This is a genomic window from Paenibacillus sp. NPDC058898, assembly GCF_049316025.1.
GTDB lineage: Bacteria > Bacillota > Bacilli > Paenibacillales > Paenibacillaceae > Paenibacillus_AQ.
Window position 1 is genome coordinate 749,730 of the sequence record NZ_JBMOSM010000001.1, and the last position, 189,878, is coordinate 939,607.

174 protein-coding genes and 7 pseudogenes (1 of these 181 only partly in view) are annotated in these 189,878 nt (G+C 46.5%); 25 read left to right on the forward strand and 156 right to left on the reverse strand.

What is annotated here, in order from left to right; all coding sequences use genetic code 11:
- From ACOZB4_RS03180 to ACOZB4_RS03220, 9 genes are all read right to left on the reverse strand, one after another.
- A protein-coding gene (locus ACOZB4_RS03180; protein WP_379406070.1) for a DUF4855 domain-containing protein crosses the window boundary here: on the reverse strand, positions 1–166 show its 5' portion. It extends 5 nt beyond the left edge of the window; 166 of the gene's 171 nt are visible here — the first part of the coding sequence; the start codon lies at positions 164–166; the stop codon falls past the left edge of the window.
- A 9-nt stretch (positions 167–175) separates the two neighbouring features.
- A complete protein-coding gene (locus ACOZB4_RS03185) occupies positions 176–3,157 on the reverse strand; it encodes an NPCBM/NEW2 domain-containing protein (protein ID WP_379406069.1) in 2,982 nt (993 codons plus the stop codon).
- Between the two features lie 464 nt (positions 3,158–3,621).
- Positions 3,622–6,660 (reverse strand): DUF4855 domain-containing protein, encoded by a 3,039-nt coding sequence (locus ACOZB4_RS03190; RefSeq protein ID WP_379406068.1) that lies wholly within the window; start codon positions 6,658–6,660, stop codon positions 3,622–3,624.
- A gap of 299 nt (positions 6,661–6,959) precedes the next feature.
- Entirely contained in the window at positions 6,960–8,234 is a 1,275-nt protein-coding gene (locus tag ACOZB4_RS03195; RefSeq protein ID WP_379406067.1) for a Gfo/Idh/MocA family protein, read from the reverse strand.
- Positions 8,235–8,330: 96 nt separating this feature from the next.
- Positions 8,331–10,013, reverse strand: coding sequence for a response regulator (locus ACOZB4_RS03200; RefSeq protein ID WP_379406066.1), 1,683 nt, complete (start codon positions 10,011–10,013; stop codon positions 8,331–8,333).
- Positions 10,014–10,025: 12 nt separating this feature from the next.
- The gene (locus ACOZB4_RS03205) at positions 10,026–11,756 is read right to left on the reverse strand and encodes a sensor histidine kinase (RefSeq protein WP_379406065.1); all 1,731 of its coding nucleotides are present in this window, start codon (positions 11,754–11,756) and stop codon (positions 10,026–10,028) included.
- A 39-nt stretch (positions 11,757–11,795) separates the two neighbouring features.
- On the reverse strand, positions 11,796–12,680 hold the full coding sequence (locus ACOZB4_RS03210) for a carbohydrate ABC transporter permease (protein WP_379406064.1): 885 nt from the start codon (positions 12,678–12,680) through the stop codon (positions 11,796–11,798).
- 37 nt (positions 12,681–12,717) lie between these two features.
- Positions 12,718–13,623 carry an ABC transporter permease gene (locus ACOZB4_RS03215; protein WP_339290141.1) on the reverse strand — a complete coding sequence of 302 codons (906 nt, stop codon included), beginning with the start codon at positions 13,621–13,623 and terminating at the stop codon, positions 12,718–12,720.
- Positions 13,624–13,739: 116 nt separating this feature from the next.
- Positions 13,740–15,398 (reverse strand): extracellular solute-binding protein, encoded by a 1,659-nt coding sequence (locus ACOZB4_RS03220; RefSeq protein ID WP_379406063.1) that lies wholly within the window; start codon positions 15,396–15,398, stop codon positions 13,740–13,742.
- A 309-nt stretch (positions 15,399–15,707) separates the two neighbouring features.
- Between ACOZB4_RS03220 and ACOZB4_RS03225 the strand changes: the two genes are divergently transcribed.
- Both ACOZB4_RS03225 and ACOZB4_RS03230 read left to right on the forward strand, forming a co-directional pair.
- Positions 15,708–16,556, forward strand: coding sequence for a helix-turn-helix transcriptional regulator (locus tag ACOZB4_RS03225; protein ID WP_379406062.1), 849 nt, complete (start codon positions 15,708–15,710; stop codon positions 16,554–16,556).
- Between the two features lie 106 nt (positions 16,557–16,662).
- The gene (locus ACOZB4_RS03230) at positions 16,663–18,045 is read left to right on the forward strand and encodes an ADP-ribosylglycohydrolase family protein (RefSeq protein WP_379406061.1); all 1,383 of its coding nucleotides are present in this window, start codon (positions 16,663–16,665) and stop codon (positions 18,043–18,045) included.
- 181 nt (positions 18,046–18,226) lie between these two features.
- Here the strand turns inward: ACOZB4_RS03230 and ACOZB4_RS03235 are convergent, their stop codons facing one another.
- The 11 genes from ACOZB4_RS03235 to ACOZB4_RS03285 form a co-directional block, all read right to left on the reverse strand.
- Entirely contained in the window at positions 18,227–18,895 is a 669-nt protein-coding gene (locus ACOZB4_RS03235) for a DUF998 domain-containing protein (RefSeq protein WP_379406060.1), read from the reverse strand.
- The gene (locus ACOZB4_RS03240) at positions 18,880–19,320 is read right to left on the reverse strand and encodes a hypothetical protein (RefSeq protein WP_379406059.1); all 441 of its coding nucleotides are present in this window, start codon (positions 19,318–19,320) and stop codon (positions 18,880–18,882) included. The genes ACOZB4_RS03235 and ACOZB4_RS03240 overlap by 16 nt, the downstream gene beginning before the upstream one ends.
- A 183-nt stretch (positions 19,321–19,503) precedes the next feature.
- Complete coding sequence (locus tag ACOZB4_RS03245; protein ID WP_379406058.1) at positions 19,504–19,635, reverse strand: ArsR family transcriptional regulator; 132 nt, start codon at positions 19,633–19,635, stop codon at positions 19,504–19,506.
- A gap of 251 nt (positions 19,636–19,886) precedes the next feature.
- Positions 19,887–21,155, reverse strand: a complete 1,269-nt coding sequence (locus ACOZB4_RS03250) for a cytosine deaminase (RefSeq protein ID WP_379406057.1) — start codon at positions 21,153–21,155, stop codon at positions 19,887–19,889.
- Positions 21,124–22,401: a cytosine permease gene (gene codB, locus ACOZB4_RS03255; protein ID WP_339265111.1), complete on the reverse strand. Its 1,278-nt coding sequence runs from the start codon at positions 22,399–22,401 to the stop codon at positions 21,124–21,126. Before codB ends, ACOZB4_RS03250 begins: the two co-directional genes overlap by 32 nt.
- A gap of 606 nt (positions 22,402–23,007) precedes the next feature.
- Positions 23,008–23,607 (reverse strand): 50S ribosomal protein L4, encoded by a 600-nt coding sequence (gene rplD / locus ACOZB4_RS03260; RefSeq protein WP_379406160.1) that lies wholly within the window; start codon positions 23,605–23,607, stop codon positions 23,008–23,010.
- A 447-nt stretch (positions 23,608–24,054) separates the two neighbouring features.
- Positions 24,055–24,318 (reverse strand): CD3324 family protein, encoded by a 264-nt coding sequence (locus ACOZB4_RS03265; protein WP_379406056.1) that lies wholly within the window; start codon positions 24,316–24,318, stop codon positions 24,055–24,057.
- Between the two features lie 164 nt (positions 24,319–24,482).
- Positions 24,483–25,523, reverse strand: a complete 1,041-nt coding sequence (locus ACOZB4_RS03270) for a Cfr family 23S rRNA (adenine(2503)-C(8))-methyltransferase (RefSeq protein WP_379406055.1) — start codon at positions 25,521–25,523, stop codon at positions 24,483–24,485.
- Between the two features lie 390 nt (positions 25,524–25,913).
- Complete coding sequence (locus ACOZB4_RS03275) at positions 25,914–26,258, reverse strand: hypothetical protein (RefSeq protein ID WP_083659587.1); 345 nt, start codon at positions 26,256–26,258, stop codon at positions 25,914–25,916.
- A 6-nt stretch (positions 26,259–26,264) separates the two neighbouring features.
- The gene (locus ACOZB4_RS03280; RefSeq protein WP_379406054.1) at positions 26,265–26,696 is read right to left on the reverse strand and encodes an SHOCT-like domain-containing protein; all 432 of its coding nucleotides are present in this window, start codon (positions 26,694–26,696) and stop codon (positions 26,265–26,267) included.
- Positions 26,697–26,774: 78 nt separating this feature from the next.
- Complete coding sequence (locus tag ACOZB4_RS03285) at positions 26,775–27,140, reverse strand: DUF2089 domain-containing protein (RefSeq protein WP_076321497.1); 366 nt, start codon at positions 27,138–27,140, stop codon at positions 26,775–26,777.
- A gap of 385 nt (positions 27,141–27,525) precedes the next feature.
- Between ACOZB4_RS03285 and ACOZB4_RS03290 the strand changes: the two genes are divergently transcribed.
- Complete coding sequence (locus tag ACOZB4_RS03290) at positions 27,526–27,813, forward strand: response regulator (RefSeq protein WP_379406053.1); 288 nt, start codon at positions 27,526–27,528, stop codon at positions 27,811–27,813.
- Between the two features lie 12 nt (positions 27,814–27,825).
- Here the strand turns inward: ACOZB4_RS03290 and ACOZB4_RS03295 are convergent, their stop codons facing one another.
- From ACOZB4_RS03295 to ACOZB4_RS03350, 12 genes and pseudogenes are all read right to left on the reverse strand, one after another.
- A complete protein-coding gene (locus ACOZB4_RS03295; RefSeq protein ID WP_379406052.1) occupies positions 27,826–28,320 on the reverse strand; it encodes a DUF4358 domain-containing protein in 495 nt (164 codons plus the stop codon).
- Between the two features lie 5 nt (positions 28,321–28,325).
- Entirely contained in the window at positions 28,326–29,465 is a 1,140-nt protein-coding gene (locus ACOZB4_RS03300; RefSeq protein ID WP_379406051.1) for a DHHW family protein, read from the reverse strand.
- 12 nt (positions 29,466–29,477) lie between these two features.
- Positions 29,478–30,884, reverse strand: coding sequence for an MBOAT family O-acyltransferase (locus ACOZB4_RS03305; protein WP_379406050.1), 1,407 nt, complete (start codon positions 30,882–30,884; stop codon positions 29,478–29,480).
- A 35-nt stretch (positions 30,885–30,919) separates the two neighbouring features.
- Positions 30,920–31,597 (reverse strand): GDSL-type esterase/lipase family protein, encoded by a 678-nt coding sequence (locus tag ACOZB4_RS03310; RefSeq protein ID WP_379406049.1) that lies wholly within the window; start codon positions 31,595–31,597, stop codon positions 30,920–30,922.
- 16 nt (positions 31,598–31,613) lie between these two features.
- The gene (locus tag ACOZB4_RS03315; protein ID WP_379406048.1) at positions 31,614–32,315 is read right to left on the reverse strand and encodes an N-acetylmuramoyl-L-alanine amidase family protein; all 702 of its coding nucleotides are present in this window, start codon (positions 32,313–32,315) and stop codon (positions 31,614–31,616) included.
- A 181-nt stretch (positions 32,316–32,496) separates the two neighbouring features.
- A pseudogene (locus tag ACOZB4_RS03320) lies at positions 32,497–33,036 on the reverse strand (polysaccharide deacetylase family protein); the annotation flags it as partial.
- Positions 33,037–33,073: 37 nt separating this feature from the next.
- Positions 33,074–34,891 (reverse strand): sensor histidine kinase, encoded by a 1,818-nt coding sequence (locus ACOZB4_RS03325; protein WP_379406047.1) that lies wholly within the window; start codon positions 34,889–34,891, stop codon positions 33,074–33,076.
- Positions 34,888–35,565: a response regulator transcription factor gene (locus ACOZB4_RS03330; RefSeq protein WP_379406046.1), complete on the reverse strand. Its 678-nt coding sequence runs from the start codon at positions 35,563–35,565 to the stop codon at positions 34,888–34,890. Before ACOZB4_RS03330 ends, ACOZB4_RS03325 begins: the two co-directional genes overlap by 4 nt.
- Positions 35,566–35,690: 125 nt before the next feature.
- A pseudogene (locus ACOZB4_RS03335) lies at positions 35,691–36,029 on the reverse strand (GDSL-type esterase/lipase family protein); the annotation flags it as partial.
- A gap of 166 nt (positions 36,030–36,195) precedes the next feature.
- Positions 36,196–36,537 carry a GDSL-type esterase/lipase family protein gene (locus ACOZB4_RS03340; protein ID WP_379406045.1) on the reverse strand — a complete coding sequence of 114 codons (342 nt, stop codon included), beginning with the start codon at positions 36,535–36,537 and terminating at the stop codon, positions 36,196–36,198.
- A gap of 446 nt (positions 36,538–36,983) precedes the next feature.
- On the reverse strand, positions 36,984–37,553 hold the full coding sequence (locus ACOZB4_RS03345; RefSeq protein ID WP_379406044.1) for a YdeI/OmpD-associated family protein: 570 nt from the start codon (positions 37,551–37,553) through the stop codon (positions 36,984–36,986).
- A 79-nt stretch (positions 37,554–37,632) separates the two neighbouring features.
- Entirely contained in the window at positions 37,633–38,097 is a 465-nt protein-coding gene (locus ACOZB4_RS03350; RefSeq protein WP_379406043.1) for a VOC family protein, read from the reverse strand.
- 98 nt (positions 38,098–38,195) lie between these two features.
- On the opposite strand from ACOZB4_RS03350, the gene ACOZB4_RS03355 reads away from it, so the two are divergent.
- Positions 38,196–39,104: a helix-turn-helix transcriptional regulator gene (locus tag ACOZB4_RS03355; RefSeq protein ID WP_379406042.1), complete on the forward strand. Its 909-nt coding sequence runs from the start codon at positions 38,196–38,198 to the stop codon at positions 39,102–39,104.
- A 963-nt stretch (positions 39,105–40,067) separates the two neighbouring features.
- Here the strand turns inward: ACOZB4_RS03355 and ACOZB4_RS03360 are convergent.
- Positions 40,068–40,976, reverse strand: a complete 909-nt coding sequence (locus ACOZB4_RS03360) for a LysR family transcriptional regulator (RefSeq protein WP_379406159.1) — start codon at positions 40,974–40,976, stop codon at positions 40,068–40,070.
- Between the two features lie 144 nt (positions 40,977–41,120).
- Here ACOZB4_RS03360 and ACOZB4_RS03365 point away from each other — a divergent pair, with 144 nt between their 5' ends.
- Complete coding sequence (locus tag ACOZB4_RS03365) at positions 41,121–42,140, forward strand: alpha/beta fold hydrolase (RefSeq protein ID WP_379406041.1); 1,020 nt, start codon at positions 41,121–41,123, stop codon at positions 42,138–42,140.
- 245 nt (positions 42,141–42,385) lie between these two features.
- Here ACOZB4_RS03365 and ACOZB4_RS03370 read toward each other — a convergent pair whose 3' ends face one another.
- Together ACOZB4_RS03370 and ACOZB4_RS03375 are read right to left on the reverse strand one after the other, a co-directional pair.
- On the reverse strand, positions 42,386–43,000 hold the full coding sequence (locus ACOZB4_RS03370; RefSeq protein WP_379406040.1) for a hypothetical protein: 615 nt from the start codon (positions 42,998–43,000) through the stop codon (positions 42,386–42,388).
- A gap of 309 nt (positions 43,001–43,309) precedes the next feature.
- Positions 43,310–43,993 (reverse strand): LysR substrate-binding domain-containing protein, encoded by a 684-nt coding sequence (locus ACOZB4_RS03375; RefSeq protein ID WP_379406039.1) that lies wholly within the window; start codon positions 43,991–43,993, stop codon positions 43,310–43,312.
- Positions 43,994–44,154: 161 nt separating this feature from the next.
- Between ACOZB4_RS03375 and ACOZB4_RS03380 the strand changes: the two genes are divergently transcribed.
- Entirely contained in the window at positions 44,155–44,325 is a 171-nt protein-coding gene (locus ACOZB4_RS03380; protein WP_379406038.1) for a hypothetical protein, read from the forward strand.
- 306 nt (positions 44,326–44,631) lie between these two features.
- On the opposite strand, the gene ACOZB4_RS03385 is transcribed toward ACOZB4_RS03380, so the two are convergent.
- The 4 genes from ACOZB4_RS03385 to ACOZB4_RS03400 all read right to left on the reverse strand — a co-directional run bounded on the left by ACOZB4_RS03385 (position 44,632) and on the right by ACOZB4_RS03400 (position 47,677).
- A complete protein-coding gene (locus ACOZB4_RS03385) occupies positions 44,632–45,264 on the reverse strand; it encodes a Vat family streptogramin A O-acetyltransferase (RefSeq protein ID WP_379406037.1) in 633 nt (210 codons plus the stop codon).
- A gap of 191 nt (positions 45,265–45,455) precedes the next feature.
- On the reverse strand, positions 45,456–46,253 hold the full coding sequence (locus ACOZB4_RS03390) for a sulfite exporter TauE/SafE family protein (protein ID WP_379406036.1): 798 nt from the start codon (positions 46,251–46,253) through the stop codon (positions 45,456–45,458).
- Between the two features lie 345 nt (positions 46,254–46,598).
- Positions 46,599–46,760, reverse strand: coding sequence for a YrvL family regulatory protein (locus ACOZB4_RS03395; RefSeq protein WP_379406158.1), 162 nt, complete (start codon positions 46,758–46,760; stop codon positions 46,599–46,601).
- Positions 46,761–46,780: 20 nt separating this feature from the next.
- Positions 46,781–47,677 carry an RCC1 domain-containing protein gene (locus ACOZB4_RS03400; RefSeq protein ID WP_379406035.1) on the reverse strand — a complete coding sequence of 299 codons (897 nt, stop codon included), beginning with the start codon at positions 47,675–47,677 and terminating at the stop codon, positions 46,781–46,783.
- Positions 47,678–48,401: 724 nt separating this feature from the next.
- On the opposite strand from ACOZB4_RS03400, the gene ACOZB4_RS03405 reads away from it, so the two are divergent.
- On the forward strand, positions 48,402–48,842 hold the full coding sequence (locus tag ACOZB4_RS03405; protein WP_422759468.1) for a TetR/AcrR family transcriptional regulator: 441 nt from the start codon (positions 48,402–48,404) through the stop codon (positions 48,840–48,842).
- A gap of 187 nt (positions 48,843–49,029) precedes the next feature.
- On the opposite strand, the gene ACOZB4_RS03410 is transcribed toward ACOZB4_RS03405, so the two are convergent.
- From ACOZB4_RS03410 to ACOZB4_RS03460, 11 genes and pseudogenes are all read right to left on the reverse strand, one after another.
- Positions 49,030–50,007 (reverse strand): hypothetical protein, encoded by a 978-nt coding sequence (locus ACOZB4_RS03410; protein ID WP_379406033.1) that lies wholly within the window; start codon positions 50,005–50,007, stop codon positions 49,030–49,032.
- Entirely contained in the window at positions 49,997–50,575 is a 579-nt protein-coding gene (locus ACOZB4_RS03415) for a sigma-70 family RNA polymerase sigma factor (RefSeq protein ID WP_379406032.1), read from the reverse strand. Before ACOZB4_RS03415 ends, ACOZB4_RS03410 begins: the two co-directional genes overlap by 11 nt.
- Positions 50,576–50,700: 125 nt before the next feature.
- On the reverse strand, positions 50,701–51,504 hold the full coding sequence (locus ACOZB4_RS03420) for an undecaprenyl-diphosphate phosphatase (RefSeq protein ID WP_379406031.1): 804 nt from the start codon (positions 51,502–51,504) through the stop codon (positions 50,701–50,703).
- A gap of 207 nt (positions 51,505–51,711) precedes the next feature.
- Positions 51,712–52,503, reverse strand: coding sequence for a squalene/phytoene synthase family protein (locus tag ACOZB4_RS03425; RefSeq protein ID WP_422759477.1), 792 nt, complete (start codon positions 52,501–52,503; stop codon positions 51,712–51,714).
- A 942-nt stretch (positions 52,504–53,445) separates the two neighbouring features.
- Positions 53,446–54,039, reverse strand: a pseudogene (locus ACOZB4_RS03430) (phosphoenolpyruvate synthase); the annotation flags it as partial.
- Between the two features lie 120 nt (positions 54,040–54,159).
- Complete coding sequence (locus ACOZB4_RS03435; protein WP_379406029.1) at positions 54,160–54,900, reverse strand: metal-binding protein ZinT; 741 nt, start codon at positions 54,898–54,900, stop codon at positions 54,160–54,162.
- Positions 54,901–55,056: 156 nt separating this feature from the next.
- Positions 55,057–55,254: pseudogene (locus ACOZB4_RS03440) on the reverse strand (FAD-binding protein); the annotation flags it as partial.
- 76 nt (positions 55,255–55,330) lie between these two features.
- Positions 55,331–55,714 (reverse strand): VOC family protein, encoded by a 384-nt coding sequence (locus ACOZB4_RS03445; protein ID WP_379406028.1) that lies wholly within the window; start codon positions 55,712–55,714, stop codon positions 55,331–55,333.
- Positions 55,715–55,993 carry an ArsR/SmtB family transcription factor gene (locus ACOZB4_RS03450; protein WP_076321527.1) on the reverse strand — a complete coding sequence of 93 codons (279 nt, stop codon included), beginning with the start codon at positions 55,991–55,993 and terminating at the stop codon, positions 55,715–55,717.
- A gap of 177 nt (positions 55,994–56,170) precedes the next feature.
- A complete protein-coding gene (locus tag ACOZB4_RS03455) occupies positions 56,171–56,635 on the reverse strand; it encodes a phage tail protein (RefSeq protein ID WP_076321528.1) in 465 nt (154 codons plus the stop codon).
- A 79-nt stretch (positions 56,636–56,714) separates the two neighbouring features.
- A complete protein-coding gene (locus ACOZB4_RS03460; RefSeq protein ID WP_379406027.1) occupies positions 56,715–57,194 on the reverse strand; it encodes a GyrI-like domain-containing protein in 480 nt (159 codons plus the stop codon).
- Positions 57,195–57,305: 111 nt separating this feature from the next.
- Here ACOZB4_RS03460 and ACOZB4_RS03465 point away from each other — a divergent pair, with 111 nt between their 5' ends.
- From ACOZB4_RS03465 to ACOZB4_RS03475, 3 genes are all read left to right on the forward strand, one after another.
- Positions 57,306–58,268, forward strand: coding sequence for a helix-turn-helix transcriptional regulator (locus ACOZB4_RS03465; RefSeq protein WP_379406026.1), 963 nt, complete (start codon positions 57,306–57,308; stop codon positions 58,266–58,268).
- A gap of 420 nt (positions 58,269–58,688) precedes the next feature.
- Entirely contained in the window at positions 58,689–59,435 is a 747-nt protein-coding gene (locus ACOZB4_RS03470; protein WP_379406025.1) for an EcsC family protein, read from the forward strand.
- 318 nt (positions 59,436–59,753) lie between these two features.
- Entirely contained in the window at positions 59,754–61,103 is a 1,350-nt protein-coding gene (locus ACOZB4_RS03475; RefSeq protein WP_379406024.1) for a glycoside hydrolase family 64 protein, read from the forward strand.
- Between the two features lie 323 nt (positions 61,104–61,426).
- Here ACOZB4_RS03475 and ACOZB4_RS03480 read toward each other — a convergent pair whose 3' ends face one another.
- Together ACOZB4_RS03480 and ACOZB4_RS03485 are read right to left on the reverse strand one after the other, a co-directional pair.
- Complete coding sequence (locus tag ACOZB4_RS03480; protein WP_379406023.1) at positions 61,427–62,767, reverse strand: MFS transporter; 1,341 nt, start codon at positions 62,765–62,767, stop codon at positions 61,427–61,429.
- Positions 62,768–62,784: 17 nt separating this feature from the next.
- Positions 62,785–63,372, reverse strand: a complete 588-nt coding sequence (locus ACOZB4_RS03485; protein ID WP_379406022.1) for a dihydrofolate reductase family protein — start codon at positions 63,370–63,372, stop codon at positions 62,785–62,787.
- A gap of 270 nt (positions 63,373–63,642) precedes the next feature.
- Between ACOZB4_RS03485 and ACOZB4_RS03490 the strand changes: the two genes are divergently transcribed.
- A complete protein-coding gene (locus tag ACOZB4_RS03490; protein ID WP_379406021.1) occupies positions 63,643–66,045 on the forward strand; it encodes an S-layer homology domain-containing protein in 2,403 nt (800 codons plus the stop codon).
- A 219-nt stretch (positions 66,046–66,264) separates the two neighbouring features.
- Here the strand turns inward: ACOZB4_RS03490 and ACOZB4_RS03495 are convergent, their stop codons facing one another.
- Both ACOZB4_RS03495 and ACOZB4_RS03500 read right to left on the reverse strand, forming a co-directional pair.
- On the reverse strand, positions 66,265–66,858 hold the full coding sequence (locus tag ACOZB4_RS03495) for a YdeI/OmpD-associated family protein (RefSeq protein WP_379406020.1): 594 nt from the start codon (positions 66,856–66,858) through the stop codon (positions 66,265–66,267).
- Between the two features lie 13 nt (positions 66,859–66,871).
- A complete protein-coding gene (locus tag ACOZB4_RS03500; protein ID WP_379406157.1) occupies positions 66,872–67,432 on the reverse strand; it encodes a pyridoxamine 5'-phosphate oxidase family protein in 561 nt (186 codons plus the stop codon).
- 463 nt (positions 67,433–67,895) lie between these two features.
- Here ACOZB4_RS03500 and ACOZB4_RS03505 point away from each other — a divergent pair, with 463 nt between their 5' ends.
- Positions 67,896–69,950 (forward strand): serine hydrolase domain-containing protein, encoded by a 2,055-nt coding sequence (locus ACOZB4_RS03505; protein ID WP_379406019.1) that lies wholly within the window; start codon positions 67,896–67,898, stop codon positions 69,948–69,950.
- Between the two features lie 74 nt (positions 69,951–70,024).
- Here ACOZB4_RS03505 and ACOZB4_RS03510 read toward each other — a convergent pair whose 3' ends face one another.
- Positions 70,025–70,429 carry a nuclear transport factor 2 family protein gene (locus tag ACOZB4_RS03510; RefSeq protein WP_379406018.1) on the reverse strand — a complete coding sequence of 135 codons (405 nt, stop codon included), beginning with the start codon at positions 70,427–70,429 and terminating at the stop codon, positions 70,025–70,027.
- 109 nt (positions 70,430–70,538) lie between these two features.
- A complete protein-coding gene (locus ACOZB4_RS03515) occupies positions 70,539–71,006 on the reverse strand; it encodes a DinB family protein (protein WP_215157054.1) in 468 nt (155 codons plus the stop codon).
- Between the two features lie 194 nt (positions 71,007–71,200).
- Here ACOZB4_RS03515 and ACOZB4_RS03520 point away from each other — a divergent pair, with 194 nt between their 5' ends.
- Together ACOZB4_RS03520 and ACOZB4_RS03525 are read left to right on the forward strand one after the other, a co-directional pair.
- On the forward strand, positions 71,201–72,103 hold the full coding sequence (locus ACOZB4_RS03520) for a LysR family transcriptional regulator (protein ID WP_379406016.1): 903 nt from the start codon (positions 71,201–71,203) through the stop codon (positions 72,101–72,103).
- 196 nt (positions 72,104–72,299) lie between these two features.
- On the forward strand, positions 72,300–73,223 hold the full coding sequence (locus tag ACOZB4_RS03525; RefSeq protein ID WP_379406014.1) for a S66 peptidase family protein: 924 nt from the start codon (positions 72,300–72,302) through the stop codon (positions 73,221–73,223).
- Positions 73,224–73,485: 262 nt separating this feature from the next.
- On the opposite strand, the pseudogene ACOZB4_RS03530 reads toward ACOZB4_RS03525, so the two are convergent.
- Positions 73,486–73,857, reverse strand: a pseudogene (locus ACOZB4_RS03530) (ATP-binding domain-containing protein); the annotation flags it as partial.
- 10 nt (positions 73,858–73,867) lie between these two features.
- Between ACOZB4_RS03530 and ACOZB4_RS03535 the strand changes: the two are divergent.
- The gene (locus ACOZB4_RS03535; protein ID WP_379406012.1) at positions 73,868–74,173 is read left to right on the forward strand and encodes a hypothetical protein; all 306 of its coding nucleotides are present in this window, start codon (positions 73,868–73,870) and stop codon (positions 74,171–74,173) included.
- A gap of 300 nt (positions 74,174–74,473) precedes the next feature.
- Here ACOZB4_RS03535 and ACOZB4_RS03540 read toward each other — a convergent pair whose 3' ends face one another.
- The 16 genes and pseudogenes from ACOZB4_RS03540 to ACOZB4_RS03615 form a co-directional block, all read right to left on the reverse strand.
- On the reverse strand, positions 74,474–74,836 hold the full coding sequence (locus ACOZB4_RS03540) for a DUF4181 domain-containing protein (RefSeq protein WP_339290235.1): 363 nt from the start codon (positions 74,834–74,836) through the stop codon (positions 74,474–74,476).
- Between the two features lie 230 nt (positions 74,837–75,066).
- Positions 75,067–75,711 (reverse strand): glycosyltransferase, encoded by a 645-nt coding sequence (locus tag ACOZB4_RS03545; protein WP_379406009.1) that lies wholly within the window; start codon positions 75,709–75,711, stop codon positions 75,067–75,069.
- 151 nt (positions 75,712–75,862) lie between these two features.
- A complete protein-coding gene (locus ACOZB4_RS03550) occupies positions 75,863–76,741 on the reverse strand; it encodes an AraC family transcriptional regulator (RefSeq protein WP_379406007.1) in 879 nt (292 codons plus the stop codon).
- A 90-nt stretch (positions 76,742–76,831) separates the two neighbouring features.
- Positions 76,832–77,710: an ADP-ribosylglycohydrolase family protein gene (locus tag ACOZB4_RS03555; RefSeq protein WP_379406005.1), complete on the reverse strand. Its 879-nt coding sequence runs from the start codon at positions 77,708–77,710 to the stop codon at positions 76,832–76,834.
- 53 nt (positions 77,711–77,763) lie between these two features.
- The gene (locus ACOZB4_RS03560) at positions 77,764–79,296 is read right to left on the reverse strand and encodes a DUF4179 domain-containing protein (protein WP_379406003.1); all 1,533 of its coding nucleotides are present in this window, start codon (positions 79,294–79,296) and stop codon (positions 77,764–77,766) included.
- Entirely contained in the window at positions 79,290–79,853 is a 564-nt protein-coding gene (locus ACOZB4_RS03565) for an RNA polymerase sigma factor (protein WP_379406001.1), read from the reverse strand. The genes ACOZB4_RS03560 and ACOZB4_RS03565 overlap by 7 nt, the downstream gene beginning before the upstream one ends.
- 123 nt (positions 79,854–79,976) lie before the next feature.
- Positions 79,977–80,798 carry a hypothetical protein gene (locus tag ACOZB4_RS03570; RefSeq protein WP_379405999.1) on the reverse strand — a complete coding sequence of 274 codons (822 nt, stop codon included), beginning with the start codon at positions 80,796–80,798 and terminating at the stop codon, positions 79,977–79,979.
- A 283-nt stretch (positions 80,799–81,081) separates the two neighbouring features.
- A complete protein-coding gene (locus ACOZB4_RS03575; RefSeq protein ID WP_076321558.1) occupies positions 81,082–82,332 on the reverse strand; it encodes an MFS transporter in 1,251 nt (416 codons plus the stop codon).
- 118 nt (positions 82,333–82,450) lie between these two features.
- On the reverse strand, positions 82,451–82,846 hold the full coding sequence (locus ACOZB4_RS03580; RefSeq protein ID WP_379405996.1) for a VOC family protein: 396 nt from the start codon (positions 82,844–82,846) through the stop codon (positions 82,451–82,453).
- A gap of 38 nt (positions 82,847–82,884) precedes the next feature.
- Positions 82,885–83,079, reverse strand: coding sequence for an SRPBCC domain-containing protein (locus ACOZB4_RS03585; RefSeq protein WP_379405994.1), 195 nt, complete (start codon positions 83,077–83,079; stop codon positions 82,885–82,887).
- A 431-nt stretch (positions 83,080–83,510) separates the two neighbouring features.
- On the reverse strand, positions 83,511–84,008 hold the full coding sequence (locus ACOZB4_RS03590) for a DinB family protein (protein ID WP_379405992.1): 498 nt from the start codon (positions 84,006–84,008) through the stop codon (positions 83,511–83,513).
- A gap of 233 nt (positions 84,009–84,241) precedes the next feature.
- Positions 84,242–84,472: a hypothetical protein gene (locus tag ACOZB4_RS03595; RefSeq protein ID WP_379405990.1), complete on the reverse strand. Its 231-nt coding sequence runs from the start codon at positions 84,470–84,472 to the stop codon at positions 84,242–84,244.
- A 117-nt stretch (positions 84,473–84,589) separates the two neighbouring features.
- Positions 84,590–85,366, reverse strand: coding sequence for a TerC family protein (locus tag ACOZB4_RS03600; protein WP_098745678.1), 777 nt, complete (start codon positions 85,364–85,366; stop codon positions 84,590–84,592).
- 249 nt (positions 85,367–85,615) lie between these two features.
- Positions 85,616–85,810 (reverse strand): annotated as a pseudogene (locus ACOZB4_RS03605) (iron chaperone); the annotation flags it as partial.
- 221 nt (positions 85,811–86,031) lie between these two features.
- The gene (locus ACOZB4_RS03610) at positions 86,032–87,348 is read right to left on the reverse strand and encodes a DUF4179 domain-containing protein (RefSeq protein ID WP_422759469.1); all 1,317 of its coding nucleotides are present in this window, start codon (positions 87,346–87,348) and stop codon (positions 86,032–86,034) included.
- Entirely contained in the window at positions 87,302–87,877 is a 576-nt protein-coding gene (locus tag ACOZB4_RS03615) for an RNA polymerase sigma factor (protein ID WP_076321563.1), read from the reverse strand. The genes ACOZB4_RS03610 and ACOZB4_RS03615 overlap by 47 nt, the downstream gene beginning before the upstream one ends.
- A gap of 268 nt (positions 87,878–88,145) precedes the next feature.
- On the opposite strand from ACOZB4_RS03615, the gene ACOZB4_RS03620 reads away from it, so the two are divergent.
- A complete protein-coding gene (locus ACOZB4_RS03620) occupies positions 88,146–88,553 on the forward strand; it encodes a FixH family protein (protein ID WP_076321564.1) in 408 nt (135 codons plus the stop codon).
- A gap of 6 nt (positions 88,554–88,559) precedes the next feature.
- Here ACOZB4_RS03620 and ACOZB4_RS03625 read toward each other — a convergent pair whose 3' ends face one another.
- Positions 88,560–89,246, reverse strand: a complete 687-nt coding sequence (locus tag ACOZB4_RS03625) for a sulfite exporter TauE/SafE family protein (protein WP_379405985.1) — start codon at positions 89,244–89,246, stop codon at positions 88,560–88,562.
- Positions 89,237–89,461, reverse strand: a complete 225-nt coding sequence (locus tag ACOZB4_RS03630; protein ID WP_379405983.1) for a hypothetical protein — start codon at positions 89,459–89,461, stop codon at positions 89,237–89,239. The genes ACOZB4_RS03625 and ACOZB4_RS03630 overlap by 10 nt, the downstream gene beginning before the upstream one ends.
- A 172-nt stretch (positions 89,462–89,633) precedes the next feature.
- On the opposite strand from ACOZB4_RS03630, the gene ACOZB4_RS03635 reads away from it, so the two are divergent.
- The gene (locus ACOZB4_RS03635) at positions 89,634–90,173 is read left to right on the forward strand and encodes a hypothetical protein (RefSeq protein ID WP_379405981.1); all 540 of its coding nucleotides are present in this window, start codon (positions 89,634–89,636) and stop codon (positions 90,171–90,173) included.
- Positions 90,174–90,260: 87 nt separating this feature from the next.
- Here the strand turns inward: ACOZB4_RS03635 and ACOZB4_RS03640 are convergent, their stop codons facing one another.
- From ACOZB4_RS03640 to ACOZB4_RS03680, 9 genes are all read right to left on the reverse strand, one after another.
- The gene (locus ACOZB4_RS03640) at positions 90,261–90,896 is read right to left on the reverse strand and encodes a flavin reductase family protein (protein ID WP_379406156.1); all 636 of its coding nucleotides are present in this window, start codon (positions 90,894–90,896) and stop codon (positions 90,261–90,263) included.
- 154 nt (positions 90,897–91,050) lie between these two features.
- Positions 91,051–91,476, reverse strand: a complete 426-nt coding sequence (locus ACOZB4_RS03645) for a disulfide oxidoreductase (RefSeq protein ID WP_076321569.1) — start codon at positions 91,474–91,476, stop codon at positions 91,051–91,053.
- 510 nt (positions 91,477–91,986) lie between these two features.
- Positions 91,987–93,531, reverse strand: coding sequence for a right-handed parallel beta-helix repeat-containing protein (locus ACOZB4_RS03650; RefSeq protein ID WP_379405979.1), 1,545 nt, complete (start codon positions 93,529–93,531; stop codon positions 91,987–91,989).
- A gap of 177 nt (positions 93,532–93,708) precedes the next feature.
- Positions 93,709–94,023, reverse strand: coding sequence for a thioredoxin (gene trxA / locus ACOZB4_RS03655; RefSeq protein ID WP_076322157.1), 315 nt, complete (start codon positions 94,021–94,023; stop codon positions 93,709–93,711).
- Positions 94,024–94,078: 55 nt separating this feature from the next.
- The gene (locus tag ACOZB4_RS03660) at positions 94,079–94,969 is read right to left on the reverse strand and encodes a class I SAM-dependent methyltransferase (RefSeq protein WP_379405976.1); all 891 of its coding nucleotides are present in this window, start codon (positions 94,967–94,969) and stop codon (positions 94,079–94,081) included.
- A gap of 429 nt (positions 94,970–95,398) precedes the next feature.
- Positions 95,399–96,103 (reverse strand): hypothetical protein, encoded by a 705-nt coding sequence (locus tag ACOZB4_RS03665; RefSeq protein ID WP_379405974.1) that lies wholly within the window; start codon positions 96,101–96,103, stop codon positions 95,399–95,401.
- Positions 96,104–96,123: 20 nt separating this feature from the next.
- Positions 96,124–96,834 (reverse strand): ABC transporter permease, encoded by a 711-nt coding sequence (locus ACOZB4_RS03670; protein ID WP_379405972.1) that lies wholly within the window; start codon positions 96,832–96,834, stop codon positions 96,124–96,126.
- Positions 96,831–97,685 carry an ABC transporter ATP-binding protein gene (locus ACOZB4_RS03675; RefSeq protein WP_379405970.1) on the reverse strand — a complete coding sequence of 285 codons (855 nt, stop codon included), beginning with the start codon at positions 97,683–97,685 and terminating at the stop codon, positions 96,831–96,833. The genes ACOZB4_RS03670 and ACOZB4_RS03675 overlap by 4 nt, the downstream gene beginning before the upstream one ends.
- Complete coding sequence (locus ACOZB4_RS03680; protein ID WP_379405968.1) at positions 97,682–98,314, reverse strand: TetR/AcrR family transcriptional regulator; 633 nt, start codon at positions 98,312–98,314, stop codon at positions 97,682–97,684. Before ACOZB4_RS03680 ends, ACOZB4_RS03675 begins: the two co-directional genes overlap by 4 nt.
- Before the next feature lie 163 nt (positions 98,315–98,477).
- On the opposite strand from ACOZB4_RS03680, the gene ACOZB4_RS03685 reads away from it, so the two are divergent.
- Both ACOZB4_RS03685 and ACOZB4_RS03690 read left to right on the forward strand, forming a co-directional pair.
- Positions 98,478–99,731, forward strand: a complete 1,254-nt coding sequence (locus ACOZB4_RS03685) for a cation:proton antiporter (protein WP_379405966.1) — start codon at positions 98,478–98,480, stop codon at positions 99,729–99,731.
- On the forward strand, positions 99,724–100,395 hold the full coding sequence (locus ACOZB4_RS03690; RefSeq protein ID WP_379405964.1) for a universal stress protein: 672 nt from the start codon (positions 99,724–99,726) through the stop codon (positions 100,393–100,395). Before ACOZB4_RS03685 ends, ACOZB4_RS03690 begins: the two co-directional genes overlap by 8 nt.
- A 146-nt stretch (positions 100,396–100,541) precedes the next feature.
- Here ACOZB4_RS03690 and ACOZB4_RS03695 read toward each other — a convergent pair whose 3' ends face one another.
- The 10 genes from ACOZB4_RS03695 to ACOZB4_RS03740 form a co-directional block, all read right to left on the reverse strand.
- A complete protein-coding gene (locus ACOZB4_RS03695) occupies positions 100,542–101,699 on the reverse strand; it encodes a glycosyltransferase (RefSeq protein ID WP_379405962.1) in 1,158 nt (385 codons plus the stop codon).
- Positions 101,696–102,313, reverse strand: a complete 618-nt coding sequence (locus ACOZB4_RS03700; RefSeq protein WP_379405960.1) for a TetR/AcrR family transcriptional regulator — start codon at positions 102,311–102,313, stop codon at positions 101,696–101,698. The genes ACOZB4_RS03695 and ACOZB4_RS03700 overlap by 4 nt, the downstream gene beginning before the upstream one ends.
- A gap of 198 nt (positions 102,314–102,511) precedes the next feature.
- A complete protein-coding gene (locus ACOZB4_RS03705) occupies positions 102,512–103,351 on the reverse strand; it encodes a formylglycine-generating enzyme family protein (protein WP_379405958.1) in 840 nt (279 codons plus the stop codon).
- A 289-nt stretch (positions 103,352–103,640) separates the two neighbouring features.
- Positions 103,641–104,276 carry a glycoside hydrolase family 11 protein gene (locus ACOZB4_RS03710; protein WP_379405956.1) on the reverse strand — a complete coding sequence of 212 codons (636 nt, stop codon included), beginning with the start codon at positions 104,274–104,276 and terminating at the stop codon, positions 103,641–103,643.
- A 340-nt stretch (positions 104,277–104,616) separates the two neighbouring features.
- Positions 104,617–105,063, reverse strand: a complete 447-nt coding sequence (locus ACOZB4_RS03715) for a hypothetical protein (protein WP_379405954.1) — start codon at positions 105,061–105,063, stop codon at positions 104,617–104,619.
- A complete protein-coding gene (locus ACOZB4_RS03720) occupies positions 105,047–105,520 on the reverse strand; it encodes a MerR family transcriptional regulator (RefSeq protein ID WP_379405952.1) in 474 nt (157 codons plus the stop codon). Before ACOZB4_RS03720 ends, ACOZB4_RS03715 begins: the two co-directional genes overlap by 17 nt.
- A gap of 143 nt (positions 105,521–105,663) precedes the next feature.
- Positions 105,664–106,077 (reverse strand): hypothetical protein, encoded by a 414-nt coding sequence (locus tag ACOZB4_RS03725; RefSeq protein ID WP_076321575.1) that lies wholly within the window; start codon positions 106,075–106,077, stop codon positions 105,664–105,666.
- A 183-nt stretch (positions 106,078–106,260) separates the two neighbouring features.
- The gene (locus tag ACOZB4_RS03730) at positions 106,261–106,365 is read right to left on the reverse strand and encodes a DUF6254 family protein (RefSeq protein WP_015735743.1); all 105 of its coding nucleotides are present in this window, start codon (positions 106,363–106,365) and stop codon (positions 106,261–106,263) included.
- An 80-nt stretch (positions 106,366–106,445) separates the two neighbouring features.
- Positions 106,446–107,192, reverse strand: a complete 747-nt coding sequence (gene map / locus ACOZB4_RS03735) for a type I methionyl aminopeptidase (RefSeq protein ID WP_379405949.1) — start codon at positions 107,190–107,192, stop codon at positions 106,446–106,448.
- 26 nt (positions 107,193–107,218) lie between these two features.
- Positions 107,219–107,977 carry a TetR/AcrR family transcriptional regulator gene (locus tag ACOZB4_RS03740; RefSeq protein ID WP_379405947.1) on the reverse strand — a complete coding sequence of 253 codons (759 nt, stop codon included), beginning with the start codon at positions 107,975–107,977 and terminating at the stop codon, positions 107,219–107,221.
- Between the two features lie 403 nt (positions 107,978–108,380).
- Here ACOZB4_RS03740 and ACOZB4_RS03745 point away from each other — a divergent pair, with 403 nt between their 5' ends.
- The gene (locus tag ACOZB4_RS03745) at positions 108,381–109,265 is read left to right on the forward strand and encodes a hypothetical protein (RefSeq protein ID WP_379405945.1); all 885 of its coding nucleotides are present in this window, start codon (positions 108,381–108,383) and stop codon (positions 109,263–109,265) included.
- Here ACOZB4_RS03745 and glyA read toward each other — a convergent pair.
- Complete coding sequence (gene glyA / locus ACOZB4_RS03750; protein ID WP_379405943.1) at positions 109,231–110,472, reverse strand: serine hydroxymethyltransferase; 1,242 nt, start codon at positions 110,470–110,472, stop codon at positions 109,231–109,233. The two genes, ACOZB4_RS03745 and glyA, sit on opposite strands and share 35 nt — an antisense overlap.
- 151 nt (positions 110,473–110,623) lie before the next feature.
- Here glyA and ACOZB4_RS03755 point away from each other — a divergent pair, with 151 nt between their 5' ends.
- The gene (locus ACOZB4_RS03755; protein ID WP_379405941.1) at positions 110,624–112,054 is read left to right on the forward strand and encodes a PLP-dependent aminotransferase family protein; all 1,431 of its coding nucleotides are present in this window, start codon (positions 110,624–110,626) and stop codon (positions 112,052–112,054) included.
- 81 nt (positions 112,055–112,135) lie between these two features.
- Here the strand turns inward: ACOZB4_RS03755 and ACOZB4_RS03760 are convergent, their stop codons facing one another.
- The 5 genes from ACOZB4_RS03760 to ACOZB4_RS03780 form a co-directional block, all read right to left on the reverse strand.
- Positions 112,136–113,347: a benzoate/H(+) symporter BenE family transporter gene (locus ACOZB4_RS03760; RefSeq protein ID WP_379405939.1), complete on the reverse strand. Its 1,212-nt coding sequence runs from the start codon at positions 113,345–113,347 to the stop codon at positions 112,136–112,138.
- Positions 113,348–113,368: 21 nt separating this feature from the next.
- A complete protein-coding gene (locus tag ACOZB4_RS03765) occupies positions 113,369–114,112 on the reverse strand; it encodes a YggS family pyridoxal phosphate-dependent enzyme (protein ID WP_379406155.1) in 744 nt (247 codons plus the stop codon).
- Between the two features lie 289 nt (positions 114,113–114,401).
- The gene (locus tag ACOZB4_RS03770; RefSeq protein ID WP_422759470.1) at positions 114,402–114,959 is read right to left on the reverse strand and encodes a hypothetical protein; all 558 of its coding nucleotides are present in this window, start codon (positions 114,957–114,959) and stop codon (positions 114,402–114,404) included.
- Positions 114,960–115,016: 57 nt separating this feature from the next.
- Complete coding sequence (locus tag ACOZB4_RS03775; RefSeq protein WP_379405935.1) at positions 115,017–115,220, reverse strand: hypothetical protein; 204 nt, start codon at positions 115,218–115,220, stop codon at positions 115,017–115,019.
- A gap of 352 nt (positions 115,221–115,572) precedes the next feature.
- The gene (locus tag ACOZB4_RS03780) at positions 115,573–116,487 is read right to left on the reverse strand and encodes an arginase family protein (RefSeq protein WP_379405933.1); all 915 of its coding nucleotides are present in this window, start codon (positions 116,485–116,487) and stop codon (positions 115,573–115,575) included.
- Positions 116,488–116,593: 106 nt separating this feature from the next.
- Here ACOZB4_RS03780 and ACOZB4_RS03785 point away from each other — a divergent pair, with 106 nt between their 5' ends.
- Entirely contained in the window at positions 116,594–116,935 is a 342-nt protein-coding gene (locus ACOZB4_RS03785; protein ID WP_098745735.1) for a winged helix-turn-helix transcriptional regulator, read from the forward strand.
- 136 nt (positions 116,936–117,071) lie between these two features.
- Here the strand turns inward: ACOZB4_RS03785 and ACOZB4_RS03790 are convergent.
- Positions 117,072–117,331 (reverse strand): annotated as a pseudogene (locus ACOZB4_RS03790) (hydroxylamine reductase); the annotation flags it as partial.
- A 160-nt stretch (positions 117,332–117,491) separates the two neighbouring features.
- Here ACOZB4_RS03790 and ACOZB4_RS03795 point away from each other — a divergent pair.
- Positions 117,492–119,816 carry a helix-turn-helix domain-containing protein gene (locus ACOZB4_RS03795; RefSeq protein ID WP_379405931.1) on the forward strand — a complete coding sequence of 775 codons (2,325 nt, stop codon included), beginning with the start codon at positions 117,492–117,494 and terminating at the stop codon, positions 119,814–119,816.
- A gap of 67 nt (positions 119,817–119,883) precedes the next feature.
- Here ACOZB4_RS03795 and ACOZB4_RS03800 read toward each other — a convergent pair whose 3' ends face one another.
- The 13 genes from ACOZB4_RS03800 to ACOZB4_RS03860 form a co-directional block, all read right to left on the reverse strand.
- Positions 119,884–120,900, reverse strand: a complete 1,017-nt coding sequence (locus tag ACOZB4_RS03800; protein WP_379405929.1) for a glycosidase — start codon at positions 120,898–120,900, stop codon at positions 119,884–119,886.
- Positions 120,901–120,976: 76 nt separating this feature from the next.
- The gene (locus ACOZB4_RS03805) at positions 120,977–122,590 is read right to left on the reverse strand and encodes an extracellular solute-binding protein (RefSeq protein ID WP_379405927.1); all 1,614 of its coding nucleotides are present in this window, start codon (positions 122,588–122,590) and stop codon (positions 120,977–120,979) included.
- A gap of 53 nt (positions 122,591–122,643) precedes the next feature.
- Positions 122,644–123,555 carry a carbohydrate ABC transporter permease gene (locus ACOZB4_RS03810; protein ID WP_379405925.1) on the reverse strand — a complete coding sequence of 304 codons (912 nt, stop codon included), beginning with the start codon at positions 123,553–123,555 and terminating at the stop codon, positions 122,644–122,646.
- Between the two features lie 16 nt (positions 123,556–123,571).
- Positions 123,572–124,561, reverse strand: coding sequence for an ABC transporter permease (locus ACOZB4_RS03815; RefSeq protein ID WP_379405923.1), 990 nt, complete (start codon positions 124,559–124,561; stop codon positions 123,572–123,574).
- 996 nt (positions 124,562–125,557) lie between these two features.
- On the reverse strand, positions 125,558–127,015 hold the full coding sequence (locus tag ACOZB4_RS03820) for a S8 family serine peptidase (RefSeq protein ID WP_379405921.1): 1,458 nt from the start codon (positions 127,013–127,015) through the stop codon (positions 125,558–125,560).
- A 161-nt stretch (positions 127,016–127,176) separates the two neighbouring features.
- A complete protein-coding gene (locus ACOZB4_RS03825; protein WP_379405919.1) occupies positions 127,177–130,095 on the reverse strand; it encodes a hypothetical protein in 2,919 nt (972 codons plus the stop codon).
- Between the two features lie 108 nt (positions 130,096–130,203).
- On the reverse strand, positions 130,204–131,544 hold the full coding sequence (locus ACOZB4_RS03830) for an ABC transporter substrate-binding protein (RefSeq protein WP_379405917.1): 1,341 nt from the start codon (positions 131,542–131,544) through the stop codon (positions 130,204–130,206).
- 44 nt (positions 131,545–131,588) lie between these two features.
- Complete coding sequence (locus ACOZB4_RS03835) at positions 131,589–132,743, reverse strand: efflux RND transporter periplasmic adaptor subunit (RefSeq protein WP_379405915.1); 1,155 nt, start codon at positions 132,741–132,743, stop codon at positions 131,589–131,591.
- Positions 132,744–132,779: 36 nt separating this feature from the next.
- Positions 132,780–133,613 (reverse strand): carbohydrate ABC transporter permease, encoded by an 834-nt coding sequence (locus ACOZB4_RS03840; RefSeq protein ID WP_379406154.1) that lies wholly within the window; start codon positions 133,611–133,613, stop codon positions 132,780–132,782.
- A 63-nt stretch (positions 133,614–133,676) separates the two neighbouring features.
- Positions 133,677–134,543: a carbohydrate ABC transporter permease gene (locus ACOZB4_RS03845; protein WP_379405913.1), complete on the reverse strand. Its 867-nt coding sequence runs from the start codon at positions 134,541–134,543 to the stop codon at positions 133,677–133,679.
- Between the two features lie 394 nt (positions 134,544–134,937).
- Positions 134,938–135,894 (reverse strand): hypothetical protein, encoded by a 957-nt coding sequence (locus tag ACOZB4_RS03850; RefSeq protein WP_379405911.1) that lies wholly within the window; start codon positions 135,892–135,894, stop codon positions 134,938–134,940.
- Between the two features lie 303 nt (positions 135,895–136,197).
- A complete protein-coding gene (locus ACOZB4_RS03855; protein ID WP_076321601.1) occupies positions 136,198–137,559 on the reverse strand; it encodes a HAMP domain-containing sensor histidine kinase in 1,362 nt (453 codons plus the stop codon).
- Positions 137,556–138,233 (reverse strand): response regulator transcription factor, encoded by a 678-nt coding sequence (locus ACOZB4_RS03860; RefSeq protein WP_379405908.1) that lies wholly within the window; start codon positions 138,231–138,233, stop codon positions 137,556–137,558. The genes ACOZB4_RS03855 and ACOZB4_RS03860 overlap by 4 nt, the downstream gene beginning before the upstream one ends.
- Positions 138,234–138,508: 275 nt before the next feature.
- Between ACOZB4_RS03860 and ACOZB4_RS03865 the strand changes: the two genes are divergently transcribed.
- The gene (locus tag ACOZB4_RS03865; RefSeq protein ID WP_379405906.1) at positions 138,509–138,883 is read left to right on the forward strand and encodes a hypothetical protein; all 375 of its coding nucleotides are present in this window, start codon (positions 138,509–138,511) and stop codon (positions 138,881–138,883) included.
- A gap of 251 nt (positions 138,884–139,134) precedes the next feature.
- Here the strand turns inward: ACOZB4_RS03865 and ptsP are convergent, their stop codons facing one another.
- From ptsP to ACOZB4_RS03965, 20 genes are all read right to left on the reverse strand, one after another.
- A complete protein-coding gene (ptsP, locus tag ACOZB4_RS03870) occupies positions 139,135–140,898 on the reverse strand; it encodes a phosphoenolpyruvate--protein phosphotransferase (protein ID WP_379405904.1) in 1,764 nt (587 codons plus the stop codon).
- The gene (locus ACOZB4_RS03875; RefSeq protein ID WP_339265331.1) at positions 140,898–141,167 is read right to left on the reverse strand and encodes an HPr family phosphocarrier protein; all 270 of its coding nucleotides are present in this window, start codon (positions 141,165–141,167) and stop codon (positions 140,898–140,900) included. Before ACOZB4_RS03875 ends, ptsP begins: the two co-directional genes overlap by 1 nt.
- 190 nt (positions 141,168–141,357) lie before the next feature.
- The gene (locus ACOZB4_RS03880) at positions 141,358–142,092 is read right to left on the reverse strand and encodes an SIS domain-containing protein (protein WP_379405901.1); all 735 of its coding nucleotides are present in this window, start codon (positions 142,090–142,092) and stop codon (positions 141,358–141,360) included.
- Between the two features lie 36 nt (positions 142,093–142,128).
- Positions 142,129–142,887, reverse strand: a complete 759-nt coding sequence (locus ACOZB4_RS03885) for a creatininase family protein (protein WP_076321607.1) — start codon at positions 142,885–142,887, stop codon at positions 142,129–142,131.
- A 13-nt stretch (positions 142,888–142,900) separates the two neighbouring features.
- On the reverse strand, positions 142,901–143,893 hold the full coding sequence (locus ACOZB4_RS03890) for a phosphotriesterase family protein (RefSeq protein ID WP_379405899.1): 993 nt from the start codon (positions 143,891–143,893) through the stop codon (positions 142,901–142,903).
- A gap of 74 nt (positions 143,894–143,967) precedes the next feature.
- Positions 143,968–145,263 (reverse strand): PTS ascorbate transporter subunit IIC, encoded by a 1,296-nt coding sequence (locus ACOZB4_RS03895; RefSeq protein WP_076321609.1) that lies wholly within the window; start codon positions 145,261–145,263, stop codon positions 143,968–143,970.
- 23 nt (positions 145,264–145,286) lie between these two features.
- Positions 145,287–145,550 (reverse strand): PTS sugar transporter subunit IIB, encoded by a 264-nt coding sequence (locus ACOZB4_RS03900; protein ID WP_076321610.1) that lies wholly within the window; start codon positions 145,548–145,550, stop codon positions 145,287–145,289.
- A complete protein-coding gene (locus ACOZB4_RS03905) occupies positions 145,547–145,990 on the reverse strand; it encodes a PTS sugar transporter subunit IIA (RefSeq protein WP_379405896.1) in 444 nt (147 codons plus the stop codon). Before ACOZB4_RS03905 ends, ACOZB4_RS03900 begins: the two co-directional genes overlap by 4 nt.
- 35 nt (positions 145,991–146,025) lie before the next feature.
- Entirely contained in the window at positions 146,026–148,140 is a 2,115-nt protein-coding gene (locus ACOZB4_RS03910) for a BglG family transcription antiterminator (protein ID WP_422759478.1), read from the reverse strand.
- 250 nt (positions 148,141–148,390) lie between these two features.
- Complete coding sequence (locus ACOZB4_RS03915) at positions 148,391–151,768, reverse strand: polysaccharide lyase family 8 super-sandwich domain-containing protein (RefSeq protein WP_379405893.1); 3,378 nt, start codon at positions 151,766–151,768, stop codon at positions 148,391–148,393.
- A gap of 322 nt (positions 151,769–152,090) precedes the next feature.
- Positions 152,091–153,062 (reverse strand): metallophosphoesterase family protein, encoded by a 972-nt coding sequence (locus tag ACOZB4_RS03920; protein ID WP_379405891.1) that lies wholly within the window; start codon positions 153,060–153,062, stop codon positions 152,091–152,093.
- Positions 153,037–154,284, reverse strand: coding sequence for an MFS transporter (locus ACOZB4_RS03925; protein ID WP_379405889.1), 1,248 nt, complete (start codon positions 154,282–154,284; stop codon positions 153,037–153,039). The genes ACOZB4_RS03920 and ACOZB4_RS03925 overlap by 26 nt, the downstream gene beginning before the upstream one ends.
- The gene (locus ACOZB4_RS03930) at positions 154,281–155,099 is read right to left on the reverse strand and encodes an MBL fold metallo-hydrolase (RefSeq protein ID WP_379405887.1); all 819 of its coding nucleotides are present in this window, start codon (positions 155,097–155,099) and stop codon (positions 154,281–154,283) included. The genes ACOZB4_RS03925 and ACOZB4_RS03930 overlap by 4 nt, the downstream gene beginning before the upstream one ends.
- 265 nt (positions 155,100–155,364) lie before the next feature.
- Positions 155,365–156,132 (reverse strand): DeoR/GlpR family DNA-binding transcription regulator, encoded by a 768-nt coding sequence (locus tag ACOZB4_RS03935; protein WP_422759471.1) that lies wholly within the window; start codon positions 156,130–156,132, stop codon positions 155,365–155,367.
- 472 nt (positions 156,133–156,604) lie between these two features.
- Positions 156,605–157,813, reverse strand: a complete 1,209-nt coding sequence (locus ACOZB4_RS03940) for an MFS transporter (RefSeq protein ID WP_379405883.1) — start codon at positions 157,811–157,813, stop codon at positions 156,605–156,607.
- 77 nt (positions 157,814–157,890) lie between these two features.
- Positions 157,891–158,475, reverse strand: coding sequence for a TetR/AcrR family transcriptional regulator (locus tag ACOZB4_RS03945; RefSeq protein WP_379405881.1), 585 nt, complete (start codon positions 158,473–158,475; stop codon positions 157,891–157,893).
- A 187-nt stretch (positions 158,476–158,662) separates the two neighbouring features.
- The gene (locus tag ACOZB4_RS03950; protein WP_379405879.1) at positions 158,663–158,971 is read right to left on the reverse strand and encodes a hypothetical protein; all 309 of its coding nucleotides are present in this window, start codon (positions 158,969–158,971) and stop codon (positions 158,663–158,665) included.
- Between the two features lie 623 nt (positions 158,972–159,594).
- Positions 159,595–159,969: a hypothetical protein gene (locus ACOZB4_RS03955; protein WP_379405875.1), complete on the reverse strand. Its 375-nt coding sequence runs from the start codon at positions 159,967–159,969 to the stop codon at positions 159,595–159,597.
- Positions 159,945–160,565 carry a phosphotransferase enzyme family protein gene (locus tag ACOZB4_RS03960; protein WP_379405873.1) on the reverse strand — a complete coding sequence of 207 codons (621 nt, stop codon included), beginning with the start codon at positions 160,563–160,565 and terminating at the stop codon, positions 159,945–159,947. Before ACOZB4_RS03960 ends, ACOZB4_RS03955 begins: the two co-directional genes overlap by 25 nt.
- A 352-nt stretch (positions 160,566–160,917) precedes the next feature.
- The gene (locus tag ACOZB4_RS03965; RefSeq protein ID WP_379405871.1) at positions 160,918–162,132 is read right to left on the reverse strand and encodes an MFS transporter; all 1,215 of its coding nucleotides are present in this window, start codon (positions 162,130–162,132) and stop codon (positions 160,918–160,920) included.
- A gap of 125 nt (positions 162,133–162,257) precedes the next feature.
- Here ACOZB4_RS03965 and ACOZB4_RS03970 point away from each other — a divergent pair, with 125 nt between their 5' ends.
- Positions 162,258–162,872, forward strand: coding sequence for a TetR/AcrR family transcriptional regulator (locus tag ACOZB4_RS03970; protein ID WP_379405869.1), 615 nt, complete (start codon positions 162,258–162,260; stop codon positions 162,870–162,872).
- A 110-nt stretch (positions 162,873–162,982) separates the two neighbouring features.
- Here ACOZB4_RS03970 and ACOZB4_RS03975 read toward each other — a convergent pair whose 3' ends face one another.
- From ACOZB4_RS03975 to ACOZB4_RS04080, 22 genes are all read right to left on the reverse strand, one after another.
- Positions 162,983–164,158, reverse strand: coding sequence for a hypothetical protein (locus ACOZB4_RS03975; RefSeq protein WP_379405867.1), 1,176 nt, complete (start codon positions 164,156–164,158; stop codon positions 162,983–162,985).
- A 54-nt stretch (positions 164,159–164,212) separates the two neighbouring features.
- Entirely contained in the window at positions 164,213–165,016 is an 804-nt protein-coding gene (locus tag ACOZB4_RS03980) for an ABC transporter permease (protein WP_379406152.1), read from the reverse strand.
- Positions 165,017–165,028: 12 nt separating this feature from the next.
- Positions 165,029–165,838, reverse strand: a complete 810-nt coding sequence (locus tag ACOZB4_RS03985) for an ABC transporter permease (RefSeq protein WP_379405865.1) — start codon at positions 165,836–165,838, stop codon at positions 165,029–165,031.
- Entirely contained in the window at positions 165,835–166,818 is a 984-nt protein-coding gene (locus tag ACOZB4_RS03990; protein ID WP_076321627.1) for an ABC transporter ATP-binding protein, read from the reverse strand. The genes ACOZB4_RS03985 and ACOZB4_RS03990 overlap by 4 nt, the downstream gene beginning before the upstream one ends.
- Positions 166,819–166,878: 60 nt before the next feature.
- On the reverse strand, positions 166,879–168,054 hold the full coding sequence (locus tag ACOZB4_RS03995; RefSeq protein ID WP_339290308.1) for a radical SAM protein: 1,176 nt from the start codon (positions 168,052–168,054) through the stop codon (positions 166,879–166,881).
- Entirely contained in the window at positions 168,026–169,132 is a 1,107-nt protein-coding gene (locus ACOZB4_RS04000) for a hypothetical protein (protein WP_379405862.1), read from the reverse strand. The genes ACOZB4_RS03995 and ACOZB4_RS04000 overlap by 29 nt, the downstream gene beginning before the upstream one ends.
- 22 nt (positions 169,133–169,154) lie before the next feature.
- A complete protein-coding gene (locus tag ACOZB4_RS04005) occupies positions 169,155–170,669 on the reverse strand; it encodes a hypothetical protein (RefSeq protein WP_379405860.1) in 1,515 nt (504 codons plus the stop codon).
- Positions 170,656–170,931 carry an acyl carrier protein gene (locus tag ACOZB4_RS04010; protein WP_379405858.1) on the reverse strand — a complete coding sequence of 92 codons (276 nt, stop codon included), beginning with the start codon at positions 170,929–170,931 and terminating at the stop codon, positions 170,656–170,658. Before ACOZB4_RS04010 ends, ACOZB4_RS04005 begins: the two co-directional genes overlap by 14 nt.
- A gap of 553 nt (positions 170,932–171,484) precedes the next feature.
- Positions 171,485–172,744 carry an MFS transporter gene (locus tag ACOZB4_RS04015; protein ID WP_379406151.1) on the reverse strand — a complete coding sequence of 420 codons (1,260 nt, stop codon included), beginning with the start codon at positions 172,742–172,744 and terminating at the stop codon, positions 171,485–171,487.
- A 166-nt stretch (positions 172,745–172,910) separates the two neighbouring features.
- A complete protein-coding gene (locus ACOZB4_RS04020) occupies positions 172,911–174,128 on the reverse strand; it encodes an MFS transporter (RefSeq protein ID WP_379405856.1) in 1,218 nt (405 codons plus the stop codon).
- A 140-nt stretch (positions 174,129–174,268) separates the two neighbouring features.
- Positions 174,269–174,853 carry a TetR/AcrR family transcriptional regulator gene (locus ACOZB4_RS04025; protein WP_076321634.1) on the reverse strand — a complete coding sequence of 195 codons (585 nt, stop codon included), beginning with the start codon at positions 174,851–174,853 and terminating at the stop codon, positions 174,269–174,271.
- A gap of 62 nt (positions 174,854–174,915) precedes the next feature.
- Positions 174,916–176,232, reverse strand: a complete 1,317-nt coding sequence (locus ACOZB4_RS04030) for a CehA/McbA family metallohydrolase (protein ID WP_379405853.1) — start codon at positions 176,230–176,232, stop codon at positions 174,916–174,918.
- A gap of 22 nt (positions 176,233–176,254) precedes the next feature.
- A complete protein-coding gene (locus tag ACOZB4_RS04035) occupies positions 176,255–177,112 on the reverse strand; it encodes a carbohydrate ABC transporter permease (protein ID WP_379405851.1) in 858 nt (285 codons plus the stop codon).
- A gap of 17 nt (positions 177,113–177,129) precedes the next feature.
- The gene (locus ACOZB4_RS04040; RefSeq protein ID WP_285857460.1) at positions 177,130–177,966 is read right to left on the reverse strand and encodes an ABC transporter permease subunit; all 837 of its coding nucleotides are present in this window, start codon (positions 177,964–177,966) and stop codon (positions 177,130–177,132) included.
- A gap of 105 nt (positions 177,967–178,071) precedes the next feature.
- A complete protein-coding gene (locus ACOZB4_RS04045) occupies positions 178,072–179,514 on the reverse strand; it encodes an extracellular solute-binding protein (protein WP_379405849.1) in 1,443 nt (480 codons plus the stop codon).
- Between the two features lie 13 nt (positions 179,515–179,527).
- Positions 179,528–180,541: a LacI family DNA-binding transcriptional regulator gene (locus tag ACOZB4_RS04050; protein ID WP_379405847.1), complete on the reverse strand. Its 1,014-nt coding sequence runs from the start codon at positions 180,539–180,541 to the stop codon at positions 179,528–179,530.
- 267 nt (positions 180,542–180,808) lie between these two features.
- A complete protein-coding gene (locus ACOZB4_RS04055) occupies positions 180,809–181,219 on the reverse strand; it encodes a DUF6157 family protein (RefSeq protein WP_379405845.1) in 411 nt (136 codons plus the stop codon).
- A 1,080-nt stretch (positions 181,220–182,299) separates the two neighbouring features.
- Positions 182,300–184,066: a glycoside hydrolase family 2 protein gene (locus tag ACOZB4_RS04060; protein WP_379405843.1), complete on the reverse strand. Its 1,767-nt coding sequence runs from the start codon at positions 184,064–184,066 to the stop codon at positions 182,300–182,302.
- 37 nt (positions 184,067–184,103) lie between these two features.
- Positions 184,104–186,578 (reverse strand): family 43 glycosylhydrolase, encoded by a 2,475-nt coding sequence (locus tag ACOZB4_RS04065; RefSeq protein WP_379405841.1) that lies wholly within the window; start codon positions 186,576–186,578, stop codon positions 184,104–184,106.
- Positions 186,579–186,583: 5 nt separating this feature from the next.
- The gene (locus tag ACOZB4_RS04070) at positions 186,584–187,420 is read right to left on the reverse strand and encodes a carbohydrate ABC transporter permease (RefSeq protein ID WP_215159481.1); all 837 of its coding nucleotides are present in this window, start codon (positions 187,418–187,420) and stop codon (positions 186,584–186,586) included.
- 11 nt (positions 187,421–187,431) lie between these two features.
- Entirely contained in the window at positions 187,432–188,325 is an 894-nt protein-coding gene (locus tag ACOZB4_RS04075; RefSeq protein ID WP_076321643.1) for a carbohydrate ABC transporter permease, read from the reverse strand.
- 96 nt (positions 188,326–188,421) lie between these two features.
- Complete coding sequence (locus ACOZB4_RS04080) at positions 188,422–189,804, reverse strand: ABC transporter substrate-binding protein (protein WP_379405838.1); 1,383 nt, start codon at positions 189,802–189,804, stop codon at positions 188,422–188,424.
- Positions 189,805–189,878 lie beyond the last annotated feature (74 nt).

Genomic DNA, 189,878 nt, shown 5'->3' on the forward strand with positions numbered 1-189,878 from the left:
GATAAACAAGCCGTTCGTTTTCGAATTCTCGCCAGTACATGCCGACAAGCTCCAGATAGGAATAGTTCGCCTCCTGCCATCCTTGGCGGACCTGATCCAGCCACCACTGCATCACTTTTATCCGGTTTTCGAACGCTTTCTCTTTGCCGTCGAATGTTGCGGACACTTTGGTTATTTATTTCGCTTTGTCAGCAATAAATTGGGCGTCCGCCCAATCGGCGTGATCATTGCCATTTCCATCGCCGGCATCGGTAACGATTAACTTCAATTGTTTCCTTCCACTAACATCAACATCAATAAACTTGGCCGGAGTGTCTCTTTTCATCGTCCCACTGTCAAACAATTTCTCACCGTCGGCCCATACTTGAAAAGCTACGGATCCGACATCGTTTCTGTTTGCCTCCTGGTCAAGGCCTACATAGCATCGAAAGCGATCATACCCTTTCCCAGCAATGTCGTAAATGATTTCTGAATTAGCATGCGTTCCAATTCCTCTATCATAAGTGACAACGCCCGGATCACTTAACAATTCAATCGGGTTCCCTTCGACACTAGCATCTCGATGAATCGTTCCCCAGCCAGTCGTCGCGTAAATCCACGGAATGTCGCTTAAATACAATTGTGGAGTGATATTAAAATGAATCTTATACGTTTGCGTCACGGATCCATCTGCCGAGGTGACGGTAATCACGGTGGTACCCGGAAGTTGTTCAGCCGGTAAAATATCTACCATGACATCGTTATTGGCCGGAATGACTTCCACCGTGGGTACATCCGATATCGTGCCTTCCAAAAATGTCATGTAGTAATCTTTGGTTACGTGATCAAAACTTGAGAAGGATTCCCCGTTGATCTTGATGTCATCTATTAACACCTCTTTCAACAGCTTAGCTCCCGCCCAATCAGCATGAGTCGCACCATTGCCTACCCCACCGTCCGTTACTTCCAACGTAAGAACATCAACATTGGAAACATCAACATTGACATGCTGGGTATCCGTCTCACTTTTCATTACGCCGCTATCATAGAGCTTTTGCCCATCTCCCCACACTCGAAAGACGACAGAGCCCCCCTGAGTCTCACTGTCTAGTCCAATATCCGTGATAAACCTTGAAAAGTTTTTACCGATATAAAATGAAGCTTTAGAGTATGCATGAACACCCAATCCTTTTTCATACCCTTTACCGTTCAGGGTGATCATATTGCCATCTCCTTGACCACTCCCGCCAACACTTGTATCCCTTTCAGCGGGACCCCAGCCGTTTGAAACGTTGCCGAAAAATGGTATGTCGCTTAGAAATGTATCTTCCGCCTTAGGGGCGGACGGGACTTGCGCGGAAAATTCTGAGCGTACATGCCCCTGAATTTCCCCACCAGAAACGAACGCGGCATCCGCTGTAAGATGACTCCAGCCAGCCTCAGCGTCTTGAGGCACCGTCACCTTCCAACTCACCTTAACGGAATTGTTTATGCCTTCAGGTGGCATGGTTTTAAATGTGGTGTCCGAAGCGGGGATTACTGTCCATCCTTCCGGTACATTTAGATTGAGATCCAGGTTATGAACAGCCACTCTTCCATAATTGGTCAGCGTTGTTATGATCGTTGTGGTTTCACCTGGGGCTATAACAGAAGGGCCGTCAAACGATATACCAACAGCCGCAGGCACCCCGTTCGGTGTTCCCGGTGTAACACGGTAGGTGACCGCTGAAAATGGTTCAACATCGGAGACGATTTTGCTGGCATAACTCATTGTTTGGCCAGTCCAATCGTCTTCAGCAAAATAAACTGAAGCAGGTTTAAAACCTAATTTTTTCGGTTCAGCACTGATTGTTGTCGCTGCAGTAGTTCGGTTGACCAATGTCATCATTTTGCTTCCGTCAGACAGCGATTTGACCCAAATTTCTTTGCCGTCATTATCGATAACTCGCTTAAATCCGTCAGTTGAAACCTCATTTCTCGTTTCCCGACTGACGCGATACATCATAATTCCGTGAGACGGAACAGAAGCGCTGATTTTGTCTGTGGTCGTAGTCGTTTCATGTGCCCAGAGATTCCGAACCGTATAGGTCATATTGTCGACAGAAGTTGGTATGCCCAATTGACTTAGACTTATCTCCATATTTGACGCACCATCGGTTGAGTTGAAGAACAACACGGCTTTGTCCCCATTGGCCATCGGTTTCAACAATACATAAGTACCGTCGTTTGGCATCTTGATGGGACGTCCCTGTATTCCGATTGGATCCTGATTCACCGCAGTCACTTCGCGATTGGCGTAAATATCTAAAATTTCTTGGGAGGCATTCAGTAAATCGGTACCCGAGAGTAATGGCGCAGCCATTATGGACCAAAGACTAAATTCGGTACGATATTCTTCTAAACTCATGCCCCCGTTACCGACTTCCAGCATATCGGGATCATTCCAATAACCCGGACCAGCATACGGATACAGTTCAACAGTCTTAAGGAAATGGACTAACATCCGTAGATACGTATCACTAATATCACCTGTTGTCCGCCACAGATTGCCCACCTGCTTGCCCCATATCCACGGATCATCGGTTCCCCCAACGCTCATACTGAAAACAATGTCCCGTCCTGTATCCGCAAGCGCATCGCGCATCTTCGAATAGCGTTCCTGTATCGGTTGCCCCAGAGGGTCGCCACAATTATCATACTTTAGATAGTCGATTCCCCACTCGGCAAAACTTTGGGCATCTTTCTTTTCATAATTGAGACTCCCCGGATAATTGGCACAAGTCGTGGTACCTGCGCTTGCGTAAATACCAATTTTCAGACCGAGAGAGTGAACATAATCGGCGACTTCCTTCATCCCGTTTGGAAACTTTTCCGGATCGGGAACTAAATTGCCGTTTGCATCGCGTTGATTAAGCATCCAACAATCATCGATGTTGACGTATTCATAGCCCGCTTCTTTCATCCCGGAATCAACGATCTTTTTAGCCGTTTTCTTCACGAGATCGGCATTAACGTCACAATGAAAGGCGTTCCAACCATTCCAGCCCATCGGAGGCGTTTTTGCAAGCCCATTGTCAAGCGCATAGGCTTGTGATTGATTGAATCCTAACAAACCAATGACCAGTGTAAACAAAAACAAAAGCGTTACCAACGACTTTTGAAACCGAGGTTTGTTCATTGACATATCATCCTTTCTTTTATTGTATTCTCGTATGGAACTCTAGATCTTTGATCCCTCCTTTCGCGGCATCCGGCACAAACCATTTGGAGAACACTTTCGTAACGGCCATGCTGAAAACGCTTCCGCATGGACTTATGATAAAGGGGGACTTACAGGAGAGCAAGCAGCATAATTTGATGTATTGTACTATTTTTTTCGTATGCTATATGAGACGTATTGTCCGTGAAAATCGCAAAAAAATAGAAAATGATACACGAAAAAAAGGCCATATCCGAACTGGACATGGCCTATAAGAACCTATATCATTCCCACGTTTCTTTTCTTCATACGTTGTATACCGCATGCTATTTGCATCACGCTGCAACAGAATTTGTCATGAAATGCCTTGGTCCAAGGCCGAAATCAACGAAAACAAGCCGTTTGTTATCGAATTCTGCGCTTGCCCGAGAAATAATCATCATTCACTGTGGCTTGTATTCAAATGTAAACTTCACGGGAGTCGACATACCGTCCATTGAGAGATAGGCAACGTTGGTTCCTTTTAGAAAACCGGTAAGCTTGATCGTGAATTGGAAACTTCCCGTTACTGTACTTGTCGTCTGGCCTTCATACCGAACATTCCCTTTCGAATCGAGCACTTTCAAATTCACTTCGGACTGACTGCTTCCATCCATGACCAGACCATCAATCGTCAATTTTCCTGCGCCGACATCTGCTACAGCTCTTACGCCGTCGATCGGGGTTACCCCGTCGCCTCCCGCCAGGTTGTACACGCCAAACTCATAGAAGGAGTAACCATAATCCGTATTTCTTTCGAGGCCTTGAAATTTGACGTATCTGGCTTTGACCGGCTCAAAATGAACCGTTTCTTTTCCGTCACGTGCCGTAATCATTCCGTCATTGTCCTTGACCACGTTGGTCCAGTTCTGCTTATCGTCAGATACAAGAAGTTTGTAGGTTTTAGCACGCGCAAATTCCCAGCTGATTCGTACGGTATCAAATTCCTTGGTTTCGCCAAGATCGACCTGGTACCAGCTATTATTGGTGTAATCACTGGCCCATCTTGTCGCTGGGAATCCGTCTACTGCTTTTTCCGGTTGATAATTCGGGCTGCCGCCTTCTACCGAAGAAGCTTCCGCCTTTTTATTTTGCGCCAAGTTTCCAATGAGGTAATAAACGTCCTCCTTCAGCGCGTTGTACGCCGTTTCGTTTATAACGCCATCTTTCAACAAAATATCAAGTTCCGCGTTAAATCCTTTCAGATATTTGTCAAACTGTGTCGCATCCGTTCCTTCGTAGCGTTTCATTAGCTCTAGATAATTGTTCAAAGAACGAGGCGCTTCGGCATTCGTAAATTGATTTTGTTCTACAAATCGGTTCACCAATGTTTTCATGCTGTCCGCGTTTGCACTGGCATCGATGATATAAGACGTTTTCTGCGACTTGCCCGCCGTTACGGTAATAACCAATTCATGTTTTCCGGGTGCACCCGACAAATTTATGGTTGTTCCAGCCGTATAAGGCTTGCCGTCAAACTGAGCCGTCACTTTCGTCACGCCATCGTCATCCTTTAACTGCCACGTAAACTGGAACGGCTCTGTTTCATTTACCACGGCACCACTTTGAAGAGGTTGTCCATTTATTTGTACGGCTGCCTCCGGCGGAGCCGCATTATTGATTTCATATGTTCCATTCACATATTGATACAACCAATCATACAAAATGCGATTGGAAGGATCTTGGTTGACCGCCGCATTGTAAACGGCATTATTCCCTTGATAATAAGCTCTGAATCCGTTTTGCATCAAGCCGGTTTCAACGCCGCTGTTCAAGTAGTCGATAAATCGCTCACGGAACACGCCATCAGTCAGCATCCGGTCATCAAACTCGACTTCATTGGTCATGCCGTATTGCTTCGCCAGGTTGGCGGCATCCTCCAGACGGTCGTAGCCCATGTCCTCGAAGAAATAGTTCGGCTGGAAGGCAGCGTTGTCAAAGCCAACGTCCTTCCACATAAACGCTTTGTATGCCAAAGAATGCGGAATCCAGAAAAATTTCAGGTCCATATCATGGACTTTTCCGCTTACTGCTTTAATCAAATCCGGGCCAGTATCACTTGTGCTGATTTGTTCTTCCAGCCAGTACATGCCGACAAGCTCCAGATTGGAATAGTTCGCCTCCTGCCATCTTTGGCGGACCTGATCCAGCCACCACTGCATCACTTTTATCCGGTTTTCTTGCGCTTTCTCTTTGCCGACAACCGAGTCTCTGAAGCTTTCGGATACCCCGTCACCGTCAACGTCACCAAAGTCGTTTACGTATTCCCCCGGGTTCGGAATCATGAGCACAACCTTCATTTTATGATCAGGCTGATTCAGCTTGGATCCGACTTCCACTGTAGCCTCATTTAACTGCTGCATATCCCCTGCGGCTGCGAAGGTTTTGTCCAAATACCAACTCCAGTCCTCCAGGATCGTTTGCCCGACACCGAAGTCACGGCCGGCAGGCGAAGCCAGTCCGAGATATAATATCCCGTCAAAAAGCCAGTCGACAGGCTCGCCATCTTTATTTACATAACTGATATTAGGGATGATCCGTTCCTTGTTCCAATCACCCAGACCATTTGGATATTGTCCGTTATAAAGCAGGCCGAGATTGCGGATGCCTCCAGTGGCTTCTCCCGGGGCCATAAACTGCGGATGCTCGGCAGGGACCTTTACGGCCCCGTCAGCCTGTCCATCGGTACCCCGAATTTCGATCTCATCAATATATGACCATTGTGTTGGATGCATCGTAAAGGTGACTTTGACATAACGGGCATAAGCCAGCTTGCCGTTCGTATTCCCGCCTTTGATTCCATCCCGGCTGCCGTCCCATTCAAAGGTCTCCTGTCTTGGCGGACCTTCCCCCCAGAGCAGCTGGGTGGCGTTATGGGACAACAGTCCCCAATTTTCTTTATCGTCGGAGACATACATGGATACCGTCAAAGGTACGAGGATCGAGTTGGTAGGATAATCTTGGAAAAAGTGTGCTGTAGTCTTTCCGATTGATTTTTCCTCACCGAGATCAAAGACGACTTCCCGCGTTTTTCCACGCTGATGCCCTGCCCATGCCGGGTCATTCATATCCAATGTGCCGTATTTTCCATCCGTAAGCTTGTACTCGCCGTCAGGACGCGACGCGTCTGGCTCCTCAGACCATTCATAAGGAAGGCCGGCCGCAAGATTGCGGAATTGCGTCTCCTCCACTGCCGAAGATGCCGCCACTTGGTTTGGACTCGGAGCTGATCCTGCCTGTTCCGCTGCTGGTTCCCCAGCATCCGTCGGTAGATCTGGTACGAACTGTGGATTTCCTGCCTCATTTCCTTCCGGCTGGCCTGCATCGCCTGCCTGTGCAATCATCACTTCCGGAACAGGCGTTTTCGCCTGGACCGCAGAAACCGGGGCCATCAGCAATACGGCTGCCATCAGGACGGTTCCCCATTTCTTATTCAAATTCATTTTGGTCAACTCCTTTTTTGTTCTCAACTGAAAGAAATGCCTGAAATCTTTACCGCATTGTGATGAATACCTGAATCGATCCCCCCTTTCAAGATATCTGGCAAAAGCCTTTGTTGGAATCGCTTTCAAAAATTAAAAATTCATATTCCCCATTTCCTTTTTCTTTGCTCGCGAACTTGTACGGCGTCCGGGGTACGCACTTCCCAACCCCCGACGCCGCGGATGTCCGCCATGGTTACTGCACGGCAAGTAATTCTGTTCTATTTGCCTTTGCCGAATAGTTCCACAGATTTCAACAATTAAACTCCCGCTTCTTCCTTCTCATACATCTCTGTCAGCTTTATGCTTCTGCCTTGCTCAAAGCGAGATCGTTCGGAAGCGAACGCTATCAAATGGCTTTGCAAGGAAGCTGTAGCCGATGTGAGGCCTTGAGACGGGTTGCGGTCGAACTTATGTACATTTTTGAGGAAGGAGCCCACCATGCGCTCATCGCCTCCGCCGTGGCCGTCTCCCTGCACACTGCATTTAATTTCAATTTCTTCGCCCGTCGCATAGCGGTACAGTGTAAATGAGCCCTTATCCATGTCACCAATGATCTCTCCCTGCGTGCCCATAATCTGCACACGGCGGGTAGCGCTCTTGGTTAATCCCGACATAATAAAGTTAGCGTTGGCGCCGGTGGCAAATTCCATATTGACGACCTGATGGTCAACAACATTGTTATCGCAGCGATAGACGCAGCGGCCGAACGGTCCTTCCTTAAGCGCCCGGATAATGCCTTCCTGTGATAAATCGTGCGTCATATAGCGCGCCCAATGATCGGCAGGTTGCTCCAAATACATTTTAATCGCCGAAAAGGCACATTCCCTCTCCGCTTCGCAACCATCGATGCAGCGGTCCGTTGCACCCTCGGGCGCGTTCTCGGCTATAAAATGCAGCAATGAGCCAAAGGAGCTGACCGCTGTGCACGGCTCATCCATCAGCCAGGAGATGATGTCCAGGTCATGGCAGGACTTGGCCAAAATCATCGGGCTTGTTTCCTCGGAATTGCGCCAATTGCCGCGTACGTAGCTATGAACCATATGGTGATAGCCTACGTTTTCGGTCAGTTGAATGGTCCCGATTGCGCCCAGTTCCCCATCCTCGATGCATTTCTTGATGCCTGACCAGAACGGGGAATAGCGAAGCACATGCGTGACCACCAGCAAACGCTTATGCTTAAGTGAAGCTTGCTCCAGTTCTATACATTCCTGCACATTCGGTGACATCGGCTTCTCTAGCATGACATGGTAGCCAAGCTCCAGCGCTTTCATTGCTGGGATATAATGCATCCGATCAAGCGTGGAGATGATCATCACGTCGGCTATTTTCCCCTGCTCGAATGCTTTTTCCCACGAATTGTAAACGTGTTCTTCAGTGATTTGATGAATCTCTGCAAAACGTTGTCTGCGTTCATCATCCGGCTCGGCTACGGCAACAAACTTCAGCTCATTCGGAAATTTTTCCGCATACGGTCCATAGATGTATCTTCCTCTACTGCCTGCGCCTAATAGTACAGCTGTTAATGTCTTCAATGTTCTTCCCCCTTGCCTATACAATTGCATCATAATTTCATTGTAAAGGGTGATTCCGCGCATCAAAATAGATCATTGCTTACATTTCATATACATTTATTGACCTTGCTGCATCGTTTCGGTGCGGGCCGTCCGAAAATCCTGCGGTGTCATATCATTTTGCTTTTTAAAGAAGCGGATAAAGGCAAGCGCTGAATTGTAGCCGAGCTTGGCGGCAATTTCATTGACCTTCATGGATGTATTGAGCAGCATGTCCTTTGCAATGACATTGCGGTAATCATTTACGTATTTAGAGAGTCCAATTCCTGTTATCTGCTTGTAAAGCCTTGATAGATAGGATGGATTCAAGCTGACATAATCCCCAAGAGCGGTTAGGGAAATATCACCCGCAATATGCTCCTCTATATACCGATGCACCTTATTGACGACCTCCGCCGGCAGCTCTGTTCCCCTAATAGCATTCCATTCAAAAAAGCAGTCCGCAACTTGCCAATAGTATGGAATGAGCTCCGTCCATGAAGCGGTCTCCTCCTGGCGGAACAGCATATCCAAATTAATCTGGGTATTCATATAGTCTCGCATATCTTTATTTTTGTGCAAATGCGCCAGAAATACCGCAGATAGGAAATGGTACAACTCAATCTTGCGCTCATAAGGAGTATCCGGATCGTTCCAGATGTCTGTCAATTCAACAAATAGATGATTAAACTGCTCGCGGTGATTATTTTCAAGACAGCTCATAAGCAGCTGTACGCGAGCGTGTAAAAAGCTGTCATGATAGCTGTTCGCCTTCTCTTTTTCTTCGGACTTCTGAATATCTTTATCTGTCATGATGACCTCATGGAACAAGCCATGGCCTTGCATAAGACCGTATTTCATCGCATGAAAACGATCCGACAGCCGATTCCATGGGACAGCCTCGCTGCCAATAAGAAAAGATACGGAGAGGCTCAGCAACTTTTTGCTGGTAGCTTGTATCGTCTCCAAATTGCCGCTCACATAGCGGTATGCCCTGGTCCATTCCATCGTACCGGTATCCGTCGTTAACTCCGGGCCGGCTTTAGGCTGAAAGATCCATGCCATTTTGTTCATATCAAATACGACGGAGAAGCAGCGCACATGGGCGGATAAATACTCATCGCCGATATTTTGAAGAGCGTAAGCGAGCAAAGCCTTGTCCGGCGCCGTGAACATTTCCTTCCAGGCATCGATCCGGCCAATCAGTAAATAGACAGGCAGCGATGCGTCAAGCGGAATGTCCATTTCCGCAAAAGCGTCCCGAAGCTGCTGCCCCGTCATCGTCTTGCCTTGAAATAAGCCCCAAATATATTCCTTCTGCAAGGAAGGCATCGCTATTCTCATTTTGGACTGGGCACGCAAGATCATTTGCGCCTGATCCTGTTCCTCTTCAATTTCCTCTATGGCCCGTTCAACGGTATGAATGATCTTCTCGTCGCTTTCCACTTTCAGTAAATAATCAAAAGCGCCAAACGTAAGGGCGTTCTTCGCATACTGAAAATCATTGTACCCTGTCAATAAAATAACTTTGCACTTCGGCCACTGCGATTTGATTTCCTGCAGAAGCTCAATCCCCTCTATGCCGGACATCTTAATGTCCGAAATCACAATATCCATCCGGTGATGAGACAGCACCGCAAGCGCCTCTTCACCGGAATAGGCCTTCATGACTTCAAGGTCCAAATGCTCCGTCTTCTCGAACAACTCCAGAAGACCATCTACAATAATCGGCAGATCATCCACGATTAAAAGCCTGTACATGGCGATTCCTCCTTAGCTCATGCTCAGTTTAATAATAGCTTGAAGCCCGCCAAGCTCAGAGCGTGATACGGTAATCCCATACTCTTCTCCATAACGGAGCTGAATTCTGCGATGAACATTAAGCAGGCCGGTTGTCTCCTCAATCTGGTTGGTTGAATAACGCAGCCTCTTGCCAAGCGCTTCGATCTCCTCGTCTGTAATGAACTCGCCGTTATCTTCTACATAAATGTATAAAGCATCATTTCGCAGCTTGCTGTGCACCCATAGCTCGCCCATGCCACGCATATTGCCGAGGGCGTACTTGTAAGCATTTTCAATAATAGGCTGCAAAATCAAACGGGGGACTTCAATCGGCTGGGCTTCGACTTCAAACAGCACTTGGATTCGATCCCCGTAACAGATCGACTGCATCTCCACATAAGTGCGGGAATGCTCAAGCTCCATCTCCAGCGGGATGTCGTCATCATGTTGGCGAGTAATGAACTGAAAATATTGCCCGATGTATAAACAGAACTGGTAGGCTTTTTCCTTCTGGCTATCGGATTTAATCAAACGGCAAAGCACGAAAAAGCAATTATATAAAAAATGAGGATTAATTTGCGATTGCAATCTTTTCAGCTCCGAACGCTGATTGCGAATTTGCTGCTCATAATTTTCCTCAATCAGTGTTTTCAAAGATTTCACGGTATCGTTAAAAGCCTGGTATAAATAGCCGAACTCATCCTTCCTGCGGTCAATCAAGATCGGCTCCAGCTCGTTTTGCTGCATGCGGCGGAAAGAACGCACCAGCTTGATCAACGGACGGTATATTAACCGGATTAAAAAATAGGTAAAGAATAAAAAAATAAAAACAGCAAGCACGCAAGCCCACCAAAACAAAGCTTTATATACCTCGAGCGAACCGAGAATCATCTCTTCCGGTATGCTCGTTATCATGTATGAATTCCAGAGGCTGGAATACTTGAATACGGTTAGAAATCGCTTGTTTTTATAATGGATCGTATCATAGCCTTCATCCATTTTTGCTGCCTGCTTTTCAAAAGCCAGCTGCTTCATCAGATCATGCAATTCAGGGTCGGAGCCGCTATTGATTTCCCAGCCGCGCTCCAGATTAAACAATACGCTCTGGCCTCCCCTGCTATTGCCGATTTGCGCTAATGTTTCTTTCATTTTACCGGTTGAGAGCTCTACGCCTACCACATAGAGCGGGTCCTTTTTGCCTGCAGGGTATTGCATCGTAATAAACAGCCGATCCTGCCAATAAATAAAGGGCTCCGTATAGAGCTTCTTGTCTGGCTGCATCGCTTCATATTCTTCCACATTCAGCTTGGTTTCAAAGCTGTTGCTCAGCACAGTACGCTCGATTTGAGGAATGTACGCCTTCGCCTCGCGAATAAAAGGACTGGAGTTTTTCATTAAATCCAAGCGGTGCTGAATATCCAATATTTTATACGACCGCTCATAGGAGTTCATCTGCTCGCCTGTCGCGGCCACTTCCATTAAATCCCTGTCCATGACGTAGTTTGGCAAATATCGGCTAATCCGGTCTGCTTCCTTATCAAGGGAGTCTATATAAAACCGCGTCGTATTCAATATCGAATCGGATATTTCACTGCGGATATGATTAGCCCCTTGCTCATTAATCAACCAGGTAACAGCCATAAGCGGAAGTAAGGCCGCCAAAAAGGCAGCCATTATTTTTTTGAATATAGAGGAATCCTGTAAAAAGAATATACTTTTCATCGTTTGTTCTCCTGTGCCCGAGATCTACGACCTTCCTATCTATTCTTTTACACTTCCCATTACAATGCCTTTGATGAAAAACCGCTGCAAGAATGGATAGACAATAAGAATCGGGAAAGCCGCAACAAAGATTTGTGCCGCTCTGCTTGTACGGTCAGACAGCTGGAGCATGAGTTCCACATTTTCTGATTTAAGAAATCGGAAATCCATCTTAATAATAACGGTTTGCAAGAAAGTTTGCAGCGGATAATTTTCCGGATGATTCATATAAAGCATGCCATCAAACCAGCTATTCCAATGCCCTACCATCGTAAAAAGCCCCGTTGTCGCCAGTGCGGGCAACGATAGCGGAACATATATTTTCCAAAGTGTTGAAAAATGCCCGGCTCCGTCTATCCGTGAAGCATCCTCAAGCTCCCTGGGCAAATTGCGGTAAAAGTTCAAAAGCAGGATGACGTTGAACACGTTAATCGCCATAGGAAACACCAGCGCTCCGAGTGAATCAATAAGTCCCAGGCTTTTAATTGTCAAATAGGTAGGAATGAGTCCGCCGTTGAACAAAATCGTAAAAACGAAAATCCAGGCATAAACGGTTCTTAGACGAAACGAATGGCGGTCCTTGGATAAAGGATAAGCCGTAACAATCGTTAACAGCATGCTTAATGCCGTCCCTACAACAACCCGTTGAATAGAAATGCCAAAGGCTCTTACATATTCAGGCTTGCCGAACACGTTATCATAAGCCGCCGTTGTAAACTCTACAGGCCACAGCGCAACCTTCCCGGCTGCCGCCGCCGAACCCGAGCTAAAGGAAATCGCCAAAATATGAATAATCGGCATTAAGCATAAAAAAGATATAAACGCAAGAATGATTAGATTGCTAACTAGAAAAGCCCTTCTTCCTAATGACGGTTTAATAATCACGGTGTGTCTCCTTTCTGAATCACCGACTTTTCCGCTACTAGAAAATACGGTAATTCGCTAGTCGGTAGGCGAGTACGTAGGATACGGAAATGAAAATAAAGGATACAACGGATTTCAATAAGCCGACAGCTGTGGCAAATCCGAACTGGGCTTGCTGTATCCCCATGCGGTAGACGAAAGTATCGATGATATCGGCACTTTCATAAACCGGGGCGCTGTACAGGTTAAATATTTGATCAAATCCGGCATTCAGCACATTGCCGATATTAAGCGTAAGCATAAGAACGATGATCGGCATCATGCCCGGCAGCGTCACGTGAAGCGTTTGTTTCCAGCGGCCCGCACCATCGATTTCAGCGGCTTCATAAAGCGTAGGATTAATTCCTGTCAGCGCCGCCAAATAAACAATGGTGCCAAATCCAAATTCCTTCCATACATCGGAGATGACCATAACATAAGGGAACCAGTTATTGTCGCCAAGAAAGAAAATCGGCTTCATGCCGAACCATCCAAGCATCTGGTTCAATATGCCGGAAGAAGGAGACAAAATATCGACCAAAATACCGCTGAGCAGCACCCAGGATAAGAAATGGGGCAGATAGACCAGGGTTTGGAACGTTCTTTTCATCCATTCTCTGCGCAATTCATTAAGCAAAATAGCAATGGTGATCGGCACGAACAAACCGGCAACGATTTTCATTACAGCAATATATACCGTGTTAAAAAAGATACGGCCGATATCCGGATAATCCATTAACAGCTGGAAGTTCCTCCATCCGATAAACGGGGAGCCGAACAACCCTTTATTCGGCACATATTTTTGAAAAGCCATCATGATTCCTGACATCGGAATGTAACTAAAAATAATAATAAAAGCCAAACCCGGCAGCAGCATCAAATGAAGCGGCCATTCCTTCTTCCACACGCGCGTCAGACTCTTCATATCTCTCACCTCGCTGATTCACTTATCGTGCTGTGCATTCCCTTGCTCAAGAACCGGATTGTTCTTGAAAAAAGGAGGGATTGCATAGATTCAATCCCTCCTTTGCGCTGCAGATCCTATTGAAGCGATTTATACCACTCGTTAACTTCTTTCGTGATTTCGTCGCCGCCAAGCTTCTTCCACTCTTCAACGAATTTATCGAATTCGTCTACGGATACTTGGTTCATCATGATTTTGATGAATATTTCATCACGTTTCTTCGTTAAAATTTCTTGACGGTCTGCCATCGTCGGCGTAGGCGCGCCGTAGAATTTGTTTTGCAGGTACTGCTTGTTCTTTTGAATTTCTGGAATATGTGCGAAGGCACCATTCGGACCGGAGATTACATATTCCCACCACATGCTTGTATCGCCTTCAACGTATTGCATGGCGCGTGCATAACGCGTTTTTTGGTCTACTGTCTCAAGGATGCTTTCGTCCTTGTTTTCAATAGCTTTAGGCAAGATTTCGCCGTTATTGTCAAACTGTTTGCCTACACGAAGAGGGTTCAGGAGCCAGTAGTTGTTGCCTTTTTCCACAGGGTCTTTGCCATACGCATATACTTTCTGCTCTTCTGTCGGATGATTGTCAACAACGATCCATTGGTTTAATAAACCGATCACGCCTTCCGGATGCTTGGCTTTTTTAGAGATTACATAGTATTCGTCAACACCAAGACCGATTTGATTTAATGTAGGCCTGTTATCGATAGAAGGGATAGGGTATAATCCCCATTCTTGGACAACCTTTCCGTCTTTCACAGCGCCCTGCACAAGCTGCGCCGGTGTCCAGGAAGCGCCAAATACCATGCCGATACTGCCGTCGTAGATTAGCTCAGCGGCTTTTTCCGAATCTTTCACCGCAAACTCTGGATCGATCAATCCTTTTTTGAATAGGTCTTGCAGCGCTGCAAGAGCCTGCTTCATCTCAGGCTGAATATCACTGTTCATCAAACCGCCATTTCCGTCTTCCATCCAAATGTTTTCATAAGCATGATAGCCGTTCAAGAACGCTCTCAGTCCGGTAACGCCTGTCTCTGTACTAAAAGGATTCTTGCTGACCGCAATACCATAAGCTTGTTTTGTACCGCCAGGATTCTTCGCTTTGAACGCTTCGGCAATTTCAATAAAATCATCCATTGTCTTAGGCTCAGGCAGGCCCAGTTCTTTCAGCCAGTCCGTACGAACGAACAAGAATTGATAGTTGAACGGGTTGTATGAGCTTGGAATACCCATCATTTTCCCGTCGATCATCGCTGTTTTCATTTGCATGCCGCCGTCCATGGTCAGAAACTTTTTCGTCTCTTCCGTAGCATGCTGATCATAAATCTCTGTCAAATCCATAATCATATCCGCTTCAGTAAGCTCTTTAAGCTGTGCAGCGTTTACAAGCAAGAAATCCGGAAGATCGTTGGAAGCGATAGCAATTTTTACTCTCTCTTTAAATTGGCTTACATCTGCAATCCACTTGTTTGTAATTTTGACACCGATATCTTTTTCATAAGCGTCATAAACTGAGTTTTTGTCGAAGTCTTCACCTTCGTCAAATTTCAAGTAAGGATCGCTTGGCGAAACCGTTGAAACCTCAATGATATCATTGCTGTTTCCTGTGCCTGTTGTTTCGACCGGTTCCTTGGTATTTCCAGGTGGTGGCTCAGACGACGTTTTGAAACCGCAGCCTGTAATCGCCAATGCAAGCGTCAAGGAGATCATGACAAGTGCCTTTTTGCTCTTCAAATTTTACCCCTCCGGTACATTTCGTTATAGTTTTCGCTGCAAATTATAATGCAGTATTTCATATTTCAAGTATAAAAAGAAGCCTCCCGCTGTTCTATATACTAGTCTTTACTTTCGTATACACCTCTTGACACCAGACAAAAATAAATATTTACTGTGTTTGATGTATACAACGTCGGCGTATTCTTTTCATTTAGATACACCTCAAAATGTATGTATAGAAGTAAATAACAGTATCTGGTTAAAGGCATCTCTTGTCTATATACTTAGCATATAAATTCATTATTGTCTGGAGGCCATTGGATCATAATGAAACTTCATATTGCTTATGATCATCCCATTGCCATCAATGCTTTCGAATGGACCCCTGCTACTTATCAGCAGCCGCCCCATGTGCACGCGAGTCTGGAGATCGGCCTTTGTTTAACAGGCAAAGGCCGCTTTTTCTTCGGAAATAAACAATATACAGCTAATCCCGGCGACTTGTTTCTGGTCAATAACGAGGAACGGCACATTGCCCAATCCGATCCCGATGACCCGAGCCGCTATCTTTTTATTAACTTTGATCCCGCGCTGCTGCTAGCTGAGGAGCCTGGGCTGCTGCTGCCATTCTCCTATCGCTCCAATCATTTTTGCAATCATATCATTGGCGATTCCCCCCTCGCCAAACAGCTCACTCCTTGGGTACTGGCTATAGCGGAAGAACTGCGAGAGAAGTCCCCGGGGTATTTGGTCATGGCCAAAAGCGCGCTCATTCAGCTGTGCGGCCGTCTTCTTCGACATTACAACGGTTTGCTATCCGATGATGAGCGTCATCATATGGTACATTCCGTTCTCCAGGTGCAATCGCTTGCCGCTTTGGTCGAGCATCGTTACAATGAGCCGGTTAGCTTAGGGGAATTGGCTGATGAACTTGGTTTAAGCGTCTCGCGCGTGAGCCGAGCGTTTCTGGAAACGACGGGTTACCGTTTCTCGGAATATGTCTCCTTACTTCGTATCCAGGCTGCCAAGCGGGAATTGGCAGGAACGGACAAAGTTGTTGCTGATATTGCATTCGAATGCGGCTTTCAAAGCTTGCCGACCTTTTACCGCGTCTTTAAAGAGACTGTCGGCATGTCTCCGATCCGTTATCGGCAATCGATGGGGGTTATGGAATGAACAAAAAATGAGAATAACGCTTTCCTAATTTGAGAAGCCATTGCCGGCATGGCTGGTTATAATCAAGGCATACATTGATTTCACGTATTTCAGGAGGGCAACCGTTATGACGAAATGGATTGGACTGAGGGAATTAGTTCGGGAAGAAGTAAAACAGCGCGAAGAAGAAGGCTGTAATGTAGAAGGGATGTCCGAACGTTTGGAAGCCGCCGGCACAGACGAAGCAAACTTAATGGAAGTATACCAGGCTTTAATGGCACTTGAACCAACGGCGGATTTCAAGTATATCGAGCCGTCGGAATTGGAAGCCATTCGCGCCGAACGTCCGGATGGACCGAGAACACTGTCCGGAAAGTGGGATGAACTTAAATGGCAGGATAAATTTCATGGTGCTTGGCTCGGCCGTTCGGCTGGTTGTGCGCTCGGAAAACCTCTCGAGGCTCCTTCTTTCATGCAAGGCTCCGGCGGAAGACCCGGGTGGCACAATATTAAGTTGTGGTTCGAAGGTTCGGGGCAATGGCCGATTCGCCACTATACACCGGGCGAATCAACTGCGGAAGCCGAGCACGGTATCGAGATCGCAAGGTGGAGCAGCTTGGCGAGCTGCCGGGAGAATATTCGCTTTATGGAAACAGACGATGATATTCGTTATACCGTTCTTGGCCTACTCATGCTTGAGGAGCGCGGGCTTGATTTCAACTCCTGGGATGTGGGCAAGCTGTGGCATCGTCATTTGTCATTCGGGCAGGTATTCACAGCTGAAGCGCAGTCCTATCTTAATTTCGCGCGTGTCACTTCACATATTAGCGGCGATCGGCCAGATGACTGGGAGAAACATATCCATTGGGGACGTTCTTATCTAAATCCCTATCGCGAATGGATCGGCGCCCAGATCCGTGTGGACGGCTATGCATACGGTGCTGCCGGCCAGCCCCAGCTTGCAGCTGAGCTTGCTTGGCGGGACGCTTCCTTCTCCCATGTGAAGAATGGTATTTACGGCGCCATGTTTTGCTCGGCTATGATTGCCGCCGCATTCGTTGAAAGTGATATGAAGCGAATTGTTGAGATCGGATTGAGTGAAATTCCGAAACGCAGCCGTCTTGCAGAAGATATCGCGTTAGCGGTCAACATTGCTCAGGAAACGGAAGATTCATTAGAATTGGTGAGTAAAATATGGGAAGCATTTAAGCACTATCACCCTGTTCATACCAATAATAATGCTGCATTATGCGCGGCTGCTCTCATTCATTCCGGAGGCGATTTTGAGAAAGGCATAACAACCGCCGTACTTGGTGGCTGGGACACCGATTGCAATGGCGCCACCGTCGGTTCCATTCTTGGCGCATCACTTGGAGCAGCGGCGCTCCCTGAGAAGTGGATCTCGCCGCTAAACGATACGTTGTATGCCGATGTCAGTGGCTTCCACCCCATTGCCATCTCCGAATGCGCACAAAGAAGCTATAGTGTCTTCCGAAAATTGCAGCATTAAAATCATGAACCTCTCGATTCATACGTCCTCTTATCATTCAGCCAATCACGGTATTATTCCGAAAGCCCCATGGGGTTGAAGTAGTTGAGCCATCCTTATAGACTTAAACCGACTGCAACAGATTGCAGTCGGTTTATCGATTACGTATCCAAATGTAATTTTTCGCAATAATATGCCTCAGCTATTTCCTTTTAAAAGATCCCAGCTTTGCAGCATGGATTCCGACAATGAGTAGCCATGCAATTTCGGCTGCGATTAAGAATCGTCCGAACAAACCTGCCAGAACATCGGGTCCAAACTGTCCATCTTGGGGAATTTGAAGTACAAATAGGAGCATAGCGACTATTGCAATAACAGAACTTAGAATGAGCAGACTCCTAATCGGTCTCCAAGTATCGACTCGAGTTAGCGAAAAACTAATCAAGACTGAGGCTAGTGGCGTATAGTCAAGCATCGCTCCAATCGAATGCATTCTGCCATTGAACGTTGCATCCTCTGGACTGATAGAAATTGGATCGGTGACGAAGATCCCCGCGATGATGACGCCAATTGCACTGATCCCTAGTATGACAAGTCCTATGTATCCTGTGAAGGTACGAATTTGCGGGAAAATCGTAACCATGACACTGATTTGGGCAACCGCCAGCATTCCAAAAGACAAATGCATCATCCAACCAGAGGTGCCAAGCGCATACTCGCTGATAAAGCGCCATGTCGGATCAAATTCAGGCTCCAGAATATGAAGACTAGAAAGGATTAAAATGAACAACGTCCCAGCGAGGACCGATATAAGCGCAAATCTGGAAGCAGTCTTTGTTATAGGTTTTGCATGGACTAGCTGCTTAGCCAATTTCTATCCCTCCTGTTGTCCGTGACTCTCGTCATCGTCGATTCATATCCACCTCCACCGGGATAACTCCATGTACCTTCATTGGAGTTCCCATCAGAACTGAAAATTCCTTTGAAGTATGAAGTCGATCCCTTCTCACCTGCCCAAATGAAAAGCGTGTCTCCTTCGATCTCATAAACATAGTCGAACGTGTTGCCTAGCGTATCATAATACCGGGATCGGATATCCGTGCTTGTTCTCTCACCGAACGGCTTCAAATGCCCAATAAACTCAATGCCTTTCACTTCTTGCCCATTTTGAGAAAGCTGGACGCGTTGGATCAAAAAATGTCCGCCTTCCATCCATTCATAGGTTACCATTCCTTCGGCTCCGCCGCTGATATCCCAAGTGCCGACCAACCGATTCAGAGTTTGAAGATCAGTCATATTCACATTCTCCTTAAGCAAAATGTCTTACGATTCAAAATCAGCTTTTATCCTTGTTAGATAATTTTCAAGTGAATCTAGCCTTTTGTTCCAGACGTCCCGATAATTTAACATGTAACTCGTAATAAAACTATTGATACCTGTCATAGTTCCTCCTTTTTCTAGTAGTCCAGCTTTTACTCCTCAAAATGATTGAGACCTCTTCAAGGATAGATATATTTCCAGCTGCGCTTTGCTACGGGAGCGCACTATCCCTGCTTCGCTCAAAATGCGCAAATGACGGAATACGTGCGACTGGCTGATACTAAATGACAATTTCTCTTACCGATTTCGGACCTTTTTTAAGTAGTTCAACAATGTTGGACCGATTGACATCGGCAAAAGTGAGTAACGTTATTTGGATGACTAATGTGTTCGTGCACCCAATATACACTTTAACGTATATACATGTCAACATATATTATACACCAACAGTTCTTCCACATTGCGTTACCACCTTCATGATCTATCAGGCTGTTGTTAAACAAAAAAGTCCGCGGAATCCGCGGACTTTAATACATGGTAGATTATTTATTGAAAGTAACTTTCTCTGAACCGCCCTCAAGAACGATCGACGTGTCCTGCGGCTTCGTTTCCGCGATTTTGCGGCCGCCTCTGAACGAATAAAGCACTGCCGCCTGTTTGCGAATAGCCTCATATTCGTTCTCCGCTTCAAGAACGATGAAGTTGGCAGGCTTGCCTTCTTCAATACCGTACACGTCCTCGATATGCAGCGTTCTCGCGCTGTTTTTCGTAATGAGATCGATTGAGTTCACGATTTGATCGTAACCGAGCAACTGCGATGCATGGATGCCCATGTGCAGCACCTGAAGCATGTTACCCGTGCCTAGCGGATACCATGGATCAAAGATGTCATCGTGACCGAAGCACACATTGAGACCGGCTTCCTGCAGCTCTTTGACGCGAGTCAGCCCTCTTCTTTTCGGATACGTGTCGAAGCGTCCCTGCAGGTGGATGTTAACCAGAGGGTTGGAGACGAAATTCAGGTCAGCCATCTTCAGCAATCTAAATAATTTGTACGTATAGGCATCATTGTATGAGCCCATCGCCGTCGTGTGGCTTGCTGTCGTGCGGGAGCCCAGTCCGCGTTCGTAGGCTTCTTTGGCGACGACTTCCACGAAACGGGATTGCTCATCATCGATTTCGTCGCAATGGATGTCGATAAGACGGTCGTATTTTTCGGCGAGGTCAAACGCAACCTTCATCGAATCGACGCCATACTCCCTCGTGAATTCGAAGTGCGGAATGCCGCCGACCACATCAACGCCCATTTTCAGCGACTCTTCCAGCAATTCCGCGCCGTTCGGGTAAGAGTGAATGCCTTCCTGCGGAAAAGCAACAAGCTGGATGTCGATGTACGGTGCCATTTCTTCTTTCACTTCCAGCATCGCTTTAACTGCGGTCAAGCTTGGATCGGTAACGTCCACATGCGTCCGCACATGCTGGATGCCCTGCGCCATCTGCCACTTGAGCGCCGTTTTGGAGCGCGTTTTGACATCTTCATGCGTCAGGAACGCCTTGCGTTCTGACCAACGCTGGATGCCTTCGAACAACGTTCCGCTCAAATTCCACTCCGGCTCGCCCGCCGTTAATGTTGTGTCCAGATGAATGTGAGGTTCAATGAACGGCGGCAGCACAAGCGAGCCGCCAACGTCAATGACTTCCTCATTCGCAGTTGTTTCCAATGACTGCGTGATTTGCTCAAACTTCCCGTCTTTCACGACGATATTCCATAAGCCTTCTTTACCCCGCAATTTTGCGTTCTGTATAATCATTTATTTTCCCCTTTTCTTTGGATTCTTTGGCAGGAACGATCAGCATTAACACGATGTAGGCCACTGCCGTACCGATCAGTGCGTTCAATGGCGTGATTCCCGGAGCCAGCTGGGCGAAGGCAACGCCGATGGCCCAAGCTACCATCGCTATCCAGTTTACCTTCTTGAAAGTCATGTCGGCAAACGGTTTATAGTTTCTGCGCTTCACGAAGAAGTAGTCCGCGATGATGATGGCCCCGATGGACGGGATCGCCGCGCCCAGCACATTCAGGAAACCGACGAAATTGTTGTACATCCACATGGCCAATATGGTACCTACGATGCCATTTACAATGACGAAGAACTTTTTCGGAATTTTCGTAATGTTGGCAAAACCCAGCCCGGAAGCATAAAGAGCGTTATCGTTGGTCGTCCAAATATTCAGTCCCAGAACGATGATCGCCGGAATAATCAGCCCTTGCAGGAACATGACCTCCGAGATATCTGCCTGCTTATATGCCATTGCGCCGACTGCGCCGAACAGGAACATGAGTGAGTTCCCCAGGAAGAACGCAATGACCGTCGCAGTAACCGCCTGCCGGGACGTTCGAGAAAACCGGGCGAAATCGGGAGTCAGTGTTCCGCCGCTAATGAATGACCCGATACAAATGGTCAATGCCGCTGCCGCGGTGAGCGTCTGGGTCGGGGTGTAATCGAGCAATCCTTGCAGTCCGCCCAAGGAGCCTGTCCCTTCGAACATGGAGTAACCGCCAAGAATGGTAATAGCCGGTACCGCAATATAGCCCAGAATGACGAGCGATTTCATGCCGAAGATTGCTGATGCCGTCATGGCGAGACCAAATATGAAGATCAACAGGTACACATTCCAATCCATCGCTTTGGCAACCGGAATCGCGAACATGGCCACACCGACGCCGAACCAACCGACCTGCGTAAAGCCGAGCAGGAATGAAGGCAGGTACGAGCCTTTCTCACCAAACGCATACTTTGCCAGCAAATGCGTGGAAAGGCCCGTTTTGGCAGCGATATGTGCCAGCGCTCCCGTATAGATGCCGAGTGCCAAATTGCCTGCAAGCACGATTCCAATGAACTCCATGAACGTCAAGCCGACTCCGAGCGTCCCCCCTGCCAGCATGCTTGCCGAAAAGAAAGTGAATCCTAACATGACGGATAACGTCTTCCAAAAATGGTTTCTCTGCGTTTTCGGTACCGCTTGCCACGAAAACTCTTGATCTTGTTTGCTCATCAGAATACCTCCAGGTTAAAGTGTTCTGATACCAAAGAAGCAGAAAAAAGAGGCTACTCGTCAAGTCTTAACTGACAAGTAGCCTCTTTTTCACATCATAACCCGCGCGAAGACGCAGAGCATCCCCTGACGGAATATGCACTAATCCTCGCATGATTATAAAAATCCGCTGCCCTTGCCAGCCTCTCTGGACTGAATTAAAGGTACCAGTATTCAATTACATTCTATTATTTTGGAAAAACCTACAGTTGTCAATGTTATAATTATCCAATGGTTGAAATCCTCTTAAGTAAATGTTCTTTTTGCAGGTTGCCTTTTCGCATGGCCGCTGCATGTACTGGTTTATGTAAGAACGAATTGCAATTATTTCAACATGTTCTTGGAAATGATGTTACTGTCGAACGGATCGAATACATCCTATCAGGTGGAAGAAGCTGCATTTACAGGGTTCATAAATGAAGAATCCCCTCCAAGTGAACTTAATGTGCTTTTACACACAGTCTACTTAAAGGGGATCTTATCCATTTAGCGATCGTTGTTCTGCGACTCTAAAAGTTCATATGGGCCTTGTACTTTTCTTCATCACCCCATTTCCAATGGTGCTTTTTAGTTATAGACTTCTGTAACTATATTTATAGCATCCTTAGCTATAATGAGCGTGTCACAATTAAGAATATCATATACATTCAGCGAGTTGGCTTCAGTGGTCTGCACATCTGGAATGTTATTTGCACTTTTATACACGATGTGATCCACCTCAGGTGTTACAATTAGCACTTTCTTATTGGCATGAAGAGCTTTAAGCATCGCGACGATACCTTTTGTCCTGTAGCTTTCAAGCTTAATATGGTCAACTACAATGAGTTCATCATCTTGCACTTTGGCGGATAAAGCTGATTTGATCGCAAGACGTTTAACCTTTTTATTGAGACGATATCCATATTCACGAGGTTTGGGACCGAACGCAATACCTCCGTGACGCCAGTGCGGCATACGAATGGAACCCGCTCGAGATCTATTAATTTTATTTTGTTTATAGGGTTTTCTACCTCCACCTCTAACTTCGCCACGAGTTAAAGTCGAGTGTGTTCCACTTCGTTTGTTCGCAAGATGGTTAACAACAGCTTCATGCAGTACCGATTCGTTGGGGATAATACCGAAGATGGATTCTTCAAGTTCCATTTCACCCGTAATGTTACCTTCCATATTATAAATAGAAACGTTTAACAAACTTAGCTACCTCCTGATTATCATCGTAAAAAAGTGGATTTCATTATAGGAACGGACAGCTCAAAAGTGAGCAGAAATCATGATAATCAGTAGTTTATTGGATTTTGAATATCAACATTTTCTTTCTACTCACTTATATTACAATCGAAGTATCTACGATAACATCCATCACTTCGACCCCCTCTTGGTGCAAATTTAAATGGTTAATACCCAATGTGCCCCTTACATCTACACGATAACAGATAGAAAATTCATGATCTATATACAAAACGATGCTGTAGTATTTTATATTTGTTAACTCAGAACTAATGCTAATTAACATGTAGTGTGTACTCCGAGTGCAGATTTCTTCTTTTCATTATAAAAATCCCTTCAAGAGTAACAGTGCTCGTGTTTAGCACTCTTGAAGGGAAAAGTAGGCATCTATTTCTGATATATTATTTTTCTGATAGCATAGGTTGATAAATAGAATGATTCTGCGAGTTCCTCGACTGAAGCGCCAGCTAAATATGCATTCAGAATATCATTATTTCTTTTGTTAATCTCTTTTCGTGCGCCGGACAGCTCTCCCCAGACTTTATGTTCATTTTTTTTAGCGGGTATATAGAGGTATTCTCCTTGTATATACTCCTGCAGTTTTTCAACTAGTTCCTCCGGCAAGACGACAGTAGCATTAATATATCTCACGAACGACTCACTCCTTGAAATTATAGTTCAAGTAGCAAAGCCAGTTTAAATTTTGTTGGCTACTCCATGCAAATGCTGAAAACCGGCTCTGCATGGAGAATCACATGTGTTATCGATGTATTTTTATGGGACATTGTATTCCCCCTGGTCAGTTGATCGAGTTATTAAATTTTCCCGTTTGATCCATATAGTTGGCCGCATGCTGCGTTAATGTCTGATCCAAATTGGGTCCTGACGGTGACGTTAATCCCCTTTGACTTCAAGATTTTAAGGAACATATTGATGCTGTTCTGATCCGACTCTACAAAACTTTGTGATGTGGCATCAGTAGAATTGTAAGGGATTAGATTGACATGATATAAATGTTCCCATGATCCTCTGCCACGCAACAAATCTGCTACAGCTTCAGCATGTTTAGTTGTATCGTTGATACCCCTCAGCAGGATATAAGCAATGTAGACCTTTCGCTTCGTTTGTTGAATATGCTCATCCAACACGGTCATAACTTCTTCCAATGGAAAATGATTGTTAATTGGCATTAACTCACTTCGCTGATCATTAAACGGTGAATGTAGGGAGAAGGTTAAATTAATCTGTGGAAATTCCTTCGTCAACTTTTTTACTCCAGGTAATATACCTATTGTGGAAACCGTAATTCTTCGATGTCCTAAACCGAAATGTTTAGGATCCGTCAGCACATGCAATGCATCAAATACATATGGGTTTGCAAGTGCCTCTCCCATCCCCATAAAGGACACACTGTCCAAGGGATAGTTATTCAAAGTAAAGTAAAGAAGTTGATCCGTTATTTCATCCGTTGTGAGATTCCTTTTCAAACCAAGTGTTCCCGTAGCACAAAATGTACAACCAAATCCGCAACCACACTGCGAAGAGATACAATAGGATTCCCATCCAGTTTTATAACTTAACCTTACGGACTCAATGAATTCATCGCCAGGGATGGCAAACAGCATTTTACTAACTTGATTGGATTTCTGCTCCATTTTTGGTGTGATGCTTAACACATTGTTTCCAAGCTCTTTGATTAGTTCATTTCTTAATGGCTTAGGCAAGTTGTTCATTGCTTCAAAAGTTCCAATCCTGTTCCTGAAGATTGCCTCTGTTATTTGCGAATATCTATAATTCGGTTGCTTTAGAGCCGATAAGATCTTACGAATTTTCTCATACTTCGATAAATGCTTCATATCTATCTCCCTTTAAACGGAGAAAACGCAAAAAAGCACCAGCTTACCGGTGCTTTTTTGCGTACATTAACCTAACTATACCTATACAGAAATAAGAGACTACCTATAAATAAGTCACGAACTGTATATATGCATAGAAGGATAAAGTTCCGGTATCTGATTTGTTATTTTGTGAACCTGATCAAACATCGCCTTAAATGACAGGTTCACATGTACATCTACAATTTCAGAAGCAGTCATCACTTTATCCCTCCCATTCAATTCATCATTGTAATCACATAAAAAACTTAACACAATTTATAACTTACGGTCAAGGAGTGTCATTTACGTTATATCTCTGCCTTCTTTGGTTCTGGCAATATGTAGAGACGCAATAAATGAAAGCTTCGCCTACAATTTAATCAACACTTCCGTGCCGTCCTGAGTCTGGACATCGACCAGAACCGTCCCTTTGCAACCTTGCAACTCCTTGATGAGCTGCCTGATCGCTTGCTTCGTGCTTTCGTTTTCGAGAATCGACTGTACCAGTTCAATCCCAAACCGGCTGCAGTCCGAATCGAAATCATCCTTCCGGCTCAAATGCTCACCCGCGTGTCCGTCGTGCTTGCTCAGCCAATCCTTCATTTTGCGCTGGACTAAATTGGAAGTCAGGATACCGCTCCCTATACGCAATACGGCATATGGGACTGGAATCGTAAAAGCGTGCTCCTTGCTCTTAACCTTCACAATTATCATAACCCATCACTCAATCACTACAGTGACGGTATCCTTATCACCGGAGCGGATGTCAACGATTTGCCCGTCAAGCTCATTCTCGATTGCATCGATCAGCAGATCAATATCGATATCCTTCACATATTTCGCCGCCTGCGGAATATTGGACGCAATGCTGTGCCCCGCTCCGAGAACAGCCTTTACCAGTTTAATCGGCAAATTGATGTTCACATTATCGTTCTCTTGGGAGGTTACCCGTATTTTCAACGTTTTGTCTAAATAACCGCCGGATGAATGTGACAGTTTCTTCGAATAGTCGGGTTTCCCCAGCACCTGCACGGCATGTGATGGATGAGCCGTTTGCTTCTCCTTTAGCGCGTCGATCAACTCCGAAGCCTTGTCAGAATCAATTTTGCCTTCCTGCATCATGGACAGCACTTTACTGATTTCTTCTTTCATCGTTTCTTCCTCCTAAAAGTTTTTGTGAACGATGCTTCCTGAATCGGCTTCGTAAAAACTCGCTTCGGAAGCATAGGCTCATTCATCCTTCAACATTTTGACCGCTTCATCCGCGGTGATATCGCCATTCTCCAGCATGGAAATGACTTTCTTCTCATCAACTTCCGGCTTCTTCCGCGTATCATATCCGAGGGCTGTAATGATATCATTGAGCTTGCCTCGTACCGTCGGGTAAGATATGCCCAGCTCTTTCTCCACTTCCTTTATATTGCCTCTGTTTACTAGAAAGGTGATCACAAAATGGAGTTGTTCGGGCGAGAGTAGAGCCAGCTTTGATAATTCAAACGTGTTCTCAATCGTCGTTCGGCAATGTCCGCATTCCAGCTTAACGGCGTGCAGTTGGTGGTCACATACAGGACACTGTGTGATGATGGGATATTTCATGCTCTACTCCTTTCTTTTTTTGAATTATAAATCAATATATTCAATTTGTAAATGCGCATAAAATTAATTTAATTAATTTCGTGATTAATTTTATTTATTACAAGAGCTGGAATCCCAAAAAATTTAAAATTCTATATTAAAAAAGAAAGCCTCAACGAATCCATCAGGATGGAGCCCAGTTTCAACCCGGTTCATCCCTATCGACTCGATGTGACTCTTTTCCAAAACCTCCATCACTTAAGTGGAACTATTCTTTTAACAAAAAAGCTGCGAGTTCGCGACTCCTAAAGCTACATGTTCTTATCCTCCGATTAAAAACGGATTGGTCTGCTGAATCATCTTTGATATGCTGATATCAAACATTGGATACGGGAGATGAACATGTGTGTATAAAATACTGATCGTGGACGATGAAGCGGATCTTCGAAAGCTGCTGACCGATTACTTTGAAATCAACGGGTATTTCGCCATGACGGCCAAGGACAGCCGGGAGGCCCTGCGTAAAGTGGAACAAGGACCCGATCTCGTTTTGCTGGATATCAACATGCCTGGGCAGAACGGTCTTGAAGTATGCGAAATCATCAGAGATTTCGTCTCGTGCCCAATCTTATTTTTAACCGCTCGAGTCGAAGATGCCGATAAAGTAGCCGGCTTACGGGGTCTACTGCTCTAGTTAGGCTTTGTGTTAAAATGCGCTGTCAAACGTACGCTCCATTGAGTCAGCCTTTTTAGAAACCGCGAAAAAGACAAATGGCCCCTTCGTCTTTAGCACATGATGATCGACCAGAAAATATTCATCTGGTCGATAATCCTTGAATTTCATTTTCTGTGCTTCGATTCGTTGCTCAATATTCTCTTTGACGCTTTCTGCCTGACGCTCATCCTTTAGCTTGATGACGGCCAATTCATCAGCTTTTACATTCGATGTAGACGTATAAAGAATAAAATCATCCACGCTGTCTGTATCCATCTTATACAATTTCTGCAGCTTATTCAGATCCTGCTTTTTCATTTCTTTTAGGCTCACTGCCTGTTCGATACTTTTTCCGATTTCGGTAGCCGACAGTTGTTCTGAAGTCTTGTCATCCTTGCCTGCGCATCCGGACAAAACGCCAATCACGACGACGAATGCAAGCATAACCGAGTAAAAGCTTCTTTTTTCTGTACATTGTTTTTTCATTTTGATCACTCCGTTAGATTTGTTATGGATGGGTCCTCGAAAAACGTATTCGCATTATAAAGCAATAGCATGTCCTGGATCCCCTGTTCGTTCGCAAGCGACGCTAAATCCTCCTCATAATACCGAAGGTCTACCACATGTATTTCGCTATAATGCTTTAATAAGAAAGGAATCAGGCTGTTAGCATACGAATCTTTAACCACCAGCAGCTTTCTACCACTCGGATTAGCCGTTTTAATATGGATTCGTGCATGATTACCTTTAAGAAACACCGCATATTTATCCTTCCTCTGCAGCTGCTCCATCGCATACAATGAATCCGTGGTCTTCTCTTCATCGACATACGTTACGGTATATTTCTCTTGATCCTTTGGCAAATAAAGCTGCAAGCGATCGGGCTGTATATGTCTGAAACCGCTTTTTGAATAAAGTGAGCCGTAAAATTCATCGGTTACTTGATGGATGTTAAACTCTGCCTCTTTCTGTGGTGTCAGCCCCATTTGTCTGCAAAGTTCCAGGTAAGCTATATAAGCTCCTTTCGTCGTCCAATGATGATCGGTTTTATAAAAAACATGTTGCTCCCGTTCGGCATATAAAGCGGAGAACACATCGACAAAACGAATATTGGGATGCAGGAAGCGCCGGACCTTTTCCAGGTACGCTTCTTCATCGCCGACCATGGCATATTTCGGGAGCTTGTCTTTATACAGAGCCGCTGCCGTCGGCACCAACATCACATATTTTTGCATTTTCGGTGTGGCCTGGTCAAACGCATGAATGGCATCAACCTTCCCCTTCCAATCCTCTTCTGCGGGGGGAATAAAATTCTGAATCAGATACCCGTCTTTGCCGATGTAAATTCCGTTGTTCTCCTTTTTCCCCATCATGCGGTCCGTATCGGTTTTTGTCCCGATCCAAAAGTCTCTGAAAACAAATTGGTCGGACACATATTTTTCGAAATCAAGAGTGAAATCACCAGACACCAATGCTTTCAGTGAGAAATGCGGCAGCTGCTCCAGCATCCGATTCTCAGATTCCGATAATGTACGATCCGGCGCCACAAGATTGAGAGCGGTGATCGCTCCTATAAATATCAGCAGTAATAAGGCCAGCAACTTCCGGTTGATTTTGTCATATTTGTTCATAGCTGTCCCCTTTTAAAATCGAAAATATAAAAACGGATTGTAGGTTGCATTGACCAAATAAGCCGTCGACAGAACCATGAATAGAAAATAGATAACCGGTACGGCAATCATGCTGGCAATTCTCCATTTTTCCTTTATGAAGGATAACATCTTTCCCGGAAGCGGAGTCGCACAGAATGCCAATACGACTAGTAATACAACATTCGTAGACAAATCATAGAGCGCCTGCTGATCCACAAAAACATGCCCGCCGAAACCGAACATCGCGCCAATGAAACGCCAAGCGGAAGAGAGTGTCTCCATTTCGAACAAAACCCAGCCGATGATGACGACCAGAAGCGTATAGACATGGCCGACAAAAGCAGATCTGCGTTCCAACCATTGCAGAAGCAATAGTTTCTCGATGATCACAAAGAATCCGAAATACAAGCCCCACACGATAAAGTTCCAGCTGGCGCCATGCCATAATCCGGTTAAAAACCATACAATCAGTAAATTCCGGAGCTGCTTCTTAAGCCCTGATCGATTACCGCCAAGCGGTATATAAACGTACTCCCGAAACCAGCTGCCGAGCGAAATATGCCATCTGCGCCAAAATTCGGTTACACTTTTAGAGATGTAGGGATAACGGAAATTTTCCATGAAATCAAATCCGAACATTTTCCCCAGTCCCCGTGCCATATCAGAATAACCGCTGAAGTCAAAATAGATTTGCAGTGTAAATGCGGTAATGCCAAGCCAGGCGGAGAGTACGCTCAGTTCCTCAATCGGCGTCGCTTTAACACTCACCCACAATAATCCGATATTATTGGCGAGCAGCACTTTTTTGGCAAGTCCCCTGATGAACAGTTCCGCCCCTTCGCCAAAACGGTCCAGCGACACCTTACGGGAAACAAGCTGTTCCGCAATATCGCCGTATTTGACGATGGGACCCGCTACAAGCTGCGGGAACATGGTCACATATGCCCCAAAAGAGATGAAATTTCTCTGCACCGATACTTTATCCAAGTAAACGTCAACGACATAAGACATCGTTTGAAAGGTATAGAAAGATATGCCCACAGGCAGCGGCAAATCGGCCGCTTGGATATTCATGTGAAACAACTGATTGATGTTGTCCACGACAAAATCCGCATATTTGAAAAATCCGAGAATCCCAAGACTGCCGACCATCGAGCCGATAAAAATCGATCTGGCAATCAGCTTCCGATGTCTATATTTATCGATCAGCAGCCCGTTGATATAATCGAAGACCATGGAGAAGATCATAATAAAAATGTATAAAGGCTCTCCCCATGCATAAAAGATCAGGCTGACAACAAGGAGGACAGCATTTCGAAATTTCATCGGAGATACGTAATAGATCAGAATGGTTACCGGCAGAAAGAGGAACAGGAATATTAGGCTGCTAAAGACCAATACTCACACCCCCATGTTGATTGATCCATTGCATGCTATTCCACTTGATCTTTTAGCAGATCCAGCATTCTAGTGTAAAACTCTGGTTTGAAATGAATGCCGTCCGAGTCGTACAGATCATTTGAGCCGTTTGAAAATATTGGGGACAAGTCAACATATCCAATGTTCTCTTTCTCCGCCAACTCTTTTAAGCCTTGGTTATAATCATTGATATTTTTGTATCTTGGTTCCAGTTCTTCCGCTTTCGCTGTCACCGGAGTTACTGATAAAAGGGTTACTTTCGCTTGTGGAAGTTTTTCCTTGATCATACTGATCAGCTTCGCATAGTTATTCATGGAATAGGCTTTGGGGTTATCCGCTGGCCATAAAATGTCATCCGAACCCAAGAGGATAAAGATTCGTTCCGGGTCCCGCTTGATCAACTCATCCATATCTTGAAGTGCAAACTCCGCCGTTTTACCTGCGCCTGCCAGAACATTCTCCTCTTTAAGCACATCATGGAAAGATAATCCCTCCGTAATGGAATCCCCAAAAAATACGCTGTTCTGGAAGAACACTTGATACGTGGTTTCTACTGAGTCTTTTGATACCGTTGCCTGTCCTTGGTTTTGAGTGGTCGGTTGCTGCGGACTCAAGCTTGTGGATTCGTTTCCGCATGCTGCTAAAGCAAGTGTAATACTCCCAATTAGTAGGGTTGTAACTATTTTTTTCATGTTCATGTTCCTCTCTTTAATTTAAATTTAGAGCTTCTTTAATTCCGTCTAGCATGGAGCTTGCCATCCGGTATTGGAAATCATCCGACAGCATTTCATTCTCTTCTTGCGGATTCGTTAAATACCCCATTTCGATTAGAGCCGCCGGCATGTTCGAATCCTTCAAGACGAAGAAATCCTCTTTTTTTACTCCCCGGTCCCGAAATCCGCTGTTTTGGACGATATGCTTTTGCAAAATTTCCGCCAAGAACAGGGAATCTTCATGGTAATAGTAGGTTTCAGTACCTGAAACGCTAGCGTCTTCGTACGTATTCCCGTGAATGGATATGAACAAATCCGCACCCAGTTGATTGCCGATTTCCGGCCGTTCCCGGTCAATCGAAGATATAAAGCGATCTTCTGATCGAGTGAGAACCACCTCAATTTGCGGCTCCTGTTTCGCCAGTTCTTCTACTTTAAGCGCTACCTGCAGCGTAAAATCCTTCTCAAAATTTCCACTGGCTCCCGTTGCACCGTTATCCTTACCGCCATGTCCTGAATCAATCACGACCTTATAAGGGGTTTCTGGCTGGTGTTCTAGCATTCTTATCTTATCCGAGCGGACATCCATGCCGGTTTTACGGTCGCTTGCTGTCCCTTCCCCGGAAACAAGTTGATACAGCAGAACGATCACCAGCACAGACAAAAGGGTGATTATAATCGAGCTGCCTTTTTTCATACGTTCTCTCCTCCTCCTGAAAAAAGTTTAATCTTCAGAGATAAAGATAAGGTGCAGATAATATCAAACTTCCATAGAGTATTAGGCTTAGGTTGCGGCAAACAAAAGGAAGCTGTTCCTGACAGGTCCATAAGAGACCTTCAAGAACAGCTCCCTGTTCCAAAGGATGCTATTGCTGCGTCTACAAGCGATGATCCTTTTGAAAATTCAAGTGAAAATGCTCGTTATCGTCGTAAACACCAAATCGGTAGCCTTCTTCTTCGTAGAATTCGATGATCTCCGGAAGAACCTACAGGGTTTGCGGCTTTTCGTGCATCAATACGACTTCCAAATCGACTTTTGTTGCTTGTTTGATATTCTCGACAATTTGATCCGGGTGATCCTTCAGTTGCCAATCATTCGATTCAATGGTCCAATCCCAAATCTTGATTCCTTCTTGGGCAATTTGGTCGCGCAGCATCTTATCGTCCAGTCCAGGCGCTGAACCGTATGGCGGACGTACCAAATTCGGTTGTTTACCTGTAATTTCATGGATGAACGCCAAGTTGTCTTTCATCTCAGATACGAATTGCCTCTCTTCATACAGTTTATTGTATTGATGAGTCATGCTGTGCCCGCCAATATAGTGTCCCTCGTCTGCTGCACGCTTCACGACACTTTGCAGATCCTTGCGCTGCAGGTTGCTTCCTTGCATAAGAAAAACGTCTATCGACGTACTTTCTCAGTAGACATAAATTAAAAAAGCGCAGAACCGGGTTCTACGCTTTCTTATTCAAATGAAAATAGAATAGGACTCCATTGGGAGTGTTGGTGACACCGTATGGGACGCCATGCATTTCCAGAATCTTTTTGGAGATGGCGAGGCCAAGCCCGGTCCCTCCAGTCGACCGCTTTCGAGAAGGCTCGCCGCGATAAAATCGGTCCCAGATCTTCTCAAGCTGTTCGCCTTGAATGTGCGCTCCTTTATTTTCGATGCATACTTTAACGGTGTCGCCATCTTCCAAGATGCTGACGAGAATAGACTCCTGCTCCGGCGTATAGCGAATCGCGTTGCTGAGGAAATTGACAACGACTTGCTCAATTCGCCGCTCATTTGCGAGCACTTCGACAGGTTTCAGTGACATATCAAGATGTAATTGCTTGGCCTCGATGTCCGCAGCCAATTTTGCGCATACCCGCTCGATAACGGCGTCGATATAAAAAGAATCCATATCCATGGTATACGTTCCGGATTCATATTTGGCCAATTCCAGCATATCCACGATCAGCAGATCCATTCTTTTGACTTCGTCCTCCATCGCCTTGAAGTAATAATCCCTTTTATGGCTTGCCACCCCGTCCTTCATAACGGCCAGGCAGCTCTGAATGACACTTAGAGGAGTCTTCAGCTCATGGGATACGCCGGATATAAATTCTTTTCTCGTATTCTCCAGCTGCTTCTCTTTCTCGATGTCCTGCTCAAGCTGGAGAATATGGGAGTGCAGCCGCTCGGAGAGCTCATTAATGTTGCGCGACAAGTCTCCGATTTCATCTTTCGATGTGATCGGGATTTTCTCCGAGAAATCGAGGTCTGCCATTTGCCGGGTGGTGCGGTTGATGCGCAGCAGCGGCCTGGCGATCTGGCGGGAATAATAGAACGATGCCAGCATCACGAGGAGAAGCGTCGCGATAATGATGTAAGCATAATAATTTTGGATCATTCCCGCGGCTTCGTTGACCGGCTGAAGCGACGTCATCGCGAACAAGTATGCCGGATTACCGTCACCATCTTGAATGCGGTCCACGAAAATTTTATAGTCCACGCGGTATTCCTCGACATCCATAGTCCGATTCGAATTCACGGCAGGATCATAGTCGCCGTACAGCAGATCCGCTTGGAAAGCTTTGATACGGTCCAGAAACAAGTGATTCGTATAACGAGAAACTTCTGCGCCTTTCGGTATCCGGACTTTCGCAATGGTTCCTTTGACCAGAAATCCGGGATATTTTTCACGATATTGGATCACGTTCGTTCGATTGAGGACCTCGCCCTCTTTGTTCACCATCTGCCGATTTTCCAGCTGGTTTTCCTCTCTCAGATTATATGCGTGCCTCGCCATCCGCTGGATCACCGGCTTATTGTTCATGATCAAGCCTTCGATCGCAATCGGTTCCCCTTCTTTGATCCAAGGAGTGAGGAACGGATTATTGCTGCTGAAGTCCTCTACGTTGATAAAACTGTATAGAGGTACGTTCAACGTTTTATTGGAGAACATGGCATCATCCGAATGTTCCAGCTTGATTTCCATGATGTAATCTTCGGTATATTTCAGATTCCCCCGGGCGTCCAGCGTCGCGATCCATGTGTTGTTCTTTTGATAGAAGTCTTGCTCGAGCTTGACCATCTCTTGGGCGTTCGCGGCACGATTCAAGTCGCTTTGTTCATAAGCCTGCAGCGCCTTGTTAACGCTCTTCACTTTCTGGTGAACATAATACTGTTTGAAAAATACGGTTTGCCCTATAAAAATCACGGCAAGAATGAACAAACATAATCCCGTCGTTAATAGGAACAGCTTAAGAACAATGCCTTTTTTCATAACTTCTCCTCGAATTTATAACCTGATCGAACAATCGTGGCAATATGCTTGGCATGCTCCCCTAGCTTGGAACGCAAATTGCGGATATGACTGTTGACAGTCCGATCGTCGCCGACAAAATCATACCCCCAGATTTTTGTAATCAGCTGTTCTCTGGTGATAATAATTCCTTTGTTTTTCATCAGATAAGCCAAAATTTCAAATTCCGTATGCGTCAAACTGCAGTTTACCCCATCCACCGTAACCGTTCGGGATGGAAAGTGGATGGAAATACCGTTGCTGGACAATGCATCGTCTTCCTGGTCCCGGGTCTGTCTGCTCTCCAAAAGCCGCTTCGCCCGGGCCAGCAGGATTGCAGGGCTGTACGGTTTGGTTACGTAGTCGTCGGCTCCCAGTTCAAACCCCATCAAGGTATCATCCTCATCCGAACGGGCCGTCAGCATGATAATTGGAACGTTTGATACTTTTCGGATGCGTTTGCATACAGACCATCCATCCAATTCAGGGAGCATGATATCCAGAATGATCAGATCCAGCTCATGTTCCTGGAATAGGGCCAGAGCTTTTTTTCCATCGTCTGCTTCAAGCACTTCATAACCTTCTTCAAGCAAATAATCTTTTATGATTTCTCGTAAAATCTGCTCATCTTCTACAATCATTATTGTTTTAGACATGTGACAACCTCTCAAGTTTTAATGAGCATGACATTAGCCCTTAGACTCACCAGTATGTGCATCATTTGGATATTAGCACTTTTTCACATGCTAGACAAACGTTGTTATCTAAATACAACTCTAATCTATTTTGGGACCAAAATCGCATATCTGGCGGCACTCCTAAACCTGCCACTTCCCTCCTTTACGAATTCCATCAGGTAATCCAGAAGCAGCGGATAGAAATCCGGCTTGAAGTGAACGCCGTTGTCCGCGTAACGGATTTTGTTGGCGGCAAAGAAGGTTGACAAGTCCACGCAATCGACTTTCATTTCATCCGCCAACGGATCAAGTGCTTGGTTGTAGTCCGTAATGTTCGCATCCCGAGGCTCTTGCTTCACGGCTTCCTCGTCGACTGGCGGGATCGACAGGATGTAAAGACCGGTCTTGGGCAGCTTGTTCCGAATGCTGCTGATCAGCTGGCGATAGTTCTCGACGAATTTCTACTTATCCGACAAGGCAAAATGCGTTCGTGAAATGAGAGCCGTCATCGTATTGAATCTTGTGCTCCCGGAAAATCGGGGCAAGGTCAATGTAGTCTACTCCCTTCTCCTTCGCCATCTTCTGCAGAGCCGCATTGAATGTTTCAATCTACGGGTTCATGGTCGCACTGAACGGCGTTGCGGTATCTACCGGCGTAATCGACAGTACGTACACGCGCGCCGTCGGCAATAGTTCCCTTATACGATCAACCAGATGGGTGTATTGCTGTATGAACGTCTTCTTCGCTTCCTCCGTCGGTTCCCCTAGATCGTTCTGCCCCATTGACAGGAACACATACGACGGTTTGCGGCTGGTGATCTCTTCGACGTTGTCCAGCGTAGATTGGACCGTTGCGCCCAATCCCCCCATAACGTTTGCCCCAGGCAGCAGGTCCTCGTTCGTCAGTCCTCCGATAATTGAGTCGCCTAGGAACAAGCTGCTGCCGAACAATTCCTGGGCTCCTGCGTCGTACCGAGCTTAGACTGACCCTTGTTGTCAGCCACACTACAGGCGACGAGGGTCGATAGTATCACTGTTGACAAAAAAATGCTTACCCAGCGTTGTATCATTTTCACACACAAAAACTCCTTTCTTGCAAGGTATCCATATCATAGGATAGAGAAATCAATTTCAGGTGCAGAAAGGATCAATTCGTCTTCAATTTATACAACAATCGCTCTGATACTGAATTTAAATGGAATGAATTTGAATTGCTCAGTTTAGAAGCAGCAATGGACGATGAGATATGGAAATCAGAAATAACGGCGTGGTGGGAGGAATTTTTTGATTTCATAATGTCGAATACAATAGAGTTCCCATGATAAAAATAGGTAAGGCACACAACCTTAGTTCGGTACTCAACCGGACTAAGGTTGTGTGCCTTCAACCCAGAAATATCAATAGTCTAGTAGACGGCCATTATCGTTCCATTGACCGTACATTTTATTCTCTCTCGTGTTGTTTATGAACTTGTCTAATCTACTCTTAAATAATTCTGGCTGATTCTTATTGCTTTGTATCGTGTCGATCCGAACTCTTTTATAAAGATCTGGAAATGCCATGAAATTCTCATATACTTGCTTTTCCTCTTTTAGTCTTTGCTCAATAACTCCATCGAGTCTGAAAGAATCGTGATCCATCTCAGGAAGAACCATTCTGCCTTCGTCTCTCATGAACCCCAGCTTTTCAAGTCGGCGGACGCGTTCTTTATTTAATTCAGTCCATGAACTTTTCTTACTTCTAGGTGATAGTCTCTGAGCTAGCTCTCTTTCAGAAATTTTCTTCTTGATGCTATCAATCCATCCAAAGCATAATGCTTCCTCAACGACGTCTAAATATAACAATTTATCAGGGGTTGGCGTCATACTAACCAAGACCCAGCAAGACTCCTCAGTCTTGCCATGGTTCTGCAGCCAAATCCTTAAATCCTCTCTTGATGTTACTGGAATTACATGTTCGATTTCCATAGCTAATCCCCATCCTCCTCCTTTCTAATGAGAATATCAAAACATGGCCCTTTCATTGGAAGGCCATGTTTTGAATGAGTTACTGTTTGTTTGAACTGACTTTATCAAGGAAGCGATCTGCGTCACTATTAAATTTCCAGGCAACTCCGAACTGATCAACCAGCATTCCAAAACACGAAGACCAAGGAGTATTAGATAACGGCATCACAACATGGCCACCAACAGATAATTGATTAAAGTATTCTTCCAAAGTTTGTTTATCGTCCATGACTAGACTAATAAGTACGTTGTTTCCTTTCACCAGCTCACCTGTCACCGCCTTCATGGAAGGCAAAATATCCGACATCATCATTTTCCCGCCTGCAAATTCTACCGAAGACTCCATGATCATATCGAGTTCATTTTCTGGCAACGGATAGTTTGGATCCTGAGGAAAATCCCTAAATTTCACTTTTTTTACCTCGTTCGCATTTAGAGCCTCCGAATAAAACTCAATCGCTTTTTCGGCGATTCCATCAAAGTTTAAATATGCAATAGCTGACATAAAGTTGTACCTCCTTCTTTTGATAAATGAAGTATAATTTATTAGTGGTGACAGAGGCATGTCACCATTTAAAAATTTGTACCAAAAGAGGGGCAGCTATGGAGAAAGTTGAGAGATTAATATCTATCATCATGATATTGCTGAAAAAAGATATCGTTTCAACAAAAGAATTCGCACAATTATTTAACGTTTCCAAACGAACGATTCTTCGCGATATGGAAACACTGAGCTTATCCAACATTCCCATCTATTCTGTTCATGGAGTTCATGGCGGATACGGTATTATGGATGAATACAAGGTGGATAAACGTCTTTTAAGCAGCTCCGACTTAGAAAATATATTGACTGCACTCGGCGGATTGGAACAAATTCTAATTAGCGAGGAAGTTGAAATCACGATTAAAAAAATGGAAGCCATGGTTCACCCCATGTCACTGAAAAGTTCAGTCCGACTATCATTTTATGATTGGGAGGGTCGGTCCGAGATTCTTCAAACCTTGAAGACATGCCAGGAATCGATAACTGGGAGAAAGTTAATTTCATTCGATTATATAGATAAAAATGGCATGATAACGAATCGAATTGTTGAGCCGTATCAGCTTCATTTTAGCGAAACGAGTTGGTATTTAAAGGGATTCTGTTTACATCGTCAGAGCTATAGAACATTTAAATTATCCAGGATCGATAATCTCATTATGGATGAAGAAACCTTTATCCCTAGAGATTATGTATTTGAACAAAATGAAGCCGGTTATCAACCTCAACTTGTTGCTATCAAGGCGTTGATTGCGCCCAGTGTAAAAGATCAATTCATTGAAAGATACGGTCGCAAGAGCATTGAAAACTTTAACTCTGAATATTTCTTAGCCACTATCCATATTCCTCAGAACAGTATTGGATTTCAATTTTTAGCAAGTTTCGGGACGAATCTAGAAATCGTAGAGCCCCAATCCTATGTTGAAGAATTCCGTAATTATTTGCTCAAAATGGTAAATAAATATTCCTGAAGGCTTTAAAAACGCCATGGATCTGCACAAACCCGATGTGGATATTCTGGTAGGGACGGATGTATCCCCCGTTTCTGTTCCAATCTTGGTGATCCAACAACGACGATCTCGGATTCCTTGGCAATCAAATCCGTGTGGTTCAATGGTGTGCTTCAGTTAGGTTAATATGGTCAAGGCGAATGATGAGTGAACCAACGACCCTTTTAAAGCTTATCGTCCCCCCCGATGTGTGAGGACTGTATTTCCGCTATTTGTTTTTTTCTGCTTATTAGCGGATGTATGAGGACATGAGATCCGCTATTGGAGGTTATTGCGGGCTAAATTTGTGGTTACGGGTAGATTAACGGAACGTGTGTCCGGATTGACTCCCAAATGAACCGATTTTCAGTTAATAGCGGATTGTGTGTCCGCATGGACTCTCAAGCAGCACGATTGCTCTGGATTAGCCGTGGTTGAGGACTGTAGTTCCGCTATTTCTTTTTTTTGCCCATTAGCGAATGTATGAGGACATGAGATCCGCTATTGTAGGTTATCGCAGGCTAAATTTGTGGTTATGGGTAGATTAACGGAACATGTGTCCGGATAAACTCCCAAATGGACCTATTTTCGGTAAATAGCGGATTGTGTGTCCGCATGGACTCTCAAGCAGCACGATTGCTCTGGATTAGCCGTGTTTGAGGACTGTAGTTCCGCTATTTGTTTTTTTCTGCTCATTAACGAATGTATGAGGGCATGAGATCCGCTATTGTAGGTTATCACAGGCTAAATTTGTGGTTATGGGTAGATTAACGGAACATGTGTCCGGATAGACTCCCAAATGGACCGATTTTCGGTAAATAGCGAATCGTGTGTCCGCATGGGCCCAATAACAGTGCGTTTTTTGCAGTACACAGTGAATCCTAGATCCGCACGGCCCGAAAATCATTCGCTAAAGTAGCTAACTAATATAGCTAATTATAATAGCTATACGATTTTATTCTCCTCCTCTATAGCAATAACTTCCCTTGCTGCTTCTATGAAAGATAATATGATGGGTGAAAGCCACTTATCTTTATGCCATAACATCTGTGTATACACGTGCAAGTCCGGAATTTGCCATGGAAGAGCAACAAGTTCGCCACGTTCAACTTCGGCTTTCGTTACGATTTCAGGAAGAAAGGCAATACCGATTCCCGAAATTGCACATTGTTTAATGGCTTCGGCACTTTGAAACTCTAAATAAGTAATCGTATCAATGCCCTCTTTCTCAAATTGCCGGTCAAACATGGTTCGATAGGGACATCCCTTTTCATTCGTAAGAAATACTTGTCCATGAAAGTCTTCCAGTTGCAGTACCGTTGGTTTCACAAGTGGATGGTCAGGAGCAGCGAATAAACGGAAAGTTTCTTCCACCATCGGCTCCACTTCAAGTCCGGTCGAGCGAATGGGTTCGTCCAACATAAAGACGACATCCGCGGCTCCCTCAAAGAGCGCTTGCTTGAGTTCTTGATTGGGAACGGAGCGGAAGATGAGGCGCACTCCAGGATAGTGTGAACGAAATAGTTGAAAGACAGCTGGAAGCCGATAGGCGCAAATAACCTCATTGGCACTGATCGTTAAGGTGCCGATAAGATTTTCATTATCATGAACGACGCTGCGGGCTTCGTCCAATTTGTCTAAAACACTTTGGATCTGAATTAAAAAGCGTTTACCTGCAGTTGTGAGAACGAGCTGCTTGCCCAAGCGGTCAAAGAGACGAACACCAAGCTCATCCTCCAAGGCTTTCATTTGCATCGTGACGTTCGAGGGGACGTAGTTCAGCACTTCCGCAGCCCGAGTGAAATTTAATGTTGATGCAACCGTGCGGAACGTATTCAATTGGCGCAATTCCATCATATGATCCCCCTTCTTACTTTCAATAATATTGAATACAACTTTGAATTTCATTCACTTTTATTGAGAGTACCACAGACCTATACTTAGTACAAGAAATACACACTGCATGTGTGGTTTCATTTTGAAGGGAGAGACAAAACGATGGATTATGAGATTTTTGATTTGGGTGACGTAACCTTGCAATCAGGTGTGACGTTACCGAGCGCTTTTCTTGCATATAAAACTTATGGAAGATTAAATGATAAGAAAGATAATGTCATCATCTATCCAACGGCTTTTGGCGACCAGCATGTTCAGAATGAATGGTTGATTGGAAACGGCATGGCACTAGATCCGCAACAATATTTCATTATCGTTCCAAATCTGCTGGGCAACGGATTATCTTCGTCACCCAGTAACACGCCTCCCCCATTCGACCGGGCTAATTTTCCGCAGGTAACCATCTATGACAACGTTCAATTCCAGCATCGGCTGGTGACAGAAAAATTTGGCATTGAAAAAATCGCCCTCGTCGTTGGATGGTCCATGGGAGGCATTCAAGCATTCCAATGGGGAGCAAGTTATCCTGACATGGTGGAACGAATTGCACCTTTCGCCGGAGTTGCCAAGCCTTGGCCCCACACGTATGTGGTCCTGGACGGAATGAAAGCTGCCCTCATGTCTGCAGCCCGCTTCGATTCAAGTCAACTAAACCAGTTGACTTCAGCAGACATGCGCGCCGTTGGCCGTGTCTATGCGGGATGGGGGTTATCGCAGGCGTTTTACAGAGAGGAACTTTATCGTGAGATGGGATTTGACTCATTGGAGGATTTTGTGGTTGGTGTGTGGGAAGATAGCTTTATGAAGATGGATCCACTCAATGTATTGGCCATGTTATGGACAGGACAAAATGCAGATATTAGTGCAAACCCCTCTTATAACGGAGACTTCGATAAGGCGCTCAAAAGCATCAAAGCGCTTGCCTACGTCATGCCAGGGAGTACGGATCTCTTCTGCTCGGCGGACGATAACGAATACGAGGCTAACCTTATACCTAATGCTGTTTTTAATCCGATCGATTCGATCTGGGGCCATATTGCTGGTCGCGGAATCAACCCTGCCGATAATCAATTTATTGATGATAGCCTGAAACGCTTGTTGGCGCTTAGCACAGACGGATAGATCATAACTGAGGTCACCAGAACTTACTGGTCGACCTCCTTTTTGTGTAGTTGTGCTTGCTGAGCAGTTCTGCCCGTTAGCTAAAACCGGTCGTCAGTCTGGTGTTTATATTTTCTGTTGACAACATCAACAGCTACGGCACAATGTTCTTGACCTCAGGCAGAACTTAAGCAGCTGATCCAGTGTCTTTTTCGAGCCCTTGCATGATTCCCGTCTCTTCTGGAATCATCGGTGCAAAACTTCATTCATTTTGAATCGCTTTGAACCGTAGATAACGAAACGAGGACCGGACCGGCAAAATCCGAAGCCTCTTCGCCTTTTGGATTGTGAAGGCGGAACAGGAATGCGTCGCCTGTTTCAGACTGCCACACGATATAATCGTTTATCCCTTCACCACTCGAGGTTTGTAGGTAGAGCTCGGCGGAACCTAGTGGATGCTCGACGAGCTCTCCACTAAAATCGGATACTTCGCCGAACTCTTCCAATTCCTTTTTTCCTGCAGCTTTAAGCTGCGTTAGGTCATAATTTGTAGGCAGTGACTCAATATCAACATAGTATTCTGGATTGCTGCTAAGAAATAGGCGTCCTTCGGCAGCGTCGAAAGCAAACTTTTCGAATACGTATAAGGAAAAATCTTCTCCCTGATGCAAGGTGGCTGTAAGTGACTGGTTACCCTCACCCGTCATCAAATCAAAGTTTTCGCTCTGCGGACGCGTCCCTTCGGAAGCTTGCTCGTTCTCGGTTTCAGGAGCCGTGACCTGTTCATTGACCGGTGTTGATATTTCTGGACTGGCGGGAGGCTCAGCTGCTCCAGAGCATGCCGTAAGCGTTAGAACCATGATGAAAATTGAAATCCTCATATATGCAGAGTGTCTTGGATACACGTTAAATCACGCCTTCCTGTATTTAGTTCATGCACGCTTCACGACTGCACTTGATGATCAGACAGCTACTGATTTTACGATATTTGCAATCGGTTAGCGTCATTGAGTATTGTTGAGAAAACATCGTTTTGTGTTTCTTCACATTAATATGATCAATTATGAGTTATTACCCAAGTAAGGGTTTAGAAACACAAAAAGTGAACGCTGGTTGTTTCCGTCAAAGTATCAATAGCTTTTCAATTCGTTTTTCCATTATTGATTCATTTATGGGATCCAGTTAGCATTTTATGAGCGATCGGAAACCGTAACCTGTACATAATCCGAAAATCGTTTCGCCGCCGGTGTGAGATATCCGCCTCGCTTCATGACAAGGCCGATATCGCAGCAACTTCCCTCATCCTTGATCGGTAGCCATACCAACCCGTTTAGCATCAAACCGTGTGTCTTAGGGAGTATCGAGACACCGAGCCCTGCCGCCACAAAGCCCGCTACCGTCATCAAGTCTTCCGCTTCATACGCAGCAGTCGGTGTAAATCCGATCTGTTGGAAGCAAGTGTTCAGCGTTGTTTTCAGCCCGCAGTGATGTTTTACTTCCACATACGGTTCGCTTTCCAATTCCATTAGGTTGATAGCCTTCCGCTGCGCAAAACGATGAGTAAGAGGAACAACCACATACAAAGGAACTGTCCTCATCGGAATCCACTCGTAAGCGTCCGACTCCAACTTCGCTGACGAAATCAGTAAGTCGCATTCTCCGTTTTCCATCCGATTGCTAATGAACGTGTGATTGCCTTGTACCAACTCAAATCTGATCTTAGGGTAACGTTGTTGGAAACCGCGTATGAGCTTCGGCACGAGCTCCGCACCAAGTATATTCAAATAGGCGATACTGATGATGCCCGAATCCGGAATCGAACAAATTAGTGGTCTGATCCCTGTTAAGGTATCACCAGAGAGACGCGAAGCCATCCTTCAAGTGTTTGAAAATCCACCAACAGCAAAGATTGACCAAACCGTAGCTGACGGAGATGAGATCCCTATCTTCGGTGGAATTACAGTCATCCATACCCCGGGTCACACACCCGGACATATTAGCCTTTATCTTAATCCTTATTGCAGGAGACGCTTTTATGATTGAAGAGGGGAATTTCGTAGAGCCTGGTAACTGCGTTGATGTGGATTTGGCTAAAAAGTCATTGGAAAAATTCATCTCCTACGATATACAAACCGTCATTTGTTATCATGGGGGCATATTCAAGGATAACGTTAATCAACGCATCTTTAATTTAGCGAACAGCTAGAGACAAAAACGTGTGAAGTTCAATAATATTAGAAACCAGAGCCCGCAAACCCGCGTGGCTCTGGTTCAGTGCTGCCAGTGAAGGAGAATCTGCTGCCACATTTCAGTAAATATAAATGTAGCAGTATGTAGATAAGCAAAGCAAAAAAAGGCCAACCTATGGGCGGCCTTACATTACTTGTAGATCGTTAATTATCTGCTGATAGGTTGACCTGCAAAAGCTTGAACATGTAACGGGGCTGTCAAGTAGTTTGGAGCTTTAGCTACAAACGCCTGAAAATGGATGTTCGCATTGTGAGCCACCCCCTTAAATTCCTTTGATTTTTGTCAGATCCCCGCTGCATAGAGTTTCAAGATTATCAAATATCTTACGAACAGGCCAATCCCACCATTTAATGAGAAGGAGATAATCGATGAGTTCATCGTCAAATCTTTGCTTAATGACTTTGCAAGGATTCCCGCCTGCAATATGGTAAGGGGGAACATCCTTTACAACAACAGAATTGGCTGCAATAATTGCTCCATCTCCAATATGTACACCGGGCATTACGGTCACATTTTGACCGATCCATACATCGTTTCCAATTACAGTATCACCTTTAAGGGGTAAGTCGGCCAGGGTCGGAGTCGCTTTCTCCCAACCATGGCCCATAATGTTAAATGGATAGGTAGTAACGCTGTACATTCTATGGTTTGCCCCATTCATTACAAATTCAATACCCTTTGCTATTGCGCAAAATTTTCCGATAATCAGCTTATCTCCAATAAATTCATAGTGATGTGTGACATGCTCTTCAAACTTTTCAGCCCCGTTGATGTCGTCATAATATGTGTAGTCACCGATCATAATATTTGAGCGAGTTACAACGTTTTTAATATAACATATACTTTTAATTGCCTCATTTGGGTAGATTGCATTAGGATCAGGTCCATATTGCATATAAAATTCCCTCCTTCGTGTTTTATAAATAACGAGAATATCGCGTTGTACTTGATTATTCAATTATTTTATTATACCTCTTTCTATATCAAAATATCTCGATGAGGGCCGATATCAAAGACAAACTTTATACGCCAAAATCCATTTATATTGCCGAATGGTTCATTGAACAAGTCATCATGTTTGATGGGTTATTCTATAATCATCGTAATGACCACGATGATAAGTAACCATAAATAAATTCTAAAAAACAAAGTATCTGGAATTTTCTGAGCCCACCTTCTCCCGATTGGTACTCCTATCAGCCCCCCAAGCGAAAATCCAATCAATGCAGGTATATAAATAAATCCAATGGTCGAATCTGGCATGCCAGCTACCCGTAATCCTGAAGCAAGATAAGTGGATGCACCGACAATAGCGACAGGCAGACCTAGTGGTGTAGCTAGAGCGACCGCATGCAGCATCCGCATCCCATATTTTCTAAGGTATGGGATCGTCATAACGCTACCGCCAATCCCTAGCAACGTTGAAATAATGCCAATGAACGATCCAATAACGAAACGGGACATGCGTCCTGGCAGAGGAGAGATCGGGTATTCATCGTTACTATTCGCTGTTTTCTTGTACAAATTAGATATAATGACATAACAAAGTAGCATAATAAATGCACATTTGAGCAATCCACCATCGATATAGCGGGCCAACAGCCCGCCGATTAGAGCGCCTAATGCGATAAAACCGGCTAATTGTCTAAATACCATCCAATTGATATTACCTTGCTTCGAATGATTATAGGTGGAATTCGTTGAATTTATAATCATGACAGCCAGCGATGTTCCCACAGCTGTATGCATAACATATTCCGCAGGAACAACGTGAGGAAGGAAAACATATAGAATTGGGACGACAACGAAGCCGCCACCTAGGCCGAAAAGGCTGGATAATACGCCGATAAACACCCCGATGAAAGTAAACACAATCAATGCCATGATACTACTTCCTCCTTTAATTCAGCCCGCACTCATCGCTGAATGCCCCGTTCTCGCCTAGGTTCGACGGACATAATCGTAGTCGGTACCCTATCTCCGACTCGATTCGTTCAACAAAATCCCTTGCAGCTTACAGTTATGACTCCTATTTGGATTTGCTTATAAAATAAATGATAATGGAATAGGGCACATTATAATAATTGATATTTGTTATACTCGATATAAATAAAGGTAATGGTTATGCAAGCAAAATCTGGAGTAGTATCGTATCTTTTATGAGATTGCGAGACTTGAGTCAGCTGAACCAGCGAAAAGCAGCCGATCACATTAATCGGCTGCTTTCCTTTATTTTTGCAAAAGAGGTATTTCCAGAAATAGATACAGAACAAAGAATAATATTAAAGAACCCGTTGAATTATATTGTAAACCCAGCAACCTCAATACAAAAAATTCGAATATGGTTATCCCCGCTAAAAAAATCAGAACAATAACTAAAGGAATAAACATTATTTTTATTTTATTTATTCTTACCACTCCTTACCGCTGGGCAGTTGGATGCTAGCCCAACTGCTTACATCGCATTGGCCATATTCATTATCACCCACAGCAATCACCGTGCCGTCTGATTTAAGGCCGATGGTATGAGCGCAGCCCGCCGCAACTGCTACAATATCGCACCAATCACTTACATTGCATTGACCATACTCATTCCAGCCCACAGCTGCCACCGTACCGTCCGATTTAAGCCCGATGGTATGATGACTACCCACCGCTATCGCGACAATACCGCGCCACCCGCTCACATCGCATTGGCCTACCTTATTTTGACCCACAGCAACCGCTGTGCCATCCGATTTAAGCCCAACGGTATGAAGATAACCCGCCGCAACCGCCACGATGCCGCGCCAGTCGCTTGCATTGCATTGGCGATACCTATTATTACCCACAGCCATCACCGTACCGTCCAATTTAAGACCGATGGTATGCCAGTCACCCACCGCGACCGCCACCATATCACACCAGCCACTTACATTGCATTGGCCTTCATTATTTCGACCCACAGCCACCACTGTGCCATCCGATTTAAGACCGACGGAACGACGCCAACCCGCCGCAACCGCAACCATATCACGCCAGCTGCTTACATCGCATTGGTCATACTTATTCCAACCCACAGCCGCCACTGTGCCGTCCGATTTAAGCCCGACGGTATGAGCATTACCCGTGTTCGTCGCCATATGAACATTACCAGCCGCAACCGCAACCATATCGCGCCAGCCACTTACATCACATTGGCCATATTTATTATCACCCACAGCCGTCACCGTGCCATCCGATTTAAGTCCAACCGTATGACGACGACCTGCTGCTATGGTATCTTTGGGAATTGCCCATATCTTGCTGAAAAGATTCCCCTTTTCCATAAGGTTCTCCCCCTTGTTTTTTCTTTCCAACTAAAATCATACAACATTCACGCAAGTGCTAAGGCAAAGCCTGCACACCTTTGATTTTTCGTAATCTCAAAACTAGAAAGCTTAGCTAGCGCATAGAGTAGACTGAAATCTTTGGCAAAACGCAATATCCCAACTTGGCCCCATCCATCACGACCAGATATCGCCAAGCATGCGGACAGAATGAAAGTTACGTTAATCCGTCCGTCTCATCTGAAACGATCCTATTGTACTATACTATCCTGAAGGAGGTCAGCGCCAAAATCAAACATTTCGACGGAAGCAAAGAAACTGCGCGACAGACGTTCCTACATCTCATTCCTATCAAAAAAAAACGACCGGGGTTCGATCGGTCGTTTTCCATTAAAAGATATTGTAGTATAATATTACCAAATTATTCCCCAAAACAAATAGAACGGTAACCAAAGGTGGATTATCTAATATACCGGAAACCTCCTGAAATGCTTTGTATCCAATTCGCGGTTTTGAAGTTAGGCCTTGGTTTTCCTCCTTATGATTCGGTGTTTTAAGTAAAAGATAAAAGGATTGAGTTATGCAAACAACCTGCAAAAAGCTGTTTTTGTTGTGTTCCCAACATTTTTGCCCTTTTGTCTGTTATTGAATTTGAGAGAAAGAGGGGGATAAAATGTCGGTAAATCCCGAGGATCCGCGTGTTAAAAGAACCCGTCAATTGTTCGTGCAGGCTTTTAACGATTTGGTTGGGAAAAAGAGAAACATCTATTCCATTTCTGTGCACGATATCACGAATCAAGCAACCGTAAATCGAACAACATTTTATGCTCATTTTCAGGATAAATATGACTTTCTTGAATATTGGATGACAGAAAAGTTCCAAAGGACTATAAGGGATAGACTGCCGGAACAAACAAGATGCAATGCGGACAATTTGCGCATTCTTATTCAAACCATATTCGATTTTCTTTTGCGGTTTCGACAATGTAGTACGCCGGGAGACAAGCAGTTTGAAGCGATGTTTGAAAATGCCATGCGTCAGGATCTTCATCGACTTCTGCTTAAACGGGTAAATGAAATGGACACACAGGGCTTTTCGCAAGAAAAATTGGAAGCTGCGGCACTCATTATCAGTTGGGGCATATTCGGATCCGCTTTGCAGTAGAGCCGGAAACCTCAAGATCGTTCAGTGGAAACGATGTTTGAAGAAGTCATTGAGGTTATATCGGTCAATTTGGCCCCTTTCTGGGAGCAAACAACAAGCTAAAGGTATGCTCTCGTTCAATAAAAAAAAGCCGCGATTTACGCAGCTCTCCGGAGCGATGTATCCTGACCGTCCAGCCGTTATCAGCCTATATACTTTTTGCGGCTTCCATTAGTCGCTCTTTTGTCATCGCAGGCGAATCGCTGCCTAACCGATATATGATCGCCTGCCCCTCTTTTTCAATCATCCAGCTGATTTCTTGGTAGACATGGCTATCGGTATATACATATGAATCGTTTATTAAATAATGGGCGTCGTGTCCATTCAGCTCCATTTCTTCATATTTAGCTGAAGATGGGGCTAACGTCTGTATTTTCACTTTGGAATCGCGAGGTGTTTCCATGACCAAATACAGCGTCTCTTGATCTGAATTGCGATATACGGTGGTGTAGGATAACAACGGAAACGAGGTTGGAATGGAAGTTTTTCTCCATATAAAATCTTTTCCCGACTCTTCGCTCTCGGCCTTCAACTCTTCAAGCAAAGCTGCGATATCCGTCTCGGAGCCCCCATAAGCGCCGAATGGAGACAGCTCCATTCCTCCCGTGAACCTATACGTTCCAAGCAAGGAGTCTGGAGGCAACACATCAAAATGTCGGTCCGTTAATGCCTTTCTCCAAGTATCCAGGTCCTCGTTCACGTCCGGCTGCGAGACAGGTATGAACGGCAATTTTTTGACGTTATCCAAATCGGTTAAATAGATGACAGCGGACTCTCCCGGGTTCAACTGGGCTTTCACCTCATTCCGGGCTTGACGGATGCTCTCGAGCTGAGTTTTGCTTAACTTTAAATCCTCTAACGTTTCGGCGGACATCGTCATATTGCCTTTCGTCTCTTCGAACAGCAGCGTTTGACCCGCATAGGCAAAGCCGCTTACGACCGCGATCAGTAAAATGACCATTACTGCCTTGGACCATTTCCGTCTTCTTCTCATCGGTTGTTCTCCCTTCTTCTCCAGCATCTGCTCCCTGTGGACGTTCATTACTCGCAGATCTATAGAAGAAGGACACACGACGTTTTTTGCGTTTTGTTGAAACTCGTCTTTCAATTGCTGTTCAATAGACATAGCCGTCCCGCTCCTTTCTGTGGTCCCGCTGGCTATACATATGGCGAAGTCGCTTCAGGGCATGATGGTGCCTGGATTTTACGGTACCTAATGGAATTTTTAACAAATGGGCGATTTCTTCAAGCGTGCAGTCCTGATAATACCTGAGGACGACAACCTCTTTGAGCTTCAAAGGCAGCGCTTCGAGCATTGGAATCAGCTCCAGGCGGTCGCTAAGAAGGGATACTCGATCTTCCATCGCCAATTGAGGCGGTTCGGAAGACATCCCTTTCATCTTTTCCAAAATGCGAATTCTGCGCCAGCTTTTCCGCTTCCAGTTCCGAACTTGCCGGATAATCAGGCCGTTGAACCAAGAACTGAATTTCTGCTCCAGCTGATAATTGTCCAGGATCTTGAACAATTCGATATACACCTCGCTCATAATATCCGGAACATCGTGCTTGTTGGGAGCAAGATAATAGATTAAACCGAAAGCCTGATCACGCGTTAAATCATAAATTGTTTGGAACGCTTCTTCATCTCCCTGACTCACCCGGACGAGCCAAGGTTTGATATCCATTTCATTCATAGGGCCGGCCTCCATTTAAGGACTTACACCTGATATTGGCTCCATTGCCCAATAAGGTTCAATTTGATATCAAAAAAGAAAAAACGCAGCTTTCCGGCTGCGTTTCATCTAATTATGCTAGGACTTTACAGTATGACGATTAAATAGAAGAGCGCTGCTAAGACAAAACGATATAGAGCAAACCATTCCAATCGAAGTCGCTTAATCAGTTTGATGAACGTCACTACTGCAATCATGGCCACAATAAAGGATGTCGTAAAGCCCACTAACATTAGAAAGAGATCGTCAGCATTCAGCAAATCACGACTATCGTATAAATCTAACAAGCTTGCGCCAAACATAACAGGCACGGAAATAAGGAATGTGAAATCTGCGGCGGCTTTTTGACTAGTACCAAGCAATAGTCCACCGGAAATCGTGGACCCCGATCTTGAAAATCCCGGCCACAAAGCCAAACATTGGAACAGGCCAATCCCGAAAGCTTGTTTGTAATTAATCCCATCCATCGTATCAGCGGTTTTAGTTCTCCTGCTCCGTGCTGCGACGATCATCAACAAGCCACCGGCAACTAGACCGATCAAGACAGGGGTTGGGCCGAATAATAGGCTTTTTATTGTGTCTTTGAAGACAAGATATAGGATTAATGCTGGTAACATAGCCAAAATCATATGAATAACATTTAATCCTTTACTTTGGGAAAAATCCATTTTAATCAGATTAGCCCCAATCTGCAAATACCTTTTCCAATAAAGAATTAGAACTGCCAAGACTGCACCCAACTGGACCACAATTTTAAAAGTTATTGCAGCGTCTCCCTCAAAGCTAAGCAGATGGCCTGCTAAAATCAGATGTCCAGTAGACGATACCGGTAAAAATTCAGTTAAGCCCTCTATTATGCCTAGTATTATTGCTTTAACTACATCAGTCATCAATGGATGTCCTCCTTCGGAAAAAACTCGTTCAAGCCTTTTCCAGTATAAGGTAGACGTCTATATATTCCCATCGATTAACCTAACAATATTCCATTCCGTATGACATTCTTGTCACATTGCTCAAAAGGATAGAAGAACAACAGAAAGAAGCCGATATACCATAGCTTACGGCTCCTTATCCAAGTCTAACTATGAACAATTACGTTATCCAGTCACACGATTCACAATTTTTAGAACAGTGTCCCGCGTTAATTTGCTTCCGCCCGCAGAAATGAGTTTGACGGTAGCATGAGCTAACGCTAGTGGAATCTTGCAAAATTTTAACGCTGGACCATCCTTTAGGTCTGCGACATAAGAATCGGCGATTTGTAAATTACGGCATGTGTACTGGTGCATTTCATTAAATCCCCAACCATCAGGAAAGAAGTCAACACCACGTTTAAGATCCTCATCTCTATTTCGGAGTATATTTACTGCTTGTAGTCCTCTTCCGAAGGCAATCGCCTTTGTTAGATCAGATTGCGTCCCGTCATGCCATAACCAAAGTTCTGATAACATCTCTCCAACCATACCAGCCACGCTATAGGTATATCTGTCCAGATCCTCTTCTGTATGAATATTCCACCCGTTCTGAACCCAATCAGACATATGTAACGACATCTTTGCGATGTAATGATTTACGATGGCGACTCCGGAAGACGGACAAAGAAGCACCCATTTATCTAGCTGCATCGTAACTTCCGGTAATACCGCCCGATAAGGTGATAGTAATCTTCGTGTTGCTTCCATAACTTCCAGAACATCCTGGGATTTAAATATTTCAGAAATCCCAAAAAGTAATTCAACTTTCAATTCGTCAGTGAGTTCATGATGATCTTCGATTTCGTCTATTGCTCGCATACATAGATAGGCAGATGCAACTGCCTCCCTTATTCCTAATTCCAAATAGCTTATGGGTATATAAAAAGTACGGCTCGTCTTCTTTAACATGGACATTGCTTCATTCAGGTCGACGTTATTAATGAGTACTCCCTCCAAGTATTCGTTCAGTTTTAAAATTACTCATTGCTTTACTATGATAACATACGTTGATATGGTCAATCCAAATACAATAATCTAGACTTGTGTTTTGATCCGATTCGACGATCAATTTGACGAACTTATATACTTAAAGCAAAAAAAGCCGCAATTTATGCGACTTTCAAAATTTATTTAGTCATCACTTCTTAAAAGAGGTTGAGTGCTACATCTGAAAGATCCACCGAAACTTCTTGATATTTTAAAATCTACATATTCTACTTTAACCCCTCTTTTTTCTAACTCATCTCCCAATACATTTACGATGGAAATGCAACTTCAGATTGAGCCATAACGACTCTTTTTAAAGGTGCAAACTCACTTTTCACAAAAACATTACTCATACAAGTTTCTCCTTTACAAAAAAACTCAAGGGAACGGTTGTAGTGTTCTTCCGCTTCTCCATTGAGCCTTTTGCCATTTTCTACAAAAACCCTACTCGATGAGCTCCGGTTTCACATTGAGGACGATCCCCATCAAACCAGGGAATAGTTGTTCTAGATCCTCCATTCGTAACGAATAGAAATGTTGTGTCCCATCGAAAAGCATTTAGGATCTTATTTCTTGATTTCCATATGGGCAGAACACTCCAGCTTACTGGACGTTCAACAATCGTTTGGGATATTAGTGAGGAAGAAAAATTGAGGTCTCCCGGGGCACAGCGTTTAGTCGAATTCCGACTCGATGGAGTCATCCAAACAGAACACGTCATCCCATTTGACGGGAACTTATTGGGCTACTCTCCTCACTACCCAAGTGATGATCTTCTGAAGAAGAAGCAACTCTGACGGTGGAAAAGGTTTAAGAGGCGATTTACTCCAAGTAATACTACTGGGGATAAATCGCCTCTTACTTCACCTATTCAGTCATTACGATGACACGTGCTCGCCCTTCTATAACACCGGAAGAAACAGCTAGACCTACAATCGCTTCGGCTGAAAGATTTTCTCGTTTGTACTTACCTGCAATGATTTCACCATCCGACGTGATAACACGTGGAGGAGTTAGTTTTTCATACAATTTGTACTCGTCTTTTCGTTTGCTGATGATCTGTCTGGTCGCAAGATTCGCTTGCTGCTCGACCATGCAACCCGGGTCATCCAGTTTATTGGTGCATACGACTTCGTGAAGTTCTTCAAACGTGAGATCATATATATCTTGTCTTTCATGAATAACGCCCGCTTGTACGAGTTGTTCGGCTTCTTTGAGTAAAGCCTGCTTATAAACGAAGTAGCGATTCACCATGCCGTATTTTGGATATTCCCGATAACCGATGAAATTCCGGATAAGGTCGATCATTCGTTTGGTTTCTTTGGCTTTTTGTTCACCATCTGGCAATTGCTTCAATCGCTCTAATAGTTCTTTTTCTTTTTTTAAAGCCTCCTGTTGCCCCTTCTCAAATTTCCGACCGCTTTCATTAGGTTCAAAGTTTTTGATGTTACCCAGAATCAACGGGTTGCTATACCTCCAAGCATAAACTTCATGAACAGCTGAAAGACCGCCAGCCCGGCGGTCTTTTTGTGATCAAGAATAAATTGATGTACTCCAGAATGCCGATATCGAGCATCGAAGCCGTTAGTGTGCCATCATTTCATGGGCAATGCTATGGCCATCCATTGCGGACGGGTAATAGGTAGGCCAATTCGTAACCTCTTGAAGTAAAGCCTCGCGGTCGTCTCCCCAATATAAATGGAAATGATCAGACTTGCTTGGCGTGATGCGATGGTCGCTAAATTGAATGTAGCGAGGCGGTCCCTCGATGTCATCAACCGACTTAAATATGTAACGGACCCCGCGGTTACCTGCTTCGTAAGTCAGTATTTCGTATCCATCGGCTTGGTATTCGACCGACTGCTCCTGACCGTTCGTGAAAAACGTGACGGTGTCACCCTCGATGACAATACGTTCCGTATCGGTCTTGTAGCCGACTTCATAATATTCCTTGTACGCTGCCGCCGTCATTTTTCCGGTATCCTCCGCTTTGTGCACAAACACCTCATCCAGTGTTCCATCCAGCAAGTATGGATAAACCGATTGCCAGTCTCCTTCCCAATCTGACAGTGTGCGATGCTGGATTTGGCTGTCATCAAAGAACCCCTTGTAGATCGCTTCTGCTTCCTCATCATGATTGTGGTTGTGGTTATGGTTGTGGTCGTCCTCATCATCATGACTATGATTGTTGCTGCTTTCATGAGTACCGCTGTCTGCCTCAGTCTCATTGATAGGACGATTCTCATTCGGATCAGCGCTTTGACACCCTGCAAACAATAACCCCAATGCTACTAAAATTACTCCCATCCCAAGTTTAAGTTTCATACTTAACCCCTCCATTAAATAGTAATCATTACGATTAAGGATTATACGGTGGGGATTTTCCTTTGTCAATATAATTCGTAATGTTTACGAAATAGAGGCGACTCAAAAAAAGGACCATCCCACACAGAATGGCCCTTCTGGTTATAAACGATGCTTAACCTGTGAAAGGTTGGTCTCTAGAGCATGCCTTCCGCTTCTCGGACGAATAGGGACATTATTTTTACGTGCCCATCTTATGGCATTGGCAACATCCTGTGTTTTTTGAGCGAAGACAAAAACTTTAGGACATCTGTCCGTATGTGGATCCCAATTCTTACGAGCGGCTTCATAACCAGGATCACCCTTAAAAATCACTCGCCCCCTGTAAGCTTAATTATTGTTTTGGGTATAAAACAAAAAAAGCCGCGGATTCCGCGACTTCTTATGTGTGTTACTTTTGCACAATCTGAATAAGGTTGCCACATGTATCGTCGAATACAGCTATTGCGAGTTCGCCCATTTTTGTCGGCTCCATCGTAAACTTCACGCCTTTTTCCACTAATCGTTTATACTCTTGTTGAATATCCGCCACACCAAACATTGTCGCTGGGATCCCATCGGCAAATATCTTCTTTTGATAATCCTTGGCAGCAGGATGGTCATTCGGTTCGAGTAAAAGCTCGGTACCGCCTTGCTCATCGGTAGAAACAAGCGTTATCCACCTGAATTCTCCGACGGGAACGTCCTCCTTTTTTAGAAACCCCAGCTTTTTTGTATAAAACTCCAGTGCCTTGTCTTGATCTTGTACGAATATACTGGTAACAATGATCTTCATTTACTCTATCCATCCTTTCAGCAAATTTTTAAGGGGTTCGTTGTTGAATATAACTACTCGATATTTTCCCTTTCGTTTTGATTTTACGAGCCCTGCATCTTCTAATGTAGAAAGATGTTTGGCTATCGCTTGTCGCGAAATGGACAGGTCGTGCTTCATAATGAGACGTACCGTTAGTTCATACAACGTAAGCTCGTTGCGTTCGGATAGTTCGTCTAAAATAAGCCGCCGAGTCGAGTCTCCTAGTGCTTTGAATATAGCGTCTTTGTCCCAATTCATATATCCAGTATAAGCAACCCTACGGTTGCTTGTCAATAATAAGCAACTGTAGGGTTGCTTAACCAGCGATCGCGAGGTCGGACTCTGCACATCATGAGCGATTGGATGAAATGCTGCAATAAGCAAAAAACACGCCGCAAGGCGTGTTTGCTTTTCGAGTTACTACTGATGAAGACTTTAATATTCTCCCTTAATGACGAAAAATGAGCCTCGAATGGTTCCAGCTAATTTAGACTTCTGCCTGGCAAACTTAAACTTTCCTTCTAACTCCGGTGGTACCTCCATCCCCTCAGAAAGCTTAAAACCAACGGCACGCTTCTTAGGGTCATCAATCGTATACATGACGTTGAGTCCAAGACCATCCTCATAAAAGACGTAGGCAAATTGGATATTCTCCACTTGAAAACGCGACGTTTCTAATGGTTTGGCCGCAAACTCAATATCACGTTCTTCTTTTAAAATTCGGTTTACATAATCCAGGGTCTCCTGGCTTTCGCTTGCTGGTACAACCGTAAATTCATGTTTGTATTTGTTCATAAAGTAACGGGCTTCATTCGCTCGTAAACCAGCAAGCGCTTCTGCTACGGGGGAAGATTCTAAACCAACCGTAGACACATTTTTAAAATCAACGATATAGGACATATTCATCCCTCCTAAAAAATTCTGTGAGCGTTACTTCTTAGAACCTGCTTCGAGCAAAGCTTGCATCGGAAGCGTTCACTTATTTCCTAACAACGGGAATCCATACTTCACCAAATACTAGCCCGTTTCGCTGCCCCATCTCAACCGTTGCATTTGGCCCACCAACATAGGCAAAATTCTGTGCTTCCGGCAAAACTTGTCCGAAGGCAATGCCAGTAAGTGTATTACTCAACTCTTCGGCCGTCTTCCCTTCCCCTTTAACAACAAGGTATTCCCCCTTAGGAAACTGAATAACCCTGGTTGCTTCGGGTAGAGATGTCTCTGTCATAACACCAGCATAATACATCATCTTATTATTAACCGCTTCGTTCACGGCAAAAATGTAGTCATTTGCGGCGATGGTCTTCAGAGTATCAAGCCTACCATCTTGTTTCACAGCCTCCCAAAAGTCTGCTTTCTCTTGGTTTATGCCAGCATAGTCTGTGTAATCGCTCTGCAGCTCAGTTCCAATTCCTAAAACGATAAAGCTGTCTTTTTCCTCAAGCGTAAAATTTGTCATATTCAAAACCTTCCTCTTTTTTAAATTTATCAAATGATTTGTCTTTTCACTTGATGGGTTTATAATATCCTTAAATCATGTCAAAAAATGATACTGTTTAGGGGAGGCCCTATGAAAAAAGTTGAACGGATTAATATCATTATGCGCTATATCAATAATCGTGCCCACTTTACTATATCTGAAATCATGCAGGAATTTAATATCTCTCGCTCGACAGCGATTCGAGATATCAGAGAAATCGAAGCGATGGGGATGCCACTTGTCGCTGAAGTTGGGAGGGATGGGGGTTATTTTGTCATGAACAACTCTGTCCTGCCTACAGTCCGCTTTACCGATAATGAAATTAAAGCTTTGTTTATTGCCTTTATGGCGACAAGAAATCAACAACTCCCTTATCTAAAGAGTCGTCAATCTTTAGCTGAAAAATTACTTGGCCTCATCTCGGAAAACCAGCAAGATGACCTTGTTCTGTTAAATCAGATATTGCTTTTTGAAGGAACCAACCCTCATAACCCCGACCTTCTTGATCTGTCTGACCTGCCCCATCCGATGCTAGATAAACTCATTCAGGTCCTGCTTCTGGACAGATGTTTATGGCTTTCCATCAAAGAAGAGAAGGTAATCAAGTCTTATCCCATGTATCTCTTGCATCTTTATCGTGAAAAAAGCTTATGGCTAATTGAAGGTTTTAACTTGGAGGAAGAAAAGAGGCGGATTGTACCTGTCGACAATCTCACCCATGTAGAACCATACCCTACGAAAAAAAGAGTAAGTAAGAAAAAGATATTAGAACAACTAAGTAAGCAGGAAGAAGAAATCAACCTTGTCCTTGATCTCGGTCCAAAGGCGATTGCCCAGTTCAAAAAATACCATCCTTTAAAGTTTTCAGTTTCATATACGAATCCGTACCAAACCACAGCCACCTTAAAGACTTTTATCAATGTTCATCATTCAGAAGAATTAACCGAAATAACCAATTGGCTGCTTTTCCTAGGTGGAGATATCAAGGTCAGGGAGATACCCGGAGAAGCCGTAAAAGGTTTACAAGAGCGCTTAAGCTTATACTGCCCATAAGCAGAGCCTGTGAAACGCCCCCTTCAGCGATACCCTTCCCGATGTCTTTTTTGCAAGCAGCATTCATAAAAAAATCCGCTTTAAAAGCGGATTTTAATGAAACTATGTTCTTGTCTTCCGGCAGTTCTTCTGTTGTCAGAGGACAAGAAATTATATCCCCTAGAGCTATTCTCTATGCTCCTAAAACATAATAAAGCAGTCGGATCACAAACTCCGGCTGCTTTATTTATAGAATGGTTTGCTTATTTTAATGGCTGGGAATCGTTCCCTTATCAAACCTTGAAGATGAACGTATACATCTTATTCTTGCCTCCATGCGAAACTGGACTTTAGTCGAGGTCTGCTACCTCCTGCAGTCTGTTTCGAATTACGGAGATATTCGTTACAATATAGCCAAGTATTTTTGAGGAGCGATTGATCATGAATTACGAACATAAAGTACAGAGGGAAATTGCCGACTGGGAGCATAAAATGTTCAAACCGCCAGGATGGCTGGAAAAGACATCGAAAACCATCGGCAATCGGATCAATCATTTGATTCCCCCGAAGGTGCACAGCATCATTACGACCACCATTCGATCAATCGTTCGCACGGCATTGTTCGGTGCGGAATATACGCCAAGTCGCGCGGTGGAGCGTACACTGGAATTGGAGGCTGCCGATCAAGAAGCGAAAGAGTTGTTTGCCTTGTACCAAAAAATCGCTGTTGCCGAGGGCGCTGGAACAGGGGCTGGCGGTATTATGCTTAGCATGGTGGACTTTCCAGCTTTAATTGCGATCAAGATGAAATATTTGTTTGAGCTGGCCCATGTTTACGGTTATGACACTAAACACTTCTCCGAGCGGGTATTCATTCTCAAGGTATTTCAAATGGCATTTTCCGGGCCAGAAAACCGTGCAAGGTTGCTCGATTCCATCAAGCATTGGCATATAGAAAAGGAACAATGGCGCTCCGATGCCGATTACGCCAAGAATATGGACTGGGAGACATTTCAGATCGAGTATCGAGACGCCATGGACTTTCGGAAAATGCTGCAGATGGCGCCTGGGATCGGCGCTATTGCAGGCGCATGGGCAAATTACAGCATCCTTGAGGAATTGCGTGAATTCGCCATGAACGCTTACCGCCTCCGCAGATTGCATGATGATTTCGTGGTGGTGGATTGATCCCTCTCTGTCGTCATATACATCCAAGGAACATCATTGCTTGGGAAACAACAAAGACAGCTAATCCATATGATTAGCTGTCTTTTGGTTTGCCTTCAATTGTCATTACTTCGCGATGAATGCGCCCACATCCGAAATTGCGAACCCCAGCCCGAAATTCCAATACTACTATATTTTGGCAAAACGAATTATAATCCTTTTTGTGATCACATTAATTCTAAGTCAGACAGCCATATTCCACCGCCATACAAAGGAGGGATGCCGTTTCAAACCCAATTGCGAAGTTGATTTTATGCCCATACTAAAGGAGGAACTCTGATGATGCGAAAGAGAATGCCTTACCTGCTGATCCTGTCGTTGCTGCTGACCTCTTGTTTCATCTTCGGTACGAAAGCCGAAGCTACAGACTATACGCAGGGCGTCGATTTATCCGGAAGTACAGCTACCGTATGGTTCAAATCCGCCGTCAATACGAGTTGGGTCGATGTGCATTATAAAGTGAACAGCGGAGAACAGCAAAATCTCAGAATGGCTTACAACGCTAGCAAATCCCGATATGAACAGGCCATCTCAGGCATGGCCACCGGCCACGTGATTGCGTATTCTTTTACTTACAATAACGGAACTCCAGCCTACGACACCGGTGTCTTTACTTACACCGCCGGATCCATTCCACCTCCCTCTACTTCCGGCTCCATTTATGACATTCATCCGTCCTCAATTCCCATGCCTCCAAACGGCTCCGTCTCGGTGAAGATCATGAACGGGACCAATGGCGCTTATACCGACTCGCAAATATACTGGGGCGTTCTCGGCATCAATCCCGTTAACAATCAGTGGAGCTATCTGGACCTGAGTGGCAATCTGATCCCCATCTCCAGCGCCTTGAATGATGCACCAGAACATCTAACCAAGAACGGCATCAACTACGCCAACATTTATCACAAGGTCAGCGATGCTTCCTGGGTCACCTTGCCCCGGATCACGTCAGGTCGAATGTTCCTTAGCGTTGGCACTCCAATGTACCTGAAGACCTATAACGATGGATTCGCCGGCCCCGATCTGAACAATCCGACCGATCCAAACCACGATATCTATTTCGATTTCGTCGAATTCACGATTGACGCGGCTGGCTATCACGGCAATACGACACGTGTAGACGGATTCGGTTTTCCAATCCAGCATCGACTGATCAACAAATCCGGTTCCTTCGATCAAACCGTAGGTGAGTTCGAAAACGAAACCCGAAACGGAATCTTCGCCAAATTCCAGGCCGAAGTTCCTGCCGCCTTCAAAACGCTGGCCACGATTCAAGCGCCTTATCGCATCGTCGCGCCGATTCATGGTTCTTTTGCACAAGGTGGCGCTAATGCCAACTATTTCGGCGGGTACGCTCCATACAGTACACAGGATATTTTCCGATGCAACGGCGCTTTAACGGATGCGGCAACCTGTGCAGCCATCAATCGCCATGTATATACGACTAATGACTGGAATAACGTGTCGAATTACTATCAGGCTGCGCCTGCCAATTATTACGCTAAATTCTGGCACGACCACAGCATTAACCGTTTGGCCTACGGGTTTCCATATGATGATGTCAACGGCCAGGCCGCTTACCTTGAAGTGGGCGATCCGAAAGGCCTGATCATCCGCATAGGCTGGTAAATCTTCAGTGAACGCTAAAGCGTTGGAAATCGCCGATAGGAAAAAGAAACGCCGTCTTGGTATGAATGAAGTTTCCTTTTTCCTGTCTAGCAGACCAATGTTGATCAACATCAGGCATCCATCTAATCGGCAAATGTATATGTTTTTGTCTACTGACAGTTGATAAATTGAATCTTCAATTATAAACAAAAACGATGCCACAAAGTCATCGTTTTTGTTTTTTAACTATCAATAGATTGCATGAATCCCACTGTTTACGCTTTAGGTGCAAAACAGCAGTCATTACTCTGGTTAGCCATCCCTTCAGTTTTGTTGCACAATGATTACATCGCTTTCGGAACGTTTGATGAATCTGTCGGTTTAGGTGAACGGATAAACATCAAGGCTAATATCGCACCTGCAAAAGCAACGATACCAGACCAAAGGAAAGCTTGCTGAAAACCATGATTAAGTGCTGCCACAGGATTAGAATCTGATATGGAAGCCGTAGTTGATGCAGCGATCGCTACCATGATAGCAAGACTAATGGCTGATCCTATCTGATAGCTTGTATTAGCAAGTCCGGATGCCAGCCCCGCTTCTTCAGGCTTGGCTCCCGACATAGCAGCCATCATAGAAGGAATATAGGCTAGAGACATTCCGAGAGCACCTAAAAGTGAAGCTGGAAGTACATTGATAAGGAAACTGCCATCCACAGGTGTATTGGTTGAGAATAAGAGCATTGAGCCTCCAAGGGCAATCAATCCAATCACAATGTTTGCTTTTATACCGAATTTACCGATCAATTTGCCCGTAATAACGATCATGAAGATAGCAATCAAAATCGTCATCGGAAGCAGACCAATCCCTCCAGCGAAAGCTGAGAACTTTAGTACCTGCTGCATATAAAGGTTCAGGAAGTACCATAATGGTATCCAACCACCAGATAACATGATAAGCGCGATATTGCCGGCAGCCAAGTTAGGCGCCTTAAAGATTCGAAGGGGTACAAGCGGTTCCTTTTTGATTAGCTGAATGATGAGGAAAAGAATAAACAATATCACTCCTGCGATAAGTGTCCACACGGTGATCGGTGCTCCCCATCCATTATGTTCTGCGGTCACGATGCCGTAAACGATTAAAACCAATGATGCTGTGACCGATATGGATCCTGCTATATCGATGCTTCCTTTTCTGCGTATACCTTTTGCTAAAAGACCAGGAGATAAGAGTAAGGCGACAATCCCAACAGGTACATTGATTAAGAAGGTCCATTGCCAACTTAACCACTCCGTTATAACACCACCCAGAAATACCCCTGCTGATCCTCCCGCAGCTGCCGAAGCACCCCAGAACCCCAGCGCTTTACCCAATTCTTTAGGATTACCGCTGAACAACATCATCACGATGGTTAGAGCTGAAGGTGCTATTAAAGCGGAACCGAATCCTTGCAGTGCACGACCGATGTTTAGTGACTCTTCGTTCCATGCAAAACCAGCGAGTAAGGATGCTACTGTGAGAATCATGAAACCCCACATGAACATGCGCCGTTGTCCAAAGAGGTCTGATAATCGGCCACCGAGTAGTAAGAGTCCCCCGAAGAAAATCACATAAGCGTTAGATTCAAGCTGCACTCGTATTCTTGACGGCACCGTACCAGAAGAAGAAATCCATGAACTGATCAAACAGAGCTATGTTTTAACTATGGCGTCTTCTCGAGGTTAACATGGTCCACTTCATTCCCATCCGAATGATAGATGAGCTGTACAACCCCAGTGGAGAACGTTTTTGCATTTACCAGCTTTAAATTCAACCTTTGCTTGATATCCATAAACAACGGTTTTCCTTCTCCCAAAATGACAGGGTGAACCGATAATCTGAATTCATCAACCAGCCCTAACTGGATAAAGGTTGTAATAAGGCTTGCTCCCCCATATAACCAGATGTCTTTACCCGGCTTATTCTTTAATGCATGTACTTCCTCAAGGATATGATTGTTGATGTAAGTTGCTTTATGGTCGCTCCCTTTTTGCGTCCTGGAAAACACATATTTTTCTTTACTGTGAACGATTGACCATAATTCTTGTTCCGTTTCCGGATGATCCGTTTCAGGTGTAAATTGCCCCCATAAATCATAACTTTTTCTGCCATACAAAATCGTATCGATTTGATTTAAGAAATCCATAAACCCCATCTCCGGGTCCATAATGCACCAATCGACTTCCCCATTCTTCCCTTCAATAAAACCATCCAACGTAACTGCTAAATCTAAAATGATCTTTCGGCTCATGATTTATTACTCCTTTCGGGATTTACCACTCATTGTATCCCATCATTATGTCATCTAATGTCTTATTTAATAAGAACGGGAAGACTTTTCATTCTTGCGTCCATTGACCCAGTTCAAGTATAGACCTATTTCCTAAAAAATTGATTGCAAGCCGTAAACCTCGGCATATATGATAAAATCACGAATCCGTTACGGATTCCATAATCCGGCATTGATTCTGCCATTTCATGAGGGGGATTTTATCTGAAACGCAAACTCATCGTCAAAGCAATGACCACAGCCGCGCTGCTGAGCGCATGCGCGTATCCCGTCCACGCGGATTCCATTTCGCTGAGCGATATCAATCAATCCTATGCCAAGGATGCGATTCTGGAACTAGTGGAACAGGGCATTATCAATGGAAAGGGCAACGGCAAGTTCGATCCGACCGGCAAAATCGAGCGCCAGGACTTTGCCATTATCTTGGCGAAGGCATTAAACCTTGATGTGTCGCCGAAGCCGGCGGATTCAACGTTCAGCGACGTCCCGCAGGACCACTACTCCTACTCATTCGTAGAGGCTGCGGTTAAAGCCGGCTTAATCAAAGGCCAGGGCAATGGGGAGTTTGGCATGGGACAGAACCTAACTCGACAAGACATGGCGGTGTTGTTTGTTCGGGCATTGGGCGTTGAGGTTGAGGGCATGGGCAGCCAGCTGAAATTCTCCGATGCGGCGAGCATCTCCTACTATGCCAAGGATGCCGTTGCAGCCGCCATTGAGCTTGGGCTTATGAACGGCATGAATGGAAAGGAGTTCAACCCAGTCGGTCAGGCGGACAGGCAATCGGTCGCCTTAGTCGCCAATCGATTCCTGAAAGTGAAAGAGCAGCTAGATACCCCGTCAGAACAGCCAGTCCAGACGCCCAAACCCGACGAGGTAACACCTCCTCCTGCTGAGAAGCCGACGCAGAATCCAACGCCGTCTACCGGAGGCAGCAGCGGCGGATCAACCGCGCCAAGCTATCCGAATCCGGGCAACCCAAGCTCGCCAGATAGCGCTGCTCCGATTGTAAGGCTTTTGTCTGCCTCCTCCGTTCTCATAGGGGAGAACGTGGCGGTCACTAGCAATGAAACCGGGTTCGTTTACTTAGTCCCCTATTCCCTAAACGCCAACACGAAAGCGCAGCTTGAAACCTCTGTCGCCGAAAAGCTTGCCAATAAATCCATCGTTGCAGCAGCTCAAACGGAAACACTCATTGCAACGGCGAATCTGTCAGCGGGCGACTACAAAGCGTATGCGGTCGACGCTGCAGGCAATGTGTCCGCGCCATCCGGCAAAATTACGCTTTCAGCGCTGCAGTTGGAACAGCCGGCTTTGCATTTTTCCGATGCACGGACGCTCGTAATCACATACAATGAGACCCTTAACCCCCTCTTCGTTCCAACTGCCCATGAATTATCGGTATATACCAAGGATGGTGAGTTACAATTACCGAAAGAGGTTGAACATATTAACATTACGGGCCGAACCGTTATCGTTGCACTAGCCGAATCACTGCCGATGGCAAGGCCGGTGGAGGTCGTATATGACCCGTCTTCAGCCGCCACCGCGATCCGCAGTGCAACAGGAACGATCTCACCTGCATTCGGGCCGATCATCGTTCAGTATTTGCCGGACAACGTAAGGGAATTGTTTGAAGCGCTGATCACCGAAGCCGAGAAGCTGCGCGACACCTCAACTCCAGGGAACACAGCCGGCACTTACCCGTCGTTCGCGTTTGAGCAATTAAACCAGGGGATCTTGAATGCTTACTCCACCGCAGACAACCCGAATACGCCTGCTACAAGTTTGGCAATCGGTTATAACGATCTGCTCCAACAAATGAAAGCCTTCAAAAACAGCCGAATTGAGCCCCTGAGGGTCTCTCTTGCCGAGGAAAATGTTTCGTTTATATTAAATAGCAACATGTTGCGCGTGAATGGCATGACAGCCCAAATTACGGACTCCTCGCTAGACGAAGATCGATATGATATAAGGAATATTAGAAACCTTATCGAGGTAACGAGAGGCGATGCTTTCATAGAATTGGAGATTCGTTATGACTCTGTCACTAATAGGTACGAGATTCAATCAGAAGGCCAAACGATAGGACATATCGAGATCGAGACCTCGGATCCATCGCTCATCCAGTTAACCGCCCGTGATCATGGCATCCATGTAGCACCTGTTCCGAATGTCGATCAAGACCGCCCGGTCTCCCTGATCTTTAAAGTTTTCGAGAAGGATGCAGAAATCGGCAAGGTCGAATTGCCCATCCGATTTGATTCCGAGCCTCCAACGGTTACAGAAGTTACTTACGACAGCGCTCAAGGACTCTTCTTATTCCAATCCAGTGAACCGGTATACTCTTATCCTCAGACCATTCAACTAAGAGCACAAGTGGATTATTCCGGTAACGGCGATTTCAGCCAAAATTCCATCGATATCTTCCCGTTAGTGGACGGAGAAGACTTCAAGATAGAAATCACACTGGATAAACGCGCCGTCACGCTCCAGCTTACCCCTATGGGCATTTCCAAGCTGGCCACCCAGCTTCCAGGTGGAAAGTTCAAAATCATGATTAACGGCATGAGTGATTTCGCTATGAATTGGCAGCCGGAGATTCATATCATTGACGCGCCGGAAACACCATAATGAACAGATGGAAGCCCGGATTTTTCAAGGAAGTACCCAAGTTGTTCATTGCTACACGTATATCCTCACTCTCGCAAAGTTAGATGGATTCGTTGTGTCAAAAGAGTTGAATTCCCTTCCAACATACAAAATCCCACTGATTCTTAATCTGATCAGTGGGATTTATTATCTGGGCAGAACTGAGTCAAATACTCCAGGCTGTTGCTCGTGTGTTGTCGATCAATCATTTAATCCCTTTCCATTCAAGATATGGGGGATATATTTTTCAACCCTGGACTCTCGCGTTTTGGATTGCTTGGGTGCAGAAAAATGCAAAATGTAGGCTCTTTGCCGTCCCGGCGTTAATGCTTCAAAAGCCGTTTTTAAGCCTTGAATTTCAACGAATTTACTTTCTAATTCTTCCGGTATGATATATTCCGTATTCTTTTTAAAGTTCACTTGCAAACCGGCTTTCTCAACTTCGATGGCTTCAACAATATATGTTTTCAGGATAAGTTGCATTTCATCGATCTCTTGAACATTGGTGAACCGAATCTGACGCGCTGCCTGAACATTCGCCGTTTGCTGGATTAGGATTCCATGGGGATCTTTTAACAACGCGCCTTTATGAAACAGAAGCGCACAGTAATCCTTAAAGCCATGAATCAAAACGATGTTTTTATCGTCAAGCGTGTAACAAGGATGCATCCACTTAAAATCCTCGGTCAGTCCGCAGTCAAGAACGATTTCTCTCAGCAGATTGAATTCTTCCTTCCACTTCTTAAGCTTGTTAAAATAGGGATCAATCTTGGAATTCCTTTCCCCTTTTATCATCGAGGTACCCCCTTTATGTCCTTGTTCGTTTCGCTAGAGACGTCGGCAATTGGTCGAGGCTGCTCAAATTCTTTTCTTGCCAGTAACTGTTCAAGCCTTCTTCACCTTTGTGCTCCGCCCACCGTTGGAGTGTTTCCCTCTCCTTTTCGTACGACATGAATGGTACCGCATAACCGCAGGACGTCTGGACTTTATGTATATCAACCGTAATGATCTGCCGGACTCCAGGCAGTGGCTCGAACATTCCGTATAACAACTCCCACTCGGTGTGTTCCGGAAGAATTACCGTTCCGGTTCCGTACAGGCGCAGAATATTCGGAGGTCCCTGGAATGCACAGAACATCATCGTGATACGACCGTTCTCTTCGAGATGGGCACTGGTCTCATTGCCGCTCCCGGTCAAATCCAAATATGCGACCTTACGATCGGACAAAATCCGGAACGTGTCGTATCCCTTCGGCGACAGGTTGACATGCCCATCCCGCGACATGGGAGCCGTGCCGACAAAAAACAGGTGCTGCTTGCGGATAAAGGCCATATGCTCGGGGAGCATGGCCGGAAACTGTTTTCCCATCGTATCCCCTCCGATAAACTTGTATTGGGTTCGATTCACGCGTGAATACCGAATCAGGTTGAGCGCTCTGAGGCGTTCGGACGGATCGCTGGCTCCAGTCGTGATCTCGCTCTTGGCTATACGTTCATTGTATTCGAAGCCGCCACATAAGTATAATAGATTCTTATCACGCATACATACACTCCGGTTATGAATAAGGCGACTAACTCTTCACAACTGTTACGGATGCGTTCTGCCCCGATTATAGTACATGCCTTGTTCGTTATCGACCAACAACATGCCCTTACATTTTACAACTGAATTACCCCTCCCCCCGCTTATTTATACATCGATATCTAACCCATATCTCTTACGAATCTTGTGTCCTGCTTCCTTTTTACTTTGACTTTACTTCATTTTTACTCCCATCTATTAAGCTAACGTGAGGTAGTAAATACCGAATTTATTTTAGGAGGAATTATTAATGAACAAGATACATTCTGTGTTAATCACCGCTATGCTTTTTGCATTACCGGTTACACCTACTTTTGCTAAAGCGAATCATGATACGGTCAAGCAAAAGGCTCAAGCGTTGGCTTCGGAGATCGTGTCCAATTATGATGTTAGTGGCTTGCAGTATGCCCTCATGGATCATGGATCCATCGTGTTATCCGATAGTGCTGGCGTATATGATAAAGCTACCAAGAAACCAGTAACTAAAGACACGATGTTCGGAATCGGCTCGGTCAGTAAAATGCATGTAACTGCGGCAACGATGATGCTAGCTGATTCGAATAAAATTGATATTGATATACCCCTGAACACATATATCAAGGATTTTAAAATGGCGGATGAACGATATAAAGAGATTACGCCACGAATGTTAATGAATCATTCTTCAGGGCTTTATGGGAGTCACTATGGAAACAGCATGTTTTTTGATGATAACGATACGAAAAATCATGATGAATTATTGGTAAAATTACAATCAGAAGTTTTAAAGTCAGACCCAGGCGAATATTCAGTATATTGTAACGATGGGTTTCAGCTGCTTGAATTATTGGTTGAACGAGTAAGCGGTTTAAGCTACACCGACTTCATTGAACGATACATTGGCACCCCTCTGAATTTAGACTCTACTAAAACACCACTCGATTCCTTTGATAGAGAACGGCTGGCAAAAACATATTTTCCTGGGATCGATCAGGCTTTACCCGTTGAGAATGCCAATGTCCTTGGGACAGGAGGCATCTACTCCACGGCAGAGGAAGTAAGTAAGTTTGCTGAAGTATTAATCGGGAATCGAACGGATATTTTATCTGAGAAGTCTGCAAAGGCCATGCAAAATCATGAGTATCGAAATGGAATCTGGGTTTCTGAAGAGACGAACACCGTGAATTACGGTCTTGGTTGGGATGCCGTTCGTTTAGCACCTTTTAGTGATTACGGAATAACAGCATTATCCAAAGGCGGGGATACCGTTATGTATCACGCAGCTTTAACTACCCTACCCGAACATGATATTTCTATGGCTGTGCTTTCATCTGGAGGGAGTTCAGTTTTCAATAGTGCATTTGCATCCAACGTTTTATTAGAATATTTAAAGGATAAAGGCATCATTCAAGATATCCTGCCCGATAAAACATTTGATCCTTCCATAAAAGTGGATATGCCATCGGAATATCTCTCTTATTCTGGATTATACGGTTCCGTGGACAGAACAATAAATCTTGAAGTCAAGAACGGAGAAATTGATTTACCTGCTCTACAAGGCGGGGAGATACCATCACAAACATATGTATACACGGGAAATGGACAATTTAAAAACAAGGAAGGAAATGCAGCCATAAGCTTTGATCTACAAAAAAATGGAAAAACGTATTTAAAGATTAACGCATATACGAATCTGCCAGGTTTAGGCCAAACCGTTACGGTAATGTATGAATATCAAAAGCTGGATCCCAATCCTCTAAATGATGCAACTAAAAAGGTATGGGAGCATAGAAACGGAAAAAGTTATTATGCATTGGATGAAAAGATAACTTCTGGATTTTATCTAGCACCACAGGTCTTAAATAAGAAAATATCCGTTGATGTGGAACATGGGTACGCAAACGGCACTAATATTGTGGATGAGAATCAAGCCGTAAACGCAGTTGAAATTCCTATCATGTATGGAAGGGATGCATTTGATTTGAAGTTCTATACATTGAACCGTACGGAGTATGTAATGGTCAATAGTCAATCCTATATCAGTGAAGATGCGATTCAACCCATATATGCAGGGAACTCCTCGATCAGCAGCATACCATTCAATGGTCAGGCTGTTTGGTATAAGATTGATGAAAAATCAGCCAATCGAGCCATGACTGTGGAGGCTCCTTCAAGTGGAGGATTTGCCGTTTATGACGGAAAGGGAAATGTTGTGAACTTTTCAAAGGCAAGCAACAATCACTCGGTTGTACTGCCTGAAAGCGGGATGATCGTTTTTGGTGGTAAGGCGGGAGATGTATTTCAAATTAATCTGAAGGCTAAGTAGGCTAGAACTTGTATTGGGAAGCCTTGATCCGAATGGACCCGGCTTCCCAATATGCACGGCAGTGTTTATATCGATTATGGGGTCTCGTAGTTTTTTAACGGCATACCTACGTATTCCCGGAAGGAGCGAATCCGCTCTCCCTCGAACTCGAAGACAATTGCAAGCTCATTACGAAAAGGCCGCCCATTCAACAAACCTTCCGAGCGAAATACCACCACCCCGTTGTCCTCACTCTCAAGCTCGATGAGCGGAGTCAGTTGCATCTGAAATACGGAGCGCTCGAACCTGATCAATTCCTCGAACCGCTCTTTGCCTTGCTGTTCGTGGTTCCATCCCTCTAACGGAAGCGGAACCAAGAAATGGAAATCTTCCGTAACGGTTGTGAGAAAATCGGTTGTATCCCCTGTTTCCAAAGCCTGCTTAAAAGCATCAAACACTTCACAAGTTCGGGATTGGACTGAGTCTAGAGATTTCTCCATGAACAAATCCTCCTTATTAATGGTTTGTTGTACTCTCTAAATATTGAGTTTACATTGAGTCGTTTTGATTGGTGAGACGCCATGTAAAAGGAATCTTGCTTAACATTGGTTAGTGCGACACAACCTTTAGCTGGCTCGATATCGTTCCAAGGTGAATGGCTTCGTGAATCAGAGCGAAGTTGAACAACTCGCCGGCGGTGTTGAATTGGAACGGGCCCAAAGCATACGGATTCGAAAGCTTCTCCCCCAGCATTTCAGGTGTCAACTCAGATAAGCGAGAAAGCTGCGCGGTTAACAACGCGACCAACTCTTCCTTCGATGGAGGAGTAAACGTCCAGTCCAAGGGCTTTGTTCCAGAGTTAAACAGCGTTTCGTACGAACCCGGTATAGCAGCCGGAGAGCCGAAGCTTAGCGTAGAATACTTATCCATCCAATAAATCACATGGCCGACATTCCAACGGATTGTATTGTTGAATCCTAGCCCTTGAATGTCGAACAGTTCCTCAGGGATCGCCTGCACCTGCTGAAGCACCACTTGACGTACGGTTGTTGCCGTGTTGATAACCATGTCAGACATGTTAATTTCCTCCTTTGTTATGAGAACCTTCTGATATTCCCAGTTTAGATCTCATGGAGCCTTCCATCAATGCAGTGGGCGTTACCGGAACGTTAAGTATCAGTTAACGATTATTCGTTGACAGAAAAACAAGATGGAGCAACAATAATCAGTGAACACGATACAGGGATACAATAGAAAGCAGGTGAAAATCGATGGAGTTAAAACAACTGCAATATTTCATGGCCATATGTGAAGAGCTTCATTTCACGAGAGCAGCCGAAAAAATGGGTGTCAGCGCACCCAATATCAGTCAGCAGATAAGAAGATTGGAAGAAGAATTAGGGGTTCTGTTGTTCGATCGTGTGGGTAAAACAATTGTTCTTACAGACGCTGGAGCAATTCTTCGTGAACATGGTGCTGCCGTGTTCAGACATCTGCAGCAAGCGGGCGACGCCATTGCTGATCTGAAGCAAATGCAAGGCGGATCTCTTTCCATCGGGGTCTTGCCCGGTGACGCGGATCTCATGTTTAATGCCTTGCTACTTAACTTCCATCAAACCTATCCCACCATCTCCCTGTCCCTTTTGGAAACCACAAAAGTAACAGAACAAGTTCTGGACCGAAGCATCGATGTCGGCGTAACCATTGGACCTGTTATCGATGATCGTCTCACGTCAATTCCTCTGTTTCATGAAGAGTTCTCATTGGCAGTAAGTATGAATGATCCCATTGCCACGGAGAACTTCATCCCCTTGAAGAGGTTGCAAGCCTTAAAGATGGTCATGTTTCCAGCCGACCACCAATGCCGGAAGCTGATCGACCGATTTTGCATGGACAACGGGTTTACTCTACAGCCGCACATGGTGACAACAACGTTATCTTCCCTCCTTCAGATGGTACAGAGCGGAGTTGGCGCTTGTGTTCTGCCGCGACTTCTATTGGAGAATCTTCACAATCCCGACATCAAGGTTGTGCACCTGAGGAACCCTACGCCTTCTCAGGACATTTGTCTGATCTACCGTAGCGACAGGTATGTCGGATACGCCATGCGTACGTTTATCAAAACTTTGAGAGCCTACATCGAGACAGCTATCCAACATTCGAAGTCTTCATAGAAGGCAGCACTTTTCTGATCCTTCGGCGATATAGCAAGAGAAACGAGCCGGCAAAGTCTGCCCCACTTCTTCTATCTCAACACAGAATACGTTCATTCAAAATCTTTTTTTAGTACTGCACTGCAAATTTAGTCAATATATTCTAAAGACATGATCGCGATGGCTTCTTCTATTTTCAGGGAAGGAAGAAATGGATATGCCGATACGTCCGCCTATCTTGCAGAGCGGCGATACCGTTGGAATCGTTACCTTGGGTAGCCCACTCGCTGCAAACATCATTAATGCACGAATCGAATATTTGAGAGCAATGGGGCTTAAGGTTGTTTTGGGTCAATATGTATATGCGCAGAATGGATTTCTTGCTGGCACAGACGAGCAGCGGGCTTCCGATTTAATGATGATGTTTCGAGATGAGCAGGTCAAAATGATACTGCCCACAAGAGGCGGTACAGGAGTGGCAGGAATTCTTCCGTACCTTGATTATAATGAGATACGAAATCATCCAAAAATCGTTACGGGTTACAGTGACATCACGGTACTCTTAAATGTACTGCATCAATACGTGGATCTAATAACATTCCATAGTCTGCTGCTTATTGACTTCAAACCCGAAACGCCCGCTTATAATTTCGATCAGTTTTTTTCTGCGACATCCGTATATTCATTAACCCGGTCCATCTTGAATCCACAGGGGATGCCGCTGATAAGCCGTGTTCCCGGCAACGTTACGGGGCAGCTTGTAGGTGGTAATCTGACATCGTTTGTCGATACGTTAGGCACGCCTTTCGAAATCGATACACGGGGGAAGATTCTCGTTCTTGAAGAAACACATGAACCCACCAATACCGTCTACAGGTACTTGAATGATTTGAAGCTTGCCGGAAAATTCCGTGACTGCATCGGCATTATTATGGGAGAATGCTCAGGTTGCCAGGCGGCTTATGGCAAATCCTATGAAGATGTAATCAACGAATTTGTTGTACCTCTCGGTAAGCCGCTTATAACGAACCTTGCTACAGGACATGGTTTGTATAAAGCCGCTTTGCCGATTGGCGCAACCGTTAATCTCGATTCAGTCCATAGTAGAATAACTATAGTTGAACCTACCGTCAGCGTTTGACATCGGAAAGACGATGAGCTGTGTCATGTCTAGCGACAAGCCTCGCAGCGCGGAGCCTGCAAAGAAAGTCCTCTGCCCTTATAATGATGTACGGTTCAGACTAACAAGCAGTAAAAAAACAGCCTTGGCCGACTAACGGCCAGGGCTGTTTGCATATGAGGGGTCGGGGCCTATGTTTGCGTAGGAGCTTACATGATCTTGCTTTCTTCTCACTCGAGCTGTCTATGGATGGTCGAGGAACAAATTGATCTGTTTTCGAAAATTAGCTGAAACTTGAGCAGCAATCTTGAAGAGAGTCATCCCCAATCCGTCTATATGCTGCTTGCTCATACAAATCAACAGGCAATGCCTGCACGAACGGCGACCAGTCGCCCGTTGCATATACATGAAGCCGGTGCATGGCACGTGTACATGCTGTATATAGAAGTTTGCGATCGTTTTCCCGGCTGTAAGCTCGAGATGATGCCTCATAAATCAGAACTGCATCAAACTCAACACCCTTGGCGAGATATACTGGAATGACCATCGCTCCTTTTTCAAAGGTAACCGTCTCCTTCGTAATGAGCTGCAATGCTTCGCTACCTTGCACTCGTAACGATTCAAAGGCTGCGCGGCTTTCAGCCGCAGTCTTCGTTGGCCAACATTTGCTGGAGCAGTTCGTAGCCAATCGTTACGTTCGCATCAAACAAATGGCGGATTTGTCCATTGTGAAATATGGACGAATTGATGCTATCTTTAACAACGCTGGTATTATGCCCGCAGTTGATACAGAACTATATACGTCCATTCATCATGAAGAGAATCGAAAGTGGGTGCAACAAAATTCTGCAAACCCTGAGCTCAGCATGAAATCCGAAGATATTGCAGATGCGGTTGCTTATGTAGTAGGAACACCAAATAGCGTATCCATAAGCGAAATGGTTATTCGTCCAACAAAGCAGCCTATTTAAATACATCTCATGATTCCGCGAGTGAGTTTATTAGCAACCATGGAAATTAACATCATTATCAAGAAAGAGGTTGTCCTTCAAGTCACAAAACGTGACTTCGGACAACCTCTCTCATTTTACAAGCTCTGTCTAATTCGAAGGTGCAACGGGCTCTGCCCAAGTCAGAGAAGGCGGTGCTGGCGCACGCTACCGTAAATCGCTGCCAATCAGCAATCCGCTTGTTCTATAAAGTGATGGTTCGATTTAGAGTTACGGATCATAATCTCGCTATGGATATTGAAAAAGTGTGTTCTTGTGTTGTCACACAAATAGCTCGACACCAAGGAAAAAGAGAAAACCGCTAACACTTGTATAAGCACTGAGGAGGTATTGTTTGGAATCCTTATTGAGGCGTCTTTCAACAACGGATCGGAATGCATGTAGAATAGCTATTACAAGAATAACGTCCTGATAAGCCGATAATCTCCATTCCATAACAAACCTCATGTAGAAAAGGCCGATTAGAAAAACAACTACAATGATGGACTCCCCAATTAGATGAAATCGATTAATATGCTTATACAGCAGCCCATCTGAATCGTAGGATACCTTCAGCTTTTTTTTGATCCATAAGTACCCAGACGAAACGACGATCGCATACAAAATGATACTGAGTAGGAACATTCTAAAGCCCCCCTTTCCCAAAATAGAGGCCAGTATCACTCAAGACCTAACTTGCTTCGTTTTTTTCAAATTACACTTATCTGGTAATGGAGGTTTATCATTCCTTTAAAATACACTATTTTCTTATTTGAATCAATGCGTAAACAAAACAGCACCTATGGAAAACAAGGTGCTGTTTTAAGTCTGAGTCCAATGATTGTTCCAACAATATCTGCTTCTTAACCGCCGCATCAAAATTTTTCAGGAAATTGTTTGACAATGCCTTCCGTCAGAATATCCGCTAAATGAATCATATGGATCTCGTTTTTGTCAGTTGCTGCAATATCCGCTTTCCAATCTCCTTTGATACAGCTAACGACGATTTCCGTAATCAACTGAAGGTGCGTATACAGCATATCTTGCAGCGTTTTAAACTGCCAGTTCGGATTCGCTGCGCTTAAAAATTTAGCGATATCGTCGGCGTTTCTATGCCAATCTGCCTCTAACTTGGTTACATCTGCCTGATTGCCCGCTTTGGCAGCGTCTACAATTTTCACTGCGATCAGAATATGCTCTCTTAGAAGATCAGCCAGCTTATTGCCTGCGGCTTCTCCATAATATGGCTTGATCACATTGCCTATGTCCTGCTGGTTCTGCAATAGCCGGTCCAATACGTCCTTCTGATCAGGTCGATTGGATACGGCGCTGACAATATAGCTTCTTGTCCATATTGTGTGGTCGATCCACACTTTCTGCATATCGGTTTTTAGCTGCACCATTTTGGGACTTAGGCAATCCTTTTCCTTAGCAACCTTCGCTTGCACAGGTACTACTGGCGTCATGGCAAAAACTAGCGCCAAGGTTAACAGTAATGCCGCCAATCCTTTGTTTTTCACATTCATCTGCTCCTCTGTATGTTTGGAATAAAACAATCTGTCTTATTATGGTTGAAGCATCCCATTTCATACAGAGGGTGATTTACGAGACATCTGTCATTAGATACAGGTTTCAATTAACAAGAAAAAACACTCGTAATGGAGTGTTTTTCTACCGGACTACTTTAATTACAGGAACCCATAACTCGACTTTTTTTTCTTCTATAAACACCTGTTTTTCTATACCTGCTTCGATATCAGGACCTACTTGTATCACTGGCCCTTCAACTTGCTCATACCCTGAGGAAGGAAACCATTCTCCATAAATACGGTGCCATTTCTCCTTCCCCCACGGGACCATAACTTCAAATACGACCCATGTCATAGCTGGTACAGATAATTTAGAGAAGTATTCTGGACAGGGTTCTGTTGAAGCAACTCCCATGTAATAATCAAAATCTTGCTTCAGTCGTATTGCATCTCCAACATTCACATGCAAAATTCCATATGGTTCTAAATTGTTAAGTGCTTTCAATAAGTTGTACGTTTCCTTGTCTGTTGATCCCCAGACCTGTGCCACACCAGGATGTTCTCCAGAATCTACTGGTGTAACTCTATTACTTATCCCAACCACATGAAATGCGTCCTTTTGCTCAATTCTAAACCTCATGGGCTCACTACCTCCTATTGATAATCGAAAGGTCATTGGAGGAAAAGCTTGTAGTGAATGGCTGGTATTTCTTGCCTCTGTTGGTGTAATTCCATGTAATCCTTGAAAAGCGCGAGTAAATGCGTCTGGAGAATTGTAACCGTACTTAATGGCAATATCGATCACTTTGACTGTTCTGTCCTGCAAATCAAATGCTGCGAGCGTAAGACGTCTGCGGCGAATATATTCTTGAAGAGGAATACCTGCCAGGTATGAGAACATTCTTTTGAAATGAAAAACCGAACAGTAAGCACGTTTAGCTATCTCTTGTTCATCAATCTCATTCTCGAGATTCTGATCGATGTAGTCTAATGCTTCATTTAATTTTTCGAGCACATTCATCCAACGACCTCCCTTCATCCTTAGAATAGCAGGGAATGATATCAGACATCCGGCAAATCCTGTTCAATTTCTGCAGGGTGACAAACAACTCTAAGAAGTTTTCAGTGCATACAGCTGCGAAATTATCCGATCGAGTCTCTCTTGGATGAGGATCGCTTCCGCATATCGGGCAGGAATGCCCTCATATCCGTAGTAGATACCTGCCAACCCACCGGCAATTGCGCCGATCGTATCGGAATCTTCCCCTAGATTTGCCGCCTTCTGTACGGCTCCTGCAAAATCTGACGTATGGAGTAAAATATGTAGTACCCACCGGAAGGTATGCACCACAAAACCGCTTGCCGGGCAATCCGGCTGTGCTTCAATGATGCCTTCGTATTCACTTCCCACCACCTCGGTCATGATGGCTGCTCTCAAATTTTCGCCCTTTAGAAGGCGTTGCGCCATTCGGTTGTACAAAACGCAGACTTCGGCGCACCTTGGATCATAATGCGTCATCCGTGACTGCAAGATTGTCACTCGGTCAATATCCGCCAGGGCCTTATAGGCCAGGGCCGCCGGCAGGCAGCGCATGAGGGATCCATTCCCGGCGCTTTGCCCCATATCCATGTGCGCAACAAAGGCCGCTTCAAACCAGTCTCCCTCGTATTTTTGAAAAACATGACGGATGATACTCCCTATGTCTTTGGGCCGTGATTGGTACCATTCCATAAAGAAACGCCCGATCGCCTCCAGCGGCTCATCAGGGTTTTCGAGTATCCCTTCTGCCACGCAAAGCGTCATCATCGTATCATCGGTCACTTCCCCCGGTTTCAGCTGCCACACCCCGCCGCCGATAATCTCCGTCAAATAACCGTGCTTCTCCTTAATCTCCCGCTCGCTCATAAACTCCGTCGTTCCACCAAGAGCGTCGCCTACAGCCACTCCGTACAGGCCGCCCTTGATGCGATCATATAATTTGTTATCCATGCAACCACCTCATATTCATGTTGGAAAAGAAATCAAGTAGTGTTTCTTCACGGTCATCGTAGTGAACGGATAGGAATTGTAATGTCTTGGTTTATCCGGACCGGGGCAGCTTCCCGGTACATTACAATTTCATAGGTTTCCAGTTTGGGAGCGAAAACTCGTACTTCATAGTAATCGTCCTGTTCGCTTCTCACTCGTGCTTCCCCTGAATCTATCCCGATGCCTTTATCGAAACGCTCCTGTAATTCGGGATTTAAACTCCCTTTGGCTTCAGGGTACATTGCAAACAAAATACCCAAACGCTTGTTATGATTGTTACTTTCCTTTTTAATTTTCAACCGCAAATAGTCGTTCTTGTAACTCGCCCCGATTATCGTTAACTCCTGGTCTTTAAAGCGGACTTTCTTTGGATACGTTTCGTCTAGCGAAAGGGTAAACGATCCGCCCGGGCTCTTTTCTGTCAGTAGCACTTGATCCAAGTGCAGCGTAAGAGAATTCACCGACTCATCGAAGTAAGGGGAGCCGGTAAACATAAGCTTGTTGCCGTTCATCCGTTTCCCACCGGGAACATCCACCATGTTCTGCGGGGTGTCCGTATGCAATTGGTACTTCTTCCCCTTATCATCCGTTACAAATGGGGCGGCTCCAGAATGGCCGAATAACAGATAGTAATTCGCTTCATCCGCGATTTTGATATCGAGATAGGTATTGGTCGGTGTAATTTTTATATGCTCCAGCGTCATTTCCCGCAAATCCGGGTCCCCCGCCACATTGACGGTCTGATGAATCGGTATGATCCGATCCTCCAACCAGTCCGTATGATGAAAAGGAACACTCATCTTGAGTGTATCTGTTGTTTGTTTACCGTCTTCATCAACGTAGGGTCGAATACCGATTTCAAATTGCAGTTCTTTAGGGTTTTGGTTTAAAAACATGTTGACATCCTCTGGATTTACTTCACCAATCCGGCTGATGACCAGTATCGGCTCCTTTGCATCACCGCTCGATTCGATCACAACGCTAGCGCTGCTGCCTCCATCAGCAATTTCAGGAATATTTACGGAATAGACCGGTGCTTCCCTGTTAAGATCTAAACTGCCGTCCTGTCTTTTAAAGACATGTTGTTTCAAACGGTCGGATTTAATGAACACTTTATATGACAGCCTATCGCTCGTCAAATATACATCGCTGATGCTGACTGTCACCCCATCAAACTGTTTCACGACAGGTTCAAACGGACTGTAGCCATGGGATTGGGCATTCTCAACGCCATCATGACCGCGCAGCGTGTCCAGCCAATCCGAAACGATGGAGAAGCCGGGAATCCCTTTGACCATAGCGGCAAGAGCCGGAGACTTCTGCACGGTGAAACCCAGAGATAAGACCAATACCATGCAGGCTGCAGCTATTGTATACCTTCTTCTGCCGCTTCGCTGCCGTGGCTTCGTCACCACGATGTCCTCCTCCGGCTGCTGATAACAAAGCGGTACCTCCTTGGCAAATTGAATTAAAGAATCAGGAAGCGGAATTTCATCTAACGATTGCTGTATATTTTTCTTCAGCTGCCGTTCATCCTGGTTTAACATTCGATCACCTGCTCCATTTTTAGTCGGGATGCCGTTTGGCTCAGCTTTAGTCTGGCGGTATGAAGCCGCGATTTAACCGTCCCGGCCTTGATGCCCAGAACGTCGGCGATCTCATCGATGGACAGCTCCTGGTAATAATACAGCGCAATGACGGACCGATGGTGGATGTCCAGTGACATGACGCATTCCAGCAGTTCGGATCCCCTCTCTTTTTTCAGTACGGCTTCGAGCGGTGATTCATGCTCGTCCGGAAGCTCCAGCTCATCGATATTTCCCGAAACATTAGCGTGGCGTGACCTTTGTCTGACCAGATCCAATGCACGGCAGGCCGCCAAATGATTGAACCAGGATTTGAAATTCCTTATTTTTTTCCCTTTGATAATGGCTTGATAAGCTTCGATCAGCGTGTTCTGTACCGCATCCTCAGCCAAATGAGTGGAGCGCAAAATAGCCGCGGACGTACTGTATACTCGGCTCAGCAGGGGTTCCACCAGCTTAAAAAAAGCATCTTTATTGCCTTTCCGGCACAACTCAAACAATCGTTCTTCGCTTTCCATCCTGTCAACTCCCAAAAGTACTATACAATAAAGGCGAACAGAATGGAGGTTCGGTTCATTATTTGTGCAAAAAAACAGAAACGGCACTGATGGCCGTTTCTACTTCCTGCATATGGTTGGCTTTTACTGGAGCTTAATCCTCATCTCCAACTCTTTCAAAAACGTAACAGGCGTCATTCGCTTAGTCATCACCTGAAGGGCCGCATTTCGATCAACCGCCGGGAATTCAAGTTCGTAGCGGTAGACACCGTCTTTTAAGCCGATCAATTCCTTACGAGTTAAATCCAAGGCCTTTCCATTTTCCACGAGCCAAGTTCCAACGTTTTGAATGGATGCCGTCTCCCCTTCGATCGACAACGTTAGCACGGTCCGGTTCTTTTCGAATTTCACACCCGTTACGGTCATGGTTCCGATCTTGCCCTGATCCAGCTTAACCGGATAGGTATCCGATAGCTTCGCCGTTACGGTGGCTTTTTGCGCTAACTTTGTACTTTTATCATCATAATTGCCTCCTACATAGGGCTTGATGATAAGTTCCTTCGGTTTGCTCTTTAATGCCCCCAGTTTCTCTTTATAATAACGGTCAAACGTGCCGTCCGGTTTTTCGCGCATTTTGTCTTCCGCCTGAATACGGTCGTAAATCCATCCGTTGCTGTCCATGACGACATAGTTCATAAGCATAATATTGCGGTCCATTTTCGGATCCATATTTTCAGGGACATTCCGTGAAATGACATATTCCATGAATTGCGGAGTAGCTGTTAAAGATTCCAGTTCAAATACGGCTCCCCCGTATTCCTTTATAATAGCCGGATTCAGCTTGAATCCGGAGCTTCCTACGCTTTGCCCTGCTTCCGCTTGGGAAGCCGCATGAACGGCGTGCGACGACAAAGTTCCTCCGATTAATAACGCTGCACTTAGATATACAATGGTTGTTTTTTTCATGATTATTTCCTCCTTTATCTGATGAAACAAAACACATATCCGGGCTCCTTTATCAATTTGGACCAAGATGATGCATTGTTGTTTCTACACTATAGGCGAAGGAAATAACAAGAAGGTTCAGACAGGAATCATTTTAGTCCGATGGATAGATTGCAAGTCACGCCATACTGACCGTAGCTTCATGGGCTGCTTGCTCTGGAAGTTAATCACCAGAAAATGAAGAAGAACCGACTCATTTTTCATAGCCGGCTCTTTTGCATCAAACCTTATAAATATCGCGAGATTATATCTCTTGTGCAGTAAGTACGTTATCCGGCGCTTTTTGGTTCATAATCGGCACCATGACCAGTGCTCCAAGAAGAAATAGGAATCCGGCTCCGCCATATATCGTACTCAGCGAAAAGGCATCCTTTAACGCACCAGCGAAAGACATGGAAATGACCATCATGCCTACGAACATCGGATTCAGAACCCCATTCACCCGACCGACAATGGAAGCGTGTGACCATTTCAGGATCATGGTGCTGATTCCGATATGAATGCAAGGGAAGACTAGCCCATTCAGAAATTGAACGGTCAGCGTGACCGTAACGCTCGTCGAATAACCGACAATGGCTGTGCAGACCGCGCCTGCGAGCATGCCTATTGCAAGAAGAACCTGCGGCGGAACCCGCTTCGCAAAGACGGCAACGATCCCCCCGCCGATCAGCATGGCTACGCCATTCACCATCAGCAGATATTGCAGGAACTCCTCGCTCCTACCCAGCCGCTCCGTTACGATAAACAGGTTGAGAGCTTGGGCTACGCCAACAGCAAGTCCTGCGAGAATGAACGCGAGTCCGAGCATGCGCAGCACTTGGCTTTGCCAAACATAGCGGAAGCCTTCCGCGAAATCTTTACGGAATTGCCCTTTGACTGCGGCCGTTTGAGATTTCATATTATCTTCAGGAAGGCGAATCAGGACGAGTGCGGAAAGCAGAAAGACCACGCCCATCACAGCGATGGATGTTTCAAGTCCAAACGTGCTGTAAACGAAGGTGCCAAGCATAGGGCCAAGCACCATGAAGATGGCCATCAGCGACTGAAATAAAGCCATCCCTTGCTGCAGTTGTTCTTCAGACACATGATACTTAAATAACCGCATACTTGAAGGTTGCGAGAACTGCGAAAGAATAGCCGAGATGAATGCGACAAGGTAGACGGATTGCCAAGAACCGTAATGTATGGTAAGAAGCACTACGAATACCGATACCGCGGATAATAAATCGCACCAGATCATCGTTCGCTTTGGCCTCCAGCGGTCCGCAAATGTACCTCCGATGAACGAAAAAACAAAAATAGGTGCGAATTCTGCTACGCTGATAAGCGAAATGGCGTATGGATCGTTATTTGTTCTATCCGCAACATACAGGAGGATCGCGAAATTACGTACCCAGATGCCGATCTGCAGGAGTACGCTTGATAATAAAATCGTCTGCAGGAACCGATTGCGTAGAAGGCTTGGTGCATTGGTGCTTTTGTCGTGCCTATTCAATCTTTTCAACCTCCAATTTGTCTTTAAAAGATGTCCGCCTTGATTTGGGTATGTCTCTCCTTTCCATTCCTTATTATAAGGACCTCATCATCGTTGACCTCCGCCTGAAGACTGAAATCTATAACAATTGCTGCGCTATCTCCCAGACATGTCCTGCCGGATCTGTGAAGGCAGCAGTGCGTACCCCCCATGGTCGATCCACTGGACCATTAAGTAGAGCAACACCTTGTTTATTCAATTCATTACATACTGCATCCACATCTTCCACCCTAATGGTAAACTGGAAACGAGATCCGGATTCTCGGCTTGCAACTGTTCCAGGATGGATCAGACCGTATGCCTCGGAAATATTCAGGAGGTTAATGCTCATATTTCCGAAATCAAATACTGCAGACACTTCGTCTTCATATGTGGTGGAACATCGAAATACTTCTTGATAGAACGCTCTCACCCTTTGCAAATCCTCCACAAACAACGTTATAACATCTACATTCATCGACCCTAATGTCTTCATACGTACACTCCTTCAACAATCAGATTAAATGGAAGGTTTTACACTATCTGATTTGAACCAACGTTTCCCGTTAACGTCAGTTGGTATTTGGAAAAATCAACGCCATCAGGACCGAGCATGATAAACTCCCATGTACCGTCCGGCTTCATATCAAACTGCTGAATAGTCATCGTAAAACCTTGTGGCCCCCACCACTTCGATAGGTGTTCCTCTTTCGTCCAAACATCAAACACAAGATCACGTGAAGCATCAAATACGCGGGTGATTACAATCTCGCATTCACCTACTTGCGTCGCAATTTTGTTTGTTGCATTTGTTTTGGTTCATGTCCATCCCTCCAATATGAATTTGACTTGTTGACAACTCCTATTTTCGATCATAGCAAATTAATAATACATGGATTTCTTTTAGATTGCTCTTTTGAATAACACAATGATTACACTCGAAAACGCCCAGTTTCCTTAAATAATTGATTCAATAAAACTGCCCGTTATCTTCAGGTTTGGCTTCCAAGGCCGATTGGAATTAGAGTATCATCTGCTCAGTTAGAATATAATTTTTTTGTCTATATCCGCTGACAAAAAAAGCCGCGATTTCCGCGACTTCGTATGTGTATGTGTTCTTGTCTCGTACAAGTGCCCTGCGACTATTCGGCGCTTCTCGTTCACTTGCCTTCCTCATCGGCTGAGGGACCGTAGATGCCCGGCACCGGAATATCAAGCAGCCGCAAATATACCCCGAGCTGCGCCCGATGGTGAACCATATGGCTTAAACCGAAGGTGCGAAGCGCGACTGCCCGCGGTTGGCGCAGAATGATATGGTCGCCGTTCCGCAAGGTCCATTCCTCTGCGAGCGCTTTCTCATCGCATTCGGCTAACAGCTGTTCAAGCTTGATAACGTTCGCGTCAAATTCCTCCAGCATGTCTTCGCGTCTTTCCAAAGCTTCCCGCCGAAGCGGCACGGTCGAAAGATCGAATTCCGGGTAAAGAAAAATCGCGACTTGCCAGTTCAGCAAGTTGATCAGGTGCGTGGCGAGCCCGCCTAACGTCATGGATTTGACGTGCGGTTTCCACGTCATATGCTCCTCGGGTAAGCACTCTAGGATGCGGCGCGTATGGGCCAATTCGTGCAGAGCGTCTCCGATGATCAGTTGTTTCACCATAAATTCCCACTCCTCCCTAATATGGTTAGCATACTATAAATCCGATCGAGTGAAAAGGCTTGTCTCGGTCGTTCGGCATCCGATAACGGACTACATTTCCAGAACATATGTCCCTCCTCTGCATTCGAGGACTCAGTAATCCCCGTCATCGGCCGCTGGCCCAGGAGCAGACGGCTGATCGCATCCGCGTTATAGCCGAAGCCATGCCAGCTACTACTATTATCAGTATGATATCAGTCTTTATCTTCGTATTCAGCCCTTAAGTACGTTAAAATCTCCAAGGTACTCGGTTTTTCTTCAATGCCTTCGTTCTGAAGCATTTTTACGTATAACTTCCTTGCTTCGGCTAGTGTACATCCTGTTTTCTCTTGCACATATTTACAGACATGGAGCACATAGTTCTTTTGTAAATAATCCAAAACCTCAGCAGAATCAACCGTTTCGCCATTTATTTCATAATACATATATCAAGAACCCCTTGGTCTGTCTTTATTTGTTATCAATGAATCCTATTCAATCTGATGCAAAATGGCCCTCCGATACGGAAAGGCCATCTGCCTGCAATGAAGGAAAGCACGGAACTAGAGTTGACCGGTTTGTGACTGTTTATTTTTAGCAGGAGCAAACCAACCGAGAAGAGCTATCGCCACCAAGACACCATAGAAAATAATGGTCCAGACTGTGCTATGTGGGAAATCATGATTTAACACTCCAATATCTTCATGGGCCAAAGTAATCACAGCGAGCTTGACACCGACCCATGCCACGATGGCATAAGCCGTGGTCTCCAGTGCTGGCCGCTGCGCAAGCAGCTTTACAAACCATGTGGCAGCAAATTTGATCAGAACGAGCCCGGCGATTCCGCCAAGCACGACAACCAAGAATTGTCCTCCGTCCATACCGCCGAAATCCGGAAGCGGGGAATCTGGGAGACCCAGTGCCAAAGCCACTGCAGCAAGAATGGAATCAATTGCAAAGGCGAGATCTGCAATAGCAATTTTGCTTACCGTTGGCCAGAAGCCTTTACCGGCAGCATCTTTCTTTACGTCCTCGCGAATATTCGTGTTTTCCTTACCGAAACGCGCTTTGATGATGTGCTTTAACCCGAGGTATAGAAGATAAGCAGCTCCGATCGCCTGTATTTGCCAGACATTCGCAATAAACGATATTGCAAACAGAGCAGCGAAGCGAAAAACAAAAGCCATAATGATCCCATAATTAATAGCCTTCTTTTTCTGGTCCTCCGGTAAGTGCTTCGCGATCACTGCCAGAACAAGGGCATTATCCGCCGATAGTAAACCTTCCAATCCAATTAGAATTAGTAATGCCCAAGCATACTCCAACCAAAGTGATTCCAACAGTACTTCTCCCCTCTTAACTGAGAAATTTTATGGTTAAACCTCTGACTAAAACAACTAAGCTCCAGTTAAAGCAGCAGAGGTTTATTCCAGTTTTGATTATGCCATGACTCCCTTTCGTTATTACGTTGTCAAGTAACGTCTCGTTTCATTCATTTATGGCACAACTTTTCAATTTACTCTCTACAAGGCGACTCCTCGATCAGAAATCAAAAATCCCCTTTTCCAAGGGGATTTCCTTAAGTACTCTTATTTCCGCCAAAAAATTGAACAGTCTGCCTTACCTACATTAAACTCGATCATTTTCTCAAGTAATGAGAAATCAACCGGACTTTCCTACCGGATACGAATCAATTCTTTGGTGTGATCATAGCCAGCCTTCACAATTTCATCAGAAAAATGCTGAATCCCTACCCTTTCAGGGGCAACAGCCATATGATGTCGATCAGAGAAGCAAGACCCAGCATATCCGAAATCATCAGATCCATCCATTTAACTATTACAGACCTCACAGGTATTCAAAATATTGTTGCACTCCGTATGCTGCAGTCATGCTTATGACGAATCCAACAATAACAAATCCAATAATAATATTGGTTATCCTAACATGGCTATGAAATTAAACAAATTTGCATTTAGAAGTAAAAATTGATTATCCTGAAATGTTATTTGATATCTAAAGGAATGGATATAGTCTTATCGTACGTTTTAATATATTGAAATCCTTCCAGTAGCAAGTGTTCTGGTTTATCCCTTGTGTTAAATGAATACGTCTGCTCCCACAGGATGTTACCGTTATTCAGATCCCAAGGTCTTGAAGTGGACATCGATGATACGGGAACTGTGTTACCAGCTGCTAGTATGGATAAATTATCCGTTTCCAAGATTGTAAATTGTTTTCTGGCGATAACGATGTCATAACCTGTAGCTGTTTTTGTTACACTTCGAATCCATAACTTTTCTTCGCCTATCTTGATCGATTGATCTGATGGTGAGGCAAGGGAAATCGCTTCTTCCACTTTCTGAAATCCTTCGAATGCTTCGAGTATGAGTTCAATGGTCTTAACCTTCTCTGTAGGAAGCACATCAAATTCAATTTCGAATCCTGGGATGCCCGCTTCACCATTATGATTCGACCGCATTCCCCAGCGCTTTAATTCTGTTCCATTCACATATAGCTTTGTTTTCTCTGATATTCTCGGGTAACCCTTATTCTCCAGTTCATAATGTCCCTTCACAATCGTTGAGGTTGGTGAAGCCGTAATGGAGTCATAGTGAATCGCCCCCTGATCGACAGGAATGGATTTAGATATTTTCTGTTTTACAATGCTCTTCATCGCTTTATTCGCTTCAAACTTGAAGGAGATCGGATAGGAAGACCGTTCCCCATTATCCAACCACTTACTGAATGTAACAGTTAATGTTCTGGAGAATGGACTAACAGGCTCGAATTTATATACTCCCTCATATTGCGATTCGCCTTTGTTATAATGGCCGCTCCCTTCTTTCGGATCTGAATCAGTCAGGAACCCTTGCAATTTATCTACATTGTAATCAAACGATCCATCGGTATCAATAACGGAGCCTACGGGAAGCTTAATGGTGTAATACATTAGAAATGCATTATCGTCTGAAATAACACCATTGACAGTAATAATAGTGCCGTCATCAAACGTTTTGCTCTTATTGACCGTTTGTCCGTACCCATGCTCCGCCACTTCAGAAAAGCTGAGAGCGATCAATTCGTTTTTTTCAAGCAACTTGGCTCCATAATAAGCGAAGGCAGGATATTGATACATTCCGGCAATCAGAAGGAGGGCAGCTGCAGTTGATGCAATCCAAGGCAGAGCTATATTCCTTTTTCTTTTTTTGGCTGGCACATTCCGAAGTGCATTGCGGAGTCTGTTCTCAAGTTCTGATGGGGCTTGTACCATGTCAAAGCTCTGTTTGTACTCCTGTAATTTCTCCTCGATCGTTCTCATAACGATCACCTCCAATCAAGACTTTGAGCTTTTGTATTCCTTGTGACATTCTTGATTTGATTGTTCCAAGCGGTGCGCCCGTCATGTCCGCAATCGTCTGATACGGCAGGTCGTGGACATAACGAAGTTCGATCACTTCCCGTTGCTTTGCAGTCAGATGAGATAACAATAGCTGCATATCCATCTCAGATTCTGTTTTACGATATGGATTATCGTCAGTGAATCCAGCAAGGGATGATTCTTGTTCCTCTTCCATTGGAAGAAATCTCTTCTTTTTACGAAGTAATGTTTTGCACCGATTAACGAGAATGGTTTTGCTCCAGCTATAGAATGCTGCGCCATTTTGCAGCTGATCAACCTTTTCATAAATTGTAACGATCATGTCTTCCATCGCATCCATCGCATCGTGCTCGTTCCCCATATATGAATAAGCAAGACGATAATAAGCGTCCTGATCAGCCATGATTAGTTGTAATAAAGCTTCCTTGTTGCCTCTTTGGGCTTGTGAGACAAGACGGCTTACTTTCATTTTCTCCCTCCTTTTCATAGATAAGAGATGACTGAGGTGATAAAAGTTCATTTGGCACAAAAAAACCTCCGCAACTATGTCAGGGACGTTCCTACATCCCTGGAAGGTTGCAGAGGGGAAATTGTTCCGGTACGGATTTCTTGGCGATATTAATTTGGGTTCGGGCACATATTTCAGAACTAAAGCCTCATCTATATGTGCATGTTCTGACCTTTTCTTACATACCTATGAGAGAATACTCATGTTTTCAGGCGAAAGAAGGGATATCATGAAGACAAGATGGGGCATTGCTTTGTTGTTGCTCTTTATGATCGCGGCTATAATTCTGTACCGGCAAGTTCACGATCGTCCCAAAGTAGAAGATCTTTATACGGATGGGCAACTTCGCATGGAAATACAAACCGTTCACTCTGTTGCAGAACCCATGAAGGAGACGTCCTTTCAGGTTTTCATTACCGAGCTGCCTGAGAAGCCCGTTGTTAACGCCGATATCAAACTCAACCTCAAGATGCCAGATATGTTTTGTGGTGTGTTCCCCGCCGTAATTGTCGAATCAAAGCCGGGTGTATACAGTGCAACGGCCGTACCTGTTATGCAAGGACTTTGGCAGGCGGAAGCGGTCCTTCGTTGGGAGAATGAATATGTCACGGTGAAGACGTTGTTCAAAGTTCGCTAGTCCTGTTTACCATAACCATGGGTGAATTCCCGGAATCCATCCGTTGACGCTAAGTCCTTTTAAAATAGACAGCATTCCCACTGTAAAGGCCAAAATCCCTCCGAATTTACGCATTCCACTACGCCACTTTTTCGTCAAACTGCCGGCAGACAGCCCCGTTAGGAGCAGAATGGGAAAAGTCGAAAGTCCAAACACCAGCATGATCAAGAGACCTTCCAAACCAGAACCGGATGCCGCTGCACTCATGTGCATCGCATAGGTCAAACCGCATGGAATAAAACCGAGTAGAAGGCCGGTTAGAAAAGTCGCAAACAACTCATATCGCTGACCAAGCCGTTCCAATTTCAGATGAAAAAACGAATGTCTCGGCAGATGAGCGTTATAAATGGGCAATGTGTACCGCCGAAAAGTCCACAGCAGAATGAGCAGTCCACCAATGATGCTGGCCGCACCTTGAAAGCCTACAAAGCTGCCAGCCACATCCAGGAAAGAGCCCATGATCCCCATAAAGCCTCCGATCATTGTGTACGTTGTCACTCTGCCAGCGTTGTAGGCTAACACAGAAGCAAGCGGAGAACTGCTGGTTCGAAGGGCCAGAGACGAAACAATCCCTCCGCACATAATCAGACAATGCGGCGCCCCCATCAAGCCAGTCAGTGCTACTAACAGCAATCCGCTCCCCGTCAAGGCCATGCTCTTACACCCCGCTGTACCCCTGACTGGGGGCCAAGCGAATGACCGACAGCCAGCAAAGAGCTGACTTCCATACCGGTTGGAATCTCTGCTTTTGGCTTCAAATCCTGTCCGAGCCTTCCTCCATCTATTTTCGGTTTCCCCCACATACGTAATATCGTTCCAAGAAGCATTCCATCCTCCTTCCCGGCCACATTATATATGCCGTTCTTCATAGGATTGCCGCATCCATTCATTGTATGAAGGTGCGCAAATATTAAGAATAGCTATGAGGCTGCGTGATTATGGGGCTGGAGAAATTAGAGCTAGGTTTTCTACTAATATATTGATAGGTTACAAATTATGGTATATGCTATAAGCACTACAACTGAAGAGGTGCATATCCTAATGAAAAAGACTTTTGTATTACTTTTGATGCTGGCATTGTTCATTCCGTCACAGGCTTTTGCAGCATCCGTTTCTACGTCTGAGATTCATAAACTGTACTTTAAGGACTATAACGCACAGGTGAAAAAAGTGAAGGCTGCCCAAAAAGCGTACAAGCACCCTGTGTGCGTGAATGTGACCTCGCTAACCACTCAATTCAAACAACTTTCTACTGAATATAACAGCCTTAAGAAGGCTAAAGCCAGTAAAGAAGCGTTGAGCCAAGCGAAAATGTCACTTGATAAGGCAAAAAAAAGTCTCAGCGAAGCAAAGAAAACTTGTAGCAAGCAGACATCCGACATAAAAAAAAGAAGCAACGTCATGCTAAAGAAATTGAACAAATACAAATCCGACAGCATTCAAGAGATCAAGTCTTATATGCAAGGCAAAAATAAAATGTCTTCGGAAGAGTTCAGCAAGTACATATCTGGAATGAACACTTATATCAATACCAGCATCGAAGAAATTTTAGTTTTCCTTGGAGCACCAGCGGCAGGTTGAATCCTGTCGCTTTTTTTATTGCAAACTTGTTGAGTTCAAGCCAAACGCTAGTCCCAAATCGCATACCCTTATATGCCACACCACTCATTACATATTCATGCTTTCAACTGAATGTGGTCCGAATACCGGGGCTAATTTAGATGCAGAAAATTGCTCACTTAAACCGAAATATTCACAAAAATTCATAATCATCGGATTCCATTTCGAAGGATCAATATAATTTGATTGGCCATCTATAAGAAGATTTTCCTCGATATGAACCTTTTCAATATGCACTTCGATGGCAACAAGTGAACTTGGTTCTTCAAAAGGATGGAGCTTTACAAACCTGGCTTCCAGATGGACGGGGCATTCTTTCACACGCGGTGCTTGAACAAGCTGGGACGGAAGTTGATTTAACCCTGCGACACCAAATTTATTCGCCTCAAACTTATATCCCCTCTCTGCTTTCGACTCAGGGACTGGGTTGCGACCTGTCAACAGGGTCAGACGATCAACTGCGGGAATCAAGTCAATCGACGGGAGATTAAGCACACACTCACCTTCACGGATTATATTTTGCACAGTCTGAGACTTGCTGCTCATTCCAAGCATACATGATTGATTGAGCCACCAGGCAGAGGACATCGGAGCCAGGTTGGGGGTGCCGTCTTCGTTGATCGTACTTATCAACACGACCGAAGTCCCGAAATAGTGGATTTTGGGGTTGATTACTTTATGCATAACAAATTCCATCTCCTCGTCATGATTTTTAAGTAATGTATCACAAGCTCCTTGTTGGAGGATAGGGATATGGAATAAGACCGCAAGATATAAAAAGTGGGTGATGATTGAAAACAGCCGACCATTAGGCCGGCTGTTACGTGTCATTTACTTATCACTGGTTTGTTTGTTGCTTCTGCGAGCGCAGGGCCATCAATAGAGCTACAGCGATGAGCACGAACGCGGCAAATGCCAGCATCGGAATCGTCAACCAGCCGAACCAATTCAAGTAGTCATTCAAGCAGGAGACCGGCCCGCATGCAGCAATACCCGACTCTTTGGGGAGCTTTTGAATAATACTATGATATGTAGATATGCCTCCGCCAATGATAACCAGGGGCAGGATATATGGGACGATGTGCGTCTTTTGCCGATATGCTGCGATTCCCAAAACAATGACTAATGGATACATGAAGATCCGTTGATACCAACATAAGACGCATGGCGTAAAATGCCATACTTCACTAAGAAACAAACTTCCGCTAGTTGCTACAGCTGATACAGTCCATGCAAAAAATAACCAAACTCCTGTTTTATTCATTTTTCAAGCTACTTCCCTTCTATTCCATTCTTGTTCCAGCAGCCTTACGACTCGGTATTATTACATGATTTTCTCATTTTCTCTTAATTATCTATATATGAAAATGGCTCATTCGGGCTATATGTGATCATGAGTCAAAAAAAGACTGCCGGTCATATTTACCGACAGCCTTCTTAAGATTTTCATTTTCCATCAATACAATACAATCATCCAGGCATTGGGGTTCCCTGATTCCAAAAAGCCAATAGTCTGTCATGGTTGAAACGTGGCCAGCTGGCGCAGCGTGTTCGTAATATTGCCACGGTGGTAGGTGCCATGGGAAGTTCTTTGATTCTTCCCAGGATTGTTTGGTTGGCCCATGTGTAGTAGTTATACTTTTCTACTGATTGATTCGTCATTCGTTCCATCAAGTCACAGATAGTTATTGTTCCGAATGCTGCCGAGCCAGCTTGCTACTAGGCTCCCTTAACATTTCAGCTCTGTTTTGCCCATTTTCAAAAAAACATTGCTCTACTCATCCGCGCCGATGTTCACATTGGCTCCTTGCACTCTTGGCTCACCGTCAATGTCCTGCGTTCCGATGATCGCGTGATCCGTCGAACCAGCATCAATCGCTGGGGACGAAGACTGAAGATGAAAATCGCCACCGGGAGCATTTACGAATTTAGGATCCATGAACAAAGAATGCGCATCGTTGCCGGTTCCCGCTTTGTATGCGGAGAAGCCAGTATAGTCTTTGCTCTTCCATGTCCAGAATGCATCTGGACTACCGCCTGGAGAATAATATAGATTGTAATCCACGACGTTTCCTGAATTTTTGGCATATTCATTGTAGATCAGCACACCTGTGGAACTGGCCACAAAGATATTGTTCTTGATCACGTTATTTCTCGTATCATACTGGACATAGAGCTGTCCGCTACCATCACCTAAAATATCGTTATTGTAGACGGTGTTGTTTACGACTTTACAATTCACCGTTGAGCCCCGCTCCTCGTCGTATCCTCCCATGGCGATCCCCGTCAACCGGTTATTGTGCACCATGTTGCTTCGAATCGTAATATTGCTGGTGGATTTGCCCGCATGCTCGGAGGCAATTTCAATGCCGATATCATTGTTGTAGCTGTAGTTCTGCTCAATGATGCTGTCTTTGCCGCCATCAACATAAATACCGCCAGCTGAGTTACTGTTATTCGGGATTTTTTTCCCATAAGAAGGATTGTTGTTGGAAGAAATGTTGTATATCCGATTACCTTTCACCAAGCCATTTCGGGCCTGGTCGTATGCTTCTTCCGGCGCTGTCCCCTCGAAACCGATAATATCGATCCCGATGTTGTCGTTATCGTGAATGAGATTGTCAGTTACCGCGAACTTATCTACATTACCATTCAGTACCAGTGTCTCACTGGAACCAAGGACAAGATTGTACAGCTCATTACTATGAATCGTAATGTCATGAAGCGATTCCGGAGCTTTGGTGCCATATACGGCGATACCATGAGCATCTCTTCCAAGCAAATCGCTGCCGGTTGGTGTGACCGTGCTCTTGATATCGTGGATCTTGTTGTTGGTCAGATTAATAAAGCCGCCTGAGCCTTGAACATAGATTCCAACAGGCACCGCATTTCTGGAAGTCGTCGTATAATTGCGAATCTCCAAGCCCTGAATAGTAATGTAATTCACATCTTTTATCTCGATTAGCCCTTCGATCCCGTTGACTGAAAGTCCAGCACCATCAATGATGGCTTTCTCCGAACCGTAGTTCGTGAAAGTAATGGGACCTTGTGCAGCTGTCCCGGAGCGCGTTATCTTGAGCTTCTGATTGTATACGCCGTCCCGAACGTAAATCATGCTACCCGGATCAGCCTCGTCAGCCGCATGCTGCAGCGTCTTCCATGGCGCACGGATCGTCCCTGGATTGGAGTCGCTGCCATCGCTGGCGACATAATATTCTGTACTGGCTGCCGACACGGCGGTAGGTTGCACATTTCCAGAATCTAAACCAATTACAGTCATGCTCAATCCCACGAGCATAGCCTTTACTAATTTCAACATCGTTCCTCATCTCCCATCTGTTCATATTTATATTACATTGAGGTCATCCATGAAGTCACGACGAATATGGAAAAAGCCAAAAAAGCCGCCCACAAAGCACGACTTCTTGTGCATGCATACCGTGATCCCTTTGAGATCTAATTTCTATTTATAAAGAACTCCTTTCATTTTGATCCTTTAATTGGAGGCAGTGCGATGTTTCAAGACATGTTTCGGCAATATGCCTGATTCTTTATAAAGAAGCTTCCCATCTTTGAAAATAAGGGTGGTCGGTATGCTCATAATCTGATATTGGGAAGATGTCGCCGGGTTATCGTCTACATTAACTTTAACTACTTTAATGGAACCTTTTGCTTCCCTTTCAAATTCCTCAAGAACGGGTGCAAACATTCTGCACGGACCACACCAAGAAGCCCAAAAATTCACTACGGTTACTCCTTCGGTTTGGACCATCCCTTTAAAAGTAGAATCTGTTGCGTGTTGAATCGCCATCACTATCATCCTTTCATCTTCTTGGTCTGACTACGTAACATGTGCGTAGTCTCGATCAAATTTTTCTTGAGTACATCCTTTGATCCTTCATTCGAACCAGTACTTTGCCATAACGACCACTCTGCCGGATGGTTACTTTGCCGGACGGATACGCTTGCTCCAAATAGTCTGCAACCAATTTCCGATTCTGATCATCTGCAGCAAGACCGTGACTGCGAAGCCAGTTCATCATTTCTTGTAACGCCGCTTCTCTTGTAACTTCCGTCGTTTTCGTTTCCCGTGTGATAAGGGACTCATAGGAATAGCCTTTGAGATACAGCAGATGAAGCAAATATCCGAACTCCAAGTGCTTCGATTGGAAGGGCTGACCGGTGATGAGCGGCCAGATTTCATTCACCAAACTGAGCTCCATAGAGCCTGCCGGCATACTGATATAACAATAATCCCGTGCGCATTGTAAAATCTTTTCGACGCTATCCCAATCCAGAATGACCGGACACATCGAAACAAAGACAAGATTGAAGGCATTGTCCCAGTCTCTGGCCAGCACGTCAATATCTTCAAAAGGTTCCGGTACAATCTTCACCTGGTCATCGGCGAATTTTGTAATATTTTCCTTCAGCAATTCGATCAATGGCAGAGAGGATTCTACGGCAGTTACGCGGGCCCCTCGCTCTGCAAACGGCACCGAAAATACTCCCGAAGCGGCGCCAATGTCCAGTACAGAGGCGTTGTCGAATTGAACCCCTTGTCCTTCAAGCCAATTCATGATCCGTGTGGTCCGTTTTCTTCCCTCTTCATTAAATGATTGCTCATTGAAGGTCTTCGCCTTATGATCAAAGGTTCGGGTCGGGTCGATTCCGGTCTTTTTCATCTTGTTCACAACGCGTTCGCCGTGTTCTTTCCATGCCTCCTCCCAAATGGCTTCATTAAAAAAATCATTCATAACATCCATCTCTCTTCCGCTATAATTTCTGAGGGCAGTGAAAAGCCCGCCGAGCCGCCTCCAATAAACTCCACATCGAATGTTGGTGATCATTGGTTTTTTTGCTTTTACGGATCTACATTATCCATAATTGGAGCGAAAATAACCTTCTTGCATACGCTATTGTTCCATTGCTTATGAGCCTGATCCGGTACGGACTGTATTATGGATGTTTGATATCCATAATACACGATTCAACTTCAGTTTGCAATACCATTTTTAGTCGCAATTTGCTTTATCTATATGCTGACAGTTGACTTTCGGGTGCTGAATGGTATAACCGATGGTTAGACACGAGTAACAACAGCCGATCATTTCGATCGGCTGTTTTCTGTCATCAGATATGACAAGAACCTATATCTTTATTAGAGCGATCCATGGTGACCCCAGTTAAGATTGTCTATTGTTAAAAACCGACACCATAAAATATAAGTACACAGCATGCAGGAGCAATCCGATCGAACAAAAGAGTATTGCCAGGAAAGGCTCATTCTGCGTCATGAAATAAGGTACCTTGGCAGGCCAATACGTTGGGAGCCAAGCGCCTAACATCTGCCAAGCTCCTGGAACGAAGTAAGCCACTACAGGACCTGCTATGAACAGCCCTCCTATTTTAGACAAGGCTAATCCTTCCACCTTATTCGCTGAGAATGCAGCCAGGAACAACGAAAATAATGGCGCCTCCAATGCCAATAACAGCAAAACCCCTAGTTTATCCCAGTGAATATCCGACAAAGTGGAAAAAGACAAATATACCATGGACAAACCGGTGCATAACAGAAAAGGAAGTGTCACTCTATATAGCAAATAACCTTTACGCATTATAGGAGTAACCGCATAATATGCAATCACATTCTCATCACGTTCGTCGAGCATAAGGAGACCCGTGAGCATTCCTGTCAGCATAGGGATCGTAACAACCAATAGCGATGCAGCAAAGCCACGGTACGGCTCCAAATGAAACGAATAGTTTACATCGAGCCAATGGACGGCAACAGGGAATCCAAACCTCGATAGAAACAGAAGTACCAGCGGACCGAACAAAGCTGCCAGCAGAACGGGGTCCTTCCATGCATGCCGTAGATCCCTTATCATAAGGGTTTTATATCTCCTCATTAAGGCCCCCCTCCCTCACCTACCCGCATCAGCACATGTCGTGTATAGGATCGTTGTGCCCAGATGTAAGCCGCAAAGTTCCAGATCAACAGGATACATAAGGAATATAGAACACTGCCAATAGATAGTCCTCCACTAGGAGACACTAATAACCGGAGTGTTCCTTCGGTTGGAAGGACGAGAAACAGGTCTTCATGCCACAATTGAAGGAAACCAAACAATGGAAGGATGAATGGCAATGCGTAAACCTGCACCATCAGAATAAAACCGTTAATTGTCCGTTGGCGTGCCGCCACCCCAATCGATAGCAAGGTCATGAAGGTTGAGGTTAAGACAATACCGGTAGAAAAAGCAAGCGGATATTCAGGCAGACTGCCGGTCGCCATATGGATGACCCAGCCTGCCGCAAGGGATAACACCGACAGAGAAGCCACCTTCGCCAGCAAATATTCCCGAATGTGTACCGGCGCTACAAACAGCGGATCGTGGACGCCTTGGTCCCTCTCCAGAAGGACCATACCGCCAGCCATGATAAGTCCCAGGGCGGCGGGATCACTGAAGGTCAGCACAATCGCTGTTTTCTCTTGGTAAGCCTCGGGTATGAATCGGAGCAGAATCCAATAACAGGAACAGACGAATACATAAACCCAATAGAAACCGTGGCGCCACTGGAAACGGAGATCGAAAACAAATAAGCTTAGGCCTTTCATACAAGCTGCCTCCCCGTAACCTCAATAAAAATTTGTTCGAGCGATGCCTCTTGCGTATGAATGGTTTCGGGAGGGAAATCCTGTATGAGCTGAAGAAATTGGATATTCTCACCGATGCCATCGAGAGAAAATATGGCCTCCTTTACATCACCATCCCTGCTGTATTCGACTCGGACCTCTTTTCTTCCCTTGCGAAGTTTCAATCTTCTGGGTGAATCGATTAATTTGATTTCACCGTCGACGATAAAGGCTACCCGATCACAAAGCTCTTCTGCCGCTTGCATATTATGCGTTGTTATAAGAACTGTCTTGCCGGCAGCCTTTTTGGCAAGTATCAATTCCTTCATTCGCTGGGCATTGACGGGATCTAATCCGGAAGTAGGTTCATCCAGAAATAGTATTTCTGGATCATGCTGTAACGCTCGGCAGAAATTCAACCTCATCTTCATGCCCTTGGATAGCTGGGAAACCTTCATATTTGCGGCATCCGTCAGATCGACTTGTTCCAGCAGTTTCATTGGGTCCTCAGTCTCCCCCCTGTAAAGGGAACGAAAGAGCTTTAAATTTTCGAGAACCGAAAATTTGCTGTAGAAGTTCGGGAATTCAAAAGCTACTCCGATTCGCTCGTAATAATCGGGACCCGTATCCCTGATCTCGTTACCCATGACTTTTATACTTCCTTGATATCCTTTCAGAACGCCGATGAGCAGTTTTTGCGTTGTGCTTTTACCAGCGCCGGACGGGCCGAGAAACCCAAAAATTTCGCCAGCCGGAATGACAAAATCAAGCCCATGCAGGGTCGGCACTTTTCGATTTGGATACGTGTAATGAAGCCCTCTTACTTCGATCACGACGCTCCATCTCCCTTCGCCCCTTCAGACACTGCAAGCATGCCGGCAGATAATAACTCGACTAACAATTCGACTGTAGATGTAAATTGCTCTTCTCCAATCTCTTTCTTGTGCAGCGTAAGCAGTGCCAAGGATCTGATCATGCCCACGATGGATTCGGGTGCCGTACCAGGTAAAATGCCTGCCTGCTGCCAAGCCGTAATGACAGGCAAGAGCGCGTCTTGATCCTCCGTAAAGTTACGCTCCAGCAGCGCTTTCGGCAGTTTCCTGAACAACAGCTCCATCTCCCCGCGATCCATCATCTGCCGAAGCAGCGGACTCTCGTCCATCAGCCTTAGGGAATACAAGAGAAACCGTTTAATGCTTCCTTTGCTGCAGACCTCCTCAGGAGGGAATAAATCCAGAACGGCATTACGGATTCGCTGCTCCTCCTCCAGAATCAGTTCATAATATATTTCCTCTTTGGATCCGAAAAACATATAAAACGAGCCTTGGGCAATGCCGACGGCCTTTGTTAGATCTTCAACGCTCGTTTTGCGGAGACCCGCCGTTTCGAAATGATGGCGTGCCTCAGTCAGCAGTTTTTGGCGAATCCATTCGCGTTCTTCATCCGAAAATTTTCTGGGCATGTTGCATTTCACATCCTTAAATTAAGTATATCATGATTCTGTGAATAAATTTATTTTATATTCATAAAATACCCCCTCCTTTCCCGCATGTCAATACTTTTGGTGTTACTGGACCTTTAGGTTACAATAAATGGAGATTTTATCCTTTGACGAGGGGTGCGTTATGCATCATTTTAATGAGGTTTTCGTTCAATTGCTGATTTTGCTTGCGATATCGATGGGAGTTATCGCGATAGCAAAAAAAATGAATCAGCCTTACTCTATTGCACTGGTTATTGTAGGCCTGCTGCTTGGTTTGATCCATGTACCGGTGTTGGATGAGGCCGAATCCTTTATAACTCAATCGAATGTGTTTCAAGCGATCATTATCTCCTTGTTCCTGCCTATCCTTCTTGGAGACGCCACGTTAAAGCTTCCGTTCTCCCATCTTCGTAAACAAGGAAAGCCGGTGATTGCTCTCGCCTTTGGCGGCACCTTGCTCTCTTTCCTTCTTATTGCCCTAGCCATGTATGGGTTTATGGGATTGCCTCTGATTGTTGCATTTACCTTTGCTGCTTTGATGAGTGCCACGGATCCGATCAGTGTCATCTCCATTTTCAAATCTTTAGGCGTACCAAAGAAAATTGTGACCATCATCGAAGGGGAGTCGCTGTTTAATGACGGAATTGCCGTTGTGTTATTTCAGATCTCCTCTGTTTATCTGCTCACGTATCTGGAAATGGGTTGGGTGGGAATCGGCAGCGGCGTACTGCTTTTTCTAAAGTTTAGTGTTGGTGGTATCGCGGTTGGAGGCGTGTTGGGGTATCTATTCTCACAGCTCATTCGCTTCTATGATGATTATCCGCTGGAGATTGCTTTCTCTATGCTCCTGTTCTTCGGAAGTTTCTTTATTGCCGAGCATTTCCACGTATCCGGCGTGATCGCCGTCGTTGTGGGTGGCTTAATTTTCGGCAGTTACGGAGCGCGCATCGGGATGTCGGATACAACCAAGATGAACATTAATTCGTTCTGGGACGTCATCACGTTAATAGCAAATTCGTTGATTTTCTTAATGATCGGTCTCGAAATCAAGCATATTCACTTCGCGGACAAGTGGGCGTTAATCGGGGCAGCCATTCTTATTGTTTTAATTGGAAGAACATTGGCCATCTACGTGAGCCTGTATTTCCTAAAATCCTTCCCTTCTTCATGGAAAGTGGTTTTGAATTGGGGCGGTTTAAAGGGCAGCTTGTCGATCGCACTCGCCTTAAGCTTGCCCACAACTTTCGATGGTCGCAACGATATACTCGTGCTCACCTTTAGTGTTGTCCTCTTCTCACTTCTCGTTCAGGGGTTAACCATCAAACCTTTGGTTAAGAAGTTTGGATTAGCCAGCCCCATGAAGGAAAAAGAAAGGAATGATATCACTGTTGAATAATGAAAAAATACTTGTATGCGTGTATTACGGTCCGAACGGAGAACGCCTTATCCACCGAGGCGGCGAATTAGCCAAACTTCTTCAGTGTCCCCTGTTTGTGTTAAGCGTTATACCCAAACGTGAGAATGAGCTCGATCAGGCACAAGAAAGGTATTTGGCCGAGTGGCAAACGAAATGTGATGAATATGAGGCAACCTTTATCGTCAAAACGAATGCAGATCGGAAAGCTTCGGAAATTATTGCGGAAACCGCCAAGAATCTTCATATAACTCAACTAATTATCGGACAATCCGGACAAACGCGATGGCAAGAAATTACGCGCGGATCGTTTGTCAACGAACTGCTAAACCAGATAGGCGAAACGGATTTGCACATTGTAGCGGTTCAAAGGATGGATGATCAGATGGCTGACACCCATGAACGGGGAATTCGAGTCACGGTGTTCAGAGATGGTTCTCATTATCTGCTTGGCAATAAGGAATCCGAGGGTGATCCTATAGCCGAAGGTCTATTTTTCAAGGAATTAAATACCGATTTTGACACCGGTTTGCTGAAAATAAAAACAGATCACGAGATCCAATATTTAAAAATAAGTCGTGGAAAAGTGGTAGACTCGTCTTTTTTCCAAAACAGAGAATGGGATGAGAAACCCAGCGATCATTAAAGTATGGGAGTGGAACTGTGAGAAGACCATATATGAATTCGAACGATCGAAATATACAACATTCCGCTCCTGACAACATGGAATTCTTCATCAACAAGCTTTAAAAATTAACACAATTGATATCGGCAGTATTCTGGCAGCATCTCTCAAGATTGAGCGTGTAACCGTCTTTCAATAAACTCTACGGTACGATCAATACCTCTCTCCTCTTGAATTTTGCCTGACAGTGCCATTGAATGGGCTGCCAGTGATGAATCACTTGTTAGCTCCGTTATTCGCTCAACCAAACTGGCTACAGACATTGATTTTTCAGGAAGCGGCTTGGTCGATACACCTAACTCATACATACGTTTTGCCCAGAAAGGCTGATCCGCATTAAACGGAGATATGGTCATCGGCTTCCCTGCCTTCAGAACGGCCGCTGTCGTCCCTGCTCCACCATGATGAATAACGCCTGCAGCGCGTGGAAACAGCCATGCATGCGGTGCTTCCTGTATACACAGGATGTTCTCGGCCCCATCCCCAGAAGCTTGCATTCCACTCCAGCCAACCACAATAATGCCGCGTTGCCCCGTTCGTTGTAATGCTTGCATGGTCATTTCCAGCACACGATCAGGATGCTTTAGAGGCATGCTGCTATAACTGATAATGATCGGCGGGGGACCTGACTCGATAAATGACTCCAGCTCAACTGGTGGATCCCAATCCTTATCTTCCAGAAACCAAAATCCCTCCATACAGACGCGATCCTTCCATTTCGGGTCAAATGGCATAATCGAAGGACTACAACCATAAAGCACCGGGATATCACGTCCGTTTACGCACAAATCATCGGAGAATATACTTCGCGGAGGTAAATTCAACGTCTCGCTTCTCCATGTATTCATCAATTTCTTGAAAGATAATAGCATTAAACGGTTGAGGTGATAGCTTTTTTCATTTATCCATCGATTTCTGAAGGTGAAAGGTAAAATGGGATTGGTAAAAGCACCTGTCGGTGCAATGATCGGAATCCTCAGGTCATCGAGCATTTGCTGCATCATAGGATATATAAGCTTTTTCATCTGCTTCATTATCTCGAAGGGATTGCTGCCCAGCATGCGTTTTCCTTCCACAGATTGCGCTAGTTTCATGATATTTGCCCGAATGGGTGCGAAACCGACACTATGTCCGCGAACAAAGCCCTCGAAATCCTGGGATGTGCATATAACTACATCATATCCGTTGTTCTGGAGAACTCGGGCAAGGGCAATGAACGGCTGAACATCTCCCCTTGTTCCGATGGTGAGTAACTTTATTTTCACTCATTTCCCTCCTTACGATAAATGCCGTACCTTAGCATATCCAAATAAGATTTTGTGTCTAAAACTGCACTTATCTCGAGTTCTCCTGTAGAATTCTCGTCAAACGATTTAGCCATTTGCTTCGTAATTAGAGATTCCAGGGAGAGCAATACGAATTCGATCGCTTGTTTGGGGTCGATTCCTTCTCTAAAACGGCTCTGATCGATCCTGCTTGTAAGTAGGTGTATGGAATCCTCGTTCATTTGCTGTTGTTTGACCAGAAGATCCGCTTTCAGCTCTTCCGGCATAACCACAAATGTTTTAGCCATAAATCCAAACCTGATGGGGTCACTTTTAAATACATCCATCTTTTTTTGAGATAATTGCTCTATCGCCTGAAACAGATCCTCGGAGAGGTCCATGGGTGACGAAGTCAGTGTATGGTAGTAGTGCTTCAAGCATTCATCCACCACCGTTAAATACAAAGTTCTTTTATCCGAGAAATAATGGAACAGAATTCCCTTGGATACGCCAGCTGCTTTGGTAATTTGATTGGTTGAAGCTCCTTCATAGCCCTTGTGATAAAACTCTACTAAAGCTGCTTGCAAAATAGTTTGTTTTTTATTCGGCTCCATTGTTTTAGTACTCCACCTCCACCGATTGACCACCTGGTCAATATGATTTGAGCTATTGTAATACACGTTGACCATGTGGTCAATAGTTCGCTAGATACCAACGGCTAACGAACAAAAAACCGCCCTCTTCAGAGGACGGCGGGCGGTTTATATCATTTTTTGGGCGAATGAATCAACCTTAATTATGTCTTGTTCCGGCTATTCTCCGCGAACGACACGAAAACCCTGATCGGGGCCAAAGCCATTGGGATCGAACTTACCTCGGAACGATATCTCGTTGTTGCTGACGTCGCCAATCCAACCTCCACCCTTTACTACTCGGAAGGAACCGCTTGGACTATCCAAGTCGCCATGCCAGTCCCAGCACCATTCCCTTACGTTTCCAGACATATCGTAAACCCCCAACTCGTTGGGTTTCTGGGTACCGATCGATTTTGTTGTATTATGATTGCTCTCTATGATAGGCCAGTTCCAATCCCCAGTTAGGTATTTGTCTCCGGCGTTTTTCCAATACCATGCGACCTCGTCGGCATTATTGCTTCCGCTGTAGATGTAACCCTTGCTATTCTGACCTCCGCCTGCAGCATATTCCCACTCGGCTTCTGTAGGCAATCGGTAACCGTTAGCTCCCTCATTGATCGTGACAATCCATTTGATATGATCGTTATCATTCCTATTATTTGGATCTTTCTTACCCTTGTTTATGTTGTAATAAGGTTTTAAGCCCTCTAGAATACTTCTTTGATTACAATACTCCACAACGTCATACCAACTCACCATTTCCACCGGCAAATGGTCGCCTTTGAATGCAGAGGGATTACTGCCCATGACTTCCACCCACTCTTTTTGAGTGACCTCATATTTGCCAATGTAAAAGTTCGATACGGTTGCGTTTTTTTCAGCGTAGTTAGACTGGTTGTTCTTAGAGGTCCCACCTTCCACAAATACAAAGCCATCTATCTTTTCAGACTTCACTTGTGAACAAGCGCCGATCACAACCATTGTTGCTATTAAAAAGAACATTAATAGCTTTCTCATTGATATATCTCCTTTATGCTGATGCTGATAGGAACACTGATAGGCCATGACGGCATGTAACTTCCCCGCCGTTACGTTGAAGGCCGTTCGTATGGCGAGAAACGGCCCGCAACGTATCCGGACTTAGGGGTAAACGAAGGAAACGGTCACCGGTCTGTCTCCAATGCGGGGGATTGAAGTTTCCTTATGGTCGATTCGTTGTTGATACATATCAGACAGCACAAACCCCGCTTATCCTCAGAGACAGCCCTACCACTCCCGTTCGCTTGAGTTTATTGATGACGATGGGTTACCACACTGTTACGTTTGAGCTCCCGCTACTTTGATAACCCTCTGTTGCTAACACCTGATATGACCAGCTGCTTCCCAGATTCATTCCCTTGCTTGCCCATGCGTTCACGTGGTTGCTGAAAGTGATGGACGAGTTGACCCCGGTCTCTCTTTTCGATTGTCGAACACTCCAGTACTGGGCAAACGTTTGTGTGCCGTCAATGGAAGGTGCGTTGTATCTCATGGTCGTATAGATGTCATATGTGCCCCCATCACTGGTTACCGTGCCTTTATGAGTCCCGGTAGGTCGATACGTACCCCAGCTGTCAACGACGTAATATTCGATGAGTGCGTTTCTAGTCCATCCATAGAGAGTCAAATATCCATTGCCGGACGGCGCCCACACGCCGGCATTGTAGTTAATCGTCCGGTTTGGCGATCCCGTATTCCAGCCTTTACCGACAACAAAATTCCCGGTGTTTTGCCAGGTCACGCTGTAATTACCGCCGGAGCCGTTAACGGCATTAACCGTTCCGCCGCCATCGGTCCAATTTTGCCAATAGTCGGTCGCAGCACTTGAGGTCGTTGCAAACAAACCAAAACTCATGGTAGCTGCAAGAATGACCGTCATCAACTTCTTACTGAATTTAAACATAATCTACCTCCTCATATTTTGATTTATCTTTTTCCTTTTACCTCCTTTCTAAGTAAATTATAGAATGACAGCGGTTACATGACACTTAGCAAATTAAATATGATATCTAGATTATTTTACAATTTTAGGCACTTGCGACCTTATGGAACAGGTCGGAAAGATTAAGACAAAAAAAGAAGACTGCCGGTAATTTACGCCGACAGTCTTATCATCCAAGTAGTATATTCTTTTTCCTTTTCGCTGGACAACCCGATGAATAGCTAGCCTTTGTTTGATTTCTCACCGTTTTTTCCATCCACGGCTCATTGATGCCAGCCATGCTTCTTCTGGTTTGATTTCGTCACACCACCCGACCAGAATGTGGCGTCTGATCTCCGAACTCCTTTGGCTTCCTTCTTATGCCGATTATGATGAAGGTGACATAGATTATGATCGCAATCGAATCGATGAACGTATCCGCAAGTGCCGATACGTCTTGTAATGCCGTTATGCCAAGAATGACCAGCAACCGGACGATTAGAAGCGACACGATGGTCCATGCGGCAAACCGAATCTTCATATAGTCGCTTTGGAATGACATGAATATGAACACGATGCCGAAGACCAGATTTTCCGCCGTGATGATGTGCCAGACATACATGAATACGGTTCGGGTGTCCATCGCTATCGCACTCACATGGAGCATCGGCAGCACTGCGGATTGCCCATTCCATGCGTGTGTAAAGGCAAACAGTATCGCCAGAATGCCAGCAATCAAAAAATAGAAATTCCTAACGTTGATGCCCATGACATCCCTCCTCGGATATTCCCGGTTCCTGCTTGCGAATAGACCGGTAAAGTTCGCGAACGATTTCTGCCAGCCGTTGGTCGCTTTCATGATTAAAGTCCCTTAGCGTTTCGGCTGCTACGTCGAGCAATTGACTGACCTTTTCCAGATGGGCAATTTTCTTACGCGTTTCTGCATTCTTCGCATCGAGGAACGAAGCAACCTCACGGCAATAAGCTGGATCTACATTCTCCATTCTGTGGAACCCAAACGTTCCCTTGATCTCGTTAAGAGTGAAGTCCGCATACTGCATGATTTGAATATTCATCAAATCGATGAGGTCGTTCTTCGAATACCTGCGGTACCGATTGTCTTCACGGGACGGCGATACGATCCCAATCCGGTCATAGTACCGGAGCGTATCCTTTGGAATCCCAAGTAACTGACAAACCTCTTGTATAGAATAAAGTTTTTCCATGTATTCAAAGTAACATTGGAGTAAGCTCCAATGTCAAGTCAATTTGTATATTCAATTTCGCATAATCAAGCAATCTCCAGATTCGTTGTGAGTCTGTTAAAGACAGATAAAAAAAGACCGTCCAATTATGGACGGTCCAAGCATTAGTATGATCTTGCAGCCAATGAAATCCAGTAGGGTCCTCCACCATCATTTACAACCACTTTGATTTTGTAGGTTCCTTCGATTTTGGGTTTAGTCTCCAGTTTAACTTGATAATCAGTCCGAGATGTTGAATTACCTGAAGCAAAAAGATTGCCATTTGGATCATAAACAAGGAGCTCCATGCCAGCGCGTTCATCATCCCCCAGCCAGACACGTAAGTTCACTCCATCTGATTTTGCATAATCAAAAGTAACCTCATCTTCACCTGATATAACGAAATTCCATTGATCATGAGCAAGCGGGGTGATAATGCTGGATGATTGAGTTTGTAATGGCGTGTATGCAAATGCACTTGCTGGAATAGATAATAAAACTGCAGTAGCGGTAAGAATACTAGCAATTCTCTTTTTCATAGGCGCACGCTCCTCTTCATACAAATATTATTTTTAATTCCAATATCTACTATAATTGTAATATAAATATTTTTCAAGTTTTTTCCATAGACTGCCGAGATGTCTGATGAATGAATACAAGAAAGAAGACTGCCGGTATTTTACGCCGACAGTCTTTCTCTCACATGGAGTATACTTTTCACTCTATTCGCTGGACAATTCCTTGAGCGATTTGATTTTACCATGGGGATGCTGTTCTTGCTTTCGTGACTTCCAGGCAGCTTCTTTCCTTCTCTTCTGGTGAGCCATAACAGATATCCTCCTTTGGAAAATGAAATGTATACCACTTTCTTATACTGTCATTCCCCGGCTTTGTTCATTCAAAAAATTCACTGGGCCGTTAAAATCAGCGGTCCGTCAGCCGTGATTGCAATCGTATGCTCATATTGCGCCGACAGCTTGCCGTCGGCCGTTCTCGCCGTCCACTGATCGTCGTCGATCGTGATACGGAACGTACCTTCGTTGATCATCGGTTCAATCGTAAACACCATGCCTTCCTTTAACCGAATGCCTTTGCCGGCTACGCCGATATGCTCGTAGTTCGGCTCCTCATGCAGGCTCCGCCCAATCCCGTGCGCCAGCAGATCGCGTACGACCGAGAACCCGTTTGCTTCCGCATGCTGTTGAATCGCCGACGTGATGTCGCCGAGCCGACCCCCGGGGATTGCCCGGGCGATCCCCAGATCCAAGCATTCCTTTGCCACCTTCATTATTTTTTGCGCCTCCGGCCGGATATTGCCCACCGCATAACACCAGCACGAATCGCCGAACCAACCGCCGTATTCCACAACGATGTCGAGCTTCAGCAAGTCGCCGTCCATAAGCACCCGATTCGAAGGAATGCCGTGGGCCACCACATCGTTGACCGAAGTGCAGGTTTCGGCGGGGAAACCGTTGTATCCTTTCGTAAACTGCTTGCCGCCCAGTTTGGTGATGTGTCTGGCAACAAAGTCATTGATTTCCTGGGTGGTGATCCCAGGCTCGATCAGTCTGGCCACCTCACGGTAGCAGTCCGCAACGATTTGGCTCGCCGGCTTCATCTCTTCGATTTCCCTAGGTGATTTTAAAATGATCATCTATGTTTATTCGCTCCTTATCAGCTCTATAGTTTTAAAAACCGTACGATATCCCTGGCCTCTTCGTGCAGCTTACCGCGGCGAAGTGAAAGCGAGGCACAGCCGACTAAGGCGGCCAGCAGCATTTCCGCGCGCTGCAGCCGATTTGGCGGCTCCGCCGCGTTTCCGCCAGAAGCGGCAGCTCCTTCCGCCACACGGCTGGTTTCCAGCAGCGTGGCAAACGGAGCGAGCACCTCCCGGTGAAAGGCGGCTGAGAGCGGGGCCGAACGCGCTTCAGGTAGCGAGGCAAAGCCCTCACCGGCTAGCTTATGCAGCAGGTACAGGGCGTGGTCCTCAGCCCAAAGCTCCAGCAGCCGGACGCCGGAGGCAGCGACGGGGCTAAGCTCTCCGGCATCGGCCGTTTCGCGGCTTTCGCTTCGGGAATCCGTGGCAGCGGAGTTCCCGGTATCCGCCGCCGCAGCCAAGCCGAAATGCCCGCCCGCCAGCGCCTCATCCGAAGCCGGAGCCCGCGCGACCTCCGGCGTAACCTTCAGCGGCGCCTCTGGTGGAGCCTCCAGCCATCCCCCGGCCCGCTCCAACGCGTCCCATAGCAGATCGTGGAGCAAATCGCCCTTATTGCTGTAATAATGGTATACCGTGCCATAGCCGAGCTCCGCCTGCGTGGCAACATCACGGATTTCCAGTAAAGGCCCTTTATTCAAAAACACATCGGCAGCGGCTTTACGGATTTGCGTCAGACGCCGCAGCCGGATCTCTTCGTTTTGTTCCTTCGTGCGTGGAGTCATCTCGTCCGTTCACCTCTTTTATTTTTGACCTACTCTTATGTCAATATAAAACATCAGCCAACGAATTACAAGTGATTAGCTGGGACTTTTCGGCTCAACCCTAAAAATTGGTGACTTGACCAACGGGTTAGCTTTGAGCCGGAAATCCCGTTTATCCCCAGGCTGGCTTTAAGCACGTTATTTCATGCTCTTACTACCAGTGCTCCAGTTTGACTGTTCTGCCATCAGCATAACGAGCTTTGCCTCTGCTGATTAACATCACTTCCTCTATGTCCCGCCTGGTCCTTTAAGCGCATGTCTACATTACTAGTTGCTATTATAATAGAATGAGACATCCCAAAGTTATCAGAAGAGCGAGCTTATCCCCCTCGATTGAAAGGAGTTATCTATGAATAACAAGCTGATGCGCGTTTTGAAAAAGCTGTACCACCACTCGAATAACGACTATGATCGGGAACGCGAGGTTTCCATCTATAAGACCGCTACACTTACTCCGGCCGAGCAGGAGCTGCTCCACGCCAGCGGATGGGTCCCAAATGAACTGCAATACATCCGTCATGACGAGATCATCGACAAGCTGATCAAGCTGCAGACGAACCCCTTCCTTTCCTGGAGCAGCGTAGGCAGCGCCTTTATCGCCGGGGTTGGCGGGAGCTACCCGCGAGGCATATCTTCGCTGGCCAGTTACCACTCCATGATACATGCGCGGGCGCATGCGTATGAGGAAGCCGAGCGCGTTCTTGCCTGTAGGGTGTGCGCATTCAGTCATAGCGACGAAGGCTGGGACAACTTGTCCTACATCCGTTATGCAATGCATCTGGGCAATAATTACAGCGGATCGAGCTTCGGCGCGTATGTAGACATGACCGAGTTCGTCAAACTGCTGGAGCAAGGTCCTATTCAACCAACGGAAAAAGACAAACAGGCTTTCAGCGATCTGCTGCATAGCCTGGACCGTGCGGAAGCGGGCGAAACACCGGGGAAATATGAGAAACGACTCACCGCCGAGAAAATCATCAAAGGACACGCTGGCATACGCCGCGGCATGCTCAAGGCACTCGCCATGGTCGGTGTGATCCCCAATCGCATCCTGGAGCTTGCCCCGGATCGCTGGACGAACATGGAGTCGATCATCAACGCCGAGTTCAGTCTGGACAACACCAAGGGCCGTTCCGATATGGAGATGCCTTGGGCTGGCTGGCAAGGCAGTCTGGGCGTGGATTGGAGCAAAGCTCGCGCAATTTTCGGCACTATTAAAGCCCGCCATATAAAGGAAACTGAGAGATAATCTCACGGACACTTCCCAATATCTGATCTTTAACCGTCGAACTGTTCGGATTTTTAAAGGCAAGTCCAATTAGATGGGCAACTTCTTTCATTTCCTTGGGGCCCAATCCTCTTGATGTCATAGCAGGGGTTCCGAAGCGAATGCCACTCGTTACTAACGGGCTTGCCGTATCATGAGGAATTGCGTTTTTATTAGCGGTAATCCCCACTTCATCGAGGATGGTTTCAGCTTCTTTTCCCGTAAGTCCAATCGTGCGCAAATCAACCAAAACGATATGATTATCTGTTCCTCCCGATACAACGGTTAACCCTTCATTCATTAGTGTTTCCGCTAGTACATTAGCATTTTCAAGCGTTTTTTCCATATACGTTTTAAAATCCGGTTGCAATGCCTCGCCTAGCGCAACCGCTTTGGCCACGATGACATGCATAAGCGGGCCGCCTTGTGACCCGGGAAATATCGCTTTATCAATGGCTTGCGCCCATGGCTTACGGCACATGATGACTCCGCCTCTTGGTCCTCGCAACGTCTTATGCGTTGTTGTCGTTACAAAATGCGCATGCGGTACCGGGTTGGGGTGCAAGCCCGCAGCGACAATGCCCGCAATATGTGCCATATCCACAAAGAAAAGAGCTCCGACTTCGGCAGCAATTTGGGCAAACAACTCAAATTCAATCGTTCGAGGATAAGCACTTGCGCCGGCAACGATCATGCGCGGATGATGCTTATGAGCAAGTTTTCGCACTTGATCAAAGTCAATGCGTCCGGTTTGTTCATCGACACCATAAGGGACAAAATTGTAAAGTCTACCGGAAAAGTTCACCGGACTCCCGTGCGTTAAATGTCCACCATGGGATAAATTCATGCCCAAAATGGTGTCACCAGGCTTGACTGATGCAAAATAAACTCCCATATTCGCCTGCGCACCGGAGTGAGGCTGCACATTGGCATGTTCCGCACCAAAAAGCTCTTTGACACGGGAAGTGGCAAGCTCCTCTACGATATCAACATATTCACATCCGCCATAATATCTTTTTCCCGGATACCCTTCCGCATATTTGTTGGTCAGTACCGTACCTGTGGCTTCCATGACAGCCTGGCTTACAAAATTCTCCGATGCAATCAGTTCTATTGTATCCCGCTGCCGTATAAGTTCTTGCCGAATAGCATGTGCCGCTGCTTTGTCTTGTTGTTCCAAATATTTCATGAACCCTCTTCCTCTCTGTTTGCTCGTTTGTCTACTTATATTGTGTTGTATAAGCAACGATTGTCATGATAGTATATCAATCAATGGAATGTTATTTAATATCCATAAATCAGTAAATTGAGCAATCCATAATAACATCAGAGGTGTATGTATGCTAAAAGTTAACCGAGATGATGAACGTCCCATCTGGCAGCAGCTTCTGGATCAAGCAATCCATAATATTACGACCGGAAAATGGCCGCCAGGCGAATTACTGCTCCCCTCCCGCGAACTCGCTCCATTGATTGGCGTTTCCCGTTCAACCATACAGATTGTTTACGAGGAATTATTCAGCCGCGGGTACACCGTCACCTCTCGTCGCGGCGGGACAAGAGTTAGCGAATGGTCATATGCCTCTCGTCCATCAGAGGATACGGCTACCCAAGGGCCCCTCCTCCCCGAATTGCCCTTATTAAACGCTTCAGTCGGTCATTTGCACAGTTGGTTCGGAGACAAAGAGAATCGGACTGTAGACATCGATTTCAGTCCCCATGAGCCCTATCTGGACGAACATTTTCAAAAGAATTGGAGACAATCTTTTTTACATACTTCCACAGAAACAAACTTGGACAATTGGGCTTACGGCAACGCTTATGGCTTCTTGCCGCTGCGAGAACAGATTCAACGTTATTTATCCCTTGAACGGGGCGTTCATGTGAATCTCGATCAAATCATATTAACTTCAGGCGCACAACATAGCATTGATCTAATCGCCCAAGCCCTTTTACATGAAGGAGACACGGTATCGGTTGAAGATCCCGGCTTCCCTGCTGCCTGGATGGCGCTGAAGTATCGGCGTATGCAAGTTGTATCCGTTCCGGTCGATGAGTACGGGCTGTATGTCGACCGCATTCACCCTAGGTCCAAACTTGTGTTTGTTACGCCATCCCACCAGTGTGCGGTTGGAGTTATTATGTCGGAACCTCGCAGGCAACAATTGTTACATATGGCTGCTGAACAGCGGTTTTGGATTGTTGAGGACGATTACGACAGCGAATTTCGATATCGCGGCGACCCCCTTCCAACCTTGTTCAGTCAGCGTCCTCAAAACACCTTGTACATGATGAGTTTTTCCAAAATGGTTGCTCCTGGAATTCGCATCTCGGCAATCATTGGTCCCAAAGAGGCTATTCGCCGGCTTGCCCAAGTTCAAGAACTAACCTATCGTCATCTTCCAATTATGGAGCAATTAACGCTTACTCATTTTATTAAACATGGTCATTTCATGCGCCATATGAGACGAGTTCGAAATGTATATCGGCGCAGACACGAAGCTATGACGAAAGCTATCATCGCGACGGGTCTGAATGAACACTTTACACTAAGCGGCGTAGAAACAGGGCTGCATATGCTTCTTGAGGCAGAACCATCGTTTGACGAAGAAGCCATGACGAAGTTAGCGCTCGAAAAAGGTATCCGTGTTTATCCGCTTAGCACGTATGGTTTGGAAAGCAATCGAAAAGGATGGGTACTGGGTTTTGCTAAAGTAGATGAAGCTGCCATTGAAGAAGGCATTTATCGTCTTGCGGGGTTGCTTTTATAATACCAACAACCTCGCACCCGTCTTTTGACCGCTCTATCCCTGTTTTCATGTTCACATCTTCTATTGTTTTGGTTCCGCTTGCTATACTCCGCTTGATCTATATTGCTTTTTATACAATTTCCCATGAATCAATAGATGAGCTGCCAATCCCGCAACAAGTCCCCAAAATGCACCACCGACGCCAAGTAGAGTGACATTCGCGGCTGTTGCTAAAAACGTAATCAATGCGGTCTCCCGTCCCTTGGGATCCGTTAGAGCATTGGCAAGACTACCACCAATGGTGCCAAGCAATGCCAATCCCGCTAATGTCGCGATAAAGGTAGCCGGCAGAATCAAAAACAGAGCAGCCAACGTCACGCCAAAAATGCCGACAACAATATAAAAAATGCCACATGCAATGCCTGCAATATAGCGTTTTGTGGAATCCTCATGCGCATCCTTCCCTGTGCAAATCGCTGCCGTAATGGCTGCTACATTAAAAGCATGCGAGCCAAAAGGTGCTGCAAGAAGTGAACCCAGACCCGTTACGGTCAAAATCGGATTTGCGCTCGTCTTAAACCCGTCATTCCGCAAAACGAGCATTCCGGGCATGTATTGTCCTGTCAAAGTAATAATAAACAGCGGCAATGCAACACCTAATGTAGCATGTAGTGAAAACTCCGGAACGACAAATACCGGTGATGCAATCGCCAAGTGGATCGTGCTGAAATCCGCTATTCCCATAACAATCAAATAAATCAGTCCGATGGCCAGTATGCCAACAATCGCATAGCGGGATGTAAACCGTCTTAACACGATATAAGCGGCAAACAGGACAACGACAAGCAATGGATCAACTTTCGCTCCCCCAAAAGCTGAAATGCCAAACTGCAGTAAAATGCCTGCTAGTAGTCCAGAAGCAATACCTGGAGGAATAAGCCGGACAAATCGTTCGAACATGCCCGATAATCCTAAAACAATAAATCCTACGGCAGAGATTATGTAAGCTCCAATGGCTTCCGGATAAGGGGTTACCGCTAAGGCCGAAACGAGAAAAGCCACGCCTGGTGTTGACCAAGCCGTAATAATCGGTTCCCGGTAACGATAACTTAGCCAGATCCCGGTTATGCCCACTCCAATGGAGATGGACCAAATCCAGGAAGCGGTCATTTCGGGACTTAAACCCGCGACTTTTGCTGCCTGAAACACGAGAATAAAGGTGCCCCCATAGTTGACAATGACAGATATTAAAGCGGCTATGGTTGGCGATATCAAATCGCGGCCGCGCAGCGAAGGGGATGTTGTTGTATTCATGAGTGTTCTCCTGCCTTTCTCCTAATCGTCCTGTTGCGCGTGTTCGTTCCAGTAATAGCTGTCCGGCAAGTAACGCTGGCCGAATACGCTTGTCCCTACGCGGATGATGGTAGCTCCCTCCTCGATGGCCACCTTATAATCACCGGACATGCCCATCGAGAGGATATCCATTTGCACACGAGGGAAATTGTTCTCTCTGATTTGTGTTTGAATACATTTTAGTAACCGGAAGCAATGCCGGGTCTCATCGTTGGTTGCATTCAGTTTGCCAATCGTCATTAAGCCTTTCACGTTTAACGTTTCGAACTGGGACAACTGTTCTACCAACTCCACTGCCATTTCCGGAGGAGCACCAAATTTACTTTCTTCATAGGACGTGTTGATTTGCACCAAAATATCCATGGTTTTGTTCTCTTTAACGAGCTGATGGTGAAGGGCCTGCCCCAGTTTCAAACGGTCCACAGAATGAATGAGCGTAACATATTTGACAACGTCCTTCACTTTATTCGTTTGCAAATGTCCGATAAAATGCCACTCTACCTGATTGAACTGCTGCATAAGCGGAAATTTGCCCCGTAGTTCTTGTGCTTTGTTTTCCCCGAATAGAGTCTCCCCCGCTTGTATAGCCATTTGCAATTTTTCAAGCGGTACGGTTTTGGTTGCCAACAACAATTTCACGTCCTCTATCTGGCGACCCGAGGCTTGGCATGCCAATTCCATCTGCTGCTTCACGGTTTTGAGATTCTCTTCAACGAAATGCTCCATGTCTTCTCCCCCTTTCTGCTGCACGTACAAGTCCATCATGACAACCTGCACGCAATTAGTCCTGTTGTCATCCGCTTCTTAGAGCCATTCGACTCTCCTCCTTCTCTATGTTTACGCTAGTATATCAACAGATGAATTGTGGATATATATCCAAAACTGATGTAATCGAGCAATCCATAAAAGCGGACATTCCATTCCAACATCTTAGAAAGAAAAAACGAACTCATTCTTTGAGAGGAATGGTTCGTTTGTTTCTACTGTTTTATGAATAGATAGGCTTAACAAGGGCTTATATCTGTTCTTTTTCCTTCATCCATTCTTTGTATTCTGGTAAAGTATATTCGTCAGTTTTTACGACGGTCCAATGGTTGTTCTTATGTTCTAAGAACAGCTTAATTAAATATTCCCCTCCGGACTCATCAAAATCATCTCTCAAATAAATCATACTTGCATGAATAAGAACTTCCACGTTATTATCGTTTATCGATTTCACTTTAATTCGTTCATAATCTTCAATATTATAATTGGCATCCAACAAGTTAACATTTTGATTTAAGGATTCAACCTCATATTTCTCAATATTAACACCTTGCTTGTGGTCAATATTTTCTTTTAGATCTGGGTAATGATCCCACAAAATATGAATATCCTTGTTAACCACGGCTTGTGTTCTATAATACATGTACTCTCTGACTGGCGTTATATATTTCACCCAATCCGATGGTTCTGGCTCCACAAAACCTTCTATATCTAATTCATTAGTGAGGTTTTCTGTTGAGGTCGTAATTTGCTGACACCCGATTAAAGATACGAATAGTACAATCAATATACTTCTTAAAAGAATCATCATATTCTCCCCCTTCATTATATGACGATCTTAATTTCCATAAGTTGCAACGTTAAATTACCCTTTCGCTCTCCTTTCAGAATCTTCGATATGAATATACCAGCACGTTGGCTCCTCATGGTTATTACTTTCCCTTACGATGCCATATGCCACACCTAACTTATCGATCATCTCATGAAGAATCTGATCCACTTCGCTGATCCATTGATCATTATCAATCTCATTATTTTCCAAAGCACCCTCATTGCCGTCGTCCATCATACCTTACCCTCCTCAAGTACACACGATAGATGTTTCACGAGCCTTTGTTTGTTGAACTTTTGCTTCCCGTTACTAAGACAAAAAAACTTTCGATAATTACTCCCCGAATCAAGTATCGAGCCCCTCTTCAATTGTTCTTGCCAACAATATTACCACATACTGGGGGCAGTGATCCTTGCCTGCTATGCAAACCAAACTGCATGTCAATTTATTGATTCGCTGCAGTTCCCCATAAATAAGTATGATCTGGATAGCACTTGCTACCATAAAAAAACACACCCTAAAACTAGGGTGCGGAATGTATTTTCTAAGTATATGCAGTTCGTTGTTCTATTAAAATACTTTTATAACTTTAGTTATTCAAAATGGGTATATCTCCAAGGAGTTTCTTCAAGTTAATGGAGTCCCACGGCAAATGCTCTGTTATACCTAATCCAACGACATCTGTTGCTTCAGATAATTCTTTAATCAAACTCACTAGTTGAGGCATTTGCATGGTTCCTTTAGGAGATAAATTAAAGGGTTCTTCAGGATTAGCGAATAATAAAGAACGAAATGCCTGTGGATCAAGTACGTCCAAATCAAGGTGAATAGCCAGGTGCTTAATGCCGCTTTCTTTGATCCATTCTTTTATAGATTCAGTACCGCTCGCTAACTCTTTCGTTCCGGCAGTTCGAATACCAAGCCTTTGAATCATTTCCGTGTCTGGTTCTGTAGGTGCAACACCTAGTCTTTGAAACGCTTCTGAAATCACTGCAACTTCTTCTTCTGTAGGAGTCGCTAATCCTGCAATAAAGACATTTCCGGGTTTTAGCGGGAATTTCACATGTTTTGCAAACTCCTCATCTCCCTCTCCCAAAAGATTCCCAAGAGGTAATGCGTGTCCGTTATCATACCCGACATAATTGACTAAATCCGAGTGAGCATCGATCCATATTAAACCTAATTCCCCGCCGTACCTTTCGTTTAAATAGGCAAAAGGAGCTTGTTCAACTAAGCAATCACCGCCAAACATGACGATGCGATCTGGCTTATGAGCTTCAATTAGATGATGAGCAGTCTCTAGCTGTTTAAGCAGCTGTTTTCTTCCATTCATTCCATCCTCGTTTTCTAGCGGAGTTCCATCAAAAGCTTGAACCGGTACATGGATAAGGGGCTGATCACTGTCCGGAGCTAGCCAAGCAAGCAGTTCGGCTCCAAAAGAGTAGTTCGGGTTGTTTCCCCCTTGCCATTGTGGCATTAACAGGCGTATTGTTTTTTTAGTCATTTGTTTCTCTCCTTTACATCAAAGTAAGGTTAGTATAGACTGAGCACAAATAAAAAAATAGTACGCACAATTATGATAGGTACTACCCGAAAGGACAGTGTTAAGTATGAGTATGGCGGAATTTAAAGGTAAAGTTAAAAATGTTCAAGATACACCTTTTGGATATACCATTTCAATTATTGGTGGTAAATGGAAAATGGTTATCATGTACCTTTTGGCAGAAAACCAAACCGTTCGCTTTAATGATCTAAAAAGACAAATAGGAGCAATCACTTACAAAACATTGAGCTCACAGCTCAAAGAGTTGGAAGCGGACGGTCTGGTGACACGCAAAGAGTATCCTCAAGTTCCGCCAAAAGTCGAGTACAGTCTTACAGATAAAGCGGAAACGCTATTACCCATCTTGGAACAGTTATGTGAGTGGGGAGCAAAAAACCAACACCATTAAGCCCAGCAAAAATAAAAAAATGGCGATCCCAGGGAGTTCATCCCTGTACCGCCATTTCCAAAAGAGTCAATTAAGCGGCCTTAGTCCTGAATTTCATTAGGGTAAGGCCGTTTAATTTAATTTGCCATTTGAATGATTATGACAATGCCAGCATGGCATTCATGTCTTCCTCGGCCGTTGTAATCAGCTTCAGGCCGAACATATCGACCAGGATGTCCAGGCTGAATAAGCCCAGTACAGTATAATGGCAACCGCCTTTTGCTCAAACCAGGACAGCACGATGCTGACGGGCAGCTCATTGACCGTACACCCGAATGCATCGGCCAACGCCAGTGCAATTTTGACGGTGCATTGTCCCAAATCGATATAACGAGGAATGCCTGTATCGCCAACGGTGAGGTTACGTTTAAGTAAAGAGTAATTATTATGAATTTAATTTTTAATATTTCTCTGAATTATATCATTATAATGATATAATGTTTCAAGTAACTTATCGTTTTTGATAAAATCGGATTTCCGCAGACATGAAAGAATGCAATGGAGGATTTTCACCCAAATGACCATTCACAAGCTCAGATCATTCATCGTATCCACTTTCCGGATAAACTGGAATCACTTTAAGTCGAAGCTGCTCTTAAGATACGTTCTGTCTTATATTCTGATCTTCCTGATTCCCCTGACGGGGGTAACCATTTTCGTTTTTGATAGCGCTGTCAGCGGGCTTCGTACCGAGATTGAACAATCCAACATTAATCAATTGAACCAGGTCAAAATGAACATCGACTCCCGTATCGCAGAGCTTCGGGAGCTTTCCGGTCGAATCACTTACGACAGACGCTTAACCCCTTATATGGTCCGTGATTCTTATTACAGGGTGGAAGCCATTCAAGCTTTGGCTAATTATAAGGCGAACAGCAGCATCATTGAAGACATTTTCTTATACTATCATAACGACCCGGTTATCTATTCTTACCGCGGCCTAACGAATGTTAACGTTGCGTTCGATTCCTTTTATCGTTATGAGAACTGGAATCTGGAAGATATAATCGTTGCTCTGAACGAAACGAATCAGATGTTAATACGGCCTGCCGAGAATGTTACAATCAACAGCTCTAGGCAGGAGGCGATGCTGACTATAATAGTACCTATTAGGCCCAATGCTCCCTATCCCTACGGAAGTGTCATATATATGGTGAAAGAGTCCAACCTTACCGGGGTCATGGATTCCATTCTTAGCGATTTCACCGGGAGCAGCTACATCTTCAATCAAAATGATGAAGTGCTTACAGCCAACCATCAAGGCGTATCCCTGTCTCAAGAACATCTCGGGACATTGGCTGCACTTGATGCCGGCATACACAATGTCTCCCTGAAGAATGACAAGTACTCCGTCGTATCCGTCAAATCCGGGGAGAATGGCTGGAACTACATGACCATCATGCCAAGCTACCAGTTCTTCAGCCGGGTCGCTCATGTACAGACGCTCATTCTCATGGTGTTTGGCATCGCAGTCGTAACCGGAGTGCTCGCCGCTTTTGTGCTGGCTAGACGCCAATATCACCCGATTAAGGACTTGATGGAATTCGCCAAGCTCAGAGTCAACGATACCCCAGAGCCAAGAACGCGCAATGAATGGGATTGGATTCGTCAGACCCTTCACGATTACAGTGCCCGTATCGATATGCAAGAGCCCTTCGTGCGCAACCAATGCATGCTGCTTCTACTGAAGCACGGCAAGCCGGATGATCCCGAAATCGAGCGAATGATCGCCGGAGTCGGACTGGAATCTCCCCAAGAACAAGTCATTTATTTCTGTGTGATTCTGTCCTGGGAAGAAAACGATGCGACCGAGGATGTCCAGAATGATCGTCAGCAGGTGCATGAAATTCTCAGCCATGTTGAACCATCAGGGCTTCATGCGAATATTTACGGCGTTGAATTCTCAGCCGATAATCAATTTGCGCTGATCGTATCACTTCCTGACCCTGGTCAAGATTCGCTGAAGCTCCGGATGGAGCAGATCATTCGCGCGGTCCAGGAATTGATCTCCGAGAACACGCGGCTCGATCCGAGCTTGGGCGTAGGTACGCCTTACCGGAGTTTGGGGCAGCTGAACCAATCTTTCATCGAAGCCGCAACCGCACTGGAGCACCGAATGGTTGGCAGCAGCCGCATCACCTATTTCGACCAGTTGGCAGAACAGAGTTTTCCTGTCGCCAAAGGCATGTGGCTTCCAAGAAAATCGCTGCTCAAGCTGGAGCAAAGCCTGAAGCAAGGCAACGAGTCGGTGGCTGTGCAGATGATCGCCGAGATGATGGAGACCATCCGGAGCGAACCGCTGCAGATTCATCTGCTGCGCTGCATTTGCTTCGATCTGCTGAACGCACTGCTTCGTTCCGCCTCCGAGGTTGGAATGAACGAAGTGTTCAGCAATATCTCGGACTATACGTCGTTTGAGACGCTTGAGGAATTCGAGGACAAGCTGTTGTCGCTGACGACGGAGGTTTGCGAGAAGGTTGAGCGCAACCATGAGCAAGCAGCGCCTAAACTGATCGATGATATCGTACATTATGTGAATCAGCAGTTTGCCGACTATACGCTCAGCCTGGAGCATGTTGCCCTTAAATTTTCCGTCTCTACCTCTTATTTAAGCCGCAGCTTCAAAGAGAAGACCGGGATCAGTTTCTCGCAGTATATCTGGAAGAGGCGCACGGAAGAAGTCATTCGGCTGCTTGTGACAACAAGCGCTCCCCTGAAGGAAATCATCGAACAGGTGGGCTACCTGGATGCACCCAATTTCATCCGCAAATTCAAGAAAGAAACCGGGCTTACGCCCGGTCAGTACCGCAAACAACATCGCTCGAACAGGCTGAATATATAACAGAAGGGCCCTTTAGGAGATCTTGTCTCGAAAGGGCCCTGATGCTTCTACTTCACTCACACTTCACTCACTGCGGTTCGTTCAAGATATGCTCTACCAGCTCATCGACCGGCACGGTAGCCAGTGCAATTGCAGTATCGGTCACACCATAATAGATATAGAGCAGGCCGTCTTTGACCACGTTCCCTGTCGGGAACACCACATTCGGAATTTGATAACCGAATTTCTCATAATATGTTTCCGGTTCCATAATGAAAGTCTTTGTTCTTGCTATGACCTTCTCAGGGTTGTTCAGGTCAAGAAGCATCGCCCCAACACGGTAAACGACCTGATCATCAACGCCGTGGTAAAGGACCAGCCAGCCTTTATCGGTTCGCACAGGTGGCGTTGCTCCGCCAATTTTCCTGGATTCCCACGCCGGATTCTCGGCCTTGGCCAGAAGCTTCGGCTCTTCCCAATGAACCAGATCCTCTGAGTATGTAATCCACATCGCCGCGCTGTCCGTTCCGTAAGCCGCACCCACGTATTCCTCCGGACGGCGCAGCAATACATATTTTCCGTTAATCTTCTCAGGGAACAAAATGTTGTCACGGTCGTTTATGTCGAGTGGTGTCGTATCTGCAACGAATTCCCAGTCGATCAGATTGTCCGACTTCACAATCGAAGAGCGAGTGAGCCAGTGGCCTTCCTCCTCTCCCCACCCGTCCGGATATTTCGGAATCGAACGCTCCGGTATGCCCGCTCCTGTCGGATAGTAACTCATGGCGCACGGTCTAAGGGCATAGTTTAGATAGTACGTGCCGTCAATTTTGACAATCCGCGGGTCCTGGACGCTTCCATATGGAAAGCCCAGCATGTCAGGAGTCACGATCGGCTCGTCTTTTACGTGCGTAAAATTCACTCCGTCTTCACTCTCCAACAGTCCCAAAACATTCTTGCAAGGCGTTAGCGAGCCTGCGGTACGCTCGATCATGTAAAACTTGCCGTTGTCGATAATAACCGCAGGATTGAATACGGTGACTTTACGCCATTCGTACTTCCCCGGAACGACGATCGGATTGTTCGGATGTCTCGTAATTTTCATAGACTATGCCTCCACATTTGTATGATATTCAGGATTTAATCAGGCCCACTTGAATTCTACTAGGCACAATTTATGTTTAGTTTGACTTCCAGCGGTCATATGCACCTTGGTAGATTTCAACGACCCGGTCGGCACCCATTTTCTTCATCGTGTTCAGGTAGTTATCCCAATTTGACAATGGTTCTGCTCCGGTAACGAATTTCGCCTCCATCTGTTGTACATACGTGCTCAGATCAGAGTTCAGACTGTTAATCTCGGTTTGCTCTTCAACGGTAAGAAACAAAGCAGGGAACGGAGGTCTGGCTCCGCGATCAAGCAGCTTTTCCTTCGTTTCCTTCTCAACCCACAGATCAAAGTCGGTCTTCAATCCTTTATTAATATCGTCCGTGTTGATGGTAGGAGCCGGAATGCCGTAATTTGGCGTCAAAGTCGCACGGTAATCCTCCATTTCCTTGCCGTCTGGAACAGGCAGATAGCGCTTCACACGATTGGCTTCATCCGTGTACTCCCACAGCTTGCCTTCAGGTCCTTTGTTGAAAAAGAGCGATCCTTCATAAGAGTAAAGGTAGTCCACCCAACGCATCGATGCTTCAGGGGCAGGATTGGTAACCGTGATGGCAAAAGCTCCCGTAGTAATCCCTCTGTTCTTGGCGATGGCCGGCTTGTCTACCAAATCGCTCTTCACCGGAGCGAACATCGGATCTTTGGTGGACGGTTCTCCCCCTTTGGTCATGTAGGCATGCCAGTCGGAGAACAGGGCCACCTGATTGTTCTGTGCCTTGGCCTTTTTCTGTTCTGCGGTTTGTGAATAGCTTTCGTGGTCAAGCAGATCCTCTTTCCATAGACGGTTCATATAGACCAGATACTCTCTGAAGCCCTCTTCTATCGGGGTATAATGAACAACATCCTCATCATCAACATAAATTTCGTCTTCATAAACGCCGAAAGCGCCAAGAAGCCAAGTACGAATATCCCGAGCATTGGTCGTTGCTGTCGATACGGAAGAGATCGGGATTTCATCGGCGACACCATTGCCGTTCGGATCTTCTTCTTTTACCCGCTTCAGGAAGGTATAGAGCTCCTCGGTCGTCTCCGGAAGCTTGTCGATATTCAGGGCCTCCATGAAATCTCCGTTATACCACATCGGGTTGCGATACCAGTGCTGGCTTAAATCGATCGCAGGCAAGGAGTAGATATGCCCATCAGGAGCGGTAATGGATTTACGGATCTCGGGAATCTCGTCCATCAGCGCCTTGAAGTTCGGAGCATATTCGTCGATAAGCTCCTCAAGCGGAATCAGAATTCCCTGCTCGCCATAGTTCATCTGTTCAGCCGCCGTCAAGCCTGCAGCATAGAAGACATCCGGGTAATCGCCGCTGGCAAATACGAGGTTCTTCTTCGTATCAAAGCTATCCTTCGGAGCGTTTAAGTATCGGAAGGAAATGCCCGTCATTTCCTTCATCTGCTGCAGAACGATCATATCCTGCCAGTTCTGAACACCGACATCAGGTGCCATCATCGTCAGTGTTAGTGGTTCATTAACAATCGGGAAGCCTTCCTTATTCACTGCGGCTGCTTCTTTTGACTTCGTTCCAGTAGTCGTATCGCTGGCCGAACTGCATCCGGCGAGCAGAGACAGGACCGTCATGCCCGTCAACACCAGCTTCCAAGGTTTGCTTGTCATCTTCATCCATGTTTCCTCCCTTTCAATACTCAAGTTCATATTTTTATAAAACGCTTTCATCATCCTTTTACAGAGCCAATCATGACCCCTTGGACAAAGTATCGCTGTAAAAAAGGATAGAGAGACACAATCGGCAGTGTCGATACGACGATAACCCCGTATTTGATCAGTGATGCGGTTTCGGCTTTGGAATTCATTGCCCTGGCGGCATCCCCGCTGATTCCCGCGCCGGTCGTCTCCGCCGTCATTTCCTGAAGAACCAGAATCTGCCGTAATACCATCTGCAGAGGGTACTTGCTCTCATCGTTGAGATAGATCAGAGCCGGAAAATAGCTGTTCCAGTGACTAACCCCGTAAAACAAAGCCATGACTGCGATAATCGGTGCGGACAGCGGCAGAATAATGCGGACGAACAGCTTCAGGTTGGTACAGCCGTCCATGTATGCCGCTTCCTGCAGTTCCTTCGGGATCGTCGTCTGAAAGAACGTCCGGGCAACGATGATATTCCATACCGATGCTGCTACAGGAAGAATGAGCGCCCCCATCGTGTTGATCAGCCCCAAATTCCGGACTACGAGATACGTTGGCACAAGCCCTCCGGTAAAGAACATCGTGAACAGAATAAATCCCAAGAACAGTTGACGACCGACTAAATCAGACCTGCTGAGCGCATAGGCTGCAGGCAGAGTTACGGCCAGGTTCAACAGCGTTCCTATCCCAGTATAGACTATCGTGTTCAGATATCCGTTCCAAATCTTCGGGTTTTCGAAGACCAGCTGGTATCCGGCCAAGGTAATCTCCTTGGGAAACAGCCACATCGCACCCGAATTCACCTGCTGCGGGCTGCTGATCGATGCGCTGAGAATATAAATAAGCGGATAAAGAACAACAATCAGAGCGATGGATAAATAGATATAAACGCTGCCAAGAAAAATCTTGTCCCACTTCGATTCCTTCATAGCGGTAACCAATGTACTTTCCCCCTTTCTACCATAGGCTGTTCTCGCTGGTGCGTCTGGCAATCCGGTTAACCGTTACCAGTAAAATGACGTTGATAACGGAGTTGAACAGGCCAACGGCTGTCGAGAAGCTGTACTGCGCGTCTACCAGACCGGTCCGGTAGACATAAGTTGAAATGACATCAGAAGACTCCATATTCAGTGAGTTCTGCAGAAGCAGTATTTTTTCGAAGCCTATCGTAAGAATGTTGCCCATGTTCAAAATTAACAAAATGGTGATGGTTGGGAGTATGGCCGGCAGGTTGATGTGCAACAATCGTTTGAAACGACTGGCTCCATCCACGATCGCAGCTTCATGCTGCTGGGGATCGACACCGGACAGCGCAGCCAGATATATAATGGTCCCCCATCCAGTGCTTTGCCAGACCCCGGACAGAACGTATACGGTCTTGAACCAGGCAGGATCCGACAGAAAATTCGGCGCGTCGATGCCCATCCATTTGATAAATTGGATCAGTATGCCTGTGGACGGCGATAAGAACGTAATAATCATACCCGCCATGACAACAACGGATATAAAATGAGGCGCATACGTAACGGTCTGGACTATTTTCTTGAAGGGACCCGTCCGGATTTCGTTGAAAGCAAGCGCCAGGATGATCGGCAGCGGAAACCCGATTAACAGCTCGTAGAAGCTGAGGCTGAACGTATTCCACAGCAAATCCCAGAAATAGTAGGAATGGAAGAAACGCTCAAAATGATCGAAACCCACCCATGGGCTGTCCATGATTCCTTTGCTAGGGATAAAGTTCTTAAAGGCAATCTGGATACCATACATGGGCGCATAGTGAAATACAAGGAAATACAGCATGACCGGCGCCAAGAACAGATAGAGCTGCCAGTTCACCCTGATTCTTTTACCAAGAGACGTTTGGTTTACACCCTTATTAGGCGGCTTCGTTTCGCGATGGATTGAACGTCTTTCGGATATCACAGCAAGTAGTCTTTTCCCCTTCATGCTTCCCCTCCTTTCTCAAATATCGATTCATGTCAGGTTATCTGGTTCACTTACGTACATCACGTTTCAGTGATTAACAGGTAACGCTTACATTCCAAAGTGTAGAGAAGACAGCATGACATCGTAAATGTGTAAGATGTGCATTGTCATCCGTCTGTCCGGCGTAATCCCGCTGCTATCATCTTTTTTCTCATTCGAATCTCCGCGATCATTGCTCATATATGATGTTGAGAATGTGTGAATTATGAACCTATATCAAGTTTCATAAGTTACATATTGTGCTCCATCAAGCATTGTACGAACACCGCCTTCGAACACCGAACAACTCGCAGGAGAACAAGGAAAGACAAAATAAGATACAATCTAGGAGGAGAATCCGAATGAACCTGCCAGCCTCTATTATTGAGCATTTGAATGAAGCAGAAAAGCGGCTTAGCCATCATCCCAAACTGCAAAGATGGTACGGTTAGGGGGTTATGAGGAAGAAGCTGATTGAACAACTCCGAGCGGACCGTGATTCCGCTATTTGTGAACAAAGGTGCTAAGCATAAGGTTAAGCGGACACAGGTTCCGCTATTACCGATATATCACCGCAAAATCAGGGAAAAACCGAGAATAACGGATCCTGTGTCCGCGAATCCTTGAATTTGGTACAGTTGTTGGGAAATAGCGGACCTCCTGTCCGCATACATCAGATGCACTCTGCATTTATTAGAGCCATACCGCAAACATCAGTGCAGACTGCATACATCAGATGCCCACCGCATACTCGTCAGTACACACCGCATACATCAGATGCACTCTGCATTTATTAGAGCCATACCGCAAACATCAGTGCAGACTGCATACATCAGATGCCCACCGCATACTCATCAGTACACACCGCATACATCAGATGCACACCGACACATCATCCACACTGCCCATCAATCGTCCGACGTTTACATTATTGAATCGGTATTGTCATTTCCAGCTCTTTTATGGAGTTTTTCCCGCTTATCCATTTCTATCATTAAGCCATTGTATTAGCGGAGAGGCTTTTGAGAGAATAGAATCTGGATCATGCGTTGTTTCAAGTTGCGGAAAGAAGTCAGGAAACATGGCAAGATATTCGCTTACACACCATCGAACTGTCCAATTGATATCCGTTGATAATGGAATCCATTGGGAACCTTCATTTTTCCTTGCGTCTTGTAATAATGCATAGGCGTACCAACCACGGACGCCGCCTTCCGATTCCTGAGCTAATCGATCCCAGAAATCCTGTCGCTCCTCTTCGTTTATGGGCTTTTCCAAAGCCGAAACAGCGATTTTTTTTACGATGGGTGAATGATCGTATGTATATTGCCATAAAAGATCCCGTGAGCAAAGATGCTTTTCCACGAGTGTAGATAGAGCAACCGCCCTTTTCGTATCATCTTGTGAATGTAGTTCTTTAAGGGTGTGCCTGATCTGCAGGGATGGTAAAGTTTCTAGAGGTTGATTCGTTATCAAACCCAATTCAATCGCTGTTTTTGCTTTGGTGACGTTAATCCTAGGAGCTAGATTATCATAGTCATCTATACGATCGCCGTATGCAGTCAACGCAGAGCGTAGAGTTGTTGCATCTAAACCTTGGAAAACAGACATTAGGTATGCTGCGACTCCGGTTACGAGTGTTGCTGCACCTGATGTTCCCCAATAATAGGAAACGATATCTGCTTTTTTATTGAATTCACAAAAAGGAACGGTTAAGTATACTCTTGGTGCTAGAACGTCGGGTCTGAAGTGCCCCTCGGCATTTCGTCCATACGGTTCATCGGGAAATGGTAAATGGTTATGGTGCTCAGCGAGGCCACGGTCATTGTATCCCCCTACTGCTAGATAATCGCGAGGTGGCAACAAATTCACTGTTCTCGTATTCCCATTTGAACATACCACGAGAACCCCGCTTCTAACTGCTGAAGCTAGTGCCTGAACCGTGCTGTTTTTGCTTGTGCTTTTCAGATATACCTGATGATCTAGCGCATGCCATCCTGTACTTAATATGATTCGTATATTCCATTCTTTCTGTTTATTCATAATCCACTCGATGCCCGCTTTTAATCGTTCTCCTTCCCCGGTCCTGAACGCCCCGTGATTAAGTACGATATAATGAGCCGCCGGTGCAATGCCTATATGCGTTTTTCCTTGTAAAACAAAAGATTTATGGGATAGTGCCAGTAGTGTCATTAATCCATGCTCACCATTAGCGTCATCATGGTCTCCGGGCTTTTCTAAAGCTATATTTTGGCATGTAATGGAGAAGTCGTCATGAACGGTGACGTATTTTAATCGATCGCCTAAATGCTGAATTGCAGGATGAGGGGTAATTTTATCAATAATGACAATACCGATGTTTTTCCCGGATTCCGTAAAATCTGGAGCTTCTGGAAAGCCTAGGCGTGCCCATGTAGGATCGGGTAATTTACTCATGTATTTGTGCTCCTTATAAAATAGTATACGTATCTCTAACATAATGCTTGTTCAATCTGTTGGTTCACTTAAAGGAATTAATAAAAAACAACCCCGAACATCATATATCTTCAGGGTTGTTGTCTTTTAATAGCATGTTTGCATGTCACTCGCTGATACGACTAATCGCTATCTGTTTTTTTAGCCTGATCCTCTTCATAAGTATATGGATAGCTTTGACTTCCTAGCATTATTCTCCGCCCTTGGAACTCATCATACAAATTGATTCGAACCGCCCCTCCACTTACGATTTTGCTGAAGTTGCTATTCAAGTTAATAGAGTATGATTTGTTGTTGCCGATGGTCAGATCGGTACCGAGTGTTAATATCTTCTCTGTCGACTGTCCGGTTGGGTCAATCAGCTCCATGATGAGTTTATGGTCATAAGAACCGGTCTCGTAATCCCCGTTCCTGGAGAGATTATAATGAATAACGGTGTTGAGCATATCTTTCCCTGCGCTAAGCGTACCTTCTCCTCTCGTAATGGTGAGATGGTACGGAAACAATTCTACATTTTGCAGATTCGTTGCTGGTTGTGTAACTCTAGGGCTAAGCGCTAAACCCACCGTATTGATAGATCCCGTTGATTCTTCCCCTAATTCTGTCATCTTTCCGTTTGCTACACCTTCCCCGACATACAATACAAGCTCCGAAGTAACTACATTCTGCGGAAGCTTGCTCCAAACGGTCACCAGATTCTTCCCATTCGGACTTGTCTTATCGGATGATTGACTGATTTTCGCCTCAAAAAACTCGTTTTCCGGTGTTTTATAATAGGCAACAAGCTGTGCCTGTTTGGATTGACGTGTTTCCTGACTCGCCATCTCCAATTCCGTATAAATTAAATTGGAACTGCTGTCTTGGTAAACGGTCGTCAATCGTTCACGGACTTCCGCTTTCTTGCCTGGCGTATGGATAAAATAAGATTCGCCGGCAGCGACCTGTTTCATAACATTGTTGAGCGAATTGGTATTCAGCGACAGAAATTTGTGAACGTCCTCTCCTGAAGTTTCCTGCAGATCGACTCTGAATTGATTGAATTGATAGGAATACGGTACATTGGCAAGTACATACAACTCCATGGTTTCATCCGGGGCCAGAGTTGTTTGATCGTTCGGCACTACCATTTGGGCCGTACTGCTTAGATCGCGCATTCCTGCCTTAACTGCAGCTTTGAACTCGGGCAGCGATACGGTCGACGATTTGGTATTACGAATACTGATTTGGGCTACAATTTGATCCACATCTCCCTGTGGCACCCGCTGATATGAGCTCAGCTTGACGCCGAATGTTCCATGAGCATTCTCGATGATATTTTCTACACCCAGATGACTTTTACCTTCCTGAGCATAAGGGATTTTATAGTGGGCTGCCGGGAAGCTGATCCTCCCCTCCACAGCAGGCTCTGTCAATTGCAGCTGCAGTTTATTCTGTTTCATATGCAATGGCACATCTGCACTGAGATCGATGAGCTTCTCCTCCAGCGGCTTCAGAGCAATCTTGTCAAACGCGTTCGCATTCACGGGGATGCTGTAACCTTCATCCGTGAGGATGGACAGCTCATAAGCTGGCAGCTTCAATGATTTTTCACTGAGATTTTTCACGCGGAATTGAAGGTTCCATTTGCCGGTATCGTTCTCTGCAAATACCGAAGCATGTTTCAGCTGCGTCTCCATCGTTTGATGGTTTATCGATATGTTTCGGATGGCATAGTCCGCCGCAGGCACATCAGCGGTAATGGTCGGAAGTTTAAAGGTTTTTACCGGAAGCGTCATTTTCAAAGCTTCGTCTTCCTGTGTGAATTGCATCGTCATATGGTCTGTTTTCAGTTGGGACGGAACCTCTGCCAGATAATAAATCGTGCGTTTTTGTCCTGGCTGGATCCTGAAGCTGCCCCCGGTGTCATCCTCAGGCGAAAGATCGAATACCGAGCCGCCGGCCGACTTCAGTTGTACTTTATATCCGGGATCGCTCAGCACCTTCTTGCCTCCGTTTGCAAAATGAATCCCCACTCTCATATACACTTTTCCATTATGCTTCATTCGCTTCACACTTTCCGCCTTGACCGTAACAGGCTGTTGTTTCATAATCAGCTTTGCGCTTTTGCCCTTGGCCACGGCGATATCCGTCGCTGCCGCCGGAAGCTTGAACGTTTGCACAGGAAGATTGATTTTCAATGCTTCGTCTTCATACGCCAGCTGCAGTGTCATGCCGTTCGTCTTTATCGTGGAAGGGATCTCCGCCCAATAGAAGATGATGCTGCTCTCCTGAGGCTGCAGCTTGTATCCGGTGCTGGCTGAATCGGAAATGAGCTCAAATACCGAGCCCCCGGCCGACTTCAAATATGCCTTATACCCGGGGTCGCTTAATGCCTTTGTCCCTCCATTCGTGAGCCTGAGTCCTAATTTTATATATACTTTTCCATTGATGGTATACCTCTGCAAGGTATCCGCCTTCGCCGTAACCGGAAGATGGTTCATCGTGATCTTCTTGCTCTTGCCTACCGGAACTACCGAAGAGTAATCGGCCGGAACTGTGATTTGCCCCAGTTTTTTCTGATAATTCGCGCTGTCAAAATCCCAGCCAAACATTGAAACCTTGATCCCGTTTACCTTAGTCGATTTTCCAACGTTGACATAGTACGTCACGGATAGGCTGCTGTTTACTGGCACCGTTCGTTTAACAGCATCACTAGTAACTTCCTTACCTTTTCCAGTCGTCCCACTTGGCGTAGAAACTTGAGAAAAATAATCAATAAGATCTACTCTACTACTACTGCTGTTACTATAACGTAGCGTATAGACGAGAATATTCCCGTCTGGCTGAGTGAAAATTTCCATTCCCGTAAGCCTCACACTGACGTTCTGCTTCAATATAACCGAGCCCAGTTTATCTAGTGCCAGGCTGGACGCGACTGCAGCTGCTGATTTAGAAACAGAGTAGCCTGTTGCGGATGCCCCATACGCATCAAGGACAAACCCATGACTTAACATCGCTGCACTAAGCATGATGACCGCGCATGTCTTTTTTGGTCCGTGCATAATGTACCTCCTGTATAAAAAGAAAATCAAAAAGCCTATTCTCCGTTGTCCCTCTTCTGTACAATAGGAAGCAGCGCACAAATGTGGGCTGCTTCCTGGGTGATCTTCCTATTCGTTTAAATAGGTGGTGACCCGGTTCTGGATCAGCTTCGCCACTTCTTCTGCCGTTTTCTGTCCGCTGAAGTACGCCAGAGACTCTTCACCGGCAATTGATATCACTTTACTGTCTAGATCCACGTATTGATCCGCGGACTGAACAATTTGTTTAAACACGTTGAATTGTTCGTCAGATACTTTGGCCGGCTGCCCATTCGGAAGTTTATAATCGCCGCTACCCACTTTTTCCTGAAGGTCATTGATCAGTTTTTCATTCACGGATTTAAGCATCGAGAACCCTTCTCTTTCCTGCAGTAATTGTGCTTCTTCAGACAATAGGAAGGAAATAAATTTCCAAGCTTCTTCTTGTGCTGGCGATTTGGCATGGATAGCGAACCCGGATGATGTAAAAACCCTCGCGCCTTTTTGACCTGCGGTTTCTCCAGCTCTGGGTAACAGCATGATCTTTGGATGATCAAATAGCATATAAGGGCCTTCGATAAAATTAAGCGGTGACACAATCGGGGTGGAACTGAACAATTGATTGCCCGGCTTTGCTTCATCGGATGTAATGATCTTGTCATCATTCATTTTCATGGCTTGCTGGAGCAAATCCACAAATTCCGGAGAGTCGAACGTGGCCTCTTTGGCTGTAGTATCAACAAATGAAGCGTAGTTTTCATAAAGCATCTCCTGAAAGAGGTATTCCGGCGGGTAGGACGCTAATGCATAAATCTCATCGGTACCGCTCTCCTTTGCCTTTTGGATAACTTCCTTTGAAACCCTCTCGAACTCCTTCCAATCCCAGGTTTTATCATCGAACGCCACATTGGCGTTACCCAGCATGTCCCCATTACCAACCAATACTCTCAAGGAGTATCCCAAAGGGATGGTATACACCCCGTCATTCAGTTTCAGACCGTCCAAAATATTCATTTGCAAATCGTCTTTATGGAGTGTCTGGTCTTGCTCCAGCAAATCATTCATATTGAGTAGGAAACCTTTGCTCACATATTCTTTAACAGGCAAGCCGCCAACTTCAATGATATCCATCCCTTTGCCCGATAACATGGCTGTATTCGTTGCAGTATGATACTTCTCGAATTCCCCAGGTCCCCATTGTTCACCCATGCTTTTATATGCATGGATCTGCAGATCGATATCCGGGTATTTCTCTTCGAACTTTTTTTCCAGCGTTTGATAGAACGGAGTCGACTCTGTCAGTGACAGGGTAAGCACCGTTTTTCCCTCTTTCGTTGCGGGCTTATCCACGTTCCCGCCTTCTCCTGAGCCGCAAGCGGTTAAACTCGCGATTAAAGCGCCCATAGAAATAAGTAAAAGCCATTTTTTCATCGTATGATTTCCTCCTGATATGTTCTGATTACAATGCCGCCTCACTATTCCAAGCGAACCCGGTTGCCATCCTGCAGAGGCTCGCTGCTTTTCAGAATGATCTTATCTTGTTCATAGATGCTATCCGTTTGGATCATCGTTTCTTTGTCATTCCGCTCGCTGAACTTGATGTTGACTTTTCGAGCAACAAAAACATTACCGAGTGCACCCGGCTGCTCTTCGACTACAAAAACGTACATGCCTTCCCGGTCCTGATGAATAGCTTCATTAGAAACAAGCAGCCCTTGATCGAGAGAGCTTTTCTCGATGTTAATCCGAGCCTGCTCACCTCCCTTCAGCTTGGCGTTGATGAGTTTAATACGAATCATCTTTTGAGGGACGGTTACCGTCTCCGCTCCTTCGGTTGCCCCCTCAATCATCGGCTCCGCATTGGTGATTTCTTCAATGATTCCTTCAATGATACTGGCTTGCTGCTCTTTATCTGTGTGTACCTCTACCTCGATCCGCTCACCAACGGATATTCCAATGCTGGACAAGCGTTTTGCATCGGCACCAACGTCAAACCTATAGCCTTGACTGCTATTCGAGACAATGACATCCGGCTCGCCCGCAGATGCCAGTCCTTCTACCGCATTCAGCTTCGTAATAATACCGTCGAAGGGAGCGGTAAGCATCTGATCTTTTGCCAGTCGTTCTTTCATCTCGTTGATCTTGCGTTCCTGCGTTGCAATATCAAGTTTCCCTTTTTCAATTTCGCGTTTTGCGCTGCGCAGCTTAAGTTCATCCTCTTCAATAGAAGATTGAATAAATTGATCCTGAAGATTTTGCTGCTCAATTCTTTGCTTTTCCAGATTCGTTACTTCAAGTTCGATTTCTTGTCTTGCCGTTGGGTTGTCATAAGCGATAAGCTTCTGTCCCTTCTTCACACGTTCACCTTCTTTTACGTGAATCTGCTGAACTTTCCAGTCGTTTGAACTGGATAGCTTAGCTTCGGCGATCGGCTGAAGTATTCCGCTTCCCTCAATCGATAGCGCAATGCCCCCCTGTTTCGGCTGTTCCGTGGTCACCTTGGGCAAGGTCAACGACTGCAGCGTGTTACTAAACAAGGTAAACAGCAGCAGCATCCCCATAAAACCCATGAACACGAATTGAAGGATTCGCTTTCGTCTTTGGTCAGCTAACCCTTTTCCAAGCTCCATATCCTTTCTTCTCCTCCTAAAAACCGCCTTGAAAAGTTAACCCTTAACACCTGACAATTGGATTCCCTCGATGAAATACGACTCCGCATACAGAAATAACATCACCATCGGGGCCATATAGAGCATGGATGCAGCAAAGGCAATCCCCCGGTCGGTATCATTAATCCTGGATAGAAAGACAGACAGCGGCTGCTTGAAGGGGTCTTCCAAAAAAATAAGCGGTTGCTCCACCATGTTCCAATAATCAACGAATAGCAAGATCACAAGTGCGGCCAACCCCGGCTTGATCATCGGAACAATCATCGTTATAAAAATCCGCAAATGTCCGGCACCGTCTATTTTGGCAGCTTCAATGTAGGCATAGGGAATGTCCAGCATGAACTGTCTGAGCATAAACACGCCGAAAGCTGCGAAAATGCCGGGAACAATGATGGCGCTCGTACTATTCAGCATGCCAAGCTTATCGACCATAATATAGTTGGGCACCAGTGTGACTTGGAACGGCATGAGCATCGTCATGACATATACCAAAAACATCGAATCCCGGCCGCGGAAATTCAGCTTGGAGAATGCATAAGCAGCCAGTGCTGCCACGATTGTCTGACCCACCATGATCGGCATCACCATAAACACGGAATTCCAGAACATCGTCAAATACTTCGGGTTATCAATGAACACCTTCCCATACTGTGCAAAAGATACCTTATCCGGAATCAGTTTCAGGTTTGCGAAAGATCCGTCTCTACCTGGGATCACTTCATTCATTTGACCGATGAGACCATAATTGATCTGGATTTCCAGCTCTGTCATCAATGAATTTGTGAATGTAATCACAATTGGTGATATTAGGATTAACGCAATAACACCCATGACGAATGTTAATATACTTTTTTTCAATATGTAGACTACTCGCACGAAACTTCGCTCCACCTCCTATTCCATGTACTGCCGATGTCGGCGCTCAATCGCAAACAGCATCAGGACGATCAACAGAATACAGACAAACATCAAGGATGCAGCAGCGGTCAGCTTCTGAATGTCGAGTGATGCGAACATATTATTCATATAGTGCTGCATCATGTAAATGCTGTCATGGGGATAATCACCTGCGATAAGATACGTTTCCCGGAACACTTTGAATGAGTTAATAATGGACATAATCACGACAAAGAACATGGAAGAAGTCAGATAGACCAGCGTAACGCTTCGGAATTGCCTCACACGGCCAGCCCCTTCAATCCGGGCCGTTTCGTAGTAATCCTTCGGAATTTGCTGCAGCCCGGCCAAGAATAAAATGACGTTGTAACCGATGTTCTTCCATAGATATACCATGATCACGACCAATCGTGCCGATTCCGTCTTCATCCAGTCCACGCGTCCATATCCAAAGCTGTTCAGCCATGCGTTCAGGGAGCCGTTCCAATCAAATAGCATCTGCCAGATCATGATAATGGAGGCGACGGGCACAACAAGCGGCATGACGTAAGCAGTCCGAAGCCATTTTTGAAAATATGTATTTTTGTTGAGCAGCATCGCTAACCCGAGTGACAGCATGACCATAAGCGGAACACTGACCGCGCTGAAGAAAAACGTGTTGGATGCCGCCTTGCGGAAGGAAGCACTCCCAAACAGATCCACGTAATTATCGAGACCCGCAAAATGGCCGTCTACCGATTGGCTCATAAAGGAATAGTACAAGCCCATGGTAAATGGAATAAGGTAAAAGAGTGCAAATCCAATACCGCTGGGCACGAGAAAGAATATGGCCGCCGAAGCATCCTTACGGAGCCATTTTTTCATAATATTCTTGATCCATCCTTTCACTGTTTAGTTTGTCCTTCAATTCTGATCCATGTTACTCTCCCCCGACACCTTTAGTTTAGGGAAGAAAACTTAAGAAAAAATATGGTAAATATTAAAAATATCTAAAGTGGTAAACTGAGTACACTTCGCTTGCTGATGCAACAGTGATCAAATGCAGCGGCTCCACGTCTCTGGCATATTAAAAACGCTACAAGAAAAGGCATTACCATGAGCATGTCCCCGTAAGAGGATGCCCGCTGATAATGCCCCATTGAAACATCTGCTCAGACATTCCATTCCGGATGACCAATCCATTCACCCCGTAGATTGACATCCATAATTGTTCCATACAAGTATTGATATGTTCCAACGAATCGCCAGGCAAGCAACCTTACAAGGCTCGTCGTCGATCGTGCAAAACAAACAGAATGATCATGAACATCATGACGCCTATGATCACACCGGCCTCTGTGGTCAGTATCCGCAGCAGCTGGTACTCTGGCGAGAACTGCGAATCGGTACGGATAGCGGCAAAGAGGTTATAAGAGAACAGCATGCCCGACGAAATCCATACCGATGCCATCGGGTACAGAAATCTCTGCGGTTCGCGGCGGGAAGTTAACATCAGCAATCCCCATGCCCCCGCGATGGACCACGCTCCGGTACTGAACGTCAGCAGGTGCCACCACACATCACGATCGTCCAATCTGGCAGGATCAATGCCGAGGGTGCCTCCAGCTGCCCAGAACACCTTAATGATACCTAACAGGATACAGCCGGCTCCAACCAGCCTGGACAATGTAAGCTGCAATCTCCAAGTATTACCCGGTGACCTGCTATAGTCAATCGAATCACCGAACGCCTCCGGCCAGCGTGTCTTCGCATACCCTACGAAGGCGAGAGGCAGACAAATGCCGATGCCAACCAGCGAGACCATGACAAAGAACTGTTCGTATGTCCAAACGTCGGCGGCGCCCGCCGCCTGATCCCGAGTCATAGCCGCCGGTCCTAACACCGGTGCCAAGAGCAACATGGGAACGAGCAGACCGGTACCAACCCATACCGGGAAGGCAACCAGCCATGCAGGGAGACGTTCACCCCACGGCCTGGTGAACGCCATTGCCAGCAGGATTCCAATAGCCGCAAGCACTGCGGTAGCTGCGTTGATCGCACGCCAACTAATGTCGCCCATTTGCTCGGTTGGTATGAAGTAACCGAGCGTCCATGCCATTTTAATCAACAGATACGGCGTCACCGCTATGGCAGCGCCATAACCACAAATTCTACGCATCTTCATCCATGGCGGTGCATGCAACTTGACGGAAACTTTCTTATGCTCAACCTTCATGTTAGTTAACTTACCTCCTTAAATAACTCGGCCTTTACCTCATACTCCATTCTATCTCCCTAATCGAAAAACAAAGTGACCTCAAGTTTAAGTTTGGGTTAAATTCGTTGACGAGAAGCCGTAGAGCTCTCTTTCCGGATTTAGGTATGTCAATACTCAAAAAAGAAGCTGCGTATAAGTCACTCTGAGCGACTTGGACGCAGCTTCTTCCTTGGTCTTCGAAAGGAAACGTATATTAAATTTGAATAACATGCGGGCGATTTCTATGTCACACTAGTTCCCTTTACCATACCCTTTCAATGCTTAATCTGTCACGTTAGTTATAACACCGCAACTGCTATCCTTCCAAATATAAAAAGCACTTCCGTTTGCGTCGGATTTCAATTCCCATTGCATATCCATCTCCCTGGCCATCATCGATACAATGGACAACCCGATTCCTGCGCCTTTTTCAGGTGACTCGCTGCAGGATCCAGGCCCCTTATCGCTGATGACCAGCATCTGCTGCTTCTGACGCTCAATCATTTGAATGCCAATGTAGCGACCCGCTCCCGCATGACGTACCACGTTCTGAAACACATTATCCAGGATCCGGTTAAACCACAATGGGTCCGCATCCCAAATTAATGTCTGGTCAGGAAGCTCGACAAGGACATCAAATTCCTTAGCCTCGAATACCGGATACCACTGAGCCACTCGATTCCGAACCTCTTCTATAATATCAATTGGCTGCTTGTGCAGCGGATACTTCCCCGCCGATAATAGCGTGTATGACAGCAGATTATCCATTAGATTACTGATGTCATCGAGCTTATGCTCGATGACAGAAAGTGAAACCTGTCCCTGGGAGGAAGCAGGGTCTTTTCGAACGGTATGGACATGCTGTCGGATGACAGTCAGCGGGGTTCGAAGATCGTGGGAAATCGTTGAAATGAATTGCTTACGCAGTTCCTCCTCCTCCCGCTCCCGTTTTTGACTTTCTTTGAGCTCCTTCACCATCCGGTTAAACGAGCCTTCAAGTTCTCCGATCTCGTCGTCCTTCATGATCGTGACTTCATTCGGAATTTCTTTCAATCCGTTTACGGTCATTGCCGATTGAAGCCTGATCAGTCTTTTGCGAAGCTTAATGAAGAACAGCCATGACAGCATAAAGAAGCATCCACAGATCATTAAAAACAGAAAGATTAGGGGCAAGTTTCCCGAAAGCGACATTTCTGCATTAAGGATATGGGATTCCGGGACCCGCATCACCATAAAACCTTGCTTCGGATCGTTTCCGATGAGAGAGGTTAAGACCAGCGTTTCTTGATTACGGTCTTGCGCTCGAATCGAAAGAATATCCAAATAAGTCCATTGCTCAGGTATATCCTCTGAGAGGTCCCCGACTGCGTTCGTCCTCCCTGATGGGTCCACCCAGAATATCTCAGCATGCGGATAGTCCTCGTTCAACTCCCGCAGTCTAGTATTAATCCTATCCCTTCCTGCACCATCCAGGTTGGCTGCCTCCTGTTGCCACATGCGGGTTATCTCTTCCGGCCGATATACTGGATGATCGCTGAGCATATAACCTGGTAAATAAAACAGGGCTGGAATAATCGGCCACAGCAGTAAGGCGGTCAAAATAAAGATCAGGTATTTGCTCATTAACGAGCCGCGGATCCTCATGATCGCACCCGGTATCCTACACCGCGGATCGTCTCGATAATTTGGGGGGTGCCGGAATCCAACTCGATCTTCTCGCGCAGATGACGGATATGCACGTTCAACGTTTTATCTCCGTTCAGATGCGGTTCACCCCAAACGGCTTCATAAATCTGCTTCTGAGTCAATATGTGATTCAGGTGGTCCAGGAAATACATGAATATATGGAACTGCTTACCTGTAAGCACAATCTCTTCCCCAGTTTCGGAATTCCATACACGGTTTCCTTTTCGGTCGATGCTTAAATGCCGGATCAGAAGCTGTTCCGGCTCCGCGGTGACAGAACGCCTGAGGAGGACTTGAATCCGGGCAGCCAACTCATCCGGATGAAACGGCTTGGTCATATAATCATCAGCAAAAGACAAGCCAGTAAGCTTATCCTCGATTGCGGTTCTGGCCGTAAGCATCAGGATGGGTACGGCGGGATTGATTCGTTTTAGCCGCTGACCGACCGTGAATCCGTCCAGACCCGGAAGCATAATGTCCAAAATGACGAGATCGCAATGTTCCATTGCTGCTTCCGCATCATGGCCTGAGCTCTTCCATATCACTTCATAGCCTTGACCGATTAAAAAATCCTTGGACCAGGAACCGATTTCCAGATCGTCTTCAATGTACAAGATGGTAAATGTCTTCATCGTATGATGGACTCCTAAAAGTAATATATAGGTAGTCTAGCATATTATCGCTGTCAGGAGATCGGGAAATCCATCGAAAAAAATTCACGTAAATCGCAAAGTATCGTCATAAGTTCACAACATGGATTTGTTAATGTTAATAACAGCCGAGAACTTGAAGCACAGGGGCATCGGCAATCATCATACTTGTTGGGGAATGAATTGGACTATGGCTTATCGACTTCATCATCCACAACATAGAGAGGAACGGATTAGATATGAGAACAATAGATATTGTGAAAGAAAATCTGCTTTTAATTCTTGGACTGGGCGCTTTAGCGCTTATCAGACCCCTCATGAAGATGACCGGGATCATGGATCTGATCGGTCAAGCATTCGGCAGCATTCTGATGACGGTCCTTATCTCCTTGGCCTGGCTCATGATCGTTCTATTCAAAAGAACGGCTTATCCCGTTGTCATTCTTGTTTTTGCGGGTTTGAGTTATGCCTTATTTGCTATCATTATAAGCGGGATTGCCTCTCCCCTTATCGATGGAAAATTGCAAGGTCCTTTAACTAATCCACTGGCAATGGTAAGTGTCTTTGCGATAAATGCCGTTTGGGGCTTCATCGTGGGCCTAATTGCCAATGCATGGCGTCGTAAAGGGTAAGCATGCAGTTGAGTTACCATTCTAGGTTAACTCCCGCTCAATACTATCAAGCGAGTGTAACTACGCTCAAATCATTAGATATTCGAAAACAAAGAAATGGCGGTACCGGAGTAACCCCCCTGTACCGCCATCGCCATTTCTTTATTTGTAGCATCTATTTGACCCAAACTGGCGATCTCTCATACGGGCATGCCATTTTCTTGGAACACCCTCAACACCTGCTAATAGTCCACGCCATGTGGATACGGAATCTATACCACTGCCTTTTGGGCGTGATGAAATTTCTCCAGCGCCTGACGAACCGCTTGGGGCGTATCAAGGCCAAGAATGCGCTTTGCCAGCTCGCGACATTCCTGACGATCCAGGCTAGCAAGCCTTTCCTTCATCCGGCTGAGACCACCGGCCTCCATGCTCCATTCGTCAAGACCTAGTCCGAGTAACAGCGGTGCCGCCAGCGGATCACCCGCCATACTGCCGCACATGCCGGTCCATTTACCGGCCGAGTGGGAAGCCTCAATGACCGTGCGGATTAACTGAAGCACAGCTGGATGGAAATAATCGTACAGGTGCGCGACGTGTTCATTCATGCGGTCCGCTGCGACCGTATACTGCACGAGGTCGTTCGTACCGATGCTGAAGAAATCGACCTCGCTCGCGAATCGTTCCGCCAACACGGCCGTTGAGGGAATCTCAACCATGATGCCAACTTCCATCTTCTCGTCAAACTGGATCCCGTCTTGCCTCAATTCCACCTGCACTTCCGTCAGGATGGCTCTTGCCTGCCTCCATTCCTGCAGACCGGAGATCATGGGGAACATCACCTTCACCGTACCGAAGGCACTGGCCCGCAACACCGCCCTCAGCTGCGTGCGAAGCAGCTCTTGGCGGACAAGGCCTACCCGTATCGCACGGTAGCCCAGGAACGGGTTTGTTTCCTTCGGCAGCTGCAGATACGGAAGCTCCTTATCTCCGCCGATGTCCATCGTGCGGATGATTACGGGGCGGCCCTCCATCATCCGGGCCGCTTCCTGATACGCACGGAACTGCTCCTCCTCGCCCGGCATGGCCGGGGCGTTCATGAACAGGAACTCCGTGCGGAACAGCCCTACGCCGTCCGCGCCCTGCCGGACGGCGGTCTCGGCTTCCGCGGCGCTGCCGATGTTCGCCGCGAGCTCTACGCGCGTGCCGTCGGCGGTCACTGCCGGACGCGCCGCGTATACCTCGAGCGACTGTCTGCGCTCGAGATCTTCCTGCATGCGGAGCCGATACTGCTCCGCTTCCGCCTCATGCGGCCGGGCAATGCACAGCCCGGCTGAGCCGTCAAGGACGAGTGTATCGCCGTCCTTGATGCCGTCGACGCCGTCACCAGCGCCGACGATAGCGGCAATTCCGAGCGACCGTGCGAGAATAGCGGTATGTGAGGTCGCTCCTCCAGTACGGGTAATAAAGCCGATAACCAAGGCAGGGTCCAGTTGTACCGTATCCGACGGCGCCAAATCATCAGCGACCAAGATAACCGGTTCGGTGATTCCCGTAAAGTCACGCGATTGTCCTGGCAACAAGCAGGCGAGAAGACGATTACCGATATCGCGAATGTCCGCGGCCCGCTCCTTCATATAATCATTGTTCATGCCTTCCAACATGGAAGCGACCTCGCTCACAATTTCGGCAACGGCACTTGGCGCTGGCTCCAGCTTCTCTCGGACTCTTGCCTCCATCTTCGGATAGAAGGCAGGATCGTCCAGAAGCTTCCGCTGTCCCGCAAGAATGCCGGCTTGCTCTTCGCCCACGGCTTCCTTTGCTCTCTCCGTTAGCTTCTCCAATTGTTCCGCGCAGCCGACTTTGGCTTCACGGAGCTTAATAAGCTCTGCATCGATTGCGGCCGGGGTATCCGAAATAAGCTTCTCTTCGAGGCTGCTGTCACTGCTGGTCCCTAGCGAAGGCTTGTAAATGAATGCCTTAGCGATCCGGATTCCCTCCGATACGCCGATTCCTTCTATATGCAGCCTCTTCATCAGGCTTCACCAAACTTGCTTTCGACTAACTGTATCAGCGCTTCGACTACCTCTTGTTCTCCATCTCCGTTAGCTTCGATGGTCACGACAGCTCCTTGCTCAACACCGAGCGTCATCAGCTCCAGCATGCTTTTGCAATCCGCGGTGCGTCCTTCGTTAGTCTTCAGATGAACCTCTGCTCCAAACTGTCCTGCTTTTTCCGAGAAAAGCTGAGCTGGACGGACATGAAAGCCCTGCTCATTCTGTATGGTTACGGTTTGTGCAAACATGTCTTTCCTCCTCATCCTGTAACCGCCTGCCGAAGCAATTCGCTTGCAGAAATCGTAAGTTACGGCTGCTCTCTTCCGTATCCTGTCGTTCGTCTGCTCAAGCCTTGCCAGGCGGCTGTTTTATTTGTTATTCAAGATCCGGCTCTATGTCAGACCTCGTATATTTTCTTTACTGCTCGGTACATCCTGATCAGGCCAATAAAGCGATCCGTCCTTTATAAGCCTCAACCAACGCGTTGTTGTGTTCGTCGGAACCATCGATATTTCCGCTGAGAAATACAGGGGGCTTGAAGCCTTGTTCAATCATAATCTCAATAGATTCTGCGAACAGGGAGTTCAATATGAGGGCCCCGACGACCGTCGAGCTCGGCGTGAAAGGCACCTGGAGGCCCGGATGGCTCAATACGGCATCTCCCTTAACCGAGAAATTATCGATCACCAGATCAACGGCATCGGCCAGATGCTTGCCGCTGCTGTGCCGGGACGGCATGCTTTTGGAATATTCCAGTGAGGTAATGCCTACAGTATAGGCCCCCTTCTCCTTCGCCATCAAAGCGACATCCACGGGAACGGGATTTCGGCCCGAAGTGGACAGTACGAAGACAACCTCGCCCTCGCGGATATCCTGCTCCTTCATGAATTCGACAGCAAGGTCGTTTTGTCTTTCCAGCTCTGACGAACGGACCGCGCCTTCGTGAAGCATCAGCTTCTCGACCAGGATCGGGCGAATCGGTACGAGTCCGCCTGCTCGGTAAAAGACTTCTTCGGTCAATATATGCGAGTGTCCACAGCCGAATAAGTGTATAATACCACCTTGCTGAATACAGGCCGCCACTTTCTCTGCCGCTTCACGGATCGACTTGGCCTGCTCGGTACGGACTTTGTCTAACAACCCGCCAATCACATCAAAATAGGTGTTCATCATCGTCTCTTTCACCTCGTTGTTCTTGTAGTTACAATGCTATCTGTTCTCTTCCGGTTGATGATCCGTTGACAATGCTCTTTTAGCCCGGAGCACCATCTCGGCCATCACTTCCAGGCTGCGCTCGATAATCTTCTCCCCCTTCTCCCTCGTTGCCAGCGTTGCATCCCCGAGTACGGCAGAGGAAGTCATTTCCTCCCACGGTGTTGGCGTGCAATCCGCTTCGATCGGGATATGCGGGGCGCCATCGATCGCTTTGCTCATGTCCACATATTCGCCCGCAAGATAGAGCATGTAGGAGGTTTCGATTTCATCGGCATGCATATAGCTCGCGTGTGCAGCCGAAGCTTCCCGTACCGAAGCCGTTACTTCCTTCGTGCCAGGATAAAAGAAATAGAACACCTTAAGTTCGGGCACCCGTTCGTATAACATCCTCGCAGCTTCCTTCAACGCAACCGCATTGCCGAGATGGCCGTTGACCATGACGAAAATGCCGAATCCTTGCTGGTACAAACTTTCGCCGATATCTGCAAGCAGTCGGATGAGCGCTTCGTTTGAGACGTTGATACTCCCCGGGAAATTGCGCAGACTCCACACCTGTCCATAGGGGAGGGTCGGCAAAACGAAGCTTTCCGTCCGCTCTGCTAATCTGTCCGCGAGTCTGGTCGCGAGCAGGTTATCGGTACCCAGCGGCAGATGGGGACCATGCGCTTCAACGGCACCAATAGGAAGTATGGCAGCGCGGAAATGGCGAATTTTATCCTTCACCTCAACCGAATTTTCGAATTCGAATTTCATAGCGAGCGCCCCCTTACTTTTTAAATGAAAAGCAGTTGGCCGGGTTGCTTACGAAAAATTTCTCCACCAGTTTTTGTCCATCAAAACCGTTTCGGTTCGCCTCGTCTACAAAGCGCGGGACCCATTTGGAAATAATGTACTCCAGACCGAGACCGTGGTCGTAATGCTTGTAGTAGGTTTTCCGGGCGGTATCACCGCTGATGAGAATCTGATTTTCGAAGCCTTTGCGGACAAGCTCCAGAATAAGCGAGATTCGGGTGCTTTCCGGTGCATACTTGATTTTGCCGATACCGTCAAAGCTCATGTAAGCTCCCGTTGAGGCGATCTGCTCATGGTAGTAGGGGTCGGGATTACGGTCCATATGTCCCAGGCTCAAAAAAGACAGATCCACACCTTCGCTCTTCAAGAGCTCGATTTGCTCCAACGCCATGGTGCCAACTTCGGTATGGGAGTGGATGGGGGCCTTCGTCTCATGATGAGCGCGCGCTACAGCGCGCAGCGTCTTCTCCTCCAGAGGCGTAATGCGGTTATAGCCTGTCCCGAATTTAACCTGGCCTGCTTTGAAAGGTGTGCCTTCCAGCCCTTCTTCCACCTCCCGGATGACGAAATCCGCCAGCTCGTTGATGCTTTTTGCTTCAATCCACTGGGCGTAGGTTTCATAATGACCGATCAGCGGTTTAAGCTCCTCTTTGATTTTGGCATCCCATAAAAAGCTCTTGTTGAATCCCGCCGTTCCTACAACATGAATGCCGGTTTCGATCGCGATTTCCTGTACCGCCTGAACATCCCGCCCATAATCGATGGCTGTAGCGTCCACGATCGAGCGTCCGCCGTGTTGTTTGAAATCAAGAACGTCGCGTTTGGACTTCTCCTTATCGTCCAGCAGCAAATCGTCCTCTCCCCGTTCTTGCCAGTAGGCCGGGCGGCATACGATATGTTCGTGGGAATACGTAAAGCCCAGCTCCTCTTTGCTGATATCTCCATGTAAAGCACGGATAAAGCCCATATCGTTTCTCCTCCACTCTGTTATCTTTTAGACGGCTGAGTCGAGGGGACTCAGCCGACTTTGTTATCGGATGGTTAAAAGAACAGTTTCGCCAGGAAGTGCAGAATCGGTCCAATGATGAACATATCGGAATCAGCTGCCCACATGGCTGTATCCGGCACCGTCGAGGCGATGAAGAAGCGAACCATCAGAAACTGTCCCCAAGCTACAACGGTGGAAGTGATGAAGCCGCCGATAACGGCCCCGCGAACACCGCCTGTCGAGTTCCCGAACACCCCAGCCGTAGCACCGTGGAAAAATAAGACGATCATCGTTGGCACGAAAATGTAAGCAACGGTGTTGCCAAGTACAAGCAGCCAGATAATCGCTCCCGCGAAAGCTCCCAGGAATCCAAGAACCACCGCATTCGGCGCGTAAGGGTACACAACTGGCGCATCGAGTGCCGGTTTGGCGCCTGGTACGAGTTTGGTCGCGATCCCGTTGAAGGCCGGAACCAGCTCGCCGACGAACATCCGGACCCCCATCAGAACGATGGCGATTCCGCCTGCGAATGTGAACGATTGGATTATAGAGTAAATAATAAAGTTCTGGTCACCCGATTGTTTCATCAGTTCCGCAGCCGCCGGTGTGCCTTTCGTTGATAGAATAATGGCCCCGATCAGGAACAAAACTCCCATGCTGAGCGCAGTGATGACGTTGGAATCGCGGAGGAACTCAAAGCCTTTGGGTACTTTGATTTTCTCGGAATCGTTGTTTTTGTTGCCGAACAATTTACCGGACAAGGCAGCAAGCAAAGCAACCGAAGCCGATGTGTGACCAAGCGCAATGTTATCGTTGCCCGTAATTTTACGCAGGAACGGCTGAACCAGCGCCGGCTGGAATGTCCAGTACACACCAAGGACGACAGCGAGCATCAGTACCAGCTTCCAGATGGAGATGCCGCTGGCCGCATGAACGATCACGCCAGCGAAAACAGTCGACGTCCAGAACATCATGTGCCCGGTCAGGTAAATAAATTTAAACCGGGTGAAGCGTGCCAGCAGAACGTTGATCAGAAAACCGATAAGCATAGCAAGCGTAACGGCGCTTCCGAATTTGGAGTTGAATGCCTCCTGACCCATGAAGGTACCAAGGGATCCGCTCTCCAATCCGAAGACTTCCTTCCACATCGGCTCGAATACATTCAAGGCTTTTACGATGACATCAGAGCCTGCGCCGATGACGAGGAAGCCGATGATCGCTTTAAAGGTGCCGCTTACAAGCTGGCTCGTTGATTTCTTCTGAAGCAGAAGGCCGACCAGAACGATAAATCCGAGCAGAATGGCGGGCGTTCCAAAAATGTTGGTGGCAATCCAAAAAAGTACGTCCATATGCCCTCTCCCTTTCTAATGGTTTACAGCACTTCTTCCAGCTTCTGTTTGATTTCGTTATTGTCAAAATAGTTGTTGACGATAACAATTTTGGCCGCATGACCTTGAAGGCTTTGTGCCAGTTCATTGCTTGTAATGATATAGTCGGCAGCGGTTCCGGATGCCGTGGAAACGTCCGTATGCTCCACGTCGGCATTTACTCCCATACCGCTCAGCACGTTCTCCACATTCATTCTCAAAATCAGACTCGTTCCTTGTCCAAGACCGCATACGCATAAAATTTTCATTGTTCGTTCCCCCTAATAAGTTGTTGGATTGTCTCTACATCAGTTGCATTCATGAATTGTTCAATACTGCCCGGGCTGCTTAGCAAGGTGGTCAGCTTTCGCAGCATGGCGATATGCTCCGAACTTGAAGAGCCACCGAGCGCAAATACAAGTTGTACCGGGTCGTTGGCCGCATGGCCGAATACGACCGGCTTCTTCAATTTAATCAGCGAGACGGACGCTTCATTCACCCCATCCTCTGCACGAGCATGCGGAAGTGCGATATGAGGTGCAAGAACAAAGTACGGACCTCTTTCACGGTAAGATTTCATCATGGCGTCGGCATAACGTTCTTCTGCCGCACCCGCTTTTACCAGCAGATCTCCTGCTAAGCGGATCGCTTCTTCAGCCGTCTCGGCCTCCACATCCAGCGCAATTAGTGACGGTTCCAAAAATTTCATTCTCATCTCTCCCAAGTCCGATATTCTAATCGATGCTAAAGACCGGTGTTTAATTGCTGCAGTATCTCTTCTTTCGTCTTGGCCTTTTTCAGACGGATCAGGTTTTCCTTCTCCCTAAGCAGGATGGTCAGCTCCGACAGCGCTTTGAGGTGGGATTCACCGTCAATCGCTGCCAGTACCAGAATGATCTGAACTTGATGCCTTGCTTCTTCTGAGAAGGCCACGGGTTGCTCCAGTCGCAGCAGACTGATTCCCAGCCGCCGGACACCATCCTGCGGCTTGCCATGCGCAATCGCGATGCCTGGTGCAACGACGATGTAAGGGCCTAGCGCCTCCACTTTGGAAATCATCGCATCGATATAGGCTTCATCGATGCGCCCATCCTTCAGCAGAGGTTCGGAGGCTTCGCGTATGGCGCTCCGCCAGTCGGCCGCTTCTCTTTTGATTTGGATCATCTGTCCAGTGAGCAGATCCGATAATGATGGCTTGCGTGCTTCACTCAGCCATGTTTTTCCAACAGACAAGTAGTGGTTAAGCTCCTCCGTAAGTCCTGCTTCATCCCTAACCGCGGCATATTTATGGACGATGTCCAGCAGCGCTTGAACCGAGTACGCCGGGGTCTTTGATTTACGGCCGGCAACCATGTTGACTTGGTTCAGCAGGTGTTCCTTATCCTTATCGCTGAGAATCGGATTCACTAGGAGAACGGGCACTTTACTATCCGGCAGCGGTACCGTTGAGAAAATAAAATCAACATTCTCTTCATCAAACGACTCGTAATTCCGCAGCGAGAGTACCGCTGTAATATCCACTGCCGAGAAGAGGTTCTCCAGCTGCGATTTCAACATTCGCGAAGCGGAAATGCCGTTGACGCAGACGATGGCGGCCTGTCTACGTACAGCCGGCTTCGTGTTCTCTCTACGCAGCCAGCCGCCGAAATGCATGGCAAGGTATCCGATTTCGTTGTCGTCAAGTGGACGTCCAACCAGTTGTTCGAACGGTGTCGCGGAGCGACGGGTCAGCTCGAATACTTCCCTGTACTTGGACAGGATATTTTCGAGCAGCGGATTTTCAAGCCCGAGTCCGTATATGATCCGGTAATAAGCCGGCTTCAAATGGACAAGCAGATTCTCCTCCATCGCTTCCCGGTTCGGCAGGAATACGCAGGCGTAACGCTGAAAATCATCTGTCATCTGTCTGGTCACTTGCCGAAGCTGCTTGAGCACTTCTTCGGAACCGGTCATCTGTTCCATCCGATTGACTCTCGCTCCCAGCAGATGCATCGTAAAGTAGCAGATTTCTTCATCCGGGATAGAGACACCGAACATTTGGCCGAGACCTTCAGCAACCCCAGCGGCAACTTCATACTCTGGCATCCGCCGCAGCACGTTTCGTTCATCTTCGTCTATTAAGATAAACTGCTCTTCCTGAATACGTCGTACATACAACAGGAAGCGTGCCGTCAAATGAAATAACATCTCGTCCGTCAAATCTACGCCCAGCGTTACTTCGCTATCCGAGATAAGGCGATACACCATCTTCAGGTGCCCCGACTTCATAGGGGGAAATAAGTTTCGGGCAAGATCCGGTCCCTCCGATTCCGGTTTCCGGTTAAATACCTGCTCCCAGCCTGCATCGCCGAAAACCTGACCGAAATAATAGCTCAGGGCCTTCCGCTTGTCACGTTCCTCCCCATTTACGCCATAGCCCCACTTGCGATCGTAGGTTACCTTGAGCTTCGATGCCTTCATGTCCGACCGGACCATATTCAAATCCTTGAGCACAGTCCCTCGGCTAACCTGCAAAAGGTCCGTCAGATGATGAACAAAGAGCGAACCCTCCGTCGACAACAGATAGAGCGACATCCACGCCATTCTTTCCCGTGGGGACAAATAATACGGCTGTGCATGAGGCTTCCCGGTTGACTGCGGAAGACCGGCCCTGCTTTCATCAGGCAAATAATAGCCAACTGTCCTGACATATTTGACCGGCGGAAGATGAATCGCTTTCAAGTAATCGTTTATTTTTTCCATATCATAATAAACGGTTCGTCTGGAGATACCGACCTTCTGCATCAGTTCTTCCAGCGACACATAATCGGCCGCCTCATAAAGCAGCGTCAAAATCCGGGTACTTCTTTCGTCCAGAATACGGCATCAACTCCTTTGCCGTTAGTGTATTGCCTTTTGCAATTTGATTATACCCGCAGGCAATTGATGAAAGACAGTTCAATTCATGGAGACCCTTTTGTGCAAAAATGAACTCAAGTGTTTTAAGTTAATCCCTCCGATAGCAATCAAAAAAAGCCGCATACAATGCGGCTTTCAAAGTCTTTCATAACTTCTATCGTAGACCAGCAAAACTCTTTTCATTAAATAACTCGGCATAATAAAATAACCGCTATCCCATCTCACTCGTTGAAAAAGAAGTATTGAGCTCATTTTCTAAAGTTGCTTTTCCAATACGCGTAACAAGAAGATCCTTAGAGGCCAATGATAACGTTACAGGATGGACATACCAACCGTTGTGGCCGTCCGGCTGTTCCGGGGATAACGTGGCTATCGTGTCAGGCGGAACCGTATCCTGTCGTTCGAACAGAAGCACAGGCCGGTAAGCTGCATCCGTATGTTCCTTAGAGCCGTAAATAATCCAGCCGTTCGAGCCGTAGTTGGTCGTTTGAGCGAGTTGAACGGCGATCGTCCGTTCACCAACCAAGGCGGCATTCACTTGTGCGGTTACATCAATGCTTACGGGTGTTCCGGCTGCCGGGACAGTCCAGTTTCCGATCAGGCTGCCGGCAGCAGGCTTATTGTTCCAAGTAATGCCGTTTTCTGTCCATGTATGATTGCTTACTTCATAAGCGACGCCTTTTGTGTTGGCGAGTCCGGCACTTGTCGGAACCAGAAGGATCTGCGCACTTTTAACTTGTTCCGGCAGCTGCGATAAATCAAATTTCAAATAAGAGTATCGGTGGTAGCCGGAGTTGGGATCGTTTTTAACGACCAATTGATCGGAAGAGCCAAAGTTGCTGTTTGCATAAGACCCGCTGCGAACGTAGGCATCATCGGAAGGTAAGATTGCATAACCAAGCGTTACGGATAATTCATTGGATGCGGCGCTTTCCATACCAGTGCTGTTAAGGGCTTTTATCGCAAAATAATACGTTGCCCCACTGGGTAGGCCCGTGACCGTATACTGGTTGTTGCCGCTGACTGCCGATATATCCACGGTTTTCGAATAACTGCCGGGCGCTGTCCCGTAATAAATGCGGTAGCCGGTAGCTCCGGCGCTGGCGTTCCATTTCAGCGTAGCTGAACCGGGTCCTGGCAAGGCTTCGATCAATTGAGGCGCCGCTGGCGGCGTCGTTGATCCTGTACTCAGCTTAGCCAGGAACGTTGTTCCAATCGCTCCTGCCGTATTCACTTCCAATATTGTAGTCGGAGAAAACTGTTTCACTGTAACGCCTGGATCAAGCAGCAGCGCGCTGGTTGTTGCACGGTGAAGTTCGACTTTAATGGTGCCACCGTTTGCTTTTGTCGGGTCTGAAACCCCGATTTGCAGCTCATTTCCGTTCTCGGCAATGGTGACGGATGCTTTCTTATTACTTGTCAAGTAATCTGCTCCGTTCACTTGAACGGTTTCAATCGAATCCGTCCAAAAGTTTGCTCCGACCGCCATTTGATCCGTGGTATCCATGACCGCCTGTACGTTTCCTGTGTTTTTCAATACGGTGAAGCCAGGGTCTGCCGCATAGTCTGCTGCCTCAGTCGTCGACGCTCCCGGATAAACGGCATATGCATAGGAGGCTTGCACCGGATCGATGCCGTGATTCAGCGCGAGGCTTGCGTATTGTGTGGATACCATCTTATCGCTTCCATCGGTGTTTATATCCTTCCAGGATCCGGAACGCGTTTCACGTAGACCACGAACTGTCGCTCCTCCAGGGAATACGTACGCGATATCCGATCCCGGTACGCTGCCAGACAGATGCGCCCACTGCACGCCTGTCATCGTTTCCGTCCACCCGGTCGTTGAAGGCTTAGCCGTTCCATCCACCGTCAACGTATTTGACCCGCTCTCATTCAGCTTCCGATTTTCAACGATCGTCTCTACAGCGCGACCTCCAGTACTCGAAATGTCGGATCCGAGCGCTATATATTTATCGCCGAATAGAAACCATGACTTTTTGCCTGATAACGGAGTACCCGTATTTTTCGACATCGAAAATTCCATACCTACCGTTCCGTAAGGGCCATCAATCGATGAGCCTCCTACCCAATTCGACGTATTGAATTTAAAGCTGAAAGAGCCCACGCTGCTCGTAGAGCCGTCCGTAGTCGTTCCCGGCAATCTCACCGGATTGATCGTTGGCCAATAGGCTCCTGAAAACTGCGTCTGATCCGTGTTGTACAAATATGCGGCTCCTGCGCCTTGCCACCATGGCTTGGAATTTTCGCCGTTACCATATTCAAAAGCAGAAATGCGCGTTGAGAACAAACCAAGCGCCAGTCCGAATTCAGGCCTTAAGTGTACGGCACGATCCATACCAGCGAATATATGTGTATCGATCATATCGCCAGCGGGTTCAATGGATGGATCGCCCATCAATGCTTTTATTTTGCCGATACTGAAGATGGACAGCCCCTCCGTATAACTCGGGAACGTTGTATCCGACATCATTTGGCCTTTAGCAATTTGGCGTACCGTCGCAGCATCCCGAGCGTTCAGGCCGTCGGCCAGCATGACGAGTGAAGCCAAGATTTTCCGTCCCGCCTGATGATCCTGTGATGCTTCACGCGATATCGCACGTCCTCGTACCGTATCCATCATGGCGCCTTTATACAGAAAAGGGCGATACGCCTCTGTTACCCAACGAATGACATTAGCGATATTCGGGTCCGTAACGTCCCAACTCGAACCGCCAAGGAGGTACAGCAGCTTCACCATGTCTTCGAGCAGAACGGCACCGTAGCTTCCTGTATACGCGACATAGTCATGTTGGATAAACGACCCATCCTCGTAAAACCCGTCCCTGCTCTGCACATACAACAACACCTGGCTGATCGCATCACGGCCTTGAGCCATCTTGGCATCCGTCTTATTCAGCACGCCGCGCAAAGAGACAATCAGCGCTTTATCAAGCCGATTCGCACCCGTTTCTTGGAGTGAAGGGGAATTTGTACGATAGGTTGGATCCGGAACGAATTTGTCCAATGCCTCCGTGTAGTTTGTTTTTTGCGTTGCGGACATTTGATCATAAATTAAAATCATCGCATCCGTCAGGTTCATCGGCACGCCGATCTCCCAATCCCACCAATTGCCCGTTTCACCCTTCGTTTCGTTATATTTGTTAGCATACATCCAGTCCAGTCCACTCAGAATGTCAGCAGCTAGCTGCTCATTTCCTTTCAGGGATGATCCTGTTGTAGCATAGGCCAGTGCCATTTCCTTCAGCCTTACATAGTTGGATGAAATCGTACTGGAAACGCTCCAGTTCGCCAAATCACTCCACAAATAAGTTCGCCCGGCGTTTTTGTTCATCGCTGCCCAGTACTTGTTCGCGTTTGTTTCGATTAGACTGATTTTCGCTGCAATTTCCGGGTCGGACGTATCAATTGCCGTCCCCCCAGTCAAATATACATGCCACCTCTCCCTCAGCAAATCGTACTCGTCTGCAGCGGTTGATGCTTGTACTGGTCCGGCAAACAACAAAATGGGATACAGCACTAAACTGATAAGAAGAGAAACCACAGTAAATTTCCGCCAACGCAAGCTCATCACAATATCTCCTTCCAACTCTCAATTTAAACTACTGATTGATAACACCAGCATCCTTTGGTATGAATTCCGTCTGTTGCATCACCCCCTTTCATGCGGCCATCCGCTATTCACAAGATCGAGAAAAAAGCCACGTTCAATCCCTCAGATAGCATGGTGGCGTCAAGACAACATTCTAAAAGAAAGAGGCAGATTGAATATGGCTCAGTATGAAAGGAAGAAAATTCGCAGCTTATTGTTAACTCTTTAGGAACTCTATTTTCAGGATGAAGAGAAATTGCGTGGAAAAGGTAGTGAATCAGAACTCTACCCTATTGATATACTATCGATGAAGCTGAGTGTCCGGCTTATGTATCGGTAATTTCGCGACTAGTCCATCGCTCTGGCGGATCCATGTCTCGAACTGTCGTTCGCCCGCCTTTAATCGAATGACTCTTGCTCCCGTCGGAAACTTATCCTTACGCACACCATCTACATAACTAACGTAACGAGTAGACCTCCCGTAGCAAAGACGTATGCCGTGCAGTGTCCCGCAATAATCGTTTGAGTGGTCATGTCCGACGAACGTGCCCATCACATCACCCATGTCTACCATGGCGGCAAACAAGCCCGAATTTACCTTCGGCGAGCTGATCCATTCGCTGCAATGGCCCTCACACACTTTCGTCTTCCATACCTCATCGTATTCGGGCAGCGGAATATGGAAAAAAGCCAGTGCGGGCAAAGGCGCCCCGCCATTTTGCTCGGCCAATTGCCGTGATTCGGATACATACCATTCGATTTGATCTCGGCGTATCCAGTCGTATCCGCCCACCGCTTCAATCGGTGAGTAATCACCGCTATCGAGGAAAAACAACGAGACCGCTGGCTTCTCCGCCCGATCGTTAATCGCCAGCACATAGTTTCCCGCTCCGCTAACCCCCGGAGGATCCGGTTGGGCTACGCAATATTCATGCAGGAGCTGCTCCTCATGCATTCTCTTTCGAGGCAAGCTCCCTTCCGAGTCATGATTGCCAAACACAGCCGCCCATGCTACGCGGTTTTCTTCAGCGACAGCGACCGCGCTTCGGAACGATTGAAGTGGATCTTTGCTTCTAGCACTTGCCGTTAAGTCGCCTGCAAACACAACAAGATCCGGCTGCTCAATCGCGATGATTCTCTCCATCGTCGCCTTCGTCATCGAGTCGAGAAGCGGCGTCTCCGGATCCAGGTCCTCAGCGTCAATAAACTCTACATCAGAAAACTGTACGATGACAAACGTTCCATCCTCACGAAACTTTAGCTTTTTCACCAAGGTATACCCGCCCCTTTGTCGCATATTCTTTCCAATACCATAACCCGATCAAAATGAATACAGCAGCACACGCCAAATACATTGATGTCACGCCATACTGCAAACCGACCACCCAATAAATCAATGTCGGACCGATCGCCGCCCCTAAATCGGTAGATACGGAATAAGCGGTCATGACTGTAATAACGGATGTGCTCTTCGCAGCGTCAGAAGCCATAGCGTCCATGATCGTACCCAGCGCAGTGCTTGTAATCATGACGAAAATGACAATAACAATCCAAATACCGATCGGCAGCTGCCACGGAAGCAATGCGTAACCGGCTACCGCACCCGCCAACGATAGCATAAATAAAGGCAGCCTTCCTCTCGGTCCATCCGTACGCTGTCCGAACCATCGAGCCAAGAACGGCTCCCAAGTACAGCGCAGCGCTGTCAATACGCCGCCTAACGCCGTACTGCCAATGATCAATCCGAACCATGGTATCCCCGTTGGATAACTCGTATCGATAAGATACGTAAGTGTCGCGCCGAACACGGCGTGCAGTAATGATATAATTAATCCGCTTAGAACGATTTTCTTCACCTGCAGCGACCACACCGTATTTATGTTACTACGTGTTAGTTCCATTTGATGTGTCCCGGAAGCTTTCCCTTGGTTTATGGATGCCGCGATCAACGGAAGTCCGACCAATGCCATCAGGCCAAACCATATCGAGACAGACCGTAACCCGAAGAAGGGCACAAGCAACCCTCCAAACAGTACGCCTACCAAGCTGCCAAGGCGCCACAACCCGTTATACGTTCCCATTAGGCGCCCTCGATTCGTATCGTCGGAGTAGCGAATGACGGTCAAATACCCGCCCATTCGCATCAAGGACCACGCAATCCCCCACACCGCTCGCAAAGCTATCCAAAGAACGAATCCTTTGAAGATGCCGTATCCTACTGTGGTAAGCGCCGCTAACAAAACGGAGATGAACAGACCGGTTCGAAGGGACATCCGTTGATACAGCCAGCCAATTACAGGATTCAGGGGCAGCCTTACTAGTCGATTTACAGACAACAGCACGCCTACCTGCCAAAGCGCGTCCAGTCCCGCTTCCTTCCAATACACTGGGAGGACAATGTACAGCATGGAATCGCCGAAGAGGGTTAGCGCGGTTACGATGCCGACAATCCTAATCTGGCGCTGTTCAATTGCGTTGCTGCTGTCACTCGTCATAGGTCGACGATCAGACCATCGTAAGCCACCTTAATGCCCGCGGGTTCGAAAGCGCGTTCAAAATCATCATGCAGAAATCCGGAGTTATGTGTAAAATGAGTTACATATACAAGACCGTTACTCCCAAGCGTACCTTCTTCCCGCCATACGCGCTGAACTTCAAGCACAGTTTCAATCCCCATATGGTTTGGATTTCGATCATTGTTCGTAAAGCTATGCGTGCAATCGATTATCGCCATATCGATCACTTTGCCCTGAAGCCATTTCCAAGTATCCTCATGCAGCCATCCGGTGTCATTGCCGTAAAACAGCGTTTTGCCCCCTTTTTCTATGTAAAACAGCAAACAAGTTTCCATTGGGTCATGATTCGCAAGCAAAGGGGTGACTTGTGTGTCGCCGAGTGAAATCGTCTCAAACGGGCGCAATAAGTGGAACGCGAACCTGCCTCCAGCGTCCGGCCCAAGTGCGGCTATAGTCTGGTTAATGGCCGAATCGTTGCCGTAAATATGTAAGGGGTGATCGATACCGTGCGCAAATCCTTCAATACGGTTGTATAGATCCGATGGCTGAAAATGATCGTAATGCGTATGTGTAAACAATAGATGCTCAACCGCGCCCAAGTCGATCCGATCACGGAGCGCCTGCATATGCGAATCTGCGGAATAGTCAACCTTGATAACGCCATCAATCAATACAGAGCTTCTCGTTCGAATGTTTTTTCCTGCGAGCGACCTCGCGTTGCAGCAGGCGTCACAGCGGCAGAACGGGTTTGGAAATCCTTCCGCTGCAGCCGTTCCAAGAAAGTGGATTTTCATTGGTTTCTCCTCCTTTTTAGAAGCGATCGTTTATTTCCTCGACTCTTGATTAATACAGATAATACCACATATATACAATCAATCACATACAATTATTTATGATTTACAACCTTTTTTCTTTCGAAATCCGTTGACCGAACACACCTGTCCCATTAACACATAAATACACATAAACACAACCCCTTATAACCAAAAAACCGAGTATAAACATAAAAATAAACGATCCCTGGTTCGTGAAAACCAAAAATCGTTCATATGGATTCTATTATTTATAGACGATTTCGATGCCGCTTTTGCTAAATGTATCAACGATATCCCGGTCGATTTTGGAATCCGTCACAAATCGTTCGACCTCGGTGACTCCGCATACTTTGATAAATGAATTTTGTCCGAACTTGCTGCTGTCTGCGAGGGCGATGCAGCGCTTCGCGTTCGCGTGCATTATTTTTTTCACTTGGACTTCGCCGATTGCGTTATCGGTAATTCCTGCTTCCAACGTAACCCCGCTCATACTCATAAAGAACAAATCCGCATGAAAGCGGGAAGTAAACTCTTCTGCCAGATCGCCGATGATGCTTTGCTCTTGATGACGAATGACGCCCCCGGTCATAATCACCGTATAACCTGGCATCGAAACGAGTTCGTTCACGATCGGAAGCGAATTCGTAATAACGGTTAATCGATCGAACTTGGCCTTCAACGCCTTAGCAATCTGGGTGTTCGTCGTACTTGGGTCAAGCGCGATGGACATCCCTTCGGTCACATAACGAACCGCGATTTGAGAAAGCTCCGTCTTCTCTTCCATATATATAGACTCGCGGATCGGCAGCGGGATTTCCCGGCTATAGTCGGGCTCCTTCAGAATCGCCCCACCGTGCACCCGCCGCAGGTAACCTTCACTTTCTAAATATTCGAGGTCACGTCTGATCGTCTCAAACGAAACCCCGAAATGCTCGATGAGCTCTGACGCTCGGATCGATTTGTCCTGATTCAGTTTCTGAATAATAATTTGATGCCGCTGCTCAGCAAACAACCACTCCACTCCTTACTTGCCTAGACTTCTTAATTAGAAGTTTACCATAAAAGCATTCAATCCTCCTGTTCAACCGTTTCGGGAGCAATTGTAGTGTTACCGCGTTATTTTACAAATAGCTTCATCAACTGTATGTAAATCGGATGTATCATGTAGCCAGTCGGGTTAACGGAATATCGTGTACCCGTGTCTAGCTGCCGGATTCTGCCGTATATCTTCGCTGTATCGAAATGACGATATCCCGTTTGAATTGCCGCTGCGATGGTTTTTTGAAAGACAGCTGAAGATCCATATTTCCCCTTGTAGATGAAATGCCTACTATTTCGATTCATGTTTAAATTATGGCTGCGAAAAAATTAAAAAAGCGGCGATATTCCGCGGCTATGTCAAACATAATCTCCGATATATTCACACGTGCTCAATTAGAGCCAGTTAGATGTTGCATTCTTGAAAGAATCAACAGTCGTTCAACTTATATCGCCTTGTGTCCTCTTTTTTCCGTAAAAAAGTACAGTAATGCCATGATAGGAAAAAGAACGCCAACCCACATCGCCGCTTTCCAGCCGCCCATGGCGTAAGCCCAACCTCCGACTGCAGAGCCTATGGCTCCACCCGCAAAAAAGATCGCCATATACATGCCGTTCAGCCGGCTGCGCACCTCATCTCCCAAAGCGAAGATCGCTCGCTGTCCCAACACCATATTGGCTGAAACGCCCATGTCTAGAAGGATGGCAGCAATGACCAGGATAACGATAGAGAATATAGAACCTCCAGGAAACATAATCGGCAAAAGCCCCGACAGTATCACCAGCACGATGGACAATCCGGTTGCCGAACGTATCAGACCTTTATCTGCAAAGCGGCCAGCTATAGGCGCTACCGCCGCGCCGGAAACCCCTGCCAAAGCGAACAGCGCTACGCCTGTTGATGAAAAATGAAACACCGGACTCGTTAAAACGAGCGGAACCGTTGTCCAGAACAGACTAAACATGCCGAACAAAAACGCGTGATACAGTGCGCGGCGCCGCAGAATCGGCGTTGTCTTGAGCAAATGCAGCATGGATGAGATGATTACCGGATATTTGTCCTTAGTTTGCGGCCGCCTTACGGGAAGAACTTTTGCTAAAACCAAAGCCAGTACCACAAGCAAGGCAGAGGAAATAATAAAAATGGCGTGCCAGCCGAAATATTTATCCACCATACTTGATACCGGACGGGCCAACATGATTCCCAAAAACAGACCGCTCATTACGTTGCCTACATTACGTCCGCGCGTCTCCTCAGGAGAAAGATGTGCCGCATAGGGAATCAGGATCTGGGCCGCGACGGCCCCGACACCTATAAATAAGGAAGCGGCAAGAAACAGAGCCGCACTTCGGGCTTCAGCGGCGATGATCAAAACAATGGATGTCAGAATAAGCAGTGTAACCACCAGTTTGCGGTTTTCAAGCAAATCTCCCAAAGGGACGATAAATAATAAGCCGATCCCGTAACCAATTTGGGTCAGCGTGACGATCAAACCTGCGGCTTCCGAAGATAACCCTATGTTCGAGCTGATCGATTCAATTAAAGGTTGTGTATAATAAAGATTTGCAACGATCAAACCACAGGAAACAGCAAGAATCAGCGTGATCCAGGTAGAAACGGATTTCTCCAATCTTTCCTTTGCGTTTTCATTCATGTTAAGACTCCTTTTTTTATGAACTATTGCATTACAATACAGGAATGATCATTCCAGTTTGATGAAAAAAAATAGATTTACAGCATCTCGAAGACCGCATTCATCATACGGTGGACTTTATTAATATCGCTCTGGACCCTGGCCATTACGTTGATGCTATGGTTGAGATTCAGCAGAAGGTACGAGAACATTTTAATATCTTTCTCCGGGGCTATCTCTCCCGTTTCTTGCCCTTTCTTTAACGTCTCATAAAACAGCTGCTCCAATTCCGTAAACCTTTGGCGAATCATATTCTGCAAGGGCTCATCCACCGTATCCAAACCAACAGAAGCATTCGTAATCAGACATCCATTGGGGAGAGCTTCGCCGTGCGTGGCAAAAGCGTTCATGATATGCAGCTCGAAATACTGGCGGATCCCCGCGATCGCAGAAGTTGCATGTATCATCTGATCGCGTTTTTTTTGCGACATTTTTTTATAATATTGGATGGCCTCGTAATACAGCGTCTGTTTATCCTGAAACGTTTCGTACATACTGGATCTGCTCAACTCCATGGATTCCAGTAAATCCGGTACGCTTGTAGCTTCATATCCTTTTTCCCAAAATACGATCATGGCCTTGCGCAGTACTTGCTCCCGGTCAAATTCCTTGGTCCGTCCCATTGATACCCCCTCCTTTTCTACATGAGTATAAACAAACTGGAACGAGTAGTCCAGTATTTTTTCAAGCAGCAGAAGACGATTCAAAAATGATACGGACGAGTATATTAAATGACCCTCACATCGGCCTGGGGTTCCAAAAATAATGAAGAGAAACGTCAACCTTCCCATGACCTTCCTCCTCATTCGTTCATTTAAATAGATTTTCGATAACCCCAAAATCGAAGTCGTTCACGATTTTATACTCCCTGTTGTACCTTTTATGATTGCTCGAACCGTTATAGATTCGCACGTGGTCTGAACTAAAGAAGTATACGGCGAAGGTCGGGCCGTTACGGCCCTGGAACCAAACTTCATATTCATCGTCACCGTGACCCACTCTGCTGGTTTTACGCAGTTTGACTTCGGAAAAGGTGTTCATGATGCGCTCGATCTCTGCGGGATCTGTAATTTCTATCACTTGCTCGTTCGGACGGAACCGATTTTTCCCGACGCTCATATGGCTAATAGTCCCAGGTTCATTCAACTGATCGAGGACCATCTCCTTAAACGATGTTCTGTTTTGAAACGCCGAATATATCATCGCGCTGATTAGAATCAAAACGCAAATTGCCAGAAAGACATACCATGTGCGTTTATTCAGCCGCCATCTCCTCCCTCGTGTCGAAATAAAGCGTCCACTTTGATTATAACATCAATCACAGCCCAGAATTATCCAATATCCAAAGTGTGGCTATATTTTCACCTTGTACCAGCCAGCTTCTCCTAAGAAATCAGACCTTGTCAATCCATCTTCACCTAACAAGCATCGGTAGTTCGTTACCGTTCCATCATGAGTTATGATAAAGACCCTCTTTACACGCAGCGCTTTAATCCACCTTATCAATCTCAATCCAAGTGGTGCGAATGCGGATTCAGACAACGTATTAATTCCCGTTTTCCACAACTCCGGATGATCCTTTTCCAATACAATATAGTCTGAATGGTCGGTTACGATCATACCAAGTGGATAGTGGATATCACATTTCAACATAAAGGCTTCGGGGTTTGAGGGCTTTCAGTTATGAAGTGTTTATCAAACATCTAACCATACTTGTTCCGTCTTTTCCTCGCTTTTATAAATTACTGGAATTCGTCGATCAACGAAATTTCATTTAGAATCCGCATCCTACTATCACTTAAAAAATCACGGGTCCAACCATCTGCTTGACTTAGATCCCAACTCCGGTGCATACCGACAACCACGATAATTTCACGCAGTCTCAGGAAGAGCTCCAGCTGATCCTTCCAGCCGTCAGGCATTTGACGGCCATCCTCTGTATAGCCCCGCTCGAAATGTTTCATGAAAAGTTCGTACTGCAGCTTACGCTCTGCCTTCGAATCTTCCCCGAATACGTAGAGCAAATAATAAAGCTGGATGGCAATGTCTTCGACATACCAACTGTACTGGCATTCATCGAAGTCAAAGAGCGTTATTTCCCCTGATTCATCAACCATGAAATTTCCAAACCGAAATTATCAGTAGTAACACGGAGACTGGACAAATGTCTTTTAAGTTCATCAAGTGCATGAAGAATTGGTAGATGCTCTGCAGGTATATAATGTTTAGCCTGTAATAGGTATTCATTGCATTCCCATGTGTGTCTATTTGCCATTTGTTTGTAACGCTTCGACAGTTCATGGAGACGGCCAGTCAGGCGTCCGCATTGCTCGTAAAGTACTGGATTATCCAGGCATTCTGGGTATCCGATTTTACGACCAGGCGCATATCTGAATGAGGTCACGTAGAAATCAATATGATTTCCTTGGATTCGTTCAAAGTCCTTTCCATTAATCGAAGATACCGAGTCTGAAACTGCCAGACCATTCTCTGATAGATAACGAATCCATTCTATTTCAGCTGCAAGTCCTTCATCTGTGCGATGAGTGCTCGGTGTGAAACGGAGGATATATTTCATATGATTGCGATTGTATGAATATACAAAATTTTGAAATCCTCCAATAAAAGTCAGCTCCTTGGGGCTGATTCCGAACCGAGTTGCACCTTCAATGGCATGTTCATCCAAGAACATTAATTTTATGTTTTGGTCCATGCGCACTCCTTTCATACGAACCCCATTTCGAATCGCTTGGGTGAAACTTAACTCAACATTAGGGGTGCAGGATATATCCCATATAACGGCTCCTAGTGAGATTATACATTTTAAAGGACCTCCCCCTTTTCCTCATACCAGCGGATCATTCCCCAAGCCGGTATATTTGAGAAGAGAGTTCTGATTCTATACTCATTATATGTTTCTCCTTTATGAATTTTAAAGATCCTTACTGGCATACTTACTTCAGGTGAGTATATACCGTTACTACCGATTTCATCACTATATTAACGTTAATATATTACAAGCATAGCATAACATGGATTATTTTTATCCAGCATGAAAAACAAACCTATAAAGTCTTATGTTTGCTGGGAAAACCATGTTTCTTCGAACTCCACGCAATAGTCAATGCAATGAGCAGCAGAATCAACAGCACTCCCGGAAACGACTTGACTCCAATAAACTCCAACAAAGCACCCCCGACAATCCCGCCACCGGCGATGGCCAGATTCCAGACTGTAGTATTGATTGGCATTACGATGTCCACACCTTCTTCACCACTTGCATCGGCAAGCGCTGTTTGCAGTATGGTGGCGGCACCGCCGAAGGTAAATCCCCATAATGCCACGACCGCATAAACGACGAATGCCGATGTAACGCCCGTCCCTAGTGCTGCGGCTGCCAGCAGGAAGCCCAACAGACTAAGTAGGACAAGCAGGCGCAGGTGTCGATCTATCAACAGACCCACAATCCAGATCGAGATCAGTGCGAACGCTCCAAATACAAGCAAGACCAGATCAACACGCCCAGCCAGTCCCAAAGGCTCAAGAAACGGCGCGATATACGTATATAAAATATTGTGTGCCAGCATCCACGTCAGTACCACCATAAGAACCGGACGGATGCCGGGCATAACAAACACTTGACGGATCGTCATACGTTGATTTCCAGGCTGTCCGGGATAGTCCGGCACCTGCCACAGAACCCATCCAATTAATGCGAGAGTCAGAAGTGACATGAGTCCGAATACAAGTCGCCAACCGATCAGATCACCGAGCAAGGTGCCAACCGGCACGCCTAGCGTAAGAGCAATCGGAGTACCAACCATCGCAACTGCCAAGGCACGACCTCTTAAAGCATCCGAAACCATACGACGTGCGTATCCGGGAATCATCCCCCATGCGGCACCGGCAGATACACCAGCGAAAAATCGAGCGACCAGCGTTAATGCATAGCTGCTTGACAGTGCGGTAATCGAGTTGAAGATGAAAAAACCTACAATAATAGCTAACAGAAGCGGACGTCGCCTCATCCCACCGGTAAACATAGCAAACGGAATTGCCGCCACAATGGAACCCAAAGCATAGGAAGTTACGAGCTGTCCGGCCATTCCTGTTGTAATATTCAAACCTCCCGAGATATGCGGTAGTAAACCGGCTGGAATGGTTTCTGTAAAGATACAAATAAAACCTGTCATCGCAAGCGCGAGCAGTGCTAACCAAGGAAGTCTGGCAGGCGTAATAGCCGTTTGTGCCGTACCCGTGGAAGATGATAATTGAGACAAAATATTTTTCCCCCTCATGATAAATTCAATTATGGATCGATCATTCCATATATTAAATTCACCCTTCTCCCTTGTCAAGGACTTCTGGATCGATTAGTATAAAAGTAATAAAGGAGGGCATTTATATGGCACGAACGGGACGACCACGCGCTTTTAATCGTGACGAGGCAGTTGCTGCCGCCATGCTTCTGTTCTGGGAACACGGCTATGAATCCACTTCGCTTGCTCAGTTACGTGCTGCCATGGGCGATATATCTGCAGCGAGTTTCTATGCCGCTTTCGAATCAAAAGAATCTCTGTTCCAAGAAGTAATGGATGAATATATCTCGAGGTATGGACAAGTTTCTGAAAGTTTCAGGGATACAAGTGTGACATCAAGAACGGCCATCGAACAAGGACTACGACGATCGGCTCAAATGCAGACAGAAGGCTCCCACCCTCTAGGTTGTCTGTTGATTTTGTCCGCTGTGAATTGTTCACCCGAGCAACAACACATCCGAGAGATGCTTGCCAAGGAACGAGCTAGGGTCCACAGTTGGCTAAAAGGCTGTATAGAGCGGGCCGTAGCCAATAAAGAGTTGCCGGATTCAACGGATATCCCCATGCTAGTAACCTTATTCGAAACATTTCTGCAAGGAATGTCGACGCAAGCACGAGACGGTGTTTCATACGAAGCCCTGGATGCCGCCATTACTCAACTGATGAGCATATGGGATTCATTATCGACGAAGTTAGGCTAACGCGACCATCATTAAGCCATAAAGTAAAATAAACAAAAAACCTGCTAGCCATGGCTAGCAGGTTTTGCTCTAACAATACTTCCCCTATTACTGAATACCCGGTCTGCTTTCTAATATGTATCGCATCGGGTTCCACAGGTACTTACCAGTGACTCCTTCGAGCCTTCGAGCAGCGTAATCAGTTTTTGCAGGAGAACAGGCTCTTCCTTTTGGAACTCATCGAACCGGAGCCTCAGCCGTTCAAACATTTCTTTATCTTCGCGAATTTCATGACGAATATACTGATCTCTCAGCTTCATCGCCCTTTTGGTGATATCCTTGTAGCCAGCCACAAGCTCTTCATCATACGGGATGATCCCCTCATCAACCAAGTATCCAATCCGCTCGCTCATCATCTTTTTGTGCTCCCAGAGCACATGAAGGTGTCTTACATCGTTACGGTCACCGAGCCGGGAATCGTTACCCTCTACGGCATCAAAGTACAGTTGCAAATAGTCGTAGACCTTAATTCCAAAAGCTTCCTCGTTGTCCGAATTGTAATTGATCCGGTTGAGATGAGTTTCTCCGTTTAAATAATCGCGCAGCTGATCAATCGCGGCCGTTTTATCAAAAGGATATGGAGAATGCGGTTCATATTTATAAAAGTACGTATGGTGGTCGGCCGTGAGCCTATCCTTTAGAAGATGCCTCATGGACTGAACGGCGTCCTGGAACTCCCGGAACGGGATCTGCAAATTGCGGTAAACTCCCGTATGGTCGAACATCGACGCATAGAAGACACTTTCGTCCCAATCGAAACCATATAGAAAAAGATGATGTGGGAACGGCTCCTTCTGATAGAAGGCCGCCGGCGATAGCCTCGCTTCGTCCAAAAACACAACGCAATAATAGCCGTTTTGGATCTGATCCGCGAAAAATTTCGGCCAGGCGTCCAATGCCAAACTCTCCAGAATCGTATAATTGACCGAGCAAGTGAGAAGAAACGGGTTGTTGAAATTCAGTTCGTTGGGCTTGCCCCGAAAAAAATCGACATAATACTGCCTGCCGTCCTCCAGAAAGTTTTTTTTGCAAAACATCTGGATAAAATTGCTGTAATACCAAGGCATCGTTTCTTCGTGGATGCTGGTGATCGAGAGTGTGTAAGCCCACCGCAAAAATCCTTTAAGCGGCGGATTCACCACCGGAAGCTGAAACGCGTTCATCTGATTCTCCCCTTTCTGACAAGTGATCCGGAATCCTGACCAGCAGTGTTCGGTGCGATTGAGCCCGGGCGCATCTACTCTCATTCCTCATGCAAGGATGCAAGCTTGGCATTCATTCAGACCCACTAAACTGCTGGCTTAACTGCTCGCGCTGCTGTATCCTTTTACGGCTTGTTTCCAGAGCAGCCGTACAGCTGCGAAGAGCAGAAGTGAAGCGGCCAGCGCCAGTCCCACATGCAGCCAGTTGAGCTGCTCAAGCAGAAACATCGGTCCGAAATTGGTAATGAGGAATAGAGGAATAACAAAGGTTCCGATCCGTCGGACCCAGGTCGGGTAAATAGCCATAGGGAAATTGTTGGCGTCCCAAATGGAATGGGCGATCTCGGATACGGAGCCCGTCTGGACGAACCAGAATGACAGCAGCGCCGGGATAATCATCAGGCAGTATGTGATAATAACAGAGACGAGCAGCAGCAGGGCAAACCCCGCGAGCTGCAGGAACGTCAGCGGAATATCCATGGCATGCCAGCCGATACCGACCATGACGAACCCAACCAGAATATCGGGGATCGGCAGCGCCAAATCGACGTAACGCAAGGAAGCCATGAACTGAAGAGATACCGGCTTCGTCAGCATTAAATCAAGCGAACCGTCCTTAATATATTCGGGAATTTTCATGAAATTTGTAAAAAACAGGCCGACATAAATTCCGGTCACCACCGTATGCATGCCTATAAATAGAAGCAGCCCTTCGGGCGGTATGCCATCTACATGAAGATCGGTGCGGAACACGACGAGCACATATAACAGCTTGGCGAGCAGGTAGACGGATTCGACCAGCAGGCTCATCATAAAATTGCCCCGAAACTCCATTTGAGCGATGAGGCAATTTTTGATAAATAAACCGTACAGCCGCATGTATTTCCTCGCGTTTTTAAACATACGCAACGTCTGTTACCCCCCTACTGCCGAATATTTCTTCATGGAAATACGCCAAGTCAGACGGGATAACCAGAAGAACAGCAGAATCCACCCACACTGGATTAGCAGCCCTTGGTACATAGCCGCCGCTTCCGCTTTGCCGCTGAGGATATTGACCGGAAAATAAATCGTATATGGGAATGGCGTGTACTGAAGTGCCTTCACAATGGACTCCCCGAAAATCTCGAGCGGAAACATCCCTCCGCTCAAAATATTGACGAGCAGACTTGTAATGACAAAAAAATACGAGATCTCATGCAGATAAAAAGCACTTGCACAGATACAGTAAGCGATCAGGAAATTGAGCAAAAGCGCCCCCGATAGCGTGACCGCGAACAGGATCAGGCGTATAGCCTGGAGCTCGAGCACGCCACCAGCAGATGCGAAACCAATAATCCCGATGAGCAGTAAAGCTGTAATCCCGTAATAGATCGCCTTCTGGCCGAAAAAAGATACCAGCCGATACCCGAAATAGCTGATCGGTTTGATCAAATACTTGTTAAGACCACCGTTTTTGATATCGTCGGCAATCTGGTGCTCGAACTGGGTAGCGATCAGCTTGGACACCAATCCAGCCAAGATCGTATACAATATAATTTGACCGTACGAATACGAGAACAGCGCATCCTGACCGGAATGCCGGTACACCGCCGTCCAGATGAAATACTGGACAAGAATCGGAAACGTGGCCCCCAGAAGACCAAGAAAGAAGTGAAAACGGTATTCCATCGAATGCTGGACGCCCATTGAAAAAACAGCCCTATACAATTTGCCTCTGTTCATCCGACGGATTCCTTGCGGTAGAGCATCGAAATACTCTCCTCGATCGCAACGTCCTCTATTGTCCAGTCCACGATCGGAAACGAATCGAGCACGGCACGCGACACTTCCTTCAAGCGGTACTTAGGCAGCTCCAAAACCGCGTTGTAGTCGTCTGCGCTGACGATTTTTCCGAATTTGGCCAACCGCTGCTCAGCAACGGGTTCGGAGAATTGCAGCCTTATCACTTTGTTCTCGCCAAAAAGATCGTTGATTTTATGAAGATCACCGTCATACAGAATACTGCCTTCATTAATGATGATCGTCCGCTTGCACAGATCCTCCACATCCTTCATGTAGTGGCTCGTCAGCAAAATTGTCGCGCCGAATTGTTCATTGTAGTATTTCAGAAACTCCCTGACCTTCTTCTGGGAAGGGAAATCGAGGCCGATCGTCGGCTCATCGAGATAAAGCAGCTTAGGGCGGTGGATCAGAGCGGCGATGAGCTCCATTTTCATCCGCTCCCCCAGGGACAACCGACGCACCTGCACGTCCAGAAGGTCCTGCACATCAAGCATTTCCGATAACTCGGCAAGACTCCGGCGGTAGAGATCATCGTCCACGTCATAAATACATTTGTTCAAATAAATCGACTCGCTGGCGGGAAGATCCCACCAAAGCTGGTTTTTCTGGCCCATCACAATGGAGAAAAGCCGCTTGAACTCATTCTTTCGCTCCCACGGCACATAGCCGAGTACATCGGCCTCTCCGCTCGTGGGATATAGAATGCCCGATAGCATCTTGAGCGTTGTGGTCTTGCCCGCTCCGTTAGGTCCGAGAAATCCAACGCATTCGCCAGGACCGATATCGAAGGAAACGGATTTAACCGCTTCCTTCACCAGTGACTTGCGAGCAAACAAGTTTTTCAATGAATTTTTGAGTCCGGCTTCTTTCCGGTAATACACAAACGATTTGTGCAGCTCCCGTACACGGATATAGTCCATCTCCGCTCCTCCCAAACGTTTGCCTGATCTGCCTGAATGAACGGCATAAAGTTTAAACGCTTAAACTCCATTGTTATAAAGCAGCACACATTTCGAGCAAATCGGCATCAGACCGCAGGCCAGAACCTCGCGCTGTTTCCGAAGATCTTCGCCGTGGAAGATATCCGCCACGCTATCTTCATACAAATTGCCGACACTGAATTCCGGGAAAAATTTGCACGGATTCACTTTGCCGTCCGGCATCACGTCCATCCGGTTCGAAATCGAGAAGCACTTCGTCCGGTTCATGGCCGGCTTCTCGCTTCCCCGGATAAACCCTTCCACCTCTTCGGGCTCCAGCGCGGGCTGATAGCGGATACGTACATTCCATACGCGTGAATTGACGCGTTTCAGCTCTTCGATCAATGTATCGAAATGCTCCGGCGAGATGTGAAATGTGAAGGAGTGCCAGCTGTTCTTATGATCGTCCGCAAAACGGGAAGCTAGGTGCGGGAAATGGGCATCAAAATAGGTATCCATTTTCTCCGCCGTACCGGAAGGGATGTACCAAGGGAAGCAGAAGTACACGGAATCTACGCCCATCTCTTCAAAGTATTCCATAAAGCTGTAAAGCTTGCCGACCATCTGGTCATTTACTGTCAGAGCTACAGATACTTTGCCTTTATACAAGCCCTGCTTTTGCAGATCCAGCAGGAGCTGTATGGCGTGGATCACTTTCTTGAATGTGCCTTTGCCTCTTATTGCGTCATTCTCTTTCTCGAAGCCTTCCAGGCTGACCAGCATGACCAGATTTTCCGACATTTTCAGAATAGAATCCAGCTTCTGTTCAATGAGAATCGCATTCGTACAAATGGTCGTATACCGGTCTTCTTTGGCCAGCAGCTCCGCCAGTTCATCGAACTTGGAGTAGAACAGCGGCTCCCCGCCCCACAGGAACACGCGCGATTTGCGTTCTCTCGTTTCGGCAAGAAGCTTCTCCACGACAGGAATCTCAATTTCGTCGTTCTTTACTTCTTTTGCAAAGCCGTGATGGAAGCCTTCCGGATTCCATTCGAAGCAATGCTTGCAGCGCAGATTGCATCCGTTATTGAGTTTGATCCCAATCTCATAAGGCACAGGGGCCGCATAAGTCGGGTCCTCTTTGAGCTTTCTTCCCGTTTCCGCTAGCGGTACCAGGGTTCTTTTCATATTACGGAACGTCAGTTGGTCAAACGTAACTGCTGTTTTCGGCTGCATAGGTGTTCCTCCCAAAATGGTTGATTTTTGATCGCTGCTCCAGCAAACGTCTGCAAATCTCCTCTAGCATAGGTTTCGAAAAATCCTGAGCTTTCCATTCCGCAAACCGGATACCGAAACCACAGGATTCCCAATAGGCTGAATTATGAAGCTCATGGTCGCCAAACGGTTCCAGCATGACAAAAGGGATTCCGAACGCCAGCGAGTCGTTCAGGGTCGCTCCCCCCGGCTTGCTGATGATTGCAACGCAATTTCGCATGAGGTCCGTGAAAGCAGAGTAATCCCCGAGTGGAAACTCCCGGAGAACGCCGTCTTCACGGACATAACGGACCATCGGCGGAAATGTGTGCCGCCCTTGCACATCCCTGCTCCACGGATCCCAGAAGGCCTCCGTTCCAAAGTAGCGCGTAACCCCGTCGTCCTCCTCCACCTCGGAGGGATCGTAAACGATCACATCAAGGCTGTATCCGAGCTTACGAAGTTCTGAGATCGTTGCGGCATAGGTCCCGATCCCCCAGCCGCCGCCATGGATCAGAATGCGTCCGGAACGCTGCGCGTAAGGCAGAGGCTCCGCTTCGTCCGAAGCAAGGTAACTGTCCGGCGACAGCTTTGAGGGCTCGTAGAACCAGATGTTGTCGTAGCCTAAATATAATTGCTTGTGTACCTTATAAGAGGGCGTATCACTCGCATCCAACCGAATCAGCCGGATGTCCAGCGGGATGTCGGCAGCTGCCTTATAACGCTCCAGGATTGGCAGCCAGAAGCCGGTAAAGACGGCAAAACGGGAGACACCGGCCTGTCTCCAGTCCTCCAGCATTCTCCGAACCGCTTCCTCGTCCAGGGAAGAGTCAACGGGCTTGGCCAACTTATGGCCCATACGGGCAACGGAGAAATCCGCATGGAATGCTTTTTTGGTAGAGCGTATCTTGTGCCGGACTTCCTCGTGATACAAGTTCTCCAGAACATGAACCTCTGTTCCGATACCTTTGCCTTGCAGGTACGTATGCAGATGCATAGCCGGAATGTATGCGCCAAGCGAATTGCCCGACGCCAGCAAGGTGACCGAAGATGAATACATGCGCAGCCTCCGAGTTCCAGATTTAGTTGTACACTTTAACGGATAAGTCGGCGAGCATCTGACGCAGGCTTTTGACCAATTCGCTGCGATGTTCGTCGTCACGTCCCAGCACGGCTGCATACAGCCGTCCCTTCGGCATCCCCCGTTTGTTCTGTGTTCCTTCGGCCATACGGCGCCGTGTTAGAATCTCGTTCACCATGACGGTATTGGATGATAACGGAACGATCCCGTAATCCCCGGGTGCTGTCAACAGAAGACCGGATTCGCGCAGAGAATGCAGGAGTTTCCCGAATGTGAAGCCTTGCGGAAGACCGAGAGAGAAGAACGTAAGCCAGCCGATAAGGCCGTATGGTTTCCACCATTTATCGAGATACGCGTTAATCAGTCCCATGGACTTACGGGCGTTGATCTCCACAATGGATACGACTTCTCCGTCCTCCAGGATCATGGAGTCGAAGCAGACAAAGCCGTGGTAGCCGTCCTCGGCCAGCGCCCGGAGCGCTTTCTCTATCACGGTAAAATAGCCGGCGTTCTCCAGCTTGCTGTTAAAATCTTCATCGGCTTGGATAGACCCGCTGTAATTTTGCTGGTGATTCATCATCCGCTGAACGGAGATGAACTCCTTCTCACCGTTCTCCTGGATAAACCAGTGAGAACTGAAGTCGGTCACTTTCGGCAGCAGGGGCTCTAGCAGAAACTGAACGCGCAATCCGCTGCCCTCCTGTTTATACAGGTGCTCCGCTCTCCTTCGCTGCATGGCTTCGCTATCAATGAGCAGATTGCCCTTGCCCGAAACACCGAATGGATCTTTCAGCAAATACGATCCCCGCTTCAAAAGCGTAGTTCCAATCGCCTCTATTTCCGCAGCGCTGTTTGCCTCCATCCCGTAGCGCTTCTCGCCGATGCTAGCCAGGAGTCTGCTCGAGTATATCTTGGAGTTGACACGTACAACCGTCTCCATGTCCGGTAAAGGATCAAACGGTCCAGCGGCACGGAGGTAAGTTTCCGTTTCTGCCGTAATAGCGTACGGTGATAGAATGTTGGTAGCGTTGGTGAACAACGCTTCATCCGGTGATTGTGTTTGTTTCAAACCGTTTACGGCATATAAGGAAGAGATCGATCCCGGCAAGAGTGCACCCTCAGAATAACCGGCACCGACCGTCTGCAGCACCCTGTTTGCCGTTATAGGATCTTGGGCTTGTTCGGCTGCAAGGCTGAACATGCACCGCTTGAAAACGTCTGATCCTGGTAAAGGCTTATGCTCATCGTTCAAATCATAGTGATAACGGGACTGAAAAGAAAAACCCAGCCCGTTCAGGTATTCGTGCAGCGCCGGATCAATTTTGCAACGACTGTAAAGGACATCGTCCGGTCCGCAAAATGGAAATAGCAGCTCGTCCATGCAGAGGACAATCGATTCCCGGTCCTTATCGGGCATAGCGGGCAGCCGGGCCAGATCTGGATCCCTCCAACGTGTTTCGGGATCGAAGGTACCCATCACGATTTTCGGAATCACGCCGTCATCATTGCTTGGCATCTTCGTATAGGGGCTGCTCCTGCGATTGGCAGCTTTTCAGAAAAGTGATAAATGAGTCGATCGACTGGAGATGTTCGTAATCGAATTGGTCATAGTCAATGACCACGTTTAACTGATCTTCGACTTTGAGCATAAACTGGATCATTTGCAGAGAATCGAGGCCTATATCGTTGTTTAGATCCGTATCGAGGGACAGGTTTTGGCGGAGTTCCGGTTGGTCTTCTTTGATAGAGCACAAAATGTCTACGATTTTACCGTACATGACTACACTCCTTTAGTGGGTTAATATACGAGGTACAACCGAATCTTTACATTTAGAAATTCCATTCGAACAAAAACTCCTAAAACATATTCCCTCCTTTTACCATAGTTACAATTATTATCTTCCTGGTGTTAAAATCTGTCAACAATAAATATAACAGGATTCGATAGACCGAAAATTGCCGAAAACTACGTCCAGTTGGTATTGGAAAATTATAAGGATGGATCAGAGTCTCGATAACCGCGGCTTCATCTACGTAGATATTCTTGTTCACGACAAAAGGAGCTGTAACCTCTAAAGGTCACTAGCTCCTTGTATTCATGACTGGGTAATATGCGTGATGGTTCCTATGCGCACAAAAACCAGCCTGGCACACTTCGTATAAGCTTTCACATTTCATTCGGTATGCCGATTTTCTGTTGATCCTTTTTTCTGCTGATCCTTTAACGAATGGGGCGTTCGGATATTCATCCTTGCTTGTTATAACTGGAAAAACATCCCGTGGTAGACGGATGTGTTAGATCTGAAGCCGCTGTGGTCCAGGCTTGAAGCATTAATCCGAAGTGGCTTCTTGTTCTTTTGGCAGTGGCAAACCCGCTTCAACCAATCGCTTGTTCCGAGCGAAGAATACCGTAAGTACGAGCATAAACAGTCCGGTACCGATCAGCAGCCATTCGATTTTAACCACATCAGCAAGCGGTCCGAATATCAACATCCCGATGGGCATCATGGAAGTCGAGATCATCCCGAAGACACCGAATATACGTCCCAGATAATTTTCGTCCACCTTCTCCTGCAGCATGACGGTCGTCGGCGTATTAAATATGGGCATCGCTACTCCGAACACAGCCATGATGGCTAAGTAAATCCAGAATACAGGTACAATGCCAAGCGCAAACGTGGACACGGCCATGACGAAGCTGGCGATAGCCATCGTGTACACTTTATTTTTAAAGCCGCCCCAGGAAGCAATGATCCCCCCTCCCGCCATCATGCCAACGGAAAACGCGATTTCGATTGCCGTTAAGCGCCATACATCGTCACCGAAGCTGCGGGTAACCTGCAGCGGAGTCAGAAAGGCAGCAGGTGCCATGAGCACAAAGAAAAATGCGAAGAAGATAAAAAAGGATTTTAAAAAGGCATGCTGTTTTATATACACCAAGCCCTCCTTGAAGTCGTCCAGGTAGCCTGTACTTTGCGTATCAGATGCCTTTTTGTGCAGCGGAATTTTGAGAAAGACAAACAAGGTAAAGATCGCGATCGCAGCCGTAACGACGTCGATAAAAAAAATCATTTCGATCGTTGCCATGGTAAGTAAAGCCGCGCTGACAATAGGTGCTACGAACATGGTGAGTGCTTGCAGGCTGCCGTTAATACCGTTAACTTTCGTTAGCTTCTCTTGCGGTACAATTTGAGGCAATATCGCCCCGACCGCTGGTGTCTGAATGCCTGCCCCGAGTGCACGTACGGCAGAAATGACAAACAGCAGCCAAACCGCTTGGTAGCCAAGCATAAACGTAATGGCCAAAATTAGCGTAACCACCGCGATCATAGCATCCGCAATCATAATGAGCGATTTACGATTGAAGCGGTCCGCCCATACGCCCGCAAACGGCGACAGCAAAAACGTGGGAATGAATCCGCAAATAATATACAGCGTCATCATCATGCCTGACTGCGTAGTCAGCGTGATGTACCACATAATGGCATATTGCACCAAGGCAGAACCAAACAGTGAGAGTGTCTGGCTGCTTAAGAAGAGAATGATATTCCTTTTCCAATGGATTTTCTTATCATCTTCGGTTTCTGACATCATCCCACCCTTTCGTGTATTATCTCACGCGATTTACACTCATTTTAACTTAAAACATCATGTGACATTTCTTCTTAATTGCTCATTATGCGTTATCAGCGATCCATATATCCTACAGAAAATCTCTAAGTTATCCTACAACCGCTTGATGAAAACATGCATCGCTTTATTTGCTGCCGCGCTCCACCCTGCGTTCCGTCAAAAAGTAGAGCAATGCCAAGGCCGGAAAAAGAACGCCCAGCCACATCGCCGCTTTCCAGCCGCCCATAGCGTATGCCCATCCCCCGGCTGCGGAGCCTATGGCCCCGCCGGCAAAAAAGATCGCCATATACAAGCCGTTCAGCCGGCTCCGCACCTCGGCTCCCAACGTGAAAATCGCGCGTTGTCCCAACACCAAATTGGCGGACACGCCCATATCCAGCAGGATGGCAGCAAGTACCAGGATCACGATAGAGAGCAGAGAACCGCCGGCAAACACGATCGGCAAAAGTCCGGATAGTATCACCAGCACGATGGATATTCCGGTTGCAGGCCGGATCAAGCCCTTATCCGCAAAGCGGCCGGCAAGAGGCGCGGCGGCCGCGCCCGATACCCCTGCCAAAGCGAACAACGCAACGCCTGCAGAGGAAAAATGATACAGCGGACTTGTTAATACAAGCGGCACCGTTGTCCAGAACAGACTGAACATCCCGAACAGAAAAGCGTGATACAGCGCCCTGCGACGTAGAATCGGCGTCGTTTTCAGCAGCCGCAGCATGGATGAGATGATGGCCGGATAATGATCGGTCGTTTGCGGCTTCCTTGCCGGCAGTAATTTGATCAAAACCAGAGCCAATACGAAGAGAATGGCGGATGACATCATAAAGATAGCGTGCCAGCCGAAATAATTTTCCACCAAACTCGAAACCGGACGGGCCAGCATGATTCCTAACAGCAGCCCGCTCATGACATTACCGACATTACGTCCTCTCGTCTCCTCCGGAGAGAGATGCGCCGCATAAGGGACCAGGATCTGGGCCGCAACGGACCCCACACCGATAAACAAGGAGGCGGCAAGAAACAGAGCGGCGTTTCGGGCTGCGGCAGCAAAGATTAAGACGATGGCCGTCAGAATCAGCAGCGTAACCACCAGTTTGCGGTTTTCAAGCAGATCTCCCAAAGGAACGATGAACAGCAAGCCGATCCCATAGCCGATTTGGGTCAGCGTGACGATGACCCCGGCGGCTCCTGAAGATAATCCTATAGATGAGCTTATGGACTCAACCAAAGGCTGCGTATAGTAAAGATTAGCAACGATCAAGCCGCACGCAACAGCAAGAATCAGCATAATCCAGGGCGATGCGGAGATCTCCAACTTTCCCTTTGCATTTCCATTTGCATTCATAAGAAGCACTCCTTTTATTATAAAAATGATAGTGTAACTATATTGGAACATTCATTCCAAAATGAGAATACGTTCCCCCTCCATGCTTAAGCAGGGGGATTTAATCGGAATGATCGTTCCAGAATGATGAAAAAAAAGCTTTACAGCGACTCGATAACGGCGTTCATCATGCCGCGGACCTTATCGCTGTCGCTTTGGATCCTGGCCATCACGTTGATGCTGTGGTTGAGATTAAGCAGCAGGAACGATAACATTTTTATGTCTTTCTCGGGGGAAATTTCGCCCGTTTCCTGGCCCTTTTTTAATTTCTCATAGAACAGCTGCTCCAGCTCCGTAAAGCTTTGGCGAATCGTATTCTGCAAGGGCTCATCCATAGCATCGAGACCCACGGAAGCGTTCGTAATCAGACATCCGTTCGGGTAAGCTTCACCGTGCGTCGCAAACGCGTTGGTGATATGCAGTTCAAAATATTGGCGGATCCCGGTGATCGCAGAAGGGGCATGGTTCATCAGGTCGCGTTTTTTTTGCGACATTTTTTTGTATTGCTGGATGGCCTCAAAGTAAAGCGTCTGTTTATCCTGAAACGTTTCGTACATGCTGGATCTGCTTAATTCCATGGATTGCAATAAATCCGGTATGCTTGCCCCCTCGTACCCTTTCTCCCAAAAAACGATCATCGCTTTGCGAAGCACCTGTTCACGGTCAAATTCTTTGGTCCGTCCCATTCCTACCTCCTCCTTCTCAAGACGAGTATAAACTAATCGGAACGAACATTCCAGTATTTTTTTCAAACCGTAATTTTCCCCGTACCTCCTTTTGAAGCAAAATAGATAGGGTTTGTCACTGCCGCCATCGACATGCCATCCGCCAGTCCGAATTGCCGCCAAACCTCTGCCCGTAAGAAGCTTCTATGCTTAGCGTCAAACGTCACTCTAACGCCCCCTTCCGAGTCGACAGCAATTTCTTCCTCGAGACCGCGCTCGCTGTACAGGCGAATCAGATCGCCCACCTTTAAATCATCCAGTTGAATGACCACCTCGTGACCGGATTGCTCATATGGCACTTCATCTCCAATCCCGTAATCACCGCATTGAAGGTTGGCAAAAGGGCCGTCAGGAGAATTAGTAATCACGACGCGGCCTTCCTTAATACCGTTCAGGACGCCCTCCACCGTTTTTTCATCGGTCCAGACCCATACGCATGGCATCGCATGCTTCACATAGGAATCCGGTCGATGCACATCGCTTCCGCCTACGGCTACCAGGCGTCTCCCCGCGGCAAGCTGTTCCTGCCACCAAGAAAGCGCGCGTCTGTTGTGCTCTCTCCAAGGCCCGTTCCAAATTTCTACCCCGTCGTAATCCACATCGAAATCCCACTCCCACGGGCAGTTATCACAGTGCGTATGGTTCAGCACAATCTTGGCCCCCCGCTCGCGGGCGACTCGAAACTTCTCGTGAACATCGGATATGCCCGATACGCGAAAATCGTCCATGGGGCTCGTTACGCCAAGGAAATTACTATGACCATAATTCGTCGTAAACTCCGTACCCGGTATCATAAGCAACGAGGTACCGCGCGGATAGGCAAAGTTCTGGCTGCTCGTATTATGGTCGGTCATGGCGATAAAATCGCAGCCCAGGCTTTCCATGATGGCCGCATTTTCTTCCAGCGTATAAGAGCCGTCGCTATGAACGCTATGCGTGTGAAGATCTCCCTTCAACCAGCGCCATGTCTTATAGGTAAACTCGATTTCTATCGTGACCAAACAACCCTGATCGGGCACCTTGTAGGCATTATGGAGAATAGCCCATTCTCCTGTGGACAACCTTCCGGGCAGATAACCCGGAGTGGCTGTATTCGGACCGATATTGAATGCCTGACGAGCTCCTCCGCTCCAGCCTCTTACTCTCTCGGCGTCCCGTATCCCTAGATCAATGACAGCTTTGGCGGAGTCGCCGCCTTGAGAATCCACCAGCAAACTTACGTGGATTTCTTCGACATCCGGAGGCATTTGGAACGGAATTTCAATGTACGAGCTTTGTTCCGAATGCTCAATGAATCGTTTGAAAACCGATGTGCTGATCTTCCGCTCGAGTTGTGCCATATTGCTTCCTCCTCTTCTCTGCCTATTCTTTATTTGCGCCGACAAACATTCCTTTGACAAAATATTTTTGCACATACGGGTAGATGATGATGAGCGGGAGTAAGGCAATGACAATCCCCGCCATTCGGACATTGGTCGTGATCATGAAATTGCTCGAGGTCGAATCGGTATCGACGATGAGCGATTTCAGCGCGATTTGCAGCGTATATTTGGACGAGTCGTTAATATAGAGCACAGCCGGCGTGAATTGGTTCCAGCGACTGACAAACTCAAACAGCGTGACCGTTGCCAGTCCTGCGCTCGCAAGCGGCAAATACATCGTAAAGAAGATCCGAAGATCCCCCGCTCCATCGATCCGGGCCGATTCCGACATCTCGTAGGGAACGCTCAAAAAGAAATTTCGCATGAGCACGACGCTGAAGCCGGAGACGAAACCCGAAAGTATCAATGAGGACAGCGTGTTAAGGAGTCCTAAATCCTGATTCACGATATACAGCGGGATCATGATCGCCTCGCTTGGAATCATCATCGTCAGCAGGATCGCGGATAACATCCACTTTTTTCCGGGAAGTCCCTTCTGTATCAGGACATAGCCCGCCATGGAACTTAGGAAGACATGACCTAAGGTACCGACAACGGTCACAATGACATTGTTCGTAAAAGGCAAATAAAGCTTCATGCGGTTCCATACGGTGGAGAATCCCTCGAGGCTGAATTCCTTGGGCCAGAGTACGATCCCCGGCTGCATGGAAGCAAAATTGGATGAGAATGCAAGCGCGAGTGTATTGATAAACGGAATAACCATAGTTAAAACGAGCAAAAGGAGGAACAGAACATTGATCGTATCAAACAAACGGCCAGGCAGGCTTATTTTATTCATCGATTTCATATACCGACTCACCCTTCATCGTAGCGGATCACCGCTCTTGTTACATACGTCAGCGTGAATGTTGCCAAAATCACCAGGAAGCCGGCCGCCGTTGCAGGTCCAACGCTAAATTCCAATATCCCTTTTTGATAGGTGTACATCATAATGACGTCAACTTTCTTGGCAATGGCACCATTACTCATCACGAATATTTGATCGAACAAACGCAGGATACCCAATACGTTTAACATGATGACCACTTTCATGGTGGAACGAAGCATCGGAACGGTGACATAACGGACCTTCTGCCAACGACTGGCGCCGTCCATGCTAGCAGCCTCATACAGCGAGGGATTAATGTTCACGATGGCGGCCAGGTACATAATGCAGGTATACCCCATCTCCTTCCAACCTGAAGTAAGGATCATGACGATTCGGGCATAACGATCCGAAGAGAGGAACCCGACCGACTGACCGCCGAAGAGCTGAATGATCTGGTTCACGATGCCTGTATCCGGAGACAACAGCAGAATCCACATCCCGCCTACGACCACCCAAGAGAACAAATGAGGTAAATAGACGATCATCTGGGTCATTTTTTTGAACCAGGCGGAAGCCACTTCATTTAAGGAGAGCGCAAGAATCAGCGGCAAAAAGAAGTTGATGATAAAGCCTCCGGCGCCGATCACAATCGTATTCTGAAAAACTTCCCAAAACACCGGATCCTTCAGTACCCTCAGATAGTTATCGAAACCAATAAAGGGCCGGTCTCCGATCAGCCGGTAATCTTGAAAGCTGATGGCAAGTCCCCGGGCCAGCGGATAAAAGGAAAAGATGAGGAAATAGGCCAGGATGGGAAGCATCATAAAATATAGGGTTTTGTATTTGAATATGGCTTTCACGGAAATTCACCACCATGATCGAAAAATAAAGAGGGTACGGCGTCATCACCGCCCCCTCCTCTTAAAGCTTTAATCGATATACCCGCCGGCTTTAAGGGCTTCCCGCATTTTCTTTACGGCGTCGGCTGCCGGCATCTCGCCCATGATCGCTTTGAAGGAATGTTCATTGATGATCTTCTCGGCATCCGCCCAATGGGAAGGCGTTAATTCTAAAGCAGCGTATTGATCGACGAGATCCTGCGCTTCCTGCACGCCCGGCAGTTTACCGAAAGGCGCTTCGACGTTACGGTTGTACCAGAAAGGAACGCCATGGTCGGAAGCATGCTCTTTGCCGGTTTGCGTCAGCGTATACTTGCCGTTGTCAACCGTGTAATCCACATCCTTGATGCCCAAGCTTCCCAGGTTAATCCCTTCCTCCGAATGCCACCATTCAATGAATTCGAAGGCTGTTTTCGGATGCTCCGCATTCACGGGAATAACCCATACGTCCGGATCGCCCCTGCGGAGCATGTGGTTGCCGTTCGCATCGGCAGCACCAGGCAAGCCCTTCGCTTCGAATTCCGTATTCGGGTCTTGTTCATGGCGCGTGTTGTTCAGCATGCCAACCCAAGCGTCCCAATACGTAATCATGCCAACGCGGTCGGCAAGGAACAGGTCGCGCATTTTACCGGTGTCATTCGTGGTGAAGTTCGGATCCAGAATGCCTTCCTCAAACAGCTTGTTCAGCCATTCATAAACCGGGATGGCCGCGTCCGTGGAATACGGAACGTCCAGCTTGCCGTCAGCGGTTTCCACATATCGTTGTTTCAGGCCTGCGGCGCTGAAGAAGCCCTGCAGTTCGTACATGCCGGCCGTGCTGAGTCCGTACGTGTCTTTTTTGCCGTTGCCGTCCGGATCTTGTTCGGTGAAAGCTTTGAGGACGTTGTAATAATCGTCCAGCGTTTTGGGCTCGGGCAGATTTAATTTGTCCAGCCAGTCCTTGCGAACGATCGGCATCGTTCCGCCTTGATACTTGGTGAACACGCCGTAGATCTCGCCATCCTTCGTCTTGACTTGTTCCCACTCCTTATCGGGAATGACATCGGGATCTGAAAGCACCTTGGAGCCGTTCACTTGATCGGTCAACGGTGTAAGAATTCCTTGATCAATGAAAGTGGACATTTTCTCTTTGCTGATCTGCAGCAGATCGAACTTTTCCCCGGAAGCGATGGCTGCCAGCAGCTTCTGGTCATAGTCAGCCGCTGGCTTGTTCATCGTTACCTTGATGCCGGTTAGAGGCTCGATTTCCTGCTCGAACTGCGTATTCTCTTCAGGTGTTTTGCCGCCGATGACACCCGTCATGATTTTGAGCGTACGTTCTTCGGCATTCGATGCAGCTTGGGACGCGGCATTGCCGCCTTCCTGTGTACTACTGCTGCCTGCGTTCGGGGAACAACCCGCAAGCAGCCCGCCGAACAGAGATACAGCCATGATTGCACTCATGATCTTGATTCTTTTTACCAAGCTAACCACTCCTTCATTGTCGTTAAGATAGAAATTTGCAGGATTCCCTCACAACCAGCTGCGCGGGTATGATGATTTGCCTGTGGATACGTTTATCGCTTATTTTCTCGAACAACAGCTTGGCTGCTTCAGCTCCGAGCGTCTCTGCCGACAATTCCACGGATGTCAGCTTTGGATTCATATCCTGAGCCAGAATAGCATCATTGCTGAGAGCGATGACCGATAGCTGTTCGGGCACCTCGATATCCAGCTCCCTGGCAGCCCTCAGCACGCCAAGCGCCACTCGATCCGTATCCGTAATGACTGCTGTATAGTTCATGTTCCCATAGGTGTTCATGATGGACATATATCCGTATTCCGTGCCGTTGGCATGCAGCTTGTGGTCATAGTACACCACATACTCTTCGGGCATCGGCAGGTCGTGTTGGCTATATGCTTCCGACAAGCCATGTTTTCGATCATAGGACACGGTCATATCGGAGGATGCATTCAGGAAGAGCACGGTTTTATGTCCGCCCCGGAGCAAATAATCTCCGACCTGTTGAGCCACGTTGGTATTGTTGTTATCCACGTAACTGATCGTATCGTCATAAGGGTCCGACCGCCCCACCAGCACTAAAGGAGTGCCCATCATCAGGTACCGTTGAATTCGCAAATCATTTTTTCGCGGGTTGAGCAGAATGACGCCATCGACAGGATCCTGCGAATATAAAGTGGGATCCTCCTGCTCGGGCAAGGTGTCCAGAACTAGGCGGTACCCTTGCTTGGAGCATTCCTTGATGACCCCGTTAATCAGCTGAGTATCGAATGCCGTCATCGTCCCATCAGGCGGGAGAGGTATCTTGAGGCCGATGCTCATCGTCCTCTTGATCGCCAGGCTTCGGGCCAGGTGATTCGGGAAATATCCCAGCTCTTGGGCTACCTCTAGTACCCGTTCCGTCACTTGTTGGCTGATCGGCCTTTTTTTGCTGAACACACTGGACACGGTCCCCTTGGATACTCCAGCCATTCTGGCAACGTCGTCAATGGTAGCCATCTATCGTTGTTCCTTTCTCTAGCAGATTCTGATGGATTGCTGGATCATTAAACCGGTTTAATAACCCTACGAGATTGATTGTAAAAAAGAATAATTGAATAGAATGCAGGTTTATGTTAATTGAAAATTAAATCTTAGGAATGAAATCGTTTCTTTAGGCAAACAAAAAAAGCCGCCTATCAGGCGACTTGGTATGCAGGTATATGATAGAGATGCCTTCCCAATTGAGTTCAGTTACCGTTAAAGTTTATCCTTCCGGTACATCCCCTAGGCTTTCTTTGAGCGCATCGCTTTACATTGAGCAATGCTTTTATCGTTCATGAGTTTGAGGTATTCGTCTGACTCTACGGCATAGATCGCGACTTTCCCTTCAGCGTCATGATGAATCCCCCAGCCATAGCGCTTGCCTAAGGACGAGGTTCGGAGACAAGGCTGCCCTTTCGAAAAAAACTTCTCGCGTGCGGCTGCTCTTTCCGTTTCCGAGATCTGATTGCGCTCGGCAAACACTTCGAACAACACATCCTCTTGCGTGTATCGGTAAGGGTGGTTCGATAGCATCTCATACTGAATCACCGGTATGGTCTTAGACTCGCCTTTTGCCTTTGGAATGACGGCCTCGCTGACAGGGCAGTCTTCGGCTATTTGAATAAAGGTGTCGTATTCATTCATGTCTTTCATATGTAAGAATGACCTCCCGTTCATTTTTAGTTCTCTCTCATCCTGCCCTTTCCATATAAACATAATATCCTCATTTTCTTTGCAGAGATAGTGGTTTTCTCAAGACAACAACTTACGTCGTAACATAAAGTTCTCCCGTCTACATTGCATATTGTTCTCCTTACTAGAGATAACTTTTTGGATTGTAATATAATTTATTGTAGCGCCATTATATAAGACACATAGATGCACGACATGTTTCTTGTATCGCTATATATCCTTTCCAATTTATCTACTTTTGGAAACATTAATATAATCTGAATATTTATCGCCAGGTGCGAAAAATATTTAAATTATAGAGAAACCCATATGGGAAACCAATGATACTTTGGGGCATTTTACGAGATAGAAGCTGTTAGACTAACTACGTGCGGACCGTGATTCCGCTATTTGTAAGCAAAGGTGCTAAATGTAAGGTTAAGCGGACACAGGTTCCGCTATTTCCTGATATACCACCCTAAAAACAGGAGAAACCGAGAATAACGGATTCTGTGTCCGCGAGGTCTTGAATTTGGTACATTTATTCGGAAATAGCGGATCTCCTGTCCGCATACATCAATGCACACCGCTACTTCAGTACACACTGCATACATCAGTGCACGCCGCATACATCAATGCACACTGCATACATCAGACGCACACTGCATACATCAGTACACACCGCATACATCTGTTGCACACCGTATACATCTGTTGCACCCTACATACATCAAGTGCACACTGCATACTTCAGTGCACACTGCCCATCAATTGTCCTGACGTTTGCATTTATTGAATAGGTATTGCCATTACCAGCTCTTTCGTGGAGTTTTTCGAGCTTATCCATTCTGTTCAGGTTAAGTTTCCGTCAAGCAACTCTTCATTATGAGCCTATATCCGGCACGTTGTATTTTCCCGTTATATGAAAAACAAACTCCAAAACGGCTGGAAGAAGCAGCAGGGACCCGTCGATTGACGAGTCCCTGTTCTGTCCATACCTATATCTCACGAGAAAACATAACCTATTCCAGAAAAAAGTATGGTTGTACGTTCTCTATTCGCTTACGCCAAGTTTATGCTTCGAATCGCTTCCATGTTCACTTTCGGTTTACGATCGATCGTCAGCAAGCCGTTCACTTCCTGCTGCACGTCCGTAATTTGTGTATAGCAGAATCCGCTCACGTAGGGTAAGTTTTTAATCGCTTGCGTAATTCCCTCGTATCGCTTCAAAAATTCCTCCTCGTTGCGAACCTGATTGCCGTAACCCCAACCCTCTTCGCTTGTGAAGGCGATGCCGCCATATTCGCTGATGATCACAGGCTGGCCTCGATAGCCATAACCCTGAGCGAATGGATAACGATGCTTGTTATGCGCAAATTCGTTGCCTAACAGCGCGTCTTTGTCCCGATATCGCTCTTCCAGCATAGCGCCTATCTCTTCATAATCGTGGAGTGTGATGATATCCGAAATCGTATGCTCCCAGCCATCGTTCACGATGACCGGCCGCATCTGGTCGAATGCCTTGGTCAAATGATAGATCGATTCGGTAAATTGCTGCTGCTTGCGGTCGGTGGCTATGTCGGTTATCCCCCAGGACTCGTTGAACGGTACCCATGCGATAATGGAAGGATGATTGTAATGCTGCCGGACAACAGCCATCCACTCATTCGTGAATCGCTCCACCGCATCGTCCCCGAATTCGTAGGTCGACGGCATTTCCGACCATACCAGCAGCCCTTTGCGGTCGCACCAATATAAGTAACGGGGATCTTCCAGCTTCTGATGCTTGCGCACGCCGTTAAAGCCGAGGGCCAGCGTTTTGTCGATGTCTTCCAGCAGCGCTTCCTCCGACGGAGGCGTCAGATGCGTATCGTTCCAATAGCCCTGGTCCAGCAGCAATCTCTGATAGATCGGCGTATGATTCAATATAATTTGATCGCCTACGATCCGGATGCTCCGCATGCCGAAATATGAATAGACCGTGTCGATGGGATTACCGTTTTGTTTCAGGATCATCTCGACATCGTATAAATTCGGATGGTTCGGATGCCATGGCTTGATCTTCCATTCCCCTACCGCTTCGTTGACGACGCTTACGTCAACCGTTACGGTTCCTCGCTCCACACTCGTTTCCGTCGAGCGGATCAGCTTCCCGTCAAACCGGATGATCGTCTGAAGGGTTAATCCATCATAATCATGCCCGGAATTGCCGAGTTCGTAATGGAAGTTCGCTGCCCCGCGCTCAAGCTCAGGAGTTATTTTCACCCGGTTGATATGAATCGGATTCACGTACTCCATCCATACGGTCTGCCATATCCCCGTCGTCTGCACATACCAGCAGCCGAAGTTGTCCTTCATCCATCGCTGCTTGCCGCGCGGTTGGGTACAGCTGTTGCTGTCCACAGCTCGAACGGTAATCCTGTTCTCTCGGCCAAGCTCGACCGCCTCGGTAATATCGAAGGAAAAGGCTGCGTATCCTCCCTCATGCGTACCGATTTTGTTGCCGTTGACCCACAGGGTCGCCGAGTAATCGACCGCTTGAAAATGCAGCAAGACACGTTTGCCTGCTTCCTTGGCAGGTATGGCAACCATCCGCTCATACCATACGCAGGGATGGAACGATTCATCTGCTATACCGCTTGCTTTCGTCTCGAACGCGAAGGGGACCGTAATTTTGCGGTCGGCTTCAAGACGGTCGTACCACTTGCCACCTTCCCCTTCCCATGCATCGTCGAACCGGAAATCCCATTCCCCGTTCAGATTTTCCCAGTTTTCACGTACCAATTGCGGTCTGGGATAGTCTTTAATATATTTGTGCGAGCTAGACATTATGTTCCACTCTCCATCTTCTGTAAGTTTATCGTATCTATTTCGTACCTATGGATTCCACCGTCAAGTCGCCGAGCTCGATCTGCTCCGCATGAACCGATCGTAGGCCTACTCTCCCCTGCATGAATGCCTGGGGATCATCGTATGTCAGGACCGGCTCTTCCCCGTCCTGCACATATACGCGAATCGTGCCTCGGACCGCCTCAATGCGCAAGCTTACCGGCTCGTTTGGTTCCAGCGAAACCTTGACGCTATGCAGCAATTCGGAATCGTAATTATGTTTGTACAGCTCGAGTTTTGTCGCGCTGACCGCAAAGAAATATCCCATCAGCGAATCGCTCACTTGATCCCGGAAATCCGACTCGTTTGTCACTCGGAAGAGCACGCCCGCTTGACCGGACGGATCGTCCCCCAGCTTCACGGTCGTTCGGATACGATAGTCGGTCCAAAGGGGGCTTCCTCCATACATCTTGGCATCGGAATTAGCAGCCCCGGCAAAACCGCCGACAGTTTCGATCCACTGGCCGTGGACATCCTCGGAGCTTGTTTGTTCCAAAAGATGCTCCAACTTGAACGTATGCTCGTCGACCAGCTCGAAGTCCATCGTTTTCCATTCCATCGTATGGTCGCTGTCCAATTGAATGGCAAGGCTATGTAATCCCTTTTCAAGCTTTAGGGATCCAACCCGAATTTTAACCCAAGGTTCGCTATCGGAGTAATGGCTGTCGTCCACTTTATAGTTTCCGGCTTTCTTATCGTCCACGAGCAGCTTGAAGGATGCCGGCCCCGCTCCGGCCTTGACCGTTAGGTCCAGCGCATACGTGCCGGATTCCGACACGTTCACCGCATAACGCAACCAGTCGCCTTTTTCCGTCAGCGATGCCGAGTAGCTCCCATCCTCTGCCACCTGGATCGCCGTACCGTCAGAACTACGCCATGCGCCTGCTGCCGATGGATGACGGACCGAGAAGCCTCTGCCTTCGCCGCTTAAGTAATGCACCGCCTCAATGCTGCCCGGAAGCGGTTTTGCCGTTTCGAAGTCACTGCTGCCGGAAGCGTGATTCGAGAATGCCGTATACGAAAAGTTCGACTCGCCGGTTTCGTATCGATAACCGATTTTGCCTGATCCAAACGGTTCCGCTGATTGATCGAGCTTCAGAGTGCCGTCCAGGTAAACCCGGAGCCGATCTTCTCCGCGCTCGACGCGAATCGTGTGCAGCTTGGACCAATCCGTGTCTTCGGAAATCTTCGCCGTTGCAAGCACATCGCGTGTTCCACCCTCTATCCTGCCCACGGATATCCGGTTTCGCTCGGGCTCGATTTCGGCGAATCCGTATTGATTCGCTTCCTGATACGCAAACAAAGCCGCGACGCGAGCCTTCGATGGGACCACGTTATATTCGGCCGTATACATTCGATCTGTGCTCTCCTTGCTCACGATTTGTGCCATTCCTCCAGAATTCGCTGCTTCCCACCGGCTTTGATTGATGGCGGCTGCATCCAGCCTATCGGCAAAGACCGGCCCTCCCGGAACGGGCTGGTCGTAATTCGTAGGCCCCAGAATCTCCATCTTGTCTCCGTTGAAGACCAACCTGTCGATGTTCATGCGACGGACAGGCGGGCCTTCCTGAGACCTTCCCGTCAAGTTATGATATACGAGATAATAGGAATCCAGATCGGGTCCGAGTACGGTCGAGCTGTGGCCGAGCCCGTAGAACTCCGGCTTGGTACTAATCACAAGCGGGTTGTTGACCGGAACGGTATACGGACCGAGCGGCGAATCATGGGATACGGCATAGTGAATGCGATAACCTTTGCTGAACACGTGATTGCCGGTATACGTCATGTAATAGGTTCCGTTCCGTTTGATAATCATGGACCCTTCCGTCCAATGTCCCAGATAGGGCCCTGGGATCGTCTGGCCCACCCCGAATTCAGCGGGGCCGTCCATGGGAACGCCGACAATGCCTGACGAACCTGCATGCGTGAACAGCCATGAGCCGTCATCGTCGATAAACACCGAGCCGTCGATACTCATCCCGACGTTCTCGGAGATCCGTTCGAACGGGCCTGTCGGCGATTCGCTGCGAAACACATAATGCCCCTTTCCTGCCGGAGACGTATAGAGATAGAACCAGCCGTTCCAGTAAATCACTTCAGGTGCGTAGGCGCCGGTCGATACGGGATCCTCCGTCACCAGACCCGCATACCTCCAATCGACCAGATTGTCCGATATCCAAGCCTTGATGCCCGTCCGGTGATCCTTCGTGCTGACATACAGATAATAGCGGCCGTCATGCCGTAATACATACGGGTCCCCATTGCCGTAATCCTCCCATTCTTCCTCTAGGGAAGGAAAAGGATTGGCGTACATCTTTTCGTTGTAAATGTCCAAATCGACCGCCTCCGGTTTCGTTCTTGAATCGCATCCCGACAATGCCAATCCGGCCAGTAATCCTAACGTGCCAAGACAACAAACGATCTTCGACAGGCGCGGCATACTTATCGGCACATGCCTCACCCCTTGATTCCGCTGATTGCCATCGACTCGATAAAATATCTTTGGCAGAAAAAGAACACGATGATTACCGGCACCATGGCGATGATAGCGGCAGCCATGATCATCGGATAGTCCGACTGGCCGATGTACATGGCCTGCATCGAGGCGATCAGCACTTGAATCGTTTGCTTCTCGGGCGTGTGCAAGTAAATCAGCGGACCAAGAAAATCATTCCAGATGCCCATAAAGCCAAGTGCGGCTTGAGCCGCGAGAGCCGGCTTCATGATAGGCAGCGCGATTTTGAAGAATATGCCCGGAAAGCTGCAGCCGTCGATCTTCGCCGCTTCGATCAATTCCGTCGGCATCGCGCTCTGCATGTATTGCCTGATAAAAAAGATAACAACGATGTTGCCGAACAGGCCGGGCACGATGAGCGGCAGCAGTGTGTCCACCCAATCCAGCCTAGAAAATCCGATATACTGCGGTATCATAACGACCGAATACGGAATCATCATCGTTCCGAGCAAACCCATGAACAGCATGCCTTTGTAAGGAAATTCGAATTTACCGAACGCATAGGCAGACATCGCGGATACCAGCATCCCAATCGTTAGGACGATCACCACGATGATCAAGCTGTTCATGAATCCGTGAAGCAAGGGCGACTCCAGCCAGACTTTTGCGTAGTTATCGAACGTAATCGGATCGGGAATCCACTGTGGCGGAATTTCAAATACGTTTCGCCGATCCTTTAATGAAGTCGAGATGGTCCATATGAACGGTGCGATCATAAAGATCGAACCGCAAAGCAACAGCAGCAGCGACCAGAGGTCCGTCATTTTTTCCCGTTTCACAGATTTCCCCCCTAGTCTTGGTAAACCCATCGATTGGAAAGCTTAAATTGAATGAGCGTAACGATAAAGATGAGAATGCCCAGTACCCAGGCCACCGCGCTGGCATAGCCCATATTGAAGTACTCGAACGCGTGCTGGAAAATATAATAGACGACCGTGGCACCGCTGTATTCCGGCCCGCCATCCACCGCAAGCACGTAAATTTGGCTGAATGACTGGAACGCGCCAATGATACCCATGACGATGACGAAAAAATGGATCGGCGTGAGCAGCGGGATCGTAATTCGCGTCAGCTTGTGCCATGCACCAGCGCCATCGATTTCCGCAGCTTCATAATACGTTGAGGAGATCGATTGCAGTCCTGCAAGGTACAGTACCATGTTCCCGCCGATGCCGCTCCACAGCCCAATCAGGATGAGCGAAGGCTTCACCCACTCCGGCTTGCCCAGCCAGTTAGGCCCGGTTATGCCGAAAGTTTCCCACAGGAAGTTGTTGAGCAATCCGTAATCTTGATTCAATATCCACTGCCACAGCAGTGATACCGCGATAATCGGCGATATGACCGGAAGATAATAAATCGTCCGCATGAACGAGATGCCGGCAAATTTGCGGTTCATTAAGATGGCCAGCAGCATCGAGAGGATCATGCCGAGTGGAATGCCGATCATCAAATAGATCGTATTGTACAACGATTTGAACACTTTCTCGTCTTTCAACAGATCCTTATAGTTTCCGAGCCCCGACCACTGCGGATCGGTAAGCATATCCCATTTGTGAAAGCTGATATAGATCGAGAACAAGATCGGCACAAGGCCGAACAAAAGAAACCCGAGAACCGGCGGAGCCACGAACAGATACAACCACGCCAGTTCTCTTCTGCGATACCCGCCAAGCTTGGTACCCATACTCCATTCCACCTTCGCCAGTATTCGTTATGACAGGATGTCCGCACGGCGGGAGGCGCCGATATGGATGGCTGACGCCCCCTGCCTTTTGCGGCATTATTTATTTCCTTTGTCGTACAGCTCCTGCATCTTCGGCTGGATCTGGGCCGTAAAGTCTTTCGCCGACATCTCACCGTTCCATACTTTGCTCGCGTTCTGTTTGAACGCATCGATCCATTGCGTATCCTTCGAGAAAGCCACCACATCCGGGCGTCCGTAATCTTGGATAATATCAATGAATACTTGCCGTGTTTGCGGTCCTTTGTCCATTTCCTTAAATTCGCCTTCTGCCATGTCGATCAGGTTAGGAACCGCTTGGCCAAGCTGGTAGTTTTCGCGCTGCCCTTGCTCATCCAGGGACAGGAAGGCCGCCAAGTCGAATGCTTCCTGCGGGTGTTTGGATTTAGCCGAAACGGAAAATCCCATCGAGCCGAGCCAGGTCGCCGTTTGTCCCGTATTCGGGCTTGCCGGCCATGCAGCAATGTCCCAATCGAAAGGCAGCTCCCAGAATGCAGGCTGATCCCACGGGCCCATCGCAAACATCGCCAGCTGGCCGTTAATAAAGCGGGTATATGCATTCATCGCTTGCTCGGCTTCCTGATTCGGACTGACCTTATGTTTCAGGTTCAGGTCAGCGACAAATTGCATCGCCTCATAGAATTCGGGCTCGTTTACCTTTACCGTGCCGGTGGCGTAGTCGATATATTCACCGCCGTTGCCCCATACTGCCGATTCCAAACTGTAAGCGCCTACACCATATTGATCAGGCTTTCCGTCGCCGTTAGCATCGACCGTCAGCTTTTGGGCTGCTTCCAGCATGTCGTCCCAGGTCCATTCCCCTGCCGTTGCAGAAGGGTAAGGTACACCTGCTTCGTCAAACAAATCCTTGTTATAAACAAATGACCATGGTCCTACGTCCTTGGGCAGTCCGTACATGTCTCCGGCACCGACCTTGCTGCCGTCAAAGCGGTAGCGGTCCATTGCCTGCTTCCATACGTTATCGGGATTAAACAATGAGGTCTGGTCCAGATAGGACTGAATGTTGAGGAGCGTTCCGGCTTCTGCGAAGCGGTAAAACTCGGGACCTCCAACGTAGAATACGTCCGGAACCTTGCCGGAGCTGATCAGCGTCGTCATCTTCTGTGAGTACTCACCTGGCGGCACCGAAGTGTATTTAACGGTGACGTGCGGGTACTTCTCCTCGAAGGAAGCGATCAGCTTTTCGAAAATCTTCTTTTCGTTCGGATTGCCGTGGCCCATAAACTCAATCGTTACAGGTTCTTTTGAGTCCTGCCCGGTGGAAGCTTCATTGCCTGATTTCGGAGTGTCAGGGTTGCTTGGAGTTGCCCCGTCCTTTGGTCCATTGCCGCCGCTGCAAGCGGTTAAGGCAAACATCAGCAGCAGCATGATCATGCCTGCGAATTTGCTCTTCGATTTCATGCGATTCCCCTCTTCTTTAAAAGATGTGGTGTAAGCGCTTTACGAAATCATGATAACTTATAATAATATAATTT

Coding starts and splice junctions, on each gene's coding strand:
- ACOZB4_RS03510 (WP_379406018.1), bottom strand. CDS start 70,429: ATGGAGAAATCTCTAGACTCAGTCCAATCCCGAACTTGTGAAGTGTTT.
- ACOZB4_RS03515 (WP_215157054.1), bottom strand. CDS start 71,006: ATGTCTGACATGGTTATCAACACGGCAACAACCGTACGTCAAGTGGTG.
- ACOZB4_RS03380 (WP_379406038.1), top strand. CDS start 44,155: ATGATTGAAGAGGGGAATTTCGTAGAGCCTGGTAACTGCGTTGATGTG.
- ACOZB4_RS04010 (WP_379405858.1), bottom strand. CDS start 170,931: ATGTACGGTAAAATCGTAGACATTTTGTGCTCTATCAAAGAAGACCAA.
- rplD (WP_379406160.1), bottom strand. CDS start 23,607: ATGGAAGGTAACATTACGGGTGAAATGGAACTTGAAGAATCCATCTTC.
- ACOZB4_RS03325 (WP_379406047.1), bottom strand. CDS start 34,891: ATGAAAAAAGGCATTGTTCTTAAGCTGTTCCTATTAACGACGGGATTA.
- ACOZB4_RS03620 (WP_076321564.1), top strand. CDS start 88,146: ATGAAGACAAGATGGGGCATTGCTTTGTTGTTGCTCTTTATGATCGCG.
- ACOZB4_RS03670 (WP_379405972.1), bottom strand. CDS start 96,834: ATGAAAGGCCTAAGCTTATTTGTTTTCGATCTCCGTTTCCAGTGGCGC.
- ACOZB4_RS03350 (WP_379406043.1), bottom strand. CDS start 38,097: ATGTCAGCTATTGCATATTTAAACTTTGATGGAATCGCCGAAAAAGCG.
- ACOZB4_RS04005 (WP_379405860.1), bottom strand. CDS start 170,669: ATGCCAAGCAATGATGACGGCGTGATTCCGAAAATCGTGATGGGTACC.
- ACOZB4_RS03830 (WP_379405917.1), bottom strand. CDS start 131,544: ATGAAAAAATGGCTTTTACTTATTTCTATGGGCGCTTTAATCGCGAGT.
- ACOZB4_RS03970 (WP_379405869.1), top strand. CDS start 162,258: ATGGCACGAACGGGACGACCACGCGCTTTTAATCGTGACGAGGCAGTT.
- ACOZB4_RS03485 (WP_379406022.1), bottom strand. CDS start 63,372: ATGAGCCGAAAGATCATTTTAGATTTAGCAGTTACGTTGGATGGTTTT.
- ACOZB4_RS04055 (WP_379405845.1), bottom strand. CDS start 181,219: ATGAAAGACATGAATGAATACGACACCTTTATTCAAATAGCCGAAGAC.
- ACOZB4_RS03805 (WP_379405927.1), bottom strand. CDS start 122,590: ATGAAGATGACAAGCAAACCTTGGAAGCTGGTGTTGACGGGCATGACG.
- ACOZB4_RS03455 (WP_076321528.1), bottom strand. CDS start 56,635: ATGTCCTATATCGTTGATTTTAAAAATGTGTCTACGGTTGGTTTAGAA.
- ACOZB4_RS03370 (WP_379406040.1), bottom strand. CDS start 43,000: ATGAGGATTTCAATTTTCATCATGGTTCTAACGCTTACGGCATGCTCT.
- ACOZB4_RS03925 (WP_379405889.1), bottom strand. CDS start 154,284: ATGACGAGTGACAGCAGCAACGCAATTGAACAGCGCCAGATTAGGATT.
- ACOZB4_RS03890 (WP_379405899.1), bottom strand. CDS start 143,893: ATGGGCTTTATCCGTGCTTTACATGGAGATATCAGCAAAGAGGAGCTG.
- ACOZB4_RS03450 (WP_076321527.1), bottom strand. CDS start 55,993: ATGAATTGGGACAAAGACGCTATATTCAAAGCACTAGGAGACTCGACT.
- ACOZB4_RS04035 (WP_379405851.1), bottom strand. CDS start 177,112: ATGAATAAAATAAGCCTGCCTGGCCGTTTGTTTGATACGATCAATGTT.
- ACOZB4_RS03705 (WP_379405958.1), bottom strand. CDS start 103,351: ATGAGAAAGCTATTAATGTTCTTTTTAATAGCAACAATGGTTGTGATC.
- codB (WP_339265111.1), bottom strand. CDS start 22,401: ATGAGCAAACAAGATCAAGAGTTTTCGTGGCAAGCGGTACCGAAAACG.
- ACOZB4_RS03710 (WP_379405956.1), bottom strand. CDS start 104,276: ATGTTTAAATTCAGTAAGAAGTTGATGACGGTCATTCTTGCAGCTACC.
- ptsP (WP_379405904.1), bottom strand. CDS start 140,898: ATGAAGAGGCTGCATATAGAAGGAATCGGCGTATCGGAGGGAATCCGG.
- ACOZB4_RS03615 (WP_076321563.1), bottom strand. CDS start 87,877: ATGAAAGTAAGCCGTCTTGTCTCACAAGCCCAAAGAGGCAACAAGGAA.
- ACOZB4_RS03390 (WP_379406036.1), bottom strand. CDS start 46,253: ATGGCATTGATTGTGTTTACTTTCATCGGGGTGTTTATCGGCGTATTA.
- ACOZB4_RS03295 (WP_379406052.1), bottom strand. CDS start 28,320: ATGAAAAAACAATGTACAGAAAAAAGAAGCTTTTACTCGGTTATGCTT.
- ACOZB4_RS03900 (WP_076321610.1), bottom strand. CDS start 145,550: ATGAAAATTTTATGCGTATGCGGTCTTGGACAAGGAACGAGTCTGATT.
- ACOZB4_RS03760 (WP_379405939.1), bottom strand. CDS start 113,347: ATGAATACAACAACATCCCCTTCGCTGCGCGGCCGCGATTTGATATCG.
- ACOZB4_RS03550 (WP_379406007.1), bottom strand. CDS start 76,741: ATGAATGTGCTCGAAAAATTAAATGAAGCATTAGACTACATCGATCAG.
- ACOZB4_RS03840 (WP_379406154.1), bottom strand. CDS start 133,613: ATGGGTGTTATTGCGTTAATCCTAATATCACCAATTGTGATTACATTC.
- ACOZB4_RS03560 (WP_379406003.1), bottom strand. CDS start 79,296: ATGTTAAACCAGGATGAACGGCAGCTGAAGAAAAATATACAGCAATCG.
- ACOZB4_RS03795 (WP_379405931.1), top strand. CDS start 117,492: ATGACCATTCACAAGCTCAGATCATTCATCGTATCCACTTTCCGGATA.
- ACOZB4_RS03565 (WP_379406001.1), bottom strand. CDS start 79,853: ATGGAAAGCGAAGAACGATTGTTTGAGTTGTGCCGGAAAGGCAATAAA.
- ACOZB4_RS03955 (WP_379405875.1), bottom strand. CDS start 159,969: ATGGTTGATGAATCAGGGGAAATAACGCTCTTTGACTTCGATGAATGC.
- ACOZB4_RS03835 (WP_379405915.1), bottom strand. CDS start 132,743: ATGGAGCTTGGAAAAGGGTTAGCTGACCAAAGACGAAAGCGAATCCTT.
- ACOZB4_RS04050 (WP_379405847.1), bottom strand. CDS start 180,541: ATGGCTACCATTGACGACGTTGCCAGAATGGCTGGAGTATCCAAGGGG.
- ACOZB4_RS03780 (WP_379405933.1), bottom strand. CDS start 116,487: ATGACTAAAAAAACAATACGCCTGTTAATGCCACAATGGCAAGGGGGA.
- ACOZB4_RS03880 (WP_379405901.1), bottom strand. CDS start 142,092: ATGATGAACACCTATTTTGATGTGATTGGCGGGTTGTTAGACAAAGTC.
- ACOZB4_RS04080 (WP_379405838.1), bottom strand. CDS start 189,804: ATGAAATCGAAGAGCAAATTCGCAGGCATGATCATGCTGCTGCTGATG.
- ACOZB4_RS03190 (WP_379406068.1), bottom strand. CDS start 6,660: ATGAATTTGAATAAGAAATGGGGAACCGTCCTGATGGCAGCCGTATTG.
- ACOZB4_RS03825 (WP_379405919.1), bottom strand. CDS start 130,095: ATGCACGGACCAAAAAAGACATGCGCGGTCATCATGCTTAGTGCAGCG.
- ACOZB4_RS03745 (WP_379405945.1), top strand. CDS start 108,381: ATGCGCGTTTTGAAAAAGCTGTACCACCACTCGAATAACGACTATGAT.
- ACOZB4_RS03400 (WP_379406035.1), bottom strand. CDS start 47,677: ATGGAAAAGGGGAATCTTTTCAGCAAGATATGGGCAATTCCCAAAGAT.
- ACOZB4_RS03905 (WP_379405896.1), bottom strand. CDS start 145,990: ATGAAATTTTTGGAACCGTCACTAATTGCGCTGGATGTGGAGGCCGAG.
- ACOZB4_RS03590 (WP_379405992.1), bottom strand. CDS start 84,008: ATGGTGAAACAACTGATCATCGGAGACGCTCTGCACGAATTGGCCCAT.
- ACOZB4_RS03765 (WP_379406155.1), bottom strand. CDS start 114,112: ATGGAGCATTTCGTTGAAGAGAATCTCAAAACCGTGAAGCAGCAGATG.
- ACOZB4_RS03285 (WP_076321497.1), bottom strand. CDS start 27,140: ATGAAATATCCCATCATCACACAGTGTCCTGTATGTGACCACCAACTG.
- ACOZB4_RS03385 (WP_379406037.1), bottom strand. CDS start 45,264: ATGCAATATGGACCTGATCCTAATGCAATCTACCCAAATGAGGCAATT.
- ACOZB4_RS03215 (WP_339290141.1), bottom strand. CDS start 13,623: ATGAAGAGTCTGACGCGCGTGTGGAAGAAGGAATGGCCGCTTCATTTG.
- ACOZB4_RS03895 (WP_076321609.1), bottom strand. CDS start 145,263: ATGGACGTACTTTTTTGGATTGCCACCAACATTTTTGGAACGCCCGCC.
- ACOZB4_RS03315 (WP_379406048.1), bottom strand. CDS start 32,315: ATGAAAAAAGGCAGCTCGATTATAATCACCCTTTTGTCTGTGCTGGTG.
- ACOZB4_RS03640 (WP_379406156.1), bottom strand. CDS start 90,896: ATGCATAAAGTAATCAACCCCAAAATCCACTATTTCGGGACTTCGGTC.
- ACOZB4_RS03300 (WP_379406051.1), bottom strand. CDS start 29,465: ATGAACAAATATGACAAAATCAACCGGAAGTTGCTGGCCTTATTACTG.
- ACOZB4_RS03685 (WP_379405966.1), top strand. CDS start 98,478: ATGCATCATTTTAATGAGGTTTTCGTTCAATTGCTGATTTTGCTTGCG.
- ACOZB4_RS03770 (WP_422759470.1), bottom strand. CDS start 114,959: ATGATTCTTTTAAGAAGTATATTGATTGTACTATTCGTATCTTTAATC.
- ACOZB4_RS03580 (WP_379405996.1), bottom strand. CDS start 82,846: ATGAAGACATTAGGGTCGATGAATGTAGATGTTATAACGTTGTTTGTG.
- ACOZB4_RS03225 (WP_379406062.1), top strand. CDS start 15,708: ATGAAACTTCATATTGCTTATGATCATCCCATTGCCATCAATGCTTTC.
- ACOZB4_RS03185 (WP_379406069.1), bottom strand. CDS start 3,157: ATGAACAAACCTCGGTTTCAAAAGTCGTTGGTAACGCTTTTGTTTTTG.
- ACOZB4_RS03785 (WP_098745735.1), top strand. CDS start 116,594: ATGAGTATGGCGGAATTTAAAGGTAAAGTTAAAAATGTTCAAGATACA.
- ACOZB4_RS03200 (WP_379406066.1), bottom strand. CDS start 10,013: ATGTACAGGCTTTTAATCGTGGATGATCTGCCGATTATTGTAGATGGT.
- ACOZB4_RS03945 (WP_379405881.1), bottom strand. CDS start 158,475: ATGGGACGGACCAAGGAATTTGACCGGGAGCAAGTACTGCGCAAGGCC.
- ACOZB4_RS03270 (WP_379406055.1), bottom strand. CDS start 25,523: ATGAAGCATTTATCGAAGTATGAGAAAATTCGTAAGATCTTATCGGCT.
- ACOZB4_RS03725 (WP_076321575.1), bottom strand. CDS start 106,077: ATGAAAAAGAGAATTGCTAGTATTCTTACCGCTACTGCAGTTTTATTA.
- ACOZB4_RS03700 (WP_379405960.1), bottom strand. CDS start 102,313: ATGGAGCCGAATAAAAAACAAACTATTTTGCAAGCAGCTTTAGTAGAG.
- ACOZB4_RS03445 (WP_379406028.1), bottom strand. CDS start 55,714: ATGAAGATCATTGTTACCAGTATATTCGTACAAGATCAAGACAAGGCA.
- ACOZB4_RS04025 (WP_076321634.1), bottom strand. CDS start 174,853: ATGGGACGGACCAAAGAATTTGACCGTGAACAGGTGCTTCGCAAAGCG.
- ACOZB4_RS03730 (WP_015735743.1), bottom strand. CDS start 106,365: ATGGCTCACCAGAAGAGAAGGAAAGAAGCTGCCTGGAAGTCACGAAAG.
- trxA (WP_076322157.1), bottom strand. CDS start 94,023: ATGGCGATTCAACACGCAACAGATTCTACTTTTAAAGGGATGGTCCAA.
- ACOZB4_RS04060 (WP_379405843.1), bottom strand. CDS start 184,066: ATGTCTAGCTCGCACAAATATATTAAAGACTATCCCAGACCGCAATTG.
- ACOZB4_RS03660 (WP_379405976.1), bottom strand. CDS start 94,969: ATGAATGATTTTTTTAATGAAGCCATTTGGGAGGAGGCATGGAAAGAA.
- ACOZB4_RS03610 (WP_422759469.1), bottom strand. CDS start 87,348: ATGAGAACGATCGAGGAGAAATTACAGGAGTACAAACAGAGCTTTGAC.
- ACOZB4_RS04030 (WP_379405853.1), bottom strand. CDS start 176,232: ATGGCACAACTCGAGCGGAAGATCAGCACATCGGTTTTCAAACGATTC.
- ACOZB4_RS03490 (WP_379406021.1), top strand. CDS start 63,643: ATGACCACAGCCGCGCTGCTGAGCGCATGCGCGTATCCCGTCCACGCG.
- ACOZB4_RS03630 (WP_379405983.1), bottom strand. CDS start 89,461: ATGAAGAACGGCATATATAATGTGGCCGGGAAGGAGGATGGAATGCTT.
- ACOZB4_RS03950 (WP_379405879.1), bottom strand. CDS start 158,971: ATGAGCGTCGGGAAAAATCGGTTCCGTCCGAACGAGCAAGTGATAGAA.
- ACOZB4_RS03495 (WP_379406020.1), bottom strand. CDS start 66,858: ATGATAAAAGGGGAAAGGAATTCCAAGATTGATCCCTATTTTAACAAG.
- ACOZB4_RS04075 (WP_076321643.1), bottom strand. CDS start 188,325: ATGGGTACCAAGCTTGGCGGGTATCGCAGAAGAGAACTGGCGTGGTTG.
- ACOZB4_RS03240 (WP_379406059.1), bottom strand. CDS start 19,320: ATGACTGATCTTCAAACTCTGAATCGGTTGGTCGGCACTTGGGATATC.
- ACOZB4_RS03415 (WP_379406032.1), bottom strand. CDS start 50,575: ATGAATGAAATGGATATCAAACCTTGGCTCGTCCGGGTGAGTCAGGGA.
- ACOZB4_RS03570 (WP_379405999.1), bottom strand. CDS start 80,798: ATGAAAAAAACAACCATTGTATATCTAAGTGCAGCGTTATTAATCGGA.
- ACOZB4_RS03720 (WP_379405952.1), bottom strand. CDS start 105,520: ATGGAAAAACTTTATTCTATACAAGAGGTTTGTCAGTTACTTGGGATT.
- ACOZB4_RS03280 (WP_379406054.1), bottom strand. CDS start 26,696: ATGAAAGAAGAAATCAGTAAAGTGCTGTCCATGATGCAGGAAGGCAAA.
- ACOZB4_RS03915 (WP_379405893.1), bottom strand. CDS start 151,768: ATGAGCTTGCGTTGGCGGAAATTTACTGTGGTTTCTCTTCTTATCAGT.
- ACOZB4_RS03205 (WP_379406065.1), bottom strand. CDS start 11,756: ATGAAAAGTATATTCTTTTTACAGGATTCCTCTATATTCAAAAAAATA.
- ACOZB4_RS03465 (WP_379406026.1), top strand. CDS start 57,306: ATGAAAAAAGTTGAACGGATTAATATCATTATGCGCTATATCAATAAT.
- ACOZB4_RS03360 (WP_379406159.1), bottom strand. CDS start 40,976: ATGGAATTGCGCCAATTGAATACGTTCCGCACGGTTGCATCAACATTA.
- ACOZB4_RS03740 (WP_379405947.1), bottom strand. CDS start 107,977: ATGACTCCACGCACGAAGGAACAAAACGAAGAGATCCGGCTGCGGCGT.
- ACOZB4_RS03435 (WP_379406029.1), bottom strand. CDS start 54,900: ATGAAACTTAAACTTGGGATGGGAGTAATTTTAGTAGCATTGGGGTTA.
- ACOZB4_RS03820 (WP_379405921.1), bottom strand. CDS start 127,015: ATGAGTAAATTACCCGATCCTACATGGGCACGCCTAGGCTTTCCAGAA.
- ACOZB4_RS03815 (WP_379405923.1), bottom strand. CDS start 124,561: ATGAAGGGGAAAAGACTACTTGCTGTGATATCCGAAAGACGTTCAATC.
- ACOZB4_RS03715 (WP_379405954.1), bottom strand. CDS start 105,063: ATGGGCATCAACGTTAGGAATTTCTATTTTTTGATTGCTGGCATTCTG.
- ACOZB4_RS03505 (WP_379406019.1), top strand. CDS start 67,896: ATGAACAAGATACATTCTGTGTTAATCACCGCTATGCTTTTTGCATTA.
- ACOZB4_RS03985 (WP_379405865.1), bottom strand. CDS start 165,838: ATGAACAGAGGCAAATTGTATAGGGCTGTTTTTTCAATGGGCGTCCAG.
- ACOZB4_RS04040 (WP_285857460.1), bottom strand. CDS start 177,966: ATGATGCTTCCCATCCTGGCCTATTTCCTCATCTTTTCCTTTTATCCG.
- ACOZB4_RS03855 (WP_076321601.1), bottom strand. CDS start 137,559: ATGAGGATCCGCGGCTCGTTAATGAGCAAATACCTGATCTTTATTTTG.
- ACOZB4_RS03845 (WP_379405913.1), bottom strand. CDS start 134,543: ATGAAAAAATGGCTCCGTAAGGATGCTTCGGCGGCCATATTCTTTCTC.
- ACOZB4_RS03420 (WP_379406031.1), bottom strand. CDS start 51,504: ATGACTGATGTAGTTAAAGCAATAATACTAGGCATAATAGAGGGCTTA.
- ACOZB4_RS03755 (WP_379405941.1), top strand. CDS start 110,624: ATGCTAAAAGTTAACCGAGATGATGAACGTCCCATCTGGCAGCAGCTT.
- ACOZB4_RS03595 (WP_379405990.1), bottom strand. CDS start 84,472: ATGTATTATGAAATAAATGGCGAAACGGTTGATTCTGCTGAGGTTTTG.
- ACOZB4_RS04015 (WP_379406151.1), bottom strand. CDS start 172,744: ATGTCAGAAACCGAAGATGATAAGAAAATCCATTGGAAAAGGAATATC.
- ACOZB4_RS03460 (WP_379406027.1), bottom strand. CDS start 57,194: ATGACAAATTTTACGCTTGAGGAAAAAGACAGCTTTATCGTTTTAGGA.
- ACOZB4_RS03875 (WP_339265331.1), bottom strand. CDS start 141,167: ATGTTTGCACAAACCGTAACCATACAGAATGAGCAGGGCTTTCATGTC.
- ACOZB4_RS03980 (WP_379406152.1), bottom strand. CDS start 165,016: ATGTTTAAAAACGCGAGGAAATACATGCGGCTGTACGGTTTATTTATC.
- ACOZB4_RS03500 (WP_379406157.1), bottom strand. CDS start 67,432: ATGGGAAAACAGTTTCCGGCCATGCTCCCCGAGCATATGGCCTTTATC.
- ACOZB4_RS03330 (WP_379406046.1), bottom strand. CDS start 35,565: ATGTCTAAAACAATAATGATTGTAGAAGATGAGCAGATTTTACGAGAA.
- ACOZB4_RS03775 (WP_379405935.1), bottom strand. CDS start 115,220: ATGATGGACGACGGCAATGAGGGTGCTTTGGAAAATAATGAGATTGAT.
- ACOZB4_RS03680 (WP_379405968.1), bottom strand. CDS start 98,314: ATGCCCAGAAAATTTTCGGATGAAGAACGCGAATGGATTCGCCAAAAA.
- ACOZB4_RS04020 (WP_379405856.1), bottom strand. CDS start 174,128: ATGAATGCAAATGGAAATGCAAAGGGAAAGTTGGAGATCTCCGCATCG.
- ACOZB4_RS03230 (WP_379406061.1), top strand. CDS start 16,663: ATGACGAAATGGATTGGACTGAGGGAATTAGTTCGGGAAGAAGTAAAA.
- ACOZB4_RS03410 (WP_379406033.1), bottom strand. CDS start 50,007: ATGTCTATTGAACAGCAATTGAAAGACGAGTTTCAACAAAACGCAAAA.
- ACOZB4_RS03425 (WP_422759477.1), bottom strand. CDS start 52,503: ATGTCCATGTTAAAGAAGACGAGCCGTACTTTTTATATACCCATAAGC.
- ACOZB4_RS03940 (WP_379405883.1), bottom strand. CDS start 157,813: ATGAATGAAAACGCAAAGGAAAGATTGGAGAAATCCGTTTCTACCTGG.
- ACOZB4_RS03310 (WP_379406049.1), bottom strand. CDS start 31,597: ATGAAAAAAATAGTTACAACCCTACTAATTGGGAGTATTACACTTGCT.
- ACOZB4_RS03365 (WP_379406041.1), top strand. CDS start 41,121: ATGGATTATGAGATTTTTGATTTGGGTGACGTAACCTTGCAATCAGGT.
- ACOZB4_RS03860 (WP_379405908.1), bottom strand. CDS start 138,233: ATGAAGACATTTACCATCTTGTACATTGAAGACGATCTGGAAATCGGT.
- ACOZB4_RS03475 (WP_379406024.1), top strand. CDS start 59,754: ATGATGCGAAAGAGAATGCCTTACCTGCTGATCCTGTCGTTGCTGCTG.
- ACOZB4_RS03555 (WP_379406005.1), bottom strand. CDS start 77,710: ATGGATAACAAATTATATGATCGCATCAAGGGCGGCCTGTACGGAGTG.
- ACOZB4_RS03345 (WP_379406044.1), bottom strand. CDS start 37,553: ATGGAAATCGAACATGTAATTCCAGTAACATCAAGAGAGGATTTAAGG.
- ACOZB4_RS03885 (WP_076321607.1), bottom strand. CDS start 142,887: ATGAAATTCGAATTCGAAAATTCGGTTGAGGTGAAGGATAAAATTCGC.
- ACOZB4_RS03995 (WP_339290308.1), bottom strand. CDS start 168,054: ATGCAGCCGAAAACAGCAGTTACGTTTGACCAACTGACGTTCCGTAAT.
- ACOZB4_RS03930 (WP_379405887.1), bottom strand. CDS start 155,099: ATGAAAATCCACTTTCTTGGAACGGCTGCAGCGGAAGGATTTCCAAAC.
- ACOZB4_RS03250 (WP_379406057.1), bottom strand. CDS start 21,155: ATGATTATACAGAACGCAAAATTGCGGGGTAAAGAAGGCTTATGGAAT.
- ACOZB4_RS03275 (WP_083659587.1), bottom strand. CDS start 26,258: ATGATAATTGTGAAGGTTAAGAGCAAGGAGCACGCTTTTACGATTCCA.
- ACOZB4_RS03960 (WP_379405873.1), bottom strand. CDS start 160,565: ATGGACCAAAACATAAAATTAATGTTCTTGGATGAACATGCCATTGAA.
- map (WP_379405949.1), bottom strand. CDS start 107,192: ATGATCATTTTAAAATCACCTAGGGAAATCGAAGAGATGAAGCCGGCG.
- ACOZB4_RS03525 (WP_379406014.1), top strand. CDS start 72,300: ATGCCGATACGTCCGCCTATCTTGCAGAGCGGCGATACCGTTGGAATC.
- ACOZB4_RS03645 (WP_076321569.1), bottom strand. CDS start 91,476: ATGAATAAAACAGGAGTTTGGTTATTTTTTGCATGGACTGTATCAGCT.
- ACOZB4_RS03975 (WP_379405867.1), bottom strand. CDS start 164,158: ATGAGAGTAGATGCGCCCGGGCTCAATCGCACCGAACACTGCTGGTCA.
- ACOZB4_RS03395 (WP_379406158.1), bottom strand. CDS start 46,760: ATGTTTATTCCTTTAGTTATTGTTCTGATTTTTTTAGCGGGGATAACC.
- ACOZB4_RS03520 (WP_379406016.1), top strand. CDS start 71,201: ATGGAGTTAAAACAACTGCAATATTTCATGGCCATATGTGAAGAGCTT.
- ACOZB4_RS03665 (WP_379405974.1), bottom strand. CDS start 96,103: ATGATAAGGGATCTACGGCATGCATGGAAGGACCCCGTTCTGCTGGCA.
- glyA (WP_379405943.1), bottom strand. CDS start 110,472: ATGAAATATTTGGAACAACAAGACAAAGCAGCGGCACATGCTATTCGG.
- ACOZB4_RS03990 (WP_076321627.1), bottom strand. CDS start 166,818: ATGGACTATATCCGTGTACGGGAGCTGCACAAATCGTTTGTGTATTAC.
- ACOZB4_RS03625 (WP_379405985.1), bottom strand. CDS start 89,246: ATGGCCTTGACGGGGAGCGGATTGCTGTTAGTAGCACTGACTGGCTTG.
- ACOZB4_RS03375 (WP_379406039.1), bottom strand. CDS start 43,993: ATGGCTTCGCGTCTCTCTGGTGATACCTTAACAGGGATCAGACCACTA.
- ACOZB4_RS03470 (WP_379406025.1), top strand. CDS start 58,689: ATGAATTACGAACATAAAGTACAGAGGGAAATTGCCGACTGGGAGCAT.
- ACOZB4_RS04000 (WP_379405862.1), bottom strand. CDS start 169,132: ATGTATTCATCTTCGGTCACCTTGCTGGCGTCGGGCAATTCGCTTGGC.
- ACOZB4_RS03650 (WP_379405979.1), bottom strand. CDS start 93,531: ATGTTGAAATTAGTAAAGGCTATGCTCGTGGGATTGAGCATGACTGTA.
- ACOZB4_RS03540 (WP_339290235.1), bottom strand. CDS start 74,836: ATGTTCCTACTCAGTATCATTTTGTATGCGATCGTCGTTTCGTCTGGG.
- ACOZB4_RS03800 (WP_379405929.1), bottom strand. CDS start 120,900: ATGAAAATTACGAGACATCCGAACAATCCGATCGTCGTTCCGGGGAAG.
- ACOZB4_RS03635 (WP_379405981.1), top strand. CDS start 89,634: ATGAAAAAGACTTTTGTATTACTTTTGATGCTGGCATTGTTCATTCCG.
- ACOZB4_RS03850 (WP_379405911.1), bottom strand. CDS start 135,894: ATGAAGGTTGAGCATAAGAAAGTTTCCGTCAAGTTGCATGCACCGCCA.
- ACOZB4_RS03355 (WP_379406042.1), top strand. CDS start 38,196: ATGGAGAAAGTTGAGAGATTAATATCTATCATCATGATATTGCTGAAA.